Source organism: Micromonospora zamorensis, from assembly GCF_900090275.1.
Classification (GTDB): Bacteria; Actinomycetota; Actinomycetes; order Mycobacteriales; family Micromonosporaceae; genus Micromonospora; species Micromonospora zamorensis.
In genome coordinates this window covers 3,651,814-3,880,221 of sequence record NZ_LT607755.1, presented here as the reverse complement: position 1 = coordinate 3,880,221, position 228,408 = coordinate 3,651,814, and the positions used below count along the sequence as shown (strand labels likewise).

The following is a 228,408-nucleotide window of genomic DNA, read 5'->3' as shown; positions in this document are numbered from 1 at the left end:
GCCCTCGCCGAGCCGGATCGGGTCCGCGGGATGGTGCTGGCCTGCCCCGGCATCTCTGGCGCCCCGCCCGCCCACGATCCCGACGACGAGCCGGACAGCTCCGACCCGGAGATCTTCCTCGAACAGGGCATCGCCCGATGGGCCCGCGCCGGCCGAGATCCGCTCGTCGTCGATCTGCTGCGCTCGGCGGTTCGGTTCTGGCTCAACTGGGGCGAAGCCTTCACCGATGACGGCGACGCGTGGTCCCGGCTGGAAAGTGTGGCCACCCCCTGCGTGCTGCTGCTCGGCGATCTCGAGCGCCAGTCGTTCGTCCCGGCCTGCGTCGAGGCCGCGCGACGCATTCCCGGGTGCCGCCTTGTGCGGATACCCGGCGCCGACCATTTCGTGCCGTTGCGGGCACCCGACGCCGTGGTGGAGGCGCTGCGCTCGCTGCGTTCTGATCGGACCGGCCACCCGTTGCCCCGGTAGCCCGACGGCAGCCCTTACGCAGCAGCGCACCTGATCAGGGCATCGTGACCCTGCGGAGGTGGCCGACGGTTGCCCGAGCGGCTCAATCCGGCGGTGGCTGGCGCCGGATGACCAGGAGGGCGATGTCGTCGTTGGGGTGCTCCTCCGCGGTTGTGGCCATGATGTGGTCGCACAACGCCTCGGCTGGCCCGGACCGTACGGCGTCGGCGAGGCGCTCGATCCCGGTGTCGATCAGTTCGGTGCGGCGTTCGATCAGTCCGTCGGTGTAGAAGATGAGCGCCGCGCCCGGCGGTAGGTCCAGCACGGTGTTGCGGCGAGTGGCTGATGGTCGGCCCACACCAAGTGGCCGGTCCACCGTCAGGTTGACGAGCGCGGTGGGACGGCCGGGGACAGCCAGCAGCGGTGGCAGGTGGCCGGCGGAGGAGAGGTGCACCCTCGTGCGATCGGGTGTGATCAGGGCGTAGACGGCGGTGGTGAGGGTGCCCGCTTCGAAATGGTGGATCTTGCGGTCGAGGGATGTCAGCGCTTGGGCGGGATCGTCGGAATCGAGGGCGTAGGCGCGCAGCGCGCTGCGGATGCGTCCCATGACGACGGCGGAAGGCAGTCCGTGGCCCGAGACGTCGCCGATGACGGCGCCCAGCCAACCCGAGGGCAACGTGAACACGTCGTACCAGTCGCCACCAATGCCCAGGTCGTGGCCGGGCACGTACCGGGCGGCCAGGTCCAGGCCGGGGATGTCGGGTAGTCGGCCGGGCAGCAGGCTACGTTGCAGGGCCAGCGCTGCCTGCCGGTCGAGGACCTGCGCTCGGGCCCGACCCGCGAGGCTGGCGCGATCGGCAACCAGCTGCAACAGCCGCACGTCGTCGGGACCGAACCGCCGCAGGGCCAGGGAGCCGACGTGCAGTACGCCGACGAGGTCGCCGTTGACGAGCATGGGCACGCCGAGCAGAGCACGTACGCCCGTGGCGAGCAGGACGGGATTGACCACGTCGTCGGGCGTGACGTCATGGATCGTGACCGGCGCACGTGTCGCCGCCACTCGCCCGGCGAAGCCGCGTCCGACCCGGAGGCGGAAACCGCGACGTACCTCTTCCTCCAGGCCTTTTGCCGCTGTCGCGACGAGCTCGCCGGTGTGTTCGTCCAGCAGCAGGATGGTGGCGGTGTCGACCTTGAGCAGGTCCCGGACCCGTTCCAACAGCTCGTCGAGCAACTCGGCGACGTGCAGCCCCGACAGGGCGGCATCGGTGATCGCCTCGATACGACGCAGCCGCTCGTCATTCGTCATCAGCTCGGCGTGGGCCACGCAGGCAGCCTAGACGCCGGCACGCCGCCGACAGCATGCCAGCAGCGAGATCAACAGTGTTGCGCCGCCGGGGTGGGGTATCTTCCCATGTCACATCGATGCATTGTTCGTCCGGCGAACCGTTCCGGAGAGCTGTCCTCCTCGTGCCATCGACAAGCTCACCGGCTCCGCGTCCGACAGGGAGGGAAGCAGTGGCGAACCCACCGCTCGGCCACCACGCTCTCTCCGCCAGGAAGCCGCTGCTCTCGACGTCGTTCACCCTCGCCGACCTGACCCGCGTCCGACGCGAGGTTGAGGCCGCCAGCCGCCGGTGCGGCCTCGGCCACGACGAGATCGAGAACTGGGTCACTGCGGTCAACGAACTGATGATCAACGTGATTCGGCACGGGGGCGGCAGAGGTGGCCTACGCCTGCTCGTGGATGGCCAGCTCACCTGTGAAGTCACCGACCACGGGCCGGGCTTCAACACCGCGCACTACCTTCCGCGCACCGAGCGACCACCCCTGTCCGAAACGGGAGGTATGGGCCTGTGGGTGGTCGGGCAGATGGCCGACTACCTCCTCGTCGTCAGCGGACCCGCGGGGACCACCATTCGCATCGCGGCACGCACCAGCGGCACTTTCGCATAGCCTTCAGAGCCCGGCTGCGGCGTCGTACCGGCGGCGTTGGTCGGCCATTTCCGAGTCGGTCAGCGCCTCCTTGAGCGCCAACTCCGCGTACTTCTCCGGGAACATCTCGCGCAGCCGGTCGGTGAACATGACGTCGGCGGTCGCCTCGACCACCTGGATGCCCGGAGGTTCGGTGGACATGTCCATGATCACGGGGCCGGCCAGCTTGACCGCCACGTCCCAGGGGCGCTTCTGCTCGGCGACCCCGCAGAGGTGGAAGCCATAGACCGTCCGCACGTCGGCAAGCGCGCTGACCTTGGCCGGCTCGTAGCCGTAGACGCGGACCCCGCAGATCACTGCCGGCTTCTCGGTGGTCACCTGCTGGGCAGTGTGTCCGGCGTGATTGTGCTGCCCCGGGTCCGCCTGTTCGAGCGTGGTACGCATCCGAGCCATGATCTGCCCCTGCAGATCGGCCGGCTTCGCCTCCGGGTCGGCCCGGTTGAGCAGTATGACCGCGCCGGCCGACACCACCAGCAGGATCACCGCAACCCACACATAGCGGTTTCGGTACCAACCCGCGAAACGTTCTCGGGAAATCATGATTGCTTCTCACTTCGTCGCCGGTTCTGGTGGGCTGACGGACCGGATCGGATGCACGGCGTGTCAGACGTCGAGCGCGTCGGCCGTCGGGGATGCGCAGTGAGGAATGCCTACGGCGGGCGAGGATGCCTGCCCGTCGTCGTGGAAATGGCCCGGCGATGCGGCATGCGAGCGTCCGCCAAGCGGCGCGCTGCCGGCAATGCGATGCTCCCGCGCTGGCCGTTCCCAGCGCGGTTGCCCCCGCGCTGCGGCGATGTGAGTCATTCCAGCACGCCTGAGCCCGTTCTGGCAACATCGACAAGCATCAGTGTGCATACGTCCCGCCTTGACGGATGACGAGGTCATGCTCATCGACGGGTCTCCACGTCTTGGCAGGGGAGCGCACCTCCGATACCGTCCTGGGAACGCTCCCATGAACGTGGAAACATCTATGTGATCAGGAGGCAACACGTCGTGCCTACCCTCTCCTCGCTTCGCCGCAGATCGGCGGCCATCAGCATGGCGGCCGTCGCGGCCGCCACCGTCGTGGGCGTCTGCCTGACCGTCGGCAGCGCCTCCGCCGGCACGCTGTCCGGCTCGCTCTACCGCGACCCGAGTTCGGCCGTCGTCCGTTGGGTCGCCGCGAACCCCGGCGACTCGCGTACCGCCGTCATCCGCGACAAGATCGCGAGCCAGCCGCAGGCCCGCTGGTTCGCCAACTTCAACCCGTCGACAGTGCAGTCCGAGGTCTCCGGGCACATCGGCGCCGCCAACGCGGCGCAGCAGATCCCGGTGCTGGCGGTGTACGAGATCACCAACCGGGACTGCGGCGGAGCCAGCGCCGGTGGGGCGCCGGACCTCAACCAGTACCAGACGTGGGTGTCCAACTTCGCCAGGGGACTGGGCAATCAGACCGTCATCATCATCCTGGAAACCGACTCGCTCGCCCTGCTGACGTGCCTGAGCAGCGGCGAGATCAGCGCGCGCAACGAGGCGATCTCGACGGCCACCCGGACAATCAAGTCGGCCAACCCCAACGCCAAGGTGTATCTCGACGGCGGTCACTCCACCTGGAACAGCGCGGGGGAGACGGCCAACCGGCTCCGGGCGGCCGGCGTGCAGTACGCCGACGGCTTCTTCACCAACGTGTCGAACTACAACTCCACCTCCGGCGAGGCGAACTTCGGCCGGAACGTCATCTCCGCCCTCAACGGCATGGGCATCTCGGGCAAGCGCCAGGTGATCGACACCAGCCGTAACGGAGGCGCCAGCGGGGACTGGTGCGGCGACGACAACACCGACCGGCGCATCGGGCAGTACCCGACGACCAACACCGGCGACAGCAACATCGACGCGTACCTCTGGGTGAAGCCGCCGGGGGAGGCGGACGGCTGCCGCTACACGGCCGGTTCGTTCCAGCCCGACCTGGCCTTCAGCCTGGCCAACGGCGCGCCCAACCCGCCCACCACCGCGCCTCCGACCACCACTCCTCCGACCACCACCCCGCCGACGACCACCCCGCCGACCACCACCCCGCCGACCACCCCTCCGCCGAACAGTTCGCCGCCGACCGGTGACGGCTGCTACGCGGATGTGGCGGTCAACCAGTGGGCGGGGGGCTTCACTGCGACCGTGACGGTCACCGCCGGCAAGTCGGAAATCAACGGCTGGAAGGTGACCGTCGAACTGCCCGCAGGCGCCGCGGTCACCGGCACCTGGAACGCGCAGGCCAGCGGCACCAGCGGCACCGTCCAGTTCACCAACGTGAGCTACAACGGACGCGTCGCCGGCCGGCAGTCGACCACCTTCGGCTTCCAGGGCACCGGCACCGGCCCGGGCAGGATCGCCGTCTGCGTCGGCTGACACCACCCGGGAGCTACGGCCCGGCGCGGAGGAGCACTCTCTGCGCCGGGCCCGTCCCCGCCCTGCGGTAAGGGCCGGACCGGCCGGCGCCCAGGTTCCCGTGAAGAAGTGCGGTTCAGTCGACCCGCTGGGCCAGCACCTGACCCGGCCAGGACCCAGACAGGAAGGTGTGGGTGGGGGTGAACCCGTGGCGCTCGTAGAACGCCACCAACTCGCCACCGCCGCCCGCCCAGCAATCGACCCGTAGCAACCGCACGCCGGCTCGTCGGGTCTCGTTCACGGCGTGTGCCAACAGGGCCGACCCCAGGCTCCGGCCGGCGAATCGTCGGTCGGAAACCAGGAGACGGACGTAGCGCTCCGGTTCTGCCGCAGGCGCGATCGGTGCTTTCGGATCGGGCCCGGAATCCAACGCCAATGCCGCGGCCGGCGTTCCGTCCATTTCCGCGATGAACGGAAGGCTCTCGGTCAGATACCGGTCGACCAGCTCGACCCGTTCGGGCTTCTCCGAGAACGGCGTCGTGCCCCACTGCTCGGTGTTGCCGCGATCATTCATCCAGGCCACCGCGGAGTCGAGCATGGTCAGCACTGCGGGTGCGTCGGCCGGACCACCGCGTCTGATTCGTACGCCGCGGGTGGGGTCGTCCATGGCGGAATTGTAATCTGTGGCTCATGAAAGACGCCGACCAGCGGGACCCCCAACCTGGGCGGGGGACGGTCCAGCGGATGGACAACATCGCGATCGTCGTCGACGACCTCGCGGCTGCCAGGGCGTTCTTCGTCGCACTCGGCCTGGAGTTCGAAGGTGAGGCGACAGTCGAGGGCAGCGCGGTGGACCGCCTCGTCGGGCTCAAGGGAGTCCGCTCAGACATCGTGGTGATGCGCACCCCGGACGGCCACGGACGGCTCGAGCTGACCAGGTACCACACGCCGACCAGCCCAGACGGTGACCCGCGGGCGCTGGCGAACACGCTGGGCGCGCATCGCGTCATGTTCGCCGTCGAGGACATGGACGACATCCTCGACCGCCTGCGGCCACACGGAGCGGAACTCGTCGGCGAAGTGGTGCGATACGAGAACAGCTACCGGCTCTGTTACCTCCGTGGCCCCGCCGGCATCATCGTCGCGCTGGCCGAGCAGATCACGTGACCCGTCCGGGCATCCATCGTGGATCGTGAGTGCGGTGTACCGTCGCCGCATGACGGTGCTGCAGGAGTTTGTCGCCGCTCTTTCCAGCGGCCGGATCCAGGTTGTCGACCTCACCGCCCCGCTCTCGGACCAGACCCCGATCCTGGGCCTGCCCGAGCAGTTCGGCCAGACCTGGCCGTTCCGGCTCAGCGAGATCAGCCGGTACGACGACCGTGGTCCGGCCTGGTACTGGAACAACTTCTCCACCGGCGAGCACACCGGCACCCACTTCGACGCGCCGGTGCACTGGGTCTCCGGTCAACAGGGCGCGGACGTCTCCCAGGTCCCGGTGAGCCAGTTGATCGCCCCGGCGGTGGTGATCGACCACGCGGCCGACGCCGCCGACAACAGTGACTTCCTGCTCGAGGTCGAGCACGTCAAGGCGTGGGAGGCGGAACATGGTGCCCTGCCCACCGGCGGCTGGCTGCTCTACCGCACCGGTTGGGACGCGTACGGCGACGACCCGGAGCGGTACGCCAACGCCGGGCGTACCCCGGGCATCTCCGTCGAATGCGCCCGCTGGCTGGCCGAGGAGTCGCCGATCCAGGGCGTCGGAGTGGAGACGGTCGGCACCGACGCGGGCGCCGCGCACTCGTTCGACCCGCCGTTCCCGTGCCACTCGTTCCTGCTCGGCCAGGAGAAGTACGGCCTGACCCAGCTACGCAACCTGGCGCAGTTGCCGACGACCGGCGCGGTGGTGATCGCCGGACCGCTGCCGATCGTCTCCGGATCCGGCAGCCCGTGCCGGGTCCTCGCGCTGGTCGAACGGTAGGACCGGGCCACAGATGCGGGTCGCCGAGGTGGTCGGCCGGGTTCTGTACGAACACGGCGCACGGTACGTCTTCGGGGTGGTCGGCAGTGGCAACTTCCATGTCACGAACGCGCTCGTGGCGGCCGGTGCCCGGTTCGTGGCGGCGGCCCACGAGGGCGGCGCGGCGAGCATGGCAGACGGGTACGCCCGCACCTCCGGGACGGTGGGCCTGCTCTCGGTGCACCAGGGTCCGGGCGTCACCAACGCGCTGACCGGCCTCACCGAGGCCGCGAAGAGCCGTACACCGATGGTGGTCCTGGCCCCGGAGGCGACCGCGCCGCGGTCGAACTTCTTCATCGACCTGCCGGCGCTCGCCGCCGCGGTCGGGGCCGACTTCCATCGGGTACGCGCGACACACGCGGCCGAGGACGCGGGCGCGGCGTACCGGGCTGCCGCCCGGGGCGCGACGGTGGTGCTGGGCCTCCCGCTGGAGGTGCAGCTCACCGTGACCGAACCGTGGGCCGGCCCGGTCCCTGCGGTCGCGCCCACCCCGGCCACCGTCCCGCAGGTCGAGCCGTTGCTGGCCGCGCTCCAGGCCGCACGTCGACCGGTCTTCATCGCGGGTCGGGGTGCCCGGGCGGCCCGGGAACCGCTGACCCGGCTCGCCGACGCGTGCGGGGCACTGCTCGCGGTCTCCGCCGCGGCGAAGGGCCTGTTCGCCGGGAACCCGTGGTACATCGACGTGGCCGGCGGCTTCGCCACCCCACTCGCCGCCGAGCTGATCGGCGCGGCGGACCTGGTCGTCGCGTGGGGCAGCACACTGAACATGTGGACCACCCGGCACGGTGAACTGATCCCGCCCTCCGCCGTCGTCGTCCAGGTGGACCACGACCCCGCCGCGTTCGGGGTGAACCGCCCGGTTGACCTGACGGTGGCGGGCGACGTGTCGGCGGTCGCCGAGGCGGCACTCGGTCGACTGGGCTCCGCGGGGCCCGTGGACGCCGGGCCCGGCGGCTGGCGTACGCCGGAGCTGGCGCAACGGATTCGCGACCACGGCCGGTGGCGGACCGTCCCGTACTCAGACGAGGGCACCCCGACGCGGCAGGGCACCCCGGCGACGATCGACCCGAGGACGCTGTCGGCAGCCCTGGACGACCTGCTGCCTCCCGACCGGACGGTGGTGGTCGACTCGGGCAACTTCATGGGCTACCCGTCCATGTGGCTCGAGGTGCCGGACGTGGCCGGGTTCTGTTTCACCCAGGCTTTCCAGTCGGTCGGGCTCGGCCTGGCCAGTGCACTCGGCGCGGCGGTTGCCCGGCCGGACCGGCTCACCGTCGCGGCGGTCGGCGACGGTGGCTTCGTCATGTCCGCGACCGAACTGGTCAGCGCCGTCCGGCTGGCGGCACCCCTCGTCGTGGTGATCTACAACGACGCGGCGTACGGCGCCGAGGTGCACCACTTCGGCCCGGACAGGCACCCGTTGGAGACGGTCACCTTCCCCGAAACCGACCTGGCCGCGATCGCCCATGGCTACGGCTGCGACGGGTTGACCGTCCGGACCGTCGACGATCTCGGACCGGTACGCCACTGGCTCGCTGGTCCCCGCATCCGGCCACTGGTGGTCGACGCCAAAGTCAGCGCGGCGCACGGCTCATGGTGGCTGGAGGAGGCATTCCGCGGCCACTGAGCCACCGCCGTCATCCAACCTCGCAGGGCTGTCGTTCACTGCCCGCGAGGGCGGTAGCGCAGGTGTACGACCCCGTTTGGGAATCGGCGCTCATCGAGGAGCTCAAGGTCGGTGCGCATGCCGGTCGGCAGCCCTGGCTTGCCGCCGCCGACGACAACCGGCAGGATCATCAGCTGGCACTCGTCGACCAGCCCGGCCTTGAAAGCCTGCGCCGCGAGGTCGGCACCTCCAACGGTGAGATCGCTGCTGGCCGTGGCCTTCAGTTCGCGTACGGCGGCGGGGTCGAAACGGCGTTCGATTCGGGTGTCGGCAGTTGAGGCCGCGTCGAGGGTCGTGGAGTAGACGACCTTGCTCGCCGCCTGCCAGGCGTTCGCGAAGGTTGCTGCGAGGTCGGACTGCGCAGCCAGAGCGGGGTCGGTCTCCCAGACGGCCATCGCCTCGTACAGGCCCCGCCCGTAGAGAAACGTGCCCACGGATCGCAGGAGGTCGGTGTGGAACGCGAACACCTCGTCGCCGAGTGGAAACCAGTCGAACGCGCCGCGTTCGTCCTCGATGTACCCGTCAAGCGACACGTTCGTCACGTAGATCAGCTTTGCCATGCCTCTGCCTCTCGATGACTTGTTGCAACCGCCTGCGCATTCATCAGCGCGGCGTCCAGCTTGGTGAACGCCTGGCGCCAGCCCTCCTCGCTGGGGCGCGCCAGATGTTCGGGGAGCCACTGACGGATCTCCAGTCGCGTCCGCCCGCCCGCCTCGTCGTGGAACTCGACCCGGAGTCTCGTCTCGAACGGCTCGATGCCCTCCTGCAGCCGGCCACCGACGTGCATGACGCCTTGGAGCAGTTCGCCGTCGGCGACGTCCGTGAGGTCGACGTGGACGTGCACCCGAAGCTCGGGTTGGGCGGCACTGACCTCCGTCCACCGTTGAAAGCCGCCGGGGCGTACGTCGAACTCGATCTCGTCGCGCGGCAGTGAGTTGCCGGTCGGGCCCCACCACGCCGCCAGATGGTCGGGATCGGTGAAGGCTCGGTAGACGAGCTCCCGCGGCGCGTCGAACACGCGAGAGATGACGAGCTGCGGAGTTTCGGTGGTCATTCGGGCTCCCTGGGGTCGTCGGCCACCCGGTCCGTTGCCGGTCCGGTGGCCTGCACCGCGGCGAGGTGGGCATCGAGGCGAGTGAGGGACGAGTCCCAGAACCGCCGGTAGCGCTCGATCCAGTCGGCTGCCTCGCGCAGCGGGGCAGCCTCGAGGTGACTCGCGCGCCACTTGCCCGACCGTGACCGCGAGATGAGCGCGGCGCGTTCGAGCACCTTCAGGTGCCGTGACACCGCTGGCATCGAGATGGACAGAGGAGCGGTGAGTTCGGTGACCGTGGCGTCGCGTTCGGCCAACTCGGCGACGATTGCCCGTCGAGTCGGGTCGGCGAGCGCCGAGAACACCGCGCTGAGCTGATCGGTGCCAGCCATCGTGAGCTCCTTCACTTAACCAGTGTGTTAAGCGTATTGGGATGCGGGTGATGTTGTCAACGGGATGCGTTCGTTCGGGCCTTGCCTTCAAGGCCTGGTGCGGTCTGCCGAGTTGAGGGGTTCGGCGGCACGGCGGGGGATCGGCATCAGGCTTTCTGGGCGAGCAGATATCCCTGGGCGGGGCTGTCCGGCCCATCGGCGGGCACGCCGCCCCAGAACACGGTCGTGAAGCCAGCGTCCGTGACGCTTCGCTCCACCTCCTGCGGGGTCTGCCAGTAGAGGTCGAACTCGACGCCAAGGTTGGTGCTGCCGCCCGCGCGTCGGACCTGACTGGGTCCGGCCTTGAAGGCGGTCACCAGATACCCACCCGGCTTGACGACGCGACACAGCTCGCCGTAGGCCGCCGGTCGATCGGCCGGGGCCAGGAAAATGAGGGAGTACCAGCAGACCACACCTACCAGCGACGCGTCCTCGAAGGGCAGCTCACGCAGGTCGGCAACATCGAACCGGAAGGTCGCATGGTCACGCCGAGCCACGCGGATCATCTCGGGTGAGAGGTCGACTCCCCAGGGTGTCAGGCCCCTGGTTGCCAGATAGGGCTCAAGGCGCCCGTCCCGCAACCGATGTCACCGACGCTGGTCCCCAGACCGGCGGCAAGCGTCAGGTCGCAGAACAGGTCGAGGACGGCTCGCTCCGCGGGCAGGCGATCCAGAGCGTCGGCAAGGCGTTCGGCGTAGAACTCGGCGAGGACGTCGTGCGCGGCTCGCAACTCTTCGGTCCTGGCGTCCACGCAAGGGACTATAGGAGCCCACGCGGCAGCCGGTCAGACTCAGGCAGAGGACGAAGCAGCGCCGCCAGGTCGCCGAACACCAGGGGAAGGCCACCCAGCTCGTTGATCCCGACCCAAGCGATGTCGTCATGCTCCTCGGGTGCGCGGTTGGTGGGAGAGCCGACCCAGTCTCCAATTTTCCAGACGCCCACGTGAACGGCGTCCTCGCCACTGCCGGCATGCCAGTCGCCCAACCGTGAAGCGGACTCCGCCACGATGTGAACACCCAGCTCCTCGTGCATCTCCCGCGCGAGTGCTTGTAGTTCGGACTCACCCGTGTCGACATGGCCCCCGGGCAGATCCCAGAGATCCGGGTACGCGCGACGGGTCGGGCTGCGGTGCACCAGCAGGACCGCGCCGTTCTCAACGAGTGCACCTGTGACGACGACATGCATGACCGGATTGGAGCACAGGGATGGGACAAGCTCGCTCCAGCCGACGGTGCGCCCGCCCGCTTGACCCCGGACGGCGGATCACCGACGGCGGCGGGCCATCCACTGCCAGATGTGGGTGCCGTTGCGACTCGGGTCGTTGCGGGTCACGTAGATCCAGGACCAGTGACCGGGGAACTGGTAGCCGTTCCAGACAACGTGGTCGTACAGGGTGATCAGTGAGCCCGGGATGAGGTCGTGGGCGTGGATCGTGTTGGTCTCGGGTGGCACCGTGTCGTCGTCGAGCGAGGTGACCAGCCAGGTCGGGGTCTGGATCTCCGCCAGCTCCTCATCGGTGATCAGCGGCGGCCCCTCCCCGCTGAGCGGCTCGACGATGCCGCAGATCGGCACCGACGCGGCGAACAGGTCGGGATAGGCGACGGTCATCTCCAGGGACATGTAGCCGCCGTTGCTGCAACCGGCCACGTAGATCCGGTCCGGGTCGACGCGCTTGCGGCGGACGAGGTCCTGGACGATCTCCCGGATCAACGGGGCGAACCGGGGGCCGTCCTCCATCCAGTAGGAGGTGCTCTGCGGAGCGACGACGTACGCGCCGGAGAAGATCCGTTGAGCCTCCGGGGTGGCGAAGCCCAGGGCGCCCCGGTTGGCGCGCAGCGTGGTCTCGTTGTCGTAGTAGTCGTCGGGCAGTGAGGCACCCTCGCCGCCACCGTGCAGCCAGAGGATCAACGGCCGCCGGCCGTGGCGGGGCGAACGCTCCGGGGAGTACAACCGGTACTTCAGGCCCGAGCCGGAGACGTGGTGGCTGAACGCGTCCACCTCGGGGTTCGACAGCCGCCCCTGCACGAAGCGCGTGATGGTGACCGGTGAGCCGTGGCGCCGGACGAGTGGGGTGTTCTGCCTGATGGTGTAGACGAGGTCCAGCCGGACGTTGCGGCCCCTGCTCACGATGTAGCCGAGGGTGCCACCGCCGGGTTGACCTTCGCCGTGGCTCAGCTCCAGCACGATGTTTCCGTGCCGGTCGAGCCGGGCCATGGTCACCGTGCGGTCCAGGTCGTACTCGCTGAAGATCTGGTCCCCGGGAGCGATCGGGATCGGGCTGGTGGCCTTGGCGTGGACGGTGAACGTGCCGGGGGTGAGCCCGGCGGGGTCGATCGGCCCGAGCCGGCCGGTCTCCAGGGTGACCGAGGTGACCTGCTCACCGCCGTCAAGGGTCCTCGCGTCGAGGGTGAATCTCACGCTGGTGGGGTGGTGGTGGCCACCGGCGTGGGCTGCGGTGCCGGGCAGCGCGAGGCCGATGGCGGCACCGGCACCACCGGCCAGGACGGTGCGGCGAGTGACAGACGTGGACATGCGGGCCCCCGTACCTGTGCATCATAAAGACGGTCATCAATGACGTTTCAACCTAGCGCCGCAGATCAGACATGTCCAGGATCGTACGAAGTGCTCAGACGGCAGGTTGACGCCACTGCTTGAGCCGACGCACGATACGGTTCGCGCGTGACGCATGGTCTTGCCAACCTGCCCTTGGTGTTTCTCGATGTGGACGGACCACTGATCCCGTTCAAGGCCAGGTCGGTTGGCGGTGGGCACTCCTTCGCGGGTGCCGTGGCACGTTCCTCAGGAGGCGCCGGCAACCCCTTGCTCGACCGGATCGACCCAGTTGACGGTCAGCGGCTGTCGGCTCTGAATTGCCAGTTGGTGTGGGCGACGACGTGGATGGCCGACGCGAACGAAGTCATCTCGCCACTGCTCGGCCTACCTGCCCTACCTGTCGTCGAATGGCCGGACGACGATGAGGATCCAGCGCACGGCCTGCACTGGAAGACCGCATATCTGACGCAGTGGGCGGCGGGACGACCGTTTGTCTGGCTCGACGACGAGACGACCGACGTCGACCGGCGATGGGTCGCGGCTCATCATCCGGCGCGAGCGCTGCTGCACCGCGTCGACCCGTACAAGGGCCTGACCGACGCGGACTTCGCAGCCGTCCGTCGATGGCTTGCCCACCGGGCCGACCCGCCTGAACGTCAGGCTGGACGCCTACGGTCTTTCCATCTCAAACACTGTCGCGGATGCATCTTGCTGTTCGCATGTTGACGATTGGCGGCAGGTGACGAATTCCAGGGACGTGGGACCCAGTCAATTGGCGCGGTCGCCGATGGTTCATCAGGTGGCGCAGAACTCCCAGGTCGCAGGTCACGGTAGAAATATGACCGCTTCGGGTGATTCGGTATAGGCGGCCATGATCGTGGTGATATCAGATTGGGTGCGGCCCTCCAATGAACAGTTAGGCGTCCTGGCTGTAGCGCCGCAGTGACCTGGGACTTGTCGTCTGCCAGGCGCCGCAGGATGCGGGCGATTTATTGGGTTTCAGGGACATCATTCCGCGCTTCTGGTGACCGGTCCTTTTCTGCGGGTTGTGATGCGATGTCGAAAAGAACCTGCGTCTCGCCACTTGTTGAATAGGGGTCGGCATGTTTCGACATTCGGCGATGCTCCGGTATAGTGCGATCAATTCCCATTGAGTGTGCCGGAAGGCGTCTGGTCTGCGTGATGACACCTGGGCTGGAAAGCGCGTCGAGCCCGCGCTTCGTCGGGCGACGAGCACAGTTGGCACGTATCGGGAGAGCCCAGGCCGCCGTGCTGAGTCGTGGCTGGCAAATGGTCTGCGAGGTCGTCGGGGAGCCGGGCATCGGCAAGACCCGGTTCGTCGACGAGGCCCTGGAGCGGTGCGCCCCCACCGTCCCCTGGGCCGTCGGGACCTGCTCGCCGAATGAGCGAGGAGTTCCTTTCCACGTGTTTCGACACGCCTTCACGGAGGGGCAGTCACTCCGACGTGGGCTGCGTGCCGGGCGGTCCACTGGGGAGAGTTGGGTGGAGTCCACCATCGCGGTGCCAGCGGCTCCGGGACGGGCGTCGGACGCCCGGCGGTTCCGGACCTATCAGTTGGCCCGCCGGCTGATCGGCCTGGCTGCCCGGGACGGTCTGGTGCTGGTCCTCGACGACCTGCACTGGGCGGATGCATCCTCCGCCGGCCTGATCGCCCACCTCCTGCGGTATCCGGTGCCCGCCCCGGTGCTGCTCGTGCTCGTCTACCGCCAGCGGCAGACGGCGACCCCGATGCCGTTCGGTCCACCAGATCCCGACGAGCACGACGACGCGAAGCCGCCGCCACACGACCGGATCGAGCTCCGACCTCTCAGCCTCGCTGAGGTCGCACTCCTGCACCCCCAGGTCGACGAGGTGGAGCTGCGCGCCCGGTACGACCTGACCGGCGGCAACCCCGGTTACCTGGCGGTGCTGCCGAGCGGCTCAACCTCCAAAGGCACGGACCCGATCCGTGAGGCACAGGGTGCCCGGCTGTCCGACGCGGCGGTCGCCGTGCTGCGCCGCGAGTGGACGGACCTGCCCCCCGTCGAGCTGGCCTGTCTGCGGGCCGGGGCGATCGTCGATGCGCCCTTCAGCGCGGACCTGCTCGCCGAGGTCGCGCAGGTCCCGGCGTCGATGGCGGTCGAGGCATGCTGGCGGCTGGCCCGGCTCGACCTGATCCGCCGCGTCCCCGGCACCGGACGGTTCGCCTTCCGGCACCCGGTGCTGCGGTTGGCGGTCGCTCAGGACACCGACCCGCAGTGGCAGGTGGAGGCGTGTGCGCGGGCGCTCACCGCGCTGGTCGATCTTGGCGCGCCACCCGCGGATCGGGCCCGCTACGCGGAGCGCCTGCTCGCCCTGCCGAACGCCCGCTGGGCCGACCGCTGCGTCAACGTGCTCTGCCGAGCCGCGCAGGAGGTCCGGCGCGAGACGCCGGACCTGGCCATCCGCTGGCTGCGGCTGGCGTTGCGTGCGCTGCGCCCGACGGCCGGTCTGACGCAACGTCGCCAGGACGTGTCGCTCGCGCTGGCCGAGATCACCGGGGAGGCGGGCGACCTGGCCGAGAGCAGGGCCCTGCTCCAGGAGATCGTGCCGCTGTTCCCTGCCGACCCGCAAGGACGACGGGCGCAGGCAGTAGCACTCTGGGCGCGCGTGGAACGTCTGCTCGGCAACTACGCGGAGGCGGCGGCCATCAGCCGGCGGGAGCTGGCCGCCCTGCCAACCGGTGCCGGCCCCAGCGACGGCTACCGCCTCGCCACCGAGATCGGCGTCGCAGGCATTCTGGCCGGTCGCCCCGTGACCGGGCTGCCCGACGTCCTCGGCGGAGATCTCGGCGGCTCCGGTGCGGACGGGGCCAGCCTGCTGGCCGTCCGCAGTCTGGCCGCCGCACACGACGGCGCACTGGACGACGCCCGGGGTCTGCTCGATGCCGGCGCCCGGATCGTCGACTCGCTGCCGGACCGGGACGTACGGGACCACCCCGACTGCCTCACCGCACTCGGCCTGAGCGAGCTTTACCTCGAACGGCAGGCCGACGCGGTGCGGCACCTCGACCGAGGGCTTGCGCTCGTCCGCGCCTCACACCGCGACGACGGCCTGTGCCAACTGCTGCTGGGTCGCAGTCAGGTGGCCTACCACGGCGGGCAGTTGAACACCGCCATCGGACTGGCCACCGAGGCGGGCATCGTCGCCCGGCGCATCGGCAGTCACCACCTGCTGAGCTTCGCCCTGGCGTTCGAGGCGGAGGCGACGGCGTGGCGTGGTGGCCTCCGGGACGACGACCGGGCGTTGGCGCTGGCCCGCAGCGCCGCCGGAATCGCCACCGACCTCGCCACCTGGTGTGGTCGTACGGCCGCGACGGCGCTGGCGACCGCGGCGTTGCTGTCGGGTGATCCGGCGACCTGTGCCGACCTGGTGCGCTCCGCCGGCGGCGACAGCCGGCTGAGCCGTCTCCAGACGTCGCTGCGGCCCAGGTGGTACGAGCTGCTCTGCGCCGCCGCGCTCGCCGCGGGCGAGGTGGCCGACGCCGAGCGGCAGGCGCGACTGGCACTGGCCGAGGCGGATCAGGTCGGTCTGCCCGGGCAGCGGGGCTTCGCCGAGTCGGCGTACGGCGAGGTGCTGCTCGCCCGTGGCGAGGTCCAGGCGGCGCTGCCGCACCTGGAGACCGCGGCCGACCTGTTCCGTGCCGGCGGGATGGTGCTGAGGCGCAGCCTCGCCCTGGCCTCCCTGGCCCGGGCGGCCGAAGCCGCGGACCAGAGCGGCCTGGCGGCGCGGGCCCGTCGCCGGGCGCTCGAACTGGCCTTGTGGTGCGGGACGGAACGGGTCGGTCTGCGACTGGCCCGACCGATCGGCCCGCGGGAGGTCGCCGCCCTGACCGACCGGGAGTGGCACATCGCCCGGCTGGCAGCGACCGGGGCCACCAGCCGACTGATCGGGCGGCAGCTGAACATCAGCCCCCGCACGGTGGAGGCGCACCTGACCCGCCTCTACCGCAAGACCGGTGTCGCTTCCCGGTCGGCTCTGGCCGCCTGGGTCGCTCGGCTCGATGACACCGATCGGTGACCGCGATCCAGGCCGGATGACATCGTTCGGTGCAACGTCGACAGGCCGGGCAGCACGAGGCCGCGCCGCCACCGTCGTGGCCCGACAGCCGCTCACATACTCGACTGCATCGGGCGCGATTCCCGTGGACCGGTGGTGGATGGAGGACGAGATGCTGGGCAGAAGATCCGTCAGGAGCCCGCGTACCCTCGCCGCGCCGGTGCCCGCGATGCCGTTCGCCGCCGCCACGGTGGCGCTGCTCATGCTGAGCGGCTGTGGCGGCGAACCGGTGGACGCGGCCACCCCGGCGCCCCACGGGTCGGCCACTTTCGGTAGGGACCGGGCGGCGCTCGTGCTCACCGCCTTCGACCAGGCCGACTCGGCCGCCTCGGTGGCCGGTGACGTCGAGGCGCTGCGGGCCCAGGAGGTTTCGCCCTCGCTGGACCTCAGCATCGCCGCAGTCCGTCGGGCCGCGTACAACCAGCGAGCCCAACCGTCCTTCCAGCACATCAACCCGGTCTTCGCGGTGCCACCCGGCGATCCGTCCTGTTTCCTCGCCACGGCCACTCTCCGACTGACCGGCTCGGAGCTGGCGCCTACCGACGTCAGCCAGTTCGTGCTGGGTGCCGACGGCCAGTGGAAGCTCAGCCACAACGTTCAGGTCACCCAACCTTCGCTGGTGGTCGCCCGCAGCATCGACGGCCGGCCGGCCACCGCGGGCGGCGCCGCCCTGGACGAGACCAGCCGTCGGGCCCTCGCCGCCGAGGTGTTCTCCCGCAGCATCGGGTCCACGACGGGCAACCGGTCCCTCGTCGTGTCGAGCCCGCTGCTCGACGGTCAGTTCGCCGGCGGTTGGGAGGTCTACGGGCAGCAGCTCGCCGGTGTCGGCGGCGCGGTGCAGCGGACGATGGACCGGGCGGAATGGTCCGACTGCGCGGTCGCGGTGCCGACCGGCACGCTCACCTTTCTGACGATCCACGCCACCGACACGCTGCGCCCGGCGCCCGGCGGCCCGGCCACCGTCCGGTTGGAGCCGCAGAGCCCGGACCTGATCGCCACCGGTCACAGCAAGGCGGTCAGCGGAAAGTCGATCCGGGTCACCCGGGTGGAGACCTTCGTGCTGCTCGTGCCGGCACAGACCGTCGGCACATCGGTGCTGGGCCTCAACGACACCGCGCTGACCGTCACCGCCGGCTGACCCTGCCGCCGAGGGTCACCACGTCGGGGACGGCAGAAACCGGTGGCATCACTCGGATCGGGGCGCACCGGACCGCGACGATGACAGCAGCCGTGACCGCCGGCGGGGCCGGTGGTGCCGCGGCCCGGCCACGAGGCTCGGGAGGAACCCATGTGGCGTCCGCGCTTCCGATCGGACTACGTGCCGGTGCGGCTGCCCGACGGCCCGCTCGTGGTGCTGGGGGAGACCCGCAGCCTGCTCATCGACGACCCGGTCGCCGCGGACCTGGCCGACCAGCTCGACGGTGCCGCGCCGCTGGCCGACGTGGTGGCCCGGTTGGCCACCCGACACCCGGTCGCCGCCGTCGCCGCAGCTCTCGCCCGGCTGCGCGACCACGGCCTTCTGGTGTCCGGTCCGGCGCAAACCTCGGCGGCCGAGGCCGCCGGCTGGGACGCCCGGGGTGTCCCACCCGACGCCGGACGGCGGTGGATGGCCGGGGGAACGGTCACCATCGTGGACCTCGGCGCGCCCAGGGTGGCCGAGACCGCCGACGCGCTGCGCGCCCTCGGGCTCGCCCCGACGGTGGTCGGGCCGGACGCACCGGACGCCGGCCCCGACACCGCCCAGGTGCTGGTGCTGCCGTCGTCGATGCTCGACCCCCGGCTGGCCTTGCTCAACGATCGCCACCTGGCCGCCGGTCGCGCGTGGACGCTGGCCCGGCCACACGGCAACGTCGTCTTCCTCGGCCCGCACCTCGTGCCGGGTCGCACCGGCTGCTGGGTCTGCCTGCGGCAACGCTGGCAGGAGAACGAACAGGTGAACGCCTTCCTCGACGGGCAGGACCTGACCGATCCGCTGCCGCAACCCGGCCGCGCGGTCCTGCCCGGCCTGGCCACCATGGCCGCCGGGCTGCTCGCCGCCGAACTCGCCGTGCTCGCCGTCCGGGGCGAGTCTCCCCGCCTCACCGGCCGGATGGTCGCCCTGGACACCAGGGACCTGAGCACCGAGAGCCACCAACTGGTACGCCAGCCGCAGTGCCCCGCCTGCGGTGACCCGGACCTCGTCCGCAAGGCCGAGCCACGGATCGACCTGCCACCCAGCGGCACCCAGCCCAGTCGGGCCGGGGACTCCCGCATCCAGGAACCCGCCGAGGCGTACGCCTCGCTCGTCCACCACGTCAGCCGGTATCTGGGCGTGGTGAGCCGGCTGACCCCGCTGGAGGCGACCGACAACGGCGTCACCCACACCTACTCGGCCGGGCACAACTTCGCCCAGCCCCGCCAGCTCGCCGCGTTGCGTCGCAATCTGCGCGGGCAGAGCGGCGGCAAGGGCCGGACCGACCTGCAGGCCCGGATGAGCGCGGTCGGGGAGGCGGTGGAGCGCTACTGCGGGGTGTGGCGCGGCGACCGCCCGGTGCACCGGGCCACCTACCGGCAGCTCGGCCCGGACCGGGCGGTGCACCTGAGGGATCTGCTGCTGTTCTCGGAACGCCAGTACGCCGACCGGGACCGGCTCAACCGCGACCTGGGTCACCTGCACCGCGTTCCCCGCCCGCTGCCCGACGACGTGGAGCTGGACTGGACCACTGGTTGGTCGCTGACCCGGCACACACCGCGCGAGCTGCCCGCCGTGCACTGCTGGTACGGGCATCCGGAGCTGACCGGGCTGGGGGTGTGCTCGGCCGACTCGAACGGCTGCGCGGCCGGCGGCAACCTGTCCGAGGCGATCCTCCAGGGCTTCTGCGAACTCGTGGAGCGGGACAGCGTGGCCCTGTGGTGGTACCACCGGTCCCGGATGCCCGGGGTGGACCTCGCCTCGTTCGGCGACCCGTGGACCGCCGCCTGCGTCGACCACCACGCCACCGCCCTCGGCCGCGAACTGTGGGCCCTCGACCTGACCGCCGACCTCGGCGTACCCACGTTCGCCGCGGTGTCCCGGCGGGTCGACGGGGGGCCGGAGGACGTCCTGGTCGGCTTCGGCGCGCACCTGGACGCGCGGGTCGCGCTGACCCGGGCGCTCACCGAGGTGAACCAGTTCCTGCCCGCCGTCGCCGGACCCGCCACCGCCCGCAACCGGTACGGCGTCGACGACCCGGACACCGCGCGCTGGTTCGGCACCGTGCGGGTGGCCGACCAGCCCTGGCTGGTCCCGGATCCCACCCGACCGCCGCGCACCGCTGCGGACCACCCGGCGCTGACCACCGGCGACGTCGGGGATGACGTGCGTCGTTGCGTACGCCGGGCGGAGCGGGCCGGCCTGGAGGTGATCGTCGTCGACCAGTCCCGTCCGGATGTCGACCTGGCGGTGGTGAAGGTCGTCGTGCCGGGACTGCGGCACTTCTGGCGCCGGCTCGGTCCCGGCCGACTGTGGGACGTGCCGGCCCGTCTCGGTCGGGGCCCGTTGGCCGTCGACGAGACGTCGGCCAATCCGCTGAACGTGTTCTTCTAGCCGGCGTTCCCGGGCGACCGGGAGCGTGGGAAGGATGTGGGGATGGCCACCGTGGTGGACCCGGTCGGTCGGCGGTCGACGTGAGCGGCTCCGTGGGCGGTCCGCCGATTCAGGAGTCGTACCGGCTGCGCCGTGACGCGGAGCTGCGGCTCGGTGAGGACGGCTCGCTGACCCTGCGGCAGACCCGCTTCCAGCTCACCCTGGAGCAACCGGGCATGGGCCGGCGGGCGCTGCTGCTGCGGCTCGCCGCCGACTGGGTCAACGACGTCGAGGTCGGCCGTCTGATCAGCGGCCTGGAGGGGGAGAACCGGGTGTTGCCCGCGCAGTTGCTGCTGCGCCGGCTGCTCGCCCACTCCTGGCTGGAGCGCCGCGTCCAGGTCGACGATCGGCCGCTGCTCGACCTGGTGCCCACCGGCCTGGGTCGGGGCAGTCTGCCGGAGAGTCGCCTGCACACCCCCGGGGTCCGCTACCGGCTCTCCCGCTTCGCCGCCCTCCAGCACGAACGGGGCGTGCTGGTGGCCGCTTCACCGCTGAGCACCCTCGTCGTCGGCTGTGCCGACGCCGCCCTCGGCGCTGTCCTGGCCGCCGCCGCCCCGGGCGTCGGACCCGAGGCGGTGGCCCGCACGCTCGGCGTGCCGCCGGACGTCGCCGGACGGGTGCTCGACGAGTTGGCCACCGCCCGGATCCTGGTCACCGACGCCGAGTTCGAGGCGGAGTGCGACGACGCGCCGCTGGCCTACTGGTCGCCGGAGGAGTTGCGGCTGCACCACCGATCCCGGGCTGGCCGACACGCGCTGCCGGTGGGCGGCACCTACCGGATGCGGGGGAGCTTCGCCCCGCAACCACTGCGCCGCCCGTACGACGGGGGCCGGGCGGTCGACCTGCCGCTGCCGGACCTGGCGACGATTGCCAAGGCGGATCCCGCGTTCAGTCAGGTCGTCACGGATCGGCGCAGCGTGCGCGAACACGACGACACGGCGCCACTGCCCCTGGAGCGGCTGGCGGAATTCCTGCACCGGTCGCAGCACACCAGCGCCGTCGGTGAGGCCGGCGGGCAGGAGATCGGCCACCGGCCCTACCCGGGCGGCGGTGGAGTCTACGAGCTGGAGATCTATCCACTGGTAGCGCGGTGCGCCGGGCTCGACCGCGGGCTCTACCACTACGACGCCGTCGGGCACCGGCTGGAGCCGGTCGCCGCCTGGGGACCGGCAGCCGACCGGCTGTTGGCGTACGCCCGGGCGTCCGGCGCCCTGCCTCGGCCGCCGCAGACGGTCCTGGTGGTCACCGCCCGGGTCCAGCGGCTCATGTGGAAGTACGAAGGGATGAGCTACGCCATGATTCTCAAGGACGCGGGTGTGCTGACCCAGCAGATGTATCTCGTCGCCACCGCCATGGGGCTGGCACCGTGCGCCCTCGGCGCCGGCGACTCCCAGGCCTTCGCCGAGTTGTCCGGGCTCGACCCGCTGGTCGAGCCGAGCGTGGCCGACTTCCTGCTCGGCTCCCGCCGCGCCACCGGCCCGGCCGCGACGGAGGGCCGGCCATGAAGTTCCGGCGGCAGGCTCTGCGCCAGTTGGAGGCACCCGAGCAACTGGACCGGGCGGTCCGACTGACCACGGTGCCGAACTGGCTGGCCACCACCGCGCTGGTCATCGTCGTGGTCGCCGCAGGTGTCTGGTCGGTACGCACTGTGGTGCCCCGGACCGTCGAGGCGGCCGGGGTGCTGATCCACTCGAACGGGATCTCGGCCCTCGACGCGCTCGACAGCGGCCAGGTCACCAAGGTGTGGGCGTCGCCGCACCAGCGGGTGCCGAAGGGCACACCCCTCTACAGCCTGCGCACGGCGGACGGGAAGGTGCGGGTGGAGACCGCGCCGGGTGACGCGTACGTCGTCGCCTGGCTGGTCTCGGAGGGCGAGATCGTCACACCGGGCACGCACCTGGCCGACCTGGAACGGCTCGACACCGCCGGGGACGCGTTGCAGGCAGTCGTCTACGCCCCCGCCGTCGCCGCCCCGCTGCTGCAACCCGGCGTGTCCGTCGAGGTGGCCGCCGCGGCCGCGCCGCGCAACGTGTTCGGCACCCTGGCCGGCCAGGTGACCACTGTCGGTGCCTTCCCGGAGACCGAGGCCTCGCTGCGCGCCTTCCTGGGCACCGGGCCGGACGTCCGGCGGCTGCTCGCCCGCGGCAGCGTGGTGCGGGTGACGGTCGCACTGGAACCCGACCCGGCCGCCCCGGGTGGCCTGCGCTGGACCAGGTCCCCGCCGCCGTTCCAGCTCAACTCGGCCAGCGAGGTCACCGCCTGGTTCACCGTGGACCGGGAACACCCGATCGACTGGTTGCTGCGGCGATGAGCGCGCCGACGACCGCCGTCAGCGGCACGCCGGAGCTGCCCAGGATCCGGCGTCGACGGGTCCGTACGCCCACGTTGATCCAGATGGAGGCGGTGGAGTGCGGTGCCGCCGCGCTGGGGATCCTGCTCGCACACCACGGTCGGCACGTGCCCCTGGAGGAGTTGCGCCGGGTGTGCGGCGTCAGCCGGGACGGCTCCACCGCGGCCACCGTGCTCAAGGGCGCCCGCCGGTACGGCATGGTGGCCAAGGGCTTCCAGATGGACCTGGCCGGCCTGGCCACTGTGGCGCTGCCGGCGGTGCTGTTCTGGCGGTTCGAGCACTTCGTGGTGCTGGAAGGGCTCGGCCGTAAGGTCTTCATCAACGATCCGGCCACCGGTCCCCGTGCGGTCAGCTGGGAGGAGTTCGACGGTGCCTTCACCGGCATCGTGCTCACCATGGAGCCCGGCCCGGAGTTCCGGCCCGGCGGCACCCGCTACCGGCTGGTGCGGGCGCTGGCCGAGCGGTGGCGCGGCCCGGGCTCGGCGATCGCGCAGATGCTGCTGCTCGGCCTGCTGATCGCCGTGGTCGGTCTGACCATCCCGGTGATGGCCAAGGTCTTCGTCGACCGGGTGCTGTTGCAGGAGGACCGGGCGGCGTTCGCCGGCCTGGTGGCGGCGGTGGCGGTGGCCACCGTGCTGACCTTCCTGGCCAGCCTGCTTCAGCAACGCCTGACCGTACGCGCGGAGACGGCGCTCGCCCTCGCCAGCGCCGCCCGGTTCTTCCGACATCTGCTGCGGCTGCCGCCGGCCTTCTTCGACCAGCGGCAGGCCGCCGACCTCAGCCAGCGGGTCCGCGGCAACGAGGTGGTCGCCGAGGTGCTCACCCGCCGGACGGCCACCACTGTGGTGGACACCGGCCTGGTGCTGGCGTACGGGGCTCTGCTCTGCCATTACGACCTGCTGCTCGGGCTGTGCGCGGTGGTCCTCGCCGGGCTGAACGTCAGCGTGCTCCGCTATGTCGCCTCGACCCGTTCCACCGCCGTCGCCGGTCTTCAGGCGGACCGCAGCAAGTTGGTGACCACGGTGTACACCACGGTCCAGATGATCGAGACGGTGAAGGCCGGCGGTGAGGAGGAACGCGCCGTGGCCCGGTTCGCGGCGCGCCACGCCACCGTCGCCACCCGTCAGCAGCGGCTCGGGGTGCCCACAGCGGTGCTCTCCGTCCTGCCGGCGCTCCTCGCCTCGGGGACCACAGCGGTGCTGCTGGGGTTGGGCAGCCGGCAGGTCGTGGCTGAGGCGATGAGTGTGGGCGTGCTGGTCGGTATGCAGAGCCTGGCCGCCGCGATGAACCGCCCGTTGGGCAATCTGACCGCGCTGGGCTCGCGGTTGCAGGACATGAGTGCCGACCTGAATCGGTTGCGTGACGTGGAGCGGTACCCACTGCCGTCGGCCCAGGACCGACCCGCCCGCCCGATGACGCCCATGGAGGGGCACCTGCGCATCGAGGAGGTCACCTTCGGCTACAACCCGTTGGGCCGTCCACTGCTGGAGAACTTCAGCCTGGACCTGCCGCCGGGTGCCCGGGTGGCGCTCGTCGGGAGGTCGGGCAGTGGCAAGTCGACTGTCGGTCGGCTGGTCGCCGGGCTCTACCGTCCCTGGACCGGACGGGTCACAGTGGACGGCCTGGAGCGGGCCGCGACCGACGACGGGCTCTGGGCGGCGACGGTCGCCATGGTGGACCAGGACCAGCGGCTGTTCGAGGGGACGGTCCGGGACAACGTCACCATGTGGGACCTCACTGTCGCCGACGAGGACGTCGTCACCGCGCTGACCGACGCGTGCCTCTACGACGAGGTCGCGGCCCGTCCGGGTGGCCTCGGCAGTCCGGTGCGGGAGAACGCCCGCAACTTCTCCGGTGGGCAGCGGCAGCGGCTGGAGATCGCCCGAGCGCTCGTGCGCAACCCCCGGGTGCTGGTGCTGGACGAGGCCACCAGCGCGCTGGACGCCGAGACCGAACGCCGGATCGACCTGCACCTGCGCCGGCGGGGGGCGACCTGCCTGATCGTGGCCCACCGCCTGTCCACGGTCCGCGACTGCGACCTGATCGTCGTGCTGGACGGCGGTCGGGAGGTGGAGCGCGGCACCCACGAGCAGCTCGTCGCCCAGGACGGGGCGTACGCGCGCCTGGTCCGGGACCACTGACCACGACGATCCGAGGAGACGCTGATGAGTGGCGCGGTGGAGGATCCCCCGGCCGGCGGCCTGATCGGCTTCTGCTCGGACGGCGTACGCCAGATCTGTCGCCTCGACGGCCCGGCGGCCGGCTGGCTGGTGACCGGGGGTGAGGCCGACCTGTTCGCGGTGCGCCGGGCCGGGATGAGCCCTTCGCGTCGTCACCATGTGGCCCGGCTGCCTGCGGGTGGCCTGGTGCCGACGTCCACCGCGATCGGCGCGTGGCAGTTGATCCTGGTGCCGCTGCCCGGCACGGAACTGCGGGGGCTGTCCCGGCGTCACCTGTCCCTGCTGGAGCGACACGTCCGGCTCGGCCGCGTGGCGGACGAGGGGGCGTCGCTGCGCGCGCGGACCGCCGCGACGGAGCTGGTCGCGGCGGTGGACCTGGTGCTGGTCACCATCGCCGACGCGCTGCGCCGCGGGCAGGCCCCCCGGGAGGCGTCCACGCTCTGTGGGCGCGAGATCATCTCGCTGGCGCAGGGGAGTGCCCTCACCTCGACCGGCGGCGCGTGGTGGCTGCGCAGCGCCGGTGGACAACTGCGACGCAACGACGGTGGCCCGGCGGAGATGTCCGGGGAGCGGGAGCTGCTGCTGGTCGCCGAGCGGGACTGGGTGGTGGCCGAGTCGCCGTGCGCTGTGGAGAGCCACGGCAGCTGGGACCTGCTGGTCAACGGTCAACTGCGATCGGCCGTCGACCAGCACGTGGCCCGGCTGCTGCGGATGGTGGAGACCCGGATCGAGGAGGCCGACGCGGCGTTGCTGAGCGCCGTGCAACGGCGCCGGGAGACCGACGCGGCGGTGCTCGCCGCGGCGGCCCGCCGGTCGATCGGGGTGATCGGCGCGGGCGGTGCGGCTCCGGTTCCGGACGACGAGGCCGGCTTCGACAGGTACGGGCGGGCGGCCTCGGTGGTCCGGGTGGTCACCGAGGGGATGGGCAGCCCGATCAACGAGCCGGCCGACCGCAGTCGCGCGCCACTGGACGACCGGGCGGCGGTGCACGCGGTGACCCGCGCGTCCAGCCTGTTCCTGCGTGAGGTGCGGCTGCCGGACCGGTGGTGGCGGCGGGACCTGGGGCCACTGGTGGGGTGGCGGGCCGGCGCCGACCCGGAGCGCGCCGTCGCGGTGCCGCTGCTGTTTCGCCGGGGCCGCTACCACCACGTCGACCCGGACACCCGGGTGTACGGGCCGATCGACGCGGCGGTGGCCGCTACGTTCGCCGCCGAGGCGACCGAGGTGCAGGCGCCGCTGCCGCCGACCGCTCGGATGCGCCACCTGCTGCGCGCCGGGCTGGTCGGTGCGTCCCGGGACGTGCGGGGCCTGCTGTTCGCCGCCACCTGCGTGGCACTGCTGGGCCTGGGCGTGCCGCTGGCCACCGGTGAGGTGCTCGGCCAGCTGGCCCGGCAGGGCGAGGTGAACGGCCTCGGCGGCTTCCTCGCGCTGATGCTGAGTGCCGCGGTGGTCGCGGGGCTGGTGGGGGTGGTGCAGAACCTGCGTCTGCTGCGGTTGGACGGCCGGATGCAGTCCGGCGCGCAGCTGGCGATCTGGGACCGGCTCATGCGGCTACCGGCCCGGTTCTTCGCTGGTCGCAGCAGCGGTGAGATCGCCAACTCGATGTTGGGGATCTCGTTCGTGGGTGAGGCGCTGAGCGCGCTGCTGCCGCAGCTCGTCTCGGCGGCCGCGATCGTCGCGGTGACCCTCGGCATGCTCCTGGTGGTCGAGCCCGTGCTCGGGCTGTGGGCGGCGGGGATCGTCGCCGTCACGATGCTGACGTTCGGCGCGTTCGCCGTGCTGATCGTCCGTCAGCAACGGTCCGCGTTGCCGGCCGAGCACCGGGCGGCGGCGATGACCAACCAACTCCTCGGCGGCATCGTCAAAATCAAACTGGCGGCCGCCGAAACCCGTGCCCACGCACGTTGGTCGGAGGTCGCCGCGACGGCCCGGGCGGCGCTGCAACGGGTCCGGCAGAGTCAGGCGGGCCTGGTCGCCTTCGGCACCGTGCTGCCGGTCGCCGGTCAGTTGGTCCTTTTCGCCGTACTGATGGGGCCGCTCGCCGGCCGGGTCGCGCCGGCTGACTTCTTCATTCTCAACGTCGGTTTCGCGATGCTGCTCGGCGGGCTGCTGGTGCTGGTGTCGGCCGGGGTCGAGGTGATCGCGGCAGTGCCACGTTTGGGCAGCCTGCGGGAGATCCTGCGCGCCGACCCGGAGGCGCGCCCGGACCGGGTGGACCCGGGGGAGTTGCGGGGCGAGATCGCGCTGCACCGGCTCACCTTCGCCTACCAGCCGGACGAGCCGCCGGTGCTCGTCGACATCGACCTGCACGTCCGCCCGGGTGAGTTCGTCGCCATCGTCGGGCCGAGTGGCTGCGGGAAGTCCACACTGCTGCGGTTGCTGCTCGGCTTCGAGCGCCAACAGCAGGGTGCGGTGCTCTACGACGGCCAGGATCTCTCCGAACTCGACGTGCACGCGGTCCGCCGGCAGTGCGGCGTGGTCCTGCAGGATGGCCAGCTCTTCGCCGGCTCGGTACGGGACAACATCTGCGGCGCCGGCAGCTTCCCGCTCGACCAGGTGTGGGAGGCGGCGCGGATGGCCGGCCTCGCCGACGACCTGGAGGCCCTGCCGATGGGCATGAGCACGATGGTGCCGTTCGGCGGCGGGACGCTCTCCGTCGGGCAGCGGCAGAGGGTGCTGATCGCCCGCGCGCTGGCCCCGCTGCCCCGGATCATCTTCCTCGACGAGGCGACGAGCGCCCTGGACAACCGGACCCAGGAGGTGGTCAGTCGGAGCACCGCCGCCCTGGCCGCGACCCGGGTGGTCATCGCCCACCGGTTGTCCACGGTCCGGGCGGCGGACACCATCGTGGTCCTCGAAGCGGGGCGGATCGTCCAGCGGGGCAGCTTCGACGAGTTGATGGACCTCCCTGACGGGCTGTTCCACCGGTTGGCGCGGCGGCAACTGCTCACCGAACCAGAACGGTCCGACACCGTGGCGGAGAGTCCGCAGGCGGACGGGCAGCCCGCGACGAGCTGACGGTCTTTCAGCCGTTGTCGATGTCCGTGCTGTCCTCCAGGCACACGTCCGCGTCGAGGTGGTTCTCCAACAGTTCGGCGACGTGCGCCTCCGACTGGTTCTCCACGGCGAGCCGGAACGCCTCGGTGAGCACGTTGACCACACCCTGGGTCAGCAGCAGGGTCTCCCGGTCGAGATCGGCCCAGGACGACCGGGCGCCGCCGCGTACCAGCTCCGGAGCGAGGGCCAGCAGCCGGGCGGTGACGGCGGCGACCAGCTCGTCGGCCACCGGACGGAGGCTGTCCAGCACCTCGCTGAGAGTCTGCAGTGCCGGCACCGTGCCCACCCGTACGCGATGCAGGTCCAGGGCGGCGCGCAGCGGGCGTGGCCGGACGGTGCGGACGATGCCGTCGGTGGTCCGGCCGATCACGCCGTGCCGGGTCAGCGCGTGGGCCAGCGCGGGACGGTCGGCGGTCAGACGTTGCAGCATCGCGGTCAACCCGTCGGGCGCCTCGTCACTGGCCCGGACCCCGAGCATCGCCTCGATGGACACCAGGTTGAAGCCCTGTCGTTGCAGGGCGAGGATCGCATCCAGCCGGCGGACGTGGGAGTCGTCGTAGAGCGCCGCCCGACCACGCCGCACTGGCGGGGGAAGCAGTCGCCGGGCCTGGTGGGCACGGATGTTGCGGGGCGACATGCCCACCTTGCGGGCGAGTTCCTCCACGCTGTACCCGCCCGGGCCGCCGGGCGTCGTCGTCGCCTCGTCGATGGTCACGGTGGCCTCCGGCAGCACTCGGTGACGGAACACGGCAACCCCGTCGAACCGCTGTCGCGCTGTGCGGTCCGCCGATCGCAGCGTAGGTGTGCGCACCGGGCGGGTGACAGGCGAGGAATTACTACTTGTCCACAGTGGTGACAATCATTAGGATCGCCATCCGCCGCAAGTCGCTGATTCCCAATTACCCGGCTTTCGCCGCAGCGCGACCTTTTCGCGGCCACATTCGATGAAATTCCCGCTCTCTGGACGGGCCAGATCCACCGGTGACCCACGATGAAGCGAAACCGGCGGCCCGGAACCCCCCGTGCTGCCCGTCGCCGCCACCGGCGGTCGACCATCGAAGGGAGCAGGGTGTGACACCTGTCGATCGAGCGGTCTTCGTGGCCGCGTACAGCCGGCTGGTCGCCGACGTCTGGGCCGACCCGGTCAAGGAGCAGGCGCTCGACCGGGACCCACGCGGGTTCCTCGCCGGCTACGGGCTTCACCTGTCGGAGGATGTGCAGGTCCGGGTGGTGCGGGACGTCGCCGACACCGATCCGGACCTTGAGGTGCAGGTCGAGTCCTGGCAGCAGGCGGGGACCACCGGCACCTTCGTGCTCTTCGTGCCGTCGCTGTTGCCGGTGGCTCAGGCGGAGCTGGCCGAGGACGAGCTGGACAGCGTCGTCGCCGGCCTGGATCCCAGCTGCGCCTGCTGCTGCCCCTGCTGCTGCACCTGACACCGAAGTCTGCCGCCCACCGGTCGGCGCGGCAGATTCTGATGGCACTCAGACGAAATCATTGAATGTCGAACCTCGATCTTCGTAGCGTTCTCGCCACAGCGATCACCCCGTCTTGCAGTGACCCCCGAGGAAAGGACCGAACGATGAGCAACGACGAACAGGAATATGGCGCGAGGTTCGTGACCAAGTACTCGGAACTGGTCACCGCGGTATGGCGCAGTGACGAGGAACTGCAGCGCCTGCTCGCCGACCCGACCGGTTACGCGACGGCTGCCGGCCTGCCGGTCGCCCCCGGCGCCCGGGTCGAGGTCGACCGCGCCCAGCCCGCCACGCTCTACACCAAGGACCAGGTCGTCGCCGACTGGGCCGGCACGCCCGGCCTGCACGTGCTGCACGTGCCCGAGGTGCCGCTGGTCGACCTCAACGAGCTGACCGAGGCCGAGCTGGAGACGGTCGCCGGTGGCGTGGCCCCGATCGCCGACAACAACGTCAACATCATCGCCGTCCTCATCCTCTGAGTTCCCCACCCCACGCCGGGAGCCTCGATGACTGACACGACCGAGACCATCGCGTTCCGATCCGGCACCTACCGGACGGCCACCGTGGAGCAGACCTGGGAGCGGGTCGGTGGCATGCTCGACCGGTTCCGGATCACCCGGGTCGCCGACATCACCCGGCTCGACGAGATCGGGCTGCCGGTGCACGTCGCCTACCGGCCGGTCGGAGCCACCATGGCGGTGAGCGTCGGCACCGGCGCCACCGCGACGCAGGCCCGGGTCAGCGCGGTCATGGAGAGCATCGAGTCCTGGCATGCCGAGAACCTCCGGCCGGGGACCGTCGTCCGGTCCCCGGCGGAGGCGCTCGACCTGCCGTACGACGTCCGGTGGCTGCACCTGGCGGAACGATCACCCCTGACCCCCGCCGTCGAGCTCGACTGGGTGGCCGGCCGTGGGCTGGTGACCGGTACGCGTTGCCTGGTGCCCCGCGCCACCATCGAGCTCGACTTCACCGTCCGGCGTGGCTGGGACCGCGCCCTGTTCACCCCCAGCAGCAACGGGCTGGCGACCGGGAACACCTTCGCCGAGGCCAGCCTGCACGCCCTGCTGGAGGTCGTCGAGCGCGACTGCATCGCCCCGTACTGCACCTCACCGTTGGCCGAGCGCACCTACGCCGACCCGGGCACCGCCACCAACGCGATGACCCGCACGGTGCACGAGGCGCTGCTGCGCGCCGGTTGCTGGGTGGAGGTCTGCGACATCACCAACGCGGTCGGCGTGCCCTGCTACGCCGCCTCGATCTGGTCGGAGGACCTCCCGGTCACCTTCGGCGGCTTCGGCTGCCACGTGGACCCGGAGATCGCCGTCGGCCGGGCCATGTCGGAGGCGGCGCAGTCGCGGCTGGTCATGGTCTCCGGAGCCCGGGACGACATCGACGCCACCGCGTACCACGATGTCGGCGCGCCGCCGGTGCCACCGCCCACCGTCGATCGACCCGTCCGGCCGGTCCGCCGGGATTCCCCACCGGTGGGGAACGTGACCCAGGTGCTGCGCGAGCTGGCGTCGCGGGTGCAGCGCGTCACCGGCGTCGAGCCGTTCAGCGTCGACCTGACGCATGACGACATCGGCATCCCGGTGAGCAAGGTGTTCGCCCCCGGCCTGCGGATGTTCGACGAGCGGGCCCTGAGTACCCGACCGGGAGTGCCCCGTGACTGACGTCGTCTTCATCGGTCCGAGCCTGCCGGCCGACGAGGTCGTCCGGCTGCTGCCCGACGCGGTGGTGCTGCCGCCCGTCGCGCACGGCGACCTGCTCCGCCTGGACGTCGCACCCGGCGACCGGGTCCTCGTCATCGACGGGTTCTTCCTGCAACACCCGCCGGTCCGCCACCGGGAGATCCTCGACCTGCTCGACCGTGGCGTGACCGTGGCCGGCGCCGCGAGCATGGGCGCGCTGCGCGCCGCCGAGCTGTGGCCGTTCGGGATGCGTGGTGTGGGCGAGGTGTTCCAGCTTTACCGCGACGGGATCGTCACGGGCGACGACGAGGTGGCGGTCGTGCACGGGCCCGCCGAGGAAGGCCACCGTGCCCTGAGCGTGCCTCTGGTGAACATCCGGGTCGCGCTGCGGCGTGCCGTCGCGGCCGGCGTGCTCAGCGACGCCGAGGCGGTGCTGCTGCTGGACATCGGCCAGGAGCTGCCCTTCCGGCGGCGGTCCTACCGGGCGCTGGAGCGCAGCGCGCCACCCGAGGCGGCGGGGGTGGTGGACCGGTTCCTGACGTGGCACCGGCAGGACCCCTGCGACGCCAAGGGCGCCGACGCGCGGATGCTGCTGTCGATGGCGGCGGACAACGATCCCGAGCTGTGTCCGGCGCACGCCGACGATCAGCCGATCGACAACCTGCACACCCGATTCCTCGACAGCTGGCGGTCGCGGTTCGCCGGAGAGTCGGTCGGCGGGCACTGGGTCAGCGACCGGGAGGCCGCCGCAGTGCTGATGCTGCTGCACCCCGAGTCGGCGGCCTGGCACCGGCGGGGGGTACTGGCCGGGCTGGCGGAGGTCGACATCGCCGCCCCGATGGTCGAGGAGCGCGCCCGCGAGGTCGCCGGCCGGCGAGGGCTGACGACGGCGCCACCGACCGGGTGGGACTGGCTGACCGACCGGGAACGGGGACTCGACGACCGCGAGGCGGTGCTGCGGGTGCTGGTGCGGGCGTTCGGCACCACGCCACACCGCAGCCTGTCGCTGTGGATGGTCGCGGCGCCCCTGCGTACCCCCGCGTTGCTCACCGCGGCGCGGCAGGTCGCGGCGACCGCCGCGTCGCTGAACGAGACGCTCGTTCCGCGTACGACGGGGCGCCGCCGCCCGGGTGGTCGGCTGCACTTCCGCACCGAGGTCGTCGACACGTGCTTCGCGAGGCTGTGGGGTTGTGCCGTCGACGGGCTGGAGGCGGCGGCGTGGGACCGGGGGTTCGTCGACCTGGCGTCGTTCCGGTACGCCGCCGAACCGCTGGTCGCGTACGTCAAGGCGTTCGGTACCCCGCACTTGCCTGCGGTGGCCACGAGCGCACACGAGGACACCCTGGCCGGTTCACCGGCCCGGGTCGGCTGAGGAGGAGTCGATGAGCGGCACCGTGAAGGCGGCACTGATCTACCCCCCGCTGACCGATCCCACCTCGGGATACCACTCCCTGAACTACCTCGATTCGTACGCTCGGGCACAGGGGCACCGGCCGGCCGAGATCATCGACGCGAACATCGAGGCGTTCCACCATTCGTACACCCCGTCGGCGTACGAGTGGCTGCAGCGGGAGCTGTCCCGGCTCTCGATCGCCGATCTCAGCGGCCCGGACGCGCTGATGGCCCGGGCGAATCAGCTCGGCCTGCCCGACCCTGATCCGGAGCGGCTGCGCCGGTCGATCGGGGTGCTCCAGGACCCGACCCTGTTCTACGACTACCGGCACTACCAGGATGCCGTCGAGGGCGTGATCTCCTGGATGGACGCGCTCGGCACGGTCGGTTTCCCCGGGCAGTTCCACGCCGGCTTCCGGCTGCACCCGCCGCCGATGATCTCGATCGGTTCGGTGGCCGCGCTGACCGACGAGGCGCTGCTCGCGCGGCTCAACCGGCCCTTCCTGCCCTACTACGAGGACGTGTTGATCCCACGGCTGGCCGCCGGAGGGCACCAGGTGATCGGCATCAGCGCCACCTACCAGTGGCAGCTGCCGTTCGCGCTCTGGATCGCCCGACTCGTCCGCAAGGCGTGCCCGGACGTCTTCCTCATCGCGGGTGGTACGGAAATCTCTGACGTCTGGAAGTGCGCCAGCAAACCCGAGTACGTCTTCCAGGTGCTGGCCGACTTCGACGCCATCGTGGTCGGTGAGGGGGAGAGCGCGTACACGGAGATCCTGGACGCGGTGCAGACCGGCACGCTGCCGGCCGGGCACCCCAACGTCCGACTGCACCCCAGGTACGGCCGCCAGCGTCAGCTGCCCCTGCGCTACGAGCGCCTGGCGCAGGTGCCGGTGCCGGACTTCTCCGGCCTGCCCTGGGACCTCTACCTCAGCCCGGAGCGGTTCGTCTACTACTCGCCGACCCGAGGCTGCTACTGGAACAAGTGCACGTTCTGCGACTACGGCCTGAACACCGACGGTCCCACCAGCCCGTGGCGGCAGGACACGGTGGACACCATGGTCGCGGACGTCACCGAGCTGTCGAAGTTCGCCAAGTTCATCTACTTCTCCGTCGACGTGCTCGCTCCCGCGACCATCCTGCGCTTCGCCGAGCGCGTCGTCGAGCGAGGGCTGGACTTCCGTTGGGGCGCCGAGATCCGGCTGGAGAAGTACTGGTCGGACGAGCGCTGCGAGCTGCTGAGGCGTAGCGGCTGCGTGGCCATCTCGGTCGGCTTCGAGTCCGGTAACCAGCGCATCCTCGACCTGATCGACAAGGGCACGAAGCCGGAACAGGCACGACGCACCATGACGGCGATGACGAAGGCCAACATCGGCGTGCAGATGATGGGCTTCACCGGTTTTCCCACCGAGACCCGGGAAGAGGCGCTGGACAGCGTCAACTTCCTGCGTGACAACCCGGACCTCTGGACCCTCGGCGGGCTCGGCGACTTCATGCTGACCCCGGGCGCCATCGTCGCGAAGGAGCCGGACCGTTTCGGCATCACCAACGTGCGGCCGGTGGAGGGTTCGGACATCGTCCGGATGCTCAAGTACGACGAGCCGGTGACCGAGACAGCACAGGCAGAGGTCGCCCAGGCCAAGGCCGGTCTGAACCCTGGGCACTACCACCGTCCGTGGCTGGGCAGCACCGACACCCCGCACACCTTCTTCTACCACGACCGGTACGGCACTGCGGTGCGTGGCGTCCTCGCCCACGACCGGGTTCGGCACGACGCCGACGACCAGACCGAGTTCCTCGCCAACGGCTCCTTCGTGGACCGTGACGACGAGCAGGTCTGGGAGGCGTACCGGCGAATCCGGTCCGACGAGCAGGAGGGCGTCCCGGGCGACCTGCCGGCGGACCGGCACCTGTTCCGCCGGGTCGACGGTCAGGTGTTCGCGCTCAACCGCAGCAGCCGGCTGTTCCTGGATCTCTTCAGCGCGCCGCTCACCCTCGCCGAGGCGCAGCGTCGGCTCTGGATCGTCGAACCGACCGTCGCGGACCGGGTCTGGCGGACCTTCATCGGGCAGCGGCTGATCCGTCGGCACCGGCTACCGGCCGAGCCGGCGCGGTGACGCGACCGCCGGGCTCTGGTTAGTTGCTCAGCGCGGACCTCGGTCGAACGAAGATACTCGATGCCTTGACACTCCAGATGCGATCGCTAACACTGTTCTGCAACGCGACGTTAACGAAGTGGACACATGGCGCTGGCGCACCCTGAAGTGCCAGATTCGTCCGTTCCGTAAGGTCACTGGCTGCCAGAAACCCGCGAACTCCTGAGCCTCGACCCAGGTCGTAGCTGTTAGCGCTAACACACATCGTCTCCCGGAGGGGATCGTGACAGTGGTCCCACGGCGAGCAGCAGCGGCCTCGGCCGCCGGTACGCCCACACGGCTACGTTCACTCCTCGTGGTTTCCGCCGTGGCCGCCGCCGCCTTCGTTGTGGTCGCCGACGGGCCGGCACAGGCAGCCAGCCTGCCGACCGGCGCCCGTTCGCTGGAGGCCGTCAACCAGGCCGGACGGTACGTGCGGCACGTCGACCATCTCGGTCAGCTCGACCCGGTGACCTCCAGCAGCCCCGAGCAGACCAAGTTGGATGCCACCTTCACCGTGGTCAACGGCCTGGCATCTCCGGCCTGCTACTCGTTCCAGACCAGGGCGGGCATGTTCCTGCGACACCGCGACTATCGGCTTCGGGTCGACCCCAACAGCGGCGACGGGACGTTCCGGGCCGACGCCACATTCTGCGCGGTGGACGGCTCAGCCGCCGGATCGGTGGCGCTCACCTCGTACAACTATCCGAACCGGCGTATCCGGCACCGTGACTTCGCGCTCTGGCTCGACACGTACCAGGACACGGCAGCGTTCCGGGCGGACAGCTCCTTCCGCCTCGTCGCACCCTGGTCACCCAGGACGACCAGGGGACCGGTGATCCCAGGTCTCTTTGCCGACCCGCACATCGCCGCATTCAACGGCCGCTACTACCTTTACCCGACCACCGACGGCTACGCGAGCTGGGCTGGCACCTACTACAAGGCGTTCTCCTCCACCGACCTGGTCAACTGGACCGACCACGGGGTGATCCTCGATCACGGCCCGGACGTGTCCTGGGCGGACAACTCGGCCTGGGCGCCGGCGGTGGCGAGCGCCAACGGCCGCTACTACCTGTACTTCAGCGGCGGCGCGGTCAGCGGCAACACCTCCAAGCAACTGGGCGTGGCCGTTGCCGACAGCCCCACCGGACCGTTCCGCGACGCGTTGGGCCGGCCGCTCATCCGGAGCGACGCGTTCTCCGGCGGCCAGGCGATCGACCCGATGGTCTTCACCGACGACGACGGGCAGTCCTACCTGTACTGGGGGCAGGGCGTCGCACGGGCGGTGCAACTGAACAGCGACATGGTCTCCTTCGACGCGGCGCAGGCGCGGGTGATCACGCCGTCCGGTTACAACGAGGCACCGTTCGTGTTCAAGCGCAACGGCCTGTACTACTTCATGTGGTCGGAGAACGACACGCGCAGTGAGGACTACCGGGTCGCGTACGCCACCGGCCCATCGCCCCTCGGGCCGTGGACCGGGCGTGGCGTGGTGCTGCAGAAGCGGGCCGAGGTGGGCATCAGGGGCACCGGCCATCACTCCGTTGTCCGGGCGTTCGGCAGCGACACCTGGTCCATCGCCTACCACCGGTTCGCCGTGCCGGCCGGCAACGGCACCAACCGGGAGACCGCCATCGACCGGATGGAGTTCAACGCCGACGGCACCATCCGCCCCGTCGTCCCGACCCTCTAGTCGACTCGTATGCCCCTCCGCGAAGGAGAGAGACCCATGTCGAGAGTCCTTGCCCGGCTCTGCGCGGTGGCGGTCACCGCGTGCCTGCTGTTCACCACCTGGTCGGCGGCGACGCCGAAGGAGGCAGCCGCGCTGGATCCGACCGTCGGCTACCTGATGGCGCACTTCACCGGCGAGTCGTCGACCAACCAGCAGATCTACCTCGCCCACAGCACCGACGGCCTACGCTGGACCGACCTCAACAACGGCGGGCTCGTGCTGCGTTCCACAGTCGGCACCCGTGGCGTCCGCGACCCCGCCCTGGTCCGCTCGCCCGCCGGTGACCGCTACTGGATCATCGCCACGGACCTGTGCATCGGCTGCGGGCAGGACTGGTCGACCGCGATCAACAACGGCAGCCGCAACCTGGTCGTGTGGGAGTCCACCGACCTGGTCAACTGGTCGACGCCGTGGCTGCTGAACGTCGCCGGCCCGATCCCGGACGGACGCAACGCCTGGGCTCCGGAGGCGATCTGGAACCCGGCCACCGGCGACTACGTCCTTTACTGGGCGACGAACGTACCGCTCAACGGGGCGGCCAAGCACCGCATCTACTACTCGCGCACGGCGGACTTCCGCAGCATCAGCACGCCGCAGGTCTACCTCAGCCGGCCCGGCAGCCAGGAGATCATCGACACCCAGATCGTCGAGGTGCCGTCCGGCGTCGGCGCCTACCGCTACGTCCGGGCCTCCCGGGACGACCAGATCACCATCGAGGGCAGCAACTCCCTGCTCGGCACCTGGACGACGCTCGGGAACCTGTCCGGCATCGGGCTGACCGGCGCACAGGTCGAGGGCCCGATGTGGATGAAGGTCAACTCCCGCAACGAGTGGGTTCTCTACCTTGACCAGTACGCCACCGGGCGCGGCTACCTGCCGGTCCTGACCACCAACCCGTCGAGCCCGAGCGCCTTCCGGCTGCCGGCGTCCGGCTCGTACGCAATGGGTGGCACCAAGAAGCGGCACGGTTCGATCCTCAACCTGACCGCCGCGGAGCAGAGCCGCGTGCTCGCCCGCTGGCCCGCCACCGCGATCAGTCGGGTCCAGTCGTACAACTTCCAGGACCGGTATGTGCGCCACGCCGACTACGACGTCCGCATCGACCCGAACGTCAGCCCCGCGCAGGACGGCCAGTGGCGGGTGGTGCCCGGCCTGGTCGGCTCCGGCACTGTCTCCATCCAGTCGGTCAACTACCCGGGCCACTACCTGCGCCACTACGGATTCGACTTCCGGCTGGAAGCCAACGACGGCACCGCCACCTTCGCCGCCGACTCCACCTTCCGGCAGGTCGCGGGCCTCGCCAACTCCTCGTGGACGTCGTTCCAGTCCTACAGCCACCCGGACCGCTACATCCGGCACTACGCCTACCTGCTCCGGCTCGACCCGGTCTCCGACGCGCAGAGTCGCGCCGACGCCACCTTCCGCGTGACGAGCTGAACCCCGACTGCGGGCCACACCGATTGGACAGGTCATGACACACACCAGCTTGCCCCTGGAGCACGTATCGCGGGGTATCCGGTCGATGCGTCGGATACTGATCGCCCTGGCGGCCGCGATGACAGCGATGGTCGGCGTCGTCGTCGTCACGTCGTCGCCGGCCACTGCGGCCACCAACCAGTTCCGCGGCATGAACTGGGCCGTGCTGGGTGACAACTTCAGCACCGGCCCGCTCGTCGTACAGGGACTGAGCTCGTCCGACAGCAACGCGACAGTGCGGGCCAAGGCCAATGCCCTCTACGACGACATGGCCTCCACCATGGGGGTCAACACCGTCCGGCTGCCCATCAACACCCACACGGTGGGGACGGCGTGGTGGGACGCCTACCGAGGCGCCATCGACGCCGCCACCGCCCGCGGATTCAAGGTCATCCTGGCCTACTGGGAGGACGGCGCCGCCTCCGGCGGCAGGATCACCAACCTCGCGGCCTGGAACGCGATGTGGTCGACGGTGACCAACACGTACGGCTCGAACACCAACGTCTACTTCGAGCCGATGAACGAGCCGCACGGTTACAGTTCGGCGGAGTGGCGCACGGTTGCGGCCAACTGGCTCAGCTACCACTACTCGGCCGTGCCTGGTCGGGTGCTCATCGGCGGCACCGGCTTCAGCCAGGACCTGCGGGACATCTGCAACGACAGCCGCTTCAACGCGACGCTGCTGTCCTTCCACCACTACGCCTTCTTCTACGGCGCGATGACCTACGACGCCTTCCGAAGCCACATGCAGACCCGTCTCGGCAACTGCGCCTCACGGGCGGTCGCGACCGAGTTCGGCGCGCCCATGAACGACGGCCGCAACTACGCCGACGCCAACAGCACGGACAACTTCGTGCGATACATCCGCGCCATGGCCCAGGTCATGCGCGACAACCAGATGGGCGGCACCTACTGGCCCGCCCTCGGTGGCAAACCGGGCAGCATCGGTTACGACTGGTACTCGATGTTCTCCCTCAGCGGCAGCGGCACCGACCTCAACCTGACGGTCCGCAACACCTCCGGCGCTGACCAGATCCGGTACGCGTGGGGCGACACCATCGGGGGAGGCCCCACGACGCCTCCGCCGGCGACGGGCACGTTCTACCGGATCACCGCGCGGCACAGCGGCAAGGCCATGGACGTCCAGTCACCGAACACCGACAACGGTGCGCGCGTCGGCCAGTACACCTACGGCGGCAATGCGTGGCAGCAGTGGCAGTTCCAGGACGCCGGCAGCGGCTACTGGCGCATCGTCAGCCGGCACAGCGGAAAGTGCCTCGACGTGGTGAGCGCTTCCACCGCCGACGGTGCCGAACTCGTCCAGTACACCTGCGGCACCGGCACCAACCAGCAGTTCCAGATGGTGACCAACGGTGGCTACTTCCAGCTCCGCGCCCGCCACAGCGGCAAATGCGTGGACGTACCGGCTTTGTCGACCGCTGACGGCGTGGTCCTGAAGCAGTATTCGTGCAACACCGGCACCAACCAGCAGTGGTCGCGAACGGCCGTCTGAGGTTCGACTCGGCGTGAGGTGATGCGGACCGTGGCGATGGTGCGGATCCTCGCCGACCAGGCCGCGATTGCCAGCGGGCGGAAGTCACTACGGGCACATGTGAGGATGCCTGAATGGAACAGACACTGAGTCGGCGGGCGGCCTCGGACGCGATCAGCGACCAGGGATGGCGTTATCTGCTGGGCGCGTTGTGCACGTCGGTCCCCGTCGACTCATTGGTCCAGGCAGCCGACGTGGCGGCGCGCGTGGTGGCGGCGTGCGGCAGCGACGCCGATGGGCACCTACTCGCTGACATCCGGCCAGACCGGGTCGTCTTGACCCTTCAGACGATGGATCAGGCGGCGCTCACCGCTTGCGATATCGACCTTGCGCATCGGATTTCCGCCGCCATGCGGACCGTCGGGCTACGGACGGAGCCGGACATTGGTACGGGAGCGCCGCGGTCGGTTCAGCTCGTGGAGATCGCTGTCGACGCGCTCGACATCGCAGCGGTCCGGCCGTTCTGGAAGGCCGTGCTGGGCTACACGGACGAGCCGGGAGCCGACGGTCCCAAGGATCCGATCGTCGACCCGGTCGGGCAGAGTCCGACGATCTGGTTTCAGCAGATGGACCAGCCACGCCCGGACCGGAATCGCATCCACTTCGACATCTGCGTCCCGCACGACGAGGCACCACGGCGGATCGAAGCCGCGCTGACGGCCGGTGGCCGACTTGTGTCCGCGTCCGATGCTCCCGCCTTCTGGGTTCTCGCCGATATCGAGGGTAACGAGGCTTGTGTGACGACCTGGCAGGGCCGAGACGACTCGTAGACCGGCCAGTCAATGTTGCGGCCGGCGCCGCGTCGGCGATGCTGTGCGCGTGGAGTACGTGTCCCGAGTGCCGCGACCGCCGCTGGACGGGCTGATCGACGACCTCTACTACCTGGAGGGTGCGTCGCCGTACGCCCGGCTGACGCTGCCGGCAAGTCCGGCGGCGTTCCTCATCGTCAACCTCGGGGCGCCGTTCCGCATCCGTGCCGGCACCGACATCGAGACGGCCGAGTACGCCGACGGCTGCGTGGTCACCATGCCCACCCGCGCCTTCGAGTTCAGCTATCCGTCGGTGACCCGGTCCGTCGGCGTGCACTTCAAGCCCTGGGGGCTGGCGCTGTTCCTGCCGATGCCCGCGGCCGAGCTGTGTGACCGGCCGGTGACGGTGGAGCAGGTGTGGGGCCGGCCGGCCATTGCTGAGCTGCGAGACCGGCTGAACGCGGCGGACGGACCTCACGAGATGCTGACGCTGTTGGAGCAGGAGCTGATGCGACGGCTGGGCGACGCGGCCGGCCTGGGGCTGGTCCGCCACACGAGCAGCGTGATCGCGGCGACCAGCGGGGCGGTGGCTATCGACGACCTGAGGGTTTCAGCCGGTGTCAGCAGCACTCACCTGGCACAGCGGTTCAAGGAACTCATCGGCGTCACGCCGAAGCGGCTGGCCCGCACCTACCGCTTCACCGCCACCGTGCTCTCGATCAACCCCGCCGAACCGATCGACTGGGCCGACCTCGCCAGTAGGGCGGGCTACTTCGACCAGGCCCACTTCGGCCACGAGTTCCGGGCGTTCACCGGGCTCACACCGACACGGTACGTCGAAGTCCGGCGACGGTTCCTGCGCGAACATCCCGGCCACGTGCTGGACGGCTGGCCGCTACCGGCCGATTGATTTCTTACAAGAACGGCAGCTCACGAGACTCTAACCTGAGGGCATCCCCAATCAGAGGAGCGCCCATGGGCAAAGTGGTCATGTACAGCTCAGTGTCGGTGGACGGCTTCATCGCCGACGACAACGACCAACCCGGACCGCTGTTCGACTGGTTGCTCAGCGGTGACGTGCCGTTGGACGAGAGCGGCGCGTTGAAGGTGTCACAGGCGTCCTACGACTACACCCGGTCCTACTGGGACCAGATCGGGGCGACGATCGCCGGCCGCCACGTCTTCGACATGACGGACGGCTGGGACGGGAAGCCTCCGAGCGGGATCGACCACGTGGTCGTCGTGACGCACCGGCCGCAGCCCGAGGGCTGGGACCCCGAGGCGCCGTTTCACTTCGTCGACGGCGTCGAGGCAGCCGTGGCTAGGGCGCAGGAGCTTGCGGGTGACCGCATCGTCGAGGTCGCCGCCGGCGACGTCGGCGGACAGGTGCTTGCCGCGGGCCTGGTCGACGAGGTGCGCATGGACGTCGTACCCGTCGTGTTCGGGTCCGGCAAGCGCTACTTCGGGTCGGTCGACGCGCAGCACCTGTTGGAGGAACCTGACGCGGTGATTCCGGGCAACCGGGTGCTCCACCTGCGCTACCGGGTGCGCCGCTGACCGATGAGCGGGTACGCGAAGAAGTCTGCGAACGGTGACACACAATCGGCCTGAGGCGCTTGTCCCGTCACTCGTACCGGTACTTCAGCGAGTCCGCCTCCGTCTTCTCGATGTCGGCGATGGTTAGCTCCGGCATCCGCAGTTGGGCCAGCGTCACCTCGGCCGAGGTCGGCTGGGCGTCCGCCGGCAGCCACTGCTCCGGCTTCCAGGCCCCGCTGCGTAGCAGCGCCTTGGGACAGTGCGGGTAGACCTCCTCGATCCCCAGCACCAGCGCGCTGGCCGGTGGCTTGCCCACGGCGGTCAGCTGCGACAGCAGCTCCGGGCGGGTGGAGACGCAGGCCCGGCCGTTCACCCTGAGCGTCGTGGTGCGGCCGGGGATGACGAACATCAGCCCGGCCCGCCCGGTGGCGATGATGTTCTGCAGGGTGTCCAGACGTTTGTTGCCGGTGGCGTCCGGTATCGCCACCGTCCGTGCGTCCAGGACGGCGACGAACCCGGCGGGGCCGCCGCGCGGGGTGACGTCGCAGTTGCCCTCGGCGTCCACGCTGGCCACCAGGACCAGCGACGAGCAGGCGATCAGCCGCCGGGTCTGCTCGGTGAGTTCGGTCATCTGCTTTCGCACGGCCGCGTCACTGGGGAGTTCGTAGACCCGGCGAAGCGCCTCCTGGTCGGGTACGGCGTCGAGGCGCAGCGAGTCGAAGGCTGTGGCGGCAGGGGCTGACGTCATACCGCCCGATCCTAGGGTGCCTATCGAATGAGTGGTGATCTTGCCTCTGCGGCCGGCCGTCCTTACCTGGAATGGCCGCATGCGGCAGGCGCTGAAGGAACTCACCTTCTCCGAGCACTCCGAGTGGTTCGGCCTGGTTCCGACTGGCGCTACGCCCAGGGCGGGGTGAACCGGCCAACATACCGGCGAGCACGGGGCACTGGGTCGCGCCAGAACTGGTCCGGCATCCGGTGGTGGTGCTCCGCACAGAATTCAGCGAGATCGACAGTGATCCCGACGCGCTCCAGCGGATGGCCCTCGAAGTCGGCGTTGACGGCCAACAGTTGCGGCTCCGGATTCCACCCCGAATGGTCGAACGCCCAACCATTCCAGCTCGCGTAGGCGTGGAAGATCTGCGTGTCGCCCGCCAGACGCACCGCCGCCACGTCGATCGACCGGGCCGGGTATGCGTCTCGACAGGCCCAGGCGAGGATGTGACACGCTCCGGCAGCGAAGAAGGCCTGGTCAGCCCGGGCCCAGGCGACCTGCTGATCTGCTCGCTCGAGCGCCGTCCGGCGGAAGGCTCCTGCTGCCTCTGCTGTCACCACCCCATCACCTCACACCGGACGCGGGCCTTCTGTGGAAGGTCAGATCAGGATCGCGGCGAGAGCGCGGAACGCGTCGGCGGGGAACGCCGTGGCGTCACCGCCGTTGAGCACCTGGACCGCCACCTCGTCCGCGCCGGCCTGGTAGTGCTTTTCCAGCCCGGCCGCGACCTGCTCGGCTGTGCCCCAGGGGATCAGGGTGTCGACGAGGCGGTCGCTGCCGCCGCCGGCGAAGTCCTCGTCGGTCCAGCCGAACCGCCGCAGGTTGTTGGTGTAGTTCGGCAGGGCGAGATATCCGCTCGTGTACTGCCGGGCCGTGGCGCGCGCGGTGGTGGGGTCTGCGTCGAGGACCACCGCGACCTCGGGAGCGAGCAGCCGGTCTGGCCCGAGTGCCGCGCGGGCCTCTGCGGTGTGTTCGGCAGGGACGAAGTACGGGTGCGCCCCGGCTGAACGGTCGCGGGACAGCTCGAGCATCCGCGGGCCGAGTGCGGCCAGGATCCGCCGCTCCGGAGGGAGCCCGGCAGCGTCAAGACCGTCGAGGTAATCCACCATCTTCGAGTACGGCTTGCGGTAGGCGGTGCCGCTGCCTTCCAGCAGCACAGCGTGACTGGCACCGAGGCCGAGCAGGAACCGGCCGGGATGGGCCCGCTCCGCGTCCAGGGCGAATGCCGCCACCTCGGGGGGCGACGAGTGCCAGATGCTCACGATCCCCGACGCGACCCCGATGCGGGTGGTCCCGTCCAGGATCTCCCGGAAGCGGGGAGCGACGTTCTCCCCGAAACCGCCCGAGAACCAGAGCCGTGCATAGCCGAGCTCCTCCAGCTCGGTCGCGGCATCGATGGCCGCACCCCGACTTTCGCTGACGAGGAAGAACGGTTGCCACACGCTGACGAGTCGTTGTGCCATACCGAAACACTAGTCATGCCGAGCGTCATCGGTGGTGCCGTTCTCCGTGCCCGCCGGGCTCCAGTCGCAGGGGCAGTCGTCCTGGCCCTCCGGCAACGTCGTCACCGCCTCGCTGAGCAGCCCGCGCAGGCGATCGACGTTTCGTGCGAAGACCGCGAACACCTCCTGCTGGGTCACACCGTGACCGACCTCGACGCCCGAGTCGAGGTCGGTCACCAGCGACAGCGCGGTGTAACACAGTGCCAGTTCGCGTGCCAGAACCGCTTCGGGGTGGCCGGTCATGCCGACGACCGACCAGCCCTCTCGGCCATACCAGCGTGACTCGGCGCGGGTGGAGAACCGGGGCCCCTCGATGACGACCATGGTGCCGCCGTCGACCGGCTGCCAGCCGGCGGAGCGGCCGGCGTCGAGGACCGTGGCGCGTCCGACCGGACAGTAGGGGTCGGCGAACGGAGCATGGACCACCCCGGGCAGCTGCCCGTCGGCGCCGGGCGTTCCGTCGTGGTAGGTCTGCTCGCGGCCGCTGGTCCGGTCGACCAGTTGGTCCGGCACGACAAGGGTCCCGGGGCCCAGATCCGGTCGCAGGCCGCCCACGGCGCCCGCTGCGAGCACCTGGCGGACACCGACCGCTCGCAGCGCCCACAGGTTGGCCCGGTAGTTGATGCGGTGCGGCGCAAGGGTGTGACGCCGCCCGTGGCGAGGCAGGAACGCCACCGGGCGCCCGGCGAGTCTCCCGATGGACAGGCCGTCGCTTGGCGGTCCGTACGGGGTGTCGACGGTGAGGTCGGCGACGTCGTCGAGGAACTCGTAGAAACCGGATCCGCCGATCACGCCGATCGGTGGTCGGTCGGTAGTGGGGACTTGTCCTGACATGCGAACTCCTCCTCGGAGCGGAGCGGAGTGGAAGGAAGCGCGTGTGGGACCCACTCACTGACGGTCGGCTCGTCGGTCCCTGACGCGGCGGCTGACCGTGCCGACCACCAGAGCGGCAGCGGTGACGGCCCAGATGACGGCCAGCCCGGCAGCGAGGCCCAGCGGATGGTCGCGGTCCGGCAGGCCCGGGTTCGGAGGTGCCGAGGGCGGTCGCCACAGCAGTGGCACCGCGATCAGCAGCAATGTGGCGCTGGCCAGCAGGCCCGCGCTGATCCAGGCCCGGCTTAGCCGGTCTGTCACCAGCCGGCCCAGCGCCAGCCCGACCAGCCCGACCAGCGGTGCCACCAGGAGGTCGTGCAGCACCGGGCCGCCGATCAGCCAGGGCACTGTGGTGCCGAGCTGGGGGAGGAGCAGCCAACCGCCGTACGCCGCCGCCGCGGCACCGAGTGCGGCCAGCAGCAGGCGGACGTCTCTCACCGCAGCACCTCCAGCCGGGCCACCCACTTGGTCTGGAGGACGCCCGGCCGACTCGGAGCGATGAGACGGCAGGGGTGTCCGTGGTCGGCGGACAGCTCTTCGCCGTTGATCCGCAGTGCGAGCAGGGTCAGCGGGTCGCCGGCATGGGCCGCCGGGAGCGTGCTTGCCGCGTAGAGGCCGTCGGTCTCCAGCGAGGAGACCCGAACCGGTCGGCCGGTCGGCGCCCCGGCCCGTCGGAGCAGCTGGACGACGGGCACGCCGGTCCAGTTTGCGGAGACGCTCCAGCCCTCGACACAGGCGATCGGCAGTGCCGCGGTGCGTTGTGGCAGGGCGGTCAGCTCGGCCAGGGACAGGGTGCCCCGGCCGCCCGGCCAGACGATCTCCAGCCGCCAGTCCGGTGGAACGACGATGCGGGCTGCCGCCGCCGTACGGTTGATCGGCACGCCCTGCGGTCCGGACGCGGACCGCCAGGCCAGCGGGGACACCCGACGCAGCCACGGCACTGTGACCCCGGCGGTGGCCAGCACGGCGACGCCAGCGACGCCTGCCGAGGTGCGCAGGAACGCCCGCCGTCCGGACGAGTCTCGATCGTCGCGCCCGGTGGACGCAGCCTCACCCACCTCCTCCCGCCGCAGTGGCGTTCGCAGCGCCGCGCTGGCGACCGGGAGCTTCACTGCGATGTGCAGCAGCAACGCGCCCACCACCAGCCAGGCGACCGCGTAGTGCGCCGTCGGAAAGAAGAATCCCCACGGGTACGACTGCGCCACGTTGAACAGGCCCGTGACCAGTTCGAAGAACGCGGCGCAGACCAGGACCAGGACGGAGATCCGTTCGAGGACGTGCGCGGACAACCGGATCGGCTGGCGCAGGGGCGGGCGGACGAACAGCCGGGGGTAGACGCTCCACAGTTTGCCGAGCAGCAACGGGATCGCCGCGATCCCGGAGAGCACGTGGACGCCCTGGGTGACCCGGTAGAGGTTGACCGGTCGGGTCGGCCAGGTGAACCAGCCCGGCGGGTGCTGGATGTAGTGGCTGAGCAGTCCGGTGACGAAACACAGCCCGAACGCCACCCCGAGCCAGAGGCCGAGGCGGGCGGCGACCAGTGGCGAGTGTGACGGCGCCGGAAAGTCCTCCGGGGTGGGAACACGTGGCTTGTGCTTCATCGGCGCGCCAACTCGGTGAACCAACGCGGGCCGGACCGGAAACCGTCGACGACCCGCATGCCGGCGGCGGCCGCGGTGCGGTCCATCGCCTCCACCCCGACGCGTGCCCAGCTGAACGCCGATCCCCGGCGCGAGCAGGACAGGACGTACGCCTGTCCCTGCCACAGGCCGGCGCCGGGAGGGTCCACCTCGACCACCAGCGTCCCGTCGGCCGCGATCAGGTCGCCGCACCGGCGCAGCAGTCGGACCGGGTCGCCGCCGATGCCGATGTTGCCATCGACGAGTAGGGCGTGTGCCCACCGCCCCTCGCCGGGAAGTGGTTCGAAGACGTCACGTCGCAGGGCGACCACACCCCGGTCCTGGGTCAGGCGTACCGCCTCGGCGGAGATGTCCACCCCCAGTGCGACGAGGCCTCGTTGGGCGAGTGCCATGGTCAGCCGGCCGGGGCCGCAGCCGAGGTCGATCGTGGGGCCGGTACACCGGGCGGCGACGGACTCGATGGCCGGTTCGGGTGGGCCGTGCCAGCGGCGTACCGGCAGCAGGTCACGTCGCCCGTCGGCGTGCACCAGCCAGTGATCGCGTTGCGCCGGGGGCAACGCGGCGGCCGGCGTACCGGAATCGTCCTGACCGGCCGGCCACGCGTCGAGCCTGCCCAGCACCACGTCGAAACCGTCGAGACTGATCGTCGACCTCACCGGAGGCGTCCGCTCACCAGTTGGCCGCCTATCGACGCCACGGCGTCAGCGAACCGGGTGCCGGGCAGGTCGGCCGCGACCGCCGACGCTGTCGGCCAGTCGTCGACATCCCGTTGGACGGACAGGATCGCCGGGCGTACGCCGCGCCCGCGAAGAGCGGCGAGGGTGCGTCGACCGGTGTCGCCGGTCGACATGGGTACGTCGCGCAACACGCTCCCGTTGGCCGGATCGCGTAACCCGAGTGCCCACCAGCCACCGTCGAGTGCTGGTCCGAACACCGCCTCGTGCTCGGCGAGTCGCTCCAGTGCGGCGGTGAGCAGGACCGGCGTGACCTGCGGGGTGTCCATGCCGATCTGCAGCACCGGCCGGTCGGGGAAGGCCGTACCGGTGTCGGCGTGGGCGTTGGCGAGGCGGTCGGCGAACGTGTCGCCGCGTTGCGGGATCAGGTGCCAACCCGTCAGCGCGGCGGCCAGCTCCGCGCCGGACTCGGCGTCGGCGAACCGACCGGTGTGGGCCAGCACGGGAATGGTCGACGCGGTGGCACGCACCGCCGCCAGGGTGTCCAGCAGCGCCGCCGCCGCGATGCGGGCGGCCTGTGTGGGATCAGCGGGTGGGCAGAGCCGCGTCTTGACCAGCCCCGGGACCGGCGCCTTCGCGACCAGGAGCAGGACATTCATCGGGCGCCTCCGACGCCGGCGCGCAGCACTCCGGCGAAGTCCCGAGCCGCCCGCACGGTGCCCCGGACCGACCCGGAGACCTTCGACCTGGTGCCGGCGGCGCGGGGCGCGTACGTGACGTCCAGCTCGACGATCCGCCAGCCCGCCCCGGCCGCGCGGAGCAGCAGTTCCAGGGGATAGCCGAACGCGCGGTCGTTGACACCGAGTTGCAGCAACGCTGCCTGACGGGCCACCCGGATCGGGCTGATGTCGTACACCGGCACGCCACGGCGTCGTAGCAGCGCCGCGACCAGCGCGTTGCCGGCACGGGCATGCCACGGCCAGGCGTCCGCCGAGACCGGTCGCCGCCGCCCGACGGCGAGATCCGCCCGACCGTCGAGCACCGCCGCGACGAGCCTGGGCAGCTCGGCTGGATCGAACGAGCCGTCCGCGTCGAGGACGCAGACCAGATCCGCGTCCGCCGCCAGCAGGCCGGTGTGCACGGCCGCGCCGTACCCGCGTGTCGGCTCGTGCACGACTCGGGCGCCGTACTCGGCGGCGATGACCGGCGAACCATCTGTGGAGCCGTTGTCGACCACGAGGGCGCGGTAGCCCGGCGGTAGCCCGCTCAGTACGGCAGGCAGTGCGGCCGCCTCGTCCAGACACGGCAGCACCACGTCGATAGTTGTGTGCATACCGGCGACGCTAGGCCCGCCACGCGCCGATCCGACCGCCGTGCCGCCTTACGAATCGCTTACGCGGCAACGGTTCTTACGAGTCCCTGACGTCTCATCGTCAAGCCGTCGGATCCCTGGTCGGAGGTCGTATCGTCGGCCGTCACCATGACCACGATGACCCGGCCGGGACGATCCCGGCGCGCCGACCTGATCGTCCTCGGTGCCGAGGTGGCACTGCTCGCCGCCGCCGTCACCGTCGGGGCACTGCTCAACCATCGGGGCGTGCGGCTGCACGCTGACGCGGCTCCGCTCTACGCCAGTTGGCAGCCCCATCTGGGTGTGGGCACCCCCGCCGCCCTTCTCGTCGCGGCACTGGTCGTCTGGCGGGGCGTGCGCTGGGCGACCGACACGCGGTGGCCGTGGCTGCTGGCGGTCGGCTACCTCGCCTCGGTGCTCTGGACACTCTCGCTGGCCCTGGTGGACGGATGGTCCGACGGGTTGACCGAGCGGCTCACCGTGCAGGCCGAGTACCTGCACGAGGTGCCCCGGGTGACGGACGTCGCCACGATGTTGTCCGGCTTCGCCGCCCGTATCCTCGACTTCCAGCCCGATTCGTGGTCCACGCACACCGCTGGTCATCCACCGGGTGCGTTGCTGTTCTTCGTGGGGTTGGAGCGGATCGGTCTGGGCGGCGGGGCTGCCGCGGGGCTCGCCTGTGTGCTGCTCGGAGCCACGGTCTCGGTGTCGGTTCCGGTGACGTTGCGGGCGCTCGGCGCCGAGGACGCGGCTCGGGCGGTGTGGCCGTTCCTGATTCTCTTCCCGGGGGCGGTCTGGGTGGGCGCGTCCGCGGACGGGATCTTCGCCGCGGTGGTCGCGGCCGGGCTGGCGCTGCTGGCGGTGGGTGGTCGGGCCGGGGCCGTACCCGGCGGGCTGCTGCTCGGTCTCGCGCTCTACCTGTCGTACGGGTTCGTCCTGGTCGGGGTGCTCGCCGTGACCGTGGTGCTGCTCCGGGCCCGGGACCGCCTGGGCGTGTTCCTGCTCGCGGCGGCGGCCGTCGCGGCGGTTGTCGCCGTGTTCACCCTGGCCGGGTTCTGGTGGCTGGACGGCTACCACCTGGTGGCACGTCGTTACTACCAGGGCTGGGCGGCGGAACGTCCCTTCGGTTACTGGGTATGGGCGAACCTGGCCGCTCTGCTGCTCTCGGCCGGCCCGGTGGCCGGGCCAGCGGTGCGGCGGGCGGTGGCCGCCCTAGCGATCCGAGGGCCGGGCCGTCCGCTCGCGGCGACCCTCCGGCAGCGGTTCGCCAGCGCCGGACCCACTGTGTGGTTGCCCATCGCGGCGGCGGTGGCCGTGCTCGCGGCGGACCTGTCCGCTCTGAGCAAGGCCGAGGTGGAGCGCATCTGGCTGCCGTTCACCGTCTGGCTGCTGGTCGCCACCGCGCACCTGCCCGCCAGCCACCGACGGTGGTGGCTGGCGGCCCAGGCCGCGACCGCGCTCGCCGTCAACCACCTGCTGTGGACGGTGTCCTGACCGTCGCCGGTGCCCGCATCACCGCAGTGGTGAAGTCGGCGACGCCAGCGGCGAAACCGGTCCGGGCCGTGAAACCCAGCAACCGTGTCGCGCGGCCCGGATCGGCCACCACGTGCCGCACGTCCGCCGTACGTCCGCCCCCGACCGTGACAGGCGCCGGCCCGCCCATCGCGCTGGCCAACTCGTGGGCCAGCTCACCGACGGTGTGCGGCTCACCCGAGCAGACGTTGACCGGGACCAGCGGCTCCGGTGCCGGTGTTGTCAGCGCCAGCAGGTTCGCCTCGGCAACGTCGGTGACGTGCACGAAGTCGCGCCGTTGCCGCCCGTCCTCCAGGACCCGGGGCGGTTGCCCGGCAGCCAGCGCCGACCGGAAGATCGACGCGACCCCGGCGTACGGGGTGTCGCGGGGCATCCGCGGGCCGTAGACGTTGTGGTAGCGCAGTGCCCAGACCGACCCGCCGGTCTGCCGGGCCCACGCGCCGGCGAGGTGTTCCTGAGCCAGCTTGGTTGCGGCGTACGTGCTGTGCGGTTCCAGCGGTGCGTCCTCCGGCACGAGGCCGGGGGAGAGCACCCGGTCACAGCGGGGGCAGGTCGGCTCGTACCGGCCCTCCGCCAGGTCGGCGGCGCGGCGGCCGGCGGGCCGGACGATGTCGTGTGTCGGGCAGTGATAGCGGCCCTCGCCGTAGACCACCATCGAACTGGCCAGCACGAGGCGGCGTACCCCGGTGGCGTGCATCGCCGCGAGCAGGGTGGCCGTGCCGAGGTCGTTGTGCGCGGCGTACCGGGGGGCGTCGGCGGGGTCGATGCCGTGGCCGACCATGGCCGCTTGGTGGCACACCGCGTCGACCCCGGCGAGCAGCCCGGTCAGTAGTCCCAGGTCACGGATGTCGCCGACGACGAGATCGTGCCGCTCGGCCCAGGGTGGTGATGTCGCACCGTGCGCCTCCGGCAGGAGCGCGTCCACGGCCACCACCTCGTGCCCGTGGTCGGTGAGCAGATCGGCGACGTGCGAGCCGATGAATCCGGCCGCACCGGTGACAAGTATCCGCATTCCGGTCACCGTATGACCTCGCGGAAGCCCGCGCGGGCCTGCTCGCCCAGCCGTAAGAACCTCGCAAGCTTTTGCAGGTGCGGGCGGACCACGCTGCGTGGCTACGCTGGGCCGATGGACGTGCGGGGAAAGAGTTGACGGGCCGGGACGGGGGAGGTTCGTGACACAGCGCGTGCTGGTGGTCGACGACGATCAGACCGTGAGCGACGTCATCCGTCGTTACCTCGAGAACGACGGCTTCCAGGTGAGCCTCGCCGCGGACGGGGAAGCGGCCCTGGCGGCGGTGCAGCGGCAGGCACCTCACCTGGTCGTGCTCGACCTGATGCTGCCCCGGGTCAACGGCCTACAGGTGTGCCGGGAGCTGCGAGCCCGTCCGGATGGCGTACCGATCATCATGCTGACCGCGCGCGGTGACGAGTCGGACCGGATCCTCGGGCTGCAACTCGGCGCCGACGACTACCTGACCAAGCCCTTCTCCCCCCGGGAGTTGGTGCTGCGGGTCCGTTCGGTGCTCCGTCGTGCCGGCAGTGAACCGCCGCCCGAACGACCGGAGGCGCTGACCGACGGCGAGCTGGTGGTGCACCCCGCGTCCCGCACCGCCCGCCTCGGCGGGACCGAACTGGCCCTGACGCTGCGCGAATTCGACCTGCTCGTCCACCTGCTGCGGCACCCGTCCCAGGTGTTCGGGCGGGCCGAACTGCTGGAGCAGGTCTGGGGCTGGAATTTCGGCGACCACTCGACAGTGACAGTGCACGTACGCCGGCTGCGGGAGAAGATCGAGGCCAACCCGGCCGATCCACGGCGGATCGTGACCGTCTGGGGCGTCGGCTACCGGTACGAGCCCGCCCATGCGTGACCTCCTGCTGATCTTTGCGATCTCTCTCGGCGCCGCACTCGCCATCGGGTTCATCGGTGCGGTGCTGCTCCGTGCGCTTCGGCGCAGCTCGATCACCGTGCACCTCAGCGTGCTGCTCACCACCACGGTCGTCGCCGTCACCGTCGGGGTGATGGCGGTCGCGGAGGCGATGTTCCTCTCCCCACATGATCTTGAGGTGGTGCTGATCACCGTCGCGGCGGCAGCCGTGGTCAGCCTCGCCGTCGGCGGGCACTTCGGCCGCCGACTGGCACTCGCCGCCGTCTGGCGGGATCAGGCCCGCGAGCGGGAAAGACAGCTGGAGAAGGGGCGGCGTGACCTGGTCGCATGGGTCTCGCACGACCTGCGTACGCCGCTCGCCGGGCTGCGGGCCATGGCCGAGGCGCTGGAGGACCGGGTGGTCCGTGACCCGGACACGGTCGACGAGTACCACCGGCGGATCCGGCTGGAGACCGACCGGATGACCCGGCTCGTCGACGACCTGTTCGAGCTGTCCCGGATCAACGCGGGAGCGCTGCGGTTGTCGCTGACGGCGGTGCCGCTCGGCGAGGTGGTCTCGGACGCGCTGGCAAGCACCGCCCCGCTGGCCGACGCTCGCCGGATCAAGCTGGTCGCCAGCGAGTCGGGGTGGCCGATGGTCGCCGCGAGCGAACCGGAACTGGCCCGGGTGGTGACGAACCTGTTGCTGAACGCCGTCCGCTACACCCCGGAGGACGGCACCGTCCGCATCGAGGCCGGCCGCGAGGGGGAGCACGCCTGGCTGTCCGTTGCCGACACCTGTGGCGGCATCCCACCGGCCGACCTTCCCCAGCTGTTCGACATCGCGTTTCGTGGTGAACCGGCCCGCACCCCCGGGCCCGGCGACGGTGGGGCGTCCGGAGGGCTCGGTCTCGCCATCGTTCGTGGCCTCGTGGAGGCGCACGGAGGTCGGGTCGAGGTGCGCAACATCGCCGACGGCTGCCAGTTCATGGTCCGACTGGGCACCGCCTGACCGACCAACGGTGCTCAGTGACCACAGTGCCGCCGCGCCGACGAGCATGCTTCGTCCGGCGTCGCCTGCCGTAGGGGCGCGATCCGGTCGCCGCGACGGGCAGGCATCGGAACGGATGTCGGTCGGTCGCTCTACGGTGTGCGCCGTGAACGCCGTTCAGACGTACCGATATCTCCAGCCGTCCGCCCTGCGTACCGCTGGCCTCGACCTCCAGACCAGCGGCGGCCCGGCGGCCAACCCGCGCTTCTTCTCCGGGTTTCTCACCACCCCGGCGGCGGCGGCCGCCGGGCTGCTTGCCGTAGCCGAGGTGGCCCGCACTCGCTACCACCAGCCGGTCAGCCCGGCGAGCCTCGATCCGGTGGTGACCGGCAGCCGGAACCGGCTGCGTTTCGAGTCCTTCTCCGGCTGTTGCGGGGTGCACGCCCGGATGGACGTGGTGCCGGCCGGCTTCGACGGCGAGGTCGTCGGGCACGGCACCACCAACGTCGACGTCAACCCGCCGCTGCGCGAGGCCCTCGCCCGGGTGGGTGGGATCGAGCCGCTGCACCTGGCTGTCGGCCCGGACGACCTCACCGTCTCCACAATGGAGGCGGCGGTGGTGGAGCGGAAGGTTCCGCTGCCGGGGCGTTGGATGCGTGGCTTCGCCGAGGTGCACGTTCTCACCGCGGGGTTCGAGCCGCGCGCCGAGGTCCCCGCCGCCGAGGCAGCGGCGTTCCTGCGTCGGCTGCCCGGGGGCAGCGATCGGTCGGTGCTCTGGGCGGTACCGGCCGGGCGTACCCTCCGACTGACCTCGCGCCCGGCGCCGGGCGCGGTCTGTCTGGCCGGCGCGGGGCGGCTCGCGGCGCTGCGTGGGCTGCTCCGGCACGCCCGCACCCTGCGGGTGTACGGGCCGACGGTGCGCACCGGCTCACCGGCCGTGCCGAGCACGTGGGAGCTGGACACCGGGTCGCTGCGGCTGTCACTGACCCTCTCACCCGAGCCGTACCGGGGGTTCTCCGGCGAGGGGGCCGCACTGCTCGCGCTCGCCGGTGACGAGGTGATCGACGACGCGGAGCTGGTCGGCGCCCTGCTCTCCTGGGATCCGACGATCGACGTCGTCGCGCTGGCCGAGGCGGCCGGCCTGCCCGACGACCGGGTCCGCGCGGCCCTGGCCCAGCTCGGCACCGCCGGACGGGTCGGCTACGACGTCGCAGACGCCGGCTACTTCCACCGGGTGATGCCGCACGACGCCGGCCGGGCCGAGCGGGACAACCCCCGGCTGGTCGGCGCGCGCACGCTGGTCGAGCAGGGCGCGGTCCGCCGCGACGGCGATCATGCCACGGTACGCAGCGGCGACGAGGACTACCGGGTACGCCGACTGCCCGACGGGGGCTTCACGTGCACCTGCCGGTGGTGGGCGAAGCACCAGGGGCAACGTGGCCCGTGCAAGCATGCCCTCGCGGTGTCGATGGTGGCGGAGGTGACGGCGTGACTGGCTTCTTCCGGGCGCTGATCCGTGGTGACGTGAGCACCGTCGAGGCAGCGCTGCACACGCTGGACGAGCCGGCCCGGCGGGCGCTCGGTGACGAACTGGTCGCCCACGTCCGACGTCGGCGGGACAACTGGTGGTGGGGGAAGGAGGCGACCGCGCTGGCGGTGGCCGCCGTGGGCACGCTGAGCACCGCGACGAAGGCCGCGGCCCTGCTCGGTCGGCGGTCGGTCACGTTGGAGGACGTCGACTCCGAGCTGGTGGTCGCCGCAGCGCGGCAGCGGGGCGTGCCCTGGCTGGCCGACCTCGCGTACCGGCTGGCCGAGCGGCTGCCCCGCAGCCGAGCGTGGGACGGGTGGCACTTCATCGCGGACCTGCTGCTGGCGGAGAAGGCGCCACCGCCGACCGGGGACGCGTTCGTCGCCGGCTGGGCGCATTCGATGTGGTGGGTGCGGTCGGCCGAGGGGCGCCAGCAGGTGCCGATGCTCGACCGGCTGCGCGCCGACCCGTTCCTGGACGCGCTGGTGCCCCGCCTGTTCGAGGTCGACGGGATCGGCGCGGACCTGGCCTTCACCGGCTCCGGGCAGGCGGTGACCCCGACGTTGGCGGCGCTCGCGATGGAGGGTCGACTCGACCGGATGGCGTTGCTGGACGGGGTTCTCGGCCGCCTCCTGCGCGGGGACCGACCCGGAGCGCTGCGTCCGTTCCTCGCCCTGCACGAGCAGCTTGGACCCAGCCCGGACGAGGTGGCGGCGCGGGCGAGCACGTACCTGCGGCTGCTCACCGACGGACCGGGGCCGGTGGCCGGCCTCGCGCAGCGGGCGCTGCGCGACTCGGGCCGCGAGGTGGAGTTCGAGTCGCTGCTGGACGCCTCGCGGGTCGTGTTGGGCCGACCGGAGAAGGTGCTGGTGCGGGCGCAGCTGTCCTGGTTGGACAGACTGGCCCGGCAGAACCCCGAGCGGGCAGCCGACATCGCCGAGGCACTCGCGTCGGGTGCCGAACATCCCGCCGCCGACCTGCGCGACCGCGCGGCGACGTTGGCGCAGCGGCACGGCCATCGGCTGGTCGCCACGGTCACCGTGGCAGTGGCCGACGACGAGCTGCCCCCGCCGGTGTCGCCCGCACCCGCTCCGTCACCGATCACCGAGGTGGACGAACTGGTCGAGGAAGTCGCCGTGCTGCACGCCCAGCGCTGGCCCTCGTCGACCCTGGAGCGGGTCCTCGACGGGCTGGTCCGATTGACCACCACCGACCGGGACCGGCTGGCCACCGCCCTACTGCCGGTGCTGCGGCGGGCCGAGGTGGGTGCCTGGGACCACGAGTGGGCGGAGTTCAACGTCCTGGTCCAACTGAACGGCGTTCTGCTGGCCGCCGCCGCACCCGGCGAGGCGGCCACCCGACGCGACAAGTGGTCCAGAATTCTCAGCCAGTCACTGACCCGGACGATGCGGCCGTTCCGGAACCGGCCGGCGGTCGAGCCGCCCCACGGGTCCGCGCTCACGCTGGTCTACTGCGCCCGGATCGCGGAGATCGGGCAGCGCCTGGACGGACGGAACGACCCCGGGCTGCTGGCCGCCCCGACGTCCGTCACCGGGGCCCTCGACGCGATCGCGCTCTATGAACGGCTGGCCGCACTCGGGGACCGTCCGGTGTGGCGGTGGGATCTCACCCAGGCCCTGCTGCGGCTGCCCGTCGGCGTGGACGAGGCGCTGGCGACCCGGGCCGCCGCGCTCGGCACCCCGGCCGGCGACGAACTGGCCAGTTGGCTGCGCGGCGACGCCCTGCCGGCACCGGTCCACGAGGTGGTCACCGTCGGTCGGCGTGAGCGCAGACGCAACTGGGACTACGGCTTCGACCAGCTACCGGTCAGACGCACCGTCGTCACGAGCGCCCCGCCCGAGGGCGCAGCGGACCCGCTCGGACTCCTCACCGTGCCGGCGCACCCGATCGGACGAGGGCCGCACCGCTGGAGCAACCTGTGGCCAGCGCTGCTGCCGGGGCACCGGGGCCTGGTCGCCGCCCACCTCCTGCCTGAGATCGCCAGCGCCGCGCAGGAGGACGCACGGGATTTCGCCATGGTCCTGCCGGTGCTCGCCGAGTGCACCGGCGAGGGCGGCCCGGCGCTCGACCTGGCGCTGGCGTACGGGCTGTGTGCCCGGCACGAGGTGGACCGGGTGGCCGCCCTCGACGCCCTACTGATGCTGGCAGCCGCCGGCGACCTCGATTCTCCCGGTGTCGGCGGCCAGTTGGGCGTGTTGGCGGCGGACGGCCAGCTGACGCTGACCCGGGTGGCGACACCGCTGCGCGACGCGATGGCGGCCGGTGCCCGCCTGAGCGTCTGGCGGTTGCTCGCCGCCGCGCTGCCACCGATGCTGGCCGCACCCACCCCACCTCGCGGCACGCCCGACCTGCTCAATCTGGCGGCCGAGGCGGCCGAGGCGGCCGGTGCGACCGGTGTGCTCATCGAGGTGCCGGGGCTGGCTGACGTGGTGGCGCGCGGCGGCACGAGCCGGTTGGTGACCGAGGCCCGCAGACTCGCCACCGCGCTGGCTGCCTGACCCGCCGGCTCACCCTGCGGTCGGGCCGGGACGTCTCCGTCCCGGTGGTGGGTGAGCCGGCCGCCCGGGTCGCCGGTTCGAGCTCAGTCGGCAGCGGAATCCCTCGCCGCGGTAGCCTTGTCCGCCGCGGCGAGGAAGTCGGCCACCAGGTCGGCGGTGTCCTCGATGCCGGTGGAGACGCGCACCAGCCCGTCCCCGATGCCGGTCGCGGCCAACTGCTCGGGGTCCACGATGCCCGCCCACATCGACCGGGGGTGCACCACCAGCGTGCTGACGCTGCCGAGGCTGGCCGCCCGTTTGGCCAGCCGCAGCCCGTCCAGCAGTGCGGCGGCTCCGGCCCGCCCGGCCCTCAGGTCGACGCTGAGCACCCCGCCGAAGCCGGTCATCTGCCGCCGCGCCAACGCGTGCTGCGGGTGCGACGGCAGCCCGGGGTAACGGACCCGGGCCACCGCCGGATGCTCCTCCAACGCGTGGGCCAGGGCCAGGGCGTTGGCGTTGTGCCGCTCCACCCGCAGCGGCAGCGTACGGATGCCGCGCAGCAGCAGCCACGCGTCCACCGGGCCGAGGGTGGCGCCGGTGACGATGGCCGTCTGCCACACCCGCTCGACCAACTCGGCTGAGCCGACGACCACTCCCGCCGACACGTCGGAGTGGCCGCCGAGGAACTTGGTGCCGCTGTGCCAGACCAGGTCCGCCCCGGCTGCCATCGGACGCTGGTTGACCGGTGTGGCGAAGGTGTTGTCGACCACCACCAGCGCGCCGGCCGCGTGGGCCAGCTCCACCACTGCGGTGAGGTCGGTCAGCTCCAGCAGTGGATTGCTCGGCGTCTCCACCAGCACGAGCCGCGTCCGCGGCCGGATCGCCCGCGCGAACGCCTCGGTGTCGGTCTGGTCCACCTGGGTGTACGACACCCCGAACCGGGACAGCAGGCCGGTGGTGAGCGAGGTGGTGCCGCCGTACGTGCTGCGCTGCACCACCACGTGGTCGCCGGCGGAGAGCAGGGCCAGCGCGATGGTGCTGACCGCCCCCATCCCGGAGGCGGTGACCAGCCCCGTCTCGGCGCTTTCCAGCTCGGCGACGACGGCGGCCACCTGGGCGTGGTTCGGGTTGCCGTAGCGGGTGTAGAAGGCGCTGCCCCGCGTCTCGGTGGCGATCGCGGTGAACTGCTCGTCGGAGTCGGCGCTGAAGGTGACGCTCTGCACGATCGGCGGCGCGACGGCTCCGCCCGGGACCAGTCCGTCGTCGCCGTGCACGGCGGAGGTGCTGAGACCGGTCATGACCGGGCCACCCGGTCCACCAGTGCGCCGTAACTGCCCAGCGTCACGAACTCGGGCAGCGTGAGGTCGCTGCCGTGACGCTGCCGCAGCATGGTGACCAGCCGCAGCGCGCGCAGCGAGTCACCGCCGGCGGCCGACCATCCGGTCGCCGGATCATCCGGCGCGACCCCGAGCACCTCCTGCCAGGCCGCCGCCACCCGGGTCGCCCACGCATCGCCGGCCGCCTGCCCACCGCTGGCAACGGCGGGCAGCGGCGCGTGCGGGTCGGCCGCCAGCAGGCGACGGAAGCCATCGGCGAACGCGTCGACCCGGTCCCCGGCGACGGTGCGGTGGTCGTACTGGAGGGTGAGGGCGAGGCGGCCGGTGTCCGCGTCCAGCTCGGCGTCGACGGCGAGGCTGAACGCCACGTCGACGGTGACGCCCCGACTGTCCACGATGCGGGGGCCACCACCGGCCGGGTCGTTGGTGAAGTGCGTCCAGTTGAAGAAGTGGTCGAAGCACGGTCCGACCCCTCCGGCCCGGACGATCTCCGCCAGCGGAAAGCGGTGGTGTCCCATCATGTCCCGTTCGGCCCGCCACACCTCGGCGGCCAGCTCGGCCAGCGAACGGGTGCCCAGCTCCGCACCGACCGGCAGGGTGTTGAGGAACAACCCGAGGGTGGCGTCGCTGCCCTCGCCCTCCGGCCGCCCACCGACCACCAGTCCGCTGACCACGTCGTCGCGGCCGGTGAGTTCGCCGAGCATCCGCAGGTGGATGGCGAGCAGCCAGGACTTGACGGGTACGCCGGCGGCCCGGGCCGCCTCGGTGACCGCCTCGGTGGTGCCGGCTCGCAGTGGCACCTGCTGGGTGGTGGTGGTCCGTGGGGCTGCCCCGCCGAGCAGCAGCGGCGGCGCCGCGGCGGGACCGTCCAGCCAGAACCGGCGGCTGGCCTCATCGGTCCGGGCCCGTCGCTCGGCGGCCACGTACTCCCGGAACGGCAGGCCGGGGCGGGCCGGATGAGAGGCGCCGGCCCGCTCCCGGTCGTACGCGGCGAGCAGGTCGGTACGGAACAGGTGCAGACTCCAGCCGTCGAGGATGGCGTGGTACTCGGCGATGATCAGGGTGAACGCGTCGGCGTCCTCCCGAACGGCGTGCAACCGCAGCAGCGGCGGTCGGGCCAGGTCGAAGGGACGTACCCGGTCGGCCGCCACGAGTGCGTCGATCCGGGCGCGGCGGGTCTGTGCCTCGACACCGGTCAGATCCGTCACCGGCACCTCGACCGGCACGTCGGCGTGCACGAGCTGCAACGGCTCGGAGTACGCGCCCAGCGCGAACCCGGTCCGCAGCACCGGATGGGCGGCCACCAGACCGCCCAGCGCGCGCCGCAGCGCGGGCGCGTCCAACGACGCGGCGATCCGGTGCGCGGTGACGTTGTGGTACATCGCCGGGTCGCCGGTCAGCTCACAGTGGTAGACCATGCCCTGCTGGAGGGTCGTCATCGGGTACGCGTCGGCCAGCCCGGCGGGCAGCAGCTCCCGGTCGGCGGCGGCCACCAGAGTGAAGCGTCCGGCCGGGACCGACGCCGAGCCGGCCACCGCGTCGGTCCCGGCGAGGGTGATCTCGCCGTGCGTGACCAGCTCGCGGATCGTCTGGTACGTGAAGATGTCGCTGAGCCGGAAGGACAGCCCTCGCTTGTTCGCGGCGACCTGCATCTGGATGCTGCGGATGGAGTCGCCGCCGAGCGCGAAGAAGCTGTCCGTCACGCCGACGGTCGCCACCCCGAGCACCTCGCGCCACGCCTCGACGAGGATCTGTTCGGCCCGGTCGGCAGGCGCCACCACAGTGCCGCCGTGCGGCCGGTCGAGGCGGGGCACGGGCAGCGCCGCCTGGTCGAGCTTGCCGTTGCGGGTCAGCGGCAGTTCGTCGAGGAGCACCACCGCCGCCGGGACCAGGTGGGCCGGGAGCCGGTCGGCCAGCCAGCCGGTGAGCCGTTCGTCGAGGGGCCCTGCCGTCGGCCCGGCCGGGACGACCACGGCCGGGCGTGGATCGGCGGCGTACTCGGGGCGTACGGCGTGCAGGGTGTGCCGGTCGGTGCCGATCAGCAGGTCGTCCTGCCGGGTCACCACGTCGAAGCCACGCGCCTCGAAGGTGGCGACCAGCTCGGCCAGTCGGCCCTCGGCGTCGGTGCCGGGCGCGTCGTGCACCTCCATGGCGACCTGCGCGACCAGCGGCCAGTGCCGATCGTCCAGCCCGGCGAGCACGTCCGCCTCGGCCCGCTGTACGTCGATCTTCAGCAGGTCGATCCGTTCCGGGGCGAGCTCGTCGAGGAACGCCGACAGCGGCCGGACCGGCACTGTGAGCTCCCGGCCGGCGAAGCGTTCCGCGAGCAGTTCGTCGACCCGGCCGAGCAGCACCTCGCGGTCGGCGCCGGCGTCGCGTTCGTTGGCGAGGAACCGTTTGATCACCGCCACCTCGGCGTCCGGGTCGGCGTACGCGGCGTGGCCGGACATCATCGAGTAGCCCGGGTAGTAGGTGAAGGACACCTCCCCGGCAGCCCGGGACAGCCCGACGGCGTGCACGGTGGCCGGCACGCCGAACTCGGCGACGTTGCGGCGCAGCAGGTCGGCCACCGACGGCACCGGCTCGAACGCGTGGATCGTGGCGTCCGGGCAGACGGCGTTCACGAACAGCGAGAACATGCCGATGTTCGCGCCCACGTCGAGGACGGTGGCTCCGGGCCGCAGCACGATGCCGTCGCGCAGGTAGACCTGCTGGACGAAGATCTCGTCGTGCAGGTAGCGGGTCTCGTGGGGGTTGACCCCGGCGACCCGGTCGACGTCCACAGTGGTCGGCGCGTCACCCGGGCGGACGTAGGCGACGAGCCGGTCGCCGTGCCGGTCGTCGTCGCGGGCCACCACCGCGGCGTCGGCCACCTCCGGGTGCTCGCGAAGAGCGGCCGCGATCTCGCCCGGCTCCACCCGGAACCCGTGGATCTTCACCTGGTCGTCGAGCCGACCCAGGTAGCGCAGCCGCCGGTCGGCGTCGAAGCGGACCCGGTCGCCGGTGCGGTACACCCGCTCGGTGCGCCCGGACGGCAGCGCCACGGTCACGAACCGCCGGGCGGTGGCCTCCGGGTCGCCCCGGTAACCGTCGGCGAGCTGCGGGCCGCTGACGCAGAGTTCACCGGCCACGCCCGGCGGCACCGGGCGCAGCTGCTCGTCGAGCACCCACACCACGACGCCGGGCAGGGGTCGGCCGATCGTCGGGGCCTCCCCGGCACGCACGTGCGCCGCAGTGGTGTCCACCGTGCACTCGGTCGGGCCGTACAGGTTGACCGCCCGGACGTCGGGCAGCGCCGCGAGGGTCTCCCACAGGTCGGGTGCGATCGCCTCGCCGCCGAGCAGCAGCAGGCCGGGCAGCCGGATGTCACCCGCCCCGGCGAGCAGGATGCGTAGTTGAGAGGGGGTCAGGTCGAGCACGTCGACAGCGTGGTCGGCCAGCGTGGCAGCCAGTGCCGCCCCGTCCCGGCGGACCTGCTCGGGCACCAGGTAGAGGCTGCGGCCGTGGCCGAGCTGCACGAGCTGCTTCACGCTGGCGTCGAAGGTGATCGGGGCGTTCACCGCCACCCGCAGACCGGGGCGGCTGTCCGCGTACACGACCTGCTCCAAGGCGTCGGCCAGATGCGCGGCGGCGCCGTGCGACACCTGCACCGGTCGGGGAGTGCCGGTGGAGCCGGACGTGAAGATCACGTACGCCGGGTCGGTCGGGGTCGGCACCGCGGCGGGCGGGCGGTCGCCGGCCGCGACGAGGTCGCCGACGGTCACGGTCCCCGCACCGCCGTCGCCCACGACGACCTCCGCGCCGACCGCGCGGATCTGCGCGGCGAGCCGCCGGGGCGGGGCGTCCGGGTCCAACGGCACGAAGACCGCCCCCGCGCGCAGCACGCCGAGGAACGCCACGACGGTGTCCCGGGACCGGTCGGCCAGCACGCCGACCGGGGCGCCGGACAGGCCGTGCGCGGCCAGGGCCCCGGCCACCCGCGCGGCCCGTTCCCGCAGCTCACCGACCGTGTACGCGCCGTCCGCGTCGACCACCGCCACGGCCTGCTCGTTCATCCCCGCCAGGCCCGCGTCGAAAAGGTCCACGAGGGTACGCGCCGACGCCTGCGACGGTGTTCCCGCCGCGTCGGTCAGCCAGCGGCCCTCGGCCTCGCCGAGCACCGACGGCACGTCGGCGCCGGAGAGCGCGGCGGGCAGGGTCCGCAGGACCGCCAGCAGCGCGTCGAGCAGCCACTGGCCGCCGACCACGTCCAAGGTGACCCGGTCGCCCTCGGCCAGCACTGTCAGCTGCGGGCCGGCCGCCGCCGGTTGGGTGACGACGTGCACGGCGACTCCACCGAGCCCGGCCACAGTGGCCGGCGCGGCAGCCGGGGGCACCGCGAAGCCCGCCACCGCCCCGGACTGCTCGTCCACCGGGTCGACCAGGTGGAACGTGTCGTCGGCGGTGCTCTCGGCCGCGCGGACGACGGCCAGCAGGTCGGCGGGCGTGGTGGGCAGCGGCAGGGCCAACCGGATCGGGCCGTAGCCACCCAGCGGACCCACCACCTCGGCGGTGCCAGCGGCATGGCGGCCGTCGCTCCACCGGGCCAGCACCAGGTCCACCTCGTCGGCGCCCTCCGGTGCCTCGGCGCGGCGGGACACCGCGAGCGCCCACGCGGCCAGCAGCACGGTTTCCGGCTCGACACCGGCGGTCCGCGCCACGTCGGTCAGCTCGGCGGCGGAAACGGTCGCGGACACCACGGCCGTCGGGTCGTCCCCGTGCGGGGTGACCAGTCGAGCGGCCGGCACTGTCGGCGCGGCGGTGGCCGGTGCCTGCTCGCGCTCCTCAAGCTGCCACTCGGCGACGTCGAGGAACTGCAACGCCTCCGGATCCTGCGGCAACGTCTCGCCGGCGTACCCCCGGGCCAGGTCGGCGAGGACCAGACGCAGGCTGGCCGGGTCGGCGATCAGCGGGGTGGCGGTCAGCTCCAGCGCATCGTCGGTGAGGGTCACCGACAGCTCGCCCTGCGCGCCGACGGTGACGCTGCGGTCGTCGTCGACGTCCTGCATCGGCACCCGCAGACCCGGGTGGTGCACCAGGGTCAGGCGCAGTGCCTCGTGCCGGGCCACCACCGCGTCCAGGGCGCTCTGCAACCGGGCCCGGTCCAGCGGGCGGTCCAACCGCACCCGCGCCCGGACCAGGTCCTGCTTGGCCGACCAGGCGAGCCGCTGGACGGGGGACAGACGGTAACCGTTCACAGAACGCTCCGGTTGATGTAGAGGTCGGACATGGCGACCAGGATCTGCCGGTCGCCGCTGAAGGGTTCGCGACCGTGGGTCGCCAGGAAGTTGTCCACCACCAGCACGTCGCCGCGCTGCCAGGGAACCGACACCGCGTGTTCCCGATACAGCTCGCGCAGCCCGGCGACCACCTCGTCGGGGATCGGCTGCCCGTCACCGAGATACGCGTTGCGGGGCAACCCGTCCGGGCCGTACTCGCGCAGCAGCGCGCCGGACACCTCGGCCGGCATGTTCGACACGTGGAACAGGTGGGCGTGGTTGAACCACACCGTCTCCCCGGTACGCGGATGCGTGGCGACCGCCTGCCGCCGGGCCCTGGTTCGCAGGCCGTCGGAGCCGAGCCAGGTGAACTCGGTCGCCGAGGCGTGGCAGTACGCCTCCACCTCGGCCCGGTCGGTGGTCTGGAACGCCTCCTGCCAGGGCAGGTCCAGGTGCGCGCCGTAGTAGCGCACGTAGCAGACCCCGGAGCGGAGGAAGAGTTCCCGGACGTCGGCGGGGATCAGCGGGGTGATGACCCGTTCGCTGGCCAGCGGGGTGGCCCCGCCGCTGCCGGTTGCCGCCTGCGCGCACCAGAAGTAGAGGTAGCTGGGCCAGTTGTGCGAGTACGACATCTCGTGGTGCAGCGGGATCCACTGCTCGGCGTTGAACTCGGTGGAGGTGAAGACCCGGTCGGCGACCTCGTGCCGGGGCGCGGCCCGTTCCAGGTAGCCGAGCAGGTCCGGGCTGACCGCCCGGGCGGCCTGGCTGAAGTCGTCGGGGGTGCGCACCTCGAAGCCGCGGAAGAACACCGCCCCGTATTCGTCCAGGTCCCGGAGCAGCTCCTCGCGCCTGCCGGCGAGCCAACCGGCCAGGTCGAGGTCGGGCACGGCGGCCTCGACGAGCAGCACGAACCGGTCGTCCACGAGCACCCGCCGGGACACCGGCGAGCTGACCGTGCCGGTAGCGCGTCGACGCGGCGCCGGCCCGCTCATGCCCGGTCCCCGGTCGGAGCCGGCATCGGGTGGCTCGCCTCGGTCAGTTCGGGCGCGGCGGTCGGATCGGACATGGCGGTGAGGATCCGCCGGGGTGGGGTGAACGGATCCCGGGCGTGCGCGGCCAGCATGTTCTCCACCAGCAGCACGTCCCCGCGCTGCCAGTCGAAGGAGCGGGTCTCGGCGGCGTACGCGGCCCGCAGCTCGGCCAGCACCTCGTCGGAGATGGGCGTGCCGTCGCCGTACGCGGTCTGGTAGGGCAGGTCCTCCTCGCCCAGGGCGGCCCGCAGCCCTGCGCTGACATCGTCGGGCAAAGAGGTGACGTGGAAGAACAGCGCGTGGTTGAACCAGGTCCGCTCGCCGGTGACCGGGTGGCGGCGTACCGCCGGGCGGACCTGCCGGGTGCGCAACTGCCGCTCGCCGACCCACTCCACGTCGATCAGCGCGCGGGCGCAGTACGCCTCGACGTCCTCCCGTCGTTCGGTCTGGAACGCGGTCTGCCAGGTCAGGCTGATGCCGGGCAGGTAGTTGCGCCGGTAGAGCACCCCGCGCCGCTCGAACTCGGCGACGGTCTCCGGGCGGAGCCGGGCGAGCACCCGGCGGCTGTCCGCGAGGGGGGTACGCCCACCCGCGCCCGGCGCCACCTCGCAGTGGAACACGATCCGCAGGGGCCAGTTCACCGTGTACGACTGCTCGTTGTGCAGCACGATCGGCTGGTCGGCGGGGTGCTCGGTGGAGGTGTACACCCCCTCGGTGACCTGGCTGCGCGGCGAGGACCGTTCGCCGTAGCTGAGGACCTCGTCGGAGAGCGCGGCCATCACGGTGCGGAAGTCCTCGGCGCCGGCCACGGCGAAGCCACGGAACAGCACGGCCCCGTGCCGGCGGGCCAGCTCGTCGACCTCGTCGCGGCGTCCGGCCAGCCAGCCGGCCAGATCCACGTCGGGTGTGTTGGCCCGGATCAGCGCCGGCAGCGGGCCGCCGGGCCAGTCGGGGTGGACGTCCACCAGGTTCCGTTCACGGCCGCGACGGGGAATGCTCCGCGCGACCCGGGTCTGCTCAGTCATCTCTCGCTCCCAGGGTGTCGACGCAGTCGGCCAGACTGCGTCGGGGGTCGGCGGCGGCGGTCCGCAGCAACGCCGTGAACCGGCGGTGCCAGGTGACCACCCCGTCGTGGTCGAACAGGTCGGTGCGGTACGTCCACAGCGCCGCCAGCCCGTCCCGCCGCTCGTCGAGCCAGAGGGTCAGGTCGAGGCGGGCGGTGTCCGGGGTCAGTTCCACGCCGGTGAACTCGACGCCGGCCGCGGTGCGGTGCCGGGCCGGTGGGGCGTTCTGCACGCCGAAGGCGACCTGCACCAGCGGAGTGCGGTGCGGCTGGCGGGTGGGCCGCAGCCGTTCCACCAGCAGGTCGAAGGGCACGTTCTGGTGGGCCGCGGCGAACAGGGTGACCCGGCGGGCCTCGGCGAGCAGGTCGGCGAAACCGCGCTCCGGCGCGGGGCGCAGCCGCAGCGGCACGGTGTTGACGTGGCAGCCGACGCTTCGTTCGGCGGCGACACTGGTGCGGCCGGCGAAGGCCACGCCGATCAGCAGGTCGTGCCGGCCGGTGGCGGCGCCGAGCACTGTCGCGAAGGCGGCCAGCCCGACCATGTGCAGGCTGACCCGTTCGGCCCGGGCCAGTTCGCGTACCGCCTCGGCGGTGGCGGGGTCCACTGTGGTCCGCAGGGTGGCGCCGGACGGCGCCCGGTCGGGTCGGGCCTGCGCCGCGCGTCGGTCGAGCCGGTCCGTCGCGGGCAGGTCGAGCAGGTCGGGTGCGCCGCGCAGCTCGTCGAGTTGGTCGGCCAGCGCCCGCTGCCCGGCGGGACCGGCCAGCCAGTCCCGCTGGGCCAGGGCGAACGCCGCCGGGCCGGCCACCGGGGGCTCCGGGGCCGTTGTCGCGACGTTGTCGTACGCCTGGGCCAACTCCCGCACGATCAGGCCGAACGACCAGTCGTCGCAGACGATGTGGTGCACGACGAGCAGCAGTGCCGCCGCACGGCCGGTGGTGTCCGGCACCAGGTGGGCGCGGAGCAACGGTCCGGTGGCCAGGTCCATGGCGGCCCGGGTGGCCTCGACGCCGAGTTGGGTGAGCCGCTCGTCGAGCGGGGTGCCCGGTTCGGACGGCGCGACGAGCGGCGGTGGCCCGGCGCCGGGGAGGACGTGCTGCGCTGGCCCGTCCGGCCCGACCGGAAACACGGTACGCAGGGCCGGATGCTTCTCGACCACCCGACCCAGCGCCCGGGCCAGCCGGTCCAGGTCCACCGGCGTGTCGAACCGCACCGCGAAGGCCAGCAGGTACGAGGTGTCCGCCGGGTCGAGCCGGTGCAGGAACCACAGCCGGGCCTGCGCGGCCGACAGCGGCGCGGGGCCGGCAGGTGCCGGGCCGGCGGGTTCCCCGAGCGGCGTCGGGTCGACGGCCAGCCCGTCGAGGTGGGCCGCCAGCGCGCCGACGGTCGGGTGCGCGAAGAGGTCGCCGACGTGGACCGGCCGGCCGGTCGCGGCGGCCAGCCGGGTGGCGCAGCGTACGGCGAGCAGGGAGTCTCCGCCGAGGGTGAGGAAGTCGTCGTCGGCGGTGGTCACCGGCACGCCGAGCACCTCGCGCCACACGGCCGCCACCTCGGCGAGCATGCCGTCGAACGGCCCGGCGCCGGGCCCGGCGTCGCCGCCGAGGGCGGGGGAGGGCAGTGCCGAGCGGTCTACCTTGCCGTTGGGCAGGGTGGGCAGCCGGTCCAGCCAGACCACCGTCGCGGGGACCAGCGGCGCGGGCAGCACCCCGGCCAGCCGGGCCCGGACGTCGTCGCGCCGCTCGCCGACCAGGTAGCCGACCAGCAGCGGATCCCCGCTCGGCCCCTCCCGGACGGCGGCGGTCGCCTCGCGTACGCCGGGCAGGGCCGCGAGGCGGGCGGAGACCTCACCCAGCTCGATCCGGTAGCCGCGCAGTTTCACCTGGTCGTCGAGTCGGCCCAGGTAGGCCAGTTGCCCGTCCGGGCGCAGCCGGACCCGGTCGCCGGTGCGGTACATCCGCTCGCCGCGGCGGAACGGGTCGGGCAGGAACCGGGCCCGCGTCTCTTCCGGGCGGTCGAGGTAGCCCCGGGCCACGCCCGCCCCGGCCAGGTGGAGTTCGCCCGGATCGCCCGGCGGGACCGGCTGCCCCTCGGGGTCGAGGACGTAGGCCCGGGTCTGCGGCAGGGGCCGGCCGATCGGCGGGTCCCCGCTGTCCGGCGGCACCTCCGCCCAGGTGGAGTAGGTGGTGTCCTCCGACGGGCCGTAGAGGTTGCAGAGCCGGCGGACGTGCGGACGCGACCACACCCGGGCGGCCAGCGCGGCGGTGAGTGGCTCACCGGCGAGGCAGACCGTCCGCACGCTCGCCGGCAGGGCGTCGGCGGTGAGCAGTTCCCCCATCGCGGAGGGCACGGTGTTGACCAGTGTGACGGGCAGCCGGTCCACGCCGGGGGCGGCGAGGGCCAGCACGTCGTCGACGAGCAGCACCCGCCCGCCCCAGCAGAGCGGGCCGAAGATCTCGAAGACGGACAGGTCGAAGCAGACGGAGGTGGCGGCGAGCAGGCCGCCCAGTTCGGTGTCGTCGAAGGTCTGCCGGATCCAGTGCATGAGCACCGACACCGAGCGGTGCTCGATGGCCACGCCCTTGGGCCGCCCGGTGGAGCCGGAGGTGTAGATGACGTACGCCAGGTCCGTCGGTGTCGTCGGCACCGCCGGGTCGGTGCCGTCCCTGGGCAGGTCCAGTCGGTCGATCGGGACGGCCAGGTCGGGGAACCGGTCGGCGAGGTCGGCGCGGGTGAGCACCAGCCGGGCCCCGGAGTCGGCGGCCATGAAGGCCACCCGGGCCGGCGGGTACGCCGGGTCCAGCGGGACGTAACAGGCGCCGGCCTTGAGCACGGCGAGCAGGGCGACCACCAGTTCGGGTGTCCGGGGCAGGCAGACGCCGACACGGTCCTCCCGGCTCACCCCGCGCGCGAGCAGGACCCGGGCCAGCCGGTTCGCCGCCTCGTCGAGATCCCGGTACGACCACGTGCGGTCGGCGTGCCGTACCGCCTCCGCCTCCGGGGTTCGGGCGGCCTGCGCGGCCACCATCCGGTGCAGACAGTCGACGTCGGCTGGTACGCCGGCGGCGCGTCGGTCGACGGTTCGACGGGTCGGGCCGGCGGGCCGGGCGGGGGCGCTCATCGACGACCACCGCGCCCGCCCACCGGGACCGGCTCGGCCCGCTGCGCGCCCCCAGCACGGTGCTCGGCGAGCCGTCGGTCGGCCTCGGCCTGGAGGCGGTCCTTGTCGGCGACGATGACAGTGCCGGGGTCGTTGTCGGGCAGCTCGTCCTCGACGTGGCGGATCGGTCGGTAGGCGATGCCGACGGCGGCCAGGGCGAGCGAGCAGAGGCCGGCGACGATCGCCGCGAGGGCCATGCCGCGGCCCGGGCCGGTGCCGACGACAGCGGCCAGCAGGCCGCCGGGCGACACCATCGGGGCGAACACGTGCTCGGCGAGCGGACCGGCGGTGAGGAAACCGGCCGGCACCATCAGCCAGGACAGCATCTGGCCCATCGAGAGCACCCGGCCCTGCAGCTCCAGCCCGACCTTGGCCTGCACGATGGCCAACCAGTGCGTGTTCACCAGGGCCGTGGCCAGGCCCATGCCGAACAGGCCGAGGGCCGGGAACAGTGGGCTCGGGCGCAGGCCGACAGTGAGCAGCGACGCGCCGAGGAGCACGACACTCGCCAGGATGCCGGTGGTCCGCCGGGCCGTGCCGCCCCACACTCCCATGAGGACCGAGCCGACGAGCATGCCGACGCCGCTGGCGGCGAGCACCCGGCCGAGCACCGCCGGGTCACCGAACGACAGGGTCAGCGGGGTGACCAGAACCTCGACCATGGCGAAGAAGTAGTTGAGCGACGCGGTCAGCACGACCAGGGCCACCAGGCCGTGGCGGCGCACGATGAACCGCCAACCGCCCAGGACCGCCCGCCGGAAGGTCTCCTCGCGCCGGACGAACAGGGTGTTCGGGAACCGGACCGACAGGGTGACGGTGACCGCGACGGCGAAGGTGAGCAGGTCGATGATCACGACGCCGCGCAGCCCGACCGCGATGACCAGCGCACCGCCGAGCAGCGGCGCCAGCACTGTGCTCGTCGCGGTGCCCAGGGAGACGATGCCGTTGGCGCGCCCGTAGTACCGCTTGGGCACGAGTTGCGTGACGGCCGCCAGGTAGGCGGGTAGCTGGAAGGCGGTAGCCACGGCGGTGACGGTGATGGCGGTGAAGACGTGCCAGAGCTGGAGTTGGCCGAGCCACAGCAGCAGGGCGAGGCTCACCGTGCCGGTGGCTGCCACGCAGTCCGCGACGATCATGATGAGTCGCCGGTCCCACCGGTCGGCCAGCGCCCCCGCGATGGGAGACAGCACCACGGCGGGCAGCAGCGCCAGGACGGTGGCCGTGGCGAACAACGAGACCGACCCGGTCTGCTGGTACACCCACAGGCCCATGCCGAAGCCGGTCAGTCCGCTGCCGATCAGCGAGACGAGCTGACCCAGGGCGATCAGGTAGAACACGGTGAGGCTGGGCATCGCCCGACGTACGGCGGGTGGTGTGCCGTCCGTCGCCGGCACGACCACGGCGGCGGCCGGCGGAGTAACCGTGGCGGGCGGCGGCTTGGCGGGCGTCGCGTTCGACGGATCGCAGGTCGCCTGGATGATGCGCGCCACCTCGGCGGGTTGGTGCTTGGCGAAGTAGTGGCCGGCGCCCTCGATGACCTCCAGGGACACCCGGTCGGAGAAGAACTCCCACTCCAGGTAGCGCTCCTGGTACAGCTCGGTGGCCCGGTCTCCGCCACCGACCACACAGACGATCGGGGCCGACAGTTTCCTGGGCAGACCGTTGTCGTAGACGTCGGTGTAGTAGTCCTCGCCCATCGCGGCGTCGGCCAGGACCACGCGCATCACGAAGTCCTTCTCCCGCTCGTCGAAGACCTCGGTGAAGAAGCCCATCGCCCGCAGCGACTCCAGGGTCCGACGCTTCGACGTCCACCGCTCCGTCGGAAACCACTGCCGTAGCCAGCGGAACACCCGGCCGGGCAGCCGAGGGGCGGGGAAGTGGGCGCCGATGACCACGCCGGTCAGCTCCACACCGGCCGCCTCCAGCCGACGGCCCAGCTCCACCGCCTCGGCGCCGCCCATGCAGTGCCCGTACACCGCCACCGGGCCGCTGATCCCCGCCACGACCTCGGCCACGCAGCCGTCCACCAGCTCGTCCATGCCCAGCAGGGGCTCGTCCGGGCGGTTCACGTCGTGCCCGGGGCGCTCCAGGGCGTACAGCCGCACGCCGGGCGGGAGGGCGTCCGCCAGCGGCTGGAAGGTGATCGCGCTACCGGCGGCGAAGGGTACGCAGACCAGCGTCAGCCGTGTCGGTGTCGCCGGTAGCGCCGGGGTCAGCTCGTGCAGCAGCCGCCCGGCGGACCCCCCGGTCGCGTCCAGGTGCTCGGTCAACGAGCGGATCGTCGGGTGGCGGAACAGGTCGAGGACGCTGATCGCCGGGTCGTTGCCGGCCAACGCCTTGATGGCCTTGAAGGAGTCGCCGCCGAGGTCGAAGAAGTCGTCGTCGATGCCGACGGTGTCGTAGCCGAGCACTGCCGCCCACCGCTTCGCCAGCGCCGCCCGCAGCGGGGTGTCGGGCGGTGCCGCGCCGACGCCGGCCCCGCCGCGTACCGGTGCCGGTAGGGCGGCCCGGTCGACCTTGCGGTTGGCGCTCAGCGGCATCCGGTCGAGCACCACGAACGCGGACGGGACCATGTAGTCGGGCAGGTAGGTGCGCGCGAACGCCCGCCAGGGCGTGGGGTCGGCGTCGAAGTCGGGTACGGGCTGCCCTGCCGCCCCGCCGTCGGGTCCGTCCCCGTCGGCCGTCGTTCCAGTGGTCAGCGTCAGGTAGGCCACGACGCTCTTCTCGCCGTCGTCCTCGCGGACCACCACTGCGGTGTCGCGGACCTCCGGGTGGCGGCGCAGCACCGCCTCGATCTCGCCCAGTTCGATGCGGAATCCGCGGACCTTCACCTGCGAGTCGCTGCGGCCGACGAACTCGATCCGGCCGTCGGCCAGCCACCGGCCGAGGTCCCCGGTGCGGTAGAGCCGGCCGGCGGAGAACGGGTCCGACACGAACCGCTGCGCCGTGAGGTCGGGGTCGCCGTGGTAGTCACGCGCCAGCCCCGCGCCGCCGAGGTACAGCTCACCCAGCACGCCCACCGGTGCGGGACGCAGTCGCGGGTCGAGCACGTAGGCGCGCACGTTGCCGATCGGGCGGCCGATGCTGAGGTGGGTGAGGTCGGGTTCGAGGCGTTCCATGGTGGACCACACGGCGGCCTCGGTCGGGCCGTAGAGGTTCCACAACGCGCCGACCCGCTCGGCGAGCTGCCGGGCCAGCGGCGCGGACACCGCCTCGCCGCCGCACACCGCCGTCAGGCCGGGCAGCCCGGACCAGCCGGACTCGATCAGCAGCCGCCAGGTCGCCGGGGTGCCCTGGGCCAGGGTGACCCCCTCCGCGGCGAGCAGCGCGGCCAGCCGCGGCGCGTCGTAACCGACGTCGCGGCCCACCAGCAGCATCCGCGCGCCGACGACCAGGGGCAGGAACAGCTCCGGTACGGACATGTCGAAGGCGAAGCTGGCCATCGCGAGCATCGTGCCGTCGCTGGTCAGGCCGGGCCGCTCCCGCATGGCCGCCAGGGTGTTGACGATCGCGCCGTGCGTCACCCGGACGCCCTTGGGGTGGCCCGTGGACCCGGACGTGTAGATCACGTAGGCGAGATGGTCCGGCCCGGCCAGCGGCTCGGGGTCGGTCTCCGGCCCGGTGCCCGCACTCGCGTCGGTGCGCAGTACCTCGCCCGCGTACCCGGTGAAGCGGTCGGCCAGGCCCGGTTCGGTGATCAGGACGCTCGCACCGCTGTGCGTCAGCACGTACCGCTGCCGCTCGATCGGATAGTCGGGGTCCACCGGGACGTACGCGCCGCCGGCCTTGAGCACACCGAGCAGCGTGACCGGCAGGTCCTCGGAGCGGTGCAGGCAGACGGCGACAGTGCCGTCGGGGCCGACCCCGGCCCGGCGGAGCCGGTGCGCGAGCCGGTTGGCCCGGGCGTTGAGCTGGGCGTAGGTGAGCGTGGTGGTCCCGAACGTCACGGCCGGCCGGTCGGGGTTCGTGGCAACCTGGTGTGCGATCAGCTCGACCAGGGTCGGCGTCCCCCCGTCCCGACCGGGCGTGGCCCAGCCGAGCGGGGTGGCGGTGTCGTTCCACTCGTCGACGCGGGTCAGCTCGGCGGGGGTGAGGACGGCCAGATCCGCCAACCGGACGTCGGGGTCGGCGACGGCAGCGGCGAGCAGCGTCTCCAGGTGCCCCATCATCCGCTCGGCGGTGGCCGCGTCGAACAGGTCGGTGTTGTACTCCAACCGGAACCGCAGCCCCTCGGTCACCTCGTACGCGTACAGGGCGAGGTCCTGCTGCGCGATCCCCGGCTCGACGGCGAACTGGACCATCCGCAGCCCGGCGGTTCCCAGATCCCGCCGCTCGGGCAGGTTCAGCAGGTTGAACATCACCTGGAACAGCGGGTTGCGGCTGAGGTCGCGGGGCGCGTCGACGAGATCCACCAGCCGCTCGAACGGCACCTCCTGGTGGTCGTACGCGCCCAGGGCGGTGCGCCGGACCTGCTGGAGCAGCTCCTCGAACGTCCACTCGCCGTCGATCGAGGTCCGCAACGGCAGCATGTTGACGAAGAAGCCGACCATCGGTTCGAGTTCGGCGCGTACCCGCCCGGCGACCGGCGTGCCGATGCAGATGTCCCGCTGGCCGGTGTAGCGCCACAGCAGCGCCTTCAGGGCAGACAGCACCGTCATGGCCAGGGTGGCGCCCCGGGTCTGGCTGAACCGGCGCAGCTCGTCGGCGGCGTGCGGGGACAGGACCCGGGTGTGCACCGCGCCGTGGAAGGTCTGCACGGGTGGTCGGGGCCGGTCGGTGGGCACCTCCAGGACGCTCGCCACCCCGTCGAGTTGCTCGCGCCAGTACCGCATGTCGTCGCTGTCGACGTCGGCCAGCCGGCCGCGTTGCCACCGGGCGTAGTCGCCGTACTGGACGGCCAGTTCGGGCAGCGGTGCGGCGCGACCGTCCAGGGCGGCGCCGTACAGGGTGGCCACCTCGCTGGCGACGATGCCGAGTGACCAACCGTCGGAGACGGCGTGGTGCATGGTCATCGACAGCACGTGCCGGTCGTCGGCGATGCGCAGGAGCACGGCACGGAACAGCGGCCCGCGGGCCAGGTCGAACGGGCGTCCGACGTCGGCGGCGAGGGCGGCGTGGGCCCATGGCGGCACCGCGTCGGCGACCGCCGGTTCCACGATGCTGCGGGCGACCGGGGCCGTGTCGTCCGCGCCGGTCGGGGCGCACACGATCGGCAGGTCCACCGGGCCGGGCGGCAGCACCTGCTGCACCGGGTCGCCGTCGGGTCCGAGCGGAAAGACGGTACGCAGCGACTCGTGCCGCCGGGTCAGCTCCGCGAGGGCCCCGCGCAGTGTGTCGACGTCGAGGGTGCCGTCGAGCAGCAGTGCCGTGCCGACGGTGTAGGCGCTCTGCTCGTACGCCTGGTCGAGGAACCACAGCCGGTGCTGCCCGGAGGAGAGCGGCGCCGGCAAGGCGTCGGGCTCGGCGCGGGGGATGGTCGGCGCGACGCTGGGCCGCGGTGCGACGGTGGTGGTGGGTGCGGGGCCGGTCTGCGGCAGCGTGGCCGCGATCCCGGCGACGGTCGGCGTCGCGAAGATGGTCTCCAGCGGCAGCGCGACGCCGAGCCGGGCCCGCAGCCGCACGACGAACTGGGTGGCGAGCAGCGAGTGCCCACCCAGCTCGAAGAGGTTGTCGAGCGCCCCGATCGGCCGGATCCCGAGCAGCTCGCTCCACAGGTCCGCCACGATCTCCTGCCCGGGCGTGCTCGGGGCGACGTAGGCGGTGCTGACCGGCGGGCGGTTGCCGGCCTCGACCTGCCCGGGTGCCTCCGGAGCGGTAGCGCTCGAAGGGACGGGTGCGGGCTGCGCCGTGTCGGGCCGCGACACCGCGTCCAACCAGTGGCGGCGCCGCTCGAAGGGATAGCCGGGCAGGGCCAGGCGGCGACGTGGGCCACCGTGGAACGCTTGCCAGTCGACCCGCCCGCCGGACAGCCACAGCCGGCCCACCGCGTCGAGCATCGTGGTGAGGTCGTCGGCGTCGCTGCGCGGATGCCGCATCGCCGCCACCACCTGACCGGGCCGCACCCCGGCCAACCGGGCGAGGCCACCGAGGGCGTGCCCGGGACCCAGCTCCGCGAGGACGACGTCCTGCTCGGCGAGCAGCGCTGCCGACTCGGCGAACCGGACCGGCTCCCGCATGTGCCGCACCCAGTACGCGGGGTCGGTGACCTGCCCGGGGGCGACCGGACCGCCGGTCAGGTTGGTCAGGTACGGGCGTTGCGGCTCGTGGTAGGTCACCCGGCGCGCGTGGTCGGCGAACTCGTCGAGCACCGGGTCGAGCAGGGCCGAGTGGTAGCCCCGGGTGACCCGCAGCGGCCGGCACTCGACCCCGTCGGCGGTCAGCCGCTGGCGCAGCTCCTCGATCGCCTCCGGTGCGCCGGACAGCACGCACAGCTCGGGTGCGTTGACGGCGGCCAGCGACAGACCGTCCACCGCCAGCCCCGCCGCCGCCGTCTCCGGCAGACTCACCGCGAGCATCGCCCCGGCCGGGGTCCGTTCGACCAACTCACCGCGGGCGCTCACCAGCCGCAGCGCGTCGGCCAGGGAGAAGACACCGGCGAGGCACGCCGCGACGTACTCGCCGAGGCTGTGTCCCACCATCAGGTCCGGGGTCACCCCGCGGGCGAGCAGCGACCGGGCGAGGGCGTACCCGGTGACGAACAGAGCGGGTTGGATCAACCCAGGCCGCGCGAGCAGCCGCTCCGCCTCCGGGTGGCCGTCGGGCGCTGGGCACAGCAGCGTACGCAGGTCGAGGCCGAGGTCGTCGCGGAGCTGCTCGGCGCACTCGTCCACGACCGCCCGGTAGGTCGCCTCCGCGCGGTACAGGCCGGCGCCCATCGCCACGTGCTGCGCGCCGTGCCCCGGGAAGGCGAACACCAGGGTCCGACGGCCACCGGGATGAACGCCGGTGAACTGCCGTTGTGGCGCGTCGAGGGCGACCAGCGCGTCGGCGTGGTCTGCCGCGACGAGAAAACGGCGGTGGGTCATCGGCTGGCGCCGGCCCAGGTTCGCCGCCACGTCGGCGAGGTCCGCCTCGGGGTGCGCGCCGACCCAGTCGCGGAGCTGACGCGTCTGCCGATCCAGCGACTCGACCGTACGCGCCGACAGCACCAGCAGGTGCGGCCCGGTGGCCGGCGGGGCAGGCGGCGCGGCGGCCGTGGCCGGCGGCTCCTCCAGCACGACGTGGGCGTTCGTGCCGCCCATGCCGAACGAGCTGACGCCCGCCCGGCGCGGGCCGTCGTCGCCGGGCCACGGTCGGGCGGTGTCGTTCAGGTAGAACGGGCTGCTCTCGAAGTCGATCGCCGGGTTGGGTCGGCTCACGTTGATGGTGGGTGGCAGCGTACGGCTGTGCAACGCCATGATCGTCTTGAGTAGCCCGGCCACACCGGCGGCGGCGTCGGTGTGGCCGATGTTGGCCTTGGCCGAGCCGAGGGCACAGAAGCCCTGTTCGTCGGTGCCCCGCCGGAACGCCTCGGTCAGGGCCGTCACCTCGATGGGGTCACCGAGACTGGTGCCGGTGCCGTGCGCCTCGACATAGCTCACCGAGCGGGGCTGCACGCCGGCCGACGCGAGGGCGCTGCTGATCACCGCAACCTGGCCGTCGACGCCGGGCGCGGTGTAGCCGGTGCGGCGGGCGCCGTCGTTGTTGATCGCGGAACCGCGGATCACGGCGTAGACGGTGTCGTTGTCCGCGACCGCGTCCTCCAGCCGTTTGAGCGCGACGATGCCGACCCCGCTGGACGCGATGCTGCCCCGCGCGTCGGCGCTGAACGGCCGGCAGTGTCCGTCGGGGGAGTAGACCCCGCCGTCGTGGTAGAGGTAGCCGCGCCGCTGCGCCGGGAAGACGCTGACCCCACCGGCCAGGACCAGGTCGGACTCACCGGTCAGCAGGCTCTGCCGGCCGAGGTGCACGGCGACCAGGGAGGTCGAGCAGGCCGTTGCCACGGTGACGGCGGGGCCGGTCAGGTCGAGTTTGTACGCGACCCGGCTGAGCAGGAAGTCCTTGTCGTTGTTGATGGACAACTGGTGTTCGCCGATGGTGTGCATCAGCTCCGGATGGCTGCTCAGGTTGTCCAGCAGGTACGTGCTGCGACCCGACCCGGCGAACAGGCCGATCCGGCCGGCGTGGCCCGCCGGGTCGTAACCGGCGTGCTCCAGCGCGTGCCAGGCGCACTCCAGCAGCATCCGGTGCTGCGGGTCGAGGGTCTGCGCCTCCCGGGGCGTGACGCCGAAGAAGGCGGCGTCGAACTCGTCGATCCCGGGCAGCCAGGTGCCGGAGCGGACGTACGCGGGATCGTCGAGCCGGGTCGGGTCGGCCCCGTCGGCCAGCATCTCCTCGATGCTGAACTCCCGCACCGACTCCACGCCGGCGCGGATGTTGTGCCAGTACTCGTCGATGGTCCGCGCGCCGGGGAAGCGACAGGCCATGCCGACGACGGCGATCAGGCCGCCGGGCTGGGCCGTGGTGCCCGTCCGTGGCCGGGTGACGCGGGCCGTCGTGGCCGGGGCGGCCGGGGCTTGCGTGCCAGTGGTGGCCGTGGTCAGGAACGCCGCCAAGGACTCGACAGTGGGATTGCGGAACAGGTCGGTGACCGTGACGACGTCACCGAGCCGCTCGTGCAGTCGCTTGAGGACAACCAGCAGGCGCATCGAGTGGCCGCCGAGGTCGAAGAAGTTGTCCCGCGTCCCGACCTGCGCGACGCCGAGCACGTCACGCCACACGTCGACGACCAGTCGTTCGAGCCCGATCCGGGCGGCGTCCCAGTTGGCCGGTCCGGGCTCGACGGGTGCGCTCGCCGGCTGTTCGGGCGTCGGTCGATCCGGGTCCGCCTCGGCGCGCTGCCGGGGCACCTCCCGACCGGCGGCGGGCAGCGCGGCGACGTCCACCTTGCCGTTGCGGGTCAGCGGCAGCGCGTCGAGGAAGACGATCGCGGCGGGCACCAGGTAGGACGGCAGTTCGGCGGCGAGCGCCGCCCGCAGGGCCGCCGCGTCGATCTCCGCCCCACCGGCTCCGCCGGCTCTGCTGGCCACGCCGGCTCCACCGGCCACGTACGCGACGAGGCGCGGGTCGTCCGGGTCGTCCCGGCGCAGTTGCACCGTCACGTCGCTGTCCGGCCGGCATCGGCGGATGGCGGCCTCGATCTCGCCGCACTCCACCCGGTAACCGTGCAGTTTGACCTGGCTGTCGGTGCGGCCCAGGTATTCCAGGTTCCCGTCGGGACGCAGCCGCACGAGATCGCCGGTGCGGTACAGCCGGGCTCCGGGGGCGGACGAGAACGGGTGTGGGACGAATCGCGCCGCCGTCAGCGTGGGCTGGTGCAGGTAGCCGCGTGCCACGCCGGCTCCGCCGACGTACAGCTCGCCGACAACACCCACCGGGACCGGGTTGCCCCAGTCGTCCAGCACGTACAGCTCGGTGTTGGCGATCGGCCGACCGATGGGGACCGACCCGTCGACCGGGGTGGACGGGTCGACCTCGTACGCGGCGCAGCCGACCACCGTCTCCGTCGGCCCGTACTCGTTGACCAGCGTGGTGTCGGGGGCGTGCGCCCGCCACGGCGCCACCTGGTCGGCGCGCAGATTCTCGCCGCCGATGACGAAGCACCGGGTGCGGCCGGCCATCTCGGCGGGGCTGAGCTGATGGTTGACGAGGTTGAGCTGAGCCGGGGTGATCTTGACCAGGCCGAAGGCTGGCCGCTGGTTGCGCAGCGCCTCGCCGAGCGCCTCGGGGCCGAGGTGTTCGCCGAGCATCAGCACGGTTGCCCCGCTGACCAGCGGGACGAGCAGGCTCGTGACGGTCAGGTCGAACCCGACCGACGAGTGCAGCGGAACGGTGTCCCCGGGTCGCAGCCGGTAGGCCTGGGCGGCCCAGCGCACGTAGTTGCAGACCCCCCGATGGGTGACCATGACGCCCTTGGGGTGGCCGGTGGACCCGGAGGTGTGGATGACGTACGCGAGGTCGTCCGTCGAGGGTTCCGGTCGCCGTCGCGCTCGTCGCCGGGGACCGGCCGCCGCGCCACCGGGCTGCGCGGCAGGGACCGGCGTGTGCCGGTCGGGCGCCGCCAGCGCAGGGCCGTCGGGCACCAGCAGCGCCAGGCCGTCGGGCACCAGGTGCGCCAGTTCCGCGCAGGTGAGGACGACCGGCGCGGCCGTGTCCTCGATCAGATACCGCAGCCGGGCGGGCGGGTTCGCCGCATCCATGGGTACGTAGGCCGCGCCGGCCCGCAGTGCGGCGAGCACCGCCACCGCGAACGGGACCGCACGCGGCAGCAGCACTCCGACGAGACTGCCGATGCCCACGCCGCGCCCGCGTAGCGTCTCCGCCAGCGCCTCGGCGGCCGTGTGCAGCTCGTGGTAGCTCAGCGCGGTGTCTCCGTCGGTCACCGCCACGCCGTCGGGGTTTCGGCGCGCCTGTCGCTCGATGAGCACGTGGACCAGGTCGTCCGGCTCGGCCGGGGTGGCGGTGGCGTTGGCAGCCACGACGAGCTGCCGGTACTCGTCGGCGGTGAGCATCGCGGCCGAGCCGACCGGTGCGCCGGGCTCGGCAACCAGCGAGCGCAGCAACGTCTGGAAGTGACCGGCGAGGCGGGCCATCGCGTCGTCGTCGAACAGGTCGGTGCGGTATTCCAGCACGGTCCGCACACCGTCGGCGTTCTCCCGTACCGAGACGGTCAGGTCGAACTTCGCGGTGGTCCCGGGCACGTCGATCGGGGTGACCTCGATGCCGTCGAGGCTGGGTGGTGCCGTCTCACGGCCGTACACGAACATCACCTGGAACAGCGGGGCGAAGCCGGGCCTGCGGGCCGGGCGCAGCGACTCCAGCAGTGTCCCGAAGGGAAGCTCGCCGTTGTCCAGGGCGTCGCCGGCGGCGGTGCGCACCCGTGCGAGCAGCGTCTCGAACGACGGGTCGTCGTCCAGCCGGGCCCGGACCGCGACGGTGTTGAGCAGCAGCCCGACGAGCTGCTGCGCCTCGGAGCGCCGGCGGTTCGCCACCGGCGTTCCCACCACGATGTCGCGTTGCCCGGTCCAGCGTGCCAACAGGACGTGCAGGGTGGCGAGCATGACCATGTACGGGGAGACACCGAGTCGTCGGCACAGCGCCAGCAGCCCGTCGGTGGGCACGTCCAGCGGGAACGACACTGTGGCCCCCGCACCGGACGGCACCGCGGGCCGGGGTCCGCGGGTGGGCAGCTCCAGGACGGCGGGCGCATCGGCGAGTTGCGCGTGCCAGTGGTCGCGTTGCGCCGCCGCCTCGGCCCCGGCGAGCCAGTCGCGTTGCCACGCCGCATGATCGCGTTGGTCGACGACGACCGGGCCGAGGTCAGCCGGTCGTCCGGTGCGGTGCGCGGCGTAGAGCCGTTCCCACTCGTCGTGCAGGATGCCGAGCGACCATTCGTCGACGGCGACGTGGTGGAACGTCAGCAGGAGCACGTGCTCCTCGGCAGCGAAGCGCAGCAGGCTGGCCCGCAGCACCGGTCCGCGTTCCAGGTCGAGCGGGTCACGCGTCTCCGCGTGCATCCGGGCCTGCATCTCCTGGTCGCGTTGCCACGCGGGCAGCCCGCCCAGATCGTGCACCCGCAACAGTCCTGGTTGCGGCTCGCCGACCACCTGGACCAGGCGCGGCGCGGCGTCGTCGACCTCCGCTGGACCCGAGCCGGGCCCGCCGGGTGCGAGCGTGGTGCGCAGCGCGGCGTGCCGGGCCACCAGGGCGTCGAGCACCCCGGCCAGTGCCGCCACGTCCAGTGGCCCGACCAGCCGGTACGCCAACGGCACCAGGTAGCTGGCCGGATCGGGGTCGAGACGGCTCAACGACCACATCTGGCGTTGCTCGTGGGTGGCCGCGACCAGGGCGCCGGCACTGTCGCGGCGGCGCGGCACGACCGGCGTCGCCTGCCGGGGCCGCATGACGTCGGTCATCGCGTCCGTCTCCTTCGTGATGCCAGCAACGGCCGGATCCGCCCACGCGGCGGCCCGGTCCAGCAATGGCTCCTGACTTCGCATCCGAGCCTGCTGTGACGGTTTGTCGACCTGGGTCGGCGGCACCGGCAAAGCGGCTGCGGCGCGGGGATGCTGTGACACGACGATCGGTCGCCCCCACGGCTCGGAAGCTACCCACGCCGGTAAAGGTGATCAGTCGTTCATGCGACAGCTGTCGTTGTTCCGATGCGTTTCCCTGTCACATCATCACACTCGTGATCTTTGATGGGATCCACAGATCGTGTCGGCCGTCGATGCTTTCGGTGCGGGGCCGGTGCGCGTTCGTCCATTGCCGTCGGTCGCTCGGGTCGAACACGTGACCGGTTCTCGACTGAATGGTGGAACTCCGGTACGGGAGTGCTTTCGCAGCCATCCCGTTCCCATTTCATGGCGAACCGGATTGCACCGATGATCGGCCATTAAATTGCGGCATTCACGCCAGTGACCGTTTGTTGGTGCGGCCGGAGGGTATTTGGGCGTTCATGACCACCCCTGAGCAGAGTCAGCAGGACAGAGCCCTCGAAACCGGTGAGGTGTATCAGGATGCCGAGGGGCGCCGCACGACGGACCCGGGCGCCGGCGCCGCGAACGCCGACAGCGAGGCCGACCGCAACGAGGAGCACCTGAGGCGCGGTGAGGTGGGCCCGCGCGTCCCGGAGGAGTAGCCCGTCCGGCTACGCCAGCGGCTCGACCGCCTCGACGAGCACCTGGAGCACGTGCCGGTACGGCTGCCCGGTGGCCCGGCTCATGCCCATCTCGCAGGTGCGGTTGCAGGAGGCGTACGCGTCGTAGCCGCGCTGGTTGATCTCGGCGGCCTGAGCCGCGGTGGCGCCGGCGGTCACCTCGGGATGCAGCAGCCCCCGGTCGCCGGCGAAGGCGCAGCACCCCCAGCTGTCCGGCACGGTCACGGTGTCGGCGACCGCCCGTGCCACGGCGCGCAGGTCGTCGAGGCCGCCCAGGTGCACTGTGGAGCAGGTGGGGTGCAGGGCCAGCGAGCCCAGGCGCCGGGGCTCCGGCAGCGCCGGCAGGAGGTGCTCGGCGGTGAACGTCACGCTGTCGACGAAGCGCAGGTCGGGGTAACGCGCCTGGTCCTCCTCGGCCAGCGCGGCGGTCAGCTGGGCCAGCCCGTGGGTGCAGGACGAGGCGTCACACACGATGGGCAGGCGGCCCTCGTCGCTGGCCGTCCACAGCGCGGCGAGGGTCCGCTCGGCCATCTCGCGGTGGCCGGCGGGGTAACCCTTGGACTGCCAGGGCGTTCCGCAGCACAGGCCCGCCGTCGCGGGCACGACGAGCGGCACGCCCGCCAGGTCGCACAGGCGCAGGAACGCTGCCGCCGAGCCGCCGGCCGGGCCGTCCTCGGGCGCGAAGAGGCTGCCGACGCAGGCCGCGAAGAACACCGCCTGCGCGTCCGGCGCGCTGCGGGGGGCGGGGCGGGGAGCGCCGGCGCGTGGCATGTCGTCGCTCCACGGGGGCACGAGTTCGCTCGCACCGAGCCCTCGGATCACCCCGGTGGCGGCACGGGTCACCGGCGTCGGCACGGCGTGGGCGGCGCTCAGGCCCACCCGGACGCCGGTCACGGCACCCTTCCAGTGCCGCGCGGCGGCGCGGGCGGTGCGCTGGGCGAGCGGGCCGTGCCGTTCGGCGCGCAGTCGCTTCATCGCCGCTCCGGTGTCGATTCCGACCGGGCAGGCGGTGACGCAGAGGCTGTCCGCGGCGCAACTGTCCACCGCCGCGTACTCGTAGTCGGTGGTCAGCTCCCGGCGGCGCTCCTCGTCGCCGGCGGCGGTGGCGAGGGCGATCTGTCGTTGCAGGACGATGCGCTGCCGGGGCGTGGTGGTCACGTCGGCGGTGGGGCACACCGGCTCGCAGTAGCCACACTCGACGCAGGCGTCCAGCTCGGGGTCGACCGTCGGGACGGCCTTGAGCTGGCGCAGATGCACTGTCGGGTCGTCGTTGAGCAGCACACCGGGGTTGAGCAGGCCACTCGGGTCGCACAGCCGCTTGAGTTCGCGCATCACGTCGTACAGCTCGTCGCCGTACTGGCGGCGGACGAAGGGTGCCATGGCCCGGCCGGTGCCGTGCTCCGCCTTGAGTGTTCCCCCCTCGGCCAGCACGAGGTCGACCATGTCGTCGGTGAACCGGGCGTAGCGGTCGATCTCGGCCGGTGTGTCGAAGGACTGCGTCAGCATGAAGTGCAGGTTGCCGTCCCGGGCGTGCCCGAAGATCACCGCGTCGGAGTAGCCGTGCCTGTCGAACAGGCCGATCAGTCCGTCGCAGGTGCCGGTCAGGCGCGGCAGCGGCACCGCGACGTCCTCCAGCAGGGCGGTGGTGCCGGGCGGGCGGGCACCGGCGACCGCCGTGTAGAGGCCCTTGCGCAGGTGCCAGAGCCGCGCCCGTTCGCGCGGGTCGCGGGTCAGCTCGGTGCCGGTGACGGCGGGCAGCCGGTCGAGCACTCCCCGAGCGTCGGCCAGCGTCGCGGCCAACCGCTCCGCGCTGTCCTCGGCGAACTCCACCAGCAGCGCTGCGTGCCCGGCGACCGTCAGGCCGCGCAGGGCCGGGCTCGCACCCGGGTCGCGCTGGCTGACCCGCAGGGCGGCCGCGTCGAGCAGCTCGGCGGTACGGGCACCGGCGGCGAGCAGGGCGGGCAGCGCGTCGGTGGCGCCGGTGAGCCCGGGCAGGATCAGCAGGCCGGTGGCGGCGTGCTCGTGGATCTCGACGGTACGGAAGACGGCCTCGGCCACGAAGCCGAGCGTGCCCTCGCTGCCGATCATCAGGTGGGCCAGCATCTCGACCGGGCTGCTGTGGTCGAGCAGGGAGTTCAGCCCGTACCCCATGGTGTTCTTCATGGCGAACAGCCGCTCGATGGTGGCGCGCGACCCCGGTGCCGAGCGCACCCGGTCGCGTAGGCGCAGCAGCCCGGCGTGCAGCTCGGGCTCGTCGGCGCGCAGCCGGTCGTCGGCGTCGCGTGCGGCGGAGTCGACGACGGTGCCGGACGGGAGGACGAAGCGCAGCGATTCCATGGTGCGGTACGCGTTGTCGGTGGTGCCGCAGGTCATCCCGCTGGAGTTGTTGGCCACCATGCCGCCCACAGTGCACGCGGCCTCGCTGGCCGGGTCCGGGCCGAGCCGGCGTCGGTAGCGGGCCAGCCGGGCGTTGGCCTGCCGGATCGTCAGGCCGGGCTGGAGCCGGATGCGACGACCGTCGTCGAGCACCTCGGCGTGCCGCCAGTCGGTGCGCACGTCGACCAGCACCCCCGCGCCGCCGGCCTGCCCGGCGAGGCTGGTGCCACCGCCGCGCAGGGTCAGCGGTACGCCGGCCTCCCGTGCACCGGCCATCAGCGCCCCCACCTCGGCCGTCGAGGCGGCGCGAACGACGGCCTGCGGCTCGAACAGGTACGGCGAGGCGTCGTGCGCCGCCGCCAACCGTCGGGGCAGCTCGGCGCTGGCCCGGGTCGGGTCGTCGAGGCGCGAGCGCAGCAGCTCGGCGACCTCGCGGGCGCGAGCTGCGGTCGGTGCGGGTGGTCCTACGACGGGGTGCATGGGCGGATCCTCCCGGGAACGTGGTCAGCCGGCCACCGGTGGCACGGCGGGACGGCCGGCGATCAGCAGGCGGCGGGGAGCGGTGTCGACCGGCGCCGGCAACCGCAGCGGCTGCCGGCCGGGGGTGATGCTGCCGAGAACGGAGGCGTGCCGCGCGCCGGTGCCCGACGGTAGGGCGCTGGGCAGCCCGTGCACGGTCAGGTAGCCCAGCAGCGCGAAGGCCAGCGCCTCCTTGGCGTCCGACGCGACACCCATGTCGTCGCTGGACGTCAGGTCGACGCCCGGCAGCTCCTCGGCGATCATGCGCATCAGCGTCGGGTTGCGTGCGCCGCCGCCGGAGACGATCAGCCGGGTGACGCGATGGTCGCGGCAGGCCTCGGCCACCGTGACTGCGGTCAGCCGGGTGAGCGTGGCCAGCACGTCCTGCGGATCCGGCGTGGGCGCGTCGGCGAGGGCGGCGAGCAGGTAGGGAAGGTGGAACAGTTCCTTGCCGGTGCTCTTCGGGCCGGGCAGCCGGTAGTACGGCTCGTCGAGCAGCCGCCGCAGCAGGACCGGGTCCACCTGCCCGGCGGCAGCCCCGCGCCCGTCCCGGTCGTATTCCTCGGTGCCCCCGCTGAAGTGGCGGGCGGCGACGTCGAGGAGCGCGTTCGCCGGCCCGGTGTCGAACGCGAGGGGCTCCGCGTCGGGCGCGACGACCGTGATGTTGGCGATGCCGCCCAGGTTCAGCGCGGCGGGGACGCCGGGCAGGCCACCCAGCAGCAGCGCGTCGAAGAGGGCGACCAGGGGAGCGCCCTGGCCGCCGGCTGCGACGTCGCGGCTGCGCAGGTCGGCCACGACCGGAAGGCCGGTGGCCTCGGCGATCCAGGCCGGCTGACCCAGTTGGAGCGTGCCCCGGACCACTCCGGCCTCGACCCAGTGGTGCATCGTCTGGCCGTGCGAGACGACCAGGTCGGCCTGACCGTCGCACAGCTCCGCGAGAGCCCGCACGCCGGCCTCGGCGAAGGCCTGGCCGACGCCGGTGTCCAGCACGCAGATCGCCTCGGTGCTGGTCGCCGCGGGCGGAAGGGCGGCGGCGATCTGGGCGCGCAGCCGGTCGGGGTACGGGTGGCTGAGCCGGCCCAGCGTTCGCATCCGCAGGGTGTCGCCGCTCAGGTCGAACTCGGCCGCGGCGGCTTCGATGCCGTCGTAGGAAGTCCCGGACATCAGGCCGATCACGCGCATCACGTCCTCCTTCATGCCCGGCCGGCGGGGGCTGCCGCGTCGTCGACCTCGTCGGTGCGTCCATGGTCGTAGAACGTCGTCGGGGCCGGGTGGAACCGGCTCGACACCGCGCCGACGACCAGGGTGATCAGAACGCCGATCGGGACCAGCCACTGCGCGGCGATGGCGGTGGCGGTGGTGGTCCCGGCCGTCGTGACGTCGATCTTGACGTAGCGGACGATGTAGGTCATCACCACCACGGTGACGAGGAAGGCGATCACCGCGTCGACCTGGTTCGCCCGCTTGACAAGACGGCCGAGCAGGAAGGCCCCGAGCAGCGCCCCGTAGGTGTAGCCGGCGATGGTCAGGCCGGTCAGGTAGACGTTCCCGGTGCTGGAGCTGAACGCGCAGGCGAAGATCGCCATCAGCACCGCCCACACCAGGGTCATCACCCGGGCGAGCCGGAGCATCGCGTCGTCCGACGGGACCTTGCGGAAGAAGCTGTGGATGAAGTCGGCGACGGTGGAGTTCGACATCGAGTTCAGCGCCGACGACAGCGAACCCATCGCCGCGCCGAGGATGCCCGCCACCAGCAGACCCGAGATGCCCACCGGCAGGGCGTGCAGGATGAAGTTCGGGTAGAGGTTGTCGCTGCTGTCCAGGCCGAGTTCCTTGAAGGTCTGACCCTTGTTGTACGACCACAGCAGCGCACCGACCAGGGAGAACGCCGCGAACTGGATGACGACGAAGATGCCCGAGGAGATCATCGCCTTCTGGCCGTCACGCAGGGTGCGGGTGGACAGGATGCGCTGGACGATCAGCTGGTCCGAGCCGTGGCTGGCCATCGCGAAGATCGCACCGCCGATGATCGCGGTCGGCAGGGCGAACGGGCTGGTGAGCACGTGCGCGAGGTCGAAGTTGGTGTCGAAGAGGTGGAACTTGCCGGCGTCGAGCGCCTGCGCGTAGCCGTCGCCGCCGACGGCGTGGCTGAGCACCGCGATGGCGAGGATCGCCCCGCCCAGGTAGAGCCCCATCTGGATGGCATCGGTCCAGATGACCGCCTTGATGCCACCGAGGTAGGTGTAGATCACCGTGATGAGGGTGAGGACGACGATGATGGCCTGGTAGCCGACGTTCAGGCCGAGCTCGTCGAGGAGAAGCTTGATCGGGATGGCCGAGGCGAACAGTCGTACGCCCTCGGCGAGCAGTCGGGTGAAGACGAACGTGACCGACGCCAGACCCTGAAGTTTCAGGCCAAACCGCTCGCCAAGGTACTGATAGGCACTGACGAAGCCACCCCGTTTGTAGAGCGGGATGAGCACCGCGGCCACGACGACGCGACCGATGACGTAACCCAGGGCCAGCTCGACGTTGCCGAACCCCTGACCGCTGTAGGCACCACCGGGCACGCTGATCACGGTCAGGACGCTGGTCTCGGTGGCGACCACGGAGAACGAAACGGTCCACCAGGGCAGTCGACCTTCGCCCACGAAGTAGTCCTTGGCGGACTTCTGTTTGCCGGACAGGCGAAGTCCGACGAAGGCGATCACCACGAGGTACAGCACGATCACGACAAGGTCGAGTTGACGCACGGCTCGCTCCCTACCAGCGGTTGTCAATAAGCGACGCTAGCCGAGAGTAACGCGAAACTTTTTGCCAGAGCGGGCCCGGGCTGGCTACGCTGAGCCTCCAGCCTGCTGATATGGGGAACGCGCGCCGGTGAGCCGCCTCCCGTCGGACGGCGATGTGTTCACCAGCGAGAGGAACGACCACCCCGTGGACCTCAGCACCCTCGGCACCGAGACTCGCAACGACCGCACCAGCGACCTCGACCAGATGTCCCCCACCGAGCTGCTCCTCGCGATGAACGACGAGGACCGCTCGGTCGCGGAGGTCGTCCGCCGGGCCGTGCCGGACATCGCGGCCGCCGTCGACGTCGTCGTGGCGTCGCTCCGACAGGGCGGGCGACTCATCTATCTCGGTGCCGGCACCAGCGGCCGGATCGGCATGCTCGACGCCGTCGAGTGCCCACCCACCTTCGGTACGCCGCCCGACCGGGTTCTCGGCCTGCTCGCCGGCGGGGCCGGGGCCTTCGGTGTCGCCGTCGAGGGCGCCGAGGACGATCCGGCCGGTGCCGTCGCCGACCTCGACGCGGTCGGCCTGACCGCCCGCGACACGGTGGTCGGGCTCGCCGCCAGCGGCCGTACCCCGTACGTGGTCGGCGGGTTGGCCCACGCCCGCGCGCTCGGCGCGACGACCGTCTCCGTCGCCTGCAACTCCGACGCGGTGATCAGCCGGCACGCCGACGTCGCCATCGAGGTGCCCACCGGTCCCGAGGTCCTCACCGGCTCCACGCGCCTCAAGGCCGGCACCGCCGAGAAGCTGGTCTGCAACATGCTCTCGACCGCCACGATGGCCCGGCTCGGCAAGGTCTACGGCAATCTGATGGTGGACATGAACGCCACCAACGAGAAGCTCGTCGACCGGGCGCGTCGGATCGTCGCCGAAGCCGCCCACACCGATCTCGACACCGCCACGCAGGCGCTCGCGGCGGCACACGGGCACGCCAAGACGGCCATCGTGCTGCTGCTCGCGCACTGCACCGCCGAAGAGGCCGCCGCACGGCTGCGCGCCGCCGACGACGACGTCCGGGCGGCCGTAGCGGCCTGAGCCACTGCGGCAGGCGGCACCCGGCCACTGTCCTCAGTGGTGTCCTCCGAGTACGGTTTCGGTGCCCGCAAGGCACGCGAATCGGCGGCTCGTCACCGGGGCGGGAGCGGCCAGCCCGGTGGCGACGGGCCGGGGGAGGGAGCGACTGTGACGCAGCGCAGAGCACTGGTGGTCCGAGGTGGCTGGGAGGGGCACCAACCGGTCGAGGCGACGGAGTTGTTCCTCCCCTTCCTCGAACGCAGCGGCTACGCCGTACGGGTCGAGGAGTCGACGGAGATCTACGCCGATGCCGCCGAGATGGCCGACACCGACCTCGTCGTGCAGTGCGTGACGATGTCGCAGATCACCTCCGACCAGCTGGCGGGTCTCAGCGCGGCAGTCGTCGCCGGCACGGGCTTCACCGGCTGGCACGGCGGCATCGTGGACTCGTTCCGCGCGTCGTCCGACTATCTCCAACTGGTTGGCGGGCAGTTCGCGACCCATCCGGGCAAGGAACCGTGTGAGCGCCACGGTGGCCCGGAGGACAACTTCCTGCCGCACACGGTGCGCATCACCGACCTCGGCCGGGAGCATCCCATCACCGCGGGCATCGAGGACTTCGACCTGGTCACCGAGCAGTACTGGGTGCTGCACGACGACCTGATCGACATACTGGCCGTCACCACCCACCCGACGCAGGCGTGGCACCCGTGGCACCGCCCGGTCACCTCGCCGGCGATCTGGACCCGGCTCTGGGGTGCCGGGCGCATCGTCGTGACGACCCCGGGGCACAGCCTCGACGTGCTGGAGCACGCGGGCGTCCGTACCGTCATCGAGAGGGGGATGGTGTGGGCGACCCGCACCGCGTCGGCGTCGTAGGTCTCGGGGTCATCTCCCGCGCCTACCTGGACACGCTCGCCAACCACCCCGCGGTGAGCATCGCCGCACTGGCCGACCTCGACGCCTCCCGGTCGGCCGCGGTCGCCGCCACGATTCCCGGGGCCGAGGCGTTGAGCGTCGAGCACCTGCTCGCCCGCCCGGACGTGCAGACGGTACTCAACCTCACGATCCCCGCGGCACACGCCGACATCTCGCTCGGCGCGATCGAGGCGGGCAAGAACGTGTATGTCGAGAAGCCGCTCGCCGTGACGTTCCCGGACGGCCGCTCGATCATCGAACGGGCCGCCTCGGCCGGCGTCCGCGTCGGCTGCGCGCCGGACACCGTCCTGGGCACGGGTACGCAGACAGCGCGGGCGGCGATCGACGGCGGGCTCATCGGACGCCCGCTGTCCGCGTCGGCCGTCATGGTCACGGCGGGGCACGAGCGCTGGCACCCCAACCCCGACTTCTACTACGCCCCGGGCGGCGGCCCGTTGCTGGACATGGGGCCGTACTACATCTCGGCGCTCATCCACCTGCTCGGCCCGGTGCGCGCGGTGGTCGGAGCCGCCAGCCGCCTGCGCGCCGAGCGCGTCATCGGTTCGGGCCCGCGCACCGGCCAGCGGGTTCCGGTGGAGGTGGACACCCACGTCAGCGGCGTGCTGGAGCACACCAACGGCGCTCTCTCCACCATCACGACGAGCTTCGACGGCGTCGCGACGACGGCCGCACCGATCGAGGTGCACGGGGAGACCGGCACGCTCGCCGTGCCGGACCCGAACTACTTCGACGGTGAGGTCCGCCTGTTCGCGCTCGGCGGCACCGGGTGGCGCGTCCTCGAACCCCGCGCCGGTTACGCCCAGGCCTCCCGAGGCATCGGTCTGATCGACCTGGTCAGGGCCGACGGTCAGCGTCCGCCACGGGCGGGCGGCGACGTCGCGCTGCACGTCCTCGAAACGATGACCACCCTGCTCCGGTCGGCCGCCGAGGGACGGCGGATCGAGCTGACGACGGTGGCGGAGCGGCCCGAACCGGTCCCGCTCACCCCGGTCGAGGCCTGGAACGCGTAAGAGCGTTCCGCGATGACGGCCGGTGTGAGGTCCCGGTCAGCTCGATTGAGATCGATTACTGTGGCGGTGATGCGACACGTCCGCGGAGGGATGCGGACGCACCACGACGCACCGGCCCCGCCGGGTGTCGACTGCGGGGGAGGCGACGGCCGGGACATGGGTGACACCCGACGGGCCGCGCAGGACGCGTTCGCTCGGTTCGTACGCGGTGCCGTCGACGCCGCCAGCGACGAGCGTGGCTGGTCCATCACGGAAGTGGCGGCTCGTAGCGGCGTCGGTCGCTCCACCGTCTTCCGATGGCTGTCCGGTGACTGGCAGCACCATCCGGAGCTTCCCAAGGTGCGGGCGTTCTGCGCGGCCCTGGACCTCCCGCTCGGCGCCGCCCTGCGCGCTCTCACCCCGCTGTCGTACGACACGCCGGCGCCGGAGGTGCCGGTGGCGGAGGCGCTCTTCGTGGCCGTCCGGGACCGACTGGTCGATCCCCGCACCACCGCCGCCGAACGAGAGCACATTCTGGCCGCCTTACGCCGCCTCGGGCACCGAAGGTCGTCCCGGGCCAGCTGACAGGCATCGAGAGGATCCGGTGACGGTGATGTCCGACCTGTTCGACTACGACGCTGAACTGCGCCTGCACAACGAACTCTTCCGCGCCGCTGCCCGTGTCGGCCCTCACGACCGTGTGCTCGATATCGGCTGTGGCACCGGCCAGTCCACCCGCGACGCCGCCCGCGCGGCGGTGAACGGAAGCGCGACAGGCGTTGACATCTCCGGGCCGATGCTCGAACGGGCCCGTCAGCTCAGCGACGACGAGGGCCTGCCGAACATCACCTTCCAACAGGCGGACGCCCAGGTGCACCGCTTCCCACCGACGCATTTCGACCTCTGCATCAGCAGGTTCGGAACGATGTTCTTCGCCGACCCGGTCGCCGCGTTCGCCAACATCGGCAGCGCGCTGCGCCCCGGCGCGCGCTTGGTGCTGCTGGTGTGGCAGGACCGCGACCGCAACGAATGGGCCACCGCGATCCGCCGGACCTTCACCGACGAGCCAGTCACGCCCGGCGGTCCGAACCCGTTCTCCCTAGCCGACCAGACCGTCACCAAAGACCTCCTGGTGGCGGCCGGCTTCGCGGACGTCGACTTCACCGACGTGCACGTACCCGTCTACTACGGTCCGGACAGCGCCACCGCCTTCGATGCGGTGTTCCGTCTGTGGGAATTCAAGGATCTGCTCGCCAACCTGGACGCCACGGCCGCCGAGCGGGCCCGTACGCGGTTGCGCACCACCCTCGACGCCCACCACACCGACGGCGGCGTGTACTTCGACTCGCGCGCCTGGATCGTCACAGCTCGTCGCTGACCGGCATCGCCGGAAGTCCGTCCGTCGCGGGGCGCGTGCGCACCACGGCGGGGCGATCTCCGTCCCGCCGTGGTCACAGCGCGGTGGTCAGTGGCCCTCGGGTGGCGCGGTCAGCTCGGCGTGCCGCACCGTGTAGTTTCCGCGAGTCACCGTGGCGAACGCCGCCGGCGCGAGGCAGGTGCCGACCCGGGCCGGACCCCACTGACCTGCCTCGTTCTGGTCGGCGCTGGCCGACCAGGTGAAGCCGACCCGGTCGCGGCCACGGCCGCCGTCCTGCACGCTGAAGCCGACCCGCTGGCCGAGGAAGTCGCTGGCCTTCTCGTCAGCGCGGATGACCACGCCGGTCACTGTCGCATGACCCGGGCTGGTGATCATGCAGTCGACCGCCGCCTCGAAGCGGACGGTGATGTTCTCCGTGGCCAGCCAGTGCGCGACCCGCACCGTGCCCGTAGCGTCTGCGGGAGAACCCTTCTCCCCGCCCGGCAGCGGGATCGGGCGGCTGTAGGGCACCGACCGGGCGTCGAATGCGAACGATCGCACGTCGCTGTCCTGCCCGTACGGCAGCACGAACTCCGCCGATCCGGTCACCTGAGCCGGCCTGTGGCTCGCGGCCCCGGCCGGCGTCGCCGCCACAACCAGCATGGCCGCTGCCGCGATGCCCCATCCGAGTGTCTTACGCATGGTCGTCCTCCCGATCCGGCCGCGGTGCCGCGGCTCTGTGTTACCTCCACGGTCGGCGATCGGGGAACAGAAGCGATCCCCTGCGAGGGGGGAGCCGCTCCCTCGCCCATGGGAATCCGGCGAATGTCACGTTGGCGATCGTTCGGTATCGACTCGACGACCCGCCCGGCGTGGTACCAATACCCAGATAGGCGAAGCCGGCAGAAACGGGCGGCCCATGTCGACAAGGGCAGCAGAGCTGCTGCGTAAGCCGGGGCAACCGCAGCGACCGAGTCTTCTGGAACTCTTCTTCGACCTGGTGTTCATCTTTGCCCTCAACCGGGTCTCCCACCGGCTGGTCGAGGACCTCACCGAGCGGCGAGTGGTCCTTGTCGAAGCCGGGGAGACCCTGCTGTTGCTGCTGGCTTTCCTGGTGCTCTGGTTGGTCACGGCATGGGTCACCGATCTCTACGATCCGCAGCGGCCGCAGCTTCAGTTGTTGGTCTACACGGCCATGCTCGGCGCACTGATAATGGCAGTCGCGGTGCCGCAGGCGTTCGGCGACCGGAGCCTGGCCTTCGCTGGCGCGTACGTTGCCGTCCACATCGTTCGTGGGCTGGTCATCGTGCCGGCGCTGCGCGGCCACGAGGCCCAGCGTCGAGCGGCTGGGGTGTTCCTCTGGTTCGCGATCTCCGCCGTGCCGTGGCTCGCTGGCGCCGTCGTGTCGGGTTCGGCGCGTGGGTTGTTGTGGACGCTGGCGCTGGCCATCGACTGCGCCGCACTGCTGCTGTTCTATCCCGCGCCATGGACCCGCCCCGCCCAACGACAGTGGCCCGTCCTGGCCGAATATCTGTCCGAGCGCTACCGACAGTTCTTCATCATCGCCCTCGGTGAGTTGATTCTGACGACGGGATCGGCCTACAGCGACACGTCCTTTCGGCAGGGCGGGGCCGCGGTAGCCTTCGCGGTCTCATTCATCACGACGGTGCTGCTGTTTCGGGTCTACCTTTTCAAGGCGGGCCAGTTGTTACCCGAGGCGATCAGAGTCTCCGTCGGGCCCGCCCGCCTCGTCCGGGAGGCGTTCCTCGCCCACGTACTCATGGTGGCTGGCATCGTCGCCGTAGCCGTCGGGTACGAAATCGTGATCGATCACCCGTTCGGACACACCGAAACGGCGTGGATCTTCGTCATTGTCGGCGGACCGATACTGTTCCTTGTCGGGCGAGCCCTGGCCGAACACGCCGTATTCGACCGGGTGTCCCGCTCCCGGACAATCGGCGCGCTGATTCTCGTCGGCGCCGCGCCGGCCATGGTGCTCCTGCCGCCACTGGCCGCGGCCGTCACCGCCGCCGTCGTCCTCGGTGGCATTGCCATTTCCGACACGATGCGCGCCAGGCAAAACCCTCCCGAACGGCCCCACCCACACCGTTTCGAACGCTGATCACGCCGGCCCTCAGGTAACCGTGAGGCGGTGGATACACTGAATCTGACATCCATGTCAGGTGCGGTGGGGGTAGCGATGACGGCCAGCATCCGGATCGGCGAACTCGCCGCCCGTGCCGGGGTGAGCGTGCGATCGCTGCGCTACTACGAGGAGCAGGGGTTGCTCACCAGTCTTCGCAGCCCCAGAGGCCACCGCCGCTACAGCGAGAGTCAGGTCGAGCGCGTCGTCCTCATCCAGCGTCTGTTCGCCGCCGGGCTGAGCAGCCGGACGATCGTCGACCTGCTGCCGTGTGTCGACTCGCCGAGCGAGGACACCTCCGAGGCCGCAGTGGAGCGCATGCGCCACGAGCGCGACCGACTCGATCGGCACATCGAGGACCTGATCCACACCCGCGGGATGCTCGACGAGCTGATCGCTGCCAACCGCGCCCACCGCGCGGTGCTCGCCCGCACCTGACCCGGGCCGCCCGCCCGCCCGCGGGCCGTCAGGCTGCGGAGAGCTGGGAGTAGAAGTCGCGTGGGTCGCGAGCCAGCGCGGCCTTGATGTCGGCGCTCCACGTGTCGACGAGGACCTCCAGGGCATCTGACGCCAGACCGTCGAGGGTGGCCCGAGCGACGTCCGCCGGGTCGATCTTCGCGCCGTCGTAGTTCGCGCTGAAGTCGGTGTCCACCGCACCCACGTGGACGCCGGTGACGTGCGTGCCCTGTGCCGCGAGTTCCAGGCGGATGCTGTTGGTCAGCGACCAGGCCGCCGCCTTCGCGGCCGCGTACGCCCCCTCCCCGGGCCAGGAGAACCAGGACAGCGCCGAGAGGACGTTGACGATCGCGCCGCCGCCGTTGCGGGCCAGCACCGGGGCGAACGCTCGCACCACGGAGAGGGTGCCGAAATAGTTGACCTCCATGTCGCGACGGACGGCGTCGAGGTCGCCGGCCACCAGGTCGACATGGGAGTCGACGCCGGCGTTGTTGATCAGCACCGTCACATCAGCCGCGACCTCGGCCGCCGCGCGGACGGCGGCGGGGTCGGTGAGTTCAAGAGACAGCGGTACGGCACCCGGCAGGTCCACGGGCTGACCGTTGCGGGACGTCGCGTAGACCTTCGCCGCGCCCCGGTCGAGGAGCTGCGCTACGTACTGCCGTCCGATGCCGCGGTTCGAGCCGGTCACGAGAGCGATGGAACCCTGGATCTGCACGATGAACTCCTTCGGTGGGGGCGACGCCAGGTGCGCTGCCACCGAAACGCTAGAACCTGTCATTGGTGTCAGATTCAAGGCGTTGGCCGGTGACCTCGGTCACCCTCGGCCCGGCCCGAATGTTCACGACAACATTTGGCGCGCGGGTTGTGCCGGGGAGCGCCTTGGGGCGAGGGACGTTCGGAAACTTTCGCGAAAGCTCGCCGTCGCAGCTTGACGGACGCAGTGCTCATCTACCAGAGTCGATGTGGGCGTAGGTGGCGTGCCGTCGGGAGCTCGGGCGCCAGCAGTGCATCGACATGACTCAACCGTGGGCACGGCGGGCGGCGCTTGTTAACGCTAACGATGCTCTGCACCGCTGACCTGGCTGCGGTGGCGGCGTGGCCCGACGGCGACGGATCAGTGTCCCCCCGATCCAGGAGAATGATCGATGAGAAGACCCAGAGTGATCAGAACCGCGTTGATGTCGGCCAGCGCCATGCTGCTGGCATCGACAGCGGTCGCCTTGGCGGTGCCGGCAGGGGCAGCAGCCGCCGGCTGTTCGGTGAACTACGGCGTGTCGTCGCAGTGGCAGGGTGGCTTCGGGGCCAACGTCACGATCACCAACGTCGGTGACGCGGTGTCGAGTTGGTCGCTGACCTGGTCCTACGACGCCGGACAGACCGTCACGCAGGCGTGGAACACGACGTTGACCCAGAGCGGCGCCACAGTCACCGCCAAGAACGTCAGCTACAACGGGGGCATCGCGACCAACGGGACGGTGTCGTTCGGCTTCAACGGCTCGTGGACCGGCAGCAACCCTGATCCGACCAACTTCGCGTTGAACGGGGTGGCCTGCACCGGTGGCACGACGCCCACCACCCCGCCGCCGACGACCCCACCCCCGAACGGGCCGGCGGACATCACGGTGAACAGCGCGACCAGATACCAGACCGTCGACGGGTTCGGGGCCGCCCAGTCCATCTGGGGCAGCGCATGGTCCACGACGGAGACGCAGACATTGGTCGGGATGGGCGCCAACCAGTTGGGTCTGTCCATCGTGCGTACCGGTCTGTCACCGGTGTCCAGCGAGTGGGCGACACACGTGAACTCCCTGAAGACGGCGAAGACCGCCGGGTCCAACGTGAAGATCCTCGCCTCGCCGTGGACCGCGCCGGCTGCGTGGAAGACCAACAACAGCCGGGTCAACGGCGGCAAACTGAAGACCGACTACTACGACGACTACGCCAACCACCTGAACAGCTACGTCCAGTACATGCGTGGCCAGGGCGTGCCGATCGACGTCACCTCGGTGCAGAACGAGCCGGACTGGCACCCGGACTACGACTCGATGGACTGGAGCGGCACGGAGCTGCGCACCTTCGTCCGCGACCAGGGCACGAAGGTGCAGAACACCAAACTGATGGTCGCCGAGGCGGTGAACCTGAACTACAGCTACACCGATCCAACCCTCAACGACGCGACCGCCCGCAACAACATCGGATACATCGGTGGCCACCTGTACGGCACCGAGGACGCCGGCCGGCTCAAGCCGTACACCCTTGCCGAGCAGCACAACAAGCCGGTGTGGATGACCGAGTGGAACCTGCACGCCGCTGACGGCGGCGGCTCCAACATCTGGGGCAACCCCGGCAACGCGGCGGTCTGGAACGAGACGCTCGACGACATCATGCGCACTGTGCACAAGTCGATGGAGGCCAACTGGAACGCCTACATCTGGTGGTACGGCAAGCGTTACTACTCGTTCATCGGTGACGGCGAAGCGGCGTACGGCACCGTCGCGGGCGCCCCGCTCAAGCGCGGCTACGCGTTCTCGCAGTACGCCAAGTACGTCCGCCCCGGCTACCAGCGCGTCGCCCTGACGAAGAGCTCCAAGGCGTCGCCGCTGGAGGTGACCGCCTACCAGGGTGACGGGAAGATCAGCCTGGTCATCCTCAACCGGTCGAACAACGCGGTCAACAACGCCGTGGTCCAGGCCCCGCAGAACGTCAGCAAGGCCGAACACTTCCTCACCTCGCAGACCGCCAACGCGGCCAGCCAGCCGACCACCGTGAACGGAGGTCAGGCCACCATCAACGTCGGTCCACGCAGCATCTCCACGCTCGTGTTCACCCTCTGAGGCTTCTTCTCACCGTCGGGGGGCGTGTGGGCGTGATCGAGCGACCGCGTCCACACGCCCCCCCGGAATGACTCTCCGGGCGACCCTGGGCGCTCAGGAGCCGAGGTAGCGCAGGATCGCCAGGACCCTGCGGCTGTAGCCGGTCACGTGTAGCAGCCCGAGCTTGTCGAAGATGGTGTTGACATGCTTCTCGACCGCGCTCTGTGACACGTGGAGGCGCTCGGCGATGGTGGCGTTGGTGTGTCCCTGCGCCATGTGGTGCAGCACCTCACGTTCGCGTGGGGTGAGGCGGTTCAGCGGGTCGCTGTGCCTCGTCGCGGACATGAGCTGCCGGACGACCTCGGGGTCGAGCGCCGTGGCACCGGCGGCGACGCGGTCGAGCGCGTCCAGGAAGTCCTCGACCTGGGCGACGCGGTCCTTCAGCACGTAGCCGACGCCTTCCGACCGGTCGGCGAGAAGCTTCGCGGCGTAGCGCTTCTCGACGTACTGGGAGAGCACGAGCACCGCGATGTCGGGCCAGCGGCGGCGGATCTCCAGGGCGGCCCTCAGCCCGTCGTCGGTGTTGGTGGGCGGCATGCGGACGTCGGTGACGACGACGTCGGGGCGGTGCTGTTCGACGGCCGTGACGAGCTGATCGGCGTCCGCGACTGCGGCGACCACCGCATGTCCTTCGTCGGCGAGGAGGCGGGCCAGCCCTTCCCGCAGCAGGGTGGAGTCTTCGGCGAGGACTATGCGCACGGCAGTGCCACCCGGATGGTCGTCGGGCCACCGGACGGGCTGTCCACCTCGAAGTGCCCGTCGAGCGCGCTGACCCGGCGGGCGAGTCCCTGCAGGCCACTGCCGTGCGGGTCGGCGCCGCCGAGGCCATCGTCCCGGACCCGCATCGTGATGTTCCCGTCCCCCGCCATGATCTCGATGGTGATCAGGCTAGCTCGGGCGTGTTTGGCGGCGTTGGTGATCGCTTCGCAGGCCACGAAGTACAGCACGGTCTCGACCGGTCGGGCGGGCCGGACCGGCACGTGGTAGCTGACCCTCACCGGGACCGACGATCGTTGCGCCACCATGCTCAGCACCTCGTCCAGCGTGGTGTGGTCGAGGGCGGCGGGGTACACCCGCCAGGCCACGTTCCGCAGGTCGTCAACGGCGCGTTGGACGCCCTCGTGTGCCTGCGCGAGCAGCTCGCGGGCCTTGTCGGGGTCGCGGGTGCGGCGCGCCCGGCCGAGCAGCATGCCGAGTGCGACGAGGTGTTGCTGCAGCCCGTCGTGCAGATCGCGTTCGATGCGCTGGCGCTCGGCGTCGACAGCGGCGATGACACCGGTCCGGCTGACGGCCAGCTCGCTGATCCGCGCCTGAAGGGCCTCACGGGTGTGGGATTCGAGCAGGCTGCGGGCCAGCCATCGATCCAGCGTGGCCACGCTGACTATCGCCTGCACATTCACGAGCAGCAGGGCCGCGCCGATGAGCCCCTGCAACAGAAAACCGGTCGCATTCAGGGTGCCTCCGACGAAGGCACGTACCACGATGACGGCGAGGACGGCACCGACCACGAGCAGGCCGGTGGTGAGCAGACCGAGCACCGCCGGGAGGAGGCGGGCGGCTAGGTAGCCGAGCACCAGCGGTCCGTTCGCCCGGACCGGTTGTGGCGGTGGTTCCGAGGCGATGACGGCCAGGCGGTGCCGTTCCCACTCGGTGACGCGGTGGGCGTACCGGATGATGGTGGCGCCGATGCGGCGCCGAGCCGTCGGCGCGGGCGAGACCGCGACCACGACGAGCGCGGCGAGCAGCAGGAACAGCACCTCGGACGCACCGGTGATCACACCGACCACCACGCCCGCCAACGGCCGGCCCCACCGGGTCATGCTGTCGATCCACGACCGCCCAGCGGGCACCGCGCGTTCCGCCACCGGGGCGTCCCTCCATCGCTGATGTCGTCTCGGACCCACGCCGCCTCGCCTGGGCGGCGGGCACCGCGGCCGGGCCGCCCACCCAACCTAGTCATGCCGAAGACGCTAAGAACTCACCGCGGCCCGGACCATGAGGTCGACCGCCGACCTCAGTGGGCCGACCACAACCGCCGGGGTGTGGAAAACCGCACCATCCATCGAAGGAAGCACCGCCTCCAGCCGACGCCAGATGTGCTCCCACGAACGCCTCCCTGTCGATGTAACGTTCGCCGGCATGACCATGCACATCACCGCCGGGCAGTTCCACGCGGCCGATGGTGTCGAGGACTGGCGCTGTCTCTATCACCTGGTCTCGGCGCACTTCCGAACCGGTTCGCTGGCCAACGGCATCACGCTCGTGGATGAGATTGGCCGGCTCGTCGACGGCCCAGAGCAGCAACATCTCAACGTCGACCTGCGGCACTCCGGTGTCACGGTGTCCATGACCCGGCGCGACATCGCCCTGGCCCGCCGGATCTCGGCGGCCGCGAAGGCACTGAACTTCCCCGCGGACCCGACAGCCGTCCAGCTCGTCAACGTCACCCTCGACGCACTCGTCGGCGCGGACGTGCTGCCGTTCTGGCAGGCACTGCTCGGCTACCACCGCGTCGGAGACGACTACCTGGCTGACCCGTCACGCCGAGGCCCGGGCCTCGGGTTGCAGCAGATGGACACGGTGCGCTCAGAGCGCAACCGCATGCACCTCGATGTCGCCGTTCCCCACGACCAGGCTGAGGCACGCATCGCCGCCGCCCTGGCCGCAGGCGGCCACCTCGTCTCCGACGCACATGCGCCGAGGTGGTGGGTTCTGGCCGACGCCGAAGGCAACGAGGCGTGCGTCGCCACCTGGATCGCCCGCGAATAACACCACATCCGGCAGCGCGACGCCGCCGCACAGGCGATTGTCGACCTGTCTGCCGTTCGTGGGGACAGCGGGCGTCCGTCGGTCGATGACAGGATCGGTCGATGCGCGTTCTCTTCGACGGCAAGGCGCCGGTCGCCTACGGGCAGATCTACGTGACGAGTCGTGAGCTGCCAGACGACATGGCCGGGTCGTTCGCCGGGCAGGCGAATGGCCTCTGCGGGGGCGGTCAGCCGGGCACGCTGTTCCTGATGACCGGTACGCATTCCGGGCAGGTCCAGTTCACTGTCGAGTTGCACGACGTCGAGCCGCCAGTGGCAGCGGAGGAATGGGAGGAGGTGGTGGAGGTGTCGTTTGAGCCGAGGGCCGCTGTGGCCGACCTGGTCCCGTGGGGTGACGGTTCACTCGCCAAGCTGCCGCTGACCTCCGACGGGCAGGACACCAGCCGGTTGCCGGTCTACCGCGTGCGGTACTGCGCCATGGGCATGGATGAGGGGCACGACCCGTTCGGCGGTCACGACCCGGACGAGCTTGCCGAGGACGACTACACCTACATGGATCAGCGGCCGGACCGCTACCTGCTGTGCTTCTGGCCGGAGGACGCAACGGGCGGCGACCCGGGTGACGGCGTGACGCGCGCCGACGCGATCCTGCGCCAGACCAGCGGCGGCGCCGCCTACTGGCACGCCTGGGCGCGCGCGTTGCCACCCCCGCCGACCCTGTTGGAGCAGGTCGAGGCTGAGATGCTAAAGCGGGTGGAGCAGGAACGTCGCGACGAGGAGTACCGCAAGCGGGACGAGTTGCGGCGCTGGGGCGGCCGGCCGCCGAGTGAGCGGCTCCGGCGCGTGCGCGGCAACGTTTATGGCATCGCCCTGCTGGACAGGGCCCTGGTCGACGGGGTGGCCGAGGCCGACGCCGTCGTTCAACGACAGATCGCGATCTGGGCGGCGCGGCAGGCGTTCACCGTCGCCGGCATCGCGGACCTCGACTGGATGACGCCGGCGTGGACGGCGCTGGATCGGGGTGTGCCACTACCCGCCGAATTCGCCGACATGTCAGCGCTGCGGACGCGCATCGTGGGCGAGCCGGCCGTCACGTTCTCCGTGGTCTCGCTGCGGCCGGCCGGTCGGGGCCTGACTGATCCGCTCCGCGCGTTTATCGACGCCCCGGTGGACCCGGTCGCGATGGCACTGCCGGCGCTCCTGGCCGCTGGCGAGTCGGATCCGCTGCAGGCTGCGCTGGAGGCACTGTGGGCGGCGGTCAACACCTACGCCGCTCGGCGGTCCGAGTTCCTGGCGGAAGCGCGGCGGGCCTTTCCGATCGTCGACCGATGACGCAAAGGCTGACCGATCGGATGCCGTTTCCTCGGCCAGTGCAGGCCGCGAATCCCGTCGCTGACCGTGCACGCCACCGAGACGAAAGCCGTGACGGGTCGACGCCCGGATCTAGCCGATGAGCGGGTGCCTATGTGGCGTCTGACACCATGCCCCGTGCGGCAATATCCGACCGAGTCACTGACCTCCGTGCTGGCGGGCACCGGCGTGGCGCTCGTGGGCCTGTTCTCGGCGAAGGATAAAGACTTCGGCGCAAAGCTTGATGTGCTGGCGGCTTCGGTGGAGGTCCATGGCGGGCGGGTAGTGAGCCGGCACATTCAGCGGCGGGGTGTCTCGCACGGCGGTGCGGCCAAGATGGCGTTGCCGTTGTCGCGGCGGACACTGCTTAGCCCGGGCAAAGCGCGCGAAGTCGCGCAAGCGTGCCGGGCCGCAGAGGTCGGTGTTGCCGTGTTCGTAAACCCGCTCACGGAACACCAACGAGCGGTCCTCGGCGACATGTTCGGGTGCTTCGTGATCAGCGGCGAGGACCTCTTCACCCCCGGTCGATGAGCGCCCGCGCACGCCGCCGAGCGGGGCGCGCTGGCGTGCCGAGCGACCGTCAGTGTGCATGCTGTTGCTCGGCCACCCCTTCGGCGACGACGTCCGGGCTGGCGTTGAGGCCGGCGGCAATCTGAGCCGGCAGCGGGTAGACACGTTCGACGGGCAGGTGAGCTGTTGCCGCCTGTTCGTCGCCGCAACGCAGGAGGTCCCTCACGCGGTGAACGGTGGGGGTGATGTCCGTGACGGCGACGATCCAGTCGTCAACGTATCGATCGACTGCCTCGCCGGACAACCCGACCTGCAGCGACCGGTACGGCAGCGCCTTCAAACGCAGTGATCGTTCCGGATCCCACTGCGCTCGTACGGGACTGGCCTTCAGTTGCCGGGTCCAGGTCGCCTTGTCGCCGTGCAGGTCTCGGTCGTAGTGGCTCAGGCTGGCTCGCGCCAGCGCCCACTCAAATCCCTCCCGCGCGATGTCGATGGACAGCACGCGCTCTTGCCCTGGCTTGATGGCCCAGCCACAGCGGTACATCATCCACAGGAACGACGGCTTGATCCACGTCATCCGATCCCGCTTGAAGGGGGCCACGAAACGGCCGGCTGCCACCGCCGCCAGCGCGATTTGCGGGGGATACGCCTGGTACACGGTGATGGTGTCGGCTGAGTAGCGGGCGCGGATCTGACGGGCGGGAATGGACACGGCTTGATCGTCACCGATCGGGACTCGACTGCGCCACCGAGATCCCGCACCCAGGCCAGCACCAGGCCGAAATGAACCTGCGGCGGCACCCGCATCCCCCGCGAACCGAGTGCTACGCATTGTCGCCGCCGGGTTCGTTGGTGCGTGGTCGCAGTGTCACACCCCGGCCGGGACTGTCAGAATCGTGGTCAAGGAGCCGGTTCCTGGAGGCGAGGAGAGGGCATGAGCGACTGGAACGACAAGATCATCGTTGAGTTTCGCGCCAACGGTGGGCAGGTCGGCGGTCAGTTCGCTGGCGCGCCGCTGCTGCTGTTGCACACGGTCGGCGCCAAGAGCGGCCAGCCTCGCGTGAACCCGATGATGTACCAGAAGGTGGACGGCGGCTACGCCGTGTTCGCGTCCAAGGGCGGTGCGCCCACCAATCCCGACTGGTACTACAACCTGCTCGCTCACCCGCAGGCCCAAGCGGAGATCGGTACGGACAAGGTCGAGTTGGTCGCCAGAGTTGCCGCCGGCGACGAGCGGGAACGGATCTGGAGCGCGCAGAAGGCCGCGTATCCAGGCTTCGCCGACTATGAGCGGAAGACCACCCGTCAGATCCCGGTCGTCGTACTGGAACCTGCGCCGTAGGCAGAGACGGTTCAACCCCATTGCCCGGCGGTTGGGGGCGCGCCGCTGATCCGGCGCGTACCGCTCATGCCGATGAGCGGATGCTGTCCCGGTCAGGCGCTCGATGGAATGCTTAGCCGGTTGGGGCGTCGGCCTGTTGAACGTCACCGAGCAGCAGGCGGGCACCTTGGCGGACAACGTTCCAGTCGGTCTTCGGACAGCGGTCGAGGTTCTTGGCAAGCCAATGCCGCCGGTCTTCGTGTTCCGGCCGCAGATGGACGAGGTCAAGGTCCACGCCAGGTAGCCCGCCGCGGCGTTCCAGCTCCTCGACCCGCTGCCCCATGGCGTCCATCAGCTCGCGGTTGAGGGTGTGCACGGCCTCAAGGTATGCGGTGGTCGGCACGCTGAGCCGGACTGCGGGGTCGGCGGTGAAACCGATCTCGCCGTCGTCCTCGTGCCGCCAATCCATGGTGATCTCGTCGCGATCGCCGCGGGTGGTACGCCAGAACCGGAGCTTGGGAGGATTACGCAGGTAACCGAAGTCCAGATGGTGCTCGCCTTGCCAGATCGCGGCCGTGACGACTGGATGGTCGGGCACGCCCGCGTTCCCGTCGTCGGTCCGTTCCTCATCCGGTTCGGCCACGAACTCGAGCGGGTCACACGTCCACTGCGCGGGGTCGGAGGCAATGAATGGCTGCAGATCGTCGGGCACCGGCTCCAGCACCTCAGGTGTAAGGACAATGACATCTTCCCAGAGCCGGGCCAGGTAATAGTCGATGTAGGGATGCGGGTGAACTTCCCGGGTGCGGCACAGCAGCTCCTGCCCGCTTGCTTCAAGCCAGTACCAGCCCTCGGTGAGCCCGAACCAGTGGAGCCTCGGCTGGTCACTGCCCCACGGTGACACCTCGTCCAGTGGATACAGCTCGAACCGGAACCTGATCATTAAGGCAGTATCCCGTAACTTCCGGCGGGCGATCGAAAGCCTCGAGTGCGTGCGGCGGTCAGCTGGTGGCGCGTTCCCACGGGCGCTCGATCCACGGATTGCTGTCGAGGTATGCCGTGAGTCTGGGAAATCGCTGCCTCGTGCGGGTCTCGTCGGTCAGGTCGGCCGGAGTTCCGACGGGTGTGTCTGATCCGGAAGGCCCGTCTATAGCGAACGGAGCCCCGGTTGCCGCGATGTGCGCTTCGAGCGGGAGGCCGCAGAACCAGTCGATCCGAGCGTTGCGCCGGTCGGGTGCCAACTCGACAAGGCTGTCAGGGTCGTCCTGGACGCGCTGGCTGGTTGGCCGCCCGTGCGACAGGATCCAGTCCTGCACCGAGAGGAAGTCATCGTCGTCCAAGCGGCCCAGCAGGAGTGTCGCAGCGTCCCGGATCGCCCAGCGGTAGAGCTCGTCCTGTGCCTGGAACCAGAGTTCCTCAAACTGTTCGATTTCGTCCGGAGTCAACGCGCGAAGGCTGCGGAGGAGCACCTGGGCGACGCGTTCGGTGTCGGCGCCCACCTCAGCCCGGGCGCCTTCGACGATGCGCCAGAACACCGCCCCCTCCACTGCCAGACCGTACCAAGCCGGTCCTGTGCGTCGAAGGTCGCCGCACAGACCCTTCCGAAGGCCGCAAGGGTGAGCCTTAGCCGACGTGATTCAAGATCGGGCATCCGCATCTGCCGCTCCAGGTGGGCTGGTGTTCATCGCCGATGGTGACGCACGGTGATGTATGACTACCTCGCCTGCTTCCGCTTTCCCTGTCGTACTGACCGATCAACTCGTTGTGCGCGCCGCGGTGTCCGCTTTCCTGGGCCGTTACCGTGGCCAGACTCGCGTCCACACTGATTCCGACCTACGGGTCTTCCTCCGCTGGTGCGCCGACCACGACCTGGACCCGCTGGCGGCGGCGCGGGTGGACATCGAGCGGTACGTGCGCTGGCTACAAGACGTCCGCCGGTACCAGCCCTCGACGGTGTCCCGCCGGCTGTCGGTCGTGGTTGGGTTCTATCGGGTCTGCGTCATCGACGCCCTCCTGGAGCACTCGCCGGCCGACTACGTCCGCCGGCCCACGGTGCCGGCCGAGTCACCGACCCTCGGACTGGGGCACCTGCAGTACGAAGCCATGATCACCACCGCGCGGAAGTCCTCGAACCCGAATGACTTCGCCCTGGTCGCGCTCCTGGGCCTGCTCGGACTACGGATCTTCGAAGCCTGCGGATCGAACATCGCCGACCTCGGTGAGGAACACGGTCACCGGGTCCTACGCGTGCGTGGCAAGGGCGGCAAGGTGGTCCTCGTCCCGCTACCACCCGCGGTCGCTCGGGCTATCGATCAGGCCGTCGACGACCGCACCGCCGGGCCGATCCTGCGCAACGCCCATGGTCGGAGGATGGACCGGCACGCCGCCACCCGCCGACTCAAGCACCTCGCCCACACAGCGGGCATCCGGATGCCGAGGATGCACCCCCACATGTTGCGGCACACGTTCGTGACGACCATGCTCGACGCCGGCGTCAGCCTCCGCGACGTGCAGATCGCCGCCCGCCACGCCGACCCACGGACCACCATGCGCTATGACCGGGCCCGCAAGAACCTCGACCGGCACCCCAACTACATCCTCGCCGCCTACATGGCCTCCGGAACGTGATCAACCGCTCACGGCTTTGCCGAAAGTGGTGCATCGGTTGGCGGGCGAGGCTCGCGGTGCTTCACCGCATCGCGACGGGTGATCGGGCTCAAGTCTCAGGGACGCAGGGTTACCTTGCCGGTGGTTCTGCGGGCGACGAGGTCCTCGAAAGCGCGGCGGGCGTCCTCAAGGGGATATGCCGCATGGACCATCGGCTTCAGCACTCCGGCAGCCGTGAGCGCGAACATCTCGGCTAACGGCTCCGCGTAGGCGCCGGGAACGGTGAGGGCCGGGCGTAGCCAGAAGCCCATCACGGCTGTGTTGCGGTCCGCGAGTGCGCTCGGATCGACAGGTGGACAGCCCTCGCGGGAGGCATTCCCGAAGGTGACCAGACGTCCGAAGTTCCCCAGGATTTCGAGGCCGGCGCTGAACACGCGGCCGCCGATCGACTCGAGCACAACATCCACCGGCGTGCCATCGTTGGCCTCCAGGACCTGCTCGGCGTAACAGTCCGGGTCGCTGGACACGGCGACGTCCGCACCCAAGGAGAGGGCCAGGTTACGTCGAGCGTCCGTAGAGGCTGTGGCGATCACACGCCCGGCACCGAAGTGCTTGGCGAGCTGCACAGCAAGCGAGCCGACACCACCGGCCGCGGCGTTGACGACAACGGTCTCACCGACGCGCATCCGCGCACAGCTTCTCAATACGTGCCAGGCGGTCAGGCCCTGGACGAGAAGCGCGAGCGCCTCGGCGTCGCCCACCCCCTCGGGCACCGCAACGGCGTCCGCGACTTCCACGACCGCCCGCTCAGCGAAGCCACCACCGTCGAAAATCGGTGCGAGCACCCGGCGACCGTCAGTCGCCCGCCCGACCACCTCAGTGCCCGGGGTGAACGGCAGCTCAGGCACCGGACGATACGACCCGGCAATGCGGCTGGTATCGGCGAAGTTGACCCCTGCCGCGCTCACGTTGACGAGCAGTTGACCATCGACCGTCACCGGCTCCGACACGTCGACAAGGTTCAAAACCTCGGGACCGCCGAAACGGGCGCACTGCACAGCTCGCATGATCAGCAACGTACACCCGCGCCCGCAGTAACCGGCCAACGCGGCATGATCGATCATCCGCTTCTGCTGCGAGGCGCGCGCTACCCAGTGTCCCGCCGAGCTGGCCTGACTGCCGTCCGGACGTGCCGAGATGAGTGCGCCCCAGTGGGAATGGGCTGCACATCGTCGCTATGGTCGGTGTCGTGGAGACACTGGGCCGACTTGCCGGAGTCACGGTCGACTGCCGGGATCCGCAGCGACTGGCTGACTTCTGGTCTGTGGTGCTTGGAGGACGCGTGACGGAGTCTCTTCCCGGCTGGCGGCGCGTCACTGTCGCCGGGGGCGGCTCGGTGCTGACATTCCAGCCGGTCCCGGAGCCCAAGGCCGGCAAGACGCGACTACACCTCGACATCGCCGTTACCGACGTTGACGAAGCGGTCGATCGGATCGGGATGTTGGGCGGGCGGTGGACAGGTGAACGGCATGACTACCAAGAGGGCGCAGTCCTCGTCATGACCGACCCGGAGGACAACGAGTTCTGCGTCGTGCAGTACTACCGGGTGTGATCTGGTTAGGCTTTCGACCGAGCATCCGAGACCTGCTGATGGCGTCGTACGCATCGTCGTCGTTGCACACTGATCACAAGCGGCCGCGAGAGCCTGGAGCCGCCGACACACTCTTCTGCCGCTGTCGGCACGCGGGCGGCGAGCACGATGGACCCTGCGTACGCTGCCGTGGTGCAGATCGATTTGGTTGCCCTGATCGTCGACGAGTACGACCCCGCGATTGCGTTCTTCACCGATGTACTCGGCTTCGATCTCGTCGAGGATTCCCCATCGCTGACCACTGACGGGCGGCCCAAGCGGTGGGTCGTCGTCCGGCCGCCGGGTGCCCAGACCGGGATTCTCCTCGCTCGCGCCGACGGAGAACACCAACGTGCCGCAACTGGTAACCAGGTAGCCGGCCGAGTCGGGTTCTTCCTCCGAGTCGACGACTTCGACGCCACTTACCGACGGATGGCCGAGGCCGGTGTCACCTTCGTCCGGGAGCCAAGGGCCGAGCCCTATGGCCGGGTCGCGGTCTTCCTCGACATCGCCGGCAACCGGTGGGACCTCCTCGGATTCGCATGACGTCGCCGCAGTTGTCAGTCGAGGCGCCCAGGTCAGACGTCCTGATTTGCCGCGATCCGAGTGTCCCAGAATGCGGGGCGGACGACGCGCAGCAGCCGCCCAGGACTGTCGATCGCCGTTCGCCTGATCTCATTCCGTGGCGGGTCCGTGGTGCCCGTTGTGTTCGGCGAGTTGCTTCAGGTTCAGCAACTGTCGTCGAGCCATGATCAGGTCGCCGATGGACAGGCCGAGTGCGGCCCAGCGGGTCGTCTGCATGACGACCTTGAGCAGCAGGCGCGTCCTGTCGTGCTCCTGGGGCACGAGGACGTAGGACATGAAGGCGCCCATGATGGTGCTCGTCAACTGTTTGCCGGGGTCGACCGAGACGATCCGGCCCAACTTTCGTCCTCCGGCGGTGGTGAATGCTTCCCCGACCTGGGGCTCGGGTAGGCCCTGCAACTGTCGAGGCGAGCGGCGGCCGCGGTTGTCGATCCAGTCGTACGAATAGGGCGCAAGCCTCACCTGGGCCACCCACGGCCACACTGCTGCGGCGGGCGCCGCGATCGACACTCCGCGCCAGGCTTGTAGGGCGGGTGCGACGACGAGGTCGTCACAGGGATAGGTACGCAGCGTCTCGCTGTCGGTCACGCCCCACCGGTCACCGATCATTCACCTATGTTCCGTCATGTCGATGGGACTCGTCAGTATCCGCCGTTGACCCCTCTCGCCAACGGATGACGAGAGCAGAGCACGTCGTTCCGCCGCGATCCGTGCCGCGCTCTGTCAGTCGTGCAACGCCGTTCCCGTCCGGGCCGGCGTGATCTCTCGCGCGGTCGCTGGGCTGCCAAGGGTGGAGGCCGACGCTGACCCGACGGCGCGGCTCCGCCGCGCGTCCACGGCGAGCAACGCGAAGGCGGCCAGCGTCAGCAGCCCGCCGGCGAGCGCCAGCGGGCGTGGCCCGAGGGTGGGCAGGAGGCCGCCGCCGAGCAGCGAGCCGCCGGCGATGCCGGCGTTGAAGGCGGTGCTGACGCCGGCTGACGCCATGTCGGTGCTGCCCGGGGCCAGTTGCAGCATGCGGCTCTGCACGGCGGAGCCGAACGCCGCGTAGGCCAGGCCGACGCCGGCGAGGAGTGCGACCACGCCGGGTCGGAGCGCGCCGAGCGCGTACAGGCCGAACAGGGAGGCCGTGCCGATGCTCAGCGGCGTCAGCAGGGAGGCGGTCGGCCGGCTGTCCAGGGTGCGGGCGGCGGCCAGGGTGCCGATGACGCCGGCCGCGCCGGAGACGAACAGCAGTGGTGCCAGCACCGAGTCGGCGAAGCCGGTGACGTCGAGCAGGAACGGTGTGACGTAGGTCTGCAGGGTCATGAAGCCGCCGATGCCGAGGGCGGTCGCGACCAGCAGGAGGACGAAGCGCCGCCCGTCGGGTGCGGTGCCACGGGCGGCGCCGCCAGCAGCCGGGGGATAGGAGGGAAGGAGGATGAACACCGCGACGGCGATCGCCAGCCCGACTCCGGCCAGCGCCCCGAAGGCCGTACGCCAGCCGGCCTGTTGCCCGAGCCAGGTGCCGAGGGGTACGCCGAGCACGGGGGCGAGCGTCGCTCCGGTGGCGAACAGCGCGACCACCCGGCCGCGCACCGCGGCCGGGAAGGGGCCGGTCACGGTTGCCGTGGCGATGGACCAGAACAGCGCCTGGGCGAGCGCCGTCACGACGCGGGAGCCGGCCAGCACCGCGTACGTCGACGCGAGCGCGGCCAGGGCGTTCGCGGCGGCGAACAGGAGCATCGTGACGCCGAGCAGTTGGCGTCGGGGTATCCGCTGGGTCAGCCGGGCCAGAGGCACGGACGCCAGCACGACCACGATGGCGTACCCGCTGACGAGCAGACCCACCTGCGAGCGGGACCGGTCGAGGTCGGGCGCGATGTGGGTCAGCAGCCCGACGGGCAGCAGCTCGGTCGTGATGAACGCGAACGCGGCGAGGGAGAGTGCGACGAGCACGGCCCAGGCCCTTCGCGGTGACACCTGCGGCACCATGATCCACCCACCTTTCCTGGTCACCGTAATCCAGGGCTCCGAAGCCGCTGCACCCGACCGGTGCGGCGGGGCCGACATCCCAGGGTCACGGGGCCCCTCCGAGGTGCGGATTCGTCGTACGATCCTGCCCGGCAGGGGCGGCTCCGGGGCGACCGGATCAGGTCGGGTCGGGCTGCGGGTGAAGCGTCGCGGGTCGACCATCCTTTGGCAACGACAATAAGGAGATGGCCATGAGTGACGACGTCACCCAGTACATCAACAAGACGCAGCCGTGGCAGATCGACGTGTGCGAGAAGCTGCGCGCGATGGTCGTCCAGACCATTCCTGATGTCGAGGAGCGACTGCAGTACGGCAAGCCGCACTACCTCAAGAACGGGCACTACGCGGCCGTCATCTCGGTGGCCAAGGACAAGATCTCCTTCATGGTGTTCAACGCGACGGACGTTCCCGAGGTCAAGGGTTTCCTCCGATCCCTGGGCAAGGGTGAACGCAAAGCCGTCGACATCAAGGACGGGCAGACCGTCGACTACGACGCGCTTGCCGGCATCCTCAAAGAGACCACGGCTGCCCTGTAGCTGCGTACACCTCCGCGCGGGGGTGATGGACGCGGTCACCGGCGGTGGCCTGAGGGCTGCCACCGCCGGTGCCGGCGGCGTCAGAGCCGCGAGGTGAAGGTGGTCAGGAACCGGTGCGGGGTGACCACGCCGGCGTTGTCGAAGCAGATCACGTCGACGTCGGCGTTGGTGGTGTACGTCCAGGGTTGGGTGAGGTGGCAGTAGTTGCTACCCGCACCCTGCGCGACCACCTGGGCGTGGGTCTCCTTGATGCCGATCTGCGGGAAGGTCGCCAGGTAGCGGCCGGCGGGGGCCAGCGGTGCCACCGTGTTCGCACCGACACCGAGCGCCGAGTTGTCGTTGGTGGGCCCACCGACGGCGGTACCCAGGTAACCGAAGTACGACGGCGGGCCGAGGGAGCCGATCACCGGCCGACGGCGGTGGTACGAGAGGGCGAAGTCGGTGTTGGTGAGCGCACCGGCCTGGTTGTAGCAGAAGACGTACACCTGCACGTCGGTGCCGACCGCGTTCCAGGAGTAGACCTTGCACCGGCGGGGGCCGGCGTTCGGCTGCACCGCGGTGACCTGCACGTTGCCGGCGAGCAGCCCGGCCAGACCCACCCCGGGCAGCCGCACCAGATATTGGCCGACGCCCAGCGGGCCGACGGTGTTCACCACGCCGGTGGAGTTGTACGACTGCACCACCACGCCGCTGCCCCACTGCGCGTACGCGTGGGAGGTGCCGGCCGGCAGCACACCGGAGCTGGTCGTCCAGAGCACTGTGAACGGGGTGTCCTCGCGCGTGCCGCCGGGCTTGTGGCACTGCACGTCGACGATCTCGTCGGCGCCGGACTGGAACCAGCGGACCACCTCGCAGTAATGCCCGGTCCGGTTCACCGGGGTCACGTGCGGCACCCCGCGCGAGCTGGCCCCGACCTGCGGGAAACGGACCTGGAACCGGCCGGGCGCGAGCTTGACACCGTCGGCCCAGGCGGCGGGGAACGCGGTCTTCCAGCTACCCCACTGCCGGCTGGTGTCCAGCACGGTCCAGACCGGCACTGTGGGGTCCTTGACGTACGCGAACCCCCAGCGGTCGGCGGTGGCCGCCGCTGCCGGGGTCACTGGCGCGAGCGCGCTGGCCGCCAGTACGGCGGCCAGCGCGGCGGTGACGAACGATCGGAGACGCATGTGTTCCTCCAGTCGACGGGAACATGTCGATGAGGAGTGTGCGCGCAGTGATGCACCGGTCACAGTCGGCTACCTCGCGCTCCGGTGTCGGGTCTCCGCCACCGAGCGGACCGCGCGACGGCGCGTCGACGGTCAGATGGTGAAGCCGCCGTCGACGTTGACCGTCGCCCCGGTGATGTAACGGCCGTCCGGGCTGGCGAGGAATGCCACAGCGGCAGCCACGTCACTTGGCTCGGCATAGTGGCCGAGGGCGGTGAACCCCCTGATCGTGTCGGCGTTGGGGCCGTCCGCCGGGTTCAGTTCGGTGTCGGTGGCCCCCGGATTCACCAGGTTCACGGTGATCGCCCGGTCGCCGAGTTCGCGTCCGAGCGCCTTGGTCAGACCGATCAGTGCGGTCTTGCTCATCGCGTACAGCGAGAAGCCCGGGAAGACGGCCCGTTCGGCCATGTTGCTGCCGATGTTGATGATCCGCCCGCCGGCCGGCATGTGGCGTACCGCAGCCTGTGCGGCGACGAACGGTGCCCGGACATTGACCGCGACGGTCTGCTCGAACTGCTCCAGGGTCAACTGCTCCAGCGGTCCGAGCAGGAACGCGCCGGCGTTGTTGACCAGGATGTCCAACCGACCCAGCTCGCCGGCGACCCGGTCGACTGCGGCTACCACCGCCGCCGTGTCGGAGCTGTCCGCCCGGATGGCGACGGCCCGCCGTCCCGCGGCTTTGATCTGGTCCACCACCTCGTCCGCGCGATGCTGATTCTGCTGGTACGTCAGCGCCACATCGGCACCCTCCCTGGCCAGGCGCATCGCCACCGCGGCACCAATGCCACGTCCACCGCCGGTCACCAGAGCTACCTTGCCGTCAAGTGCGTTGTTCATGAGAGCAAGCCTGCTGGACAGAGGGTAGACCGTCTGGCGGTGATCGGACGTCGCGTTCGTGGCAGGCGCCGCCCACCGTGGACATGTTCGCGCCGTCCACGGTGTTGATCGCCTCAAGGAATGCTCAAATTCGATCGAGGCGATCCACTGCGGCCGCAAACGCACATACGCTCACCGGACCCAGCCGGCTCCCGTCCTCCCGTCCTTCTCGCAACGACGATCGTCGACGAGCACGGAGTCCTGCCACCACCTCAACCATCCGTCGTAAATAGAAGGAGGGGGAATGCGGCACATACAACGGCGCATCGCGCTTCTGGCGCTGCCCGCCCTGGTGGGTAGCATCCTCGTGGCAACCGGGCCTGCGGGCGCGGATCCCACCGGGCCGTCAGCCGCCACCAGCCGATCCCAACCTGAGGATCGCGAGTCGGTACGCCTCGTACAGATCAGGCTGACCGGCGCCGACATGCTGGACAAGGTGGCCGCCGCCGGCTTCGACCTTGAGCACGGCCTCCGACGCGTGCCGACCGGCATCGAAGGCGAGGCGGTGGTGACCGCCGAGCAGGTCACCGAACTCACGGCGATGGGCGTCGAGGTGCTCTCCGACGACGCGGGCTTCGCCTGGAGCGACCAGGCCGACGGCGGCATCGGCGTCGACGCCGCCGGCGCGCGGGCTGTCCAGCCGTCGAACCACCAGGCGACGGTACGCATCGCCCGCGCCGACTGGTTCACCACCAAGGGTCAGGGCTTCCTGTACGTCGAGGCGCGGACCACCGAGGGTCAGCAGGCGGACCCGATCGTCGGGATGCAGGTCGAGAACGACTCGGGCAAGGGCACCCCGTTCGGCTTCGCCCGGACGATGAGCCGGTTCGTCGACTCCGGGCAGTACATGTTCCACCGGAACCTGTTCAAGCTCGACACCCGCCCGACCAGGATCCAGGTGACGAGCTCCACTGGTGGGGTCACCACCGGTGTGGTCTCGAACTGGTTGGAGAACGCCCCGCCGCCGCTGACGGCGAACCCGTCCTACAAGTCGGACTTCGTGGACGGCTACAAGCACCCGCAGCAGCTCTACAGTCGCGCCAAGGAGATCGCCCGCCAGTACCCGGACATCGCCGAGATCGTCTACCTGCCGAACCAGACCAACGGGTACCAGCGCAAGGCGCAGGCTCAGCTCGGCGGCACCGGGCAGGCGGCGGTCGTCGCCACCTCCGCGGCGTGGGGCCACGAGGGCGGCAACGACATCACAGTGGAGTTCGTGGACCGGCCCGACGCGAACCTCCCACTCGCGGTGGAGGTCACGGGCAAGGCGGTTCGCGTCCTGCTCGCCACGGACGCCGCCGGGGCGCCGGCGAGTACGGCCACCCAGGTGGCGGACGCACTGCGGACCCGGTCCGCGGGCCTCATCGACCGGGCGCACCCGTACCGCACCAACGAGGGCAGCGGCATCGTCGCGCCGACGGCCGGCCCGGTCGCGCTGACCGACTTCCTGGACCAGAAGCGCGTCGGAGCACCGGAGGGTGAGGTGCCGCGAGGCCCCGCCACGATCCCGGTCCTGCGGATCGGCAAGCACCGTGACGGCAAGAAGCCTGGTGTCCTGATCCAGGCGCAGGACCACGCCCGCGAGTGGGTGCCGGCGACGACCAGCCTGGAGTCGGCCGAGCGCCTGGTGCACAACTACCGGTCGGACCGGGAGACGAAGAAGATCGTCGAGAACACCGACATCTTCTTCATCCTGTCCAACAACCCCGACGGGGCGAACTACAGCTTCTACAACTTCGCCTCGCAGCGTAAGAACATGACGAACCACTGCCCGGACGCCAGCGCCGATCCGGCGCAGCGGAACTCCTGGGGCGTCGACCTGAACCGGAACTACCGGGTCGGGTCGGGCCACGACGGCTACGCGGGAGGGTCGACCAACTGCGTCAGCGGCACCTACCAGGGGCCGGAGGAGCTGTCCGAGCCCGAGTCGAAGAACATCATCTGGCTGGTCGAGAAGTACTCGAACATCAAGTTCATGATGTCGGTGCACTCCAACGGCGGTCAGCTGTTCTGGCAGCCCGGCGCCTACATCGCGGACGGACGGATCACCACGCCGCGCCCGCCGCTGGGTGACGAGGCGTTCTACTGGCAGTCGGCCGCCCGGATCCTGTCGCAGGTCAAGGCGCACCGGGAAACCGTCGTAACGCCGGAGAACGTCGGCGGCTCGTCGGACGTCCTCTACTCCTCAGCGGGCAACGTGCGCGAGGACCTGTACTACACCTACGGCATCTACGCGTTCGGCTGGGAGGTCGGCGGCTCCGTCTACAACCCCGCCACCGGCAACTGGCAGGGCGGTTCGTTCCAACCCGAGTGGACGGGAAACCCGGAGCTGGTCAGTGGCCACGCCGAAACGATGGAGTACGCCAACGGCATCATGGAGATGTTCCGGGTCGCGGCGGACTGGGGCAAGGACAAGAAGGATCCGACGTCCCGGCTGATCCCTGGCGACGGGAAGTACCGCGGGCCCGTCGACGTGCGCTTCGAGACCAGCGAGCCGGCCACCATCTACTACACGACCGACGGCAGCCGGCCCACGCTTGAGTCGCCCCGCTACGCGGCCACCGAGTTCCGCGAGCCGGGGCAGGTGTTCCACGTGACCGAGACGACGACGTTCCGCTGGTTCTCGGTCGACAGCGCCGGCAACATCGAGAAGAACTACGACCCGACGAAGACGGACAAGCGCAACAACTACCGCACGGCGACGATCACCATCGCCAAGAAGTAGCGCCCTTCCCGAGGATCGTTGCCCCGTCGGTGTGGTCCAACCGCGCCGACGGGGCGACGACGGGATGGTCAGGGGTTGAGAAGGACCTTGATGGCGCGGCGCTCGTCCATCGCCCGGTACCCTTCGGCGGCCTCGTCGAGGGGGAGGGTGAGGTCGAAGACCTTGCCGGGGTCGATCTGCCGGGTCGCGATCAGGTCGATCAGCTCGGGCAGGAACCGGCGCACCGGGGCGGGCCCACCGTGCAGGTGTACGTGGGAGAAGAACAGCTCATCCCCGGGCAGTTCGACGTCGTGAGCCACGCCGACGTACCCGACGTGACCACCGGCCCGGGTGGCCCGGATGGCCTGCATCATCGACTCCTGGGTGCCGACCGCCTCGATGACGGAGTGTGCCCCGAGACCGTCGGTGAGGTCCTTGATGCGGGCCACGCCCTCGTCGCCGCGCTGGGTGACGATGTGGGTCGCCCCGTAGTCCGCGGCGAGCTTCTGGCGCGGCTCGTGCCGGCTCATCGCGATGATCCGTTCCGCGCCGAGCCGCTTCGCGGCCAGCACGGCGAGCAGACCGACCGCACCGTCGCCGACCACCGCGACGGTCTTGCCGGGGCCGACCTCGGCCGCCACGGCGCCGAACCATCCCGTGCCGAGCACGTCGGAGGCAGCCAGGAAACCCGGGATCAGGTCGTCCGAGGGAACGTCCGGCGTCGCGACCAGGGTGCCGTCGGCCAGGGGTACGCGCAGGTACTCGGCCTGGGCGCCGAGCCCGCCGACCGGCTCGCGGTGCACGCATGAGGACTGGTAGCCGGCACGGCAGATCGGGCAGGTGTTGTCGGAGGCGAAGAAGGAGCCGACGACGAACTGGCCCGGCCTGATGGTGCGGACCTCGCCGCCCACCTCCTCGACGATGCCGACGTACTCGTGGCCCATCGGTGACGGTCCCTTGACCGGCTCGACCCCCCGGTACGGCCACAGGTCCGAACCGCAGACACAGGTCGCGGAGACCCGGATGATCGCGTCGGTCGGGAGCAGGATCCTGGGATCCTCCCGCGTCTCGACCCGGACGTCGCCGGGAGCGTGCATCACGACACCACGCACAAGTTCTTCCTTCCCAGGGGCCGGACACGTCCGGCCTGTTGTTACCCGTCCAACTACCCGGGCAGGCCGTGATGATGCCGCCTCCCGGGCACATTCGGGACGACGCTCACCACCACCGCCTTGCCGACGCTTGATTAAATCGAGAGCGGTAAATAGATTGAGGATGGGCACCGCCGTGGTCCGGGCGACCGGGCCGTCGGCGGCTGACAGGTCCACCCCGAGCCGGGCACTTCGGTCGTACGCGCCGACCAGCCGCTGTGGCGCACCGCCGCGCCGCACCCAGGGCGCGTTGTCGCGCCGCGTCCGTCCCGGACGCGCGCCGCCGCGTCGCCTCCGCTCAGCTCGATGGCAGAAGGACCCTTCATGACGATCTTCCGTGCCCGCCCCGCTCCGACCCTGGTGGTCGTCGCCGCGCTGGCCGCCGCCGTGACCGTGACCGGAACGGCCCTGCTCACGGGCCCGGCCGCAGCCGCCCAGGGCTGCCGGGTCGACTACATGCCCAACCAGTGGTCCGGCGGATTCACCGCCAACATCAAGGTCGCCCCGGGCGACACCGCTGTGTCCAGTTGGACCGTCACCTGGACGTACGCCGGGGACGAGCGCGTCACGAACGGCTGGAACGCCACGGTCAGCCAGTCCGGATCGACGGTGACCGCCCGCAACGCGTCGTACAACGGCAGCATCCCGGCCGGCGGCGCGACCGAGTTCGGCGTGCAGGGCACGTTCGGCGCCAGCGGTGGCGCGCCGACCGGGTTCAGCCTGAACGGAGTGCCGTGCAACGGCGCCGCGCCGACGACACCTCCGCCCACCTCGCCCCCGCCCACGACTCCTCCGCCGACCACCGAGCCGCCGGTCGGATGCGCCGGGGCGGTGCTCTGCGACGGCTTCGAGAACCAGACCGGCTCGACGCCGTCCGGTGACTGGGCCGTGGTGAGCCCGGACTGCTCTGGAGTCGGCACGGCCACCATCGACACGACCACCACGCACAGCGGCAGCCGGGCGGTCCGGATCAACGGTGCAGCCGGGTACTGCAACCACGTCTTCATCAGGTCGACGAAGAACCTCGGCAGCGTGGGCGGTGTCCGGTACGGACGGATCTGGGTGCGGCACACCACCGCCCAGCCCACCGATCACACCACGATGGTGACGATGGCCGACGCCGCCGACGGCAACAAGGACCTGCGGTTGGGCGGCCAGAACGGCGCCCTGCAGTGGAACCGCGCCTCCGACGACGCGACCCTGCCCGAGCAGAGCCCGGCGGGGGTGGCGCAGAGCCTGCCACTACCGGTCAACCGGTGGGCCTGTGTGGAGTTCATGGTGGACGGCTCGGCCGGTCAGCTTCGTACGTGGCTGGACGGCACCGCTGTCACCGGACTGACCGCGGACGGCGTCCCGACGCACGACATCGACGGCCAGTGGTACAACCGCACCTGGCGACCGCAACTCACCGACCTGAAGCTGGGCTGGGAGAGCTACGGCGGCGGGGCCGACACCCTCTGGTACGACGACGTCGCGGTCGGGTCCAGCCGAATCGGCTGCTGACCCGTCGAGATCCTGCGCGGTGCACCGTCAGCGGTGCACCGTCACGTCCCGGCAGATGATCAAGGGTGTGTCGCGATGGATGTGACACGCCCTTGATCATCTCCGACTCCTCAGGGCGCTGAGGTGGATGCCCCGCGGCCCGCCCACACGGGGCTGTCCACGTAGTGGTTGTCGTAGCGATCCTGGGTTTCGCCGACCTCCTGCCAGGTGGCTTCGCCCCGATGCACCTTGTCGAGCAGTCGGTAGTAGTCGAAGCGGGGCTTGCCAGGGGTGATCACGACGAGGAAGTCGGCGTCCTGGCTGTCGGCGGGGGCGAAGGCGTGCGGTGTGCTCGGCGGGACGAAGAGCATGTCTCCCTGGTGCAGGGTGTGCAGCTCCTCGCCGACGAGCATCTCGAGGGCGCCGTCGAGTACGAAGAACAGCTCGCCGGAATGGGTGTGCAGGTGTGGCGGTGCGCCGTCGGTGCCGTGCTTGAGCAGGGTGCGATTGCTGGTCAGTGCGCCGTCGGTGTGCTCGGGGTCGAGTAGCAGTGTGATCACGCTGGCCGGGTCGCTGTCGAGAACCTCGGCCTGGGCTGCGCGTACCAGTGTCATGGTCGGCTCCTTCGTCGCCTGTCGATTCCTAGACATTAAGTGTCCAGAATCTTCCAGGCCAGTGATCATGGCGTGAGTCACAAATTCTGGATATGTAGAATCCAGGATTATGCGGATGAGTCAGGGCGTCGAGTGGGCCCTCCACACGTGTCTCAACCTGAGCTGGATGGACGCGCCCGTTTCAACCGGCATCCTCGCGGCGTTTTATGAGCTGCCTCCGGCCTACCTGAACAAGCAGCTCCAAGCCTTGGTCCGAGCCGGGATCCTGACGTCGACCTCAGGGCCGCGCGGGGGCTTCCGGCTGGACCGGGCCCCGGCAGCGGTCTCCCTGTTGGACATCGTGGTCGCGATCGAGGGCTCGGAGGAGCTGTTTCAGTGCGACGAGATTCTCAGCAAGGGGCCGGGGGAGCACGCGGGCGTCGACTATCGACAGTCCTGCGCGTTCACCCAGACGATGCGGGGCGCCGAACTGGCCTGGCGACGGGAGCTTGCCGGCAAGACGGTGGCTGACGTCAGGGCCGATGTCGAGCGTGGGCACCCCGAAGCCCCGGCCAACACCCGAGCCAGGATCGCGGAGCTGCGCTAGGACCACCGGGTTCGCCCCTTCCTCTGCTGTGCGGGAGGGTGCCACAATGACAGCGGCGTCCAAGCGGTTACCGCTGGGCCCGGGGGAGGGCCTTCCGCAGGAAGCGGACGGTGGGCACGAACCCGGAGGCCGCGATGCACCTTGTTCCCGACGCTGGCGCCATCTCCAGCCTGGTCGATCTGCTCGGTGGTGTGCTGCAGTTGACCGCTGCGGTCGTCACCCTGGTGGCCGCCGTCAACGTTCGTGGGCGTCGCCCTGGTCGCGGTCGGGGCGGCGATGATGACGACGCTCGTCCGTGAGACCCGCTCCGACACGGCCGCTCGCGCGGTTGCGGCGGTCAACTGCCGGGCGTCTGGTCAGGATCGCGTCCGGAACGGGGCAAGGGTGGCGCGGATCTGCTCGCCAGCACCCCAGTCGTCGTCGAACTGGGCCAGCACGGCGAGGTGTTGTCGCAGCTGGACGACCGGCATGCGGGCCTGCCAGCCGTCGTCCAGCGAGGTCAGGTCCGCGTAGACCTCGAAGAACCGTTGCGCCTCGGGCGGGGGCGAGGTGGACCACACATGGGCGAGGTCGACTTCGGCCCACATGTACGACACGGCCGGGTCGATCAACGCGGGCTGCCCGTCCGAGGTGGCCATGATGTTCTGCGTCCACAGGTCGCCGTGTGTCAGGCACGCGGGCCGGTCCGGCAGCAGGTCCGGCAGTCGGTGACACAGCCGCTCCAGTGCCGCGCGGTCCGCCGCGTCGAGCGCCGCCTCGACGCGGGGCTCCCCGAGCCACCGAAGCAGCCGGTGCTCTGCGAAGAACGCAAACCCGTCGTCATGCCACGTGTTGACCTGGCGGCGGCGGCCCAGCCAGTTGTCGTGGTGCCATCCGAAGCGAGGATGGGTCGTGCTCGTGTGCATGCGGGCGAGCAGGTGCGCCAGCTGCTCCCAGAAGCTCTCGGTGTGCGGCCTCGGGCGCAGCACCGACAACACGAGCAGTTCCGGGTCCGCCAGGAGCACGTCGGGTGTGGCCATGCCGCCGAGTTCGCGTAGGGCGGCCAGCCCTTCGGCCTCCGCGACGAAGACCCCCTCGGCGGGCGCGTCGGCGAAGCCCTTGACGAACACCGAAGGGGCGTCCCGACGGGTGGCGATGCCCGCGAGCGCCGCGACCCCGCCCGTCACCGGCTCCACTGTGACGACCTCGCTCATCCCGGCCTGGAGCAGGCGTTCCAGCAACGTCGTCGTCGAGCTCATCAGGACACACCTCTCATCTACGTGCACCCCTGCCTGCGGCTGCCCGCCCCCGGCGGCCACCAGGAACCGTTGTCGGCCCGGCCTTCACGTCGATGCCAGCGTAGGCGGCCACGGTCCTGTGGACACCTGAGCGGTGTCCCGTAGGTTGGTGGTGCGAACACGTGACCGACGGCGGTGGTTGGCCTCCGTCGCCAGCCAGTGGGTCACGGACCATCCACGCAACCGAGGAGAGGCGGACCAGGACATGACGGCGGTGCCTGCCGCGGATCCGGCGGTTGCCGGGCGAGGAGCGGCTGAGGAGGATCTGCGGGCGTTGTTCGGGCAGTCCACGGCCGTCTTCGCCTCGTTGACCGGCCCGGCGCATGTGGTGGAGACGGCGAACCGGGCCTTCTTCGAGACCATCGGTCAGGAACGGGTCCGCACCGGGGTCGCGCTCGTGGACGTGATGCCCGAGCTGGCCGATCAGGGCTTCATCGCCCTGCTGGATCAGGTCTACCGCACGGGCGAGGCATACGTCGGCCGTGACGTCCGGGTCGTGCTGGGCATCGGCCCGCAGGCCCGGGAGGCCTTCTTCGATGTCTCCTACGAGCCGCGTCGAGACGCAGCCGGCACGGTGACCGGGATCCGCGTGCTCGGCGTGGAGACCACCCAGGTCAAGCACGCCCAACGGTTGATGACCGAACACCGCGCCCTGCTGGAGCAGATCGCCCGCCAGGCGCCCCTGACCGAGGTGCTCGACGGGATGGCCCGCTGTATCGAGAATCTGGCACCGCAGGAGGTGCTCGTCTCGGTGCTGCTCGCCGACGCCGACGGCCGGCACCTGCGCCACGGCGCCGCCCCCAGCCTGCCCGCCTTCTACAACCAGGCCATCGACGGCATCGCCACCGGCGAAGGCGTCGGCTCCTGCGGCACCGCCGCCCACCGCCGGGAACCGGTGATCGTCACCGACATCACCACCGACCCGTTCTGGAACGACTTTCGGGATCTGGCCGACCGGGCCGGTCTGGCGGCCTGCTGGTCCACTCCCATCCTGGCTCGCGACGGCGGCCTGCTGGGCACGTTCGCCATGTACCACCGCACCCCGCGCGTCCCACAGGACTCGGACCTCGCTCTCACCCGGGTCTTCGCCGGCACCGCGGCCCTGGCCATCGAACGCCACCACATCGAACAGGCGAAGACGGCCGCCGAAGCACGCGCCCGGGCGGCTCACGACGAGCTGGCCAGGGTGCTACGCGTGGAGCGGGAACTGCGCGCCGAGGCCGAGCAGCGTGCTGCCGCCTCCGCGGAACTCGCCGCGCGGATGCGTGCCGCCGCAGCCGCGCAGGCTGCCCTGCCACACCCGGAGCACTGCCAGCTCGGCGATGCTCCCGGCTGCACGGCACCCGCCGAGATCAAGATCGCTGATTCGTGGGGTGACTCGGCGTGGGGCTGTACCGCGCACGTCGAGGAGGCCCTTCTCAATGTGCGCTCGGTGTTCATCGCCAGCGAGGAGCTCGGCGGCCTGGCCGCCTACCTCAACCGCTGACGAGGTCTGCGACAGCCGGCACCTGGCTGGCCCGGCCGCCGCCCTGATCCCTGGTCAGGCACTATGGGCTGCCACGTTGATGACGTTGCCGTCCGGAGCGCGGACGAAGAATCGCCGCACTCCCCAGGGCTCAGTGGTCAGCGGGTGGACGATCGCGTAACCGAGGCGCTGCGCCTCCGCGTAGGCGCCGTCCACGTCGTCCACCTGCACCGAGATGACCGAATCCTCCGGTGCGGACGCGTCGCCGGAGACGAGTTGCACGCTCGCGCCGCTGTCGGGCGAGGTGTAGCGGGCCACCCAGCCCAGGTTGAACTCCTCGTTGCTCAACCCGAGGTAGTCGCTGTAGAAGCCCTTGGCGGCGCTGATGTCAGGCACCGGAAGGTTGGCCAGGACGCGGACGACGCGCACGCGGACCTCCTGCTTCGAGTTGTGGAATCCGCTCATCATCCTGCGTCGTGCGTCCATACCCGCTCATCGCCGCGCGGGGAGTCGGGAGGCAGCGCCGCGGTGGGCCCGCAACGTGCGCGGACCCACCGCCCTTCATCGAGTACGCGAGGGCCAGCCTCTCAACACCAGGTCAGCGTCGAGTTGACCCGGGCGACGTTGCTGATGGTGTTGTTCGCGCCACCGCAGGGACTCTGGGTGATGTTGGTGCCGCTGACGGTCAGGTTCTGCAACCGGATGCCGGAGGAGATCGGGAACTCCGTCCGCGACGCGATCCTGATCTCGCCGCCGCCCGTCACCGTCCCGGACACCCCGGCGATGACGACGTTGTAGCAGTTCTCCACCAGGATCGAGTTGTTCCCCGTGTTCGAGATCGTCACCCGGTCGATGACCGCGCCACCGGACTCGGAGACGCAGAAGATCCCGCGTCCACCCCCGGACGCGATCACGTTTCCGACCCGGATGTTGGTCGGGTACGAGCTGCCCACCCGGCCGTTGCGGTTGGCCATCCGGAAAGCCGCGTACCCGGTGCCGGCCCCGGCGCCCTGCGCGTCGACCGTGCCGACAGTGGCGTTGATCGTGTCGTTGAGCAGCAGGCCGGAGTCCCGGGTGTTCCGCGCCGTGACAGTTCCGATGGTCAGACCGTCCACGCCGTACGTCTCCACCCCGTGCGTGCCGGTGCCTGACACGTACACGGTGTCGATGCGGACGTTGCGCACCTTGACCGACCGATCTCCGCCGTGGTTGTCGATGCGCACTCCCAGGCCGGCGGAGAGCCGCATGTCGATCTGCCCGAGGGTCAGGTTGTTCACGTTGCGCATGAAGATGCCGTACAGCGGCGACCCGGTCAGCGTCAGGTTCTGCACCTCGACATCCGTGGTTCCCCGCGAGTAGACCGGCGCCTGGTCGCCCGAGCCCGATCCGGTCACGTTGATCGTGCCGCACACCGCCAGCGTCGTGTACGACGGCAGCGACAGCCGTGAACCCGCGCTCATCGACCCGGAGCCGCGGACCACGACCCGCTGCTTCGACGTCCGACCGGCCGACAGTGAATTGACCGCCGCCTGCATGGCCGACAACATGCTCGTACCCGAATAGACCGTCGACGAGCCGTTACGGGTCGTCCAGGTGCTCCCGCTCAGCACGGCCTCGGCGTTGGTCGACCCGCTGCCACAGCCGGGTGGCGTGCTGCCCCCGCCCACCTGGACCATCTGCCACTGCTGGTTGGCACCGTTCTGATCGGTGTACTGGCTGATGCGGCCGCCGTCGGCGGTGGACCGCTCCCAGACCTCGAGTGCCTTGGCGGAGTGGCGGTTGATCAGCCGGACATGGCCGCCGTCGGAGTCGAGCACCTGGAACTGCTGGTTGGTGGCGTTGAGATCCGGCCACTGGCGGTACTCGGCGCCGTCGGCGGTGTTCCACTCCCAGAGGTCGACGACCTTGCCGCTGTGTCGAGCCTTGAGGCGGTAGTAGCCGCTGCCGGACGAGACGAACTGGAACTGTTGCCATTCGCCGTCGTTGCGGGACCACTGCTGGATCACCGCGCCGTCTGCCGTCGAGGTGTCCCGGACGTCGAGGACCTTGCCGCTGTGTCGATTGACCAGGACGTAGTAGGCGTTGGTGTCGATGGTGGCCGCCGCAGCCGGCGGCGCGCCGACCAGCACAGCGCCGGCGGCACCGACCAGCGCGGTGATCATGGCCAGAACCAGGCCGGTACGCCGGCCGCGGCGGATCGGGCCGTGGCTGGACGGTCTCGTGGTGGTGGGGGTCATCGGTACTCCTGGCTCGATGGGGGAGTGGTCCCGCGGCTATTCCAGGTGGAAGGTGGCGGAGGCGCGCTCGGCACTCGTGCTCACCGCTTCCAGGTAGAGCAGTCCGTCGCGGTGGCGCACGTACCGGCCGGGGAAGTTCTGTGACTCCAGGGAGACCCCGGTGCTGGCAGCCAGGCCGGATTGGCGGTGGAAGCTCGCGTCGCCGCCGAAGAGCGACGAGCCGTCGCTCCGTTCGACGTACAGGGCGTAGCCACGGTGACGCAGGTAGTACCCCGGGAAGTTGGTCGACTCCAACGACACCGTCCCGCCCCCGGCGAGGCCGCTGACGATGCGGAACTGCGAGTCGGCCAGGTTGGCCACGTTGGGCTCGACCCGGGCCCGATAGTCGTAGTGCCGGATGTAGCTGCTGGTCAGATCGTGTGAACGCAGCCGCACCGGTGTGGCCCCGTCGGGCACCGGGATGCCGAAGTTCGGGGTGCCGTCGGCGTTCCAGTACAGCTTCTGCAGCCTCGTCCGCCGGTTCGGATCGTTGAGCGGATCGCCGCTGATGTCACGGTAGTTGCGGTCGTGATAGACCAGGATGTCGCTCTGCCCATCCTCGGAGACGGTGAACGAGTTGTGGCCGGGGCCGTACTGACCGGTGGCGGCGTTGCTGGCGAACACCGGGTTGGGGCTCTTGCTCCAGGCGGCGGCGTCGAGCAGGTTGGCGGTGGCCGAGGCGCTCAGCATCCCGAGGCAGTAGTTGGCGTCCGTGGCGCTGGCCGAGTAGGTCAGGAAGATGCGGCCGTTGCGTTGGATCACCGCCGGTCCCTCGGCGACCCGGTAGCCGCGGGTCTCCCAGTCGTACGTCGGCACGACGAGCCGCGTCACCGTGCCGGTGATCTGCCACGGGTTGGCACCCATCCGGGCGAGGTAGACGTTGGAGTTGTTGGAGATGCCCGGCTCCTGCTGCGCCCAGGTCAGATAACGCACCCCGTTGGCGACGAAGGTCGACGCGTCGAGGCTGAACGTGTCCCACGGTGTCGTGACCCGACCTCGTTCGGTCCACGACCCGGTCAGCGGATTCGCGCTGGAGTTCTCCAACACGTACATGCGGATCCGCCACACGTCGTCGGTGCGGCCCGCGGCGAAGTAGACGTACCACCGGTTGTTGATGAAATGGATCTCCGGCGCCCAGATGTGGGCGCCCATCTCGCCGCTGGTGTGCCGGTTCCAGATCGTGGTTTCCGCCGCCGTGGCCAGGCCCTGGAGGGTGGTCGCACGTCGCAGCACGATCCGGTCGTACTGCGGCACCGTCGCGGTCATGTAGTAGTAGCCGTCGGTATGCCGGACGATGTGCGGGTCGGCCCTCTGGTTCACCAGCGGGTTGGTGTAGTTGACCGCCGGTGCGGCGTGCGCCGGCCCGGCCGCCGGCAGGCCGGCTGCCACGGCGAGCACCACCAACACCGCGGCCACGACCGACCGTAGGCGTCGGCGGCCGGCAGGCCCCCGGCCGGTTGCCGGGCGGGCAAGCGGATCGGTTGGGTGGAGTGGCAGCGGCATCTGTCCTCCGTACGGTTGGTGAGCGACTCATCGGCGCAGGTGGTGCCGGCCGGTGGCGTCGTGGCCGATCAGGTCGACGCCGAGCAGCACGTGGGACCGGAACCGGCCGCGACGCCCGGGTGACGGCGCCGCCAGCCTGCGGCGCCCCGCCGGGGTCGATGCGCGAGTGAATCGCGAGATATGACGGTGACGTTGCGCCCAGGTTGCGGTCTCAGTGTTGGCGCTAACATCGACAGGTGTCAAGGTGTCTGGTTGGCGCCCGAGATGTACTCGTCGAACGCGGCGACCTCTTCGTCGGTCACCGACGGGGCGAAGTCGAGGTGCTCGCTGGGATGGAGACCGGTGCCAGAGCCGGTGACCGTCACGAACCACGCGGCCTCGTGATCGAACCAGTACGCCCTGCCCAGCAAGCCGATCTCGCTGGCCTCGGAAGGGTCGTCGGGGTCCTCCGCCGCGACGACGCGGACCCACTGTCCGTCCGTCCCGTAGGGCGGTCGGGCAAACGTGAGGGCGATGTCGTTGAGGTCGAAACCACCCTCCGGCACACCAAGCGCACGTGCGGCCCCGGCTCGCGCCATGGACAGCACCTCACGCGTCCGGCGGGTACGACCGACCTCCACCTCGCCATCGGGCCCGTCGATCAGCACGACGTAGGAACGGTCCGCCAGATGGCGCACCCGTGCACGCACTCTTTTCGGTTGGTCGCCCATCCGCTGATAGTGCCCTTTGCGCACCAGGCGCGTCACGGGGAGCCGCGGTGGCGCAAATGGGCGCGGTCCGGGATATCCTTGCCGCATATGGCTACCTTTCGCAGCGCCTCAGTGCTCCTTTCGTCGGATGGCACCAGGACCCCCGGCACCGCCGCTCTCTTCGCCGAGCCCGCCCGCAGGGGCGGGGTCCCGCCGTGGGCAGGTGACTTCCGACCTGCCAACAGCGCCGGCAACGGCCCCAAGAACGCGGTCGGGAAGACCTTCACGTTGGAGCTGCCCGACGGCAGCACCGGCAAGGTCGTCGTTCAGGGCCTCAAGAGCGGAAAGGGAGGCGTCGTGCTGGCGCTGATGGGCCAGGACGCACCCCCTTTCTGAGCAAGACTTCTACCCACCGGCCGGTCAGCGACCTGCCGATGCCAATGCGTCCGGACAGCGTCCGGACGCATTGCCGTACCCGTGGCGGGGCGGTCCTGGCCGGTGACGTTCCGCCGGCCAGGTCGCCAGTCAGCGGCGGCCGGTGGCCAGAGCGACGAGATACTGGCCGCCGCCCGCGTCGACGCTCGCGGTCACCGGCAGCCCGGGCACCAGCCGGGAAAACCGGTCGACCAGCCAGTCCGCCGCCTCCTGGGCGTCCTTCCTGCTCGGGCAACGGGCCACCAACTCCCGGCCGCCCTTGCGCTCAAGCCTCTCGGCGACGGTGATCAGCGGCGCGGGCTCCACCACGTGCAGACGGTCCGGCCAGGCGATGACCACCTTGACGGCGCCCTTGCGGGTGTTGCAGGCGCGGTGCGCAAGCCGTTCGACGACCTTGGCCTTCTTGTCGGCGGTGCGGCTGTCGACGCTGGGCCCACGCGGGTCGTTCACCGACATGTCAGCGTCGACCGGCTCGTCGCACACCCAGCATCGCCAGTTGTCACGCCGCGCGACGTCATCGAGAAGACTCATCCGAGCAAACTAGCCTGTCAGCCCCCGGCCAACGACAGACGGAGCCCTCGGCGCGGTCGCACTGCTCCTTCAGGGGGCCTGGTCATCCACGGGCGTCGTGCTGGTTGCTGAGATTCCTTCACGAGCGTAGGAAGAACATCACCTGCGTCGAAGGAGATGCGTGTGACCACAATCAAAGGGCTCCGTCTCGCCGTGTCCGTGCTGGTGACCGCGGCCACCGTCCTGTTCGGGGCGTCGGCCGCCGCGGCACCGCCCGCCACTCCTGCACCGACCGGGCAGCAGGCCTGCGACCCGATCGACCCGACGGCCTGCCTGCTGCCCTTCCCGAACGACTACTTCACCGTGCCGGACCGGACCAGCCCCACCGGTAAGCGGGTGCGGCTCGCGACCGCCGCGATGCCCGCCAACGTGCAGGGAACCCCGATCGACCCGACGGAATGGAACCGGCAGGACGGGTTCAGCCCGGGCTCGCCGATCCTGGTGCGAGTGCCCGGCCTCGACGCCACGACGACCGGGATCGCGCCGGTCACCGACATCGGCCGCTCGCTGGCGCCGGACGCACCGATCGTGCTGATCAACGCGCGGACCGGTGAGCGCACGCCGTACTGGGCCGAGCTGGACGCGCACGCGACCGGCGAGCCCGACCGGCAGGTGCTGATCATTCGACCTGCGGTGGCGCTGACCGAGGGCACCCGCTACGTCGTCGGCCTGCGCGGCATGCGCGACGGCAACGGGGCGTCGATCCCGGCTCCGAAGGCGTTCAGGGCGTACGTGACCGGTGCCGGCCTCAGCCATCGCGACAGCCGTGCGCCGCAGATGAAACGGATTCTCGCCGACCTGACCCGCACCGGGGTCAAGCGGCACAGCCTCTACCTGGCCTGGGACTTCACGGTGGCCAGCCGGCAGGGTCTGACCGGGCGGATGCTGGCGGTCCGCGACAGCGCGTTCGCCAGCCTCCGTCGAGCCGCACCGTCGTTCACCGTCACCCAGGTGACCGACTACCCACCGGAGCAGGAGCCGCTGATCGCCCGGCAGGTGACCGGCACCATCGGCGTACCGTCCTATCTGACCGGCGACGGCGGGCCGGGCTCCCGGCTGCACTACGGGCCCGCTGGCGGCACCGGGACGCCGCAGACGCCGAACGCCCTGCCCACGCCGTCCGACGCGACGATCGCGGCGGACTTCGTCTGCAACATCCCGCGCAGCGCCTCCGCCGCGAAGCCGGCACACCTGTCGCTCTACGGCCATGGCCTGCTCGGCAAGCCGACCGAGATCAACGCCGGCAACGTCAGGACGATGTCGAACACCCACAACTTCACCTTCTGCGCGACCAGTTGGATCGGCATGGCCGCCGGTGACGTCCCCTACGTGGCCGGTGCATTCACCGACCTCAGCGCCTTTCCCGCCGTGGCGGACCGGTTGCAGCAGAGCTTCCTGAACTTCCTGTTCCTGGGCCGCGCGATGATCCACCCGGGCGGGTTCGCCGCCCACCCGGCGTTCCGGGACGCGACCGCACGACCGCTGATCAACCTGGCCGGCGGGCTGCACTACGACGGCAACAGCCAGGGTGGCATCAACGGTGGCGCCCTCACCGCCATCGCCCAGGACTGGACCCGCTCGGTGCTCGGCGTACCGGCGATGAACTACTCCACGCTGCTGCAACGCAGCGTGGACTTCGCGCCGTTCCAGTCGGTCATGGACGGCTACTACCCGGACAAGGTCGACCAACAGCTGATCCTCGCGCTGCTGCAGATGTTGTGGGACCGGTCCGAGGCCAACGGGTACGCACAGCACATGACCGACCGGCCATTGCCCGGCACCCCACCGCACCAGGTCCTGATGCACGTGGCCTTCGGTGACCAGCAGGTCTCGCCCGCCGCGGCGGAGGTCCAGGCGCGCACCATCGGGGCTCGCCTGCACACCCCCGCGCTCGCCGACGGTTGGTCATCGGACGTGCGTCCGTACTGGGGCATCGCGCCGATCCGCCGCTACCCGTACACCGGCTCGGCGCTCGTGGTCTGGAACAGCGGCGCGGCGTACGCGCCACCGCCGACGAACCTCGCCCCGGCCGGGCCGGAGTACGGGGAGGACCCGCACGAGTTCCCACGGGCCCAGGCCGGAGCCCAGAGACAGAAGGCCGCCTTCCTGCTCACCGGCAAGGTCATCGACGTCTGCGCGCGGACGCCCTGCCCGTGACCCGCTCTGCCACCCCCGGGGCGCGAACCTCTGACGTCACGCGCCGCCCGCCGCAGATCCGCGGCGGGCGGCGCGTTCGTGGGTGCCCTAGGCGAAACGGTCCGCGAGCTTCGTCAGCTTGGCGACGTACGCCGACCAGTCGTAGTCGTCCGGGATGTTGGTGTTGTCCTGCCGCAGGCCGATCGCCGAGTCGTGCTGCTCGCGGATGATGTCGGCATGCCCTGCGTGACGGGCGAGGTCGCAGGTCACGTGGATGATGATCCGCTGCAGCGTCACGTCCTGCCGGCCTGGGCGCCACCACGGCACCTGCCCCGGCGCGTCGAGCGGCAGCTGGTCGATCGTCTGGTCGGCGAACACCCCGACCCGGCGATACAGATCGATCAGGCCGTCCTTCGTCTCGTCCTCGCTCGCGTACCAGTCTGCCTGTGGGTCCTCGTCGAACGCCTGCATGGGGACGAGTTCCTCCGGCGTCGGGAACTCGCGCCCGAAGGTGGGCCCGAAGTAGCCGGCTTCGACATTGAGGCAGTGCTTGATGATGCCCAGCAGGTTGGTGCCGGTCGCGGTGCGGGGCATTCTCGCATCGCGTTCGCTCAGCCCGTCGAGCTTCCAGATCAGGTCGTCGCGATTTTCCTTCAGGTAGAGGTGCAGCGCAGCTTTCGCATCGCTCAAGTCAGCCATGACCGCCAGTCTTCCTCAGGTCCACGCCATAGTGGGGGCGACGTTTGCGAGATCAGCACCCGGTAAGTGTGCGGGCGGCATCGCATCGAAAGCCTGTGCTCAGCCCAGGAGCGCCCGGACGACGTCGGGCCGGTTCAGGGCCGCGACACACCACGCGAAGTGACCGTCCCCGCCCTCGGCGTCGTAGGCGTTCGCGGTGATCAGCGAGTAGGCCGCGCGGTAGACGAGAAGCGCCTGCCGCTGGTAGCCCAGGCGCTCCTCGATCTGCGCGTAGAGGCCACGTTCGGTGTCCAGGGCATGCTCGCCGTACATGTCGAAGATCGAGGCCGCGACGGAGGCGTCGAACACCGGGTCACCCTCGGTCGTGAGGAAGCCCCAGTCGAGTACGGCGGCAGGGCCGCCGGCGTCGTTCACGAGGATGTTGCCGGGGATCATGTCGCCGTGGACGACCGAGCGTCGTCCGCTGTCGACGTCCCGCAGCCGGTCCTGCAACGCGTCCAGCTTCCTGTCGAGGTCCTCGACCGCCGAGTCGAGGACCTGTCGGAATCGGGCGACGCGACGCGTGGCCAGTGCGTAAAGGGCGTCAGGGAAAGCGTCGTCCGCCTCGTAGAGCGGCATCGTCTCGTCCAGGACCGACAGCTTCCGCGCCTCGGGCAGGGGCCCGCTTGCCCCCAGTTGGGCCAACACGTCGACGAACGCCGACCTGGCGTCGTCGAGGGTGAGGCGACCCTCTTTCCGCGCTTCGGTCATGGTTCTGCCGGCCAGCCGTTGCTCGACGGTGACGCAGCGACCCTCGATCAGGTGGACCTCGTGGATCCGTGGGACCGCGATCCGCAGAGGTTTCCCGGCCAGCGCGTCGTAGAACACCCGAACCCGCTGCAAGGCGGCCTCCGACCCGTCGAACCACACCTTGGCGATCCGCTCCTGGCCGATCTCGTAGACGGCACCCTCCATTCCCCGCCCCAGCAGTCGGGGAGCCTCGCCACCCGTCCACTGGTGCAGGAGTGGGGTCAGTTCGACGTCGGTCGGGCTGTGCATCAGGTTGCCATCGCTAACTGTCGTCGGGTCGGACGCTGCTCGTCGAGGTGGCCGCTCTGCGGGCGCAGTACCCCGGGGGTGGCCTGGCACAGCTACGGCGCGGGGAGGTCCGGGCCCTCCCCGCGCCGCCACCACCATGCGCTCGATCGGCGCACTGGTCAGGTGTGCGCGCGGCGCACCATCTCGTTGATCCAGGTGGGCGCGTACGGAGACGTGCAGCCCGGGGATGTCGGGTAGTCCTTGAGCACCGCCAGACGTTCGCCGATGTCGATCGCGCGAGCGCGGTGCGCGGCGTGCTCGATCCCGATCTGGGCCAGGCAGTGGTTCATCGCCCACTGGAGGCGATCCGGCGCGTCCTTCATCTCGCTCTCGATGACGTCGAGCAGCCCCGGCAGGTCGAGGCTCTCGGGCTTCTTCGTCACGCGCTCGGTGGTCAGCGCCCAGCCGGCGCTCGCTACCACCGGGTCCGGGTCGGCACACCAGGCCAGGCGCAGCTCCTCGGCGTGCGGGCTCTTCTTCACCACGTAGTTCACGAGCCAGTCGTGCACCTTGGGCGCGCGTGCCTCGCGCAGCATGACGTCCAGCTCGGCACGCTCGAACGCCCTGGGACGGCAGATCAGGAGCGACAGCAGTCTCGCCGCGGTGTCGCCGGTCCTCCAGAGCTGGCGGGCGAGTTCCTGCTGCGTCTTCAGCCGCTTGGCGACAGCACGAAGCTTGCCGAGGTGCACACCGTGGTCGTCACCGTGTTTCGCGTTCACCTCGCGTGTCCGGTGGTCCTCCAGCGCGGCCAGTTCGGCCATCACCTCGGCCAGCACCGTGTCGGTCGGCGTCGTCGCGGTCACCGCAGCCTCCAGCTCTTCGGGTGTGAGATGCACCTTACGACGCAGTGGACCGGTGATGACCTGCGGCTGGTCGGTTCCTGCCGCGCGTGGCCCGTCGAATGGCACAGTGATGTCCATGGACAGGACGCACGTCAACGAATGGCTCACCGCGTACGAGCGGCTGTGGCGGACGCCCGGCACGGACGCCCTGGTAACTCTCTTCACCGAGGATGCGAGCTACCAGCAGGGGCCCTACTGGACACCTGTCGTCGGTCTGCCGGCCATCGCCCAGATGTGGGAGAAACAGCGCAAGGGCCCCGACGAGGTGTTCCGGATGACCAGCGAGATCGTCGCGGTCGACGGTGACACCGCCGTGTCGCGCCACGAGGTCCGCTATGGCGACCCGGTCGAGCAGGAGTACCGCGACCTGTGGGTCATGCGGTTCGCCGAGGACGGACGTTGCCGGTCGTTCGAGGAGTGGCCGTTCTGGCCGGGACAGCAGCCGGCCAACCCTCCGGACGGTTCGTGACCCGAGGCCCCGGTGGCTGGGGGCGGACTATCGTGATTCCGTGAGTACCCGAAACGTGCCCGCGCAGATCGGTGACCTGCCGCCGATCGGGCGACCAGCGACCAGTGCCCTGCTCGAAGCCGGCATCACCACGCTCGCCCAGGTGGCCACCTACAGCCGCCGCGATCTGCTGGCCATGCACGGGGTGGGCCCGAAGGCGGTCGACATCCTGGCCGCCGCGCTGGCCGAGCAAGGGTTGGCCTTCGCGGCTTCGTAGAAGGGCCGCTGGCTCAGTCGGGCGGGTTGGCGCAGAGCGCCTCCAGCCGTTCCAGCGTCTCGGTCATGCTCCTGATCCAGCCGTGCCCGCCGTCCATCGCCGCCTGCTCGTCGGCCGGCAGCTGGGAGCAGTCATAGATTTCGGTCACGATCGTCGCGTCCGGGCCGTCGAGCGTCAGCTCGTAGGTCCACCGGTGTCCCCATCGCGTGCGAGCAGTGGCGCCGGGTGCGGTGTCCGGGTGGCCTCGGCCCGGCTCCGGTGTCCAGCCGATGCGCCGGTTCACCTCGTACTCGACGACGTGGTTGTTCATCTCGTAGTCGCCATACCGCGAGTAGTGCATCCTCATCACGAAGACGTCGCCGACGGCGGCGACCACCGCGTCCGATACGGCACCCCGCAGCATCCCGGAGCCGTCGAGATCGGTGTGTCGCCGAGGATCCGCGAGGATCCGGAAGATGTCGGCCGCTGGCGCGGCGATCCGCCGGGACACCGCGACGGGCTCTGTCCGACCACCTGTCACCGGTACGCCTCCTCGAAGGTGATCGTCGCCGATGCCTGGCGCTGGACGTCGCCGAGCCGTTCGCTGAGGAAGGCGCGTTCGACCTTGTTGTCGGTGTGGGCCAGGGCCTCCTGGTAGGCGTCCGCCGCCGGCACCCAGCGGTTGAGTTGGCGCAGGAAGTCACCACGGGCGGCGCTGAGGTAGCCGTAGGTGGCCAGGACCGGTTCGGCGAGCAGTGGCGTCAGTGCGTCGAGACCGGCCTGCGGGCCGTCGCGCAGACCCACGGCCACGGCACGGTTGAGCTCGACCACCGGCGAGGGCCAGAGCTGGAGCAGGACGTCGTACAGCCCGACGATCTCCGCCCAGTCGGTGTCCTGCCAGGTCGGCGCCTCGGCGTGCACGGCGGCGATCGCGGCCTCGACTGCGTACCGTGTCGGCGGCCTGCGACACAGGGCGACGGTCACCAGGGCGACCCCCTCGCTGATGAGCCGGGCGTCCCAACGCCCGCGGTCCTGCTCCGAGAGCAGTTGCAGCCGACCGGTGGCCGACAGGCGACTCTCGTCACGCGCATGGTTGAGCAGCAGCAGCGCGAGCAGGCCGCTGATCTCCGTGTCGGTCGGCATGAGCAGGTGCAGCATGCGAGCGAGATTGATCGCGCTGTCGACCAGGTCACGGCGGACAAGGTGCCCGCCGCTCGGCGCCGTGTGGCCGGTGGTGAAGATCAGATGGACGACTTCGAGGACGGCGCTGACCCGCCCGGCGAGGTGGTCGGGCGACGGCACACGGTACGGGATACGGGCAGTGGTGATCTTCTTCTTGGCCCGGGTGATCCGTGCGGCCATTGTGGGTTCCGGCACCAGGAACGCGCGGGCCACTTCCGCCGTGGACAGCCCGCACACCAGCCGCAGCGTCAGCGCGACCTGGGCGTCGCGGGACAGGGCCGGATGACAGCAGGTGAAGACGAGTCGGAGCCGGTCGTCATCGAGGCCGTCCTCGGGGCCGGACACCGACTGGTCGGTCACCAGCTGCGGTAGAGCCCGACGCAACGCCGACTCGCGGCGCAGCACATCCAGCGCCCGGTTGCGGGCGGTGGTTGTCAGCCACGCACCGGGACGATCGGGGATGCCGATCTGCGGCCAGACCCGCAGCGCCTGGGCGTAGGCGTCCTGGGTGCACTCCTCCGCGAGATCGAGGTCCCGGGTCAGGCGTGCCGTCGCGGCCAGCAACTGGGTCCAGTCGCGGCGGTGCGCCTGCGCGACCGCCGCGACCACCTCGGCGCTCATCCGTGATCGACCACCGGACGGATCTCCACCCCGCTGTGCCCGGCGGAGACCTCGTACAGCCGCGAGGCCAGGCTGATCACCTCGTCGAGGTCGGGGGCTTCGATCAGGTAGTAGCCGCCCACCGCCTCCTTGGTCTCCAAAAACGGCCCGTCCGTGATGGCCAGCCGTCCGTGCGGGTCGGTGCGCAGTGTGGTCGCGACGGCAGCCGGCTCCAACTGCTGGCCGTCGAGGACGGCCGGACCGGCTGCGGCGCAGAAGGCGCGGTGGGCCTCGTCGCGCTTCTGCAACTCCTGTTGTGACATCGCGGCCCACTGCCGTTCGTCGCCGTGGATGAGGATCAGGTACTTCGCCATGTCGCGCATCCCATCGTGTGGAGCCCCGCCGGGCCCGCCTACCTCACCGACGAGTCAACCTGATCGCCGATCGACAAACGAGGGGATCAATTTTGTCGGGTGGAAGGCCGGCGGCGGTGCCCGCCGGTCCGCCGCTCTGTCGCGCGGTTCACACCCGGGCTTCGACGGGTTCCGCGGCGGCGTCGAGCGGCAGGTCGCGCATCCGGCGGATCGGGGTCGACAGGTAGATGATGGGCGACAGCACGGTGAGGGCACCGAAGATCAACAGGGTGGTACGCGCGCCGAGTGGCCCGGCCAGGAGGCCGGCAAGCAGGCTGCCGAGCGGGATTGCGCCCCAGGAGACGAACTTGACCGTGGCGATCACCCGCGACAGGAGGTCCGGCGGGCTGGCGAGCATCCGGTAGGTGCGGGTGGTCACGCTGAGCACCACCGAGGAGCCGGCGAAGACGAGGTTCCCGACGGCGAAGGCGAGATAGGCGGCGGTGCCGCTGCCCAGCGGAATGACGAGCGCCCCGGCCACCCCGACGACGGCCGCGATGACCAGGCCGCGTGCGGTGCCGACCCGGTCGGTGAACCGGGTTGTCAGCGCGGCGCCGACGAGCGTGCCGAGTCCGTCGGCGGCGAGCAGCAGCCCGACCATGAGTGGCGACGCGTGCAGCTCGCGTACCAGGTAGTACGGGAAGAGCGCGAGCATCCCGCCGCAGACGAAGTTCGTCGCGGTGGCGTCCCACATGGAGGGTCCGATGATCGGGTGTCGGAGCACGAAGTGCCAGCCCTCGCGGATCATCGTGACCATCGGTGGCCGCTCGGCCGGGCGCAGCAGGCGCCGGGCCGGAAGGGTGCGCAGCAGCACGGCGGAGATCAGGTAGCTGACGGCGTCCACGAACAGCGTCGGCACCGCGCCCAGCAGCTGCACCGCGAGCCCGCCCAGGGACGGCCCGCCGAGCTGGGTGGCGGCATAGGTGCCGGAGTTGAGGCTGTTGCGCGCCTGCAACTGGGCGGCCGGCACGATCTCCGGCAGGAAGGTCTGGTTCGCCACGTCGAACAGCACGTTGGCGAAGCTCACGACCAGGGCGACCACGATCAGTTGGACCACCGTCAGGGCGTCGAACCACCAGGCCAGGGGCACGGACGCGATGGCGAGGGCCCGGATCAGGTCCAGGGCGACCTGCGTGCCGCGCAGCGGCACGCGCTGCACGATCACCCCCGCCGGCAGGCTGATCAGCAGGTACGCGAGGTAGCCGGCCGCCGTGATCAGACCCATTTCGAGGGCCGAGGCGTGCAGCACGTTCAGCGCGGTGAGCGGCAGGGCGATCCCACCGATCGCCGAACCGAGGTGACTGGTCGTGCTGGCGCCCCACCAGCGCCAGAAGGCAGTAAGTCTCATAATGGAACTCACTATAGGGGCGCGTGCGGCGGGAGCACCACGACCAAGCGCCCCGTCCGTTGTGGACGGGGCGCTTGGTCGGTTCAGCCAAGTTGCGGGTCGAAAGCCGATCGGTCCTCGTGAGCCGTCGACGCCGAAGTGGCTACCTCGATCCGGGGTGACCGATCCGGCGGAAGGTGGGCGGGGTCGGCGATCACGACAACATCCACTTCACCGTCGATCATCTGCTGCTCGACGGTCTCCCAGGGTGCCCGGACGATTCCCTTCAACCGGTAGTCGTGTCGACGAAGGTGTGCGAGACACATCGCGACGGCGGGCTCCGACGGTTCGATGTCGGCGGGGATCCAGACAACGGCTATTTCCATGATCTCTCCTGATCAACGTCGTGGACGCGGCTGACTGATCAGGGGTTGCCGTGGCGGCGGAGGGCCCCGCTCCACGGGCCGGCTGGTGGCGCGCATGTCGACGGTGGCGACAGTGAGCCCCCGGGACAGCGGCGAGATGCGTGGCGGACATTCAGCCGCCGACGTCGGAGAATCGACACCGCTGGCGCCGACGCCCGCGGGTGCGGACGCGACAGCCAGCACGAATGCCGGCAGCCCCGACTCGGGGCGAGCCGGTGGGCGCGGCGTCGGCGCGGGGACCGCGATCATCGCCACCTGCGTGTGACCCGCCGTCCGGGCCCGATCCCGCGCGCGGCGTTCGACGCTGCCGTGGGGGTCGCCCCGGGACACCGTCGCCGTCCCGGAGGTCGACGGTGCTGGCGGTGCCGACGGCGACGGTGGCGAGGCAGCCCGGGAAGCCGAGGCGGACGGGACGGGGGCGGTGGGCGGCGAGGACGACGACGGCACGCCTGTTCGCCGGGTCGGTATGGCGGCCGGAAGCCTGGCCGACGTCGAAGGCAGGGGGATGGCTGGCGGCAGCGGCAGGGGAGTGGCTGACGGCAGGGGCAGGGGAGTGGCTGACGGCAGCGGCAACGGCAGGGGGACGGACAGCGGCGACTCGACCACGTCGGGCAACAACGCCTCGATGAGATTCGGTGAAGTGGCGGCCGTCGCGGGGTGGGGACCGGTCGGCACTGGCACCGGCACCGGCAGTGGCGACGTCGAGTCGGCGCGAGCGGGGTCAGCGCCGAGAGCCGCGCCCAGTGCCACCGCACCGAGCGCGACCGCGGGCAGGCTGTGCCTCAGGCGCATCGCACAGGGAGCCGTGTCGCCAGCCGCGCCCGGTCCGAGTCACCGGTCCGGCACCGCTGGCCGAGCGGTCGCTCCTCGCTCCCTGTCGTGCGTTCCATCTGCGTTGCTTGCCCCCGGAAAACGCGGGCTACACCTTCCGTCGCGCCGCACCTGGTCAGAGGCCCGTCCACTGATGACGACGCACCCTCTATGGTGGACCGATGGCGACGGTAAGGCAGGTCCAAATCACCTTCGACTGCGCGGAACCTGAGCGCGTCGCTCGTTTCTGGTGCGAGGTGCTGGGCTACGTCGTACCGCCCCCGCCCGAGGGGTTCGCCTCCTGGGAGGAGGTCGATCGCACGCTGCCGCCCGAGCGTCAGGGTGCCGCGTTCGCGTGCGTCGACCCCTCGGGTGTGGGCCCTCGACTGTTCTTCCAGCGCGTTCCCGAAGGCAAGGTCGTCAAGAACCGGGTGCACCTCGACGTGCGGGTCGGCACCGGGCTGGTGGGTGAGGAGCGCCTGGCCGCACTGGAGGCGGAATGCGCGCGACTGATCCCCCTCGGCGCGGCACGTGTGCAACTGCTGCGGGCCGACGGCGAGAACGAGTCGTGCCTCGTCATGCAGGACGTCGAGGGCAACGAGTTCTGTCTCGACTGAGAGCGCCGGGGACGCGTCGGTCAGGCGTCACACCACGGGATCGCGCGGTGGCGGCGGCTGACGGAGAGCGTCGCCGATGATCACGGGCCTGCGCCGTGCCACCCCCGCGAGGAGGTCCGCGACCTGGACGCGCGGATCGTCACGGGAGTCGACCATGACGAGCCCAGCCAGGGGTGACACTCCATCCGGCAGAGCCCAGGTCGTGTCGGCTGCCGCCGACGGTGCGCCACCTCCGGCCATCATCCGCTGGAGGCGGGTCAGTCGATCGGCCGTCAGGGCACTCTGCTCGTCGTGGGTCACCAGCACCTGCCGCTGACCGCCGCTCCAGGACAGGACCGTTTCCGCCAGCGCCGGCAGCAGCGGTTCCAGCGGTGGGGGCACCGACCGGTCGTCGTCGAGCCGGGCCACCACGGCCCGCACATGGCCCGGGTCGAGCCCGTCGAGGACGGCGTCGGCCGCCGCGCCGAGCCTGTGGTGCAGCAGCGCGTCCCGGGCCTGGAAGAACCGCTGTACCGACTGCCGCACCGGCACCCGCCGCTTCATCCGGACGAGGTCGACGAACGCCGCCAGGAAGGCACCCCAGTCGCTGCCGGCCGAGTATCTGGCCGTGTAGAGGGCGAGAGCGGTCGGCCGCTGGTCGAGGGCCAGCCGGGTGCCGGCCGCGTACGACGGCTCGGCCAGCAGGAAGTCGACGATCCGGGTGACGAGGAAGAACTCCTTGTCGATCAGGTGGACGTGCGCGCGACCGGTCAGCGCGGTCAGGAACCACTCCAGGGCTTCGTCGGCACCCGAGCCGCGCAGGAACCGCCCGGACTTGAGCTCGTGTGGTGAGAACCGGAACCCCGACCGCAGCTCGGTGATGAGCGCGACGGCCTCGTCGACCACCAGGTCGACACTCGCGTGCGTTATCACCGGAGCGGTCGAGTGCAGCAGGTTGGTGCCCGAGAATCCCGACTCGTCGCAGGCGATCTCCACGACGGCGCCCACCACCGCGTCACGCAGCGGCATCCCGCCCTGAAGTGGCGATCTCACCCGTGAGCTCCCGCCATGCCGACCATGGTCACGCCTGCGCCCGCACAGGACAACCCGATTGTGTACGGCAGGGCGAGGTGACCGGCCGGGAGGGGCGCTATTGTCGCGCCGAGCGGACCGGCTCGGCGAGGGGCCGGCCGACGCGGAACACCGCGAGCGGTTCGCCGCCCACCCGCTCAGCCAGCCGGCTGGCGGTCGCCGGGCAGTCGACGAGTTGGCTGAGTGGATGGACCGACAGGCCGTGCCGGGCGAGCGTCAACCACGTACGCAGCAGACGCCGGCCTGCGGCGATACGGTCGCCATCGTCGGCGAGCAGCACCAGGACGCTGCCGTCGTAGCGCAACAGACCGCGGCCGCTGGCGGCCAGCAGCGCCGGGAGGCCCAGCCGGCGGGTGACCGGGTACGCGCGAAGCGCGGCGGACAGGAACCGTGCCTCGAACCAGGACAGGGTGAGCGCCCGGTCGGTGAGTCCGTCGAGGTGGTAGCGAGGGTGGGCCGGGTTCAGCCGCAGCCACTCACGTAGCTCGACCGCGACGGCCGGCGTGCCGAAGAGCCACCGGTCGGCGACCACCAGGTCCGACACGAGATCCCGGGTCGGGACGTGCGCGATGCCGGGGCCGAGTTCGGCGATGACCGCGGCGTCGACGCACCCGGGCGCGTACGGGCCACGGGCGACCCGGCGGGACTCGACGTCGGCGATGGTGAAGGGAGTCGCGTAGCGGTCCGCTGCGGGGACCAGTCGAGGGCCGGGGGCCGCGGTGACGGTGAGACCGAGTTCGGCGGAGACGATGAGGCACGTCTCGACGAACGCGCCGATGCCGAGGGCCAGGTCCCGCCCGGTCGGGTCGGAGTCGGGCAGGCTGCGGGCAGGATCGACGCCGATGGTGATCTCGTCCGGGTGGTACTCCGGTCGCCAGGGCTGCGTGTTGTGCGCGCTCGGTGCCCGGCGGCAGATCGCCTCGTTGGCTCGCAACCGCTCGACCCAGCTCACGCGACCGCCGCCTTCTCGTAGAAGGTGTACCCGTGCAGTGGCCGGCCGCCGGCCCGTCGGTACTGGGCGGCCGAGGCGATGTTCGTCCGTTCGACGAAGGTGCTGCGCAACGTGCGGTAGCCGAAGCTGGCGAGGTTGCGGTGCAGCTCCCGGGACAGCAGCGTCAGGTACCCCTTGCCCTGCTCGTCGGGCACGGTGCCCTTGATGATGAGGACGGCGTCGCTGCGGTAGCGGCGGCGGGTGGCGAGCAGCCGGAGCTGTTTGGGTATACCGAGCCGGCCACCGACGCGCATGAGGTATTCGGAGATGTCCGGCACGGTGACGACGAACGCGACCGGCCTGCCGGCCTTCTCCAGCCAGAGGAGCAGCGCCTCGTCCAGCAGGAACGCGAGACCGTCGGTCTGCTCCGCCAGCTGCTCGGCGGAGATGTCTGTGTAGTAGCCGAGTTGCGCGAAGCTCGCGTTGAGCATTCGCCGCAGGATCGGCAGTTGGCCGCGTAGACGCCACCGGGAGCCGTGCCGGACGACGAGCTGTTCGGCGGCGATCCGGGCGTCGTCGAAGACGAAACCGTGGTCCTGGTCCGCGACGGCCGTGCCGTAGACGTCGACCAGCCAGGTGTCGGCCTCGAAGCGACGGTGGAAGCCGTGCCGTTCGTACATGTGCGGGTAGTAGGCGGGGTTCCACGCGGAGTCCACGAAGCCGCGGTCGGCGAAGCCCGAGGTGATCACCCCGCCGGTCTGGTTGGGCAGCAGTGCCACCGGCCCGAACAGTGGCCGACCGTCGGCCCGGGTCTCGACCGCGTCCATGATGGCGGCGAAGACGTCGTCGTCATCGACGAACTCGGTGTGCCCGAACAGCTGTCGGGGGCCCACCTTGGCGTCGAAGGCGGCACTGCGGTGCATGCTGGTGCGCCCCACGACCACACCGTGGCGGTCGCGGACCAGGAACAGGTCCGCGGTGCGGCGGTGGGCCGCGATGACCGACGACAGCAGGGGTACGTACCGGTCGCTCGGGTGCAGCCGCAGCGGGAAGTCGACGAAAGCCCGCAGGTCGGCCCGGGACCGCACCGGATCCAGTCTCATCCGCGGTGCACCGGTGGGCCGGCCGTCTCGGTGGAGAGCGGGGTGAAGGTCGGTATGTGCGCCATGCCGTCCGACTCGGCGCGCCAGATGCCGTTGCTGTAGCCCTCGGGCTCGGCGTTGTACAGGCGGATGTAGCCACCGGTCGCGTTCGTGGTGCCGTGATCGGTCACCCAGCACATGAGGTCGCGGTGGTGGCGGCTGCGGGCGAACGTCAGCAGTGCGTCGCGGTCGCAGAAGAAGGCGATGGTGCCGAGCGTGAAGGGAAACTGGTAATACACGGTGTGCCAGCGGTACCCCTTCATCCGTCTCATCTGCCGGACCATCCGGAACCAGGTCCGGGTGAGGGTGAAGATCGAGCGCGGCCCCCGATAGCGGGTGGCCCCGACGAACATGGCGGTCGCCTGGCCCACCGGGGGAGCCGCGGAGAAGTCGGTGGTCCTCATGCCGGCACGCCCCTCACCAGGTAGACGTTCTTGATCGTGGAGCCTGCGCCGGCGAACGGGCCGGTGCCGTACTCGTGGATCTCCACCCGCAGGTCGGCTGCGGACGGGTCCTCGGCGAGGGACTCGGCGAAGTCCCGACTGACCTCGGCGAGGTGACGCAGCACCCCCGCACGGCAGGTGTGGACGAGGGCGCGCCGCTCGTCGGGGCCGAGCGCCACGCCGTCGCGAAGTTGCAGGTTGACCACCGGTCGACTCTCCAGGTCGGCCTGCTCGACCACCTGGAGGCAGAAACTCTGCAGCAGGTGCGCCTGGGGGTTGCCGGTGTAGAGGCCGTACTCGACGTCCTGCGGGTAGATGTTGGCGCCCATGTAGGAGATCGTGCTGTCCTTGCGGCCGTACAGGAACAGCAGCGGCAGCCGCATCCGGTCGACCTGCCAGGCGCGGTCCGCGGCGGCACGCGCGGCGGGGTCGGTGATCGCGGCCACGACATCGGGGTACGAGATCAGCCGGCCCTCGTCGCCGATGTTGTAGCGGACCCGGGGATTGAGCACCGCCGTCGAGTTGATGGTGCAGAGCACCTCGTTGTCCGCAGTGGTCTCCAGGTAGGTCTCCAGCGGGTTGTACTGGAAGATCATCGGCAGCCGGTGCTCGTCGGCGCCGAGCAGGGTGGCCCGCAGTGCGGCGTCGGTCCGCAGTCGTCGACGCACCCAGACGCTGAAGTCGCTCTCCCCGGCGATGCCGATGGTGAGATCGCTGGCCCCGTAGCCGGAGCGCACCTTCAGGAAACGTTCCTGGAGGTAGTCGCGCAGCGCCTCGGTCATCCCCTCGCCGCCGACGAGACCGCTGATGCGGTAGTCGGCCCACGGGAAGTCCTCGGCGTCGAGCTTGTCGCGCAGGTGCTTGAGGAACGGCGGGTACGCGGTCACGATGTAGTCGAAGCCGGGCCCGAAGTAGCGCAGGGTGTCCGCGATCTTCTGGAGGTCGGGCCCGGTGTTCTTCACCATCGCGATGGTGGACATGGCGATGCCGGTGTTGGTGCCGGTGGCCCAGGCGCCCATCGAGTACGCGTTGATGACGAACCGCCGCTTCGACGGGAACACCATGGTCGCGTAGCCGGCCAGGTTCTTGTGCACCGATCGCAGCTCACGGCGGCTGCGGATCCAGTTGAACGGTTGCCCGGACGAGCCCGACGACTCGTCGACCACGCTGCCGGCGATCTCGATCTCACCGTGCCGACAACGCTGCGCCTCCGGGTACGCCTGCACGTACGACCGCTTGTCGGTCGGGGGGTACGACGACAGGTCGAACCACCGGAACCGCCAGTTGCCACGGCGCAGGAAGTCGCCGTACGCGGGGACGTCGATCGCGGCGAACTGGCACGTCATCCAGGCGTGCAGCCGGGCGAAGTGACCCATGTACGGGCGGTATTGACGTGCCGTGAGCCGCCACACCGCCGGATGGATCCGGTAGAGCGTGTAGAGCCAGGTCAGAGCGAAGCTCGAGGATCGCAGCGTCCACCGGCGCAGGAAAGTGACCACGCGGCAACGCTATCGAGCCGCTGGGGCAGGCGCCTGACGGCGGGTACTCAGGCGTCGTTGAGTACGTTGTGGACTCTTCGTCAGACGGTCGTCGAGTCGCCGGGACGCAGGTCGACGAGCAGATTCCGCACGCCGGCCTCCTCGAAGGCCCGTACGACGTCGTCGGCATCCTGGGTGTAGTGCCCCCAGCCGTCCTGGTGAACAGGGATCACCGCTCGGGCGCCGAGCAGGGCCGCCGCTCGGGCCGCCAGGTCAGCCGTCAAGGTGAGGAACCCGTCTCCGCGTACGGCGATCCGGGCCGCACCGAGATTGAGGAACGCGATCTCGATCGCCGGAAACTGCTCCGCGACGACCGCCACGACGTCGAGGGAGGCGTTGTCACCGCTGACGTAGACCGTTGGCCAGTCGGTCGCCTCCAGCACGAAGCCGACCACCGGCCCGTTGTGCACGCCGATCTCCGGCGTTCCGTGCAGCGCCGGAACCGCCGTGACGCGGATGTCGCCGGTCTCGGCGTGCGCGAACGGCCGGAGGCCGACCGCACCGGCGCCGAGATTCGGTGCCCCAGCGGCGGTGGTGAACACCCGTGGGGCCCGGCGGGCGAACTCCCGCCCGGAGATGTCCAGGTTGTCGATGTGGTGCTCGTGCGACACGAGCACCACATCGACCTGGCCGAGGTCCTCGGGCGCTGCGCTCGGGCCGGTGAGCTTGGTCGCCGTCACAGGGCCGTTCTGGTACGTCCGCGGATCGTCGAAGGTCGGGTCCAACACGACGCGCGAGCCCGCGTAGTCGAACACTGCCGTCGGGCCGCCGACGGAGCGTACGGTCAGCTTGTTCATGGTTTTTCTCCCTGGTCTTGCCGTGGTGCCGGCGGTTGTCACCGCAGCGGTATGTCGGTGTCGTCGCCTGGGGGCCTCCGCCCGTGGATGCGGCGCTCCTCGGCGGAGATGGGGACGTCGTTGATGCTGGCCTCCCGGCGGGCCATGTAGCCGCGCTCGTCGAACTCCCACTGTTCGTTGCCGTAGCTGCGCCACCATTGGCCGGTGGCGTCGTGCCACTCGTACTGGAACCGCACGGCGATACGGTTTTCGTGGAACGCCCACAGTTGTTTACGGAGCACGTAGTCGAGTTCGCGTTCCCACTTGTCGGTCAGGAACGCTTCGATCTCGTGGCGGCCGGTGAGGAAGGTCGACCGGTTGCGCCAGATGCTGTCGGGTGTGTAGGCGGCGGCCACGCGCTGCGGGTCGCGGGTGTTCCAGGCGTCTTCGGCGGCCTGCACCTTGATTCGTGCGGTTTCGGCGTCGAACGGCGGCAACGGGTGCCGCGGCGGCGCGTTCGGGTCGGGGGCGTCAGTGCTCATGGCTGTCCCTGTCTCGCTGATCGTCGGGTAGGGCGTGGCCGTGCAGTTGTTCGCGTAGGGCGTGGTTGTCCGCGCGCAGGCGTGTCAGTTCGTCGCGTATCGGCGCGAGCGCGTCCGCGAGTTCCGCCTCACTGAAGCGGGGCGTGATGTGTTGCGGGCAGTTCCAGTCGTAGCCGTGCACGTCGACGGTGATCAGCCGTTCCACCTTGCCCGGCTGCCCGAGCACGTTCAGCCTCTCCAGCAGGCCCTCGGATGCCCGGTCCCGGACGTCGGTAACGCGGGCCGTGCCGATGATCTTGAGTCGCTGCTGGTGGGCGTAGTCCATGAGCAGCAGCGACACCCGCGGCGAGGTGCCGAGGTTGCCGACCGACAGGTACTGCCGGTTGCCGCGCAGATCGGCCCAGCCGAGCACGCTGTGCCCGTCGGTGGGGTCGAGAACGCGCAGGAAGCCGGGCGGCCCACCGCGGTGCTGCAGATACGGCCAGCCGTTCTCGCCGACGGTGGCGAGGTAGAAGCTGTCGCGTTCGGCGATGAAGGCGGTCTCGTCGGCGCCGAGCATCGCGTCCGTGTCCCAGCCGGCGACCATGCGCGCGATGGCGGGGCGGCTGCCGTAGCGCTGCTGCGCGGCGACCACCGAGGCGCTGGTCAGTTCCTGTAGGTAGCGATGTGGCATGGCGGACGCCCTCCGAACTCGGGTCTAACCCCCTTGGCTTAGTTAGCCGGTTAGAAGGTACGCCGCCCTGCCTAACCTGTCAAACGGCGAACGGTGGTAAGGTTGGCCCCATGACACGTCGGCCGCTGGTGGGCGAGCCCCTCGCACTGGACCTGGTCAACACCGAGTGGGTCGAGCGGGGCCGCATGGTCGACCTGTTCGACGAGCCCGACGGGCTGCGAGGCTGGCTCGCCGAGCACCGACTGCCGGGGGAGCCCGCGTCGGTGGAGGTGCCGCTGCGCGAGGCGCGCGCGGCGCTGCGTCGGGTCCTGGAGCAGCCCGGCGAGGACGCCGAACGGGCGGTCAACGCGATCCTCGCCCGTGGCGCCTCGCGCTACACGCTCCGGCAGGGGGCCGTGCAGGAGCACCAAGACGTCGACACCGACTGGCTTCCGTCCTGGCAGGCGGCCGTCAACTACCTGGAGTTGCTTCGCCAGCAACCCAACCGCATCCGTCCCTGCGGCAACCCCGCCTGCGTCCTGCATTTCTACGACACGTCGCGAAACGGCACCCGACGCTGGTGCTCAATGGACGGTTGCGGCTCTCGCGCCAAAGCGGCCCGCCACTACCACCGGCATCGCGTCACCTGAGCACGCGGGGCGTCGGTGGCTGTCGTCGGCCGCGCTCTCGTCGGCCGCCAGGTGCCTGGTCAGATCGGGAAGCGACCGCGGCGCCACTGCCAGTGCCGGCCGGCCTTCAGGTGGTCGACGATCGCGCGCTGGAGCACGCTGCCGCGTGGCAGCTCGTCGAGCGGCGTGGTGAGGCTGCGGAACGCGAACCGCAGCACCTCCACGTCGGCGTCGGGCCCCTCCTGCTCGTCGTAGGGCTCCAGCTCGAACCTCCGCTGGAACCGGACGATGTTGGAGTCCTCGGGCAGGTATTCCCGCAGCTGCGGGTCGAGCAGCCAGGAGCCGCAGGCGAAAGCGGTGTATTGCTCGTCGGGAAAGTGGCGGGGGAAGAACGCGCGGGCCTCGTCGAGCGACGCCGCGACCGCCTCCGGGGTCAGCGGTCCCGACTCGGGGATGTGCAGGTCGATGGCGCTGCCACCGCGCTGGTGCTGCAACCGCCCCAGCTCGTACAGGCCACCGCGCGCGTGCAGGGTCAGCCAGCTCTGCATCACCGGCCAGCCCTCGCCGCGCATCCGCCGGTCGACAGTGAGGTTGCGGCCCAGGTCCGCCAGGGTCACCCAGGACACGGCGTCGGCGATGCCGTGATCGCGGTGGTACGCCGTGACGACGTCGACCATGGCCAGGTACGCGTACACGTAGAGATGCCGCCACGCCGGGCCCCGCTCGCGCGGCAACTCCGGCCCCGGCGACAGCCAGCCGTGGCCGCCGAGGTCGGCGCGGACCAGGGCGATCGACCGGTCGAGCAGCCAGCGCAGCTCTGGGGTCCAGTGTGGTGAGTCGGGGTCGGGCCAGCCGGCCATGATCTCGGTGGTGTCGTCCGACCGCACCGCGAGCCGGCCGAGGATCGCGCGCGCGTCGGCCTTGTCGGGCAGCGGCGCCGACGGCCGGTCACCGGCGAGTTGGTGCACGCGTTCGACGTCCTCGACGGGCACCCCGAGTCGGGCGGCGGTCTCGTCCAGATCCACGGCCGCGATTCTAACGGTCACCGGGGCCGCCCTCGTGCCCTCTTTCCTTAGCTGGTTGTGTTCGTCAGACGGTCGTCGTCGACCGAGCCGTCAGTGCCCGCGGGTGACGGAGGTGTGTAGCCCAGTTCGGACGAGATCTGGTCCGCGGTCCTCAGCAGGAGTGGAAGGCCGCTCTTCAACTGGTCGAGGCTCGCGATGACCTCGATCGCCGTCATCGAGGCGGCGGCGATGACCTGCCCTCGTGAATCCCTGACCGGTGCGGCGACACACATCACGTACGCGTCGTGTTCGCCGTTGTCCGTGGCCCAGCCCTGCTCCCGGATGCGGCCCAACTCGGTCGCGAGCGACTCGGGGTCGGCGAAGGTGGTGTCGGTGAACCGCTCGAAGACGACGGGGGACAGGAGGCGGTCGCGCTCCTCCTGGGGTAGGTAGGCCAGGATCGTCTTGCCGACGGCGCTCGCATAGATCGACACCGCGCGGCCCACCCGGGACGGCAGCTTGACGGCGTCGAACGCCGGGCTGTCCACCTTGTCGATGTAGATGATCTCGTCACCGGTCAGTTGCGCCAGGTGCACGGTGTGGCCGGTCTGGCGTTGCAACGCACGCAGGTGTGCGGCGGCGAACTGACGTAGGTCCATCGAGCCGAGCGCGAGCTCGGACAGCTCGATCACGCCACTGCCGAGCACATAGGTGCCCGCGCCGGTCCGGCGCACGAAGCGCGCGGACTCCAGTGTCTGGAGGATGCGCAGGGCCGTGGACTTGTGGACGCCGAGCACGTCCGCCGCCTCCGTGAGCGACAGCGGGTGCTCCGCCGACCGACGGACGAGGTCGATCGCACGGCGAATCGATTGCGCCAAGGCCCTGTCTCCCTCCGCGCGGCGGAGCATGACCGCCACTGCGATTGCATAATACGCAATGAGGGTCATGCCATGCGCAACCAGCGCTTGACAGCGTTGCACATGGCGCTACGATCGTTGCAATTTCACACGCCTGACGCTGACTCGTATCCACTCCGGATGTACCAGGACGCCGTCTGTGACATCCGCCCCGGGGCGAGCAATCCTTCTTCGACCTGGGGAGCGGCTCATGACGGTGCCACGGCCCCGGCGCACGACCCCGGGCGCGGGCTGGGTCGGCACCGCCGTCGAGGCGCTGCCGGACGACGCCGACGACAGCGTCCTCGTCGGCCGGATCTGGGACCCGTCCGTCGACGGACCCTCGCCCGTGACCGTCCGAAACGGCGAGGTCTTCGACATCAGCCGTCGGTTCCCGACCGTCCGGGACATCTGCGAGCTTCCCGACCCCGCCGCGACGGTGGCCGGGCTCGACGGGCCGCGGGTGGGCGACCTCGGGGAGATACTGGCCAACACCGAGGCCGCGACCCGCGACCGTACGCGGCCCTGGCTGCTCGCCCCGGTCGACCTTCAGGTCCTCAAGGCCGCCGGCGTGACCTTTCCCGTCTCGATGATCGAACGCGTCATCGAGGAACGGGCCCGGGGAGACCTGGCGCTCGCGGGGGACATCCGGCGCCGAATGCTCGCCGACGTCGGTGTCGACCTGCACAGCCTGGCTCCGGGCTCGGCGGAGGCGGAGCGGCTCAAGAGTCTGCTGGTGGCCGAGGGCATGTGGAGTCAGTACCTGGAGGTGGGGATCGGCCCGGACGCCGAGATCTTCACCAAGGGTCAGATCCTGTCCGCCGTCGGCACCGCCGTTCCGGTCGGCGTGCTGGCCGCGTCGACCTGGAACAACCCGGAGCCCGAGGTCACGCTCATCGTCCAGTCCAGTGGCCGGATCGTCGGAGCCACCCTCGGCAACGACGTGAACCTGCGGGATGTGGAGGGCCGGTCGGCGCTGTTGCTTCCGCTGGCGAAGGACAACAACGCCTCGTGTGCCCTCGGCCCCCTGATCCGGCTCTTCGACGACCGGTTCGGCATGGATCGGGTCCGCGAACTCGAGGTCAGCCTGGAGGTCCGCGGGTTGGACGGTTTCCTCCTGGAGGCGGTCTCCGAGATGACCCGGATGTCGCGGGACCCGGAGGACCTCGTGCGGCAGTTGATCGGCCCGCACCACAGCTATCCCGACGGTGCCGCCCTGATGCTCGGCACGATGTTCGCGCCCATCCAGGACCGGGACCGCGCCGGTGAGGGCTTCACCCACAAGGTCGACGACGTCGTACGGATCAGCTGTCCGGCACTCGGCACCCTGGTCAACCGGGTGTGGCACGCGGAGGAGTGCGAGCCCTGGCACTTTGGCGTCCGCGATCTGATGGGCAATCTGGGGAGGAGAGGGCTGCTGTGAACGTGGTCAACACTGTCGATCCGCGCGACGGTCGGCGTCGCGCGACCGATCTCAGCGAGACGGACGAGTCTCGGCTGGAGGTTGTCGTCGGCCAGGCGTCCCGTGCCGCGCAGTGGCTCTCCGGCCTGGGCAGAATCGGCAGGGCGGAGATGCTGGACCGCATCGCCGAGTCCCTGGAGTCCCGTCGCGCGGACCTGGTCGCCGTCGCGGAGGCGGAGACCGGCTTGAGCCGGGCGCGGCTCGAAACGGAGCTCACCCGGTCGGCTCTCCAGTTCCGTATGTTCGGCGACGTCCTGCGCGACGGCGGGTACGTCGAGGCGGCCATCGACCACGCCGCCGACACCCCCATCGGGCCCGGCCCTGACCTGCGGCGGATGCTCGTGCCCCTCGGGCCGGTCGCCGTCTTCGGAGCCAGTAACTTCCCCTTCGCCTTCTCGGTTGCCGGAGGCGACACCGCCTCCGCGCTCGCCGCGGGTTGTCCCACGGTCCTGAAGGCCCACCCGTCGCACCCGCTGACGTCGCACGCCTCCGCCGACGCGATCGGGTCGGCCATTCGCGACCTGGGCGGGCCTGACGGCGTGATCACCACCGTGTACGGAGAGCAGTCCGGTCGGTCGCTGGTGCGCCACCCCGCGATCCGCGCGGTCGCGTTGACGGGCTCCGTCGGCGCCGCCCGGGCCATCCAGGCGGCCATCGACGAACGACCCGACCCGATTCCCCTCTACGCCGAGCTGAGCAGCGTCAACCCGATCGTCGTCCTGCCCGGCGCGGCCGCCGACCGGGCAGACGCGATCGCCGAAGGGCTGTTCGTCTCCTTCACGGCCTCGGGTGGTCAGCTGTGCACCAAGCCTGGTCTGGCGTTCATCCCGGCGGATCCGGGCGGTGAGCACCTGGTCGACAGGCTGCGGGGGAGGGTCGCCTCGGCGGGCGGCACGGTCCTGTTGAACGAGCGCATCCGGGACGCCTATGAGAGCGGCGCGACGGCTTTCGAGCAGGCCGGCGCGCGTGTCTCGGCCCGGCCCCAGGTCGAGCCCGGCGAGGGCTTCACCGTCGCGCCGACCCTGCTGGAGGTCGACCTGCCGGGACTCACCGCCGAGATCGCCGGCGAGTGCTTCGGACCGCTCATGGTCGTGGTCCGGTATCGCGACGTCGCCGAACTCGACGCCGTGCTGGCGACCGTCCCGCCGTCACTGACCGGTTCCGTCCATCGTGGACCCGACGATGACGCCGATGCGGTGCGCGGGCTGGTCGACGTGCTCGCCGCCCGCTCGGGTCGGATCGTCTTCGACGGCTATCCCACCGGTGTCCGCGTGTCGTGGGCTCAGCACCACGGCGGGCCCTGGCCGTCGACCAACGCCGTGCACACCTCGGTGGGCGCCACGTCGATCCGGCGGTTCCTCCGTCCGCTGGCGTGGCAGGACGCCCCAGAGTGGATCCTCCCCGACGAGCTTCGGGACGCGTACACCGCCATTCCGCGCCGAGTCGACGGGAAATTGGAACCGAAGGGGGAGTAGCCGCGCCGTCGGTCGCTCCCGCACGTGCCCCTGGTCCCGATGTCACCAGCCAGACCCGCCGGCTCGCAGACGCCGGGCGGGACGACGACAGGAAGGTGTGCCGATGTCGACGACGAATCCACCGCTGCGCAGCGGGCAGTGGTTCGGTGCGGAGGGCCGCAACGGGTTCATCCACCGGTCCTGGATGCGCAACCAGGGGTTCGCGGACGACGTCTTCGACGGTCGTCCGGTGATCGGCATCGCCACCACCTGGTCGGAGCTGACACCCTGCAACGCCCACCTGCGGGACCTGGCCGAATCGGTGAAGCGGGGCGTGTGGGAGAGCGGCGGCCTGCCCCTGGAGTTCCCCGCGATGAGCCTCGGCGAGCCCCTGATGCGACCCACCACCATGCTCTACCGCAACCTGCTGGCGATGGAGTTGGAGGAGTCGGTCCGGGCCAATCCGCTCGACGGGGTCGTCCTGCTCTCCGGCTGCGACAAGACCACTCCCGGTCTGCTGATGGGGGCGGCGAGCGTCGACCTGCCGACTCTGATGATGACCGGCGGCCCGATGCTCAACGGCAAGTTCCGCGGGCAGGACATCGGCTCGGGCACCGTCGTCTGGCGCTTCACCGAGGAGATGCGGGCGGGCCGGATGAGCGCGGCCGACTGCGCCGAGGCGGAGGTCGGCATGTCCCGCAGCCGGGGCCACTGCATGACCATGGGGACCGCCTCCACGATGGCCTGCGTGACCGAGGCGCTGGGCGTGCAACTCCCGGGGGCCGCCGCCGTGCCGGCTGTCGACTCCCGCAGGTACGCGCTCGCACACGCCGCCGGTCGCCGGATCGTCGCCATGGTCCAACAGGACCAACGGTTGTCCACGGTGCTCACCCGGCAGGCGTTCGAGAACGCCATCCGGGTCAACGCCGCGATCGGCGGTTCCACCAATGCCGTCGTACACCTGCTCGCCATCGCCGGACGCCTCGGCGTCCCCCTGTCCCTGGAGGACTTCGACACCCTCACCGCCGACGTGCCGATGCTCGTCAACCTCATGCCGTCCGGGGCGTACCTCATGGAGGACTTCGCCTACGCGGGCGGCGTTCCGGCGGTGATGGCGGAGATCGCCCCGCTGCTGAACATGGACCACGTCACCGTCAGCGGCAGGAGCGTGGCCGACAACATCACCGGCGCCCAGTGCTGGAACCGGGAGGTCATCGGCACCCTGGCCGAGCCGTTCCAGCCCGCCGGCTCCGGCACCGTGGTGCTGCGTGGGTCGCTCGCGCCGTCCGGGGCGGTGCTGAAGGTGTCCGCCGCCTCCGCCCAACTGCTCACGCACACCGGTCCCGCGCTCGTCTTCGACCGGATCGAGGACTATGTCGTCGCCGCCGACGACCCGGACCTGGACGTCACCCCCGACACGGTGCTCGTGGTCCGCAACGCAGGGCCGCGCGGCTACCCCGGTTTCCCGGAGGTGGGCAACGTACCGATGCCGCGACGGCTGCTCGCGGCCGGCATCACGGACATGGTGCGGATCTCCGACGCCCGAATGAGCGGCACCGGCTACGGCACCTGCATCCTGCACGTGGCCCCGGAGGCGGCCGTGGGCGGCCCGCTCGCGCTGGTGCGCACCGGCGACCTGATCCGCGTCGACGTCCCGTCGCGGAGCCTGGAACTCCTGGTCGACGACACCGAGCTTGTCCAGCGCCGGGCCGAGTGGCGGCCGCCGCCGCCGGTGGCCGACCGGGGATGGGTACGGCTGTACAGCGAGCACGTCCTCCAGGCCGACCAGGGCGCGGACCTGGACTTCCTCGTCGGCGGCAGCGGCAGCGCCGTGCCCCGTCACTCGCACTGAGGTGTGGACGCGGTGGGGGTCGGGCGGTTCCGCCCGACCCCCACCGATCGGCCCGAATCCGGGCTCAGCCCAGGTACTTCTCCCACGGGCCGGTGATGGCCAGGGTGAGGCCGGGGTCCTGCATGTTGACGAAGAGCACCCTGCCGTCGGCGGTGAAGGTCGGCCCGCAGAACTCCGAGTCGTTGAGCTGGTTGCGGGCGATCGCGTAGGTCGGGCCGCCCGGGACCGCGCTGAGCACGTGGGACGTGCCCTTGCCGTCCTCGGCGAGGACGAGACTTCCCCACGGGGTGACGGTCACGTTGTCCGGGCCGTCGAAGGTGATGTCGTTGTACCTGACCGGCGTCCCCTCCTCGGAGGCGCTCTGGTGCGGGAAGTACGTCACCAGCTGGATGGTCTGGGCCTTGTAGTCGTAGAACCAGACCATGCCGTCGTGCGGTGCCGCGTCCGCCGGCAGGTCACCCTCGTCCCAGGCGTACGAGTTGACCACGTACACGCCCTCGTCGGTGCCCCACACACCCTCGAACTTGCGCCCGCGGGTGACCTGGCCATCGGTGAACTGCTCGCGTACGGACCTGTCCCGCGCGTCGCGGTCCGGCACCTCGATCCACCGGACGGGGAAGGGGCGACCCAGCTGCGCGGAGGTCAGGTAGGCGACGTCCGGCAGCACCGAACCGTCGTCCATGATGATCTGCATCGCGGCGAGGACGCCGGCGTTGGGCGCGAGCCGGGTGAGCACGCCGGGACCGACCTTGACGCCGCGCGGCGCCGACCAGCGGTAGAAGAGGCCGTTGGGCCCGTCGGCGTCTTCGGAGAGGTAGATGTGGGTGCGGTCCTTGTCGACCGCCAGGGCCTCGTGGGAGTAGCGACCCAGGCACTTGATCGGCCTCGGGTCGGCGCTGCCGTCGGCCCAGACCTCGAAGACGTAGCCGTGGTCCTTCTGGTAGACGCCGGACCGGCCGTCCTCTTCCCACTCGTCGCCGGCCCGGTCCTCGGTCTCCTCGCAGGTGAGCCAGGTCCCCCAGGGGGTGGGCCCGCCGGCGCAGTTGGAGATGGTGCCGGAGAGGGCGACGAACTCACCCAGGTTGCGGCCCGCCCGGTCGGTCCTGATCACGGTGCATCCGCCGGCGTCGACGGCGCCCGGGTCGTACACCGTTCCCTTGACGTGCGGCACGCCGAACTCCGCGCCGGGGTCGATCTCGTGGTTCTGGATCAGGGTGTAGCGGCCGTTGCCGGCGTCGTAGACGGCCATGCCGTCGTGGTCGGCCGGGGTCATGCCCTGGCCACGGTCGAGCCGGGTCACGCCGGTCCGGGTGACCACTGTGTAGCTGAAGCCCTCGGGCAGGGCCAGGATCCCCTTCGGGTCGTCCACGAGCGGCGGGAAGGGCACGTGACCGGACTTGACCGGCGGGTGCGGCCGGCCCGGGCTGGCCTGGGCCAGCGACGGCAGGCCGCCGGCGACGGCAAGGCCAACGCCGGCGGCGGCGCTGCCAGCGAGGAAGGTACGACGAGAGGAAGGCACGGCGATCAGCTCCTGGTCAGGACAAGTGCGACGACTGGCAGCCAACTCCTGCGGGCGGACACCGAAACGTCGCCGACCGGATCGCTCGGTGACATCGGGGTGAAGAATCGGGGCCGCTGCCCTCAGGGGGCCGAGGTTCGCCGTCGACGGCGGTACGCGGCGGCCTTGGCGCGATCTCCGCAGCCGCGCATGCCGCACCAGCGTCGCCGCGAGCCTCGCGACCGGTCGACGAACGCTCGGGTGCAGTGCTCGTCGGCGCACCACCGGAGGGCGTGACGGTCGTCGCTGGCGTGCAACTCCAGGCAGTCGCGCGCGAGGACCGTCAGGACGGCGTCGGTGTCGCCCGTCTGGTGCACCCCGTCGACCTCCAGGCGCAGCTCGGGTAGCGGTCCAGCCGCGGCATCATTGACCAGCTCGCGATCGGCCGGGGCCGCGTCGGTGCCGTCGATCAGGGCTCCGACCAGGCGGAACATCGCCTCGCGGAGATCCTTGGCTTGCCCCAGAGCCGCATCGTCCACATGAGGGGGTTGCTCGACGACGCCAGCCTGAACGGCCCAGTCCGCGAAATCCTGCGGGGCCGTCAGCTGCTCGACGTCGGTGTGGCCGCGCTCGGCGAGCGTGGGAAGGAAGTCCAGTACCGGCCGGTCGGCAATGAACTCGAATCTCACGTCACCATCTTGACCGGTGACGCGACGCGATGCAAGAGTGGTTCGATGGCATCACCGGTTCAACAGGTGACGGCAACCGATCCCGGCACCCGCCGGCACGGCGCAGGGCTGGCCCACTACCTGGCCGCAGCGCTACTGGCGCGTACCGCCGACGAGGGCGCACGGGTGGCGCTGGTGCTCCTCGCCTTGGACCGGGCGGACAGCGCCGCCGTCGGGGGAACGCTGGTCGCGACCCTGCTGATTCCACACGTGGTGGCCGCACCGCTGGTCGGTGCGCTGGTGGACCGGTCGCGACGGCCGGCGGCCGTGCTCGCCGGCGCGATCACCGTCTTCGCCGGGGCCCTCGCGGCCCCGGTCGCCCTGCTCGGTCACGCGCCGCTGTGGCAGACCTACCTCGTCCTCGTGCTGGCGGGGTGCTGCGGACCGGCGGTGACCGGCGGGCTGACCAGCCGGTTGGCCGAGCTGGCGGGACCCGGGCACGAGGCTCGTGCCTTCGCGCTGGACTCGCTGTTCTACAACGTCGCCGGCATGGCCGGGCCGGCGGCGGTCGGGCTGGTCGCGGCGGCAGCCGGCCCGAGCACCGCCATCCTCGCGCTCGCGATCACCGCCGGACTCGGCGCACTCGGCGTCGCCTCCCTGCATCTGCCCACCTCCGACACCGTGGCGGCGCGGACACGAACCGCTGGCCTGTTCCACGGCACCCGCGCGGTCGCGTGCGATCCGGCCCTGCGCGTGCTCACCCTCGCGACCAGCTTCGGTCAACTGGGCCTGGGCGGTCTCGCCGTGGTCGCCACCACCCTGGCTGCCGCCGCGCACGAACCCACGCGCGCTGGCCTGCTGCTCGGCGTGATCGCCGCAGGTGCGTTCGTGGGCTCCCTGCTCTGGGCCTGGAGGCCGATGCCGGCCTCCCGCGCGCCGGTTGTGACGGTCTGGGCCATGGTCGCGGTCGGCGTACCCCTCGCGCTGGCGGCCGCCGTGCACTCCCTACCGCTGACCGCAGCGTTGTTTGCGCTGTCGGGGCTCTTCACCGGACCGTTCGCCGCAGCGCTGTTCCTGGCCCGGAACCAGTTGGCCACCGAGACGACCCGTACGCAGGTCTTCACCATCGGCGCCGGACTGAAGGTGGCGGCTTCCGCGATCGGTGCCGGTCTCCTGGGTCTCGCCTCCCACCTGCCGGTGAGCGCCCAACTGCTGCTGGTCGCCGCCTTTCCGATTGTCGCGGGGACAGCGGGCGGCGTACTGCTCCGCCGCCGGTAGCGGAAGGTGCCGCCTGGCAGGGCTGGCGTCACGGGCCCGACCCGGTGGAGTTGCCGTCCGCCTCGGTTCGCCGCTCGGCCGGAAATGGGGTTCGGTCGGGCTGGTTGGCTGGGGCAGGATGTCGCCATGATCGGGAGCTTGCCGAGTCGGATCCGGATGTGCGGGTTCGGGCGCGGGCGGCGGAAGCGGCGTGCCGTGAGGCGGTGTGGACCCGCCGGCTCGACGCCCTGAAGCGTCTGGCTCGATCGGCTCGGGCCGAGGTGCGGGCGGTGGCATTGACCGGGCTGGTCCGCGCGGGGCAGGACGCCGAGGTCGCCGCGTGCCTTGACGATGACGCGCCGTTGGTACGGGCGGTGGCCCGGGGATGGTCGGGTGGAGTTGCGCCGGGCCGGTTACCGGCTCCTGCGCGGCCGGGGTGTCGGCGTCGAGTTGCGCGCGGCGCTGATCCTGGCCGTCGACGCGGACCCACGCCTGGCCGAGCGGGGCACGGCCGACGCCACCCGGATCACCCGTGACGCGACACGGACAGCCTCGCACCGTGTCCCTCAGCCACCCTTGCGGGTGACGGGGACGGAGCACGCTGAGCTCGTCACCCTGGCCGCACGAGCGGCGGCGGCGCTCGGAGCGGAGACCAGCCAGCAGCTCACCGGCTGGCTGACGAGCAGCCGCCCCGGTGGGTGACGGCGCGGCGTCCAGGCTGCGGAGTCAGCTCAGCGCGGCCGCCTTGCGGAGCAGCACTGCGCGCTCGCGCTGGTTGGCACAGAGCCGAGCGGCCAGCTCCAGCTCGGCGCGCGCCTCGGGTCGGCGACCGAGACGGCTCAGCAGCTCCCCGCGTACGGTCGGGACCAGGTACGACCCGACCAGTCGGTTCGAGGCGACCAGATCGTCCACGATGGACAGGGCCTGCGCCGGCCCCGAGGCCATGGCCACGGCGACGGCCCGGTTGAGCTCGACCACCGGGGAGGGCGCGACCCGACCGAGTGCCTCGTAGAGCAGCACGATCCGGTCCCAGTCGGTCTCCTCGACGGAGGGCGCCGACGCGTGGGTGGCCGCGATGGCGGCCTGCAGACCATAGGGGCGGAGGCCGCGGGTCGATGCCCTGGCCAACGCCGCCAGCCCGCGGCGGATCGCCGCGCGGTCCCACAGTCGGCGGTCCTGGTCCTCGAGCAGGACCGGCGTGCCGTCCGCGGCGGTGCGGGCCGGGAAGCGCGCGGCCGTCAGCTCGCACAGCGCGAGCAGGCCGTGCACCTCCGGCTCGTCCGGCTGCAGCGCGGCGAGCGTGCGGGCCAGCCGGATCGCCTCGTACGCGACGTCGGGGCGCAGCAGCCGGTCGCCGGACGTGGCCGTCGAACCCTCGGTGAAGATCACGTAGAGGACGCTGAGCACACCACCCAGCCGTTCCCGGCGCTCATCGGGGGCCGGCAGCTCGAACGGCACCCGGGCCGCCGCGATCGTCTTCTTGCCACGGGTGATGCGGGCCTGCACGGTCGGCACGGGTACGAGGAACGCGCGGGCGATCTCCTCGGTGGACAGGCCGCCGACCACGCGCAGGGTCAGCGCCACCCGGGTCTCCGGGGAGAGCACCGGGTGGCAGCTGACGAACATCAGCGCCAGGATGTCGTCGTCGATCCGGTCGGGGTCGATCTCCGCGTCGACCGCGGGTTCGGCGGCCAGCAGGGCGTAACGGTCCCGTAGGGCGGCCCGGCGGCGGATCGCGTCGATCGCCCGCCGCCGGGCCGTGGCCATCAGCCAGCCGCCCGGATTGGCCGGAGAGGCACGGGGCCAGGACACCAGCGCCTCGGCCACCGCCTCCTGGGCCGCGTCCTCGGCCAGCCCGAAATCGCCGGTGAACCGGGTCAGCGCGGCGACGATCCGGGCCGACTCGATCCGCCAAACGGCCTCGATGTCGGCCGTACCCATCAGACCCGGCCGCTGCTCCCGTGCGAGGTCCCTTCCGTGACGAACTTCCCGCTGTCCTGCGGGACCTCGTCCTCACCGGGCACCCGACGGATCTCGATCTTGGATCCGGGAACCGAGGGAACCCGCTTGGCCCACTCGACAGCCTCCTGAATCGAGGCGACGTCGAGCAGGAAGAAGCCACCGAACAACTCCTTGGTCTCCCCGTACGGCCCGTCGGTGACCACCGGCGCCTCGTCGCCGAAGTGCACCACGACGCCCTGGCTCGGATCGTCCAACCCCTCGGCGGCGACGTAGACGCCGGCCTTGGCCGCCTCCTCGATGAATAGGCGGGTCGCGGTCATCAGCTCGTCGACGTTGGCCATCACGGCCGCGTTGGTCTCGTCGGTGCCCCGCATGATCAGCATGTACTGCGCCATCGCGTTCTCCTTCGTCCGGCGGGGCCGCCCGGCGGGCCTCGCACCCCCACGTCGAACGAGCGGCCCGCGGATCGACACGGCCCCTGAATAATCTCTCGCCGGGACGCAGCCTGCCCCTTCCTGCGATCCGTGTCCCGCCCTCAACCGCGAAAGCCGTCGACGGCGGGCAACTGTTCGTCCGCGACCTGGATGATCGTCTTGCCGGGTGTACGACGGTGGCGGGCGAACGCGGCGGCCGTCTCGGCCAGTGGTCGTACGGCGCCGACGACGGGGTTGAGCCGTCCGGTACGGAGGCGCTGGGCGAGGTCGGCCAGCCGGACGCGATCAGGTTCGACGACGAAGAAGATGGCTCGCCCGTCCCTGGGTTGCACGGTGGGCGGCATGGCGATGGTGACCAGTGTCCCGCCCGGGCGTACCAGTTCGGTCGACTGCGCGAGGATGTCGCCGCCGATGACGTCGAGCACCACGTCCACCTCGCCGACCTGTCGCAGATCGTCGGCGTCCAGGTCGACGAAGGTCTGCGCGCCGAGGGCGAGGGTGGCAGCACGGTCGTCGGCTCGGCCGGTGCCGATCACCCGGGCGCCCACCTCCCGGGCGAGTTGGACGGCGATCGAGCCGACACCACCCGCCGCGCCGTGGATGAGGACGGTCTGGCCGGTCGTGAGGTGGGCGTGGTCGAACAGTGCCTGCCATGCGGTCAGCCCGGAGATGGGCAGCGCGGCGGCCACGGTGTGGTCGATGTCGGCTGGGAGAGGGGCCAGGTTGCGGGCCTCCACCGCGGTGTACTCGGCCAGGGACCCGTTGCGGGCCCAGTCGGTCAGGCCGAACACCCGCTGGCCCACGCTGAGGCCGGTGGTCCCGTAGCCGAGTTCGACCACGACGCCGGACAGCTCGTGGCCGGGGATGCTGGGTGTCCGGTCGTGGCCGGCGCGGTCGGTCCACGTTGCCGGCCAGCCGAGCTCTCCGGGTGTGAAGCCTGCGGCGTGTACGCGCACGATGACGTCGTTCTCCGCGGCGTGCGGGTATGGCATGTCGGTCAGGGTGAGCCCATTGACGCCCGCGTCACGGTCTCGCACGGTGATCGCTCGCATACTCGGATCCTTCCCACAAGAGTTCGTCGGCTGGGAGCTTGAGTCCGGTCAGTGCGGCCAGGGCGACCGTGCCGTTCGTGGTCTCGGGTCGATTCTTCATCCCGTCGAACTGGACTCGCAGGAACTCGTTCCTGAAGTCCCCGCGCGGTGGACGCCGAGGTAGTCGCAGGCCGCGACCCTCGCCGGGTTCCCAGCTACGAGAGCATGCGACGGGTCTTCGCCAGGAAGCTGTCGATCACCCCCGCCGCCTACCAACGGCGGTTCGGGACGACTCGTCCGACCTGAACGGGACGTTTCCTGGTCGCAGGGTGGGTAATCAGCCGCGCCCACGTAGTCGGACGAGGCGTCCACCCGAGCCCGTCCTCAGGCAAAGGAGCCGATGGCCGTGTCAGACCAAGACGTCACCGTTGTCCTCGTTCACGGTGCGTTCGCCGAGTCGGCGAGCTGGAACGGTGTGATCGAGCGGCTCGGTGCGGCCTACAACGTGGTGGCCGCCGCCAACCCGCTGCGCAGCCTCGCCGGAGATGCCGCATACCTGCGGGACGTGGTACGAGGTGTCGGCGGACCGGTCCTGCTCGTCGGCCACTCGTACGCCGGAATGGTCATCACCGAGGCGGCGGCCGACGACCCGATGGTGCGTGCCCTTGTCTACGTCAATGCCTTCGCCCCGGAGACGGGTGAGTCGGCGCTGGCGCTGTCCGGCAAGTTCCCCGGCAGCACACTCGCCGACACCCTGGTTTCCTACCCGGTGGCGACCGGCGGCAACGAGGTGGCGATCGCCCAGAACGCCTACCACAAACAGTTCGTCCAGGACGTGTCCGGCAACGTGGCGGCGTTGATGGCCCGGACGCAGCGGCCGGTGACCGAGCAGGCGCTCGGCGAGGGCCTGGCGTCGACGACACCGGCGTGGAAGTTGTTGCCCAGCTGGTTCGTCTTCGGCGACCAGGACCACAACATCCCGGTCGCGGCGCACCGCTTCATGGCCGAGCGGGCTGACGCCCGCGGCGTCCGGGAGATCGTCGGCGCCTCCCACGCGATGACGGCGTCCCAGCCCGGCGAGGTCGCCGAGACCATCATCGAGGCGGTACGGGGAACGTCCTGAGCCCGAGCCGTTCCGTCACGCCCTGACGGATCGCGCACACGACGTCATCGACGATCTCGACGCACGGCCCCGCCGCCTGTTCGCAGCGCGGCGGGGCCGTTCTCGTCTGCCGATGAGGGACCCTTCTCCGACAGGCCGGTCGCCGGTGCTGACCTGGCACCCCGCCGAACTTCGGCGTCGACGCAACCTGTCGGTCGCCCGGACCCGTCGGGGGTGCGGAGGAGGGAGCCTCGATGGCGGATGCCGAGGGTGAGTTCGTGGAGTACGTCTCCGCGCGACTGCCGAGCCTGCATCGGACCGCGTTCCTGATGTGCGGCGACGCCCATCTGGCCGACGACGTGGTGCAGCAGACGATAACGGCGTTGTACGTGAACTGGCGTCGGGTCAGCCGGGTCGACAACGTCGACGCGTACGTGCACCGGATGCTGGTCCACAAGCTCGTCGACGAGAAGCGGTTGAGCTGGGCGAAGGTCCGACTGCTGGGGTCGATGCCGGAGCCCCGGCGCCCGCCGGTCCCACCGGACGACGAGCTGGTCGAACGGGACAGCGTGGTGAGCGCCCTCGCGCACCTGCCTCGCGGGCAGCGCACCGTCCTGGTCCTGCGGTTCCTGTGCGACCTGTCGCTGGCCGACACGGCGGCGGCGATGGGCTGCTCCGAAGGCAACGTGAAGTCGCAGACGGCTCGGGCGTTGGTGGCGGTCCGCCAGGTGCTCGGAGTCAGCGAGATGTCCGGGAGGAGTACGAAATGACGACGTTGGACGAGGAGCGCATCGCCGCGCTGCTGCGATCGGCGCAGGTTCCCGAGCCCCGGGTCGACGTGGGCCGCGCGGTCCGCGACGGCCGGCGTCGCCGCCGGCGTCGCCGCGTCGGGGGAGTCGCCGCGGTGACCGTGCTGGCCGGGCTCGGCGTCGTGGGCGTCGTCGAGCTGGACGGGCTCGCCAGCCCGAAGGCCCCGGCCAGGCCGGCCGTCGCGGCATCACCGACCGCCGTCGCGTCGGCCGCCGCCGCCCAGCCGGTCACCTGCGAGGCGTCGTGGTTACCGCAGCCGATCGGCGGTTCGGTCGCGGTGGCGAACGGCGTCGACCCCACCGGCCGGTACATCGTCGGTGACATCGGCACCGGGAACGAGGACGGGCGGGTCGTGCTGTGGACCGACGGCCGGGCCGGCGTCCTGCCGGCCAGCGCTCGACACGCGGCAGCGGTCAACGCGCGCGGCGACGTGGTCGGCACCGACGGCGGCGGTACGGGCTGGGTCTACCGGAACGGAAAGTTGCGCTTCCTGGCCACCCCGCCCGGCTACCAGGCGGTCCTCGTGTACGCGGTGAACGGCCGGGGTGACATCGCCGGCACCGCCAGCGGAGCCGGCGAGTCCCGCCAGGCCGTGCTGTGGTCGGCGGACCGCCCGCAGGAGTACCGGCTGATCGGGCGGCCGGGCTCGGCCGCGACCGCGATCACCGAGGACGGCACTGTCGTCGGCTCGATGGATCGCCTGCCCTACCGGTGGACGCCGGAGGGCACCGGGGCGGCTCTGGCGGTGCCCGACGGCTATCCGCACGCCTCGGTCGACTCCGCGCACGGCGGGTGGGCGATCGGCATGGTTCCCGGCGAACGGAAGGGCGGCGCCGTGCAGATGTTGCCGGTGCGGTGGAATCTGAGCACCGGCGCGGTGACCCTGCTGCCGTTCCCCGGGGCGAGCGGGATCGCCGGCACCGGCGACCTGCTGGTCGACGATGGTGCGCCGCTGGTCGTCGCCCCGGACGGCACGTCCCGTCGGTTGCCGGGTCGGCCCGAGGTCCGCGCGACCGAGGCGGGCACGTACACGGCCAGTGGGATCAGCGACGACGCTCTGACCGTGGTCGGTGCCGTCTACGAGAACGAGGCGTACCGGCCGTTGGTGTGGCGCTGCCGCCGTTAGCGGGTGCGGTGCCCGTCGACCGAACGGTCGGCGGGCACCGCGGTGGGCGGTCCCGATCGGGCCGGTCACCGGCCGCAGGCGCCGCACGGCCGGCGGGTCCGCAGGTGGTAGTCGCTCGACGCCGCAACGAGGCCGAGCCCCAGGATGCTGTACGCCGACATCGCCACCCAGAGGAACGCGTCGGAGAACTCGCTCTCCGATCCCGACACCACCTGCACCATCCCCATGCCGAAGTAGGCCACGATGCCCGTTCCGAGGCCGAAGCCGGGCACCAGCAACAGCAGACGAGGGATGGTGCGGCCGGCGAGCAGCGGCACCCATCCCGGCCAGACCTCACCCCAACGGTGCACCAGCGCCAGCGGCAACAACACCCCGGCCAGCACCATGCCGACCATCAGGCCGACCATTGTGGCGTCGTCGGTGAGACCGTCGAATCCCACCACCGCCTGAGCCGCGAAGCGGGCGACGAGGCCGGTCACCGCGGCGTACGCGGCCCACCGCGCCCACCACGCTGGTGTCGAGCGCCGCAGACCCGGTCGGACCGTCCGGCAGCAGTCCGGACAGTCGCCCCGGGTACGCCGCTGATAGCTGGCGGTGGCCAGGCCGAGCAGGACCGCTCCGGTGACACAGCCGAGCCGGCTGGCGAACGCGAGCGGGTCGAAGTACGGGCCGACCGTGAACAGCAGGAAGCCCACCAGCTCCGGCAGCAGGATCGCGGCTGCGGCGACCAGCGCCCCGGCGGTCGCCCAGGCGATCGCCGCGAGCACTGGCCGCCACACCACCAGCCGGTCCAGAGCAACCGCCAGGACACCCGCCGCGACGCACATCGCCACCGACCACCAGCCGGTGAAACCCAGCAGGTCCGTCCCGAACCGCCCGAAATCCGGCGCCTCACCGACGGTCCACGCCAGACGCAAACCCCCGTATGCCACGGCCCAGCCGAGCACTGCGTACGTCAGGCCGTGGCCCGCCTCGCGGACGGCCGGTGCCGATGTCGTCATGCGTCGATCCTCGCGGGACCGGCGCGCGGACGGCCCCCGCCGGCAGGGGAACGCACTCCCTCGCTCGGGTGAGGTTCGTCGCCGACCCACAAGCGAGCGCGCCGAGGGCGATGTCGCGGGCGACGACCTCGGCGGGCGGCCCGGCGGCCTACTCGTCTGACTGCTCGGTCTCCGGAAGGACACTCCGCACGGCGACGCAGGGGTCCGTGGCGGGCGCGGCGGCGTGGATCGCCTCGGCGGCGCGGGCGGCGTAGTCGCGGAAGGCGTCGCGCTGATCCTCGGGCAGCCCGCCCAGCACGTGGTCCTCGGCGTGGGCGACCCGCCGCTCGGCCTCGGCGAGTGCCGCACGCCCGCGGTCGGTGGCCACGACCCGGCGGGCGCGCCGGTCCTGGGGGTCGAGCTTCCGTTCGATGAGACCGGCGTTCTCCAGGTCGTCGATGACGTACGTCAGGACGCTGCGGTCGATGGAAAGGCGCGCGGCCAGCGCGCCCTGCGTGGGCACATCCTCGTGTACGACGACGGCCAGGATGTGGTAGCCCCTGCTGCGATGCGGCAGGTCGCTCAGTGCCTCCTCGACGTACTCGTGCCAGCGGCGCAGCACGACACCCAGTGACCAGCCGAAGGTCGAACCGCGCCTGCGGTCGGCCGGCAGCTCGCACGCGTCGGTGGCGGACATGCACCGGACGCTAGCAGGCGATGTGTTGATCAACCGAAGTTCCTGTGCACCGAGGAATCAGCCAGTGGGCAAGTGCGTTGTGGGACATACGATCTGCTGTGCAGATTATATTCTGGCAAAATGACCACGGAGATGCTGACGAAATGTCTGATTACGGGCACGAACTTCTCTTCGGCACGTTTCTGACGCCCAGTGCTCAGGACCCCGACCACGTGGTGGCGCTCGCTGAGCTGACCGAAGCGGCGGGACTGGACCTCACCACCTTCCAGGACCATCCGTACAACGCCGAGTTCCTCGACACCTGGACCCTGCTGAGCTGGGTCGCGGCCCGCACCGAACGACTGCGGATCTCGGGAAACGTCCTCAGCCTCCCGCTGCGCCCGCCGGCCGTCCTGGCCAGGGCGGCGGCGAGCCTGGACCGGCTGTCCCATGGTCGTTTCGAGCTGGGCCTCGGCGCCGGCGCGTTCTGGGACGGGATCGAGGGCATGGGCGCTCGTCGGCTGACGGCGGGGCAGGGTGTCGAGGCGCTGCGCGAGGCGATCGACGTCCTGCGGGGGGTCTGGGACGCCGAGGCCTCCGGGCCGCTGCGGCGGGACGGGAAGTACTACCCGATCCCCGGCATGCGGCGCGGCCCCGCGCCGGCTCACGACATCGACATCTGGCTCGGCGCGTACCAGCCGAAGATGCTGGCGTTGACCGGTCAGAAGGCCAACGGCTGGCTGCCGACCCTGGAATACCTGCGGTCCCCGGACCGGGTGACCGCCAACCGGCTCATCGACGAGGCGGCGGTCGAGGCGGGACGTGACCCTCGGGAGATCCGGCGACTGCTCAATCTGTTCACCGTCGACGTCTCGTCGCGCAGCCGTGGCTTCCTCCAGGGCCCCGCGGAGCAGTGGGTCGAACAACTCCTCCCGCTGGTCCTGGAAGAGGGTTTCAGCACCTTCCTGATCGGTCGGGACGACCCGCGACTGATCCAGACCTTCGGGCAGGAGATCGCCCCCGCGCTGCGGGAGGCGGTCGCCAGGGAGCGGGCGGGAACCGCGTCCGGCACCGGACCGACCCACGCGGTCGCCGCCCGGTCCGAGCGGCACCCGGGCCTCGACTACGACGCGCTGCCCGCATCGCTGACCACCGGTGCCGTCGAGCCCGGCCATCCGGAGTACGACGGTGTGCGCCACACCTACAGCTGGCAGGGGTCACCGGCTTTGGTGATCCGGCCGCAGACCGCCGCCGAGGTGGTCGATGCCGTGTCGTACGCGTGGACCCAGGACGTCCCGTTGTCCGTGCGCAGCGGCGGGCACGGCATCAGCGGCCGGTCGACGAACGACGGCGGGATCGTCATCGACATGTCGAGGATGAACCGGGTCGAGGTGCTGGACCGGGCGACTCGCCGGATCCGGCTGGAGCCCGGCGCCCGCTGGGGGGAGGTGGCCCAGGCGCTCGCCCCGTACGGCCTGGCGATGAGCTCGGGTGACTACGGTGACGTGGGCGTCGGTGGCCTCGCCACCACCGGAGGCGTCGGCTATCTGGCGCGCCGGCACGGCCTGACCATCGACCACGTCGTCGCCGCCGAGATCGTCACCGCCGACGGCCGCCTGCTCCGGGTGGACGACGAGCACCATGCTGATCTGTTCTGGGCCGTCCGTGGCGCCGGTGGCAACTTCGGCGTCGTCACCGCCCTCGAACTGGAGGCGTACGAGGTCGACAAAGTCGTCTACGCCCACCTCGTCGCGGACGCCACCGACACCGCCCAACTGCTGCACCGTTGGGGCCGGCTCGTGGAGGACGCGCCGCGGGACCTGACGAGCTTCCTGTCCCTCTTCCCGGGCCGCCGTGGAAACCCCCCGATGGCCCAGGTCACCCTCGTGTACGCCGGTGACGACATCCAGGCGGCGCAGTCCGCGCTGAGCCCGTTCCTGGAGATCGGCCCGATTCTCGATCAGCAGGCGCAACTCGTGCCGTACCCGGCGATCGTCGTGCCACCCGGCAACGACCATCGGGGTCAGGGTCTGCGGGACACCCGCAGCGGGCTGTTGCACCACGTCACACCGGAGGCAGCCGACCTCATGGAAAACATGATCCGTTCCGGTGACGTAATGATCATGCAGCTCCGGTCCGTCGGCGCGGCCGTCAACGACGTCGCTCGCGACGCGACCGCGTACCCGCACCGGGAGCAGAACTTCTCGGTGCTCGCCGCCACGGTCCCGGACCGCAGGCCCCAACTCGACAAGCTGTGGGCCGAGCTGTACGCGCATCTCGACGGCATGTACCTCAGCTTCGAGTCCGACACCGACCCGGCTCGACTGCTGGATGCCTGGCCCGAGCCCACGCTGAGCCGACTGCGCGCGATCAAGGCCACGTACGACCCGGACAACGTCTTCAACCGGAACTTCCCGATCTCACCGACGACACCGGTCTGACCCGGCTGCCTAGAGCGTGCCGGACAGGTACTCCCTCCGTCGCTGCGGTTCGAACTTCTCGATCGCGTACCGCAGCATGACCCGGGGCATGGCGTGGTAGCGGCGGAGCAGGAACTCCTCCTCCGCCGCTCTGTCCCGGTTGCCCACCTCACGCAGCATCCAGCCCACCGCCTTGCGGACGAGGTCGTGCGGATCCTGGAGGAGCCGGTCGCTGAGCCGGAAGGTCCATTCGAAGTCGTCGGCCTTGATGAAGGCGAAAGTCGCCATGACGGCGATGCGCCGGTCCCACACCAGGTCAGACCCGGCCAGCCGGTCCAGGACGCCGCGCTCCTTGTCGACGAGCCAGGGGCCGACGATGTACGGCGCCGACGAGTCGACCAGGTCCCAGTTGTTGATGCGGTCGGTGTTGGCCAGGACGAGGCGGTAGATCTCGCCCCGTTCCTGCTCGTGGCCCCTGGTGAACTTGCGGACCAGGATGAGCAGCGACGTCAGCCTCTCCTCGTGCACGTCGGAGTGCAGCAGCGTCGTTGTCTCGGCCAGGGAGAGGTCGCGCCAGTATCTGCCGGCCACCGTGCGCTGGTCCGGCACGGACACGCCGATGGCCCGGTCGCCCTCGCCGTAGCCGCCGGGGACCATCTGCAGGAAACGGCTCGACGCCTCGGCGCGACATGGGTCGGCACGGCTGGCGAGGTCTCGACTGACGTCGACGCTCGTGGCCATGACCAGCAAGCTACCGTGCCGTTCGGTGGCCACGACGCCGCGTCCACAGCGAGCCGCCGCTGGCCATCTCAGCCGGCGCGGCGTAGCCGTCCGAGCATCCCGTTGAGGTCCTGGACGAACAGGTCGTGGCGGAAGAAGTGCCCGCCGGGCACCTCGCGCCACTCGTGTGCGATGCCGGCGCGGGCGAGTGCCGCGCGGAACTCGCGCTGACCGGCGAGCACCTGGGTTTCGTTGACGGTGTCGAACCAGTTGATCGGGTCGGGTGACGTGCCGGCCGCCAGGAAGATCCGCTTGTTCTGGAAACTCGGTATGCGCTGGACCGGGTTGTCGGCGCTGACCCGCGCCTCGTCCCACAGCGGGATCCCGTAGACGGTGTCGCCACCGAGGTCCAGCGCGGCGGAGGTGGCGTTGGCCCAGTGCACGACGAGCCCGAAGTCCCGGCGCAGGCTGGCCGGCCCGGAGTGTGAGCTGACCGAGCAGAAGTGGCCGTAGTACTTGGCCGCGTACTTCAACGCACCGAAGCCCCCCATCGAGAAGCCGGCCACCGCGCGGCCGTTGTACTCGGCGAAGGTACGGAAGTTCGCGTCGATCCACGGCAGCAACTGGGCGATGTGGAAGGTCTCCCAGTTGCGCGGTCCCACGAAGCTGTTCACCGGATTGCAGTACCAGCCGGTCGACGCGTCCGGCATGACGACGATGACCTCCCGGCCGGCGGTCAGACCGATGATGTTGTCCTGGAGGTGGAAGGTGCGGAAGTCGGCGTTGCCACCGTGCAGCAGGTACAGCACGGGGTACCGCTTGCCGCTGGTGTGGTAGCCGTCAGGCAGCAGCACGTTGACGCCGGGGTCCCACTCGATGGCATCCGTGGCGAAGCGGTAGTACTGGAGGCGGCCGCCGTTCTCGTTGCGGTCGACGATGCGCAGGCCGTACCCGTCGGTGGCGGCCATGGCGGCGGACGGCGCGGCGAGGGCGCCGGCGAACAGCCCGGCGGCGGCGACCGCCGCGGAGCCACCGATCAGCCGGCGCCGGCTGATCGACGCGGGCGGGGGTACGTCGAGCATTGGAGTCTCCCTGGGTCAGAAGGTGGTCTCGTTGGGCAGGCCGAAGAAGTCGTGCCATTTGGTGGCGCCGAGGAAGGTGGTGCCGGTGGAGAGGCCGACGTGGACGTCGTTGAAGCTGCCCTTGGTGAAGGCGACGATGTCGTCCTTGCCGTCGCCGTTGTAGTCACCCAGGTAGGGGAACTCGCCGGGCAGGCAGAAGAGGTCGTTCCACTTGACTGTGGTGCCGACGAATGAGGTGCCGGTGGAGACGGCGGCGTAGACGTCGGCGTCGGCGTTGCAGGTGAAGGTGACGATGTCGTCGCGGCCGTCGCCGTTGATGTCGCCGACGCGGGGTTGTTCGGTGCCGACGGCGAACAGGTCGTGCCACGTCTGGGGCGCGCCGAATCCGCTTCCTGTGGAGAGGGCGACGATCACGTCGCTCGCCGTGAGCGGTCCCTGCGTGAACGTGATGATGTCGTCGCGGCCGTCACCGTTGACGTCGCCGAGGGCCGGATACTCCCCGGCGATCGAGAAGTACTCGTGCCACTTGAGCGCCGTTCCGGCGAACGACGAACCGGAGGACAACGCGACGTACACGTCCCCGGCGCCGTCGTGGGTAAAGGCGACGATGTCGTCGCGGCCGTCGCCGTTGACGTCCCCCACGGCGGCCACCTCGGCGTTCGGGGCGAACCAGTCGTGCCACTTCGTGGCGCCCGCGAACGACGACCCGTTCGACAGTGCCACGTACACGTCGGCGAGCGAGCCGTGGGTGAAGGCCACGATGTCGTCGCGCCCGTCGCCGTTGAAGTCCCCGGACAGCAGCGTCTCGTCGTTGAGCCCGAAGAAGTCGTTCCACTTCACCGACGTCCCCGCGAACGAGGAGCCGGTGGACGCCGACACGTACACGTCGTTGAGTGAGCCGCGGGTGAAGGCGACGATGTCGTCGCGACCGTCACCGGTGAAGTCCGTCGGCGAGCCGGCCAGGTAGCGGCCGCCCGACGAGGCGCCGCAGTTGTCACTGACCAGGTACTTCTGGTTGTACTGGGCCGGGTAGGGAGCGAGCGAGACGCCGTTGATGACGATTGTCTGTCCGACTCCGTTGTAGAGCTGCTCGTAGTGGACGTGCGGCCCGGAGGAGTTGCCGGTGCTGCCGGTGATGCCGATCTGCTGTCCCTGCTGCACGTACGCGCCATTGGCGACCGAGTAGGCGCTGAGATGGAAGTGGTAGGTCGTCCAGCCCCCACCGTGGTCGACGACGATGTAGTTGCCGGCCCCGCTGGGCTGGGAGTAGTGCCGGGCCACACCCGCTGCGGACGCCACCTGGGGGGTGCCTCCGGTGGCGCCGCCGTCGGCGCGCACGAAGTCCAACGCCTGCCGCACCTCCGCGCTGTGGTGGTCGTAGGTCCAGCGTTGCCCGCACGGGAACGGCGCTTTGAAGTTCGGTGCGGCCATCGCTGGCGAGGGTGACACCACCGCGGCGGTCAGGACCGCCATGGCCAGGGTGAGCAGCGCGACCAGGGCGCGGAGGACGGGGGTACGCGAAGGCCGGGACATGGCGGGACTCCTGACGTACTCAGAGGGTGGTTTCGCCGTTGAGGCCGAAGAAGTCGTGCCATTTGGTGGCACCGAGGAAGGTGGTGCCGGTGGAGAGGCCGACGTGGACGTCGTTGAAGCTGCCCTTGGTGAAGGCGACGATGTCGTCTTTGCCGTCGCCGTTGTAGTCACCCAGGTAGGGGAACTCGCCGGGCAGGCAGAAGAGGTCGTTCCACTTGACTGTGGTGCCGACGAATGAGGTGCCGGTGGAGACGGCGGCGTAGACGTCGGCGTCGGCGTTGCAGGTGAAGGTGACGATGTCGTCGCGGCCGTCGCCGTTGATGTCACCGACGCGGGGCTGTTCGGCGCCGACGGCGAACAGGTCGTGCCACGTCTGGGGCGCGCCGAATCCGCTTCCTGTGGAGAGGGCGACGATCACGTCGCTCGCCGTGAGCGGTCCCTGCGTGAACGTGATGATGTCGTCGCGGCCGTCACCGTTGACGTCGCCGAGGGCCGGATACTCCCCGGCGATCGAGAAGTACTCGTGCCATTTGAGGCCGGGGCCGAAGCCTGTGCCGGTGGAGAGCGCCACGTACACGTCGGCGTTCGTGTCGTGGGTGAACGCGATGATGTCGTCGCGTCCGTCGCCGTCGACGTCGCCGACCGCACCGACCTCCGCGCCCGGCGCGAACCAGTCATGCCACTTCAGGCCACCGCCGAAGCTGGTGCCGGTGGAGAGGGCCACGTACACGTCGCCAAGGGTGCCGTGGGTGAAGGCCACGATGTCGTCGCGCCCGTCGCCGTTGAAGTCCCCGGACAGCAGGGTCTCCCCGTTGAGGCCGAAGAAGTCGTTCCACTTCACGGACGTACCGGCGAACGCGCTGCCGGTGGAGGTGGCCACGTAGACGTCGTTGAGGCTGCCCTGTGTGAAGCTCACGACGTCGTCCCGGCCGTCGCCGGTGAAGTCCGTCGGGGACCCCGCCAGGTAGCGGCCTCCCGAGCCGCCGGCGTTGACCAGGGAGATGTAGTAGTTCCAGTTCCAGTTCGGACCGGGATCGGTGTGGTCGTTGCCGGGCATCTCGTTGTGCCCTCTGATCGCCGCGCGGGTCTTCGGCAGCCCGTACTTGTCACAGAGGTAGCGGGTCAGTGCGGCTGACGACCGGTACATGGCGTCGGTGAACCAGGCCGGGTTGTCCACGAACCCCTCGTGCTCGATGCCCACCGCGTAGGGGTTGGCCGAGCGCGCGTGGTAGGCCGTGTCTCCCTCGCGCACCATCTGGGTGATCTCACCGTTGCTGGACTTCACCACGTAGTGCGCGCTCACCCCCGCCGACGGGTTCTGGAACCAGCTCACCGTGCCGGCGTACGACCCCTGGGTCACGTGCACCACGACGGTGGTGATCCGTGACGACCGGCCGGCCTGGTAGTTGCCGCCGTAGGCGGAGACCCAGCGGGCCGGCCCGTACTCCGGCACCGCCGCCGCGGCGACGTTTGGGCCGGCGCCGGCCGGGGTGATCGACGCGTACCGGCCGAGTTCGGGGCGCACCGGCTGCGCGGCGACCCGCACGGTGGTGGCCGCGATGCCGGTCCGCAGCAGGTCGTAGACGTGGTCGGCGTAGAGCCGGGCCGTCGAGTCGTCGGTGGCGGCGCTGTAACGCGCCACCACCGGGTACCAGGCGGAGAGCCGGTCGCGCGCACCGGCGGTCAGTCCCTCGCTGTCGGCCAGGTCACGCAGCACCGCGGCGCCTCCGCGAATGTTGGCCGAGGTGACCGAGCGCAGCCGGTCGACCGGCTCGCCGGTGAGCGTGGCCGCCCGTTCCAGGCTGTGCTGGGTGGGGTTGCTGACGAGGTGCATGACGCCGAATCCGTTGGCCTGGCTGGGCAGGCCGCCGTGCCCGTCCAGGCGGGTCTCGCCGTAGCCCACGGCGACCAGCAGGTCGCGGGGCACGTCGAACTCGGCGGAGGCCCGGGCGAAGTCCGCGGCGAGCCGGCCGGGCGCCACCGGCCGGGCCGCGTCGGCCGGCGCGGTCGCGACCTGCCCGGCGAGTACCGCCGCCAGAATGAGGGCGCACCTGCGCCTGGTCAGCCGCATGGGGTCTCCAATCCGCGGGTCACAGCGTTGTCTCGCCGTTGAGGCCGAAGAAGTCGTGCCATCTGGTGGCGCCGAGGAAACCGGTGCCGGTGGAGCGTGCGACGTGGACGTCGTTGGTGCCGCCCTTGGTGAAGACGATGAGGTCGTCCCTGCCGTCCCCGTCGGCGTCACCGAGGTAGGGGAACTCGCCGGCCAGGCAGAAGTAGTCGTTCCACTTCACTGTCGTCCCGGCGAAGCCGGTGCCGGTGGAGGTGGCGGCGTACACGTCGGCGTCGGCGTTGCAGGTGAAGGTGACGATGTCGTCGCGGCCGTCGCCGTTGATGTCACCGACGCGGGGCAGTTCGGCGCCGACGGCGAACAGGTCGTGCCACTTCTGCGCGGCACCGAACGAGCTGCCGTTCGACAGGGCGACGATGACGTCACTGGCGGTGGCGGGGCCCTGGGTGAAGGTGACGATGTCGTCGCGGCCGTCGCCGTTGACGTCACCGAGCGCGGGAAACTCGCCGAACGGGCTGAAGTACTCGTGCCACTTGAGGCCGGGGCCGAAGCCGGTGCCGGTGGACAGCGCGACGTACACGTCTCCGGCGGGGTTGTGGGTGAACGCGACGAGGTCGTCGCGCCCGTCACCGTCGACGTCGCCGACCGCGCCGATCTCCGCACCCGGTGCGAACCAGTCGTGCCACTTCCCTTCGCCGCCGAACGAAGTGCCGGTGGACAGCGCGACGTACACGTCGCCGGTGTTGCTGTGGGCGAAGGTGACGATGTCGTCCCGGCCGTCGCCGTTGACGTCGCCGGTGGAGGCGGTCTCGCCACCGATGGAGAAGAATTCGTTCCACTTCACCGAGGTGCCGGCGAACGAGCCGCCGGTGGAGGTGGCCACGTAGACGTCGGCGAGGGCGTTCTGGGTGAAGCCGACGATGTCGTTGCGGCCGTCGCCGGTGACGTCGGTGGCGGATCCGCCGGCGATGGCGTGGGTCCGGGCCGCCTCGTTGAGCTGGGCCCGCGCGGTGGCGGCCGCCTGGTCGTACCGGTCGGGAAAACCCGACCGTTGGACGCACTGGGCGACCTGGCCGGCGCTGAACCCCGGGTTGTTGCGGTCGCAGACGATCGCCCGGGTGACGTACTGGGTGCTGGCGTAGACCGGGTCCATGATCTGCTCTGGCGTTCCCCAGCCGTAGTCCCAGCGCTGCTGGAAGACCCCGAGCGACGACTTGTCGCCACACGGCAGGTTGTTCATGTGTGACTCGACCCAGCCCGCCTCGAAGGCGGACAGCGTCACCTTGTCGTTGGCGTTGTGCGCGCGGGCGACCCGGTAGACGACCAGGGTCACCGCGGGGTCGCGGTTGGCCGGGATGGAGGTGCAGGCCAGGGTGCCGACCGGGTCGGCCTGCGCGGGCGCCGCCGCGACCGTCGCCGCGGCGGTGCCGAGGGCGACCAGCAGGGCCAGGAGAGTACGTCTCACGCTGCTCCTCCCAGGGGGTCGAGCGGCCATCCTGGTGGCGTCGCGAACCGCCTCGGACACCCGTATCGAATGCTGAGAGTGTCATCAGGGCGATGATCGATGTCAATGTGTTATGAAGAATTCCTTCATTGCACGGGTCAGGGCGGGCAGGTATTGACACCGACGATTGTCGCGGGTTTACTCGCCCGCAACCGGTGTCGAGGGCATCGATCCGACCGGAGGGGACAGCCATGGGTGTGCGTCGTCGCTCGCTGCTCGGTCGCGCCGCCGCGATAGGTGCAGCCGGCGCGCTCGGTGCCGTCGGCACGGTCCTGACAACGGCAGCGCCGGCCCAGGCTGCGGTGTGGAAGAAGCGGCTGACCGGTGCCGACCTCGACACCTCCAGCCGCTGGCGGGTGGCCGGCACCGATCTGGGCATCCCGTACGTGCTGGAGAACGGCTCGATCGGTTACCTCTTCGGCGACACCTTCGACACGCCGTGGCCCGAGGGGCCGCCCGTGCCGAACGACTGGCGCTCACCGGTGATGCTGCGTTCCGCCGTCCACCCCGCCGCCCCGGGTGGAGTGGTCTTTGACAGCGCCGCCCGGGTCGCAGGCAACGGACGCGCGCCCGAGCTGATGCACAACGGCCACCACGGCATCGGCATCGACGGCCTGCCGGAGGTGACAGTCATCCCCAACGACGGCATCAGCTTCCCGGAGACCGGCCGGCAGGTCATCTCCTACATGAGCATCGAGAACTGGAACTCCGCCGGCCCGGCCGGGCCGCAGTGGAAGTCCCGCTACGCGGGGCTGGCGTTCTCCGACAACGGCAACGACTTCGTCCGTACGCCGCTCAAGTGGTGGAACAGCCCGGACAACAGGGACCCGTTCCAGATGTGGACCATGCAGCGCGACGGCGATCACGTCTACGTCTTCTCGGTGCGCGCCGGGCGGCAGGACGGCCCGATGATGCTGCGCCGTGTCCGCTGGGACCGGCTGTTCTACCCCGAGTCGTACGAGGGCTGGGGCTGGAACGGCACCAACTGGGGCTGGGGCCGGCCCTGCACACCCATCCTCACCGGCCGTTTCGGTGAACCGTCGGTGCGCCGCCTGGCCGACGGGACCTGGGTGATGTCATACCTGAACTGCCAGAACGGGTGCCTGGTCACCCGGACCGCGTCCGGACCGGACCGGGCGTGGACGGCGGAGAAGATCCAGGTGACGAGCTGGCAGGAGCCCGCGCTCTACGGCGGGTTCATCCACCCCTGGTCGAGTCGCAACGCCAACGATCTTCACCTGATGGTCTCCAAGTGGACGCGTACGCCGGATGGCCGCAGCACCGCCTACCACGTCAGCCAGTTCGCCGGCTCGGTGTGACGGGTCACTGCCCGGGCCTCCCGGGCCCGACCTGCCTGAACTGATCGCGGCCCGCCAGGTTTCCGGCGGGGTGTGAGTGGGTGATCCAGGGGGTAGGACCAAGATTGACGACGAACGCCCCGGAGCGCAGTTGACGGGGTGCCGGCCATCCCGGAATGTCGCATTTTGGCGGACGCTGATCGAGGAGGGCCCACGGCGATGACGCAGCCGACGATGCAACCTGCTGACGCGTTGGCCGAGCTGAGCCGGGTCAGACTCGACGAGATCAGCCTCGACGACATGCTGGGGCGGATCGCCGAACTCGCCAACCGGAGCATTCCCGGGACCAGGGAGGTGACCGTCACCCTGGTTCGGGGGCAGGTCGGTTCGACCGGGGCGTTCACCGGCGAGTTGGCCCGTAAGTTGGACGAGTGGCAGTACGAGGAGCACCGCGGCCCGTGCCTGGACGCGTCCGCCAGCGGTGACACCATCTCGGTGCCGGACATGACCACCGAAGATCGCTGGCCCGCATGGGCGGAGAAGGCCCGCGCCGCCGGGGTGCAGAGCTCTCTCTCGATCGGGCTTCCCATCCAGGGGTCGGTGGTGGGCGCGCTCAACGTCTACAGCGACTCGCCGAACGCCTTCGATTCGTCCTCGATCGCGAACGCGGAAGGCTTCGCCGCGTACGCGGCGGTGGCCCTGGCCAACGCGCACCTGTACGAGAACGCCGCCACACTGGCAGCGCAGATGCAGGAGGCGATGCGCAGCCGAGCCGTGATCGAGCAGGCCAAAGGGATCATCATGGGGGACCGGCGGTGCTCGTCGGAGGAGGCGTTCGCGCTGCTGTCGAAGATCTCCCAGGACACCAACCGCAAGGTGCGCGAGGTCGCGGAGGCCCTTGTCGCCCAGGCCGTCGGAAAGAAGCGCGGGTGAGCCACGCCGCGACTGCACGATGCTCACCGACAGGGCCACCCGCGCGAGGCGGGTGGCCCTGTCGGCAGATCACGCGGACCGGATCACCGCCCGCCTGATTCCGGTCAGCTCTCCGACGGCTTGCGCACCGCGTCGCGTACCCGGTCGATGACGGCCAGCACCGGGCCAGCGGCCAGGTTGCCCTTCGCGGACTGGGCGCTGGGATGCGGCCGCGTCGGCGCGGACGCCTCCGCCGCCCGCACGGCGGTGGCGAGGCCGCGCAGCCGGTCGACCGGGACGTGCTGGCGCAGCTGGGGGAACTCGTAGCGTTCCTCGTATCGGGCGTGCGTGAGTACGGCGTCGCGCAGCAGGACGATCCCGGTGTCGAAGCCGTCCGCGTCCACACCGCCCTTGATCAGGGTTTGCAGGGTCTCCTTCGCCTGCCGCTCCTCGTCGAGCCGGTCGTCGACCATCGCGTCCCCACCCCCACCGGGCAGCGTCCGGGCGAGCGGGTGGACGACCTCCTCCTCGGCGGTCTCGTGCGCGGCGAGGAGCTTGACCAGATCGTCGAAGGCGTCCCGCCGGATGTCGCCGGTGCTGCCGATGACCAGCAGGAAGAGCTGCTCGATCTGGGCGTGCTGCGCGAGCAGCAGGTCGACCACGTCCTCCTCGGGCCCGGGCGTGGTCGGAGCGTCGGCGTCAGGCATGGCTGCCTCCTTCGGCGCGCAGCGCCTCAATCGGGTGCGGCCCCTCGGTCTCCATGCGGTACTCGTCACCGAAGCGTTCCCTGTGCATGTCGATGACCTGCTCGCTCGGCGGCTTCTGGCCGTCGTGCAGTTGCTCCTGCATCCACTCGAAACGCTCGTGGGCCTCACGGACGTAGCCCTCGCCGAGCTTGGTGAGATCCATCTGGGTGGCCAGCAGGTGGCGCAGGTAATCCTTGTTGGGCTCGAAGGTCAGCGGCTCCGGCAACCCGGCCGTGCCGACGATCTCCTCGGGTTCCCGGCCGTCGTGCCGGCGCAACAGGTCGGCGGCCTGCTGGAGGTGAGCCAGCTCCATCTGCAGGTGCAGCTCCCAGACCGCCTTGATCCGGGGGTCGCTCTCCTGTTGCAGGAAGGAGTAGTAGAGCCAGCACTCGTTGTACTCGTGGGTGAGCAGCCGCTCCCACCAGTTCTCGCCCGGGTCCAGCAGGGACTCGTAGTGGGTGACGTGCTCCTGCTCGATCAGGCTGATCTCCTGGTAGAGCTGGCGCGCGATCGGTTCCATGTACTGCGGGCCGACGTTCATGTAGTAGAACATCACCTGCTGCTCTGCCGAGAGGATCGTCAACGCGTGCAGCTTCGAGCGCGGGTCCACCGAGTTGCGGTCGTACGGGGTGCGAACCTCGTCGAAGGGGTGCCGATGCTCCTGAATGGTCGGCCGACCCGGCATGACCTCGGTGAGACCGTTGACGATCTTTTCCGCCTTACGCCGTTCGACCATCTCGTAGAGGTTGGCGTAGCGGTACAGGTGGTCGAAGTCCTCCAGCACGCCGAACTCGTACGCCTGCTTGAGGTAGGGGTCGGGTTCGTGTCGGGCCACCCAGGCGGTGAGGTCGACGGCCACCTGTTCGTAGCCGAGCGTCGTCTCGAGCACGCTGGCGACGCCGGGAAGCAGCCAGTTCACCACCCTCTGCTGCTGGCTCTCCACGTACCGGACGTAGGCGAGCTGCCGGCGGACCTCCTGGTCCGGGCAGTTCCGGGCGAACTGGTGCTGGAAGTTGATCGCCTCGACCTCGATGCCGTTCATCGTGATGATCCGGCACCGGGTGTACGGGTCGACCGCCTCCGGGTCGATGGGCTCGACGTTCAGTTCACGCCAGTTGCGGATCTGACCGTCGAGCGGGATTCCTTTGTGGTCCAGGGGGTTGAACATCTCTCTCCTTTGTCGGGGGAGGTGGGACATACGCGGAGGGCAGGGTGCGGCGCCACCCGGGCCGCGCTGAGGACACGGCCGTGGAGTGGTGGCTGCGGAAGAGGAATCCGGTCCGTCACACGTTGCCTCCGCCATCGACGAGGGTGCCCACCCGCCGCGTGTGGGCGCGAGGCAGGGATGACCATCGAAGGGCGCGTGTCTTGACCCGAAAATCACGCTACCCACGGCAAGCGGGCACAAACCAAACCGTCCTCCGGGACCTGGATCCGGCGGCCACGCGAGGCTGGAGACGGGTGTGAGTACCCGTCCACTGGGTAGGGCGTCCACCATGCTGAAGAGAGCGGTGTGGCAGGGACTGGTGGCAGGTCTGGTGGGGGCGGCGGTGATGACGGCCGCCGAGAAGGTCGAGCAACGGGTGACAGGCCGACCCGACTCGTACGTGCCGGCCCGAGTGTTGGCACGGCTGACTGGCCTGCCGGAACGTCCGGGGCAGCAGCCGCGGTGGCAGAACCTGGCGATGCACTACGGGCAGGGCGCGCTGGTCGGCGTGCTGCGAAGTGTCATGGCCCAGGCCGGCCTGCGCGGCACCTGGGCCTCGGGGATGTTCACGGCGGTGCGCCTGACCAGCGACCAGATCCTGGAGAACGCCACCGGTGTGGGGGCGCCCCCGCTGACCTGGCCACGTGCGGAACTCGCCATCGACATGGTGCACAAGTCCATCTACGGGTTCGCCACCGGCGCGGTGGCGGATGTGCTCGCCGCCCGCGACGGCGCCGGACCTGGACAGCGGCACGCGGCACTCCGACCCGGTCGCCACTCGGACGTCGGCCCGCTGCCGCGTGCCGCGGTGCGTCGGGGCTGACGCGTCATCTGCCACTGTCGGCCGAGGTGCTGCGGGCGGGGCAGTGGAGTGATTAGCTGCACGGATGATCGCCCCCGTTTCCCTCGGCACCTGGCCGACTCCGCTGGAGGCCGCGCCCCGGCTCGCCGCCCGGCTGGGCCTGGCCGACCTCTGGTTCAAGCGTGACGACCTCAACGGCCTCGGTGGGGGCGGCAACAAGATCCGCAAGTTGCAGTACACCTGCGCCGAGGCGCTCGCAGTCGGCGCCACCACCGTGATCACCTCCGGCGCACCGCAGAGCAACCACGCCCGCCTCACCGCCGCCGCGGCCGCCCGGCTCGGCCTCGCCTGCGTGCTGGTGCTCGACGGCCCGCCCTCGGACGACCAGCGCGGCAACCTGCTGCTCGACGGGCTCGCCGGCGCCGAGATCGTCTGGGGCGGGCACCGACCGCTCGCCGAGGTGGTGGCGCACGAGGCGGAGAGCCGATCGGCGTACCTCATCCCGTTCGGCGGCACCTCGCCCGCGTCCACCCAGGGTTACGTGGACTGCGCTCGGGAGCTGCGCGCCCAGGTGCCGGACATCGACTCGGCCGAGGTCGTGGTCGCGCTCGGCTCCGGTGGGACGATGGCCGGCCTCGTACGGGAACTGGGCGCCGAGCGGGTGGTCGGCGTGAGTGTCGGCGCCGTGCCCGACCCGCGCGCGACTGTCGCCGGGCTGCTCGTCGGCGAGGTCGAGCCGGGCGCACTGCGGATCGACGGCTCCCAGGTGGGCGCCGGGTACCGCACGTTCACCGACGCGGCGCGGGCGGCGTTGGAGACAACCGCGCGCGAAGAGGGGGTCTTCCTGGACCCGACGTACACCGGTCGGGCGATGGCTGCGCTGCTGGCCGGCAGCTTCCCGCACGGCGACCGGGTGATCTTTCTGCACACCGGCGGCCTTCCTGGTCTCTTCGGCCACCCGCAGGCCTAGGCCCCGGGTCTCATTCGGGCCAGGCGGACTCCTCGATGACCCGGACGAAGTCGATGTGGCGGTAGCCGGGCACCCGGTGCTCCAGCACGTCACCGTTGACGGTGCCGAAGGTGGTGTCCGGCCGGTGCCGGAAGCCGTCGGCGAACGCGTCGACGATGGCTCGCTTGAAGTTCGGCCGCGGGTGCGCCGTGGTGACCGCCGCGATGTCGGCGGGCGACAACTCGTGGTAGCCGATGCCGAGCACGTCCGTCTCGACCCCGGCGGTGACGAGGGCGACCTCGGGCTCCAGGCGGTACGGGACCTCCGGTGTGGTGTGCAGGGCGATGCCCTCCCACACGAGCCGCGCCTCGCGCTCGCCGATGCCGTTCGACCGGAGGAAGCGGCGTGCCTCGTCCGCGCCGTCGAGTTCGAAGCGCTGATCGTCGCGACGGTAGCGTTCGGTCAGCCCCAGGTCGTGGAACATCGCGCCCACGTAGAGCAGCTCGGGGTCGGCCTTCAGGCCGAGCCGCCGACCCTGGAGCGAGCCGAAGACGAAGACCCGCCGGGAGTGATGGAACAGCAGGTCGTCGGTGGCCTGGCGGACGAGCTCGGTGGCGTCGTTGGCGAGCCGTGAGTCGGGGATCTCGATGCCGGCGATCGTCTGGCTCATGGAGGTTCCTGTCGGTCCGGGGGCCCGGCCGGGCTCCGATGCGTCAAGCGTCACCCGAGCGGACCGACCAGCGCCCCGTCCCATCTGCCATGCTTCCCTCAGATCGGGACATGGGTGAAGGGGGCCAACGCTGTGGGCAGTCCGGCGGCAGAGCCGCACCGGGTGACGGCTCTGGTCTTCGACGGGATGAAGCTACTCGACCTGGCCGGGCCGTTCGAGGTATTCGCGGAGGCCGCCAGGTTCGGCGCACGGTACGAGCTGGAGGTGCGCTCCAGCGACGGCGCCGCGGTGCGCGCCTCGACGGGTATGCGCGTCCCCGTGGACGGCGACGTCGACTCGGCGACCGACGTCGGGACCGCCCTCGTGGTTGGCGGCGATGCGCTCCCGACGAGCCCGATCAGTGCTGAACTCACCGCCGCCGCGACGGCTCTGTCCCGCCGGGCCGCTCGTACGGCCTCGGTTTGCACCGGCGCCTTCGTGCTGGCCGGCGCCGGCCTGCTGGACGGCCGGCGCGCGACGACGCACTGGCAGCATGCCCGACTGCTCGCTGCCGCGTTCCCGAGGGTGCGGGTGGAGCCCGATGCCATCTTCGTGCAGGACGGGACGATCTTCACGTCCGCCGGTGTGTCCGCGGGCATCGACCTCGCGCTGGCCCTGGTGGAGCGCGACCATGGCGAGGAGATCGCCCGGTCGGTCGCGCAGTCACTGGTCGTGTTCCTGCAACGGCCCGGCGGTCAGTCGCAGTTCTCTCCCTCGCTGGCCCTGCCCCGACCGGGCACCCCGGTGCTGCGACAGGTGACCGACGCGGTGGCAGCGGACCCGGCCGGCGACCACTCGGTGACCGCCCTCGCCAGTCGGGCTCATGTCAGCCCGCGTCACCTCTCCCGGCTGTTCCGGCAGGAGTTGGGCAGCAGCCCCGGCAAGTACGTGGAGGGCGTGCGGGTCGACGCGGCCATCCGCCTGCTGCACGCGGGCCAGTCGGTCACCGCCTGCGCCCAACAGGTCGGCATCGGCAGCCCGGAGACATTGCGCCGGATGTTCCTCGCCCGGGTTGGAGTGTCGCCACGGGCCTACCAGCAACGGTTCCGCACGACGGCACGTGACCCGGCGACGGTGCTGGACGACGAGGACCTCGTCGAACCGTGACGTCGGAGAGCCGTCATCCTTCTCGCCCTGGTCGCCCTGTTGGGGGTGCGTAGGGCCGCGAAGGTGTCGTCCGGCTGATGTCGGGAACGCGGCATCCCGCAGAGACGCAGGCGGTTCCGTGGTGATCGGAAGGGGCAGCGATGAGCCCGAAGAGTGCTCAGGGCGACGCGAGCGGCATGTCGGGCGTCGAGGGCGTCGACATGAAGCTGGAGGTGATCGTCATCCCGGTGTCGGACGTCGACCGCGCGAAGACGTTCTACCTACGCCTCGGGTGGCGCCTCGACCAGACGCCGCCGGGCATCGTCCAGCTGACGCCGCACGGTTCCGGGTGCTCCGTGCAGTTCGGCGCCGGGCTCACGCCGGCGGCGCCCGGCTCGGCCATGGCCTACCTGGTCGTGTCCGACATCGAGGCGACCCGCAACGCCCTGGTCTCCGCCGGTGTCGAGGTCGGCGGGGTCTTCCACGTCAGCCCGGCCGGCCCGGTCGACGGGCTGGACCCGGAGCGGCGCAGCTACGTCTCGCGCGCCACGTTCCGCGACCCGGACGGCAACACCTGGCTGATGCAGGAGATCACGAACAGGCTTCCGGGTCGGATCGAGAGTGGGCTGACGTCGTACGGCTCGGCGACCGACCTGGCGAGCGCGATGCGACGCGCGGCTGCCGCCCACGGCGAGCACGAGGAGCGCACCGGCCAGCGGGACGAGAACTGGCCAGACTGGTACGCGGCGTACATGGTCAGCGAGCAGTCGGGGGCCACGCCACCCGAGTGAGCCCCGCGACGCGAGGCGGCGGTCGGCCGGTCAGCGCAGCCCACGGACGAGGTTGTCGACCAGGGTGCGGGCGAAGTCCTCGGTGAGCGGCAGGTCGGGGACGAGGAGCCGGTGGTAGCAGGCGCCCCAGAGTTGGTCGACCACGGACTCGGGGTCGATGTCGGCGCGTAGCTGCCCCCGGGCCATGGCTCGGGTGAGGGCTTCAACGGCGAGGGCCCGGCGGGGGCCCGAGTAGCGCTGCCGATAGGCGTCGGCCAGCTCGGGGTCGGTCTGCGCCTGCGCGATGAGGTGGGCGATGACCCGCCCGGCGGGGGTGTCGCGCACGAGGTGGACGAAGGCGACAAGCTGGTTGGTCAGGTCGGCGACGATGTCGGCGGTGTCGGTGAAGGCCAGCGTGGGCGCGACGACGGTGAAGTAGCCGTCCAGGGCGAGTGCCCCCTTGGAGGGCCACCACTTGTAGATCGTCATCCGGCTCGCCCCGGCCTGGGCGGCGACCTTCTCGATGGTGAAGCCGGCCATGCCCTCGGCCAGCAGCAGATCACCGGCGGCCGTGAGGATCTCCGCGCGTACCTGGTCGGCGGGTCGGCGGCCACGGCCACGCCGGGGTGGCGTGTTCGCGTCCGGGGTGAGCTGGGCCACTGGTCCCTCCGGTTATATGGACAGAGTGTCTTCGTGCTGTTTATATGGACACAGCGTACACAACGGTGCCCCGACAGCAGGACGCACCGCGACGACGACCGAAGGAGACGAGGAACATGACGGGTCTACGACGGCGACAGTTGGGTGCCTCCGGGCCGGAAGTGTCGATCATCGGCCTCGGCGCGATGGGCATGTCGGACCTGTACGGGCCGGCCGACGAGGCGGAGAGCATCGCGACCCTGCACGCGGCGATCGACGCCGGTGTGAACCTGGTCGACACCGCCGACTTCTACGGGTCGGGCCACAACGAGATGCTGATCGGCCGGGTGCTGCGGGAGCGCCGCCGGGAGGAGCTGGTGATCAGCGTCAAGTTCGGCGCGCGCCGGACACCGGACGGCGGGTTCCAGGCGGCACCGTACGACGTGTCGGCGGCGGCGGTGAAGGACCGGCTGGCGTACTCGCTGCGCCGGTTGGGCACCGACTACATCGACATCTACCGGCCGTCGCGACTGAACCCGCAGGTGCCGGTCGAGGAGACCGTGGGCGCCCTGCTCGACATGCAACAGGCCGGCTACATCCGGCACATCGGGCTCTCCGAGGTGAGCGCGGACAGCATCCGTCGGGCCGCCGCCGTGGCACCGATCAGTGACGTCCAGATCGAGTACTCGCTGCTGTCGCGTGGCCCGGAGGCCACGATCCTGCCGGCGCTGCGCGAGCTGGGCATCGGCCTGACCGCCTACGGTGTGCTGTCCCGAGGTCTGCTCAGCGGGCACTGGTCGGCCGACCGTGAGCTGACCGGCACGGACTTCCGGGCGAACAGCCCACGGTTCCAGGGCGAGCACCTGGCCGCGAACCTGCGCCTCGTGGACGCGCTCGGCCGGGTCGCCCAGCGGCTGGGGGCGACCACGAGTCAGGTGGCGATCGCCTGGGTCGCCGCGCAGGGCGAGCAGATCGTGCCACTGGTCGGCGCGCGGCGGCGGGATCGGCTGGCCGAGTCGTTGGCCGCAGCCGACCTGACGCTGGATCAGGAGACGTTGGACGAGATCGAGCGTGCCGTGCCGGCCGGTGCTGCCTCCGGCCAGCGGTACGCGGCGCCGATGATGGACCTGCTCGACAGCGAGAAGTGACGGCCACGTCAGGGAGTTGACCGCCAGACCGTCGGATGGCTCGGTCATCAGCCGATTGTCGACCTGTACCGGTCCCAGGCTCGCACCAGCTGCATCCGGTTGTTGATACCCAGCTTGTGGTAGATGGACCGGAGCTGGGTGTCCACCGTGTGGAACGAGACGAAGAGGTGCCCGGCCGCCTCCTTCTTGGTGGCACCGGCGGCGAGCATCTCGGCCACCCGCTCCTCGGCGGGCGTGAGCGCGTCGATGCCCGTGCGGGGCGACTCGTCGACCGACGACCGACGGCGTGGGGTGGCCGCGAGTTCGGCGCATCTCCGGTCGGCGGTCGCCTGGTCGCCCGGCGCGCCGATGCGGGCGTAGAGGGCAGCCGCCTCGTGCGCGGCGTCCCACGCCTCGGTCGGATGCAGCCGGGGGCTGTTGGCGAGGTCGAGCAACGCGTCGGCCAGGGCCGGCCACGCGGTGGTGGTGCGCAGCCCGGCGATCGCCGAGCGGAGTGCGTCGGGGTCGCGATCGAGCAGCCCTCTGGTCTGGTCCGCCAGTGCCTGCCACAGCGGGACCGGAGTCCGTGTGGCCACCAGTGCGACAAGTTCGGTGACCCGGCGCGCGGCCTGCGTGTCGCCAGCGGCCACTGCCACGCGGACCAGGCGGGGGCCGAACTGCGGCACCGGCAGGAGCGACCGCACCGACCGGTGCAGGTCGGCGACGATGCTGTTGAGGAGGCTCGACGGCTCGCTGAGGGCCGGATCGCGGACGGCGACGCAGAAGGCGGGAGTCCACACCGTACTGTCCGGCCACCGTCTCCGGGTCAGGCAGGCACGAAGGACGGCGCGCGCCGCGTGGTGATCGCCCCGGCGGTGGTGCACCTCCGCGATGACCGTGACCAGCAGGGCACGTGTCTCCTGGCTGATGTCCACCGAATCGGATCCGAGCCTGGTGGCCGCGAGGGCGGCAGCCTCGGGCAACTCGCCCACCGCGACCATGCGCAGGCAGTCCAGGGCGGTCAGGGTGCCGCTCAGCGGCGTACCGGTCGAGGTGGTGTCGTCGAAGGCCTGACCGATCGCCGTCCGGGCATCCTGGTGCCGACCGAGACCGAGCTGCACCAGGATTCCTTCGGCTCGGACCGAGGTGGCGTCCCGTCGGGCCGCCCTGGCGTCCGGGTCCATGGCCGTCAGGACGGCGTGCGCGCCGGGCAGATCTCCGTGCGACAGCGCGCGGGCGGCCCGGCCGAGAGCGAGGTGGCGGGCGGAAGACCGGTCGCCCGATGTGGCGTGCGCGGTGCCCGCCTCGCGCAGCAGGGCGTCGGCGTCCGGATGTCCGGTGCGGGCAGCGATGGTGGCGACGACGGCGAGCAGAGTGGCTCGGCTGGGGCCGTCCAGCCGTTGGTTCAGCGACTCCCGTAGGCCCGCGAGGGCGATCGACGGAGGCTCCAGCGCCGCGATCTGTGCCAGGCGACCGAGCAGCAGGGCACGGTGTCGCTCACCGCGGCCATTCGCGGCGATCTCCACCGCGAGGACGCGCAGGGCAGCCTGGCCGCGCCCGTCGAGCCGGAGCTGATCCGCCGCGGCGAACAGCCACCGTTGTCGTTGCTCGGCGTCGGCGGCGATGTCGTCAGCCGGGATCGCTCCGGCGTTGAAGGATGATTCGGACAATGGCGTTCTCCCCGGTGGTTACCCGGCGCGTCGAAATGCCGTCCTGCGACCGAGCCTAGCCATGGCGGCAGAGGCGGGCGACCAGATCGACGAACCGGCGCGATTGCGCCGAATGGCCCACGACGTCCCGGATTTGGCGTGCCGTAATGGCGCGATCACGTGATGCGACGGCGCCGCACCGGCCCCGATCATCGAAAGCATGGCTCACTCCACGTCGCCCCTCGATGGTTGGCTGCCGAGCAGCGCAACGGGTCGGCCCGACTGCTGTTCGACAGCCAACGATCGGGGCGAGCAGCCGGGGCGGCCCGGGCTTCCGGGCGTGCACCGGCTCCGGGTCGTACTGCTGGCTCTCGTCGTGTTCGCCAGCACCGGGGCGGGTGGCCACGCTCCGCCGTGGACCCGCCTGGTGGTGGTGGCGACCGCGGTGGCGGTTCCTGCCGCGATCACGGTCCAGTACGGGTGGTCCTCGGTGCGCACCCTGCTGGGGCTGCCGTCCCGGCCACGCCTGCGAGGCGGATCCGTGTCCGCGCCCAACCCGGCCCAACCGGAGTGAGGAGACAGCGATCATGGCGAACAGCGATCCCCAGCCGCGACGCGGCGACCAGGGCGGCCCGCCCATCCCCGGCCGCAACATCGCACTTGAGCGGCAGAACCCCGACCTGGTGGTGCCGCCGACGACCGACAGTCGACTGGTGCCCAACCTGAAGTTCTCGTTCTCCCAGGCGCACACCCGGGTGGAGAAGGGTGGCTGGACCCGCGAGGTCACCGCCCGGGATCTGCCGATCGCCACCCAGATGGCCGGCGTCCAATTCGGTCTGGAGCCGGGCGGATACCGCGAGATCCACTGGCACCAGCAGTCGGAGTGGGCGTACATGCTCAGCGGCAGTTGCCGGATCAGCGCGGTCGACCACGAGGGACGCAACTTCATCGAGGACGTGAAGGCGGGCGACCTGTGGTTCTTTCCGCAGGGTGTGCCGCACAACATCCAGGCGCTGGACGAGGGCGCGCAGTTCCTGCTCGTCTTCAACGACGGGGCGTTCTCGGAGAACAACACCTTCCTGCTCAGCGACTTCTTCGCCCACACGCCCCGGCACGTCCTGGCCAAGAACTTCGGCTGGACGATGGAACAGATGGAGAACCTGCCCGAGCGGGAGAAGTACATCTTCCAGGGCGACGTGCCGCCGCCCCTGCAACAGGACCGGGTGATCAGCCCCACCGGTGACATCCCGCGCAGCTTCAAACACCGGATGACCGCCCAGACCCCGCAACGCTTCCGCGGCGGGACGGTACGGGTCACCGACTCGACCAACTTCGCCGCGTCCGTGACCACCGCCGCCGCCCTCGTCGAGGTCGAGCCCGGGGGAATGCGCGAACTGCACTGGCATCCCACCACCGACGAGTGGCAGTACTACATCTCCGGCACCGGTCGGATGGGCGTCTTCGCGGCCCAGGCCGCCGCCCGGACGTTCGACTTCCAGGCCGGCGACGTGGGCTACGTGCCGTTCGCGTACGGGCACTACATCGAGAACACCGGCGACGAACCGCTGGTGTTCCTGGAGATGTTCCGGCACCCGCGCTTCGAGGACATCTCGGTGATGCAGTGGATGGCCAACACGCCCCACGAGATCATCGCGGACACGATCAACGTGCAGAAGTCGATGGTCGACGCCTTGCCGACCACAAAGCAGACGGTGGTCTGACCACTGTGACCGGCCCTCGCGGATCAGCTTCCGACGGGTGCCGGAGAGGCGAGAGCGGGTCGGGTCAGCGACGGGCGGCCCGCCGCCACAGCAGCCCAGCCGCCACCACGACGAGAGCGGCCAGCGCGGCACCCGCGACGAGTACGCCGGCACCCGGGCCGCCGTCGGTCGGCACCGCGGCGACGGCGGACGGGGCAGCGGCCGACGTACCGGGGTCGGCGACCGGCGCGGCGCTGGACGCCGGGTCGGCCACCGTGAACGGGTACGACCCCTGGACCGGGTGCCCGTCGGCGGAGACGACCCGGTAGGCGACCGTGTACGTCCCGTTCGGCAGTGGGTCGGTCACCTGGACCGTGCTCTTCGCCCCGACGACCACCGGGTCACCGGTGGCGAGCTTCCGCCTGGCAGCGTCGGTGAGCACGATGGTGGTGAAGGTGGGGTCGAGCCGCTGCATGAATTCGAGGGTGACCTCGGTCGGTGGGCTCGGCACTGTCGCTTCCCGGGCCGGCGTCGCCGACTTGAGCGAGTTGTGCGCCCAAGCCGGGGCAGCCGGGACGAGCAGTGCCACGACGACGGCGAGCACCGCCGCGCCGAGCCGGACGGCGGTGCGACGGGACGGCGGCACGGTCATGGCGAGTCTCCGGTTGGCGGGGGTCATCCGAGCACCTGCTCGCCGATCCAACCGTCCGGTGGACATCCGGGTGGGATGGCGAAGACGGCGGACCCGATCGGCGTGGTCCATTCGTTGAGCAGGTCCCGGTCGGCCAGCCGGCGTTGGATGGGCAGGAACTGCCTGGCGATGTCGGCCTGGTACGAGGTGAAGACCAACCCGCTGTCGGCGTGGCCCTCGGCTGTCGGCACCCCGTCGTAGTTGTAGGGCCGGCGCAGGATCTTCAGCCGGTCGTCGGTGACATGCGCCCGGGTGAGGTGCGAGAAGTCGGGGATGACGGTGAGCCCGTCGGGGCCGGTGGCGGCGAAGTCCGGCTCGTCGTGCTCGGCGGTGCCGGTGAGGGGAGCGCCGGTGTCGAGCCGCCGCCCGACGGCGAGCTCGCGATCGGCACGGCCGAGCAGGTCCCAGGTCTCCATGTTCATGCTGATGCGCCGCACCACCAGCGTGGTGCTGTCGCGCAGCCACGCTGGGCCGTCCGGCACCCAGAGGGCGGTGTCCAGCGGTGTGCCGGGCCGGGGGTTGGCGGTGCCGTCGAGCTGGCCGAACAGGTTGCGTTGGGTGTGGCCGCCCGGCTCGACGCCGGGGCTGCGCCGGAAACCCTGCTGGATCCAGCGGACGGTGGCGAAGGGCCGACTGTCTTTGATCAGGACTCGTTGGGCGTGGGCGACGGTGATCGCGTCGTCCGCGCAGATCTGCAACAGCAGATCACCGCCGGACCAGGCCGGCTGGAGCCGGTCGACGCGGAACGACGGCAGGTCGACCACCGAGGCCGGCCGCCGGTCGTCGACGCCGGCGGCCCGGTACAGGCCGGGCCCGAAGCCGAAGGTCACCGTCAGTCGCGCCGGTAGCAGCCCGAGTTCGGACTCGGTGTCGGCCAGGGCGGGTTGGCCCCGGGTGAGCCGGGCCGCGTCGTCGGTGAGCAGCCGCAGCATCCGGCCCAACGCGCTCCGGTCGGTTCCGGCCCGCAGGGTCAACGCGACGAATGCCGCGTGCGCCTGCGGTTCGGTGGCCACCCCGGCCTGCCGGGCGCCGTGGAACGGCTCGACCAGGCCGCCGACGGTCGACGCCAGCGTCGTGTCGGCAGCGGTCGCCGGAGGTGCTCCGGTCTGCCCGGCGCGGGTCGCGGCGATCGCGGCCCCGCCGGCCACGGCACCACCGACGGCGAGAGCCCCGCCGGTGAGCAGGCCGCGCCTGCTCACCGGCCGGACGGGTGCCGTCCCGGTCACGATGCCGGGCTCATGCTCATCCCCGGCGTAGCGCTCATGCCGGGCATGGGCTCGCCGTGCCCGGGGGCGTAGCTCTCCTGCGCGCCGGTGAACGGCTTGGCCACCGCGCGGAACTGCTGGGTCCTGCCGTCGGCGAAGGTCAGGGTGAAGGTCAACTCGTCGCCGGCCTGGACGGGCCTGGTGAGGCTCATCAGCATGAGGTGGTCGCCACCGGGCTCCAGCGCGTGCGTGCCTTTGGCCTTGATCACGATGCCGCCCTGCTTCTGCCGCATGACCATCCTGCCGTCCTTCATGGCCATCTCGTGCAGCTCCATCGACGACACCGAGGTCGTGGCACTGGTCAGCGTGACATCGCTGTCGCCGTCGTTGACCAGGGTCCCGAAGGCCGCCGTCATCCCCTTGTCGGCCGCCTTGACCCACGGGTCACGAATGCCGATCACACCGGCGTCCGGGTTGGCCGAGGCCGACACGGACGGGCTCGGCTGCGCCGCCGACGGAGAGTCGGACGAGCCACAACCGGCGGCGCCCACCGCCAGGATGGCGGCGGTGAGGACGGTGGCCGAGCGGCGTGAACCGAGCGGGCTGGTGGTGCGCATGTGTTCTTCCTCCGATGATTGCTGCTGGCTGGATGGTCGGCCGCAGCAGGGAGAAAGTTCCGGTCTCAGGGCACGTTGATCGTGAACTCGGCGGTGTGCACCTTGCCGGCGACCTGGAAGTCGAAGAACGCCCGGTACCGGCCCGAACTCGGCGCGGTCAGCCAGAACTTGACCGACCCGTCGACCAGCTCCGGCTCGGGGTGGACATGCACGTACCCGAGGTCGCCCTCGCGGACGACGACCAGGTGCCCGTACGCGCCCAGGTACGGCTCCAACTGCACCGGCGTGGTCGGAGCGCCGCTGACCTGGAAGTGGATCGGTGCCGTCACCCCCACCGTCGGGGTGCCGTTCATCGACACCGCGTACGGCCCGGCCGTCGTCTCGGCCTGCGCCGGCGGCAGCGCGGTCGGGGTGTGCGCGCCGGGCACGGTGTGGTCGACACCCAGCACGAGAGGGACCTGCGTGCCGTTGGTCGCGGTGACGGAGAAGTCCGCGTAGACGCGGTAGCCGCCGGGCCGGGCCAGCGTCACAGGGACGCTCCAGGTGCCGTCCGGCGCCATCGTCGGGTGCAGGTGCTGGTAGCCGGACAGGTCGCGGCCCACCACGATCAGGTGCAACGGCTTGTCGTGGACGACAGCGAAACGCGTCGCCGGCTGCCGGTCGGTCCCGACGATGCGGAAACGGTAGTCCGCGCGTACACCAGGTGGTTGGGACCGCTCCAGCGGTTGCAGGGTGTACCCACCGGCGCTGACCGTCGTCCCGGTCGCCAGCGTCTCGCCCGTCGCGCCGTCACCGCGATGCGTGTGCGGCCCGGTGCCCGCAGGGTGTTGGTGCCCGTCGGTCGCGGACTCCGCCTGCCCTGCGGCGGGCGGACGGGCGGTGCCGCCCGCCGGGCTCTCGTCGCCGGTCCCGATGCGAGCCAACCCGAACCCGGCCAGCAGGGCGATCACCAGCCCACCAACCAGCAGCGCCAGGTGGGTGTTGCTCAGCCGGGACCCAGGTGTCACGGCGGCGAGGTCCGTGTCGGGCCGTGGGCCCGGGTCGACCGTCGCCGCGCCGACCGTGCCACCGTTGGCCCTGCCCCCGCCGACCTTGCGGCCGCTGGGCTTGGCACCGACGGTCCGGCCGGCGCCGGTCCTGGTCGTCGAACGGGCGCCGCCGCCGCGTCGGCCGGAGTTCGCCGACGAGGTACGGCCCCGGCCGGTGGGTCTGCCGGTGGAAGCCGATCGGCGACGCCAGACGACGAATCCTGCCACCGCCCCGGCCGCCGCGACCGCCACCACCCAGCCGATCCAGGCCAGTGCCCCCGAGTCGCTCTCCTCGGTCGACCCGGTCGGCGGGGCCGCCGCAGCCGCGGACGGCGGGGCCACGGACTCGACTGCGGTGGTCGGCACCGCCGATCCCTGCCCGGATGATCCGTGCTGCTCGGTGGCGGCCACCAGCGCCGGGTCCGGCTGGGTCGACGGCGCACTCCACCCCTGCGGCGCTGCCGTCACCCGCCCGTTGTAGCGGAAGGTCAACGTGCCCCGCACGGTGTCGCCGTCCGAGGCCACCGACAGGTAGCTCACCGAGTACTGGCCCTTGGCCGGCAGGTGGGAGACGGGCACCACCGCGGGGAACCCCGTCGTGTACTCCCGTGGCTCGAACTGCCCGTTGACCAGGAAGTATTCCCGCACCGGCTTGTCCAGCGGCTTCGGCTCCCCGTACGACCAGCCGTTGTCGACCCGGACGCCGCCCGGGGCGGTGATCGTGAAGAACGCGTTGGCGGCGGCCTTCTCGGTGAAGTAGAGCTGTACCGACGTCAACGGCTCGTTCACCGTGGCGCCGCTCTCCGGAGTGGACATGGCGAGAGTCCCGTGAGCTGCGGCGGGTTGGGCGGACGCGAGGAGGGCGACCGCCGAGGCGAGGAGGAACGCGAGGAGGCCCGAGACCACCCGCCCGCAAGTCTGAGGGAGACGACGCATTTGAATATCCTCACCGCCTTGAGACTTTTTTCAAGAGGTGGCGATCTTTTTCCTCAGATGGCAAAAGTTGATGACGAGGACGCCGCGCGGCCGCGGTACGACGCGCCAGGCGGGCGGATTCCCTGGCCAGCTATGCTGCCGGCGGCGCTGGTTCGCCCCGTCGTGACCGACTGGGCGTCGTAAGAGGGAACCCGGTGGAAATCCGGGGCTGCCCCGCAGCGGTGAGTGGGAACGACCGCCGTCATCAGCACTGGGCCAGCAGGCCTGGGAAGCGACGGCCAGTAGGGGACCGGCGCGACCGGTCAGGCCCGCGAGTCCGAAGACCTGCCGGCGCCGCGTACACAACCGTGTGCGCTGCCGTCGGCCTCGTGGGTGGGCTGAGCGGGTGACGGGCCGTGCGTGTGGCGCGGGCGCGTCCTCGTCAGCGTGTGCCCGCGACCCGGCGGTGTGGTTTCCCGAGGGACGGACTACCGCTGTGCACGACACCACCACGATCGCCGGCCGAGCGCCGTCGGCGTCGCACCTGACCCTGTCGCAGATCATGGACCAGCACCACACCAACCTGATGGGTACGGTGCACGGCGGCCGGATCCTCAACCTCATCGACTCCGTCGCCGGTGTGGTCGCCGCACGGCACTCCGACGGGCCGGCGGTGACCGCCGCCATCGACGAGACGGCGTTCCTGCGCGCGGTGCGGGTCGGCGACGTCGTGCACGTCGACGCCCGGATCACCTGGGCCGGCCGCAGCTCGATGGAGGTGGCCGTCAAGGTGACCGCCGACCGGTGGGACCGGGCGGTGCCGCCCACCGACGTGGCCACCGCCCACCTGGTCATGGTCGCCATCGACGACGACGGTCAGCCTCGTACGGTGCCGCCGCTGCTGCCGGAGACCGACGGGGACCGGCGACGGTACCGGGAGGCGGAGATCCGCCGGGAGCACCGCCTGGCGCTACGGCGCGCGCTGCTCGACGGCGCCGAGGGCTGAGAAGCGCTCGGTCCGCCCGTTGCGGCGCTGACCGGTCCGAGTAGCCCTGCGCGTGAGCGTCGTTAGGTCACTGCAGCTCAGGAAGGAGGCCGCATAAGTTCGCCGATCGAAGGCCCACGGGCTTGACCGTACCCGGAGGCTTTGCGTCGAGATCAGCTCACACCAAAGCGGCCGGCGTGTCCGATGCAGCGGTCAACATCAGCCAGCACCGATACCCCTACGGCGTTGACCTGAACGCTCCGTGCCTGTCTGCTGGCTGGCGCAATTATCCAGAGTGCCAATCAGCGCGATTCCAAGCCGAGGTTAGGCACCTGAGCTTTCCCCGGTAGCTCGGAGGACGATCTGCGCGGCGGCCTGGGCGGGAGACAGGTGCGTGGTGTCGATGACCTCGGCCTCGGCATGCAGCCACGTGCGGGCCGCGTCGGCGTAGGGCTCGAGGTACTTGAGACGGAACGCAGACGGAACGCGGTGTTCTCCCTCGATACGTCCGCGGAGGGTGTCTTCGTCAGCGTGAAGGACGAAGTGCCTTACCGGGATGGCATGTTGGGCGAGGCCCGTACTGATTTCGCGCCAGTACTGCTCGACCAGGACAGTCATGGGTATCACCAACGTGCCGCCGGTGTAGTCGAGCACGCGGCGGGCGGTCTCGACGACGAGTTGCCGCCACGGCGGCCAGTGCTGGAAGTTGTCAGTCTCGGGTAGTCCCGGCGTGATGGTCATGAGCATCTCGCCGACCTTTTCGGCGTCGAATACCCGTGAGTCCGGGATCAGTTGCTGCACGAGCGAGCTGGTCGTCGTCTTGCCGGCGCGGTGGGTGCCGTTGAGCCATACGATCACGGGACACATTAACGCGGGTGAGCAACCGGACGACCTGCCCAGGACTTGTAAGCGAGATGTCGCCGGTTCGATCCCGGCCGGAGGGCTCCAATTCCATGAGGCTTCTCGTGACCGGCTCCGCCCTGGGTCGACCGGTTGACACGCAAGAGGACTCACGAGAGCCTGACGCACGCGTCGAGGGTGGCGCGAGCGTAGACCTTGAACGGGATCTTCACGTCGGCGTGCCGGGCGATGGCCTGAACGACGTGCGGCGGTGAGCCCAGCTCCATCAGTAGCGAGACCACGGTGTGCCGCAGGCCGTGGAGGCGGACACCAGGCAGGCCGGCGGTTTCCCGGAGTCGGGCGAAAGAGTGGCTAAGGTTGGTGGGCTCCATCGGAGTGCCCCCCCGCTCCGAGGGAGACATGAGATCGCGGTCGCCCCCACACCTCGGCGAGGGCGGCTCGCTCCCGGTTCTGCACGTCGTCCCCGCGTTAAGGTCGCGAGCATGACCGATGAAGAGGCTCGGAGATCGCATCTGCCTTCCTCGCTGACCGCATGGACGAGATCCGTAGCGGTGAATGGGTGATCACCGGTGTGCAGGAGCACAGGGCTGCGTGGTCCGTGAGCTACCAGTCCCGCGCCTTCGTCGAGTCAGGCCGGATCTCCGATGCGTTGGTCGGCAACGGGCCTGCGGTCGTGCCCAAGTCGGGCGCGGACCCATGGCTGTCCTGGTCCGGTCGCCGGTGGAAGAGCAGATCGCCGAGGGTCGGCCTATCCTCGGCTGAACGCATGACGTGCCGCGATCCGCGCTGACGTCGCTCAGTTGGCGGACGACTGTTGAACGTCAGCCGACGGGAGGACAGCCGACTGAAGGCTGTTCTGCCGGCCGTGTCGGCGGCTGCCGGCAAATGTCGGGTCTCAGGACGTGCGTGACAGATCAGTCTCGGGACGTGGGTGACACCTCCGGCTAGACGATCTTCAGGTCAGGGTAACCGCGTGGGGGTCGAGCGGCTGGCTGGTAGCGCCCTAGGATCGGCCGGTGCTAGCTGATCAGGAAGGTCTTCCGCAATTTCCTTACCACCCAGACCCTGTGGCGACGGGTTCGGTCGTGGCCGCCGAGGTGGTGTGTGCGTGTTGTGGTCAGCGGCGGCCCTTCACGTATGTCGGCCCGGTGTATGCGGTTGAGGAGTTACGCAGGAGGCTGTGTCCTTGGTGCATCGCGGACGGCCGAGCGGCGGCGATGTTCGACGCGCAGTTCACCGATGCGCACTGGCGGGTGCCAGAAGAGGTCCCGTCGGATGTGATGGAGGTGGTTCTGCGCCGAACGCCGGGATTCGCCGGCTGGCAGCAGGAGCGGTGGTTGCACCACTGCGCTGACGCGGCGGAGTTCCAAGGCGAGGTCGGTGCGCCTGAGTTGGCTGACTTTCCTGACGCTGTGAACTACCTGCGGTTGGAGATGGCCGGGTCTGGCTGGTCGGCGGAGGAAAAGGACTGGTACTTGCAATCGCTCAGCAAGGACGGCCCGGTCACCGCGTTCCTGTTCCGCTGCCGGCACTGCGGCACTCACCTTGCATACTCCGACTCGACCTGACCGTCAGTTCTGCGCCGCGAGGGTTCGGGCTTGCGAACCTTGAACCGGGCGATCGGCTTAACGGTGGTGCGAGGCACTTCGGTGAGGATCTGGTCGCCGTCGTGGACGCGGAAGTGGTGTCGGCGGCTTCTACGGTGAGGGTCGCGTCGGCATGGGCGATGCCGACGTGGATGCGTTGACCGGCGCAGCTCACAGATCAGCGCCTCCACCTCCGGCGACGTCTGCCCGGGAGAGGAGCGCGGCCGGCTCGACCGATCGGCCAGCCCTTCCAGGCCCTCGTCCTGATACCAGGCCAGCCAGCGGTGCACCGCTTGCCGGGAGACTCCGAATCGTTCGGCGACGTCCGTGACCGTGGATCCGGCAAGCACGTCCTGGACGGCTCGATACCGCTGTTCCATCACGCTCATCTCCACCAACACTCAGCGGAGTGTCACGCAGGTCCTGATACCGATGTGTCACGCAGGTCCCGAGACCGGACAGCGGCTGCCGACAAATGTCGGGCTCCAGTTGATGCGTTACGGATTCGTGCCGGATGATTCGTTACATGATCGGCTAGGGCTGACCTACCTGCCGGCCTGTCACCGCCGCACCGAGGTCAGATGTCGAGAAGAGTCTCGTCGTACCAGACGTCCTCGTAGCCGGGTGCGAGTACCACGCCCCAACCTGGTGGGAGTGCGAGGTACGGCCCAAGCTCTGGGGCGTGCTCGTCCAGGTGCTCAACGTGCAAGGGTGCGAAGAAGTTGTCGTCTTCCTGGGGGATCGCGGCGCCGCGCCACACGAACCAGCCGTTGCTGTTGGCTGCGATCGGGTGCCGCAGGGCGTTAAGCGGTTCCAGGTGGCGTGGGCGCGACAGTGCGAGGCCGACCATCGTTCGCTGTTCCGGCGGCGCTGGCTCGACCGCGAAGCGTCGACACATGTCGCGTTGTACGTCCGAGACACTGGAGTCCGGCAGGCGACGACGCCAACTGATCATGTCACCCATCATGTGGAGTCGAACTGTCACGGGTCAACCGGAGTACGACACCGGACTGCCGGCGATGTTGTGCAAAGTTTCTGTACGTCTTCAAGGCGGCCCGCAACGGGCCGCACGCGCCGCCGCCAGGGCGCGCGCCAGCCGCTGCCGCTGTCGCTCTGCGGCCGTCACGCTGACGCCCGGCGGCTGGCGCGGAGAGCGGGAAGCCCGGAGGGCCGCCGCAGAACGACAGGGGCGTTGACGGTGGTGCGGTGGGCCGGCAGCCGGCCGGGCCGCGCGGTCACGAGCCCGCGCGGCGTAGGGGAGCGGACGTCGGCCGCAACGGCGAGGTGGCAGCGGTCGCGGAGTTGCGGTTAGGGCGCCTCCGGCGGGGGCGCTCCGGCTCCAGGATGGCCGGGGCTCCGTCGGCGGGTCACGCTCCGTGGGTGGTCGCGGTAGGCCATCCCGCCCACCGTCGACCCGGGCGAGCCGAGCAGACCACCGCCCGGCCCGCCAGCGTCCGAACCTGTGTCAAGGTCCGCTTGACGTGGCGGGCCGGGCGGCGGCCCGCTCCCCTAGGAGGGCGGGCCGACGGCGGACGGGATGAACCTTCAACATCTCTCGATGCAGGGGACGGTTCGCCTAACAGGAATATTACCCGAACGCACAGTAAGCGAATTCAAACTGCTCCCATGCCCCGACGCGGGAGGCCTTCGCCTGCAGCGCACCATCGCCCGTCCCGCTGACATTGGCGGTCACGTACTTGCCGTTAGCCGAGGACTTTATCCAGTGGGATACGGGAGTATCGGTTTCAATCCCGATGGTAAACAATTCCCATGGCCCGATGCTGGTGGCCTTCGCCTGCAGCGCACCACCGCCCGTCCCGCTGACATTGGCGGTCACGTACCGGCTGGCGGCATATGACCAGATAGCGTACTGGCCGTTGTATGGCACGAGCAGGAAATTTTCCCACGATCCCTGGGAGGAAGCGCGGGCTTGTAGCGGGTAGTCGGGGGGCGAACTAAGATTTGCGCTGACAAGGCGATAGTTGGCATACGCGTAGATATACGTGGAACACGCCGCCTGCAGGGTGGAGGCGTCGCTCGATTTCGGGGTCGCCGCCGACGCCGGCACGGGCAATAGTGCGAGCAACATCGCAACCGGGGCAATGACTGCGGCAGCGATAGCCGCGCGCGGCTTCTTCAAGCTGAATGGGTTGTTCAACCCAAGTCTCCTTCCAATCGGTGCGCGCAGCCTATCGCATTGATGGTACCTGCAAGTGCGACAAATGCCGCAATCCTAGACAGCGCCCGAGAAAGGTTGGTACGGCATGACTGCGGCCCGGCGGGTTTTAACCCCGGCACTCAGACGATGCCTCGTCTGACCGGCGGAAACTTAGTTCCGCCTCTGCCTCGGAGGCGTCCATGACTCGCACTCCGGGCTGCGCCGCAAAGAAGGATATTCCGGTAAAGTTAATCGCGCGACGGGCAGAGCTAGACGAGCTGGCCGAGGTGATACACGGACGGCTCGATCTGCAAGATCCGGAACATGCGCGGAATGATCAAGTCGTTCGTCGGGAAGCTGCTGCGCGTGCGCCCTGGTAGATGGGGGTCTGCGCACTGAGCGCTACTCCCTTCCTAAACCGTGTGCCGGTCGAGCTGGCCCGGATCCACCCGGAACAGGCATTGTCCGTCCTCGGCTTCGACCCCGTGCGGTGCGGTTGAGACGACGAGTGCAGCATCGTCTCCTCCGACGATGCTGCACAGGATGTGGACAGGCGCAGGCAGGCGAGCCTCAAGGCGCGAACTGTCAGCCGTGAAGACCGGGACCTTGTCGACGAAGTACCACGACGTGTTGTTGACGTCGACGAGGCGCACCCGCACCCAGCCCGGGAATTCGTGGCTGATCCACGAGACTGCTTCGCAGTGGAGGTGGGCTTCTTCGGGAGTCACGAATCGATCGTGCCGGGTTGCCTGCGGCGATGGCAACGGTGCCGGACGCCCGCCGTGGCCGACTCCGACAGCAACGATCCCGAACAGCGGTGTCGAGACGGGCACGGAGAGGGACACCGTCCGCGAGTGCAGAACCACTCGCGGACGAGCGCGGACGCGTGGTGCACGGAGCTTCCAAGCGAGGGATCGCGGTCGCGGCGGCTGGCTCGGCGGAGGGATCTACTCGGCGACGAAGACGCCAACGCCGGGAAGTGTTTCGGTCATCCCTTTGATCCGTAGCACCTGCATGGCACGGTCGATCACCGGCTCGGTAACCCCGTAGTGCTCGATCAACTCTCGCCGGCTGGGCAGCTTGGAGCCGGGCTGGAACTCGCCTGACGCGATGCGTTCGGCGAGGTCGTCGGCGATCTGCTCGTAGCGGTAGCGCGGTGGCACGTGGTTCTCCTCGGTTGGCAACACGAGTAGACCACCTACGTCAGCCCTTGACTACCCAACGGTACCTATGGGAGGTTGCCGAGGAGGTCGATTCCCTCGGTTGGCGCTGTGGGCCGTCCTCGTCGGCGTGGATGTTCGGCGCGTCCCCCGCGTTCGGGCATCCACGCCTCCAGATTGCTCTGGCACAAGGAGACGACAGTGCTCCCTACGACAAGGGCAGGGAAGACCCTGGCGCAGGCGGCCGAGGCGAGCCGGTGAAGCGAGTTTCTTACGACGAGTACGTACTGGCGGTAGCGCTGACTCTCGCTCGCCGTCACCGGCCCGTCTGGTCCTGGCGACACTGGCGGCGCATCTGCCGCTGCGGAGGCGATCTGCCATGCCGTAGCCGCCACCGCATCCCGATCAACCGCGGCCACTGGCCCAGCCAGGACGGCCCGCAGTGACCGCTCACCACCCCATCAAGCCCGACTGGACGTGCGGCGGCTGCGCCGGGGAGTGGCCATGCCAGACCCGGCGCCAAGAGCTGCGAGCCGAGTACGACCGAGCCCCGGTGTCACTGGCTCTCTACCTAGCGGCCCAGCTCGTCGACGCCGCTCAGGATTTGGCCCACGTTCCCGCCGGCCACCTGCACTACCGATTCCTCGGCTGGACCCGATGAGCATCCTGCGGCCGGGCGACGAGAAGTTCCACTACAGCGACGGCTCGCACAAGTGGATCCCGCCGAACCCCGACTACGACCAGGAGGTCTGGGACGAACAGGTCCGCCAACACAAGCACGGCCACCTCAGAAACGAGCGCCCGAAGGTCCACATCCAGCGCCTCGTCTGACGCCAGAAGTGTGTTAGCGGAGTACCGCAGCCATACCAGCCGAACGGTGCCGCCGCTGCTGCCGGAGACGGACGGGAACCGGCGTCGCTACCGGGAGGCGGAGATCCGCCGGGAGCACCGGTTGGCCCTGTGGCGGGCGCTGCTCAACGGCGCCGACGAGGTTTGAGGCGCCGCTCGTAGCGTCGGCGGCCGTGGCCTCGCTGCCGGGAGTGGACGTGGCTCGGTCGCGCCTGGTAGGCAGGCGGACGTGCGAATCGTCTCCCTGCTGCCGGCGGCCACGGACATCGTGGCCACGCTTGGCCTGACCGGGCAACTGGTCGGCCGTACCCACGAGTGTGACTGGCCGCCGGGGGCCCTGGCCGACATCCCGGCGGTGACCGCGACGTCCCTGCCTGAGACCTTGACGAGCCGGGAGATCTCGGCGGCGATCGCCGGTGACGAGCACCGAGGATCGTCGTTGTACCAGCTCGACGTCGCCATGCTGGACGCTTTGAAGCCGGATCTGATCCTGACTCAGGATCTGTGCGACGTGTGTGCGGTCTCCTACCAGCGGGTCAACGACGCGGTTGGCCTGATCGATCTCGACACCAGGGTGATGTCCCTGGAGGCGAGGACCATCGACGGAATCCTGGACACGGTCGATGCCGTGGCCGCGCTGACCGGCACCGAAGGCAGGGCGGCCGAGATCCGAGCCGACGCCGAGCGTCGCCTCGCCGCGTTGCCGGGGTCGGTGCCCGGCGCGCCGACGGTGCTGTTCGTCGAGTGGCTCGACCCGTTGATGCCGGGCGGGCACTGGGTGCCGGAGCAGATCACCCATGCGGGTGGGCGGTCCCTGCTGCTCGGGCCGGGTGCGCACAGCACCCCGCACCTGTGGTCGGTGGTCGCGGACCTGGCTCCCGAGGTGGTGGTGTTCGGGCCGTGCGGGTTCACGCCCGAGCGAACCTTCGACGAGCTGTCCGTGGCGAGCGCGCAACCCGGTTGGGCGGACCTGCCCGCGGTGCGTCAGGGGCAGGTGTGGGTGGTCGACGGACCTGCCTACTTCAACCGCCCCGGCCCGAGGGTCGTCGACGGCGCGGAGATCCTCGCCGGCATCCTCGCCGGCCGTCCGGACTCCCGCGCTCGGCGGGTTTCCGCCGACGTCCTTTGACACTGCCGCACTCGAGCGGCCGGTACGGATGTCGGTGGGCGCGCAGCCAGGGGCCGCGGTGTGGCGGCGCCACCTCGGCGGCCGAGACGGGTGCTGACGTGCCGCTCGCCGGTCCTGATTGCATCGTCGCTCAGACGGATAGCACCCGTTCGGTGCTGCCCTCAGGCCTCGCCACGTTCATCACCATTCGCGCCGTCCGCCGGCCGTTCCAGTCGATGAGGCCGATTGTGAGCGCGACGATACCGCCAGGGATGACGACAACTCCGGCGCCGAGCCAGGATCCGAACACTATGAGTGCCAAGCATGCTGCGGGCTGCGTCCAGCCCGGAAGCTTGTTCCACCACGCGCGGCGCAGCACGGCCCGTGACCATTGCTCGACGATCCCGGCCACCGCCGGGTTCGGGTGCGGCTGGCCACGGCCGGCCCTACGGATTGCCTCCCGTCGCTCCTCACTCGAAAGCTGACGGAATGCCTTCACCGCGGCCCGTCTTTCGTCCTTGGTCACGTCATAGAGCCGGTCTTCCACGACGTCATCATGACGGATCTTGCGCCGTCGAAGCGCCCCAGTGCTCCTGGCCGACACCGCCCAGTCACCGCCCGCCTGACGGTCCGCTGGGTCCCACTGTTGGTGGGACCCAGCGGATGCCGCAGCGTCCACCGTCCATCGCAGCAGGTCGAGGGTGTGGTCGACCAGTGGCCGGTCCAGCCCGGTGGTGGGCTCGTCGGCGATGAGCAGCGACGGAACGGGTGCCAGCGCGAGCGCGGTAACCAGACGCTGCGCCATGCCGCCGGACAGTTCGTGGGGGTAGCGGTCCAGGTAACAGTCGGTGGTGACGGTCGAGGTCGAGCGGCTAGGGTTCCGGGATGTTCCGCGCCGTCGTGTTGATCGCTGCTGTGGTGCTCGCCGCGGATCAGCTCACCAAGTACTGGGCCGAGTCCGCGCTGTCCGACGGGCAGACCATCACCGTCGTCGGTGAGCTGCTGCAACTGCGACTCGTCTACAACCCGGGTGCCGCGTTCTCGATCGGCGCCGCGTACACCTGGATCTTCGCGGTGTTCGCGGCCGCGGCGGTGGTCGCGGTGACGGTGGTGGCGCGGCGGGTCACGTCGCGCGCCTGGGCGGTGGCGTTGGGGCTGGTGCTCGGCGGCGCGACGACCCACCTGCTGGACCGTCTCTTCCGCGAGCCGGGGTTCGCCCGGGGGCACGTGGTGGACTTCATCGACTACGCGGGGTTCTTCGTCGGCAACGTCGCCGACATCGCGCTGGTGGTCGGCGTGGGTGTCGTCATGGTGCTGAACCTGCGGGGCATCCCGCTGCGGGAAACGGCCACGTCGGGCGACGAGCAGGTGGCGTCACGCTCCTGAGGCGCCGACCAGCACGATCTCCAGCCGGCGCGGGCCGTGCACACCCTCGACCCGGTTGAGCTCGATGTCGCTGGTCGCGGACGGACCCGAGATCCAGGTCTGTGCCGCGCGCGGGTCCAGCCGGGTCAGCGCCTCCGGCAGCAGGCCGACGACCTGGTCGGCGCGCACGACGCAGATGTGCCGGTCGGGCACCAGGGTGAGCGCTCGTCGCCCCTGCGCCGGGCCGGCGTCGAGGATGATGGTGCCCGTCTCGGCGACCGCCACGGCGCAGCCGGTCAGGACCGCGTCCATCGCGTCGAGGTCGGCCGGTGTCAGCGGGGGAGCGTCGCGGTGCACCTGCCCGGCGTAGCCGGTCAGCCAGCCGGCGGGGACGTCGACGGGCACGGCGAGCCGGTCCACCCCGGCCAGCAGCCCGGGCAGAGAGCCGATGCCGTGATGGACGACCGCCCGGTAGTCCTCCAGCCGGTCGACGAGGATGGCGACCGGGTCGGGGCGGTCACCGACCCGGCGGTACCGGCGGGGCACCTCCACTGGCGGCGGGTCGTCGGCCAGGGCCGTGCGGAGCCGCGCCAGGATCTCGTCACGTGCGGTCACTGCTTTCCCCACCATTCTCGGAAGGTCTGCGCCGCGGGCAGCGGCAGGTCACGCGACCGGGTCCACGCGGAGACGGGCCAGGGCAGCCGGCGCAGCGTCCGAGCCCCGGTGCGCCGTTCGCGGTACGCCCCGAGGGGGCCCGCGCCGGTCCGGGCAAGGCGCAGGGCGGCGGCCCAGCGCCGAGGGTTGCGCATCACCCACGACAGGACGCCCATGGTGGCGCGTTCGGCCAGCGGATGCGGTGCCTGCTGGCGGAGGTGGACCAGGATCTCCGGAATGTTGATTTTCACGGGACACACGTCGTAGCAGGCGCCGCAGAGGGTCGACGCGTACGGCAGGGACGCGTTGTCGGCCACGCCGGTCAACTGAGGTGACAGGATCGCCCCGATCGGCCCCGGATACACCGAGCCGTACGCGTGCCCGCCGGCCCGCTCGTAGACGGGGCAGACGTTCAGGCAGGCGGAGCAGCGGATGCACGACAGCGCCGGCCGCCCGACCGGGTCGGCAAGCACCGCAGACCGTCCATTGTCGACCAGCACCACGTGCACGTCCTGTGGCCCGTCACCGGGGGTGATGCCCGTCCACATCGAGGTGTACGGGTTCATCCGCTCACCGGTCGACGACCGCGGCAGCAGTTGCAGGAAGACCTCCAGGTCGGTGAAGGTCGGCAGCAGCTTCTCGACGCCCACGACACTGATCAGCGTCTCCGGGAGGGTGAGGCACATCCGCCCGTTGCCCTCGGACTCCACGACCACCAACGTGCCGGTGTCGGCGATGGCGAAGTTGGCGCCGGACACGGCGACCCGGGCCGAGAGGAAACGTCGGCGCAGATGCGCGCGGGCCGCCTCGGCCAACGCGGACGGCTCGTCACTGAGGTCGGCCGGCACGTCGGGCATTCGACGCTGGAAGATCTCCCGGATCTGCGCCCGGTTGTAGTGGATCGCCGGCACCAGGATGTGCGAGGGCGTGTCGTCGCCGAGCTGCACGATCAGCTCCGCCAGGTCGGTCTCGTACGCGGCGATCCCGGCCGCCTCCAGCGCCTCGTTGAGCTCGATCTCCTGGGTCGCCATCGACTTGACCTTCACGACCTCGTCGGCCCCGGTGGCCCGGGTCAGCTCGACCACGATCCGGCAGGCCTCGGCCGCGTCCCGGGCCCAGTGCACTGTGGCGCCGGCAGCGGTGGCGGACGCCTCGAACTGCTCCAGCAGCTCCGGCAACCGGCGTTGGACGTCTGCCTTGATCGCGGAGCCGGCGTCGCGGAGAGCCTCCCAGTCGGGTACCTCGTCGACGACCCGGGCGCGTTTGTCCCGGATGGTGCGGGTGGCCCGGTGCAGGTTGGCGCGCAGTTGGGTGTCGGCGACGGCCGGTCTGGCCGCGGTCGGGAAGGGCAGTGGCGTGCGGATGCGGCCGCTGCCGGTGGCCGGTGCGACCGGACGGTTCATGAGGCGGCTCCCGTCGCGGCGAGGATCTCGGCGTAGTGCACCGCCCGCACGCCCGACCGGTGGCGGTCCAGGCCGCCCCCGATGTGCGCCAGGCAGGAGTTGTCGGCGGCGGCGAGCACCTGCGCTCCGGTCTCACCGACCCGGGCGCACTTGTCGGTGAGCATCGCTGTGGAGACGTCCGGGTTCTTCAGGGCGAACGTGCCGCCGAAACCGCAGCACTCCTCGGCGTCGGCCAGCTCCACCAGCCGGATGCCGCGAACCTGACGCAACAGTTGCAGCGGCCGGTCACCCAACCGCAGCATCCGCAGGCCGTGGCAGGTGGGGTGGTAGGTGACCGTCTCGGGGAACTCGGCGCCGACGTCGGTGACGCCGAGGACGTCGACGAGCAGCTCGGACAGCTCGTAGGTGCGGGCGGCCACCGACGCGGCGGGCGGGTGCAGGTGCGGGTACTGGTCGCGGATCATCGCGGTGCACGACCCGGACGGCACGACGACCGCGTCGTAGCCGTCGAAGACGTCGACGTAGTTGCGCACCATCGGCATCGCCTCGGCCCGGTAGCCCGTGTTGGCGTGCATCTGCCCGCAACAGGTCTGGCGGGTGGGGAAGTCGACGGTGTGGCCGAGCCGCCGCAGGATGCGGGTGACGGCGATGCCGGTGGCCGGGTAGGCGACGTCGTTGACGCAGGTGATGAACAGGGCGATGCGCATGGCGACTCCTCACGTGTGTCGGGGGCGGGATCACACCGGGTCGCGCGGTGTTCCGGGGTCGGGAAGCTGGTCGAAGGCGGGCAGGTGGCGCTCCCGGGCGGCGGTCAGGTGGGCCCGCATCGCCTCGGCGGCCGCCTCGGAGTCACCCGCGGCGATGGCGGCGGCGATGCGTTGGTGCTCGGTGTTGGTGTCCGGAGCGCCGGTGACCGGAAAGTACAGCCGGTGCAGGTGCAGGTGCGAGTGCAGCCTCGTGACGCTGTCGCGCAGCAGGGGGCTGCCGGCGACCTCGGCGATCAGGTCGTGGAATCTCGCGTCCAGCGCGGTGAAGGCGGCGTGTCGGCGGTAACCGTCGCCGGCCTCCACATCGATGCTCGCCGCGGCCTCGGCGGTGATCCGCTGTCGTTCCTCGGTGGAGGCGTGCGTGGCGGCCCGGCCGGCGGTGGCGCCCTCCAGCAGCAGGCGGACGTCGAACAGGTCGTCGAACTCGGCGCGGCTCAGCAGGGGCGTGGTGGTGTAGCCGGACAGGGGGCGCTTGCGGACCAGTCCGTCGGCTTCCAACCGGGCGAGTGCCTCGCGGACCGGTGTGGGGGAGACATCCAGCTCACGGGCGAGAGCGTCTATGTTGACCCGCTCCCCGGGGGGAAGGATGTGGTCCATCACCAGGGTCTTTATCGACTCGTAGACGTCCTCGCTGAGGGTGAGTCGACGGGCGGGACGGAGTCGACCCTCGCGTGCTTCCTGCTGGGCCATCTCGTCTCCTAAGCAACCCCTTGACTGTGCTGGTGTGAGCGAGTACACACTAGCAAAGCAACATCCTATAGGAAATAGGTTCCTCCGCCGCCGTCTCACCACCACCGCCCCCGAGGAGACGAACATGTCGCGCAGAATGCTGTCCCGGATCGGCTCGGGCCTCACCGTCCTGGCCCTCGCCACGACCACAGTGGCCTGCACCAAGAAGAGCGACACCACCGACACCGAAGCCGGCGGCCGGGAACCAGCCCAGGTCAAGGTCGCGCTGGTGCCCGGCGGTTCGCACCCGTACTTCCAGCCCTGGAAGGACGCCGGAGCCGCCGCGAAATCGGAGCTCTCGCTCGGCGACGTCACCTTCAACGAGACGGCCGGCTGGGACCAGACCAAACAGAACGACGTGCTCAAGTCCCTGGCCGCACAGGGCTACAACGCCTTTGGCGTCTTCGGCGTCTCGCCGGACAACATCAACTCCACCTTCGAGGACCTCAAGCGGCAGGGCTTCGCCGTCGGCTCCCTGGCGTCGTGCCCCGCCGGGGCCAACAAGGCCGACTTCTGCCTCTCCACCGACGTCGAGGTCGCCGCGTACAAGGGCGCCAAGGCCGCCATCGACGCCATGGGTGGCCAGGGCAACCTGGTGCACCTGACCGGCAACAAGGTCGACTCCAACACCCAGCGCCGGATCAAGGGCGTGGAGAAGGCGGTCGCTGAGACCGGCGGCAAGGTGGTGCTCGTCCAGAGCGTCACCGACATCGACAAGGACCTCCAGAGCGCCCAGAAGGCGGTGGCCGACCTCCTGGCCGCCAAGGGCCGTCAGATCCAGGCGATCGTGAACACCGCCTACAACCCGGCGGTCGCCTCCGCCGAGGGCGTACGCCAGTCGAAGCTCCCCATCAAGGTGATCGCCATCGACGACGACCCGGCGGTCCTCGACGGACTGCGGGGCGGATCGGTGGCAGCCACCGTCCTGCAGAACCCGGTCGGCCAGGCCCGGGTCGGCTCGTACGCGCTGATGAAGCTCAGCGGCGGCTGCACGATCTCCGAGCCCGGCGTGACGATCGACTCCGGTTCGTTCGTGGTGACCAGGGACAAGCTGGACGGCTACGAGGCCGACCGCACCGCGACCACCGAGGCACTGCGGAAGAAGTTCGACGGCGACCTGCTCAAGTGCAACTGATGTCGAAGGTCACGAAGGCCGAGGCGTACCTCGTCGACATCCCCGTCGAGACCGTCCGCACCGACGCGGTGCAGTCGTTTCTCAAGCAGGAGACGGTCTTCGTCGAGGTACGCACGGCCGACGGCGGGCACGGCACGGGCTACTCGTACACGATCGGGACCGGCGGCACCGCGGTGCTCGCGCTGCTGCGCGACTACCTGCTGCCACACCTGGTCGGCCGCGACGCCGCGCGGGTGGAGGCGATCTGGCGTGACCTGCACGCCGCCACCCGGGCCACCACCGTCGGCGCCGTCACCTCGCTGGCGCTCGCCGCGGTCGACACCGCGCTGTGGGATCTGCGTGCCCGAGCCGCCGGCCTGCCCCTGTGGGTGCTCGCCGGCGGCGCCAAGGACCGCATCCCGTTGTACGACACGGAGGGCGGCTGGCTGCACCTCACCGAGGACGAGCTGGTCGCCGGCGCGAAGGTCTCCGAGGCGGCCGGCTGGCCCGGCGTCAAGCTCAAGGTGGGCAAGCCGAACCCGGCCGAGGACGCGGCGCGGATCGGCGCGGTCCGGGCGGCCCTGGGCGACCACTTCGACGTGATGGTCGACGCCAACCAGTCCCTGCCCGCAGCGGAGGCGATCCGCCGGGCCCGGCTGCTCGAACCGCACCAGGTCGCCTGGTTCGAGGAGCCGTTGCCGGCCGACGACGTCGCCGGGCACGAGCTGCTCGCCCGCGCGACCAGCATCCCCGTCGCGGTGGGGGAGTCGCTGTATTCCATCGGCCAGTTCGCCGAGTATCTGCGCCGCCAGGCCGCCGGCATCGTCCAGGTCGACGTCGCGCGGATCGGCGGCATCACCCCGTGGCTCAAGGTCGCGCACCTGGCCGAGGCGTGCAACGTGGTGGTCTGCCCGCACTTCCTCATGGAGCTGCACGTGAGCCTCTGCGCGGCCGTGCCCAACAGCCGCTACGTCGAGCACATCCCGCAACTGCGCGCGATCACCCGGACCGAGGTGGCGATCGTCGACGGCCACGCGCTCGCCCCCGGCGAGGCCGGCCTCGGCATCGACTGGGACCGCGACGCGATCGAGGACAGGAGGGTGGCGTGAAGACCGAAACCGCGCCGGAGGCGCCGGCGGCGCCTCCGGCCGCCGAGGCTCGGCCTCCCACCCGGGTCCTGCCGGTCTGGGCGAACCCCCGACTCGGCCTGCTCATCGTCATCGCCGCGCTGGTCGTGCTCTTCTCGTCGCTGACCCCCGCGTTCCTCGACCCCCGGCTCACCCTCGCGCCGCTACAGGCCGACATCAGCGTGTACGTCGTGGTCGGTCTCGCCCAGCTCGCCGTGCTCTCGCTCGGGCACATGAACATGGCGGTCGGCCGGATGGCCGCGCTGTCCACCTTCGCGATGGGCCTGGTCTACGACCGGCTCGGCGTCCCCCTGCTGGTCGGGCTGCTGGTGGGCCTCGCCGTCGGTGCGGGCATCGGCGCGCTCGCCGGCCTGCTCATCGCCAAGACCGGCGTCAACTCCTTCGTGGTGACCCTCGCGCTCGACTTCGGGCTGCTGGGCCTGGTCACCATCCTCTACACGTGGGCCACCGGCGGGGTGTCGTTCGCGGTGCAGCCCAGCGGGCTGTCCGCCCTGCGCTTCGACACCTTCGCCGACTACTGCATGGGGGACGTCTGCGGACCCCGGATCCCGCTGGTCGTGCCGATCGCGGTCGCGGCGGCGCTCGGCGTCGGGCTGCTGTTCCGGCATGCCCGGCTGGGCCGGGAGATCCTGATGACGGGCTCCAACACGGTCGCCGCCGAGCTGTCCGGCATCCCCACACACCGTCGGATCGTCGCCGCACACGCGGTGAGCGGGCTGCTCGCCGCACTGGCCGGGTTCCTGCTGGCCGCCAACAACGGGGCCTTCTCCGCCAACATCGGGGAGTCGTTCCTGCTGCCGTCGTTCCTGGCCCCGGTGCTCGGCGGCACACTGCTCGCCGGTGGCGCGGTCAGCGTGCTCGGCACCGCACTCGGCGCCACCCTCACGCAGGTCATCTACAAGGGCCTCAACCTGCTCCAGTTCTCCCTGGAGGAGCTGAAGCTCTACATCGGACTGGTCTTGCTCGCGGCGCTGTCGCTGGACCGGCTGCGAGCCGTGATCGCCGAGCGAAGGGCGGTGTCGACATCATGAGGAGCCTGGTCCGGACCAACGAGTTCACCCTCGCAGTGATCGCCGCCCTCGGGTTCGCGGCGCTCGCGGTCGCCACCGACTTCAACCTGCTCACCGCCGGCACGTTGGACGCGTTCCTGCGCTTCCTCGCCCTGCCGATCGTCATCGGCCTGGCCCAGATGGTGGTGCTCGCCGTCGGTCAGATGAACCTCTCGGTGGGCGTGCTCACCGGGTTCTGCGCGGTGGCCTCGGGCTGGCTGATGATCGACGCCGGTCTGCCGGCCCCGGTCGCGGTGCTCGCCGCGCTGGCCCTCGGCGCCACCGTCGGCCTGGTCAACGGCCTGTTGGTGGTCTTCACCCGGATCAACGGGTTCATCGTCACCCTCGCCACCATGACGATCCTCGAAGGGCTGCGGTACGGGGTGAACGGCACCGGCACCTACCAGGGCTACTCACCCGGGCTGCGGGAGTTCGGGCAGGCGTCCCTGGCGGGGGTGCCCGTGGTGTTCCTGCTGGCGGTCGCCATCGCGGTCGCGGTCGCGCTCTTCTTCCGTCGTACCGTGCCGGGGCGGCACCTGCTCGCCTCCGGCGGCAACCCGTTCGCGGCCCGGTTGTCGGGCATCTCCAACGACCGGGCGCTGGTGCTGGCCCACACCCTGTCCGGGCTGCTGGCCGGGTTCGCCGCCGTGATCGTTGTGGCCGCCTTCGGCTCGGTGAACGCCTCGATCGGCGACGACCTGCTGCTGCCCAGCTTCGCCGCGCCGATCATCGGCGGAGTGGCCCTGGCCGGCGGCATGATCAGCGTGACCGGCACGGTCCTCGCGGCCTTCCTGGTAAGGCTGGTCGACGTGAGCCAGTCGCAGTTCGACATCAACCGGCGGTGGGTGGACCTCATCATCGGCGCGGTCGTCCTCGGCGCGGTGCTGCTCGGTCAGTTCCGCGACAAGCTCTCCGGAGGTCAGCGATGAGCATCGTGCTGTCCGCGGAGAACCTGGTCAAGACGTTCCCCGGGGTGCGTGCCCTGGACGAGGCGACGCTGACCCTGACCGCCGGCAGCGTGCACGCGTTGCTCGGCGAGAACGGCGCCGGCAAGAGCACCCTGATCAAGATCCTCACCGGGGTGTACCGGCCGGACGGTGGGCTCCTGCGGCTGCCCGGGCCGGACGGCGAGCTGCGTACGGTGCAGCTCGGCAACCCGCAGGACGCCCAGCGGGCCGGCATCGGTGTGGTGCACCAGGAGCGGAACCTCATCCCGGCGTTCACCGTCGCGGAGAACATCTGCCTGCAACACCTGCCCCGGCGCGCCGGCCTGCTCGACCGGGCGGCGCTGCGCGTCGAGGCACGTCGGTGCCTCGACCTGCTCGACCTCGACCTGGACCCCGACCTGCCGGTGTCGCGGCTCTCGGTGGCCCAGATGCAGTTGGTGGAGATCGCCAAGGCGTTGTCGGCCGACTCGACGGTGCTGCTGCTCGACGAACCGACCGCCTCGCTGACCAACGACGAGGCCGACCGGCTCTACGGGATCGTGCGCCGACTGTCCGAGCGGGGTCACGCAACCGTGCTGGTCAGCCACAAGCTGGAAGAGGTCTTCGCGGTCGCCGACACGGTGACCGTGCTGCGCGACGGGCGCAGCGTCGCCGAGGCCGAGCCCCTCGCCGACCACACCCGCGAGCAGATCGTCGACCTGATGGTCGGCCGGGGGTACCAGCAGGTGCACCTCGCCGAGCGCACAGTCGACGCGGACACCGAACCCGCCCTGGCTCTGGATCACGTCGCGACCACCGCCGGCCACCACGACGTCAGTCTCGTCGTACGCCCCGGCGAGATCGTCGGCCTGTACGGGCTGGTCGGTGCCGGCCGTAGCGAGTTGGCGAAGGCGCTCCTCGGCCTGGACCGGATCACCGCCGGTGAGGTGCGGGTGCACGGGCGCCCGGCCCGGATCCGGGACGTGGGCGACGCCCTGCACCGGCACCGGATCGGATACGTCACCGAGAACCGCAAGGAGGAGGGCCTCTTCCTCGACCAGACCGTCGCCCGCAACACGGCGGTGACGGTGTGGCGCAAGCTGGCCCGGCTCGGGCTGGTCCGGGACCGGGCGGAGCGATCCCTGGTCGACGAGTACGCCGACCGGCTGGGCATCCGCCTCGCCTCGCCCGACCAGCACGCCGGTCAGCTCTCCGGCGGCAACCAGCAGAAGGTCAGCCTCGCCAAGTGGTTGGCCGCCGACTGCGACGTGCTCATCATCGACGAACCCACAGTGGGCATCGACGTCCGCACCAAGGCGGCCTTCCACGAGTTGATCGCCGGTCTCGCCGCGCGGGGGATGGCGATCCTGCTGATCTCGTCGGACCTGCCGGAGATGGTGACCCTCGCCGACCGGATCGCGGTGATGCGGGAGTTCGCCATCGTCGGGGAGCTGGACAACGACCACGACTATGACCGGATGAGCCAGTCGGTGATCCGCTTCATCCACGACGGGCAGGGGGTGGTCGCGTGAGGGCCACGGACCAGGTGACCCTGGGGCGTACGGACGTGGCGGTGACCCGGCTCGGTCTGGGGCTCGCCCCGATCGGCGGCCTCTTCACCGCCGTCGGCGACGAGGTCGCCCGCGCCACCGTCGAGGCGGCCTGGGACCTCGGGCTGCGCTACTTCGACACAGCACCGCTCTACGGCTGCGGCCTCTCCGAGCGGCGGGCCGGGGCGGTTCTCGCCGGCAAGCCGCGCGGCGAGTTCACCCTCTCCACCAAGGTGGGTCGGCTGCTCGTCCCCGGCGGTGGCGACGGGCAGGGGTTCTGGGCCGAGTCGACCGACCTGGCGCCGAGGTTCGACTTCTCCGCCGCCGGGGTGCGCCGCTCGCACGAGGAGAGCCTGGCCCGGTTGGGGCTGGACCGGGTCGACATCGCGCACATCCACGACCCGGACGACCACCTCGCCGAGGCGGCGGCGGAGGCGTACCCGGAGCTGGCGCGGCTGCGCGGTGCCGGTGAGATCGGCGCGGTCGGCGCCGGGATGAACCAGGCCCCGGCGCTGGTCGAGCTGGCCCACGCTGGCGACTTCGACTGCTTCATGCTCGCCGGCCGGTACACGCTGCTCGACCAGTCCGGCCTCGACGAGCTGCTGCCGCTGTGCCGGCAGAACGGGATCTCGGTCCTCGCCGCCGGGGTCTACAACTCGGGCCTTCTGGCCGACCCGAGGCCGGGTGCCCACTACGACTACCGGCCGGCCGACGCGGGGCTGCTGCGCCGAGCCACGGCGATCCGGTCGGTGTGCGATCGGCACGGAGTGCCGCTGCGTGCCGCGGCGATCCAGTTCCCGCTCGGCCATCCGGCGGTCGCGAGCGTGGTGATCGGCGCCCAGGACCCGGCGCAGATCGCCGACAACGTGGCGATGTTCGAGTGGGACGTCCCCGGCGCGCTGTGGGCGGACCTGAAGGCCGAGGGACTGCTGCCGGAGGAGGTGCCAACCCCGTGATCATCGACGCCCACCATCACCTGTGGACCGCCGACTATTCCTGGCTCGCCGCACCGGGCCTGGAGTCGATCCGGCGCGACTACACCATCGCCGACCTCGTACCCCGGCTCGACGCGGCCGGTGTGACGGCGACGGTGCTGGTCGAGGCCGGCCGCTGCGACGCCGCCGAGACCGCTGAGTTCCTCGCCCTCGCCGCCGGCACCCCCCGCATCGCCGGCGTGGTCGGCTGGGCGTCGCTCACCGACCCGGCCCTGCCCGCCACCCTCGCCGGCTACCGGGGCCTGCCCGGCGCGACGAAGCTCGTCGGCGTCCGCGACCAGGTGCAGGCGGTCGCAGACCCGGGGCACCTCGCCCGTCCCGACGTGCGCGCCGCCCTCGCGGCGATCGGGGCCGCTGGGCTGACCTTCGACCTGGTCGTGCACCTCGGGCAGTTGCCCGCCTGCGCCGAGGCGGCCCGGGCCACGCCGGACACCACCTTCGTCCTCGACCATCTGGGCAAACCGCGGATCGACGCGGATGGTCTCGCCGGGTGGCGCGCCGCGGTGCGCGACCTGGCCGCCTGCGACAACGTCGTCGCGAAGCTCTCCGGACTGCTCACCGAGGCCGGCCCCGGGTGGCGGGTGGCCGACATCCGGCCGTACGTCGACACCGCGCTGGAGCTGTTCGGCCCGCAACGGCTGATGGCCGGCTCCGACTGGCCCGTCTGCGACCTCGTCGCCTCGTACGCCGAGGCGTGGACGGCGCTCGACGCCTGCCTGGCTGAGTTGTCGACCGACGAGCGGACCGCCGTGCTGGCGGGCACCGCGACTCGTACCTATGCACTGGAGGTTGGTTCGTGAAATTCATGCGCGTCGGGCCCGTGGGGCGGGAGCGCCCCGTGCTGTACGTCGACGGACGGCACTTCGACCTCTCGTCGCTCACCGCCGATATCGACGGGGAGTTCCTCGCCGGCGACGGCGTCCAGCGGGCACGGGAGGCCACCGACCTGCCCGAGGTCGACATCACCGGCCAGCGGGTCGGCGCGCCGGTCGCCCGCCCCGGGGTGGTCCTCTGCGTGGGGCAGAACTACGCCGCGCACGCCGCCGAGTCGGGCGCCGAGCCCCCGACCGCCCCGATCATCTTCTACAAGGCGCCCAACACCGTCGTCGGCCCCCACGACGACGTCCTGATCCCGCGGGGCTCGACGAAGACCGACTGGGAGGTGGAACTGGCGGTCGTGATCGGCCGCCGGGCCCGCTACCTCGCCTCTCCGGCCGACGCCCTCGGGCACATCGCCGGGTACGCGCTGTCCAACGACGTCTCCGAGCGCGACTTCCAGCTCGCCGTCTCCGGCGGCCAGTGGTCGAAGGGCAAGTCCTGTGAGACGTTCCAGCCGCTCGGCCCGTGGCTGGTCACCGCCGACGAGATCGAGGACCCGCAGGCGCTGCGGCTGCGTTCCTGGGTCAACGGCGAGCCCCGACAGGACTCCAGCACCAAGGACATGATCTTCGACGTGGCGTACCTGGTCTGGCACCTGTCGCAGTACACCGTCCTGGACCCGGGCGACGTCATCAATACCGGCACCCCGCAGGGGGTGGCGCTCTCCGGCCGGTTCCCGTACCTGGCCGCGGGCGACGTGATGGAGGTCGAGATCGACGGCCTTGGCCGGCAGCGCAGCACGCTCGGGAGCGCCTGATGGCGGTGATCACCTCCGTCGACACGTACGACGTGCGGTTCCCGACCTCGCGTGACCTGGACGGTTCCGACGCGATGAATCCGGACCCCGACTACTCGGCCGCGTACCTGGTGCTGAGCACCGACGACGGGCCGGACGGGCACGGGTTCACCTTCACCATCGGGAGGGGCAACGAGGTCTGCCGGGCGGCGATCGAGGCGCTGGTGCCGTACGTGGTCGGCCTCGACCCGGACACCGTCGACCTCGGCGCGTTCGCCCGTTCGCTCACCCAGGACTCGCAGTTGCGCTGGCTCGGCCCGGAGAAGGGAGTGATGCACCTGGCGACGGCGGCGGTGATCAACGCGATGTGGGACCTGGTCGCCAAGAGGGCGGGCAAACCGGTCTGGCGATACCTGGCCGACCTGAGCCCCGAGCAGATCGTCGACCTGGTCGACTGGCGGTACCTCAGCGACGCGCTGACCCCCGACGAGGCGCTGGAGATCCTGCGGGCGGCGCAGTCGGGTCGGGCCCAGCGGATCGTCCGGCTCATCGAGCGGGGATATCCCGCGTACACGACGTCGCCCGGCTGGCTCGGCTACCCGGACGAGAAGGTGATCCGGCTGGCCAAGCAGGCGGTGGCCGACGGGTTCACCCAGATCAAGCTGAAGGTGGGCGCGGACGCCGCCGACGACGTGCGCCGCCTCCGCATCGCCCGCGAAACGGTCGGCCCGGACATCCGGATCGCCGTCGACGCCAACCAACGCTGGGACGTCGCCGAGGCGGTCGCCCGGATGCGGGAGCTGGCGCCGTACGACCCGTGGTGGATCGAGGAGCCGACCAGCCCCGACGACGTGCTCGCCCACGCGGCGATCCGGTCGGCGCTGTCGGCCAGCGCACCCGGTGGCGGGCCGATCCGGGTCGCGACCGGCGAGCACGTGGCGAACCGGGTGGTGTTCAAGCAGCTGTTGCAGGCCGGCGCCGTCGACGTCGTGCAGATCGACGCGTGCCGGGTGGGTGGCGTCAACGAGAACGTCGCCATCCTGTTGCTGGCCGCGAAGTACGGGGTGCCGGTGTGCCCACACGCCGGGGGAGTCGGCCTCTGTGAGCTGGTCCAGCACCTGTCCATGTTCGACTTCGTGGCCGTGTCCGGCTCCACCCGCGACCGGGTCGTCGAGTACGTCGACCACCTGCACGAGCACTTCGTCGATCCGGTGGTGATCTCCGACGGGCACTACGTGGTGCCCACCGTCCCTGGGTTCTCCGCCGCGATGCGCCCGGAGACCCTCGCCAGGTACGCGTACCCCGACGGGCCGGCATGGGTCTGACGAGCCTCGACCTGCTCGACCGCGCGGCCTTCCTGACGGCGGTGCGTCAACCTGGAGGACTACTCGGAATGGGAGAGCAACATGCGGTGTGACGGTCTGGTGGCGGTGGTGACCGGCGGTGGCTCGGGGATCGGCAACGCCTGCGTACGGGCGTTCGTGGCCGCCGGCGCCCGGGTCGGCGTCCTGGACCTGGACCTGTCGGGCCTGCCCGACGATCCGCACGTCCACGGCGTCCGGGCCGACGTGGCCGACCGGTCCTCGCTCAGCGGGGCCGTCGCCTCGGTCGCCGAGGCATTCGGGGGCATCGACATCCTGGTGAACAACGCCGGCATCTCCGCCGTCGGCACCGTGGAGGAGGACGACGACGAGCAGTGGAGCAGGGTGCTCGACGTCAACGTCACCGGCGTGGCCCGCGCCAGCGCTGTCACCCTGCCGTACCTGCGTCGGTCGTCGTCGGCGGCGATCGTCAACATCTCGTCGATCGCGGCGACCGTCGGCCTGCCCCGACGCGCCCTGTACTCGGCGTCGAAGGGTGCCGTGCACGCCCTCACCCTCGCCATGGCCGCCGACCTGGTGACCGAGGGGGTCCGGGTCAACTGTGTCGCCCCCGGCACCGTCGACACGCCCTGGGTGGCCCGCCTGCTGGCCGGCGCGGCCGACCCGACGGCGGAGAAGCGGCAGCTCGCCGCCCGTCAGCCGACCGGCCGTCTGGTGACCGCCGACGAGGTGGCCGCCGCCGTCGTCTACCTCGCGTCGCCCACCACGGGGTCGGTGACCGGGACGTCGCTGGCGGTGGATGGTGGCATGTCCGGCCTGCGCCTACCCGCCCAGGTGCCACCTGCCGCTGGTCAGGCCCGCAGTGCCGGATCGGGCGCGTGACATGATTGGGTCATGGGGAAACAGCAGGACGTCGGCGAGCCCGACCGTCACAGCGGGTCCGACGCCACCGCCCACCGTCCGATCGGTGGCGATGCTGACGCGCGGCTCGCCCTCGCACAGGACCCCACAACGCCACAAATGACCCTTATCGACCTGGCGTCCGACCCGTCGGCGGTGGTCCGCAAGGCGGTCGCCGCTCGGGCCGACGCGCCCGCGCAGGCCCTGCGACCGCTCACCAGGGACCAGGATCGTCAGGTCCGGGAGGCCGTGGCGAGGAACCCTTCCACCTCGATCGCCAACCTCCTGCGTCTCGTCAAGGACGACGACCGGTGGATCCGCTGGGCGGTCGCCAGCAACCCGGCCTGCGACGAGTCGGTCCGCCGGGCCATGGCGCAGGCATCGGACAAGGAGCTTCGCGGCCTCCTCGCGGAGAGCCGGGACCTGGAGCCCGAGCTGGCCGCCAAGCTGACCGACGACGTCTCACCCGAGGTACGGGAACGACTCGCCACCCACACCCACGACCTCGACGTGATCAACACCCTGCTGGCCGATCGCACCGCCCGCGTACGCAAGGGGGTCGCCCGCAACCCGCGGACCACCGCCGCGCAGCGCAGCGCGCTCGCCGCGGACCCGGTGGTCGACGTGCGTGCCGCGCTGGTCCGCTCGTTGGAGTTGGACGAGGCAGACCTGGAGCGCCTGGTCGACGACCGGTCGGTGCAGGTCCGCCTGGCGATGGCGACGTCCGAGGTCGTGCCGCAGCACATCCGGCAGCAGCTCACCCGCGACCCCGACGAGATGGTGGCCAGCGCGGCACGGGACTACCGGCCCGGCGCCGGCAACGCCTCCGCCGTGCGGGCTCCCCGCATCGCGCACCGGCCCTCCGCCGGTGCGGGTCGATCGGGTCGCGGCACCGCGCGCTGAGACCGATCCGGTCGGCGCCGGCCCATGATCGACTCGGCTTCGCGGAAGTCGCGGTGTCCGGGGTGACCTGACACCGCGACTTCACGAAAACCGAGTCGATCAGCGGCTGGTCGAGCCGTGGTCCGGGCTCCGTGGGGGCACCGAGGTCTGCTCCCACAGTGACTTCATCTCGTCGAACGCCTGCTCCATCAGCTGCACCATCGCCTGCCGGGCGCGCGCGCCGTCGCGTCGTTGGATCGCCTGGGCGACGTCCGCGTGCATCTGGAGAGCCTGCTCGTGCGGGTGGTGCGGCATGAGGTGGTGCTTGTGCCGGCCGGTGAGCACCTCGGCGACCAGATCCTGAAGCCGGACGAACATCTCGTTGCCGGAGGCGAGCAGGACGCGCCGGTGGAACTCGATGTCGAGGTGCAGGAAGCGTTCCTCGTCACCGGCCTCGCCGGCCGCCCACATCTTCGCCGCCAGCCCGACCAGGTCACTCGCTTCGTCGTGGCCGATCCGGTTGGCCGCCAGGTAGGCCGCGTGCGGCTCGACGGCGGTGCGTAGCTCGGTGATCGACCGTAGCTGGGCCATCCGGCCAGCCGAGGCGAGCCGCCAGCGGATCACCTGCGGGTCGAAGACGTTCCACGCGCTGGCCGGCAGGATCATCACCCCCACCCGGCGGCGTGCCTCGATGAACCCGATCGATGCCAGGACGCGCAGCACCTCGCGGACGACCGAGCGGGAGACGGCGTACCTGTCGACCAGTTCGTCGATGTTGAGGATCGCGCCGGGCGCCAGCTCGCCGCCGCAGATGGCGGTGCCCAGATGGTCGAGGACGCGGGCGTGCAGCCCAGCCTCGGCGGGGGCGGTCTGAGCGGCTGCAACCTCTGCTGAGGACGGTTCCACTCAAAGATCATATCATTTACATCAACCTCTTGAAGTAATCCGTCTATTCGGCCTAGCATCCCGATGTTAAGCGGATGTAACACCGAGGTAGCGGCTCTTCCGAGGGCGGCGGCCACGACAGAAGGAGAGACAAGCGTGCGACGTCGATCGATAATCGGCACTTCTCTGGCCGTGGTCACCGCCATGAGCCTCACCGCCTGCGGCGGTGACGATGGCGGCGAAGGTTCGAAGACCGTCCGCGTGACGCTGGTGAACCACGTCTGGACAGAGAACATCAAGAAGGCCCTGCCGGAGTTCGAGAAGCAGACCGGCCTCAAGGTCGAGGTCACCCAGCTCGGCGAGGACCAACTGTCCGACCAGTACAACGTCAAGCTGAACGCCGGGTCCACCGACCTCGACGTGATGATGTACCGGCCCCTGCAGGAGGGGAAGCAGTTCGGCAAGAACAAGTACCTCGCCGACCTGAGCGAGAGGGTCAAGTCGGACAGCGCCTTCGAGTTCGGCGACTTCCAGGCCGGGCCGGTGCAGGCGACGACCTATGAGGACAAGGTGGTCGGCCTGCCGATCATCACCGAGCAGGAGGTCCTCTACTACCGCAAGGACCTGCTGACCAAGTCCGGCTTCACCGCACCGCCCAAGACCCTCGACGAACTCAAGACGCAGGCGGCGAAGGTCGAAGCCGACAACCCCGGCGTCGCAGGCTTCGTCGCTCGTACCGGCAAGGCCGCCGCCGTCACCCAGTTCTCCAGCTTCCTCTTCAGCTTCGGTGGCGACTTCGTGGACAGCAGCGGAAAGGCCACTGTCAACACCGAGCAGGCCAAGCAGGCGTACGCCTTCTACGGCGGCCTGCTCCGGGACCACGGCCCGGAGAACATCAGCACCGACATGAGCTGGTCGGAGGCGATGGCGATCTTCACGCAGGGCAAGGCCGCCTTCTACACCGAGGCCAACTCGCTCTACAAGAACGCCACCGACCCCACCAAGTCCAAGGTCGTCGACACCGTCGGCTTCGCCGCGTTCCCGGCCGGCCCTGCCGGGTCGAAGCCGTACAACATTCCCTCCTGGGCGCTCGGCGTGAACGACAGCTCGGAGAACAAGGACAACGCCTGGAAGTTCATCCAGTGGGCGGCCGGCAAGGAGCAGGCGCTGGCGCAACAGACGGCCGGCGTGCCCGGTGCCCGTACCTCGGTCTGGGCGAACCCGGCGAGCACCGCGACCCTGCCGAAGGACCTGGCCGAGGCCAACACGGTCAGCACCGCGAACGGTGTCGGGCACGACCGCCCGCTGGTGGTCAAGGTGGCTGAGGCGCGCGAGATCGTCGGCCAGCCGATCGTCGACGCGATCACCGGCAAGGACGCCGCCAACTCGGCGGACGCGGCGAACGCGGCGTTCCAGAAGTTCCTCGACGACGAGGCGAAGTAACCCACGCGCCGGGCGGCGGAGCCGACGTGCTCCGCCGCCTCGCCGGGACCTGGCCCCCGAACCCGGAGATCTGAATGTCAGCCGTCACCGCACCCCGCACCGATTCGCCCAAGGCCCCCATGGCGTCCCCGGAGTCGTCGGCCTGGTCGCAGTGGGCCAACAAACATCGCAAGTGGCTCTTCGCGGCACCCGCCATGGCGTTCGTCGCCGTGCTGATCATCTTTCCGGTGGCGTGGACCGGCTATCTGAGCCTGACCGACGCCGAGGGTTCGGTGCGCGCCGAGTCCGAGTTCATCGGGTTCCAGAACTACCTCGACGTGCTCACCGACACCGACCGGTTCTGGCCGGCGGTCTGGCGTACGGTCCTGTTCACCGGCGTCGTGCTGTTCTTCGAGGTCGTTCTCGGCATGGCGATAGCCCTGCTGCTGTGGCGGCCCTTCCGCGGTGAGAAGTGGGTCCGCGTCGCGATCCTCCTGCCGCTGGTGGCCACCCCGGTCGCGGTCGGCATGATGTGGCGCCTCATCTTCGACCCCAACATCGGGATGGCGAACCAGCTGCTCGGCTGGATCGGCATCGGCCCACAGCCCTGGCTGGCCGGCCAGAACTCGGCCCTGCCGACGACGATGTTCATCGACATCTGGCAGTGGACACCGATGGTCGTGCTGATCCTGCTCGCCGGGCTCACCTCACTCTCCGACGAGCCCCAGGAGGCGGCCCGGATCGACGGCGCCAGCAGTTGGCAGCGGTTCCGGCACGTCACCCTCCCGCTGTTGATGCCCACGGTGATCGTCGCCATCCTGCTGCGCGGCATCGACGCGCTCAAGACGTTCGACATCCTCTACGCGACCAAGGGGCGCGGCGGCGGGTCGTTCCACGAGGTCGAGACCCTCAACGTGTACGCCTACGGCCTCAGCTTCGACTACAACGACTACGGCGTCTCGTCGACCGTCCTCATCATCTTCTTCCTGATCATCATCGGGGTGATGTGGGCCCTCACCTATCGCAAGAAGGGGCTGGGCCGATGAAGCCGAGCAAGCCGTACCGCGTCTTCCGCACGTCAGCTCTCGTCGTCGTGGTGTTCGGGCTGATGGCGCCGCTGCTCTGGATGATCGCGGCGTCCTTCAAGACCAATGTGGACATCTACGACACCGCCAAGGCGTTCGTCTTCTCACCCAGCCTGAAGAACTACGAGACCGTCCTCCAGCAGGCCAACTATCTCGAGTTCATCGGCAACAGCCTGTGGGTGGCGTTCGCGGCCACCACGCTCTCGCTCCTGCTGGGAGTGCCCGCCGCCTACTCGATGAGCCGCTTCAACATGAAGAAGTCGGCGCTGGTCGTGCTCATGGCCCGGGTGATCCCGGGCGTCTCGCTCCTGGTGCCCTGGTACTACGTCTTCTCGAACCTGAAGCTGGTCGGCGGGTTCAGCGTGCTGATCCTGAGCCACATGTTCGTGTCGCTGCCGCTGATCGTCTATATCATGATGGGCTACTTCGACGGCCTGCCGACCGAGTTGGAAGAGGCGGCGCTGGTCGACGGGCTGACCCACATCGGCGCGTTCCGGCGGATCACCCTGCCGCTGTCGGTGCCCGGCGTCGCGACGGCCGGCATCCTGTCGTTCATCTTCTCCTGGAACAACTTCATGTTCGCCCTGGTGCTCTCCGGCTCCGACACGAAGACGCTGCCCGTGGCGATCTTCGACTTCGTCGGGTACGCCAGCATCGACTGGGGCGGCCTGATGGCCGCCGCGACAGTGGTCACCCTGCCGATCATGCTGATCGCCCTGTTCGTGCAGAAGTACGTCGTCTCCGGCCTCACCGCCGGTGCCACGAAGGGCTGACAGCTCCATGACGAAGATCGCAAAGGTGGAGACCTTCCTGGTCGCGCCGCGCTGGCTGTTCGTCCGGGTCGAGACGGAGTCCGGCATCGTCGGCTGGGGCGAGGCGACCTGCGAGGGTCGGTCCGAGACCGTACGCACGGCCGTCCACCAGCTCAGCGAACTGCTCACGGGTCGGGACGCGCTGCGCATCGAGGACCACTGGCAGGTGATGACCAAAGGCTCCTTCTATCGGGGCGGCCCGATCCTGGCCAGCGCGGTGTCCGGTCTGGACCAGGCGCTCTGGGACATCGCCGGAAAGCACTACGGCGCCCCTGTGCACCAACTGCTCGGCGGGCCGGTCCGGGACCGGATCCGGGTCTACGGCTGGGTCGGTGGCGACGAGCCCGCCGAGATCCGCGACCAGATCAGCGCCCAGGTCGAGGCGGGCCTGACCGCGGTGAAGATGAACGCGTCGGGGCGGATGGGCGCGCTGGCCTCGGTTGCCGAACTCGACGCGGTCGTGCAGCGGGTGGCCGTCGCCCGCGAGGTCCTCGGCGACGACCGCGACGTCGCTGTCGACTTCCACGGGCGATTCACCCTCGCCAACGTCCGGCGGGTCGCCCCACTCCTGGAGCCGTACCGGCCGTTCTTCCTCGAAGAACCGGTGGTGCCGGAGAACTCGCACCTGATCGGCGAGGTCGTCCGCTGCACCACCACCCCGGTCTCGACCGGGGAGCGGCTCTACAGCCGGCAGGAGTTCCTGCCCGTGCTGCAGGCCGGCATCGCCGTGGCCCAGCCGGACCTCGCACACGCCGGCGGCATCACCGAGGTGCGCAAGATCGCCACGCTGGCCGAGGTGTACGACGTGCAGCTCGCCCCGCACTGCCCGCTCGGGCCGATCGCCCTCGCCGCCTGCCTCCAGGTCGGCTTCGCGACGCCCAACTTCCTGATCCAGGAGCAGAGCGTCGGCATCCACTACAACCAGGGCGCCGAGGTGCTCGACTACTGCCTCGACAAGACCCCGCTGACCTTCGTCGACGGCTACGTACAGCGGTTGACCGCACCCGGCCTCGGCATCGAGATCGACGAGCACGCGGTGCGGACGGCCGACAAGCGGGGCCACGCCTGGCGTAGCCCGACCTGGCGGCACCCCGACGGCTCGTTCGCCGAATGGTGAGACCACCCCGGTTCTGAAGGAACGAAAGGCACCCCCGTGAAGATCGTCGCAGCAGACATCATCGTGTCCAGCCCCGACCGGAACTTCGTCACCCTGAAGATCACCACCGACGAGGGCATCACCGGCCTGGGCGACGCCACGCTCAACGGCCGTGAGCTGTCCGTCGCCTCGTACCTGCGCGACCACGTGGCCCCGTTGCTGATGGGGCGGGACCCGCACCGGATCGAGGACACCTGGCAGTTCCTGTACCGCTCGGCGTACTGGCGTCGTGGACCGGTCACGATGGCGGCCATCGCGGCGGTCGACGTGGCGCTGTGGGACATCAAAGCCAAGGCCGCGGGCATGCCGCTGTACCAACTGCTGGGCGGCGCGTCCCGCACCGGCATCATGGCGTACGGGCACGCGTCGGGACGGGACCTTCCCGAGCTGTTCGACTCCATCCGCCGCCACCTCGACGAGGGCTTCCGGTCGATCCGGGTGCAGACCTCGGTGCCGGGGATCAACGCGGTGTACGGCGTGGCCGCCCAGCCCAGCGCCACCGGCCAGCGCTACGACTACGAACCCGCGCAGCGCACCCCGCTGCCCGTCGAGGAGGACTGGGACACCCGCGCGTACCTGCGCCACCTGCCCGAGGTCTTCGAGGCGGTCCGCGGTGAGTTCGGCCCGGAGTTGCCGCTGCTGCACGACGGTCACCACCGGATGACCCCGATCCAGGCCGCCAAGCTCGGCAAGGCCCTCGAACCGTACGACCTGTTCTGGCTGGAGGACTGCACCCCGGCGGAGAACCAGGAGGCCCTGCGGCTGGTCCGCCAGCACACCACCACCCCGCTGGCCATCGGCGAGGTCTTCAACACGGTCTGGGACTACCAGACCCTGATCCGCGAGCAGCTGATCGACTACGTCCGGTCCGCGGTCACCCACACCGGTGGCATCACCGCCATGCGCAAGCTGCTCGACTTCGCCGCCCAGTACCAGATCAAGTCCGGCATCCACGGCCCCACGGACATCTCCCCGGTGGGCATGGCCGCGGCGCTGCACCTGGACCTGGCCATCCACAACTTCGGCATCCAGGAATACATGAAGCACACCCCGCTGGCCAACGAGGTGTTCCGGCAGTCGTTCACCTTCACCGACGGCTACCTGCACCCGGGCGACCAGCCGGGTCTCGGGGTGGAGCTCGACGAGGAGGTGGCGGCCCGCTTCCCGTACGAGCCGGCCTACCTGCCGTTCAACCGGCTCAAGGACGGCACGATCCATGACTGGTGAGGGGCGGGGCGACGCCCAGCCCACCCGGCACGTCGTGGTGATGGGGGTCTCCGGCGCCGGCAAGACCACCGTGGCGCGGGGGATCGGCGCGGCGACCGGGCTGGCGTTCGCCGAGGCGGACGAGTTCCACTCCCCGGCGAACGTGGCACGCATGCGCTCGGGCGTACCGCTGGACGACACCACCCGCCGGCCCTGGCTGCGAGACATCGCCGGGTGGATCGCCGATCGCGGCGCGGAGGGCCGGTCGACGGTGCTGGCCTGCTCGGCGCTCAAGCGGTCGTACCGGGACGTGCTGCGCCAGGGCACGCTCCGGTTGGACTTCGTGCACCTCGCCGGGTCGGCGGAGGTCATCCGGGCCAGGATGGCCCGGCGCGAGGGGCACTACATGCCGGCGAGCCTGCTCGAGTCCCAGCTCGCCACGCTGGAGCCGGCGGAGCCGGACGAGTCGGTGCTCGTGCTCGACGTCGCGCTCACCCCGGAGGCGCTGGTCGCGGCGGCAGTGGACGGCCTCGGCCTGCACCCCTACCGCCGTCCGGACCCGCAACGGAGCGTGTTAGGTTAGCCAACCCTAATCGATAACGGAGTCCGCCTCGCATGTCAGTCGCCGAGATCAGCGGTGGCGTGGTGCTTCGTCGCGCGCTGCGCCGACAGCGTGGCCGGGTGCTGCTCGGCATCGCGCTGCTGTGCACACACCAGGCCACCGAAGCCCTCGTCCCCGTCGCCATCGGGGTGGTCATCGACCGGGCGGTCGCCACCGGTGACGTCCGCGCGCTGGTGCTCTCACTCGCCGGGCTGGCCGCCCTGTTCACCGTCCTGGCCCTCGCCTACCGGACCGGTGCGCGGATGGCCTACGCCGCGGTGGAGCACGAGGCACACGCGACGCGGGTCGAGATCGCCCGGAGCGCCCTCGACCCGCGTGGACACCACTCCGGCATGCGCGACGGAGAGCTGCTGTCCGTCACGGCCTCCGACGCCGAACTGTCCGCGCTGGTCGTGCGGGTCGCCGGGCTCACCGCCGCCGCGTTCACCGCCATCGTGGTCGCGGCCGTCGCGCTGCTCGTCGTCGACGTCCCGCTCGGGCTCGGTGTGCTCCTCGGCGTACCCCTGCTGGTCCTCGCCCTGCAACGGATGGCGCCGCTGCTCACCCGGCGCAGCTCGTCGCAGCAGGAGGCCCTCGCGGCCACCACCGCGCTCGCCGTCGACCTCGTCACCGGCCTGCGCGTGCTGCGCGGTATCGGCGCGCAGGACCACGCCGCGCGCCGGTACGCGGGTGCCAGCCGCCACGCGCTCGACGTCACCCTGCGTGCCGCCACCACCAAGGGCCTGCACCTCGGGCTCACCACCATGGTCAACGGCCTGTTCCTCGCGACGGTCGCCGGCGTCGCGGGCTGGCTCGCGCTCCAGGGCCGGCTCACCATCGGCGAACTCGTCGCCGTCGTCGGGCTGGCCCAGTTCATCGCCGAGCCGGTGCAGACGCTCGGGTACTGCGTACAGCTGTTCGCCATGGCCCGGGCCTCCGCGGGGCGGGTCGCCCGGGTCCTCGGCGCGGCACCGGTCCTGGCGCCGGGCGACGCCGGGCCGCCCGCACCGACCCCGTCCCGGCTGACCCTCGACGGGGTCGGTCACGCGGGCCTCGACAGTGTCAACCTGCACGTCCGCGCCGGCGAGATCCTGGGCGTGCTCGCCTACGACCCGAGCGACGCCGAGGCGCTGGTCGCGGTGCTGGCCGGCCGGGTGCCGCAACCGGAGCGCCGGGGAACGCTGTACGTCGACGGCGTGTCCGCCGAAGAGCTGCACATCGACGCCCTGCGCGCCGTGGTCCTGGTGGAGCAGCATGACGTGGCGCTGTTCGAGGGCAGCCTGCGCGCCAACCTCAGCGCCGGCGCCCAGGTCGACGACACGGTCCTGCGTGCCGCGGTGCGGGCCGCGGCGGCCGAGGACGTGCTCGCCGCGCACCCGCACGGCTTCGACCGCCAGCTCACCGAGCGGGGGGCGAACCTGTCCGGCGGGCAGCGGCAGCGGATCGGGCTGGCCCGGGCGCTCGTCGCCGACCCCCCGGTGCTGGTGCTGCACAACCCCACCACGGCGGTCGACGCGGTGACCGAGGGCCTGCTCGCCGACGGGCTGGCCTCGGCCCGCGGAGCGGACACCCACGGCACGGTGCTGATCACCACCAGCCCGGCGTTGCTGCGGGTCACACACCGGGTCGTCGTGCTCGACCGGGGCCGGGTCATCGCCGAGGGGCCGCACGAGCAGTTGCTCGCCAGCGACGCCCGCTACCGGGAAGAGATCCTGCGATGACCGAGCCGACCATGACCGGGGCCGAGCCCCGGCAACTGCTGCCGACGGCCACCGCCGGGCAGACCTGGGCCACCCTCCGCACCGAGCTGGCCCGCCTGCCGGGGCTCAGCGCCGTCGCCGGCACGTTGCTGGTGGCCGCGTCCGCGACCGGGCTCGTCGCCCCCTGGGTGCTCGGTCGCCTCGTGGACGACGTCATCGCCGGCTCCGACACGTCGCAGATCGTGACCTGGGCGGGCGTGATCGCGGGTGCCGCGGTGCTCGCGGGCATCCTCACCGCGGTCGGCGCCGCGGTCGCCGCACGCCTCGGCGAGACGGTGCTGGCCCGGCTCCGGGAGCGGGTCCTCGACCGCGCCCTGCACCTGCCGTCGGCCACCCTGGAGCGAGCCGGCACCGGGGACCTGGTGGCCCGCGCCGGCGACGACGTGGCCGTGGTGACGAACGTGATCGCCACCAGCGGCCCGGCCTTCCTCGGCGCGCTGCTGTCCGTCGTGTTGACCGCGGCGGGCCTCTTCGCCCTCGACTGGCGGCTCGGCATCGCCGGGCTGGTCGCCGCGCCGGCGTACGCGCTGGCGCTGCGCTGGTACCTCAAACGGTCGATCCCGTACTACGCCCGCGAGCGGGTGGCCACTGGCGAACGCGCGCAGGCGACGGCCGAGGCGCTCCGCGGCGCGGCGACCGTGCGCGCCTACCGGATGGAGGACGCCCACGTCGCCCGGATCGCGGCGCGCTCCGGCGTAGCCCGCGACCTGTCGCTGGAGATCTTCGGGCTGTTCACGCGGTTCGGGCTGCGCATCAACCGATCGGAGTTCGTGGGGCTGGCCGCTGTGCTGCTCGCCGGCTTCCTGCTGGTGCGCGACGACCTCGCCACGGTGGGAGCCGCCACCACCGCCGCGCTCTACTTCCACCGCCTCTTCAACCCCATCGGCCTGCTGCTGTTCGAATCTGACTCCGTGCTGCAGGCCGGTGCCAGTCTCGCCCGGCTCGTCGGGGTCACCGCGCTGCCGGACACCGCGACCCCGGCCGGCCCGGAGCCCGCCCGGCCGGCGCGGCCCGAACCGGCGGCACTGGAGGTGACCGTCGCGCAGCACCGCTACGACACCGGGCCGGTCGTGTTGCGCGACGTCGACCTCCGACTCGCACCGGGCGAGCGCGTCGCCCTCGTGGGCGCCAGCGGCGCGGGCAAGAGCACGCTCGCCGGGATCATCGCCGGCATCATCGCGCCCACCCACGGGTCGGTGACCCTGCGCGGCGTGCCGCTGGCCGAGCTCGGCGAGCACCGGCTGCGCCGCGAGATCGCCCTCATCAGCCAGGAGGTGCACGTCTTCGCCGGGCCGCTCGCCGACGACCTGCGGCTGGCCGACCCGGACGCCACCGACGACGAGCTGACCGCCGCCCTCGACCTCGTCGGTGCCACCCACTGGTTCCGTACCCTGCCGGACGGCCTCGCCACCGAGGTGGGGGAGGGTGGACGGCACCTCACCGCTGCCCAGGCCCAGCAGCTCGCGCTGGCCCGCCTCGTCCTCGCCGATCCCGCCGTCGCGGTCCTCGACGAGGCCACCGCGGAGGCGGGCAGCGCGGGTGCGCGTGACCTCGACCGCGCCGCCGTGGCGGCCACCGAGGGACGTACCACCCTGGTCGTCGCCCACCGACTGAGCCAGGCGGCCACCGCCGACCGCATCATCGTGATGGAGCATGGGCGTGTCACCGAGCACGGCACGCACGCCGAGCTGCTGGCGGCCGGGGGCGGCTACAGCCAGCTGTGGCGGTCCTGGCGCATGCCCGACCCCGTGCCGCCGCAGGGGCGCGGGAGCACCGAGCAGATCGAGGAGCAGCCCGTCCTGGGCTGAGCGGCCGGCGAGGCGCGCGCCGTCCCGCCGTGGCCCCCGGCCCGCCGGTACGCAACCGGGAAGTCGACCGAATGGGGGCGCCCGGGAACTTTTCCGGACCGGCCAGCGACAACCAGGATGCGCGGCTGACCGGCGGCGTCCCGACGACGGCACCTCGCCATGAAGGAGCGCCCGTGGCACACAGGACGGTGGTCCGTGCGAGACGGCGTCGCTGACGACGACCAGGTGACCCGCTGGGCGAAGGAGGCGGGCCGGGGTGACCGGCAGGCCGCCACCGCGTTCATCCGGGCCCTCCAGGACCAGGTCTGGCGGTTCCTGTCGCACCTCGCCGGGCCGGGTGAGGCTGACGACCTGACCCAGGAGACGTTCCTGCGGGCGTTCCGCAACCTGCCCGGCTTCGCCGGCCGCTCGTCGGCCCGGACATGGGTGTTCACGATCGCCCGGCGCGTCGCCGTCGACCACGTCCGGACGGCGGTGGCCCGGCCGAGGATCGCGTCGGTGCCGGACTGGCAGACAGCGGCCGAGTCAGCCGGCGCGATCGCCGCCGGAGCCGACGAGGGCGTGACCCTGCACCAGTTGATCGCCGGCCTGACCCGGGAGCGTCGCGAGGCGTTCGTCGCCACCCACGTGCTCGGCCTCTCCTACGCCGAGGCCGCGGACGTCTGCCAGTGCCCCATCGGCACGATCCGCTCCCGGGTCGCCCGGGCACGGGAGGACCTCGTCGTCGCCTGGCAGGCCGAGGGCGACCAGAGCCGTACGCGGCGAACCAGCTGAGGCTGGGACCCCGCCCGATCCCGTCCGCTCACCCCAGTCGGGCCTCGATGGCCTCGATGATGCGCGGACGCAGCTCGGCGGCGCGGATGACGGCATCCACCGAGCCGACCTGCACGGCGCGCTGGATGTTGTGCACCCGGTCGAACTCGGTCGCCACCTCGCCGAGCTTCTCCGCGCGCACCGACGAGCGCAGCTCGTCGAGTTCCGCGGTCAGCGCGGCGCGTTCGGTGCCGGCCGCGGCACCGACGCGGGCTTCCAGGTCCCGCACGCGGGGGTCTGCCGCCGTACGGGCGTTGACGTCGGCGGCGAACACCACAGCGGCGGCGGGCGCGCCACCGAGCACCGAGGCGAACGAGCCCTCCAGCGCGAGCACTGTCATGTTCGGGTTCAGCGCCTTCGAGAACACCACGAACGCACCGCCGTGGTAGCGCGAGATCACGCAGAAGACGATGGGCCCCCGGAAGTTCACGATCGCGCGGCCGATCTCGGCCCCGTACTCCAGTTGCAGCTTGCGCATCGACTCCGGTGAGCCGTCGAAGCCCGACAGGTTCGCCAGCACGACGAGGGGCCGGTTGCCGCTGGCCGCGTTGATGGCCCGCGCTGCCTTCTTCGACGAGCGGGGGAACAGCGTGCCCGCCGTGTAGGTGTCCGGACCGTCGGTGGGCGGGAAGCCGTGCCGCGGCACCGACCGGGACTCGATGCCGAGCAGGCAGA

At 70.8% G+C, this 228,408-nt stretch carries 202 protein-coding genes, 3 pseudogenes and 1 riboswitch (2 of these 206 cut by a window edge); of the genes and pseudogenes, 103 read left to right on the top strand and 102 right to left on the bottom strand.

Annotation, left to right across the window (positions count from 1 at the left end; all coding sequences use genetic code 11):
• Nucleotides 1-468: the 3' portion of an alpha/beta fold hydrolase gene (locus GA0070619_RS17030; protein WP_088948989.1), read on the top strand. Its footprint begins 303 nt before the window's first position; the window shows 468 of its 771 coding nt (coding positions 304-771); its start codon lies beyond the left edge, outside the window; its stop codon occupies nucleotides 466-468.
• 82 nt (nucleotides 469-550) lie between these two features.
• Here the strand turns inward: GA0070619_RS17030 and GA0070619_RS17025 are convergent, their stop codons facing one another.
• Entirely contained in the window at nucleotides 551-1,771 is a 1,221-nt protein-coding gene (locus tag GA0070619_RS17025; protein ID WP_088948988.1) for a PP2C family protein-serine/threonine phosphatase, read from the bottom strand.
• Nucleotides 1,772-1,962: 191 nt separating this feature from the next.
• Between GA0070619_RS17025 and GA0070619_RS17020 the strand changes: the two genes are divergently transcribed.
• Nucleotides 1,963-2,400 (top strand): ATP-binding protein, encoded by a 438-nt coding sequence (locus tag GA0070619_RS17020; protein WP_157744028.1) that lies wholly within the window; start codon nucleotides 1,963-1,965, stop codon nucleotides 2,398-2,400.
• A 3-nt stretch (nucleotides 2,401-2,403) separates the two neighbouring features.
• Here the strand turns inward: GA0070619_RS17020 and GA0070619_RS17015 are convergent, their stop codons facing one another.
• Nucleotides 2,404-2,979, bottom strand: a complete 576-nt coding sequence (locus tag GA0070619_RS17015; protein ID WP_088948986.1) for a hypothetical protein — start codon at nucleotides 2,977-2,979, stop codon at nucleotides 2,404-2,406.
• Between the two features lie 498 nt (nucleotides 2,980-3,477).
• Between GA0070619_RS17015 and GA0070619_RS17010 the strand changes: the two genes are divergently transcribed.
• Complete coding sequence (locus GA0070619_RS17010) at nucleotides 3,478-4,821, top strand: glycoside hydrolase family 6 protein (protein WP_088948985.1); 1,344 nt, start codon at nucleotides 3,478-3,480, stop codon at nucleotides 4,819-4,821.
• A gap of 115 nt (nucleotides 4,822-4,936) precedes the next feature.
• Here GA0070619_RS17010 and GA0070619_RS17005 read toward each other — a convergent pair whose 3' ends face one another.
• Nucleotides 4,937-5,467, bottom strand: a complete 531-nt coding sequence (locus GA0070619_RS17005) for a GNAT family N-acetyltransferase (protein ID WP_088948984.1) — start codon at nucleotides 5,465-5,467, stop codon at nucleotides 4,937-4,939.
• 23 nt (nucleotides 5,468-5,490) lie between these two features.
• On the opposite strand from GA0070619_RS17005, the gene GA0070619_RS17000 reads away from it, so the two are divergent.
• The 3 genes from GA0070619_RS17000 to GA0070619_RS16990 are packed head-to-tail and all read left to right on the top strand — an operon-like array spanning nucleotide 5,491 to nucleotide 8,444.
• Nucleotides 5,491-5,967: a VOC family protein gene (locus tag GA0070619_RS17000; RefSeq protein ID WP_231927074.1), complete on the top strand. Its 477-nt coding sequence runs from the start codon at nucleotides 5,491-5,493 to the stop codon at nucleotides 5,965-5,967.
• Nucleotides 5,968-6,016: 49 nt separating this feature from the next.
• A complete protein-coding gene (locus GA0070619_RS16995; protein WP_088948982.1) occupies nucleotides 6,017-6,778 on the top strand; it encodes a cyclase family protein in 762 nt (253 codons plus the stop codon).
• A 13-nt stretch (nucleotides 6,779-6,791) separates the two neighbouring features.
• Nucleotides 6,792-8,444 carry a thiamine pyrophosphate-binding protein gene (locus GA0070619_RS16990; protein ID WP_088948981.1) on the top strand — a complete coding sequence of 551 codons (1,653 nt, stop codon included), beginning with the start codon at nucleotides 6,792-6,794 and terminating at the stop codon, nucleotides 8,442-8,444.
• 35 nt (nucleotides 8,445-8,479) lie between these two features.
• On the opposite strand, the gene GA0070619_RS16985 is transcribed toward GA0070619_RS16990, so the two are convergent.
• The 6 genes and pseudogenes from GA0070619_RS16985 to GA0070619_RS16960 form a co-directional block, all read right to left on the bottom strand.
• Nucleotides 8,480-9,043, bottom strand: a complete 564-nt coding sequence (locus GA0070619_RS16985; RefSeq protein ID WP_088948980.1) for a dihydrofolate reductase family protein — start codon at nucleotides 9,041-9,043, stop codon at nucleotides 8,480-8,482.
• Entirely contained in the window at nucleotides 9,031-9,537 is a 507-nt protein-coding gene (locus GA0070619_RS16980) for an SRPBCC family protein (RefSeq protein ID WP_088948979.1), read from the bottom strand. The genes GA0070619_RS16985 and GA0070619_RS16980 overlap by 13 nt, the downstream gene beginning before the upstream one ends.
• Complete coding sequence (locus GA0070619_RS16975) at nucleotides 9,534-9,908, bottom strand: ArsR/SmtB family transcription factor (protein ID WP_088951862.1); 375 nt, start codon at nucleotides 9,906-9,908, stop codon at nucleotides 9,534-9,536. Before GA0070619_RS16975 ends, GA0070619_RS16980 begins: the two co-directional genes overlap by 4 nt.
• 146 nt (nucleotides 9,909-10,054) lie before the next feature.
• Nucleotides 10,055-10,698, bottom strand: a pseudogene (locus tag GA0070619_RS16970) (class I SAM-dependent methyltransferase).
• A gap of 8 nt (nucleotides 10,699-10,706) precedes the next feature.
• On the bottom strand, nucleotides 10,707-11,132 hold the full coding sequence (locus GA0070619_RS16965; RefSeq protein WP_088948978.1) for an NUDIX domain-containing protein: 426 nt from the start codon (nucleotides 11,130-11,132) through the stop codon (nucleotides 10,707-10,709).
• A 78-nt stretch (nucleotides 11,133-11,210) separates the two neighbouring features.
• Nucleotides 11,211-12,479 carry a prolyl oligopeptidase family serine peptidase gene (locus GA0070619_RS16960; protein ID WP_088948977.1) on the bottom strand — a complete coding sequence of 423 codons (1,269 nt, stop codon included), beginning with the start codon at nucleotides 12,477-12,479 and terminating at the stop codon, nucleotides 11,211-11,213.
• A gap of 147 nt (nucleotides 12,480-12,626) precedes the next feature.
• On the opposite strand from GA0070619_RS16960, the gene GA0070619_RS16955 reads away from it, so the two are divergent.
• From GA0070619_RS16955 to GA0070619_RS33120, 8 genes are all read left to right on the top strand, one after another.
• Nucleotides 12,627-13,226, top strand: coding sequence for an HAD domain-containing protein (locus GA0070619_RS16955; RefSeq protein ID WP_231927073.1), 600 nt, complete (start codon nucleotides 12,627-12,629; stop codon nucleotides 13,224-13,226).
• A gap of 456 nt (nucleotides 13,227-13,682) precedes the next feature.
• A complete protein-coding gene (locus GA0070619_RS16950; RefSeq protein WP_088948976.1) occupies nucleotides 13,683-16,559 on the top strand; it encodes an ATP-binding protein in 2,877 nt (958 codons plus the stop codon).
• A 151-nt stretch (nucleotides 16,560-16,710) separates the two neighbouring features.
• A complete protein-coding gene (locus GA0070619_RS16945) occupies nucleotides 16,711-17,736 on the top strand; it encodes a hypothetical protein (protein WP_157744027.1) in 1,026 nt (341 codons plus the stop codon).
• Between the two features lie 150 nt (nucleotides 17,737-17,886).
• A complete protein-coding gene (locus GA0070619_RS16940; RefSeq protein ID WP_157744026.1) occupies nucleotides 17,887-20,163 on the top strand; it encodes a TOMM precursor leader peptide-binding protein in 2,277 nt (758 codons plus the stop codon).
• Nucleotides 20,164-20,243: 80 nt separating this feature from the next.
• Nucleotides 20,244-21,707 carry a SagB/ThcOx family dehydrogenase gene (locus GA0070619_RS16935; RefSeq protein ID WP_157744025.1) on the top strand — a complete coding sequence of 488 codons (1,464 nt, stop codon included), beginning with the start codon at nucleotides 20,244-20,246 and terminating at the stop codon, nucleotides 21,705-21,707.
• Nucleotides 21,704-22,513, top strand: coding sequence for an HlyD family efflux transporter periplasmic adaptor subunit (locus tag GA0070619_RS16930; protein WP_088948972.1), 810 nt, complete (start codon nucleotides 21,704-21,706; stop codon nucleotides 22,511-22,513). The genes GA0070619_RS16935 and GA0070619_RS16930 overlap by 4 nt, the downstream gene beginning before the upstream one ends.
• On the top strand, nucleotides 22,510-24,693 hold the full coding sequence (locus tag GA0070619_RS16925; protein ID WP_088948971.1) for an NHLP family bacteriocin export ABC transporter peptidase/permease/ATPase subunit: 2,184 nt from the start codon (nucleotides 22,510-22,512) through the stop codon (nucleotides 24,691-24,693). Before GA0070619_RS16930 ends, GA0070619_RS16925 begins: the two co-directional genes overlap by 4 nt.
• A 24-nt stretch (nucleotides 24,694-24,717) precedes the next feature.
• Nucleotides 24,718-27,750, top strand: coding sequence for an ATP-binding cassette domain-containing protein (locus GA0070619_RS33120; RefSeq protein ID WP_197699545.1), 3,033 nt, complete (start codon nucleotides 24,718-24,720; stop codon nucleotides 27,748-27,750).
• A 7-nt stretch (nucleotides 27,751-27,757) separates the two neighbouring features.
• Here GA0070619_RS33120 and GA0070619_RS16915 read toward each other — a convergent pair whose 3' ends face one another.
• The gene (locus tag GA0070619_RS16915) at nucleotides 27,758-28,537 is read right to left on the bottom strand and encodes a MerR family transcriptional regulator (protein ID WP_088948970.1); all 780 of its coding nucleotides are present in this window, start codon (nucleotides 28,535-28,537) and stop codon (nucleotides 27,758-27,760) included.
• 323 nt (nucleotides 28,538-28,860) lie between these two features.
• Here GA0070619_RS16915 and GA0070619_RS16910 point away from each other — a divergent pair, with 323 nt between their 5' ends.
• The 11 genes from GA0070619_RS16910 (at nucleotide 28,861) to GA0070619_RS16860 (ending at nucleotide 41,549) form a co-directional block, all read left to right on the top strand.
• Nucleotides 28,861-29,223 (top strand): hypothetical protein, encoded by a 363-nt coding sequence (locus GA0070619_RS16910; RefSeq protein WP_088948969.1) that lies wholly within the window; start codon nucleotides 28,861-28,863, stop codon nucleotides 29,221-29,223.
• Nucleotides 29,224-29,369: 146 nt separating this feature from the next.
• The gene (locus tag GA0070619_RS16905) at nucleotides 29,370-29,744 is read left to right on the top strand and encodes a class IIb bacteriocin, lactobin A/cerein 7B family (protein WP_088948968.1); all 375 of its coding nucleotides are present in this window, start codon (nucleotides 29,370-29,372) and stop codon (nucleotides 29,742-29,744) included.
• Nucleotides 29,745-29,771: 27 nt separating this feature from the next.
• Entirely contained in the window at nucleotides 29,772-30,938 is a 1,167-nt protein-coding gene (locus GA0070619_RS16900; protein ID WP_088948967.1) for a YcaO-like family protein, read from the top strand.
• Nucleotides 30,931-32,328, top strand: a complete 1,398-nt coding sequence (locus GA0070619_RS16895; RefSeq protein ID WP_088948966.1) for a TfuA-like protein — start codon at nucleotides 30,931-30,933, stop codon at nucleotides 32,326-32,328. The genes GA0070619_RS16900 and GA0070619_RS16895 overlap by 8 nt, the downstream gene beginning before the upstream one ends.
• Before the next feature lie 10 nt (nucleotides 32,329-32,338).
• Nucleotides 32,339-34,465: a B12-binding domain-containing radical SAM protein gene (locus GA0070619_RS16890; protein ID WP_088948965.1), complete on the top strand. Its 2,127-nt coding sequence runs from the start codon at nucleotides 32,339-32,341 to the stop codon at nucleotides 34,463-34,465.
• 334 nt (nucleotides 34,466-34,799) lie between these two features.
• Entirely contained in the window at nucleotides 34,800-36,176 is a 1,377-nt protein-coding gene (locus GA0070619_RS16885; protein ID WP_157744024.1) for a family 43 glycosylhydrolase, read from the top strand.
• Between the two features lie 36 nt (nucleotides 36,177-36,212).
• Nucleotides 36,213-37,652, top strand: a complete 1,440-nt coding sequence (locus tag GA0070619_RS16880) for a glycoside hydrolase family 43 protein (RefSeq protein WP_088948964.1) — start codon at nucleotides 36,213-36,215, stop codon at nucleotides 37,650-37,652.
• Nucleotides 37,653-37,737: 85 nt separating this feature from the next.
• The gene (locus tag GA0070619_RS16875; RefSeq protein ID WP_231927072.1) at nucleotides 37,738-39,204 is read left to right on the top strand and encodes an RICIN domain-containing protein; all 1,467 of its coding nucleotides are present in this window, start codon (nucleotides 37,738-37,740) and stop codon (nucleotides 39,202-39,204) included.
• Nucleotides 39,205-39,317: 113 nt separating this feature from the next.
• On the top strand, nucleotides 39,318-40,013 hold the full coding sequence (locus GA0070619_RS16870; RefSeq protein ID WP_088948962.1) for a VOC family protein: 696 nt from the start codon (nucleotides 39,318-39,320) through the stop codon (nucleotides 40,011-40,013).
• Between the two features lie 49 nt (nucleotides 40,014-40,062).
• Entirely contained in the window at nucleotides 40,063-40,902 is an 840-nt protein-coding gene (locus GA0070619_RS16865; RefSeq protein WP_231927071.1) for a helix-turn-helix domain-containing protein, read from the top strand.
• Between the two features lie 65 nt (nucleotides 40,903-40,967).
• Nucleotides 40,968-41,549, top strand: a complete 582-nt coding sequence (locus GA0070619_RS16860; protein ID WP_088948961.1) for a dihydrofolate reductase family protein — start codon at nucleotides 40,968-40,970, stop codon at nucleotides 41,547-41,549.
• 67 nt (nucleotides 41,550-41,616) lie between these two features.
• On the opposite strand, the gene GA0070619_RS16855 is transcribed toward GA0070619_RS16860, so the two are convergent.
• The 9 genes from GA0070619_RS16855 to GA0070619_RS16815 all read right to left on the bottom strand — a co-directional run bounded on the left by GA0070619_RS16855 (nucleotide 41,617) and on the right by GA0070619_RS16815 (nucleotide 48,325).
• Entirely contained in the window at nucleotides 41,617-42,276 is a 660-nt protein-coding gene (locus GA0070619_RS16855) for an MSMEG_1061 family FMN-dependent PPOX-type flavoprotein (RefSeq protein ID WP_088948960.1), read from the bottom strand.
• A 149-nt stretch (nucleotides 42,277-42,425) separates the two neighbouring features.
• Nucleotides 42,426-42,860, bottom strand: coding sequence for a hypothetical protein (locus GA0070619_RS16850; protein WP_088951859.1), 435 nt, complete (start codon nucleotides 42,858-42,860; stop codon nucleotides 42,426-42,428).
• 42 nt (nucleotides 42,861-42,902) lie between these two features.
• Nucleotides 42,903-43,766 (bottom strand): LLM class F420-dependent oxidoreductase, encoded by an 864-nt coding sequence (locus GA0070619_RS16845; protein ID WP_088948959.1) that lies wholly within the window; start codon nucleotides 43,764-43,766, stop codon nucleotides 42,903-42,905.
• A gap of 9 nt (nucleotides 43,767-43,775) precedes the next feature.
• Nucleotides 43,776-44,639: an S-methyl-5'-thioadenosine phosphorylase gene (locus GA0070619_RS16840; RefSeq protein ID WP_088948958.1), complete on the bottom strand. Its 864-nt coding sequence runs from the start codon at nucleotides 44,637-44,639 to the stop codon at nucleotides 43,776-43,778.
• 54 nt (nucleotides 44,640-44,693) lie between these two features.
• Complete coding sequence (locus tag GA0070619_RS16835; protein ID WP_088948957.1) at nucleotides 44,694-45,116, bottom strand: hypothetical protein; 423 nt, start codon at nucleotides 45,114-45,116, stop codon at nucleotides 44,694-44,696.
• Nucleotides 45,113-46,279, bottom strand: a complete 1,167-nt coding sequence (locus tag GA0070619_RS16830; protein WP_088948956.1) for a molybdopterin-dependent oxidoreductase — start codon at nucleotides 46,277-46,279, stop codon at nucleotides 45,113-45,115. Before GA0070619_RS16830 ends, GA0070619_RS16835 begins: the two co-directional genes overlap by 4 nt.
• Nucleotides 46,276-46,974 carry a class I SAM-dependent methyltransferase gene (locus tag GA0070619_RS16825; RefSeq protein WP_414855605.1) on the bottom strand — a complete coding sequence of 233 codons (699 nt, stop codon included), beginning with the start codon at nucleotides 46,972-46,974 and terminating at the stop codon, nucleotides 46,276-46,278. The genes GA0070619_RS16830 and GA0070619_RS16825 overlap by 4 nt, the downstream gene beginning before the upstream one ends.
• Nucleotides 46,971-47,651, bottom strand: a complete 681-nt coding sequence (locus GA0070619_RS16820; protein ID WP_088948955.1) for a TIGR04282 family arsenosugar biosynthesis glycosyltransferase — start codon at nucleotides 47,649-47,651, stop codon at nucleotides 46,971-46,973. Before GA0070619_RS16820 ends, GA0070619_RS16825 begins: the two co-directional genes overlap by 4 nt.
• Nucleotides 47,648-48,325 (bottom strand): glycosyltransferase family 2 protein, encoded by a 678-nt coding sequence (locus GA0070619_RS16815; protein WP_088948954.1) that lies wholly within the window; start codon nucleotides 48,323-48,325, stop codon nucleotides 47,648-47,650. Before GA0070619_RS16815 ends, GA0070619_RS16820 begins: the two co-directional genes overlap by 4 nt.
• Before the next feature lie 147 nt (nucleotides 48,326-48,472).
• Here GA0070619_RS16815 and GA0070619_RS16810 point away from each other — a divergent pair, with 147 nt between their 5' ends.
• Nucleotides 48,473-49,837, top strand: coding sequence for a hypothetical protein (locus GA0070619_RS16810; protein WP_088948953.1), 1,365 nt, complete (start codon nucleotides 48,473-48,475; stop codon nucleotides 49,835-49,837).
• Here the strand turns inward: GA0070619_RS16810 and GA0070619_RS16805 are convergent.
• Nucleotides 49,809-50,888, bottom strand: coding sequence for an NAD-dependent epimerase/dehydratase family protein (locus GA0070619_RS16805; RefSeq protein ID WP_088948952.1), 1,080 nt, complete (start codon nucleotides 50,886-50,888; stop codon nucleotides 49,809-49,811). The genes GA0070619_RS16810 and GA0070619_RS16805 overlap by 29 nt on opposite strands.
• A 160-nt stretch (nucleotides 50,889-51,048) precedes the next feature.
• Between GA0070619_RS16805 and GA0070619_RS16800 the strand changes: the two genes are divergently transcribed.
• From GA0070619_RS16800 to GA0070619_RS16785, 4 genes are all read left to right on the top strand, one after another.
• A complete protein-coding gene (locus GA0070619_RS16800) occupies nucleotides 51,049-51,744 on the top strand; it encodes a response regulator transcription factor (RefSeq protein WP_088948951.1) in 696 nt (231 codons plus the stop codon).
• The gene (locus GA0070619_RS16795; RefSeq protein ID WP_088948950.1) at nucleotides 51,737-52,753 is read left to right on the top strand and encodes a sensor histidine kinase; all 1,017 of its coding nucleotides are present in this window, start codon (nucleotides 51,737-51,739) and stop codon (nucleotides 52,751-52,753) included. Before GA0070619_RS16800 ends, GA0070619_RS16795 begins: the two co-directional genes overlap by 8 nt.
• Nucleotides 52,754-52,898: 145 nt before the next feature.
• The gene (locus GA0070619_RS16790) at nucleotides 52,899-54,224 is read left to right on the top strand and encodes an SWIM zinc finger family protein (protein ID WP_088948949.1); all 1,326 of its coding nucleotides are present in this window, start codon (nucleotides 52,899-52,901) and stop codon (nucleotides 54,222-54,224) included.
• Nucleotides 54,221-56,779 carry a DUF6493 family protein gene (locus tag GA0070619_RS16785; protein WP_088948948.1) on the top strand — a complete coding sequence of 853 codons (2,559 nt, stop codon included), beginning with the start codon at nucleotides 54,221-54,223 and terminating at the stop codon, nucleotides 56,777-56,779. The genes GA0070619_RS16790 and GA0070619_RS16785 overlap by 4 nt, the downstream gene beginning before the upstream one ends.
• Nucleotides 56,780-56,862: 83 nt before the next feature.
• Here GA0070619_RS16785 and GA0070619_RS16780 read toward each other — a convergent pair whose 3' ends face one another.
• Genes GA0070619_RS16780 through GA0070619_RS16755 form a run of 6 tightly spaced genes read right to left on the bottom strand, consistent with a single transcriptional unit; the run spans nucleotide 56,863 to nucleotide 80,640 of the window.
• Nucleotides 56,863-58,056 (bottom strand): trans-sulfuration enzyme family protein, encoded by a 1,194-nt coding sequence (locus tag GA0070619_RS16780; protein ID WP_088948947.1) that lies wholly within the window; start codon nucleotides 58,054-58,056, stop codon nucleotides 56,863-56,865.
• Nucleotides 58,053-63,332, bottom strand: a complete 5,280-nt coding sequence (locus GA0070619_RS16775) for a non-ribosomal peptide synthetase (RefSeq protein ID WP_088948946.1) — start codon at nucleotides 63,330-63,332, stop codon at nucleotides 58,053-58,055. The genes GA0070619_RS16780 and GA0070619_RS16775 overlap by 4 nt, the downstream gene beginning before the upstream one ends.
• Nucleotides 63,329-64,345 carry a TauD/TfdA family dioxygenase gene (locus tag GA0070619_RS16770; RefSeq protein WP_088948945.1) on the bottom strand — a complete coding sequence of 339 codons (1,017 nt, stop codon included), beginning with the start codon at nucleotides 64,343-64,345 and terminating at the stop codon, nucleotides 63,329-63,331. Before GA0070619_RS16770 ends, GA0070619_RS16775 begins: the two co-directional genes overlap by 4 nt.
• Entirely contained in the window at nucleotides 64,342-65,409 is a 1,068-nt protein-coding gene (locus GA0070619_RS16765; protein WP_088948944.1) for a TauD/TfdA family dioxygenase, read from the bottom strand. Before GA0070619_RS16765 ends, GA0070619_RS16770 begins: the two co-directional genes overlap by 4 nt.
• Nucleotides 65,402-68,563 carry a non-ribosomal peptide synthetase gene (locus GA0070619_RS16760; protein WP_088948943.1) on the bottom strand — a complete coding sequence of 1,054 codons (3,162 nt, stop codon included), beginning with the start codon at nucleotides 68,561-68,563 and terminating at the stop codon, nucleotides 65,402-65,404. Before GA0070619_RS16760 ends, GA0070619_RS16765 begins: the two co-directional genes overlap by 8 nt.
• Nucleotides 68,560-80,640, bottom strand: a complete 12,081-nt coding sequence (locus tag GA0070619_RS16755) for a non-ribosomal peptide synthetase/type I polyketide synthase (protein WP_157744023.1) — start codon at nucleotides 80,638-80,640, stop codon at nucleotides 68,560-68,562. The genes GA0070619_RS16760 and GA0070619_RS16755 overlap by 4 nt, the downstream gene beginning before the upstream one ends.
• 458 nt (nucleotides 80,641-81,098) lie before the next feature.
• On the opposite strand from GA0070619_RS16755, the gene GA0070619_RS16750 reads away from it, so the two are divergent.
• Nucleotides 81,099-81,281, top strand: a complete 183-nt coding sequence (locus tag GA0070619_RS16750; protein ID WP_088951857.1) for a ribonuclease — start codon at nucleotides 81,099-81,101, stop codon at nucleotides 81,279-81,281.
• A 9-nt stretch (nucleotides 81,282-81,290) separates the two neighbouring features.
• Here the strand turns inward: GA0070619_RS16750 and GA0070619_RS16745 are convergent, their stop codons facing one another.
• The 3 genes from GA0070619_RS16745 to GA0070619_RS16735 are packed head-to-tail and all read right to left on the bottom strand — an operon-like array spanning nucleotide 81,291 to nucleotide 86,947.
• Nucleotides 81,291-84,155, bottom strand: a complete 2,865-nt coding sequence (locus GA0070619_RS16745) for an FAD-binding and (Fe-S)-binding domain-containing protein (RefSeq protein WP_088948941.1) — start codon at nucleotides 84,153-84,155, stop codon at nucleotides 81,291-81,293.
• A 24-nt stretch (nucleotides 84,156-84,179) separates the two neighbouring features.
• The gene (locus GA0070619_RS16740) at nucleotides 84,180-85,376 is read right to left on the bottom strand and encodes an anhydro-N-acetylmuramic acid kinase (protein WP_088951856.1); all 1,197 of its coding nucleotides are present in this window, start codon (nucleotides 85,374-85,376) and stop codon (nucleotides 84,180-84,182) included.
• An 11-nt stretch (nucleotides 85,377-85,387) separates the two neighbouring features.
• The gene (locus GA0070619_RS16735) at nucleotides 85,388-86,947 is read right to left on the bottom strand and encodes a sodium:solute symporter (RefSeq protein ID WP_088948940.1); all 1,560 of its coding nucleotides are present in this window, start codon (nucleotides 86,945-86,947) and stop codon (nucleotides 85,388-85,390) included.
• Nucleotides 86,948-87,131: 184 nt separating this feature from the next.
• Between GA0070619_RS16735 and murQ the strand changes: the two genes are divergently transcribed.
• From murQ to GA0070619_RS16710, 5 genes are all read left to right on the top strand, one after another.
• Nucleotides 87,132-88,025: an N-acetylmuramic acid 6-phosphate etherase gene (murQ, locus tag GA0070619_RS16730; RefSeq protein WP_088951855.1), complete on the top strand. Its 894-nt coding sequence runs from the start codon at nucleotides 87,132-87,134 to the stop codon at nucleotides 88,023-88,025.
• Between the two features lie 147 nt (nucleotides 88,026-88,172).
• Complete coding sequence (locus GA0070619_RS16725) at nucleotides 88,173-88,883, top strand: ThuA domain-containing protein (RefSeq protein ID WP_088948939.1); 711 nt, start codon at nucleotides 88,173-88,175, stop codon at nucleotides 88,881-88,883.
• Nucleotides 88,853-89,953 (top strand): Gfo/Idh/MocA family protein, encoded by a 1,101-nt coding sequence (locus tag GA0070619_RS16720; protein WP_088948938.1) that lies wholly within the window; start codon nucleotides 88,853-88,855, stop codon nucleotides 89,951-89,953. Before GA0070619_RS16725 ends, GA0070619_RS16720 begins: the two co-directional genes overlap by 31 nt.
• A 156-nt stretch (nucleotides 89,954-90,109) precedes the next feature.
• Nucleotides 90,110-90,517 (top strand): helix-turn-helix domain-containing protein, encoded by a 408-nt coding sequence (locus tag GA0070619_RS16715; RefSeq protein WP_088951854.1) that lies wholly within the window; start codon nucleotides 90,110-90,112, stop codon nucleotides 90,515-90,517.
• Nucleotides 90,518-90,545: 28 nt separating this feature from the next.
• Nucleotides 90,546-91,310, top strand: coding sequence for a class I SAM-dependent methyltransferase (locus GA0070619_RS16710; RefSeq protein WP_172862058.1), 765 nt, complete (start codon nucleotides 90,546-90,548; stop codon nucleotides 91,308-91,310).
• Nucleotides 91,311-91,397: 87 nt separating this feature from the next.
• On the opposite strand, the gene GA0070619_RS16705 is transcribed toward GA0070619_RS16710, so the two are convergent.
• Complete coding sequence (locus GA0070619_RS16705) at nucleotides 91,398-91,991, bottom strand: hypothetical protein (RefSeq protein WP_088948936.1); 594 nt, start codon at nucleotides 91,989-91,991, stop codon at nucleotides 91,398-91,400.
• Nucleotides 91,992-92,208: 217 nt separating this feature from the next.
• Here GA0070619_RS16705 and GA0070619_RS16700 point away from each other — a divergent pair, with 217 nt between their 5' ends.
• Together GA0070619_RS16700 and GA0070619_RS16695 are read left to right on the top strand one after the other, a co-directional pair.
• Nucleotides 92,209-93,411 carry a low temperature requirement protein A gene (locus GA0070619_RS16700; protein WP_088948935.1) on the top strand — a complete coding sequence of 401 codons (1,203 nt, stop codon included), beginning with the start codon at nucleotides 92,209-92,211 and terminating at the stop codon, nucleotides 93,409-93,411.
• Nucleotides 93,412-93,501: 90 nt separating this feature from the next.
• Nucleotides 93,502-93,870, top strand: a complete 369-nt coding sequence (locus tag GA0070619_RS16695) for a MerR family transcriptional regulator (RefSeq protein WP_088951853.1) — start codon at nucleotides 93,502-93,504, stop codon at nucleotides 93,868-93,870.
• 28 nt (nucleotides 93,871-93,898) lie between these two features.
• Here the strand turns inward: GA0070619_RS16695 and GA0070619_RS16690 are convergent, their stop codons facing one another.
• Nucleotides 93,899-94,648: an SDR family oxidoreductase gene (locus tag GA0070619_RS16690; RefSeq protein WP_328533959.1), complete on the bottom strand. Its 750-nt coding sequence runs from the start codon at nucleotides 94,646-94,648 to the stop codon at nucleotides 93,899-93,901.
• Nucleotides 94,649-95,036: 388 nt separating this feature from the next.
• Between GA0070619_RS16690 and GA0070619_RS16685 the strand changes: the two genes are divergently transcribed.
• On the top strand, nucleotides 95,037-96,725 hold the full coding sequence (locus tag GA0070619_RS16685; protein ID WP_088948934.1) for a cellulose binding domain-containing protein: 1,689 nt from the start codon (nucleotides 95,037-95,039) through the stop codon (nucleotides 96,723-96,725).
• 93 nt (nucleotides 96,726-96,818) lie between these two features.
• Here the strand turns inward: GA0070619_RS16685 and GA0070619_RS16680 are convergent, their stop codons facing one another.
• Together GA0070619_RS16680 and GA0070619_RS16675 are read right to left on the bottom strand one after the other, a co-directional pair.
• Complete coding sequence (locus GA0070619_RS16680) at nucleotides 96,819-97,463, bottom strand: response regulator (protein WP_088948933.1); 645 nt, start codon at nucleotides 97,461-97,463, stop codon at nucleotides 96,819-96,821.
• A complete protein-coding gene (locus tag GA0070619_RS16675) occupies nucleotides 97,454-98,629 on the bottom strand; it encodes a sensor histidine kinase (RefSeq protein ID WP_231927069.1) in 1,176 nt (391 codons plus the stop codon). Before GA0070619_RS16675 ends, GA0070619_RS16680 begins: the two co-directional genes overlap by 10 nt.
• A 175-nt stretch (nucleotides 98,630-98,804) precedes the next feature.
• Between GA0070619_RS16675 and GA0070619_RS16670 the strand changes: the two genes are divergently transcribed.
• The 3 genes from GA0070619_RS16670 (at nucleotide 98,805) to GA0070619_RS16660 (ending at nucleotide 101,413) form a co-directional block, all read left to right on the top strand.
• Nucleotides 98,805-99,533: a VOC family protein gene (locus tag GA0070619_RS16670; RefSeq protein ID WP_231927068.1), complete on the top strand. Its 729-nt coding sequence runs from the start codon at nucleotides 98,805-98,807 to the stop codon at nucleotides 99,531-99,533.
• Between the two features lie 101 nt (nucleotides 99,534-99,634).
• Nucleotides 99,635-100,864 (top strand): hypothetical protein, encoded by a 1,230-nt coding sequence (locus GA0070619_RS16665; RefSeq protein WP_088948931.1) that lies wholly within the window; start codon nucleotides 99,635-99,637, stop codon nucleotides 100,862-100,864.
• Between the two features lie 156 nt (nucleotides 100,865-101,020).
• A complete protein-coding gene (locus GA0070619_RS16660; protein WP_197699544.1) occupies nucleotides 101,021-101,413 on the top strand; it encodes a hypothetical protein in 393 nt (130 codons plus the stop codon).
• A 49-nt stretch (nucleotides 101,414-101,462) separates the two neighbouring features.
• On the opposite strand, the gene GA0070619_RS16655 is transcribed toward GA0070619_RS16660, so the two are convergent.
• Entirely contained in the window at nucleotides 101,463-102,104 is a 642-nt protein-coding gene (locus tag GA0070619_RS16655) for a DUF4291 domain-containing protein (RefSeq protein ID WP_088948930.1), read from the bottom strand.
• 222 nt (nucleotides 102,105-102,326) lie between these two features.
• On the opposite strand from GA0070619_RS16655, the gene GA0070619_RS16650 reads away from it, so the two are divergent.
• Nucleotides 102,327-102,734, top strand: coding sequence for a nitroreductase family deazaflavin-dependent oxidoreductase (locus GA0070619_RS16650; RefSeq protein WP_088948929.1), 408 nt, complete (start codon nucleotides 102,327-102,329; stop codon nucleotides 102,732-102,734).
• A 112-nt stretch (nucleotides 102,735-102,846) separates the two neighbouring features.
• On the opposite strand, the gene GA0070619_RS16645 is transcribed toward GA0070619_RS16650, so the two are convergent.
• Complete coding sequence (locus GA0070619_RS16645) at nucleotides 102,847-103,656, bottom strand: DUF5984 family protein (protein ID WP_088948928.1); 810 nt, start codon at nucleotides 103,654-103,656, stop codon at nucleotides 102,847-102,849.
• 58 nt (nucleotides 103,657-103,714) lie between these two features.
• Entirely contained in the window at nucleotides 103,715-104,260 is a 546-nt protein-coding gene (locus GA0070619_RS16640; protein WP_088948927.1) for a DUF4240 domain-containing protein, read from the bottom strand.
• 229 nt (nucleotides 104,261-104,489) lie between these two features.
• Here GA0070619_RS16640 and GA0070619_RS16635 point away from each other — a divergent pair, with 229 nt between their 5' ends.
• Entirely contained in the window at nucleotides 104,490-105,341 is an 852-nt protein-coding gene (locus GA0070619_RS16635; RefSeq protein WP_197699543.1) for a tyrosine-type recombinase/integrase, read from the top strand.
• Nucleotides 105,342-105,436: 95 nt separating this feature from the next.
• Here the strand turns inward: GA0070619_RS16635 and GA0070619_RS16630 are convergent, their stop codons facing one another.
• A complete protein-coding gene (locus tag GA0070619_RS16630; protein WP_231927067.1) occupies nucleotides 105,437-106,444 on the bottom strand; it encodes a quinone oxidoreductase family protein in 1,008 nt (335 codons plus the stop codon).
• Between the two features lie 125 nt (nucleotides 106,445-106,569).
• Between GA0070619_RS16630 and GA0070619_RS16625 the strand changes: the two genes are divergently transcribed.
• Nucleotides 106,570-106,932, top strand: a complete 363-nt coding sequence (locus GA0070619_RS16625; RefSeq protein ID WP_231927066.1) for a VOC family protein — start codon at nucleotides 106,570-106,572, stop codon at nucleotides 106,930-106,932.
• A 147-nt stretch (nucleotides 106,933-107,079) separates the two neighbouring features.
• Nucleotides 107,080-107,496 carry a VOC family protein gene (locus GA0070619_RS16620; RefSeq protein ID WP_197699542.1) on the top strand — a complete coding sequence of 139 codons (417 nt, stop codon included), beginning with the start codon at nucleotides 107,080-107,082 and terminating at the stop codon, nucleotides 107,494-107,496.
• A 129-nt stretch (nucleotides 107,497-107,625) separates the two neighbouring features.
• Here the strand turns inward: GA0070619_RS16620 and GA0070619_RS16615 are convergent, their stop codons facing one another.
• Both GA0070619_RS16615 and GA0070619_RS16610 read right to left on the bottom strand, forming a co-directional pair.
• The gene (locus tag GA0070619_RS16615; RefSeq protein WP_088948923.1) at nucleotides 107,626-108,144 is read right to left on the bottom strand and encodes a polyketide cyclase; all 519 of its coding nucleotides are present in this window, start codon (nucleotides 108,142-108,144) and stop codon (nucleotides 107,626-107,628) included.
• Nucleotides 108,145-108,258: 114 nt separating this feature from the next.
• A complete protein-coding gene (locus GA0070619_RS16610; RefSeq protein WP_231927065.1) occupies nucleotides 108,259-109,494 on the bottom strand; it encodes an MFS transporter in 1,236 nt (411 codons plus the stop codon).
• Between the two features lie 242 nt (nucleotides 109,495-109,736).
• Here GA0070619_RS16610 and GA0070619_RS16605 point away from each other — a divergent pair, with 242 nt between their 5' ends.
• Complete coding sequence (locus GA0070619_RS16605; RefSeq protein ID WP_088951848.1) at nucleotides 109,737-110,081, top strand: DUF1801 domain-containing protein; 345 nt, start codon at nucleotides 109,737-109,739, stop codon at nucleotides 110,079-110,081.
• An 80-nt stretch (nucleotides 110,082-110,161) separates the two neighbouring features.
• Here the strand turns inward: GA0070619_RS16605 and GA0070619_RS16600 are convergent, their stop codons facing one another.
• On the bottom strand, nucleotides 110,162-111,247 hold the full coding sequence (locus tag GA0070619_RS16600; protein WP_088948921.1) for a hypothetical protein: 1,086 nt from the start codon (nucleotides 111,245-111,247) through the stop codon (nucleotides 110,162-110,164).
• A gap of 132 nt (nucleotides 111,248-111,379) precedes the next feature.
• Nucleotides 111,380-112,123, bottom strand: a complete 744-nt coding sequence (locus GA0070619_RS16595) for an SDR family NAD(P)-dependent oxidoreductase (protein ID WP_088948920.1) — start codon at nucleotides 112,121-112,123, stop codon at nucleotides 111,380-111,382.
• Nucleotides 112,124-112,406: 283 nt separating this feature from the next.
• Here GA0070619_RS16595 and GA0070619_RS16590 point away from each other — a divergent pair, with 283 nt between their 5' ends.
• The gene (locus GA0070619_RS16590) at nucleotides 112,407-114,887 is read left to right on the top strand and encodes a M14 family metallopeptidase (protein WP_088948919.1); all 2,481 of its coding nucleotides are present in this window, start codon (nucleotides 112,407-112,409) and stop codon (nucleotides 114,885-114,887) included.
• A gap of 68 nt (nucleotides 114,888-114,955) precedes the next feature.
• Here GA0070619_RS16590 and GA0070619_RS16585 read toward each other — a convergent pair whose 3' ends face one another.
• Nucleotides 114,956-115,978, bottom strand: a complete 1,023-nt coding sequence (locus GA0070619_RS16585; protein WP_088948918.1) for a zinc-dependent alcohol dehydrogenase family protein — start codon at nucleotides 115,976-115,978, stop codon at nucleotides 114,956-114,958.
• 363 nt (nucleotides 115,979-116,341) lie between these two features.
• Between GA0070619_RS16585 and GA0070619_RS16580 the strand changes: the two genes are divergently transcribed.
• Nucleotides 116,342-117,520: a cellulose-binding domain-containing protein gene (locus GA0070619_RS16580; RefSeq protein ID WP_088948917.1), complete on the top strand. Its 1,179-nt coding sequence runs from the start codon at nucleotides 116,342-116,344 to the stop codon at nucleotides 117,518-117,520.
• 110 nt (nucleotides 117,521-117,630) lie between these two features.
• On the opposite strand, the gene GA0070619_RS16575 is transcribed toward GA0070619_RS16580, so the two are convergent.
• A complete protein-coding gene (locus GA0070619_RS16575) occupies nucleotides 117,631-118,113 on the bottom strand; it encodes a cupin domain-containing protein (RefSeq protein ID WP_088948916.1) in 483 nt (160 codons plus the stop codon).
• Between the two features lie 109 nt (nucleotides 118,114-118,222).
• Between GA0070619_RS16575 and GA0070619_RS16570 the strand changes: the two genes are divergently transcribed.
• Complete coding sequence (locus GA0070619_RS16570) at nucleotides 118,223-118,699, top strand: RrF2 family transcriptional regulator (RefSeq protein ID WP_172862057.1); 477 nt, start codon at nucleotides 118,223-118,225, stop codon at nucleotides 118,697-118,699.
• 110 nt (nucleotides 118,700-118,809) lie between these two features.
• The gene (locus tag GA0070619_RS16565; RefSeq protein ID WP_088948915.1) at nucleotides 118,810-118,998 is read left to right on the top strand and encodes a hypothetical protein; all 189 of its coding nucleotides are present in this window, start codon (nucleotides 118,810-118,812) and stop codon (nucleotides 118,996-118,998) included.
• Between the two features lie 57 nt (nucleotides 118,999-119,055).
• Here GA0070619_RS16565 and GA0070619_RS16560 read toward each other — a convergent pair whose 3' ends face one another.
• Complete coding sequence (locus GA0070619_RS16560) at nucleotides 119,056-119,937, bottom strand: fructosamine kinase family protein (RefSeq protein ID WP_088948914.1); 882 nt, start codon at nucleotides 119,935-119,937, stop codon at nucleotides 119,056-119,058.
• A 244-nt stretch (nucleotides 119,938-120,181) separates the two neighbouring features.
• Here GA0070619_RS16560 and GA0070619_RS16555 point away from each other — a divergent pair, with 244 nt between their 5' ends.
• Nucleotides 120,182-121,462 (top strand): GAF domain-containing protein, encoded by a 1,281-nt coding sequence (locus GA0070619_RS16555; protein WP_088948913.1) that lies wholly within the window; start codon nucleotides 120,182-120,184, stop codon nucleotides 121,460-121,462.
• Nucleotides 121,463-121,516: 54 nt separating this feature from the next.
• Here the strand turns inward: GA0070619_RS16555 and GA0070619_RS16550 are convergent, their stop codons facing one another.
• The 4 genes from GA0070619_RS16550 to GA0070619_RS16535 form a co-directional block, all read right to left on the bottom strand.
• Nucleotides 121,517-121,870 (bottom strand): VOC family protein, encoded by a 354-nt coding sequence (locus GA0070619_RS16550; protein WP_172862056.1) that lies wholly within the window; start codon nucleotides 121,868-121,870, stop codon nucleotides 121,517-121,519.
• 158 nt (nucleotides 121,871-122,028) lie between these two features.
• Nucleotides 122,029-123,678, bottom strand: coding sequence for an RICIN domain-containing protein (locus tag GA0070619_RS16545; RefSeq protein WP_088948912.1), 1,650 nt, complete (start codon nucleotides 123,676-123,678; stop codon nucleotides 122,029-122,031).
• Nucleotides 123,679-123,714: 36 nt separating this feature from the next.
• Complete coding sequence (locus GA0070619_RS16540) at nucleotides 123,715-125,133, bottom strand: family 43 glycosylhydrolase (RefSeq protein ID WP_172862055.1); 1,419 nt, start codon at nucleotides 125,131-125,133, stop codon at nucleotides 123,715-123,717.
• A 326-nt stretch (nucleotides 125,134-125,459) separates the two neighbouring features.
• Entirely contained in the window at nucleotides 125,460-125,966 is a 507-nt protein-coding gene (locus tag GA0070619_RS16535) for a hypothetical protein (protein WP_157744022.1), read from the bottom strand.
• A 51-nt stretch (nucleotides 125,967-126,017) separates the two neighbouring features.
• On the opposite strand from GA0070619_RS16535, the gene GA0070619_RS16530 reads away from it, so the two are divergent.
• Nucleotides 126,018-126,305, top strand: coding sequence for a hypothetical protein (locus GA0070619_RS16530; RefSeq protein WP_218906239.1), 288 nt, complete (start codon nucleotides 126,018-126,020; stop codon nucleotides 126,303-126,305).
• Between the two features lie 129 nt (nucleotides 126,306-126,434).
• Here GA0070619_RS16530 and GA0070619_RS16525 read toward each other — a convergent pair whose 3' ends face one another.
• Nucleotides 126,435-126,875 (bottom strand): hypothetical protein, encoded by a 441-nt coding sequence (locus GA0070619_RS16525; protein ID WP_088948909.1) that lies wholly within the window; start codon nucleotides 126,873-126,875, stop codon nucleotides 126,435-126,437.
• Nucleotides 126,876-127,037: 162 nt separating this feature from the next.
• Here GA0070619_RS16525 and GA0070619_RS16520 point away from each other — a divergent pair, with 162 nt between their 5' ends.
• A complete protein-coding gene (locus GA0070619_RS16520) occupies nucleotides 127,038-129,071 on the top strand; it encodes a hypothetical protein (protein ID WP_088951844.1) in 2,034 nt (677 codons plus the stop codon).
• An 87-nt stretch (nucleotides 129,072-129,158) separates the two neighbouring features.
• Here GA0070619_RS16520 and GA0070619_RS16515 read toward each other — a convergent pair whose 3' ends face one another.
• From GA0070619_RS16515 to GA0070619_RS16505, 3 genes are all read right to left on the bottom strand, one after another.
• Entirely contained in the window at nucleotides 129,159-129,749 is a 591-nt protein-coding gene (locus GA0070619_RS16515; protein WP_088948908.1) for a DinB family protein, read from the bottom strand.
• Between the two features lie 99 nt (nucleotides 129,750-129,848).
• Nucleotides 129,849-130,787 (bottom strand): phosphotransferase family protein, encoded by a 939-nt coding sequence (locus GA0070619_RS16510; RefSeq protein WP_157744021.1) that lies wholly within the window; start codon nucleotides 130,785-130,787, stop codon nucleotides 129,849-129,851.
• A gap of 158 nt (nucleotides 130,788-130,945) precedes the next feature.
• Nucleotides 130,946-131,587, bottom strand: coding sequence for a DNA alkylation repair protein (locus GA0070619_RS16505; protein ID WP_088951843.1), 642 nt, complete (start codon nucleotides 131,585-131,587; stop codon nucleotides 130,946-130,948).
• A 157-nt stretch (nucleotides 131,588-131,744) separates the two neighbouring features.
• Between GA0070619_RS16505 and GA0070619_RS16500 the strand changes: the two genes are divergently transcribed.
• On the top strand, nucleotides 131,745-132,137 hold the full coding sequence (locus GA0070619_RS16500) for a YybH family protein (protein WP_088948906.1): 393 nt from the start codon (nucleotides 131,745-131,747) through the stop codon (nucleotides 132,135-132,137).
• A 40-nt stretch (nucleotides 132,138-132,177) separates the two neighbouring features.
• On the top strand, nucleotides 132,178-132,393 hold the full coding sequence (locus tag GA0070619_RS16495) for a helix-hairpin-helix domain-containing protein (RefSeq protein ID WP_088948905.1): 216 nt from the start codon (nucleotides 132,178-132,180) through the stop codon (nucleotides 132,391-132,393).
• A 13-nt stretch (nucleotides 132,394-132,406) separates the two neighbouring features.
• On the opposite strand, the gene GA0070619_RS16490 is transcribed toward GA0070619_RS16495, so the two are convergent.
• The 5 genes from GA0070619_RS16490 to GA0070619_RS16470 all read right to left on the bottom strand — a co-directional run bounded on the left by GA0070619_RS16490 (nucleotide 132,407) and on the right by GA0070619_RS16470 (nucleotide 136,280).
• Nucleotides 132,407-132,913: an SRPBCC domain-containing protein gene (locus GA0070619_RS16490; RefSeq protein WP_157744020.1), complete on the bottom strand. Its 507-nt coding sequence runs from the start codon at nucleotides 132,911-132,913 to the stop codon at nucleotides 132,407-132,409.
• Nucleotides 132,910-134,175 (bottom strand): RNA polymerase sigma factor, encoded by a 1,266-nt coding sequence (locus tag GA0070619_RS16485; protein ID WP_088948903.1) that lies wholly within the window; start codon nucleotides 134,173-134,175, stop codon nucleotides 132,910-132,912. Before GA0070619_RS16485 ends, GA0070619_RS16490 begins: the two co-directional genes overlap by 4 nt.
• The gene (locus GA0070619_RS16480) at nucleotides 134,172-134,528 is read right to left on the bottom strand and encodes a YciI family protein (RefSeq protein WP_172862053.1); all 357 of its coding nucleotides are present in this window, start codon (nucleotides 134,526-134,528) and stop codon (nucleotides 134,172-134,174) included. The genes GA0070619_RS16485 and GA0070619_RS16480 overlap by 4 nt, the downstream gene beginning before the upstream one ends.
• 148 nt (nucleotides 134,529-134,676) lie before the next feature.
• A complete protein-coding gene (locus tag GA0070619_RS16475) occupies nucleotides 134,677-135,915 on the bottom strand; it encodes an MFS transporter (protein WP_088948901.1) in 1,239 nt (412 codons plus the stop codon).
• 83 nt (nucleotides 135,916-135,998) lie between these two features.
• A complete protein-coding gene (locus GA0070619_RS16470) occupies nucleotides 135,999-136,280 on the bottom strand; it encodes a hypothetical protein (RefSeq protein ID WP_088948900.1) in 282 nt (93 codons plus the stop codon).
• 1,031 nt (nucleotides 136,281-137,311) lie between these two features.
• Here GA0070619_RS16470 and GA0070619_RS16465 point away from each other — a divergent pair.
• Nucleotides 137,312-137,746: a VOC family protein gene (locus GA0070619_RS16465; RefSeq protein ID WP_088948899.1), complete on the top strand. Its 435-nt coding sequence runs from the start codon at nucleotides 137,312-137,314 to the stop codon at nucleotides 137,744-137,746.
• Between the two features lie 27 nt (nucleotides 137,747-137,773).
• Here GA0070619_RS16465 and GA0070619_RS16460 read toward each other — a convergent pair whose 3' ends face one another.
• From GA0070619_RS16460 to GA0070619_RS16425, 8 genes are all read right to left on the bottom strand, one after another.
• On the bottom strand, nucleotides 137,774-138,778 hold the full coding sequence (locus GA0070619_RS16460; protein ID WP_197699541.1) for a hypothetical protein: 1,005 nt from the start codon (nucleotides 138,776-138,778) through the stop codon (nucleotides 137,774-137,776).
• A 97-nt stretch (nucleotides 138,779-138,875) separates the two neighbouring features.
• Nucleotides 138,876-139,769, bottom strand: coding sequence for a nitroreductase family protein (locus GA0070619_RS16455; protein ID WP_088948897.1), 894 nt, complete (start codon nucleotides 139,767-139,769; stop codon nucleotides 138,876-138,878).
• Nucleotides 139,766-140,851 (bottom strand): hypothetical protein, encoded by a 1,086-nt coding sequence (locus tag GA0070619_RS16450; protein ID WP_088948896.1) that lies wholly within the window; start codon nucleotides 140,849-140,851, stop codon nucleotides 139,766-139,768. The genes GA0070619_RS16455 and GA0070619_RS16450 overlap by 4 nt, the downstream gene beginning before the upstream one ends.
• Complete coding sequence (locus tag GA0070619_RS16445; RefSeq protein WP_088948895.1) at nucleotides 140,848-141,294, bottom strand: DUF4188 domain-containing protein; 447 nt, start codon at nucleotides 141,292-141,294, stop codon at nucleotides 140,848-140,850. Before GA0070619_RS16445 ends, GA0070619_RS16450 begins: the two co-directional genes overlap by 4 nt.
• Complete coding sequence (locus GA0070619_RS16440; protein ID WP_088948894.1) at nucleotides 141,291-142,832, bottom strand: phenylacetate--CoA ligase family protein; 1,542 nt, start codon at nucleotides 142,830-142,832, stop codon at nucleotides 141,291-141,293. Before GA0070619_RS16440 ends, GA0070619_RS16445 begins: the two co-directional genes overlap by 4 nt.
• 80 nt (nucleotides 142,833-142,912) lie before the next feature.
• Complete coding sequence (locus tag GA0070619_RS16435) at nucleotides 142,913-143,668, bottom strand: MBL fold metallo-hydrolase (RefSeq protein ID WP_088948893.1); 756 nt, start codon at nucleotides 143,666-143,668, stop codon at nucleotides 142,913-142,915.
• Between the two features lie 38 nt (nucleotides 143,669-143,706).
• A complete protein-coding gene (locus GA0070619_RS16430) occupies nucleotides 143,707-144,189 on the bottom strand; it encodes a nuclear transport factor 2 family protein (protein ID WP_088948892.1) in 483 nt (160 codons plus the stop codon).
• Nucleotides 144,179-144,862 (bottom strand): pyridoxamine 5'-phosphate oxidase family protein, encoded by a 684-nt coding sequence (locus GA0070619_RS16425; protein WP_088948891.1) that lies wholly within the window; start codon nucleotides 144,860-144,862, stop codon nucleotides 144,179-144,181. Before GA0070619_RS16425 ends, GA0070619_RS16430 begins: the two co-directional genes overlap by 11 nt.
• A 110-nt stretch (nucleotides 144,863-144,972) precedes the next feature.
• On the opposite strand from GA0070619_RS16425, the gene GA0070619_RS16420 reads away from it, so the two are divergent.
• Entirely contained in the window at nucleotides 144,973-145,491 is a 519-nt protein-coding gene (locus tag GA0070619_RS16420; RefSeq protein WP_088948890.1) for a CGNR zinc finger domain-containing protein, read from the top strand.
• Between the two features lie 59 nt (nucleotides 145,492-145,550).
• Here GA0070619_RS16420 and GA0070619_RS16415 read toward each other — a convergent pair whose 3' ends face one another.
• Together GA0070619_RS16415 and GA0070619_RS16410 are read right to left on the bottom strand one after the other, a co-directional pair.
• Nucleotides 145,551-146,495, bottom strand: coding sequence for an acyltransferase domain-containing protein (locus tag GA0070619_RS16415; RefSeq protein WP_088948889.1), 945 nt, complete (start codon nucleotides 146,493-146,495; stop codon nucleotides 145,551-145,553).
• A 47-nt stretch (nucleotides 146,496-146,542) separates the two neighbouring features.
• On the bottom strand, nucleotides 146,543-147,421 hold the full coding sequence (locus tag GA0070619_RS16410) for an IclR family transcriptional regulator (protein ID WP_088948888.1): 879 nt from the start codon (nucleotides 147,419-147,421) through the stop codon (nucleotides 146,543-146,545).
• Between the two features lie 160 nt (nucleotides 147,422-147,581).
• Between GA0070619_RS16410 and GA0070619_RS16405 the strand changes: the two genes are divergently transcribed.
• From GA0070619_RS16405 to GA0070619_RS16395, 3 genes are all read left to right on the top strand, one after another.
• The gene (locus GA0070619_RS16405) at nucleotides 147,582-148,793 is read left to right on the top strand and encodes a fumarylacetoacetate hydrolase family protein (protein WP_088948887.1); all 1,212 of its coding nucleotides are present in this window, start codon (nucleotides 147,582-147,584) and stop codon (nucleotides 148,791-148,793) included.
• Nucleotides 148,790-150,307 (top strand): aldehyde dehydrogenase family protein, encoded by a 1,518-nt coding sequence (locus GA0070619_RS16400; RefSeq protein WP_088948886.1) that lies wholly within the window; start codon nucleotides 148,790-148,792, stop codon nucleotides 150,305-150,307. Before GA0070619_RS16405 ends, GA0070619_RS16400 begins: the two co-directional genes overlap by 4 nt.
• Before the next feature lie 103 nt (nucleotides 150,308-150,410).
• A complete protein-coding gene (locus GA0070619_RS16395; RefSeq protein ID WP_088948885.1) occupies nucleotides 150,411-152,138 on the top strand; it encodes an IlvD/Edd family dehydratase in 1,728 nt (575 codons plus the stop codon).
• Nucleotides 152,139-152,202: 64 nt separating this feature from the next.
• Here GA0070619_RS16395 and GA0070619_RS16390 read toward each other — a convergent pair whose 3' ends face one another.
• Together GA0070619_RS16390 and GA0070619_RS16385 are read right to left on the bottom strand one after the other, a co-directional pair.
• Nucleotides 152,203-153,657, bottom strand: coding sequence for an alkaline phosphatase PhoX (locus GA0070619_RS16390; RefSeq protein WP_088948884.1), 1,455 nt, complete (start codon nucleotides 153,655-153,657; stop codon nucleotides 152,203-152,205).
• A 122-nt stretch (nucleotides 153,658-153,779) separates the two neighbouring features.
• Nucleotides 153,780-154,325 carry a CGNR zinc finger domain-containing protein gene (locus GA0070619_RS16385; protein WP_088948883.1) on the bottom strand — a complete coding sequence of 182 codons (546 nt, stop codon included), beginning with the start codon at nucleotides 154,323-154,325 and terminating at the stop codon, nucleotides 153,780-153,782.
• 45 nt (nucleotides 154,326-154,370) lie between these two features.
• Between GA0070619_RS16385 and GA0070619_RS16380 the strand changes: the two genes are divergently transcribed.
• A complete protein-coding gene (locus GA0070619_RS16380; protein ID WP_088948882.1) occupies nucleotides 154,371-155,582 on the top strand; it encodes an MFS transporter in 1,212 nt (403 codons plus the stop codon).
• A 372-nt stretch (nucleotides 155,583-155,954) separates the two neighbouring features.
• Nucleotides 155,955-156,263 (top strand): hypothetical protein, encoded by a 309-nt coding sequence (locus GA0070619_RS33115; protein WP_197699540.1) that lies wholly within the window; start codon nucleotides 155,955-155,957, stop codon nucleotides 156,261-156,263.
• 24 nt (nucleotides 156,264-156,287) lie between these two features.
• Here GA0070619_RS33115 and GA0070619_RS16370 read toward each other — a convergent pair whose 3' ends face one another.
• From GA0070619_RS16370 to GA0070619_RS16360, 3 genes are all read right to left on the bottom strand, one after another.
• A complete protein-coding gene (locus GA0070619_RS16370) occupies nucleotides 156,288-157,502 on the bottom strand; it encodes an RNA polymerase sigma factor (RefSeq protein WP_172862052.1) in 1,215 nt (404 codons plus the stop codon).
• Nucleotides 157,502-157,918: a YciI family protein gene (locus GA0070619_RS16365; RefSeq protein WP_088948881.1), complete on the bottom strand. Its 417-nt coding sequence runs from the start codon at nucleotides 157,916-157,918 to the stop codon at nucleotides 157,502-157,504. The genes GA0070619_RS16370 and GA0070619_RS16365 overlap by 1 nt, the downstream gene beginning before the upstream one ends.
• A gap of 140 nt (nucleotides 157,919-158,058) precedes the next feature.
• The gene (locus GA0070619_RS16360) at nucleotides 158,059-159,009 is read right to left on the bottom strand and encodes an NADP-dependent oxidoreductase (protein ID WP_088948880.1); all 951 of its coding nucleotides are present in this window, start codon (nucleotides 159,007-159,009) and stop codon (nucleotides 158,059-158,061) included.
• Between the two features lie 379 nt (nucleotides 159,010-159,388).
• Here GA0070619_RS16360 and GA0070619_RS16355 point away from each other — a divergent pair, with 379 nt between their 5' ends.
• The 3 genes from GA0070619_RS16355 (at nucleotide 159,389) to GA0070619_RS16345 (ending at nucleotide 162,026) form a co-directional block, all read left to right on the top strand.
• Nucleotides 159,389-160,111, top strand: coding sequence for an alpha/beta fold hydrolase (locus GA0070619_RS16355; protein WP_231927063.1), 723 nt, complete (start codon nucleotides 159,389-159,391; stop codon nucleotides 160,109-160,111).
• A gap of 233 nt (nucleotides 160,112-160,344) precedes the next feature.
• Nucleotides 160,345-160,860, top strand: coding sequence for a SigE family RNA polymerase sigma factor (locus tag GA0070619_RS16350; protein ID WP_088948879.1), 516 nt, complete (start codon nucleotides 160,345-160,347; stop codon nucleotides 160,858-160,860).
• Nucleotides 160,857-162,026, top strand: coding sequence for a lipase chaperone (locus tag GA0070619_RS16345; protein ID WP_088948878.1), 1,170 nt, complete (start codon nucleotides 160,857-160,859; stop codon nucleotides 162,024-162,026). Before GA0070619_RS16350 ends, GA0070619_RS16345 begins: the two co-directional genes overlap by 4 nt.
• A 65-nt stretch (nucleotides 162,027-162,091) precedes the next feature.
• On the opposite strand, the gene GA0070619_RS16340 is transcribed toward GA0070619_RS16345, so the two are convergent.
• Complete coding sequence (locus GA0070619_RS16340; RefSeq protein WP_088948877.1) at nucleotides 162,092-163,027, bottom strand: hypothetical protein; 936 nt, start codon at nucleotides 163,025-163,027, stop codon at nucleotides 162,092-162,094.
• Nucleotides 163,028-163,175: 148 nt separating this feature from the next.
• Entirely contained in the window at nucleotides 163,176-163,703 is a 528-nt protein-coding gene (locus GA0070619_RS16335; RefSeq protein ID WP_088948876.1) for a MarR family winged helix-turn-helix transcriptional regulator, read from the bottom strand.
• A gap of 143 nt (nucleotides 163,704-163,846) precedes the next feature.
• Between GA0070619_RS16335 and GA0070619_RS16330 the strand changes: the two genes are divergently transcribed.
• Complete coding sequence (locus tag GA0070619_RS16330) at nucleotides 163,847-166,123, top strand: LLM class flavin-dependent oxidoreductase (protein ID WP_088948875.1); 2,277 nt, start codon at nucleotides 163,847-163,849, stop codon at nucleotides 166,121-166,123.
• A 9-nt stretch (nucleotides 166,124-166,132) separates the two neighbouring features.
• Here the strand turns inward: GA0070619_RS16330 and GA0070619_RS16325 are convergent, their stop codons facing one another.
• The 5 genes from GA0070619_RS16325 to GA0070619_RS16305 form a co-directional block, all read right to left on the bottom strand.
• Complete coding sequence (locus tag GA0070619_RS16325; RefSeq protein ID WP_088951840.1) at nucleotides 166,133-166,843, bottom strand: DNA alkylation repair protein; 711 nt, start codon at nucleotides 166,841-166,843, stop codon at nucleotides 166,133-166,135.
• A gap of 68 nt (nucleotides 166,844-166,911) precedes the next feature.
• Complete coding sequence (locus tag GA0070619_RS16320) at nucleotides 166,912-167,904, bottom strand: alpha/beta hydrolase (RefSeq protein WP_088948874.1); 993 nt, start codon at nucleotides 167,902-167,904, stop codon at nucleotides 166,912-166,914.
• Nucleotides 167,905-167,919: 15 nt separating this feature from the next.
• Nucleotides 167,920-169,377, bottom strand: a complete 1,458-nt coding sequence (locus GA0070619_RS16315) for an FG-GAP-like repeat-containing protein (RefSeq protein ID WP_088951839.1) — start codon at nucleotides 169,375-169,377, stop codon at nucleotides 167,920-167,922.
• A gap of 79 nt (nucleotides 169,378-169,456) precedes the next feature.
• On the bottom strand, nucleotides 169,457-171,508 hold the full coding sequence (locus tag GA0070619_RS16310; RefSeq protein WP_088948873.1) for an N-acetylmuramoyl-L-alanine amidase: 2,052 nt from the start codon (nucleotides 171,506-171,508) through the stop codon (nucleotides 169,457-169,459).
• 19 nt (nucleotides 171,509-171,527) lie between these two features.
• Nucleotides 171,528-172,970: an FG-GAP repeat domain-containing protein gene (locus GA0070619_RS16305; RefSeq protein ID WP_088948872.1), complete on the bottom strand. Its 1,443-nt coding sequence runs from the start codon at nucleotides 172,968-172,970 to the stop codon at nucleotides 171,528-171,530.
• A gap of 230 nt (nucleotides 172,971-173,200) precedes the next feature.
• On the opposite strand from GA0070619_RS16305, the gene GA0070619_RS16300 reads away from it, so the two are divergent.
• Both GA0070619_RS16300 and GA0070619_RS16295 read left to right on the top strand, forming a co-directional pair.
• The gene (locus GA0070619_RS16300; protein ID WP_088948871.1) at nucleotides 173,201-174,328 is read left to right on the top strand and encodes a DUF4185 domain-containing protein; all 1,128 of its coding nucleotides are present in this window, start codon (nucleotides 173,201-173,203) and stop codon (nucleotides 174,326-174,328) included.
• Between the two features lie 198 nt (nucleotides 174,329-174,526).
• Nucleotides 174,527-175,240, top strand: a complete 714-nt coding sequence (locus tag GA0070619_RS16295; RefSeq protein WP_088948870.1) for a GAF and ANTAR domain-containing protein — start codon at nucleotides 174,527-174,529, stop codon at nucleotides 175,238-175,240.
• Nucleotides 175,241-175,344: 104 nt separating this feature from the next.
• Here the strand turns inward: GA0070619_RS16295 and GA0070619_RS16290 are convergent, their stop codons facing one another.
• Together GA0070619_RS16290 and GA0070619_RS16285 are read right to left on the bottom strand one after the other, a co-directional pair.
• Complete coding sequence (locus GA0070619_RS16290) at nucleotides 175,345-175,926, bottom strand: hemerythrin domain-containing protein (RefSeq protein ID WP_088948869.1); 582 nt, start codon at nucleotides 175,924-175,926, stop codon at nucleotides 175,345-175,347.
• Nucleotides 175,919-177,133 carry a hypothetical protein gene (locus GA0070619_RS16285; protein ID WP_088948868.1) on the bottom strand — a complete coding sequence of 405 codons (1,215 nt, stop codon included), beginning with the start codon at nucleotides 177,131-177,133 and terminating at the stop codon, nucleotides 175,919-175,921. Before GA0070619_RS16285 ends, GA0070619_RS16290 begins: the two co-directional genes overlap by 8 nt.
• 328 nt (nucleotides 177,134-177,461) lie before the next feature.
• Here GA0070619_RS16285 and GA0070619_RS16280 point away from each other — a divergent pair, with 328 nt between their 5' ends.
• Both GA0070619_RS16280 and GA0070619_RS16275 read left to right on the top strand, forming a co-directional pair.
• Nucleotides 177,462-177,995 (top strand): hypothetical protein, encoded by a 534-nt coding sequence (locus tag GA0070619_RS16280; protein WP_088948867.1) that lies wholly within the window; start codon nucleotides 177,462-177,464, stop codon nucleotides 177,993-177,995.
• A gap of 64 nt (nucleotides 177,996-178,059) precedes the next feature.
• A complete protein-coding gene (locus GA0070619_RS16275; protein WP_088948866.1) occupies nucleotides 178,060-178,944 on the top strand; it encodes a pyridoxal-phosphate dependent enzyme in 885 nt (294 codons plus the stop codon).
• 10 nt (nucleotides 178,945-178,954) lie between these two features.
• Here the strand turns inward: GA0070619_RS16275 and GA0070619_RS16270 are convergent, their stop codons facing one another.
• Nucleotides 178,955-179,593 carry an HD domain-containing protein gene (locus GA0070619_RS16270; protein WP_088948865.1) on the bottom strand — a complete coding sequence of 213 codons (639 nt, stop codon included), beginning with the start codon at nucleotides 179,591-179,593 and terminating at the stop codon, nucleotides 178,955-178,957.
• Between the two features lie 132 nt (nucleotides 179,594-179,725).
• Between GA0070619_RS16270 and GA0070619_RS16265 the strand changes: the two genes are divergently transcribed.
• Both GA0070619_RS16265 and GA0070619_RS16260 read left to right on the top strand, forming a co-directional pair.
• Entirely contained in the window at nucleotides 179,726-180,739 is a 1,014-nt protein-coding gene (locus GA0070619_RS16265; RefSeq protein WP_231927062.1) for a GlxA family transcriptional regulator, read from the top strand.
• 140 nt (nucleotides 180,740-180,879) lie between these two features.
• Nucleotides 180,880-181,509, top strand: coding sequence for a VOC family protein (locus GA0070619_RS16260; protein ID WP_088948864.1), 630 nt, complete (start codon nucleotides 180,880-180,882; stop codon nucleotides 181,507-181,509).
• 30 nt (nucleotides 181,510-181,539) lie between these two features.
• On the opposite strand, the gene GA0070619_RS16255 is transcribed toward GA0070619_RS16260, so the two are convergent.
• Nucleotides 181,540-182,148 carry a TetR/AcrR family transcriptional regulator gene (locus GA0070619_RS16255; protein ID WP_088948863.1) on the bottom strand — a complete coding sequence of 203 codons (609 nt, stop codon included), beginning with the start codon at nucleotides 182,146-182,148 and terminating at the stop codon, nucleotides 181,540-181,542.
• Between the two features lie 116 nt (nucleotides 182,149-182,264).
• On the opposite strand from GA0070619_RS16255, the gene GA0070619_RS16250 reads away from it, so the two are divergent.
• The gene (locus GA0070619_RS16250) at nucleotides 182,265-183,275 is read left to right on the top strand and encodes an aldo/keto reductase (protein ID WP_088948862.1); all 1,011 of its coding nucleotides are present in this window, start codon (nucleotides 182,265-182,267) and stop codon (nucleotides 183,273-183,275) included.
• A 47-nt stretch (nucleotides 183,276-183,322) separates the two neighbouring features.
• Here GA0070619_RS16250 and GA0070619_RS16245 read toward each other — a convergent pair whose 3' ends face one another.
• Nucleotides 183,323-184,924, bottom strand: a complete 1,602-nt coding sequence (locus tag GA0070619_RS16245; RefSeq protein WP_088948861.1) for a helix-turn-helix transcriptional regulator — start codon at nucleotides 184,922-184,924, stop codon at nucleotides 183,323-183,325.
• 199 nt (nucleotides 184,925-185,123) lie between these two features.
• Between GA0070619_RS16245 and GA0070619_RS16240 the strand changes: the two genes are divergently transcribed.
• Complete coding sequence (locus GA0070619_RS16240; RefSeq protein ID WP_157744019.1) at nucleotides 185,124-185,477, top strand: hypothetical protein; 354 nt, start codon at nucleotides 185,124-185,126, stop codon at nucleotides 185,475-185,477.
• 13 nt (nucleotides 185,478-185,490) lie between these two features.
• On the top strand, nucleotides 185,491-186,624 hold the full coding sequence (locus tag GA0070619_RS16235; RefSeq protein WP_088948859.1) for a cupin domain-containing protein: 1,134 nt from the start codon (nucleotides 185,491-185,493) through the stop codon (nucleotides 186,622-186,624).
• Nucleotides 186,625-186,688: 64 nt separating this feature from the next.
• On the opposite strand, the gene GA0070619_RS16230 is transcribed toward GA0070619_RS16235, so the two are convergent.
• The 4 genes from GA0070619_RS16230 to GA0070619_RS16215 all read right to left on the bottom strand — a co-directional run bounded on the left by GA0070619_RS16230 (nucleotide 186,689) and on the right by GA0070619_RS16215 (nucleotide 191,080).
• A complete protein-coding gene (locus tag GA0070619_RS16230; protein WP_088948858.1) occupies nucleotides 186,689-187,255 on the bottom strand; it encodes a copper resistance CopC family protein in 567 nt (188 codons plus the stop codon).
• 23 nt (nucleotides 187,256-187,278) lie between these two features.
• Nucleotides 187,279-188,493 (bottom strand): Dyp-type peroxidase, encoded by a 1,215-nt coding sequence (locus tag GA0070619_RS16225; protein WP_414855604.1) that lies wholly within the window; start codon nucleotides 188,491-188,493, stop codon nucleotides 187,279-187,281.
• A 23-nt stretch (nucleotides 188,494-188,516) separates the two neighbouring features.
• Nucleotides 188,517-189,116 carry a copper chaperone PCu(A)C gene (locus tag GA0070619_RS16220; RefSeq protein WP_088948856.1) on the bottom strand — a complete coding sequence of 200 codons (600 nt, stop codon included), beginning with the start codon at nucleotides 189,114-189,116 and terminating at the stop codon, nucleotides 188,517-188,519.
• A gap of 65 nt (nucleotides 189,117-189,181) precedes the next feature.
• Nucleotides 189,182-191,080: a copper resistance CopC family protein gene (locus GA0070619_RS16215; RefSeq protein ID WP_088948855.1), complete on the bottom strand. Its 1,899-nt coding sequence runs from the start codon at nucleotides 191,078-191,080 to the stop codon at nucleotides 189,182-189,184.
• 131 nt (nucleotides 191,081-191,211) lie between these two features.
• A riboswitch (cobalamin riboswitch) is annotated at nucleotides 191,212-191,426 on the top strand.
• A 195-nt stretch (nucleotides 191,427-191,621) separates the two neighbouring features.
• On the opposite strand from GA0070619_RS16215, the gene GA0070619_RS16210 reads away from it, so the two are divergent.
• Nucleotides 191,622-192,065, top strand: a complete 444-nt coding sequence (locus GA0070619_RS16210; protein WP_371409895.1) for an acyl-CoA thioesterase — start codon at nucleotides 191,622-191,624, stop codon at nucleotides 192,063-192,065.
• Nucleotides 192,066-192,368: 303 nt separating this feature from the next.
• Here the strand turns inward: GA0070619_RS16210 and GA0070619_RS16205 are convergent, their stop codons facing one another.
• Nucleotides 192,369-192,902: a DEAD/DEAH box helicase family protein gene (locus GA0070619_RS16205; protein ID WP_088948853.1), complete on the bottom strand. Its 534-nt coding sequence runs from the start codon at nucleotides 192,900-192,902 to the stop codon at nucleotides 192,369-192,371.
• 152 nt (nucleotides 192,903-193,054) lie between these two features.
• The gene (locus GA0070619_RS16200) at nucleotides 193,055-193,276 is read right to left on the bottom strand and encodes a tyrosine-type recombinase/integrase (RefSeq protein WP_231927061.1); all 222 of its coding nucleotides are present in this window, start codon (nucleotides 193,274-193,276) and stop codon (nucleotides 193,055-193,057) included.
• Between the two features lie 161 nt (nucleotides 193,277-193,437).
• On the opposite strand from GA0070619_RS16200, the gene GA0070619_RS34115 reads away from it, so the two are divergent.
• Entirely contained in the window at nucleotides 193,438-193,695 is a 258-nt protein-coding gene (locus GA0070619_RS34115) for a YrhB domain-containing protein (protein ID WP_088948852.1), read from the top strand.
• Between the two features lie 295 nt (nucleotides 193,696-193,990).
• Complete coding sequence (locus tag GA0070619_RS16190) at nucleotides 193,991-194,473, top strand: CbrC family protein (protein ID WP_231927060.1); 483 nt, start codon at nucleotides 193,991-193,993, stop codon at nucleotides 194,471-194,473.
• Here GA0070619_RS16190 and GA0070619_RS34110 read toward each other — a convergent pair.
• The 5 genes from GA0070619_RS34110 to GA0070619_RS16165 form a co-directional block, all read right to left on the bottom strand.
• Nucleotides 194,446-194,892, bottom strand: a complete 447-nt coding sequence (locus GA0070619_RS34110) for a helix-turn-helix domain-containing protein (RefSeq protein WP_371409184.1) — start codon at nucleotides 194,890-194,892, stop codon at nucleotides 194,446-194,448. The genes GA0070619_RS16190 and GA0070619_RS34110 overlap by 28 nt on opposite strands.
• A gap of 176 nt (nucleotides 194,893-195,068) precedes the next feature.
• Complete coding sequence (locus GA0070619_RS16180) at nucleotides 195,069-195,476, bottom strand: immunity protein Imm33 domain-containing protein (protein ID WP_231927059.1); 408 nt, start codon at nucleotides 195,474-195,476, stop codon at nucleotides 195,069-195,071.
• Between the two features lie 603 nt (nucleotides 195,477-196,079).
• On the bottom strand, nucleotides 196,080-196,649 hold the full coding sequence (locus GA0070619_RS32415; RefSeq protein WP_157744018.1) for a fascin domain-containing protein: 570 nt from the start codon (nucleotides 196,647-196,649) through the stop codon (nucleotides 196,080-196,082).
• 413 nt (nucleotides 196,650-197,062) lie between these two features.
• Nucleotides 197,063-197,377, bottom strand: coding sequence for a hypothetical protein (locus GA0070619_RS16170; protein ID WP_157744017.1), 315 nt, complete (start codon nucleotides 197,375-197,377; stop codon nucleotides 197,063-197,065).
• 219 nt (nucleotides 197,378-197,596) lie between these two features.
• Nucleotides 197,597-197,836 (bottom strand): winged helix-turn-helix domain-containing protein, encoded by a 240-nt coding sequence (locus tag GA0070619_RS16165; RefSeq protein WP_088948848.1) that lies wholly within the window; start codon nucleotides 197,834-197,836, stop codon nucleotides 197,597-197,599.
• A gap of 630 nt (nucleotides 197,837-198,466) precedes the next feature.
• On the opposite strand from GA0070619_RS16165, the gene GA0070619_RS32815 reads away from it, so the two are divergent.
• The 3 genes and pseudogenes from GA0070619_RS32815 to GA0070619_RS16145 all read left to right on the top strand — a co-directional run bounded on the left by GA0070619_RS32815 (nucleotide 198,467) and on the right by GA0070619_RS16145 (nucleotide 199,787).
• Nucleotides 198,467-198,640 (top strand): hypothetical protein, encoded by a 174-nt coding sequence (locus GA0070619_RS32815; RefSeq protein ID WP_172862051.1) that lies wholly within the window; start codon nucleotides 198,467-198,469, stop codon nucleotides 198,638-198,640.
• A 40-nt stretch (nucleotides 198,641-198,680) separates the two neighbouring features.
• A pseudogene (locus GA0070619_RS16150) lies at nucleotides 198,681-198,806 on the top strand (acyl-CoA thioesterase); the annotation flags it as partial.
• Between the two features lie 81 nt (nucleotides 198,807-198,887).
• On the top strand, nucleotides 198,888-199,787 hold the full coding sequence (locus GA0070619_RS16145) for an ABC transporter substrate-binding protein (protein WP_088948845.1): 900 nt from the start codon (nucleotides 198,888-198,890) through the stop codon (nucleotides 199,785-199,787).
• A gap of 667 nt (nucleotides 199,788-200,454) precedes the next feature.
• On the opposite strand, the pseudogene GA0070619_RS34220 reads toward GA0070619_RS16145, so the two are convergent.
• A pseudogene (locus GA0070619_RS34220) lies at nucleotides 200,455-200,604 on the bottom strand (ATP-binding cassette domain-containing protein); the annotation flags it as partial.
• A 47-nt stretch (nucleotides 200,605-200,651) separates the two neighbouring features.
• Here GA0070619_RS34220 and lspA point away from each other — a divergent pair.
• On the top strand, nucleotides 200,652-201,152 hold the full coding sequence (lspA, locus tag GA0070619_RS16135) for a signal peptidase II (protein WP_088948844.1): 501 nt from the start codon (nucleotides 200,652-200,654) through the stop codon (nucleotides 201,150-201,152).
• Here the strand turns inward: lspA and GA0070619_RS16130 are convergent.
• Genes GA0070619_RS16130 through GA0070619_RS16115 form a run of 4 tightly spaced genes read right to left on the bottom strand, consistent with a single transcriptional unit; the run spans nucleotide 201,141 to nucleotide 204,645 of the window.
• On the bottom strand, nucleotides 201,141-201,746 hold the full coding sequence (locus tag GA0070619_RS16130; RefSeq protein WP_231927058.1) for a LutC/YkgG family protein: 606 nt from the start codon (nucleotides 201,744-201,746) through the stop codon (nucleotides 201,141-201,143). The genes lspA and GA0070619_RS16130 overlap by 12 nt on opposite strands.
• Nucleotides 201,743-203,188, bottom strand: coding sequence for a LutB/LldF family L-lactate oxidation iron-sulfur protein (locus GA0070619_RS16125; protein ID WP_088948843.1), 1,446 nt, complete (start codon nucleotides 203,186-203,188; stop codon nucleotides 201,743-201,745). Before GA0070619_RS16125 ends, GA0070619_RS16130 begins: the two co-directional genes overlap by 4 nt.
• Complete coding sequence (locus tag GA0070619_RS16120) at nucleotides 203,185-203,895, bottom strand: (Fe-S)-binding protein (protein ID WP_088948842.1); 711 nt, start codon at nucleotides 203,893-203,895, stop codon at nucleotides 203,185-203,187. Before GA0070619_RS16120 ends, GA0070619_RS16125 begins: the two co-directional genes overlap by 4 nt.
• Nucleotides 203,896-203,925: 30 nt before the next feature.
• Nucleotides 203,926-204,645 (bottom strand): GntR family transcriptional regulator, encoded by a 720-nt coding sequence (locus GA0070619_RS16115; protein WP_088948841.1) that lies wholly within the window; start codon nucleotides 204,643-204,645, stop codon nucleotides 203,926-203,928.
• 124 nt (nucleotides 204,646-204,769) lie between these two features.
• Here GA0070619_RS16115 and GA0070619_RS16110 point away from each other — a divergent pair, with 124 nt between their 5' ends.
• The 11 genes from GA0070619_RS16110 to GA0070619_RS16060 all read left to right on the top strand — a co-directional run bounded on the left by GA0070619_RS16110 (nucleotide 204,770) and on the right by GA0070619_RS16060 (nucleotide 216,206).
• Nucleotides 204,770-205,819: a sugar ABC transporter substrate-binding protein gene (locus GA0070619_RS16110; RefSeq protein WP_197699539.1), complete on the top strand. Its 1,050-nt coding sequence runs from the start codon at nucleotides 204,770-204,772 to the stop codon at nucleotides 205,817-205,819.
• Complete coding sequence (locus GA0070619_RS16105; protein ID WP_088948839.1) at nucleotides 205,819-206,907, top strand: mandelate racemase/muconate lactonizing enzyme family protein; 1,089 nt, start codon at nucleotides 205,819-205,821, stop codon at nucleotides 206,905-206,907. The genes GA0070619_RS16110 and GA0070619_RS16105 overlap by 1 nt, the downstream gene beginning before the upstream one ends.
• Nucleotides 206,904-207,977 carry an ABC transporter permease gene (locus GA0070619_RS16100; RefSeq protein WP_088948838.1) on the top strand — a complete coding sequence of 358 codons (1,074 nt, stop codon included), beginning with the start codon at nucleotides 206,904-206,906 and terminating at the stop codon, nucleotides 207,975-207,977. The genes GA0070619_RS16105 and GA0070619_RS16100 overlap by 4 nt, the downstream gene beginning before the upstream one ends.
• The gene (locus tag GA0070619_RS16095; RefSeq protein WP_088948837.1) at nucleotides 207,974-208,924 is read left to right on the top strand and encodes an ABC transporter permease; all 951 of its coding nucleotides are present in this window, start codon (nucleotides 207,974-207,976) and stop codon (nucleotides 208,922-208,924) included. Before GA0070619_RS16100 ends, GA0070619_RS16095 begins: the two co-directional genes overlap by 4 nt.
• The gene (locus GA0070619_RS16090; protein ID WP_088948836.1) at nucleotides 208,921-210,453 is read left to right on the top strand and encodes a sugar ABC transporter ATP-binding protein; all 1,533 of its coding nucleotides are present in this window, start codon (nucleotides 208,921-208,923) and stop codon (nucleotides 210,451-210,453) included. The genes GA0070619_RS16095 and GA0070619_RS16090 overlap by 4 nt, the downstream gene beginning before the upstream one ends.
• Entirely contained in the window at nucleotides 210,450-211,427 is a 978-nt protein-coding gene (locus GA0070619_RS16085; protein ID WP_088948835.1) for an aldo/keto reductase, read from the top strand. Before GA0070619_RS16090 ends, GA0070619_RS16085 begins: the two co-directional genes overlap by 4 nt.
• Entirely contained in the window at nucleotides 211,424-212,266 is an 843-nt protein-coding gene (locus GA0070619_RS16080; protein WP_088948834.1) for an amidohydrolase family protein, read from the top strand. Before GA0070619_RS16085 ends, GA0070619_RS16080 begins: the two co-directional genes overlap by 4 nt.
• Nucleotides 212,263-213,102, top strand: coding sequence for a fumarylacetoacetate hydrolase family protein (locus tag GA0070619_RS16075; RefSeq protein WP_088948833.1), 840 nt, complete (start codon nucleotides 212,263-212,265; stop codon nucleotides 213,100-213,102). The genes GA0070619_RS16080 and GA0070619_RS16075 overlap by 4 nt, the downstream gene beginning before the upstream one ends.
• Complete coding sequence (locus tag GA0070619_RS16070; protein ID WP_088948832.1) at nucleotides 213,102-214,406, top strand: L-fuconate dehydratase; 1,305 nt, start codon at nucleotides 213,102-213,104, stop codon at nucleotides 214,404-214,406. Before GA0070619_RS16075 ends, GA0070619_RS16070 begins: the two co-directional genes overlap by 1 nt.
• Before the next feature lie 81 nt (nucleotides 214,407-214,487).
• Nucleotides 214,488-215,285 carry an SDR family NAD(P)-dependent oxidoreductase gene (locus tag GA0070619_RS16065; protein ID WP_088948831.1) on the top strand — a complete coding sequence of 266 codons (798 nt, stop codon included), beginning with the start codon at nucleotides 214,488-214,490 and terminating at the stop codon, nucleotides 215,283-215,285.
• Nucleotides 215,286-215,297: 12 nt separating this feature from the next.
• Nucleotides 215,298-216,206, top strand: coding sequence for a hypothetical protein (locus GA0070619_RS16060; RefSeq protein WP_088948830.1), 909 nt, complete (start codon nucleotides 215,298-215,300; stop codon nucleotides 216,204-216,206).
• A 99-nt stretch (nucleotides 216,207-216,305) separates the two neighbouring features.
• On the opposite strand, the gene GA0070619_RS16055 is transcribed toward GA0070619_RS16060, so the two are convergent.
• Complete coding sequence (locus GA0070619_RS16055) at nucleotides 216,306-217,091, bottom strand: FadR/GntR family transcriptional regulator (RefSeq protein WP_088948829.1); 786 nt, start codon at nucleotides 217,089-217,091, stop codon at nucleotides 216,306-216,308.
• Between the two features lie 135 nt (nucleotides 217,092-217,226).
• Here GA0070619_RS16055 and GA0070619_RS16050 point away from each other — a divergent pair, with 135 nt between their 5' ends.
• The 9 genes from GA0070619_RS16050 (at nucleotide 217,227) to GA0070619_RS16010 (ending at nucleotide 227,694) form a co-directional block, all read left to right on the top strand.
• Complete coding sequence (locus GA0070619_RS16050) at nucleotides 217,227-218,513, top strand: ABC transporter substrate-binding protein (protein ID WP_231927057.1); 1,287 nt, start codon at nucleotides 217,227-217,229, stop codon at nucleotides 218,511-218,513.
• A 74-nt stretch (nucleotides 218,514-218,587) separates the two neighbouring features.
• Nucleotides 218,588-219,538, top strand: a complete 951-nt coding sequence (locus GA0070619_RS16045) for a carbohydrate ABC transporter permease (protein WP_088948827.1) — start codon at nucleotides 218,588-218,590, stop codon at nucleotides 219,536-219,538.
• Nucleotides 219,535-220,350 (top strand): carbohydrate ABC transporter permease, encoded by an 816-nt coding sequence (locus GA0070619_RS16040; protein ID WP_088948826.1) that lies wholly within the window; start codon nucleotides 219,535-219,537, stop codon nucleotides 220,348-220,350. The genes GA0070619_RS16045 and GA0070619_RS16040 overlap by 4 nt, the downstream gene beginning before the upstream one ends.
• 7 nt (nucleotides 220,351-220,357) lie before the next feature.
• Nucleotides 220,358-221,506 carry a galactonate dehydratase gene (dgoD, locus tag GA0070619_RS16035; protein ID WP_088948825.1) on the top strand — a complete coding sequence of 383 codons (1,149 nt, stop codon included), beginning with the start codon at nucleotides 220,358-220,360 and terminating at the stop codon, nucleotides 221,504-221,506.
• A gap of 36 nt (nucleotides 221,507-221,542) precedes the next feature.
• Nucleotides 221,543-222,772 (top strand): D-mannonate dehydratase ManD, encoded by a 1,230-nt coding sequence (gene manD / locus GA0070619_RS16030; protein WP_088948824.1) that lies wholly within the window; start codon nucleotides 221,543-221,545, stop codon nucleotides 222,770-222,772.
• Complete coding sequence (locus tag GA0070619_RS16025; protein ID WP_088948823.1) at nucleotides 222,762-223,334, top strand: gluconokinase; 573 nt, start codon at nucleotides 222,762-222,764, stop codon at nucleotides 223,332-223,334. The genes manD and GA0070619_RS16025 overlap by 11 nt, the downstream gene beginning before the upstream one ends.
• 32 nt (nucleotides 223,335-223,366) lie before the next feature.
• On the top strand, nucleotides 223,367-225,073 hold the full coding sequence (locus GA0070619_RS16020; RefSeq protein ID WP_088948822.1) for an ABC transporter transmembrane domain-containing protein: 1,707 nt from the start codon (nucleotides 223,367-223,369) through the stop codon (nucleotides 225,071-225,073).
• Entirely contained in the window at nucleotides 225,070-226,920 is a 1,851-nt protein-coding gene (locus GA0070619_RS16015) for an ABC transporter ATP-binding protein (RefSeq protein WP_231927056.1), read from the top strand. The genes GA0070619_RS16020 and GA0070619_RS16015 overlap by 4 nt, the downstream gene beginning before the upstream one ends.
• Before the next feature lie 195 nt (nucleotides 226,921-227,115).
• Entirely contained in the window at nucleotides 227,116-227,694 is a 579-nt protein-coding gene (locus GA0070619_RS16010) for a sigma-70 family RNA polymerase sigma factor (protein WP_231927055.1), read from the top strand.
• Between the two features lie 28 nt (nucleotides 227,695-227,722).
• On the opposite strand, the gene GA0070619_RS16005 is transcribed toward GA0070619_RS16010, so the two are convergent.
• Nucleotides 227,723-228,408: the final stretch of an ATP-binding protein gene (locus GA0070619_RS16005; RefSeq protein ID WP_088948820.1), read on the bottom strand. It continues 4,777 nt past the right edge of the window; only the last 686 of its 5,463 coding nucleotides appear in the window; its start codon lies off the right edge, out of view — the gene reads right to left on this strand; it ends in the stop codon at nucleotides 227,723-227,725.

Bases quoted from the DNA above. Each gene is read 5' to 3' on its own strand.
- GA0070619_RS17015 (WP_088948986.1), bottom strand. From the start codon at position 2,979: ATGATTTCCCGAGAACGTTTCGCGGGTTGGTACCGAAACCGCTATGTG.
- GA0070619_RS17010 (WP_088948985.1), top strand. From the start codon at position 3,478: ATGGCGGCCGTCGCGGCCGCCACCGTCGTGGGCGTCTGCCTGACCGTC.
- GA0070619_RS17005 (WP_088948984.1), bottom strand. From the start codon at position 5,467: ATGGACGACCCCACCCGCGGCGTACGAATCAGACGCGGTGGTCCGGCC.
- GA0070619_RS17000 (WP_231927074.1), top strand. From the start codon at position 5,491: ATGAAAGACGCCGACCAGCGGGACCCCCAACCTGGGCGGGGGACGGTC.
- GA0070619_RS16995 (WP_088948982.1), top strand. From the start codon at position 6,017: ATGACGGTGCTGCAGGAGTTTGTCGCCGCTCTTTCCAGCGGCCGGATC.
- GA0070619_RS16990 (WP_088948981.1), top strand. From the start codon at position 6,792: ATGCGGGTCGCCGAGGTGGTCGGCCGGGTTCTGTACGAACACGGCGCA.
- GA0070619_RS16985 (WP_088948980.1), bottom strand. From the start codon at position 9,043: ATGGCAAAGCTGATCTACGTGACGAACGTGTCGCTTGACGGGTACATC.
- GA0070619_RS16980 (WP_088948979.1), bottom strand. From the start codon at position 9,537: ATGACCACCGAAACTCCGCAGCTCGTCATCTCTCGCGTGTTCGACGCG.
- GA0070619_RS16975 (WP_088951862.1), bottom strand. From the start codon at position 9,908: ATGGCTGGCACCGATCAGCTCAGCGCGGTGTTCTCGGCGCTCGCCGAC.
- GA0070619_RS16965 (WP_088948978.1), bottom strand. From the start codon at position 11,132: ATGCATGTCGTCGTCACAGGTGCACTCGTTGAGAACGGCGCGGTCCTG.
- GA0070619_RS16960 (WP_088948977.1), bottom strand. From the start codon at position 12,479: ATGTCCACGTCTGTCACTCGCCGCACCGTCCTGGCCGGTGGTGCCGGT.
- GA0070619_RS16950 (WP_088948976.1), top strand. From the start codon at position 13,683: ATGACACCTGGGCTGGAAAGCGCGTCGAGCCCGCGCTTCGTCGGGCGA.
- GA0070619_RS16945 (WP_157744027.1), top strand. From the start codon at position 16,711: ATGCTGGGCAGAAGATCCGTCAGGAGCCCGCGTACCCTCGCCGCGCCG.
- GA0070619_RS16940 (WP_157744026.1), top strand. From the start codon at position 17,887: ATGTGGCGTCCGCGCTTCCGATCGGACTACGTGCCGGTGCGGCTGCCC.
- GA0070619_RS16930 (WP_088948972.1), top strand. From the start codon at position 21,704: ATGAAGTTCCGGCGGCAGGCTCTGCGCCAGTTGGAGGCACCCGAGCAA.
- GA0070619_RS16925 (WP_088948971.1), top strand. From the start codon at position 22,510: ATGAGCGCGCCGACGACCGCCGTCAGCGGCACGCCGGAGCTGCCCAGG.
- GA0070619_RS33120 (WP_197699545.1), top strand. From the start codon at position 24,718: ATGAGTGGCGCGGTGGAGGATCCCCCGGCCGGCGGCCTGATCGGCTTC.
- GA0070619_RS16905 (WP_088948968.1), top strand. From the start codon at position 29,370: ATGAGCAACGACGAACAGGAATATGGCGCGAGGTTCGTGACCAAGTAC.
- GA0070619_RS16900 (WP_088948967.1), top strand. From the start codon at position 29,772: ATGACTGACACGACCGAGACCATCGCGTTCCGATCCGGCACCTACCGG.
- GA0070619_RS16890 (WP_088948965.1), top strand. From the start codon at position 32,339: ATGAGCGGCACCGTGAAGGCGGCACTGATCTACCCCCCGCTGACCGAT.
- GA0070619_RS16880 (WP_088948964.1), top strand. From the start codon at position 36,213: ATGTCGAGAGTCCTTGCCCGGCTCTGCGCGGTGGCGGTCACCGCGTGC.
- GA0070619_RS16875 (WP_231927072.1), top strand. From the start codon at position 37,738: ATGCGTCGGATACTGATCGCCCTGGCGGCCGCGATGACAGCGATGGTC.
- GA0070619_RS16870 (WP_088948962.1), top strand. From the start codon at position 39,318: ATGGAACAGACACTGAGTCGGCGGGCGGCCTCGGACGCGATCAGCGAC.
- GA0070619_RS16860 (WP_088948961.1), top strand. From the start codon at position 40,968: ATGGGCAAAGTGGTCATGTACAGCTCAGTGTCGGTGGACGGCTTCATC.
- GA0070619_RS16855 (WP_088948960.1), bottom strand. From the start codon at position 42,276: ATGACGTCAGCCCCTGCCGCCACAGCCTTCGACTCGCTGCGCCTCGAC.
- GA0070619_RS16845 (WP_088948959.1), bottom strand. From the start codon at position 43,766: ATGGCACAACGACTCGTCAGCGTGTGGCAACCGTTCTTCCTCGTCAGC.
- GA0070619_RS16840 (WP_088948958.1), bottom strand. From the start codon at position 44,639: ATGTCAGGACAAGTCCCCACTACCGACCGACCACCGATCGGCGTGATC.
- GA0070619_RS16830 (WP_088948956.1), bottom strand. From the start codon at position 46,279: ATGAAGCACAAGCCACGTGTTCCCACCCCGGAGGACTTTCCGGCGCCG.
- GA0070619_RS16820 (WP_088948955.1), bottom strand. From the start codon at position 47,651: ATGAATGTCCTGCTCCTGGTCGCGAAGGCGCCGGTCCCGGGGCTGGTC.
- GA0070619_RS16815 (WP_088948954.1), bottom strand. From the start codon at position 48,325: ATGCACACAACTATCGACGTGGTGCTGCCGTGTCTGGACGAGGCGGCC.
- GA0070619_RS16810 (WP_088948953.1), top strand. From the start codon at position 48,473: ATGACCACGATGACCCGGCCGGGACGATCCCGGCGCGCCGACCTGATC.
- GA0070619_RS16805 (WP_088948952.1), bottom strand. From the start codon at position 50,888: ATGCGGATACTTGTCACCGGTGCGGCCGGATTCATCGGCTCGCACGTC.
- GA0070619_RS16795 (WP_088948950.1), top strand. From the start codon at position 51,737: ATGCGTGACCTCCTGCTGATCTTTGCGATCTCTCTCGGCGCCGCACTC.
- GA0070619_RS16780 (WP_088948947.1), bottom strand. From the start codon at position 58,056: ATGACCGGTCTCAGCACCTCCGCCGTGCACGGCGACGACGGACTGGTC.
- GA0070619_RS16770 (WP_088948945.1), bottom strand. From the start codon at position 64,345: ATGAGCGGGCCGGCGCCGCGTCGACGCGCTACCGGCACGGTCAGCTCG.
- GA0070619_RS16765 (WP_088948944.1), bottom strand. From the start codon at position 65,409: ATGACTGAGCAGACCCGGGTCGCGCGGAGCATTCCCCGTCGCGGCCGT.
- GA0070619_RS16760 (WP_088948943.1), bottom strand. From the start codon at position 68,563: ATGAGCGCCCCCGCCCGGCCCGCCGGCCCGACCCGTCGAACCGTCGAC.
- GA0070619_RS16755 (WP_157744023.1), bottom strand. From the start codon at position 80,640: ATGCGAAGTCAGGAGCCATTGCTGGACCGGGCCGCCGCGTGGGCGGAT.
- GA0070619_RS16750 (WP_088951857.1), top strand. From the start codon at position 81,099: ATGACCACCCCTGAGCAGAGTCAGCAGGACAGAGCCCTCGAAACCGGT.
- GA0070619_RS16745 (WP_088948941.1), bottom strand. From the start codon at position 84,155: ATGCACCCCGTCGTAGGACCACCCGCACCGACCGCAGCTCGCGCCCGC.
- GA0070619_RS16740 (WP_088951856.1), bottom strand. From the start codon at position 85,376: ATGCGCGTGATCGGCCTGATGTCCGGGACTTCCTACGACGGCATCGAA.
- GA0070619_RS16715 (WP_088951854.1), top strand. From the start codon at position 90,110: ATGGGTGACACCCGACGGGCCGCGCAGGACGCGTTCGCTCGGTTCGTA.
- GA0070619_RS16710 (WP_172862058.1), top strand. From the start codon at position 90,546: ATGTCCGACCTGTTCGACTACGACGCTGAACTGCGCCTGCACAACGAA.
- GA0070619_RS16705 (WP_088948936.1), bottom strand. From the start codon at position 91,991: ATGCGTAAGACACTCGGATGGGGCATCGCGGCAGCGGCCATGCTGGTT.
- GA0070619_RS16700 (WP_088948935.1), top strand. From the start codon at position 92,209: ATGTCGACAAGGGCAGCAGAGCTGCTGCGTAAGCCGGGGCAACCGCAG.
- GA0070619_RS16685 (WP_088948934.1), top strand. From the start codon at position 95,037: ATGAGAAGACCCAGAGTGATCAGAACCGCGTTGATGTCGGCCAGCGCC.
- GA0070619_RS16665 (WP_088948931.1), top strand. From the start codon at position 99,635: ATGCGCGTTCTCTTCGACGGCAAGGCGCCGGTCGCCTACGGGCAGATC.
- GA0070619_RS16650 (WP_088948929.1), top strand. From the start codon at position 102,327: ATGAGCGACTGGAACGACAAGATCATCGTTGAGTTTCGCGCCAACGGT.
- GA0070619_RS16645 (WP_088948928.1), bottom strand. From the start codon at position 103,656: ATGATCAGGTTCCGGTTCGAGCTGTATCCACTGGACGAGGTGTCACCG.
- GA0070619_RS16630 (WP_231927067.1), bottom strand. From the start codon at position 106,444: ATGATCGATCATGCCGCGTTGGCCGGTTACTGCGGGCGCGGGTGTACG.
- GA0070619_RS16620 (WP_197699542.1), top strand. From the start codon at position 107,080: ATGGACCCTGCGTACGCTGCCGTGGTGCAGATCGATTTGGTTGCCCTG.
- GA0070619_RS16615 (WP_088948923.1), bottom strand. From the start codon at position 108,144: ATGATCGGTGACCGGTGGGGCGTGACCGACAGCGAGACGCTGCGTACC.
- GA0070619_RS16605 (WP_088951848.1), top strand. From the start codon at position 109,737: ATGAGTGACGACGTCACCCAGTACATCAACAAGACGCAGCCGTGGCAG.
- GA0070619_RS16600 (WP_088948921.1), bottom strand. From the start codon at position 111,247: ATGCGTCTCCGATCGTTCGTCACCGCCGCGCTGGCCGCCGTACTGGCG.
- GA0070619_RS16595 (WP_088948920.1), bottom strand. From the start codon at position 112,123: ATGAACAACGCACTTGACGGCAAGGTAGCTCTGGTGACCGGCGGTGGA.
- GA0070619_RS16590 (WP_088948919.1), top strand. From the start codon at position 112,407: ATGCGGCACATACAACGGCGCATCGCGCTTCTGGCGCTGCCCGCCCTG.
- GA0070619_RS16580 (WP_088948917.1), top strand. From the start codon at position 116,342: ATGACGATCTTCCGTGCCCGCCCCGCTCCGACCCTGGTGGTCGTCGCC.
- GA0070619_RS16575 (WP_088948916.1), bottom strand. From the start codon at position 118,113: ATGACACTGGTACGCGCAGCCCAGGCCGAGGTTCTCGACAGCGACCCG.
- GA0070619_RS16570 (WP_172862057.1), top strand. From the start codon at position 118,223: ATGCGGATGAGTCAGGGCGTCGAGTGGGCCCTCCACACGTGTCTCAAC.
- GA0070619_RS16560 (WP_088948914.1), bottom strand. From the start codon at position 119,937: ATGAGCTCGACGACGACGTTGCTGGAACGCCTGCTCCAGGCCGGGATG.
- GA0070619_RS16555 (WP_088948913.1), top strand. From the start codon at position 120,182: ATGACGGCGGTGCCTGCCGCGGATCCGGCGGTTGCCGGGCGAGGAGCG.
- GA0070619_RS16545 (WP_088948912.1), bottom strand. From the start codon at position 123,678: ATGACCCCCACCACCACGAGACCGTCCAGCCACGGCCCGATCCGCCGC.
- GA0070619_RS16530 (WP_218906239.1), top strand. From the start codon at position 126,018: ATGGCTACCTTTCGCAGCGCCTCAGTGCTCCTTTCGTCGGATGGCACC.
- GA0070619_RS16525 (WP_088948909.1), bottom strand. From the start codon at position 126,875: ATGAGTCTTCTCGATGACGTCGCGCGGCGTGACAACTGGCGATGCTGG.
- GA0070619_RS16515 (WP_088948908.1), bottom strand. From the start codon at position 129,749: ATGGCTGACTTGAGCGATGCGAAAGCTGCGCTGCACCTCTACCTGAAG.
- GA0070619_RS16510 (WP_157744021.1), bottom strand. From the start codon at position 130,787: ATGCACAGCCCGACCGACGTCGAACTGACCCCACTCCTGCACCAGTGG.
- GA0070619_RS16505 (WP_088951843.1), bottom strand. From the start codon at position 131,587: ATGGCCGAACTGGCCGCGCTGGAGGACCACCGGACACGCGAGGTGAAC.
- GA0070619_RS16500 (WP_088948906.1), top strand. From the start codon at position 131,745: ATGGACAGGACGCACGTCAACGAATGGCTCACCGCGTACGAGCGGCTG.
- GA0070619_RS16485 (WP_088948903.1), bottom strand. From the start codon at position 134,175: ATGAGCGCCGAGGTGGTCGCGGCGGTCGCGCAGGCGCACCGCCGCGAC.
- GA0070619_RS16480 (WP_172862053.1), bottom strand. From the start codon at position 134,528: ATGGCGAAGTACCTGATCCTCATCCACGGCGACGAACGGCAGTGGGCC.
- GA0070619_RS16475 (WP_088948901.1), bottom strand. From the start codon at position 135,915: ATGAGACTTACTGCCTTCTGGCGCTGGTGGGGCGCCAGCACGACCAGT.
- GA0070619_RS16470 (WP_088948900.1), bottom strand. From the start codon at position 136,280: ATGGAAATAGCCGTTGTCTGGATCCCCGCCGACATCGAACCGTCGGAG.
- GA0070619_RS16465 (WP_088948899.1), top strand. From the start codon at position 137,312: ATGGCGACGGTAAGGCAGGTCCAAATCACCTTCGACTGCGCGGAACCT.
- GA0070619_RS16450 (WP_088948896.1), bottom strand. From the start codon at position 140,851: ATGAGACTGGATCCGGTGCGGTCCCGGGCCGACCTGCGGGCTTTCGTC.
- GA0070619_RS16445 (WP_088948895.1), bottom strand. From the start codon at position 141,294: ATGAGGACCACCGACTTCTCCGCGGCTCCCCCGGTGGGCCAGGCGACC.
- GA0070619_RS16435 (WP_088948893.1), bottom strand. From the start codon at position 143,668: ATGAACAAGCTGACCGTACGCTCCGTCGGCGGCCCGACGGCAGTGTTC.
- GA0070619_RS16430 (WP_088948892.1), bottom strand. From the start codon at position 144,189: ATGAGCACTGACGCCCCCGACCCGAACGCGCCGCCGCGGCACCCGTTG.
- GA0070619_RS16425 (WP_088948891.1), bottom strand. From the start codon at position 144,862: ATGCCACATCGCTACCTACAGGAACTGACCAGCGCCTCGGTGGTCGCC.
- GA0070619_RS16420 (WP_088948890.1), top strand. From the start codon at position 144,973: ATGACACGTCGGCCGCTGGTGGGCGAGCCCCTCGCACTGGACCTGGTC.
- GA0070619_RS16410 (WP_088948888.1), bottom strand. From the start codon at position 147,421: ATGACCCTCATTGCGTATTATGCAATCGCAGTGGCGGTCATGCTCCGC.
- GA0070619_RS16405 (WP_088948887.1), top strand. From the start codon at position 147,582: ATGACGGTGCCACGGCCCCGGCGCACGACCCCGGGCGCGGGCTGGGTC.
- GA0070619_RS16395 (WP_088948885.1), top strand. From the start codon at position 150,411: ATGTCGACGACGAATCCACCGCTGCGCAGCGGGCAGTGGTTCGGTGCG.
- GA0070619_RS16380 (WP_088948882.1), top strand. From the start codon at position 154,371: ATGGCATCACCGGTTCAACAGGTGACGGCAACCGATCCCGGCACCCGC.
- GA0070619_RS16370 (WP_172862052.1), bottom strand. From the start codon at position 157,502: ATGGGTACGGCCGACATCGAGGCCGTTTGGCGGATCGAGTCGGCCCGG.
- GA0070619_RS16365 (WP_088948881.1), bottom strand. From the start codon at position 157,918: ATGGCGCAGTACATGCTGATCATGCGGGGCACCGACGAGACCAACGCG.
- GA0070619_RS16360 (WP_088948880.1), bottom strand. From the start codon at position 159,009: ATGCGAGCGATCACCGTGCGAGACCGTGACGCGGGCGTCAATGGGCTC.
- GA0070619_RS16355 (WP_231927063.1), top strand. From the start codon at position 159,389: ATGGCCGTGTCAGACCAAGACGTCACCGTTGTCCTCGTTCACGGTGCG.
- GA0070619_RS16350 (WP_088948879.1), top strand. From the start codon at position 160,345: ATGGCGGATGCCGAGGGTGAGTTCGTGGAGTACGTCTCCGCGCGACTG.
- GA0070619_RS16345 (WP_088948878.1), top strand. From the start codon at position 160,857: ATGACGACGTTGGACGAGGAGCGCATCGCCGCGCTGCTGCGATCGGCG.
- GA0070619_RS16340 (WP_088948877.1), bottom strand. From the start codon at position 163,027: ATGACGACATCGGCACCGGCCGTCCGCGAGGCGGGCCACGGCCTGACG.
- GA0070619_RS16335 (WP_088948876.1), bottom strand. From the start codon at position 163,703: ATGTCCGCCACCGACGCGTGCGAGCTGCCGGCCGACCGCAGGCGCGGT.
- GA0070619_RS16330 (WP_088948875.1), top strand. From the start codon at position 163,847: ATGTCTGATTACGGGCACGAACTTCTCTTCGGCACGTTTCTGACGCCC.
- GA0070619_RS16325 (WP_088951840.1), bottom strand. From the start codon at position 166,843: ATGGCCACGAGCGTCGACGTCAGTCGAGACCTCGCCAGCCGTGCCGAC.
- GA0070619_RS16320 (WP_088948874.1), bottom strand. From the start codon at position 167,904: ATGCTCGACGTACCCCCGCCCGCGTCGATCAGCCGGCGCCGGCTGATC.
- GA0070619_RS16315 (WP_088951839.1), bottom strand. From the start codon at position 169,377: ATGGCGGTCCTGACCGCCGCGGTGGTGTCACCCTCGCCAGCGATGGCC.
- GA0070619_RS16310 (WP_088948873.1), bottom strand. From the start codon at position 171,508: ATGCGGCTGACCAGGCGCAGGTGCGCCCTCATTCTGGCGGCGGTACTC.
- GA0070619_RS16300 (WP_088948871.1), top strand. From the start codon at position 173,201: ATGGGTGTGCGTCGTCGCTCGCTGCTCGGTCGCGCCGCCGCGATAGGT.
- GA0070619_RS16295 (WP_088948870.1), top strand. From the start codon at position 174,527: ATGACGCAGCCGACGATGCAACCTGCTGACGCGTTGGCCGAGCTGAGC.
- GA0070619_RS16290 (WP_088948869.1), bottom strand. From the start codon at position 175,926: ATGCCTGACGCCGACGCTCCGACCACGCCCGGGCCCGAGGAGGACGTG.
- GA0070619_RS16285 (WP_088948868.1), bottom strand. From the start codon at position 177,133: ATGTTCAACCCCCTGGACCACAAAGGAATCCCGCTCGACGGTCAGATC.
- GA0070619_RS16280 (WP_088948867.1), top strand. From the start codon at position 177,462: ATGCTGAAGAGAGCGGTGTGGCAGGGACTGGTGGCAGGTCTGGTGGGG.
- GA0070619_RS16275 (WP_088948866.1), top strand. From the start codon at position 178,060: ATGATCGCCCCCGTTTCCCTCGGCACCTGGCCGACTCCGCTGGAGGCC.
- GA0070619_RS16270 (WP_088948865.1), bottom strand. From the start codon at position 179,593: ATGAGCCAGACGATCGCCGGCATCGAGATCCCCGACTCACGGCTCGCC.
- GA0070619_RS16260 (WP_088948864.1), top strand. From the start codon at position 180,880: ATGAGCCCGAAGAGTGCTCAGGGCGACGCGAGCGGCATGTCGGGCGTC.
- GA0070619_RS16250 (WP_088948862.1), top strand. From the start codon at position 182,265: ATGACGGGTCTACGACGGCGACAGTTGGGTGCCTCCGGGCCGGAAGTG.
- GA0070619_RS16240 (WP_157744019.1), top strand. From the start codon at position 185,124: ATGGCTCACTCCACGTCGCCCCTCGATGGTTGGCTGCCGAGCAGCGCA.
- GA0070619_RS16235 (WP_088948859.1), top strand. From the start codon at position 185,491: ATGGCGAACAGCGATCCCCAGCCGCGACGCGGCGACCAGGGCGGCCCG.
- GA0070619_RS16230 (WP_088948858.1), bottom strand. From the start codon at position 187,255: ATGACCGTGCCGCCGTCCCGTCGCACCGCCGTCCGGCTCGGCGCGGCG.
- GA0070619_RS16220 (WP_088948856.1), bottom strand. From the start codon at position 189,116: ATGCGCACCACCAGCCCGCTCGGTTCACGCCGCTCGGCCACCGTCCTC.
- GA0070619_RS16215 (WP_088948855.1), bottom strand. From the start codon at position 191,080: ATGCGTCGTCTCCCTCAGACTTGCGGGCGGGTGGTCTCGGGCCTCCTC.
- GA0070619_RS16210 (WP_371409895.1), top strand. From the start codon at position 191,622: ATGGACCAGCACCACACCAACCTGATGGGTACGGTGCACGGCGGCCGG.
- GA0070619_RS16200 (WP_231927061.1), bottom strand. From the start codon at position 193,276: ATGGAGCCCACCAACCTTAGCCACTCTTTCGCCCGACTCCGGGAAACC.
- GA0070619_RS34115 (WP_088948852.1), top strand. From the start codon at position 193,438: ATGGACGAGATCCGTAGCGGTGAATGGGTGATCACCGGTGTGCAGGAG.
- GA0070619_RS32815 (WP_172862051.1), top strand. From the start codon at position 198,467: ATGAGCATCCTGCGGCCGGGCGACGAGAAGTTCCACTACAGCGACGGC.
- lspA (WP_088948844.1), top strand. From the start codon at position 200,652: ATGTTCCGCGCCGTCGTGTTGATCGCTGCTGTGGTGCTCGCCGCGGAT.
- GA0070619_RS16125 (WP_088948843.1), bottom strand. From the start codon at position 203,188: ATGAACCGTCCGGTCGCACCGGCCACCGGCAGCGGCCGCATCCGCACG.
- GA0070619_RS16120 (WP_088948842.1), bottom strand. From the start codon at position 203,895: ATGCGCATCGCCCTGTTCATCACCTGCGTCAACGACGTCGCCTACCCG.
- GA0070619_RS16115 (WP_088948841.1), bottom strand. From the start codon at position 204,645: ATGGCCCAGCAGGAAGCACGCGAGGGTCGACTCCGTCCCGCCCGTCGA.
- GA0070619_RS16110 (WP_197699539.1), top strand. From the start codon at position 204,770: ATGTCGCGCAGAATGCTGTCCCGGATCGGCTCGGGCCTCACCGTCCTG.
- GA0070619_RS16105 (WP_088948839.1), top strand. From the start codon at position 205,819: ATGTCGAAGGTCACGAAGGCCGAGGCGTACCTCGTCGACATCCCCGTC.
- GA0070619_RS16095 (WP_088948837.1), top strand. From the start codon at position 207,974: ATGAGGAGCCTGGTCCGGACCAACGAGTTCACCCTCGCAGTGATCGCC.
- GA0070619_RS16090 (WP_088948836.1), top strand. From the start codon at position 208,921: ATGAGCATCGTGCTGTCCGCGGAGAACCTGGTCAAGACGTTCCCCGGG.
- GA0070619_RS16070 (WP_088948832.1), top strand. From the start codon at position 213,102: ATGGCGGTGATCACCTCCGTCGACACGTACGACGTGCGGTTCCCGACC.
- GA0070619_RS16065 (WP_088948831.1), top strand. From the start codon at position 214,488: ATGCGGTGTGACGGTCTGGTGGCGGTGGTGACCGGCGGTGGCTCGGGG.
- GA0070619_RS16060 (WP_088948830.1), top strand. From the start codon at position 215,298: ATGGGGAAACAGCAGGACGTCGGCGAGCCCGACCGTCACAGCGGGTCC.
- GA0070619_RS16045 (WP_088948827.1), top strand. From the start codon at position 218,588: ATGTCAGCCGTCACCGCACCCCGCACCGATTCGCCCAAGGCCCCCATG.
- GA0070619_RS16040 (WP_088948826.1), top strand. From the start codon at position 219,535: ATGAAGCCGAGCAAGCCGTACCGCGTCTTCCGCACGTCAGCTCTCGTC.
- dgoD (WP_088948825.1), top strand. From the start codon at position 220,358: ATGACGAAGATCGCAAAGGTGGAGACCTTCCTGGTCGCGCCGCGCTGG.
- GA0070619_RS16025 (WP_088948823.1), top strand. From the start codon at position 222,762: ATGACTGGTGAGGGGCGGGGCGACGCCCAGCCCACCCGGCACGTCGTG.
- GA0070619_RS16020 (WP_088948822.1), top strand. From the start codon at position 223,367: ATGTCAGTCGCCGAGATCAGCGGTGGCGTGGTGCTTCGTCGCGCGCTG.
- GA0070619_RS16015 (WP_231927056.1), top strand. From the start codon at position 225,070: ATGACCGAGCCGACCATGACCGGGGCCGAGCCCCGGCAACTGCTGCCG.